Source organism: Mesorhizobium sp. AR02 (genome assembly GCF_024746835.1).
Taxonomy (GTDB): Bacteria; Pseudomonadota; Alphaproteobacteria; order Rhizobiales; family Rhizobiaceae; genus Mesorhizobium.
In genome coordinates, this window is the sequence record NZ_CP080531.1 from 2,845,089 (window position 1) to 3,066,473 (window position 221,385).

The following is a 221,385-nucleotide window of genomic DNA, read 5'->3' on the forward strand; positions in this document are numbered from 1 at the left end:
CGAGCCGCCGCCCGGCCGCTCGGAAGTGCTGCCGCGCCTGCGCCGGGGCGATATCCTCACCCATTGCTTCCGGCCGTTCCCCAACGCGCCGGTCTTTGCCTCCGGCGCCGTGCGGCCCGACATGCGGCTGGCGCGCGAGCGCGGCGTCATCTTCGATCTCGGCCATGGCATGGGTTCGTTCGACTTCGAAGTCGCGCGCGCCATGCTGGCCGAGGGGCTGGCGCCCGACGTCATCTCGAGCGACGTGCATCTTTACTGCGTCGATGGTCCGGCCTTCGACATACTGGTCTGCATGTCGAAGCTGATGGCGCTCGGCATGCCGCTGGTCGAGGTTTTGCGCGCGGCGACGCAAGCGCCGGCGCAGGCGATCGCAAGGCCTGACCTCGGCACGCTGGCGGTCGGCACCGTCGGCGACGTCACTGTCCTTCGCCAGCGCCCGGGCCGCTTCACCTTCGTCGATGCGGTCGGCGCTTCGCTGGTCGCCGATCAGGGGCTGGTGTCGGAAGGGATCGTCATTAGCGGCACCTGGTGGCCGAATGAGGCGGTGAGCGACCTCGGCGAGACCGAGCGTTTCGAGGCGCATGCCGACCATACGCATGTCGAGGTTGCCGCCCGACATTTCGGGCATCGGCACGATTGAGCGGGAGCGGTCAGATGAGTGCCGGCGTGGTTACGCCAGCCCCATCGCGCTCAGGAACTGCTCGACCCTGGCGGTCGTCAAAAGCTCGACGCGTTCGCGGATCAGGTCGTCGCTCCAGTTCCACCACTGCAAGGATAGCAGGCGCTCGATGATTTCGGGCGCGAATCGGTAGCGGATGACACGGGCCGGATTGCCGACCGCGATGGCATAGGGCGCAATGTCCCGGGTGACGATGCTGCCGGCGCCGATGACCGCGCCGCTACCGATGGTGACGCCGCCAAGGATGATACAGCGGGCACCGATCCAGACGTCATGGCCGACCGTGATTGGCCCCTTGCCGACCGTGCCGGGCGCATTGCGGATCTTTCCGTCCACGAACTGGATCGGAAAGGTGGTCGCGGTGTCGACGCGATGCTCGGCCGCGCAGATGAAGAGAACACCTGGCCCGATCGAGCAGAACGATCCTATCCGCACCGGCACGCTCTTGTGCGGGACGAAGAACGATTCCTTGTTGAGACCGTAGGTGTGACGACCGATCTCGACACCGGGCAGTGGCGGCAACGGGTCCTTCTTCAGTCCAAGCTTTATGCGAAGCCCTCTCAGCAGTCCCACCGGCTTCCCTCCCCAGAATGCCAGGCAATACAGGGGGAGGATTACTCACCGCATCTGAAAAGTTCGCAAGCAATTTAGAGTAGTGGCCCACCGCTACTTGCGTTATCCGGTCAGGCGTTGCTCGGCTTCCCGTAAACCGGCGTCGCGATACCTTCCATCCGTGCCTTGATCTGCAGCGCCACATATTTGGAGTAAAAACGCGACAGCGCCAGATTGCCGCCGTGGAACCACAGCGCTTCCTGCGCCGTCGGCTTCCACATGTTGCGCAGCTCGCCTTGCCAGGGGCCGGGGTCGCCCTTCACACCCGAGCCGAGGCCCCAGCATGGCCCTACCTTGTCGGCGACTTCGCGCGAGACGAGCGCTGCAACATTCTCGTTCATCGACTGGTAGCCGGTGCAGGCGATGATGGCGTCGGCCTCGAGTTCGCTGCCGTCCTCGAACAGGATGCCATTTTTCGTCAGCGATTTGATGGCGACGCCGCTGCGGATGCCGATCTTGCCGTCGATGATCAAGTCGGAAGTACCGACATCGATGTAGTAGCCGGAGCCGGTGCGGTAGGCCTTCATCAGCAAGCCGGTTTCGTCGTCGCCGAAATCGATGGCGAAGCCGGAGGCGCTGAGCCGATCATAGAACGCCGCGTCGCGCGCCCGGATGACCTCGTACAGCGCGCGCTGGCCCTTGGGCACCAGCGCGAAGGGCGTCGAGGCGACGATCATGTCGGCCTTCTCGGTGGTGATGCCGCGCGCCAGCGCGCTTTCCGAGAAGATCTCGAAGCCGACCTCCATCAGCGTGTCGGATTTGACCACGGTGGTCGGTGAGCGCTGGATCATGGTGACGTCGGCGCCGCTCTCCCAGAGATCAACGCAGACGTCATGGCCGGAGCTGGCCGCGCCGATGACGGCAACGCGTCTGCCGCGGAATTTTTCGCCGCTGGCATACTGGCTGGAGTGCAGCAATTCGCCCTTGAAGTCACCGGCGCCGGCGAGGTCGATCTTTCGCGGCGGCCCGTAGGCGCCGGTGGCGAAGACGATGTGTTTCGGTTTCAGCGTGATGTGCCGGCCGACGCGGTCGACCACCACGGTCCACTCTTTCTGCGCCTCGTCATAGGACGCGCTGAGGCATTTGGTGGCGACCCAGTAATTGAGCTCCATGACGCGCGTGTACATTTCCAGCCAGTCGCCCATCTTGTCCTTGGGCGTGAACACAGGCCAGTTATCCGGAAACGGAATGTAGGGCAGATGGTCGTACCAGACCGGATCGTGCAGCACGAGCGTGCGGTAGCGGTTGCGCCAGGAATCGCCGGGCCTTGCGTTCTTCTCGATGACGATGGTCGGCACGCCGAGCTGCCGCAGTCGCGCGCCGAGCATGATGCCGCCCTGGCCGCCGCCGATGACCAGGCAATAGGGCTGCTCGGAAGCGCCGAGCTCGCGCGTCTCGCGCGCCCGCGCCTCCGACCAGGTCTCGCGTTCGGGGTCGGCCTTGTGGCGCACGCCGAGCGGCCGTTCCGCGCCCTTGCGTTCCTCGAATCCCCTGAGGTCGGTCATCGCCGTGAACAAAGTCCGGCAGCGGCCATCGCGCAGCCGCATGATGCCTTGGCCCGACGCCACCGCGGTCTCGAATGTGAACCAGGCTTCGATGGTGCCTTCGTCCGAGGTCGCCTCGCCGGTGAGCTGCCATGCGGTGGGTTTTGTCGTCGCCAGCGTTGCCTTGAGCATGGCGGCGACGGCCCCACGGCCTTCCATCGTCGTGACGTTCCAGGTGAAGGTCAGAAGATCGCGCCAGTAGCAATCATCGACGAACAGGTTAGTTGCCGCGGCTATGTCGCCGGCTGCGAGCGCCAGCGCCAGGGATTCGAGCCATGCGGCGGCCTGTTTCGATGGTGCTATTTCGAGCATTCTTTCCCTCTTTGCTGCGATGCCCAATTTGTATTGGGACGGTAATTGTCGAACCCGGCGCTGCCCCTCATCCGCCTGCCGGCACCTTCTCCCCGTGAACGGGGAGAAGAGGCTAATCCCCGAGCGGCTCCATCTCCTTGCCGGTGCGGTGGATCTGGGCGTTGTATTTGATGCGGCGCACCGTCTCGCGCGCCGAGCCGTCGAGCTTGTAGGCGGAAGCGACCGCCAACAGGTCGATCGCCGCCAGGAAGGCATAGCGTGACGCCGTCGGCTTCAGCGTGTCGGGATATTCCGGTACCGCCACCGTCAGCCTGACGTCACAGGCGCGGGCAAGGTCAGTGTCGGGCGCGGTCACGGCGATGGCGTTGGCGCGGTAGTGCTTGGCGAGTTCGACGGCCTCGATCACTTCGCGCGTGCGCCCGGTCGCCGAAATGGCGATCACCAGGTCGCCGGGTTTCAGGGTCGAGGCAGTCATGCGCATCAGATAGGGGTCACACTGGGCGCTGACGGTGATGCCGTAGCGAAACAGCCGGTATTGGGTTTCCTGCGCCAGCGCCGAGGAACTGCCGCCGAGGCCGAAGACCGTGACCTGGCGAGCCTTGGCGATCAGTTCGGCCGCCTTCTGCAGCTCACCCGGGTCGAGCTGCCGCTCGGCCTCCTGCAGCGCCCGGCGCGCCTCGCCGAACACGGCGTTCCAGAACGGCATGCCATTGTCGTTGCTGATGGCCGGCGGCTTGGCCAGATAGAGCGCGCCGACGACGAGGCTCTGCGCCAGCTTCAGCTTGAAGTCACGCACGCCCTCGCAGCCGATGGCGCGGCAGAAGCGGGTCACCGTCGGCTCGCTGACCCCGGCGCGTTCGGCAATCGCCGCATTGGAGGCGTCGACGGCGTATTTGACATCGTCGAGCACGACATCGGCGACGCGGCGCTCCGCCGGGCGCAGCTCGCTGTAGGAATCCTTGACCAGCGAAATGATGTCGGGAATGCGCCTGATGTCGCGTCCCTCCGGCTCGTGGCTTGCAACAGGCTCTTGCTGGCTTTCAGCTTCGGTCATGAAGTCGGTCTTTCCTGCCCTTTTCGACCTGACCTCTTATCATGTTTGCACGCTGTCGTTCCATGCGCCCGGCCGCGCTGCAACCGTTGCGTGCCACGTGGGTAAGCTCGTGTTTCCTTCCCAGAGTATGTAGGAAAGCAACACACATTTCAAGATTGAGAAAATCACGCAAAAACAATGCTATAACTGAAGAATGGAGTTTTGATGATACGGTTACCACCGCAAGCGCTTGACAGCAAAGTAGGATAGTTACAGACTGATTTTTGGCAGTCTGGTGACCTACTGGATCATCACGCAATCTCCGAGGGGCGGATGAACGCGGGCGAGATAACAACGCCGAAGCTTGGCGTGCAGGCAGCGACCAAGATCTATCACACGGCGTCCGGTGACCTCTTGGCGCTGGACCGCTGCAGTCTCGATGTCAGAGCCAATGAAATCGTCTCGATCGTCGGCCCCTCCGGTTGCGGCAAGACCACGCTGTTGTGGTCGATGTCGGGCCTGCACAGCCTGACCAGCGGCGAAATCCGGCTCGACGGCACCAAGATCACCGGGCCGCATCCCGATATCGGCATCGTCTTCCAGGAAGCGAACCTCCTGCCCTGGCGCAATCTCGACGCCAACATCCGCTTTCCCTTCGAGATCAAGGGCGAGAAGCCGGATCGCGCCTGGATCGCGCATCTCTTGAACCGCGTCGGCCTCGACGGCTTCGGCGGCAAGTTCCCGCGTGAGCTGTCAGGCGGCATGCAGCAGCGCGCGGCGATCGTGCGGGCGCTGGCGCTGAAACCCTCGGTGCTGTTGATGGACGAGCCGTTCGGTGCGCTCGACAGCTTTACCCGCGAGGAGATGAACCGGCTGGTCGAGGAGATCTGGCTCGACACCAAGACCACCATCGTCTTCATCACCCATAGCATCGAGGAAGCGATTTTTCTCTCGGACCGGGTCGTGGTGTTGAGTGCCCGGCCGGGGCGCGTCGCCAAGGAATACCGCGTGCCGTTTCCACGGCCGCGTTCGCTGGAGATCATGGCGACCAAGGAAGTCTTCGACCTCACCAACAGGATCAAGATGGACATTGTCGGCGAGCGTACCAGACCGACGGCGCCGGAGCGCACCAGCGCCGAGATCGTGAGGATCAGGCCATGAGCGACGCCATCCCGGAATTCTCCAAATCCAAATCAGGCGCCAAGTCCGGCGACGGCAAGGATGTCAGCCTGACCAACCTCTCGGCCTTCGCCAGCGGTCCCGGCATCAAGTCGGGCAAGGAGGTGGCGGCGATCATCGCCGTTGCCGTGATCATCATCGGCGGCATCGAGCTGGCCTTGCGGCTGTTCCACGTGCCGCTCTACATCATGCCGCCGCCAAGCTCGATCGCCTATGCGCTGTTCGACGAATTCCCGCTGATCGCGCCGCATCTCGGCTACACGCTGGTCGAACTGGTATCCGGCTTTGCCATCGGCGCCGTCGTCGGCCTGGTGCTGGCCGCCGTCATCACCCAGTTCCCCTTCGCCGAAAAGATCGTCGCGCCGTACATCCTGCTGCTGGTCACCACGCCGATGCTGGCGCTGGTGCCGCTGCTCATCCTGCGCTTCGGCTTCGGCTACACGCCGCGCATCATCGCGGTGGCGCTGGCCGCCGGGCCGATGGTGATGATCAACGCCGCCACCGGCTTTCGCCGCGTCGACAGCGCCAAGATCGCGCTGGCGCGGTCGTATGGTGCCAGCACCTTGCAGATCTTCTGGAAGATACGCGCGCCGATGGCGCTGCCGATGATCCTGGTCGGGCTGATGATCGGCGCCATTTTCGGCCTGCTCACCGCCGTCGGCGCCGAGATGGTCGGCGGCGGCTTCGGCCTCGGCAACCGGCTGACCACCTATTCGTCGATGATCCAGATGCCGCAGTTCTTCGCCGTGGTGCTGATCCTGTCGACGCTCGGCATCCTGATCTACGTGCTGTTCTTCCTCATCGGCAAGAAATGGGCGAGCTGGGAGGCTTGAAGACAAGGATTTGAAGCAAGGCAAATAACGCCCGGGAGGCGGGCGGTGGACTGACGTCAAACAAAAAGGGGAAAGCCATGACCAAAGACAATTTCGTCCAACAGGCGGGGATCTCCCGCCGCTATTTCCTGCAAGTGACCGGCGCCGGCCTGGTGACGGCGACCGCGCTCGGCGCCTCTGGCCGCAAGGCAAGGGCCGAGGCCTATGGCAAATTCACCTGGATCTCGCCACGCGGCACACTCGAAGTGCTCGACGACTATCCCTACTGGGCGGCCAAGAAGGCCGGCTATTTCGACGGGCTCGACACCGACATGCAGCCCGGCCCGTCCGACGGCACCGCGACGGTGAAGTTCGTCGATGTCGGCCAGGCCGACATGGGCTTCCCTTCGCCCGGCGTGTTCTCCTTCGCCATCCAGAACGGCATGAAGCTGAAATCGGTGTTCCATATGGGCGCCCGCGACACGTTCAGCATCGCCTTCCGCAAGGGCGAGGGCTCGAACGATCTGAAGAAGCTCGAAGGCAAGACCATCCTGCTCGGTTCCGCCGCCTGGCAGTCGATCACCGATCCGCTGCTCGCCGCGCAAGGCGTCGACATCAAGAAGGTCAAATATGTCGAGGCCGGCTGGCCGACCTGGGGCACGGCACTTGCCGGCGGCCAGGGCGACGCGGCCCTGTCATGGGAGGGGCTGCGCGCCGAGTGGATCGCCAAGGGTCTCGACTTCGAATACTGGCTCGGCGTGAAGAACTCCAAGCTGCCGGCCAACACCTTTGTCGTGCGCGCCGCCGACCTCGAGGATGCCGACAAGAAGGCGTTCCTGGAAAAATACCTGCGCGGCTGGGCGATGGGCCTCGAATTCGGCTACCAGAATCCACGCGCGGCGGTCGAAGCGGTGTTCGAGCAGTTCCCGACACTGGCCAAGAATCTCGGGCCAGAGCTCGGCACCACCTCGATCCTGCAGCAGATCAACGTCTTCCGTGGCGACATGGACAAGCGCGGCGGCTGGGGCTCGCACGACATGGCGAGCTGGCAGGGCTTCTTCGACGAGATCCACAAGATCGGCCAGATCACCAACCCGGTGAAGGCCGAGGATGTCTGCTCCAACGACCTGATCCCGGCGGCCAACAGTTTCGACAAGGCCAAGGTCAAGGCCGATGCCGACGGCGTCAAACTGTCGGAAGGCTTTGCCGCGCTCGATGTCGAGAAGATCAAGGCGCATCTGTTCGATTCGGCGGTGAAATAGAGTGGCAAGTGTCGAGGTCAGCGCTGCCCCTCACCTGCCTGCCGGCATCCTCTCCCCGTAAACGGGGCGAGGGACGCTGTCATCGCCGGTTTCGCCAATCATTGACGTAGCAAGAAGGGCGCCAGCGTTGGGCCAGCTTCTTTCTCCCCGTTTACGGGGAGAAATGCCCGGCAGGGCAATGAGGGGCAGCGCTAACCTGACGTGATTTGCTCCTGAACAAAGCAATATGGGCGGTACTGTCGCCGCGCACGATTCAATCAAGAAATTGGGAGGCTGACATGGCCGACAAGGTAAAAGTGCTGGTGGTGGGTCTCGGCAATATGGGGGCGTCGCACGCCAGCGCCTATCGCCGCTCCGAGGGCTTTCAGATCGTCGGCATCATGAGCCGCTCGATCAAGAGCAACACCAAGATCCCAGCGGAATTAGCCTTCTATCCGCTCTACGAGAATTTCGACCAGGCGCTGAAGGAAACCAGGCCGGACGCCGTGTCGATCAACAGCTGGCCGAACACGCACGCCGAATACGCGCTGAAGGCGATCGCGGCCAATTGCCATGTGTTCATGGAGAAGCCACTCGCCACCAACATCGAGGATGCCGAAAAGGTCGTTGCCGCAGCGCGGGCCAAGAAGCGCAAGCTGGTGCTCGGCTACATCCTGCGCGTCCATCCCTCCTGGATCAAGTTCATCGAGGTCGGCAAGACACTCGGCAAGCCGCTGGTGATGCGGCTCAACCTCAACCAGCAGAGCAGCGGCAGCGCCTGGCACTGGCACAAGAACCTGATCGATTCGCTGATCCCAATCGTCGATTGCGGCGTGCACTATGTCGACGTCATGTGCCAGCTCACCGGCGCGAAGCCGGTGCGGGTGCATGGCATCGGCGCCAAATTGTGGGCGGAAGCCGACAAGCAGAATTACGGCCATCTGCACGTCACCTTCGATGACGGTTCTGTCGGCTGGTACGAGGCCGGCTGGGGGCCGATGATGAGCGAGACGGCCTATTTCGTGAAGGACGTGGTCGGCCCCAAGGGCGCGGTGTCGATCGTCGCCGGCCAGGCTGCAAGCACCGCCTCGGATGCCGAAGTCTCGAACTCAGCCGACATCGACCGCCACACCAAGACCGACGCGCTGAAGATCCATTATGCCGCGGTCGACGGTGATAAGAATTTCAAAAAACCTGACGAGATCGTCAGCATGGAGGACGAACCCGGCCACCAGGAGCTGTGCGACCGCGAGCAGGCCTTCTTCCTGCGCGCCATCCGCGAGGATCTCGATCTGACCGAGCAGATGGATGCCGCGGTCAACAGCCTGCGCATCGTGCTCGCCGCCGAACAGAGCATCGAACTGGGGCGCACCGTCGAGCTGGCCTGAAGTGGCGCCAGCCCCCTCATCCGGCCGCTTCGCGGCCACCTCTCCCCGTGGGGGAGAAGAGGCTGGCGGCGGTGGTGACAGTCTCCTCTCCCCCTGGGGAGAGGTCAGCCGAGCGAAGCGGAGGCTGGGTGAGGGGGAGTCACTCAGATCAGACATAAAAGGAGCAATACATGGCCGCTGTCACCGACAGTCTGTTGAAAACCTATGCCGATGCCGATGCGCTCGACCTCGCCGCGCTGGTGCGCGGCGACCAGGTTTCGCCGGCCGAACTGGTCGAGGCGGCGATCACGCTGGTCGAGCGGCTCAACCCGGCGCTGAACGCGGTCATCCATCGCCTCTACGACATGGCGCGCGCGCAGGCCGGGACGGTCGACAAATCGGCGCCCTTCGCCGGCGTGCCGTTCCTGCTCAAGGAGCTGGCCTCGTCCTGGACCGGTGCGCCCAACACCAATTCTTGCCTTTACCTGAAGGACGTCGTCGCCGACTTCGACACCGAAGTCGTTCGCCGCATGAAGGCGGCGGGGCTGGTGCTGGTCGGCAAGTCGAACGCGCCCGAAAATGGCTGGTCGATCACGACCGAGCCGAAACTCTACGGCGTAACAAAGAATCCCTGGAAGGACGGCATCACGCCGGGCGGTTCGAGCGGCGGCGCGGCTGCGGCCATCGCGTCGCGCATGGTGCCGATCGCCGAGGCCAGCGATGGCGCCGGCTCGATCCGCATTCCGGCTTCCTGCTGCGGCATTGTCGGCCTGAAACCATCGCGCGGCCGCGTCAGCCTGGCGCCGTTCGGCGACTATTGGTATGGCGGCGCCTACTTTCTCTGCTGCTCGCGCTCCGTGCGCGACACCGCGGCCTATCTCGACGCGGTGGCCGGCGCGCTGCCGGGCGATCCCTACACGCCGCCGGTGCCGGATGCCTCCTGGCTCGGCCTGTCAGCACGGGCGCCGAAGAAGCTGCGCATCGGCTTCACCGTCACGCCGCCCAACGGCACCGCCATCGATCCGGAGGTGAAGGCGGCGGTGCTGGCAACTGTCGCTGCGCTCGAGCGGTTGGGACACCATATCGAGGAGCACGACATGCCGCTCGACGCCAACGGCGTGTGGGCGACCTATACCAACATGACCTGCGTGCAGACGGCGGCGACGTTCGACTACCTTGAAACGGTGATCGGCCGGCCGGTTACGCCAAAGGACGTCGAGGCGGTGACCTGGGCAATCATCGAGCGTGGCCGCGCGACCAGCGGTGTCCGGCACATCGCCGATGTCGAGCAGCTCAGGCAGATCGGCCGCGACATTGTCGGCGATCTCAACGCCTACGACCTCTTCATCACGCCGACGCTGACGCAACTGCCGCGCCCGTTCGGCTATTACGACATGTCGGAGACCGACCTCGACCGCTACAATGTCAAATGGACGGATGCCGTGTTCGCCTTCCCCTTCAACATTTCCGGCCAGCCGGCAATTTCGCTGCCGCTGGGATGGTCGAAAGACGGCGTGCCGATCGGCGTGCAGCTGGCCGGCCGTTATGGCGACGAGGCGACGGTGCTGGCGGCGTCGGCGCAGTTGGAGCAAGAGATGCCGTGGAAGGATCGGCGGCCGGCTGTGAGTGGTTAACCTCTCCCGTCGTCATCCTGGGGCGGAGCAAGGAGCGCAGCGACGCAGCGCAGACCCCAGGATCCATGCCGGGACTCGGAAGCGCTGCTACAGTGCAGAATTCTGCTCCGCCGCACTCCACGGCCAAGGTCGCGGCATGGATCCTCGGGTCTCCGCGACGGAGCTGCGCTCCTGCTCCGCCCGTGGATGACGAAGGTGGAGGGGCCTCGGCCAATCTCCGGAGTGAAGCCCCGCTACCCAATCGTCTCCAGCCGTCTCGGCAGCCGGTTCATCGCCTTGGGGCCATCCGCCGCGATCAGGAACTGGTCCTCGAGGTTGAAGCTGGCGAGGCCGTCTATGTAGAGCGGGATTTCGAAGGCCAGCACCATGCCGGCCTCGATCACGACGTCGCTGTCGGCCGCAATGAACGGCCATTGCTCGGAAAACACCGACTGGCCGACGCTGTGGCCGAAATGGCCGCGGCGGTAAGAGGGCAGGCCTTGCCGCACCAGGCTGTCGGTGGCGACGCGATGCACATAAGCGAGCGTGTTTCCGGGGATCAGCGCCGCCAGCCCGTCCTCGAAGGCGCGCTCGGCGATCGCGTGCAGCTCTGCCTGGTCGGTGGAAGGCGGCCCGAAGGTGAAATTGCGCGACATGTCGGAGGCGTAGCCGCCGACCGTGCAGACCATGTCGCATTTCAAGGGATCGCCGGCCACGGCCCTGGCATCGGCGCCCTTGGCCCGGGCGCCGAGCGTCACATATTCCGCCGTCTGGACCGGATGCGACAGCCCGGCGGCCGCGTCGGCGACGCCTTTGCGGTAAAGCGCGACGAGATCGGCCTGGCGCATGCCGGCCATCGCGTCCACCTGCAGCCGCTCCAGCCCGGCTTCCGAGAGAAAAATACCTTGCTGCAGGAGATCGATTTCGCGCTGCGATTTGACGGCCCGCAGCCTGTCCAGGACCGGTGAGCCGTCGACCATCGGGGAGTGCGGCAGCAGCGCCTGGATGGCCGCGAAATCGGCGGCTGGAACAAAATCGAGGTCGATGCCGAGCGTTGCCCGCGCCAGTCCGAAGTCGTCCAGCAAGGCCTGCAACTGGCGCACCGAACCGGCGAGGTCGAAGGTGGCGGGCCGCGAGAAATCCGGCGTGCGGCCAAGCGAGGCCAGGCCGGCCTCGATGCGCTCGACCAGGGGAAGTCCGTGAGATGCATCGACCGGCGCGGATTCGATCCAGATCGGGTGCGAACGCACAATTGCTTCGGGCGCGGCGAGCCGCAGTTGCGCCGCGTTGAAGTCCGCGACGACGACACCGATCGGCAAATCCTGCCGGGCCGGGATGACGACGAAGCCGCCGCCGGCGCGCCGGAACAGGCCCGCCGGGCCGATCCACGCACCGGTCGCATAGTGGAAGGCCTCGGGCGCCGTGAGCACCAGCGCACCGATGCCGGCGCGTTCCATCAAATGCGCGGCGCGCTGGCGGTCGACAAAGCCCGTCATGTCTTTCTCCGGATGTCCGAACCGGCAACGGAGCATTGCGGGTGCAGACAATCAAGCGCGTTCTGTGATGCCTCCCCGAAGTGACGGGTGGCGCGCTTGCTAATCGCGAAGGCATCCGATCCGTCGAGGCGGCAGTCCGCCAAAACGAACGGCGAAATCGCTACTTGATCGATTCCAGCTTGGCGACGGCCGCGGTGAAGCCGGCGAGCGACACCGGAATGGTGACCGGCTTGCGGGTGACCGATTCCATGCCGATGTTCAGATTGGTTCCCGACTTCATCGTCTTGACCAGTTCCGGCGACAGCGGCGTGGCGGCATAGGCGCCGTTCTGGTCGCTGGTCTGGATGGCGATGACGACCTTTTGGCCCTGGTCGACCTGATAGCTGGCGCCGGACGGCAGGAACAGGCCGTGCGGCAGAGCGAGCAGCATGGCCAGGCTGCCATTGCTGCTGTCGCGGCGCACGGTCACCGTCAGCACACGCTGGCCGGTCTTGGCCTCGGTCAGGTTCTGCGACACCTGGCACTGAAGCTCGCCGGTCGCCGAGCCGCTGGAGCAGTTCACGGCCCATGGATTGGCGTCGGCCGGCTTGGGTCCGGCCTCCTTGGGTTGAGACTGTTTGGATTGGGCTTCATTGGCGGTGTCCTCGGCAAACGCCGGGCCAAAAGAAGCCGATAGCAGCCACAGGGCAGCCGATGCCGCGACTATGCGAAGTAGATTAGCCTTAGCTAAAGTAATTGCCATGTTCTTCACGCCCCGCAGTTTTCCTTGCCCCGGCAGGTATTCTCCTGGAAATGGCTTGATACAACAATGGCGACTGCTCCGAAAGCCGAGTCCCCGGCCAAGCAAGCCGGCAAATCTACTGTGGCAATCTCGCCACAGGACAGAACTTTGAGGGTCGACAACAACACTCACAAGATTCCGGGCTCGCTATACAATAGAATTCGCGTGTAAGAATTAACACGCGGGACGTGTAGTCCCAGAAGGACTCGCCAGGGATGGGAACTACCGAGAAGTCTCGGCAAGTTGGTGGGGTGGCAGCGCGTGGGGAGGATTTCCGCGTGCGCGCCGGCTATCGGCGTTCGCGTATCGTAAGTCATCTTTGGAAAACGACGGCGCTGACGACGCTGGCGCTTGGCCTTTCAGGCGTGGTTGCCCATGGCGACCCCGATGGGCTCTGGCAGCCGCAGATCCGCGCCATCATCGGCGCCGACAACAATGGCGGCAATGCCGCGCTCGAAGGCTTCATCCCGATCAAGCAGACGGCCGAATCGGTGCTGTTCCTGGATGTCAGGGCCAAGCACGATTTCAAGGATGCTTCCGGCCAGGATATCGGCCTCGGCATTCGCCGCATCGTCAATCCCGACCTGATGCTCGGCGGCTACGCCTATATCAACGTCGAGAACTACAACAGCACGCAGTTCACAGCAGGCACGCTGGGCGTCGAGGCGATCACGCCGAACTTCGACGCGCATGTGAACGTCTTCGTGCCGATCAAGGGCGACAGCACCGACCACTCGACCAGCTCGACCCTGTCGATGGTCAGCAACCAGCTGATCGAACAGATATCGGTCCTCGATCATCGCGACTACGCGGCGTGGGGCATCGAGGGCGAGATCGGCGCCCAGGTTCCACTCAACCTGCCCGACAAGCACTCGCTGCGGCTGGACATTGGCGGCTACCATTTCGAGGATCCGCACGGCGACGACGGCAGCGTCACCGGCGCCAAGGCCGGGTTCGAATACACGATCGGCGATGTCTTCGGCAGCGGCACCGAACTGGTGCTGGCCGGCGAGGTCCGCGACGACAATCGCGACCACACCCAGTTCGCCGGCAGCGTGCGGCTGAACATCCCGTTCAACCCCGGCCATGGCTCGGACACTACCGGGGCCATCAGCGGTACGGACCCGGTCTATCCGGTCAGCGAAGGCCTGCGCAAGCGCGTCAACGAACGGGTGCGCGGCGATATCGGCGTCAGGATCCAGTCGCAGGACAAGACCGGCGGCTCGACCACGCGCGTCGCCATCAACGCCGCCACCAACGCGGCGTTCGGCAAGTTCTACTTCGCCGATGGCGGCCTGGCGGGCGCCGGTACGCAGGCCGATCCGACGACGCTGGACGACGCGGTCACCAAGGCCGGCAGCGGCGGCTTTGTCGTTGCGCTGGGCGGCAATGGCAACATCCAGACCCCCGGCCAGACGCTTGCCGCCGGCCAGACGCTGATCGGCGGCGGCGAAAGCGTCACCGCGAAACTGTTCGGCGGCGGTACCGCCACCTTCAACCTCGGCGGCGCCGACGGCACGATCCAGGGCACCAACGTCGCCAACAATGTCATCACGCTGGGCACCGGCAACACGCTGAACGGCATCACCATCACCGGCGGCGCCGACGGCATCTTCGGCAACAACGCCACCGGCACGACGCTGACCAATGTCACGGTGACGGGCGCCGGCGGCAACGGCGCCGAATTCAAGGGCAATTCGACCAACGTCAGCGCATCCAATTTCACCGCGACCGGCAACGGCCTGGATGGCCTGCACATCGAAGACAACGGCACCTACAATTTCACCGGCACGACGCTGCTGCAGAGCAATCTCGACGACGGCCTCGATATATCAGGCCAGGGCACCTACACCTTCGCCATCGTCAATGCGCTGAACAATACCGATCGCGGCATAACGGTGCAGGGTACGTCGACCGGAGGCACGTTCACCACCGCTGGCGGCACGGTGTCGGGCAATGGCGGCACGGCCGTCTTCATCGACCCGATCACCGCCCATGTGGTGCTGGATTCGATCACCCAGACCGGCGGCACATCCGGTGTGGTGCTCGACCATGTTTCGGGCAGCTTCACCGTCAACGGTGCGACGACGGTTTCCAACACGACGGGACCGGCGATCGCCATTACCGATTCGCCGGCGACGATCCGCTTCGGCGACATCAACATCACCAATCCCGGCGCCGACGGCATGTCGTTCAGCGGTGTCAACGCGGCGGTGGTGGCCGGCAACATCGTCATTTCCGGCCTCGGCGTCGGCACCGGTCTCGATTTCTCCGGCAGCCAGACGAATTTCACCGCGCAGTCGCTCGCCATCAGCGGCCCGGGTGCTGCCGGCACGATCGGCATCGACCTCGCCAACACCACCGGCGGCGCCTCGATCATCATCACCAATGGCGGCTCCATTTCGGGCGTCGACACGGGCGTGCGCCTCGGCATTTCCGGGTCGCTCGCCAATTCGGCCAATGCCCAGTTCAGCTTCGGTGGCGGTTCGATTGCCGGCATCACCGCTTCGCTCGATGCGCGCGGCCTCAACCAGACACTCGGCCTCTACGCGTTCGGCTCCACCACATTCAGCGGTCCGCAGCTGTTCGACGTGCAGAACGTGATCTTCATCGGCTCGTCGGCCACAGGCAGTGGCGACGGCTCTTCGCTGACGAACCTGGCTACGGTCGCGACCGCCGACGCCATCACCGCCAGCGACGCCATCTTCGTGCTGGTCAATGACGGCACGCCGATCGATGCCGCTGGCGGTTTCTCGTTGAGCGCCAGCCAGACGCTGGCCTCGTTCGGCAATGGCCGCTCCTTCTCGCTCGGCGGCGTGCCGATCAACGTTACCGGCGACAATGTCCAGCATGACGTGGCCATCTCGGACCCTGCCGGCGCGGCGACGCTGACCAATTCCGGCTCCGGCGCTGTCGTCACGGCGGCCAACGGCAATTCGCTGCTCGACTTCAACATTTCGGGCGGCAGCGACGCGGGCATCAACGCAACCTCGATCAACGGCCTGACGATCCAGGGCGTGACCGTCAGCAATGTCGACACAGGTCTTTTCCTCGGCAGCGTGACCGGCACGGTTTCGGTCGACAATCTCAATGTCCAGAATGCGAGCCAAACCGGCATCGAGCTTGTCGCCTCGAGCGCGACCGTCAATTTCACCGGCAACACGACGATCGGCAATGCCACCAATGTCGGGCTGTTCGCCAACAATTTCGACGGCACCGCCACTTTCGACGACCTCGATATTACCGGCGGCGGCATAGGCGTCGGTATCGTCAACGGCTCGAGTGGAACCCTGACCTTCGGGGCCGGAAGCTCCATCGCCGGCACGAGCAGCAACGCCTTCTCGATCAGCAATTCCACCCCCAACGTCACCTATAACGGCACCATCAGCCAGACGAGTGCCGCAAGTGCGGTGAAGATCTCCAACATGGCCGGCGGCACCGCCACGTTCGGCGGCAAGATCACCGCCAGCACCGGCGCGGCCAATGCAATCGACCTGTCCACCAATGCCGGCGGCGCGATCAACTTCACCGGTGGTCTCGATCTGACCACGGACGGCGGCTTCGCCTTCAGCGCCATCAATGGCGGCACGCTGACGGTGACCGGGTCGGGCAACACGGTCAACACCGGCGCCGGCTTGGCGGAAAAGGGCATCCAGCTCGGCGGCGCCGGCGGTCTGACGATCGGTGCTGCCGGTGTGACGTTCGCCAGCGTCACCGTCGATGGCACCGGCGGCAACGTGTCGACCGGCATCGTCATCGAGAACACCAGCGGCGGCAATGTCACCTTCGGCGGCGTCAACATCAGTCGCGTCATGGGCGATGCCATCCGTCTCACCAATGTCGCCAGCGGCATCTACAGCTTCAACGGTACGACGACCATCGCGGCCGTCGGCCTCTTGGGTGACGGCTTCGTGGTGCAGGGTAGTGCCGCCACCGTAAATGTCGCCAACCTGGTGACGACGGAGGTTGCGGGCGCCGATGTCAGCCTGACCAACAACACCGGCACCATCGCCATTGGCGGCACCATCACCAATAGCGGCTTCGTCGGCAACGACGGCGTCGTCGTCTCCGGCGGCACCGCTGCGATCACGGTCTCGGCCGATATCTCCAGTTCGACCAGCACGCTGGGCACGGCGGTCAAGGTCGACGGCATCAGCGGCGGCTCGGTGACCTTCAGCGGCGCGATCAGTTCGACCGGCACCGGCAATCTCTTTGCGATCGGCTCGACCACGGCACCGACCGGCGGCACGATCAGCTTCACCGGTTCGGCGCTTACGGCCAGCGGTGGCGGCGGTGCTGTCATCACCGGCCTTGGCGGCACCACGATCTTCAACGCCACCGCGCCCCTGACGATCACCAACCCGACCGGCACCGGTGTGTCGGTTTCGAACGTCGCCAGCGGCGCCAGCGCCACCTTCGGCTCGGTCACCGTGTCGGGAGCCGGCGGCAACGGTATCGATATCGGTGGCGGCGGCAGCAATGCCGGGGCGGTGACGTTCGGCACCACCTCGGTCACCCTGGGCTCGGCGGCCAACACCGCCGGCATCAACTTCGCCGGCACCAATGCCGACGTCACCTTGGGCACGACGACCGTGACGATGGGCTCCGGCGCCAACCAGACCGGCATCGACTTCAGCGGTTCGTCCACTACGGCTGACTTCGGCCTGACCACAATCACCGGCACCGGCGACCTCACCTCGCGCGGCATCGACCTGTCGTCGACCACTGGCGACAAGACCATCACCTTCCTGCGCGGCTCCAGCATCACCAATCTGGGCATCGGCGTCGACCTGTCATCGGGCGGCACCACCGCGACCTCGGCCAACGCCAACTTCACCTTCGGCGACGGCACTTCGGCCGACGGGCTGCAGTCCTCCATCAGCGCCACGGCCGTTGGCGCCTACACCGTCAACACGATCGGGCTCGATCCGACGCTCGGCAACTACAATTTCAACGATGTGTTCTTCACCGGCAGCGCCCATCTGGCCAGCGCGGTCGGCGGGACCATCATGGTTTCCCAGAATGGCGGCGTCATCGCCGCCGGCACGGACGGGCTCAGCGCCGCGGTCACGACCATCTCGGTCGCCCAGGCCGATGCCCTGGCCGGCACGCAGACCTTCGCCTTTGTCGGCACCGTCGATCTCAGCGGCACGCCGTTCACGCTCGATTCGGGACAGTCGATCACCGGCTTCGGCAACAACACCTCCATCCTCACCTCCGGCACCATCCAGCCGGTCAATGTCCAGGGCAATCTCGGCGCCACCGGCGGCAACGTCACCGGCAATGAAGGCGTGGTCACCGGCACGGGCGACTTGATGCACCTGCTCGGCAGCAACCAGGTGCGCAACACCGCTTTCGACTTCAGCGGCGCCAGCGGCTCGGTGTTCACCGTTGACCAGAGCGCGGGCGGCTTCAACAATGCCGGCGGCATCGTCATCGAAGGCGTCACCGTCAGCAATGTCGCCACCGGCAGTACGGCATTCAAGGTCGCCAGCCTCGACAGCAATTTGTCGATCATCAACAACAACGTCAACGTCAACGTCGCCGGCACGCTGCTCGACGTCAATGGCGGCACCGGCAACATCACGCTCACGCGCGGCACTTTGCCCAACAGCGCGACACCGGGCACGCTGACCGGCGGCGGCATCTCGATCGCCAACCGCAGCGGTGGCCTGGTCAACTTCACCGACAAGGTGACGGTCAACGGCAATGGTGTTTCGCTCACCAACAACACCGGCTCCACCGTCACCTTCGCCGATCTGGACATCACCACGAATGGCGCGACGGCATTCAGCGCCAGCGGCGGCGGCACGGTCAATGTCACGGCCGGCGCGATCAACGCCACGAATGCGCAGGCGGTGGCGCTCGATAGCATCACGGCCGGTATCAATTTCACCTCGACCAGCGCGACATTCAGCGCAGGCAACGGCATCGACCTGCAGAATCTGAGCGGCACGGCGAGCTTCGGCACCGGCACGCTGACCAACACCGGTTCGGGCACCGCGTTCAATGTCGGCTCTTCGACCGATCAAAGCGGTGGTAATGCGACCATCTCGTACGGCGGCACCATCGCCAGCAACGGCATCGGTGCGGCGGTCTCCATCCAGGAGCTGACCGGCGGCTCGGTGACGCTGTCGGGCAATCTGACGGACGGCCTCGCGGGAGCCGGCGGCAACATCGTCGTTACCGGCATCGACAATGGCACGGCGGCGACCGTCACCTTCTCCGGCACGACCAAGCAGATCGACTCGGGCGCCACCGACGGCGTTAGCCTCGGTATCGCCGGCAGTTTCCCGCTGGGCGCGCCGGCCCCCAATTCGAATGGCACGGTCAACTTCACCAATGGCGGCCTCGCCATAAAGACGACGACCGGGACAGGCTTTGTCGCGGCGTATGGCGGCACCGTCAGCGTGTCAGGTACCGGCCCCGTTACCGGAAACACGATCGACTCCGGCAGCAATGGGTTGATCATAGCTTTTGCCGATGTCGGCAGCGCCGGCGTTACCTTCGACAGCATCAAGGCGGACTCCACGATCCCTGCCCTTCCCGGCGACCCCGGCGGTGCCGGCGTGATGCTGGAGGGCTCTGTCCTTGCCGGCGACGTCAACATCGGCGGCTTGACCGACACCGGATACACCGGCGCCTCGTTGTCCGCCCTGAGCGGCGCCGGGGAGGTCAACTTCACCGGCACGATCGATCTCGACGTCAGCTATGCCGGGTTCGACATCGGCGGCCCCACGGTTGGCACCATAAACATCGCCAATGTCGCCGGGTCCACCCTGACCATCGATGGCGGCCAGTTCGGCATCATACAGAGCTCGCAGGGCGGGACCGTCAACGTCGGCGTCAACGGCAGCGCCAGCATCACAAACACCAGCCTTGCGGCCATCAGCCTCGGCGGTGGCAATGACCTGGCCTTTACCACGCTGACCTACAAAGGTTCGATCACGGTCGGTGCGGGTGCGGTGTTAAGCGCCACCGGCGACGGGACCCGTCTGAACATGAGCGGTTCAGTCGTTTCCACCACGGCGTCGACGGCCTTCGACTTCTTTGGCCATGCCGACGGCATATACGATATTTCGAGCACCATCGATCACAGCGGTGGCAAAGGTGTCGCTATCGGCGGCTCGGCTAACGGCACGGTCACCTTCTCGGGTACGTCGAAGATATTCAACACCGGGGCCAACGATGCCATCGTCAAGGCACCCGCGTACGTGCCGGATCCGCAGACCAAGGGCACGCTCAACTTCACCAATGGCGGCCTCGTCATCACCACCACGAGTGGTACCGGCTTCACCGCCAGCACCTTCGGTCCGGGCACGATCAGCGTCACCGGCAACGGCAACACCATCACCACCGGCACGGGCACGGCGCTGAAGCTTGGCGACGCGACAGCGGTCCTGCCGGGGGCGACAGGCGCGACGGTCGACGCGGGCGGCATCAAGTTCGATTCCATCTCGGTCAATGGCGCGGCGACGGGCATTTCGCTCAACGATGTCAGCGGCGGCACGCTCGATCTCGGCGCGGTCAACCTGCAAGGCATCACCGGCGCCGGCGTCGATGTCTCCGGCACGCTCGGCTCGACGCTGAATTTCGCCAGCCTGAACATCGGGCTCAATGCCGCGAACGCCATTGGCCTCGACCTCAACGGCGCGGCGCTTGGCGCGAGCAACATCACGGCGAGCGATTTCGATGTCGACGGCGGCAGCTTCGCCGGCACGATCGGCATCGACATGGCCGGTACCACCGGCACCGGCACGATCCAGCTCGGCGACACCGTCAACAACAACCCGGCCGGCCAGACCTCGACCATCGCCAATGTCGGCTATGGTGTGCAGTTCTCCAGCGCCACCAATGCCCAGCTGGTGTTCGGCGACGGCCAGGGCCCGGCCGAATCGTCGATCGCGACCACCGGTGGCCAGGTCATCCACGCAGTCGACACCTTGCCGACATCGGGCGACTACAATTTCAACGACGTCAATTTCACCGGCGACACCTCGAACCTGTCGTCGATCCATGTCTATTATGTCGATCTGGACGGCAACGGTTCGGGAACCGGCGACGGCAGCCTCGCCAACCCGGGGAGCCTCGCGCAGGCCCAGGCCTCGACGGCCAACGTCGTCGTTCTGATCGACAAGAACGTCGACGGCGGCCAGGAAACTCTCAACCTGAGCGGCGGCGGCACGTTCAACCTTGATGACGGGCAGGTGCTGCTCGCCTTCAAGAGCGGCGATGCGGCCGTCGATGTCTCGCAGCTTGGTGTCGACACCAGCAGCGGCGCCTCCGCTGCTTTCCACTTCACCACGGTGCAGAATTCGCCGATCATCTCGGCACCTTCGGGTATTGATACGCTACGGCCCGTGCTGCAGAGCAACAACGCCACCTCGGTGATCAACTTTGCCACCAGCGGCACCGGCACCTTCACCGGCGGCATCGAGAACCTGATCGTCCGCAATCTCGGCAGCGGCTCCGGTGTCGCCGTCAATGCGACGGGCGCCTCCAGTTTCTTCCTCAGGAACAACGACATCGCGGCCGGCGGCAGCGCGCTCGACTTCTCCACGACCGGCGCGCCGGCCAATACGCTTCTGCTTGCCATCGACGGCAACACGCTGAAATCGACCGGATCCGCCCTGGCGGCATCGTTCTCCGGCCAGAACATCAGCACGACGGACAACTCGATCGCGATCAGGTCGTTTGCCGGCAACAAAGTGACGGGCGGCACCGGCGGCGGCATCGCCTTCAACAATGTCCGTTTCGACTCCGACGGCGCCGGCGGCACCGTCAGCGCCGGCACGCTTGGCATCGGCACTCCTGGCGCGCGGGTCCAGGGCAACGGCCTCAGCTTCACCAACACCAGCGGCACCCTTGACCTGGGTACGCTCAGCCTCGCCAACAATGGCGGCACCGGTGTCATCGCCAACACCAAGACCACCACCTTCACGCTGAACAGCAGCGGCGGCGTGGTCACCACTCTGAACGGCGCGGCATTCGATCTCGATCCGCTGACCGTCAACATGACGTTCACCAGCGTGAGTGCCAACACCGGCGCCAGCGGCATCATCTTCGATGGCGTTGCCGGCAGCTTCACCGTTACCGGCACCACGAGCATCGGCAACATGTCGGGCACCGGCATCAGTGCGATCAACACCAACACCGGTACCTTCAATTTTGGCAATGTGACGATCAACAACGCCGCGGCGACCGGCGGCGGCATCGGCTGGGCCAGTGGCACGCTCAACGTCACCGGCCTCGCCAACATCGACACGACGAGCGGCACAGGTCTCTCGCAGAGCGGCGGCACGACCAGCTTCACCGGCGGCCTGACCATCGACACCACCACCGGCACCGGCATCGCCGGCACTGGCGGCATCATGGGCATCACTGCCACCGGCGGCGCCGAGACGGTGAATTCGACCCTCGGCCAGGCGATCAGCCTCTCCGGCGTCGCCGCGACCATCGCGCTGGACCAGACCTCGTCGGGTGGCGGAACAAGCAATGTCAGCCTGACCAATGTCAGCGGCACGGTCGGCCTCGGTACCGGAACCGGCGCGCTCTCCGGCGCGACGGGCGCGGCGTTCGTGGTCAATGGCGGTGCGGCGGCCATCAGCTATGGCGGCTCGGTCACCAAGACCACCGCCGGCAAGATCGTCGACATCTCCGGCGTCACCGGCGGCACGGTCACGCTGTCCGGCACGCTCAGCGCCACCGGCAGCAACGACGACGGCATCTATGTCCACGCCAACACCGGCGGCACCTTCAATTTCAACGGCGCCATGACGCTTGCCACCGGCATCAACACGGCGGTCAACCTGGATACCAATGTTGGCGCCACCGTCAATTTTGCTGGCGGCATGGGGATCACCACCAGCTCCGGCCTTGGCTTCGGCGCCACGGGTGGCGGCACGATCAACGTCACCGGCACCAACACGATCCACACGACCTTGGGTGGCCAGCTCCTGGTCTGGAACGGCATGACCGTCGGCGCCAGCGGCGCCACCTTCAACACGATGACAGCGGACACCAAAGTCACCGGCGGCGATGCGGTCAATTTGACCAATGTCGGCGGCGGCACCTTCAATGGCGGCACGCTTAGCGTCCCGGGCGGCACCAACTTCAACGGCATCTTCCTCAACGGCACCAGCGCAACGGTGAACTTCGCCAAGGTGACGATCGCAGATCAGACGGGCACGGCAACCGGCGGCGGCATCAGGATCGACAACAACACCGGCGCGGTCACGATCAGCGGCAGCACAAGTCTGATCGGCGGGTTCGGCTCAGTCGAGGGTATCGGCATCGACATCAATGGCGGCTCCGGCAACGTCACGATCGCGGCGTCGGTGTCGAAGGGAACCGTTGCCAACAACGTCGTTCAGATCAGCGGACGCACCGGTGGAATCGTCACGCTCAGCGGAACCCTGAGCGCGGACCAGAGTGTCGGCACTGCCAACGGCATCGACGTCAGCAACAACACCGGCGGCACGATCACCTTCTCCGGCGCGAACAGCGCGCTGAACACCGGAACAACCACCGCCGTCAACCTGACCGGCAATGGCGCCGCAACGACGATCAATTTCAGTGGCGGCGGTCTGAACATCGACACCACCAGCGCCAGCGGCTTCAACGTTACCGGCAGCGGCAATGTGACCGTCAGCGGTGGCGGCAACACCATCGACACCACGACCGGAACGGCTTTCGCCAATCTGAGCGGCAACGCGACCATCACCAGCGATGCGGCGCTGACCACAAGCGGCGCGGGACACGTGGTCGACATTCAAAGCCGCACCGGCAACGCCGTCACCTTGTCCGGCAGCATCACGAACACAGGTAGCGGTGCGCTGGGCATCAACGTCCAGAACAACACCGGCGGCACGATCACGTTCTCGGGCACCAGCAAGGCGCTGACCACGGGCGCCAACACCGCCGTCAACCTGACCGGCAACAACGGTGCGACCATCGACTTCACCAATGGTGGGTTGGTTATCAACACCACCAGCGGCACCGGCTTCAACGCCACCGGCGCAGGCCCGGCGGCGACCACCGGTGGCACCGTGACGGTGCAGGGTACCGGCAACACCATCACGTCGACCACAGGTACGGCACTCAACGTCGTCAACACGACGATCGGCGCCAACAATGTGACGTTCCAGAGTATCTCGTCGAATGGCGGCAGCGCCAACGGCATCATTCTCAACAACACCGGTTCGAGCGGTGGCCTGCATGTGACCGGCACGGGCTCGGCCGGCTCGGGCGGCACCATCGCCAACAAGACCGGTGCCGATGGCAGCACCACGCAGGGCACCGGCATCTTCCTCAACGGTACGAAGGATGTGCAGCTCGCCTGGATGCAGCTGAACGATTTCGGCAATTTCGCGATCCGCGGCAACAACGTCACCGGCTTCACGCTCAACCACAGCGTCATCAGCGGCGACAGCGGCACCACCAATAGCCTGACCGATGCGCTGACATCCTTCACCGCCAACACCGGTGAGGACGCGATCCGGCTGACCAACCTGCTGGGCTCCGGTTCGATCACCAATTCGAACATCAGCGGCGGCTACACCAACACCATCATGGTCGAGAACAACACCGGCACGTTGAACCGGCTGACGATCGACAGCTCCACCATCGGTGGCCGGAGCGACAACGGCACCGGCATGAACGACGCCATCAACTTCCAGGCGGATGCAGGCAGCACCACGATGAACCTGACCGTCTCCAACAGCGCGCTCACCAGCGCACGCGCCAGCAATATCACCGCGACGGGTCAGGTCGGGACGAACATGGATGTCAAGCTCACCGGCAATACGGTGACCAACAATCATCCGCTGACCGTCAGCGGCGGCACCGCCTTCGACATCGCCAGCCTCGGCAATGTGACCTTCGACATTTCCAACAACACCTTCGACATGCATGCCGCCAATGGTGGAACCGGCATCAAGTCGAATGTCATCGAAGTGAACAAGGGCAGCGGCAGCGGCAATTCGACATTCGACGGCACGATTTCGGGCAACACGATTGGTGTCGCAGGGACTGCCCATTCGGGCAGCGGTCTCGGCTCCAACGACATCGACATCAACAGTCAGGACGCCGGCACGTTCACCGTCGCCATCCTGAACAACACGCTCACGCATTACGACACTGCGGGCATACAGATTACGCAGGGTCCTGGCACCAGCACGATCAATGCCACGGTGCAGGGCAATATCACGAGCAACGGCGATGCGAACGCCTTCACCGGCCTCTATGTTGTCGCAGGCGTGGGCCTTGCCGGCGACAATGGCGTCATCAACCTGCTGGTCGGCGGTTCCGGGGCCCAGCGGAACGATTTTTCCAACGGCGATCCAGCGAATGGCAGCGATGTCTTCCTGCAGCAGAGCTCGCCCGGCACCTCGACATTCAACCTGTCGCGCGGTGTGTCCGGGGCCCCAACGGCCGAGCAGGTAGTCACGGACAACAACCTGAATCCGGCCACGACAACCGTGGCGACGTCCGGAACAATCAACCTCGTCAACACGGCGCCACCGCTACCCTGATCAAGTTGAGCGGTAGTTTAGCAGTCGCGAATACACAAGATTAATATCGACTTTTCTATCCGATATGTCATGTTAGCGGCGTCGGATAGAAACTGGAGGGGGGCTGTATGTCAGAGCCATATCTATCGGAAATAAAGCTGATGTCATTCGGCTTTCCCCCCAAGGGCTGGGCGCTCTGCAACGGGCAATTACTGCCGATAAACCAGAATCAGGCGCTGTTTGCTCTTTTGGGCACGACCTATGGCGGCAACGGGCAAACCACGTTCGGGCTGCCAAATCTGCAGGGGCGCGTGCCGACGCATATGGGCGGTAACGGGTTTTTCCTCGGCCAGACCGGCGGCGAGCCGTCGCATACGCTCACCCTCCAGGAATTGCCGACCCACCTGCATGGTGCCAGCGCCTCGACAGTGGATGGCGACCAGGTGATCGCCACCAACAATTATCTCGGGCCGGGCAATCAGCTCTACGGCGCACCGGCGAACCTGACGACGATGATTCCGACGGAAGTCAGCAATGTCGGCAGCAGCCAGCCGCATGAAAACATGCAGCCATACCTGACTTTGAGTTTCTGTATCGCCCTGCAAGGCATCTTCCCCTCGCAAAATTGAAGGAGATCAAACGATGACGACCTTCGTAGGCGAGATTCGCATGTTCGCCGGCAACTTCGCTCCGGCCGGCTGGATGTTCTGCCAGGGGCAGCAGCTGCCGATTTCCGAAAACGAAACACTGTTCAATCTGATCGGCACCACCTTTGGCGGCGACGGACAAGAGACGTTCAATCTGCCCAACCTGTCCGGTCGGCTGCCGCTGCATCAGGGCAACGGGTTCGTGCTGGGACAGATGGCCGGCGTGGAGGACGTTACGCTCACAACGCAACTGATTCCCTCGCACTCACACCCGTTCATGGCGACAACCAATATCGGCGGCACCAGCGCTCCGGGCAACAACCTGCTTGCCCAGTCGTCCACGATCAAAGTCTATTCCGCCGTCAATCCCAGTGTTGCCCTCGGGCCGTCGTCGATGACCCCCACCGGTGGCAGTCAGCCACACAGCAATCTGCAGCCCTATCTCTGCATCAATTTCATCATTTCCCTGTTCGGCATTTTCCCGAGCCAGAGCTAGGACAAGACAATGTCTGATCAATTCGTCGCCGAAATCCGCATTTTTCCGTTCAATTTCGCGCCCAAGGGCTGGGCCGCCTGTGACGGCCAAATCATGCCGATCTCGCAAAACACGGCTTTGTTCTCGTTGCTGGGCACAACCTATGGCGGCGACGGCAAATCGAACTTTGCCTTGCCGAACATGCAAGGCAATGCACCGATGCAGCCCGGCCAGGCTGCCGGCGGATCGGATCACTTCCTGGGGGAAACCGGGGGATCAACCACGGTGACCGTGCTCCAGAGCGAGATGCCGCAACATGTGCATTCGCTGATGGCCGCCGTTCCTCCCGCGCTGCTGTTCGCGCCGTCGCCCTCGACGGGACTGGCACGATCGGCGGGCGGCCCGGTCTATCAGACCAGCAATGCCGGCTTGACGCCGTTGAGCCCCAATGCGGTGGGGCTAACCGGTGGCGGCCTGCCGCACAACAATCTGATGCCCTATCTGACACTCAACTTCTGCATCGCGCTGCAAGGCATTTTCCCGCCAAGAGGCTGATACTGAACCCTGTTCTCAGGACCGATACGATGGCCAAGAAAGCAACGTCGAAGCCGGTGGCGGCAAGCCATGAAGCTAAGAAGCCAGCAGAGCCGAAGGCAGAGGCACCCCGCGCCGGAGACAAGGATGGCAAGTCATTCTTCGAACTGTCGCGGCTGATGGTGGTCGCCATCGATACGGCGGCGGGGCGGCTGATCCAGAAGGCGCAGACCGCGCCGAACGGGCCATGGCCCGCGCAGTGGTCGATTATCGCTCCGGGCACCTATGTGCAGATGACAGCCGGCATCACCAAGGACGGAAGGGTGGCGGTCGTCGCGCAGCTGTCGGGGACGACCAATCTGTCCTTCATCAGCGAAGACGCCAATCAGGTCGGCCCGGTCGACAAGTGGAATCCGCCCCAGAACATCGGCGCACCGCCCATCGCCACCAGCTACCAAAAGTTTTCGATGGCGCGCGATGCCGATGGCCGCATCGAAATTTTCGTGACCGACAATCAGGGCTACATCTGGTGGATCTACCAGAATCCGGACCAGATCGTGCAGGTGCAGAAAACCATCACGCCGCCCGGCACCACGACACCGATCGTTGTCACCGTCGATGAGCGCATTCCGCCGGCCAAGGAGTGGAGCGATTGGATTCAGATTCCTGGTCAGCTGGTGGCGATCACCGCGACACGTCAGGCCGATGGTCGCATCGCGCTGTTCGGCATCAATTCGGGCTTGCATCTTTACCGCTGCCAGCAAGCCAAGCCGGAGGCGCTGAAGGCCGCCGACTGGACGCAATGGGTGCAGATCGACACCGCTGCCACCGGTGGGTTCACCCAGATGGCGCCGATTGTCGGGCCGCTGGGCGCCACCAATCTGTTTGCCCTGACCCAGAGCGGTCAGGTCTTGCACACGCGCCAGAAGCCTGCTGGAGCCGATACCTGGACGCCCTGGGCAACCACTGGCTACAGCAGGGTTGCCAAATACACGCTTGCCGCCGGTATCGAGGGCAATGGCGACATCATGCTCGTCTCCTCCGATCAGCAGCATGTTCACTCGTTCAACGCTCAGTATGATGCTACCACGCAGAACTGGTCGGGATGGCGCGACTTCAATGTCTCCGGCGCCAATACGCGACTGATGCTCGATTACAATGCCGACGGCCGCCTCGCGTTGTTCAGTCTGATGAGCGGCGCGCCCAACAACAGCAACTCGCTGTGGACGCTGTCGCAGATGGGCATCGACAGCACCGAATGGGAATATTCCTGGGTGTCGCTTGCAGACAGCAATGTCAACCAGGCCATTGTGGTGCGCGACCTGACGCCGCCGGTCTGACCGTTGAATTCGGGCAACGTGGCAGAGACAGGCCCGACATATCACCGTCCAGCGTGGTCCCGGTCTGAAAAAGCCGGGCTCGCTTTCCGTCGGTCGACCGAGGCAGACCTGCTGTTCCTGTCGCGGCTCTACGCCTCGACGCGCCTGGAAGAACTCGCGGTGACGTCGTGGAGCGAGGTGCAGAAGGCCGCCTTCCTCGACATGCAGTTCCAGGCGCAGCACGCGCACTACAGAAAACACTATCCCGAGGCCGACTGGCTGGTGGTGGAGCGGGCCGGACAAGACATCGGCCGCCTCTATATCGAGCGCTGGCCGAGCCAGCACCGCATCATCGACATCGCTTTCCTGCCCAGCCATCGCCGCAGGGGATATGGCTCGGCGCTGCTGCGCGACCTCATCGACGAGGCATGGTTAGCCGGCAAATCAGCGTCGATCCATGTCGAGAAGAACAATCCGGCGCGGCTTCTCTATGTCGAACTCGGCTTCACGGTGGTCGAGGACAAGGGCGTTTACGATCTGATGGCGTGTGCGCCGGCTGCGGGTGATGATCCATGATCAATTGCTGCGTCACAGCGGTCGTTCCCGATGGCTACCGCCGGCGCTGCCCCTCACCTGCCTGCCGGCATCCTCTCCCCGTATAGTGACTGGGAGAGGGACGCTGTCATCGATGACTTCGCCAATTGTCAGCGTTGCAAGAAAGGCGCCGGCGTTGCGGCCAGCCCCTCTCGCCCCGTTTACGGGGAGAGATGTCCGGCAGGACAGTGAGGGGCAGCGCCGACCGCAAAGATTGTCGCATCCGGCCCAGTCACGATGCGGTAGGCCCGAACGCATGCGGCACAAAACCAGATCTTAATTGAACACCGCCTCGTAAAGTCGGCCGGCCGCGTCGGCGGCGACCGGCACGATGAAGATGTCATGCTCCCCGCCATTACCCGTGAAGCGATAGGTCGCCTGCGGCAGCGGTGTTTCGCGCGGGCCCCGGAACATCAGCGAAAAGCCGCCGCCTGGACGCGGGCTGGCGGCGATGGGGTTGACCGCGCTCAGTTCCAGCGAGACCTGCCGGCCGCTGGCCTCGATGGTGAACACCTGCCCCTGCTCGAAATCCGTTACCGACGCCATGCCATCAGCCTCAATCCGCTTGCCTTCTGGCGGCAATCTCGCCGCTTCGCGGCAGGCTGTCCATAGGCCCGGCAGCCTGTCCGGGTGCTGGACGAGACAATTCGTCCGGGCAAACAGCAAAATACCGTAGCGGTCGTGCTTTTACGCGTGCCACGGACACTGTAGTACTTTGTTCCTGCGCCGGAGTCTTGGCCTAACCAAGATCAGCGCAACAAGAGCAGATGCCAGTCTTGGGGTCTGATGCGGAGGAGCCGGCCTGATCGGCTGGCGGGAGAAAGGGACAGACCATGGCTGACACCGGGGCAAAGACAGAAGCAGCGCCGGCGGCCGATGCAATGCCGCTGTTCTACTCCAGGCCCGAAGCGCTCAACCCGGCGCGGCACGGCTCGCTGGGCCTGACCGCGCGCGGCGACTTTGCCTTCGCGCGCACCGCGCATGCCATCCCGGTGGTGGCGTCGGAAATGCCGGCGGCGATGCGCTCCTACCCGATCGTCTTCATCGGCCCGGCCAAATCGCCTGTCATCATCACCGGCGTGCGCCAGGGCGAGAACCTGTTCGTCGATGCCGACGGCCGGTGGACCGCGCCGCACTACATTCCCGCCTATGTCCGCCGCTACCCCTTCATCCTTGCCGAGGACCCGACCACATCAGGCCGGCTGACGCTGTGCGTGGACAGGGCAAGCGAGCGGGTCATCGACCAGCTCATGGCGCCGTTCCGCGAAGACAAGGTCGCACCGTTCTTCAGCGGCAACGAGCCGACCGAAGCAACCAAGCAGGCGCTCGCCTTCTGCAACCAGTTCCAGATCGACTTCCGCGCCACGCGCGAGATGATCGACAAGATCGACGCGCATGGCCTGTTCGCGCCGCGCCAGAGCAAGGTGACGCTGGAAGGCGGCGAAGTGCTCAACCTCACCGATTTCCAGGTGATCGACGAGCCGGCCTTCAACAAGCTGAGCGACGCAGCCTTCCTCGACCTCAGAAAATCCGGCGCGCTCGGCCTGCTCTACTGCCACCTCGCCTCGACCAACAGCTGGACCTCGCTGGTGCATCAGGCATCGCTGCGCAAGGCGGGTTAGAGCGTCCGGCGGTCTGAAAACGAAAAGCCGCGGCGAACCTCGGCTTGACGACAGGCCGGCACAGCGCCGCCGGAAAATCCGCTTGCGTGCGCGAATTTCAAGTCGCCGCAGGAATTCCGGATGTCCCGTGCACCCACCGGAAGGCGGGGGTCAGCCTATGCAACAGGCCACGACATCACAGTTTCGCGATGCTCGGGATGAACGGCGGCCTGAAAAGCGTTTCAGTCCTAGTTCGCCGGGTGCTCCTAAGACCGCGAGCGCCCTAAAATCAAACCGCTTTTGGGAGAATAACGATGAAACATCGCCTCATTCCCATCGTGCTGGGCTTGCTCATGACGTCCACAGGCCTGGCTTTGACCGCCAATGTCCACTCGGTAACGGGGACGAAAGGTCAGCCCAGTCAAACGATTGGCACCCCTCAAACAGGAAGTGTTACGCCGGGCAATGCCAGCACCGCCCCGGGTTCCGCCTTCAACCCAGACGGGAACGCAGGAACACATTACGCAGGCACCCAGCCGCAGAACTCCAAGAATCCGAAGAGCGTGTCTCAGTACGACGTTGCCGGCTTCCAGCAGTCCCATAAGTGACGACCGGCTTTTGCCGCCAGGGTTCCATCCGCCCGAAAAACGAAAAAGCCGCGGAGTTCCGCGGCTTTTCGATGCTTGATTTCCCTTGAGGAAATTGGAGCGGGTGAAGCGATTCGAACGCTCGACCCCAACCTTGGCAAGGTTGTGCTCTACCCCTGAGCTACACCCGCTCACACGGCGTCTTGGCCGCAAGCCGGGCCTATATGGCTGAAGAGCGCGGCGATTGCAACAGGGAAATCGCAGGCTTTTTGCAACGTCCCAAGCAATGCCGGCAAACCGCCCGCGCCGCGCGGATTTTGCCACGCCGTTGCGCGATGGCCTTGTGTCGGCCACCGCATTGGCCGTAAACGGCAAGGCAGGAATTGGACGAGAAGAAGATCGATGCCGAAGAGCGAAACCGAACTTTTTGCCTTTCTTGCCGAACTCGGCATTGCCGTTTCGACGATACGCCATCCGCCGCTCTATACGGTGGCCGATTCGCAGGCGCTGCGCGGCGAGATCGCCGGCGGGCACACCAAGAACCTGTTCCTGAAGGACAAAAAGGACAATTTCTTCCTGGTCACCGTCGGCGAGGACGCGGTCGTCGATCTCAAGCAGATTCACCAGCTGATCGGCGCTGCCGGCCGTGTTTCCTTCGGCAAGCCGGAGATGCTGATGGAGCTTTTGGGCGTTTCGCCGGGTGCCGTCACCGTCTTTGGCGTCATCAACGACAGGGAAAACCGGGTCAAGCTGGTGCTCGACGAGGAATTGATGGCGCATGCCGTCATCAACGCGCATCCGCTCACCAATAAGGCGACGACATCGATCGCGGCGGCCGATCTCATCAGATTCGTCGAGGCAACCGGGCATGATGCTGCTATCTTGAAAGTCTCGGCATGATCGCCACATGCATGGCGAAACCGACTTCCAATGACATGGCGCCGACCCCGCGGACCGGCGGCGCGACCGAAAGGGTGACGAGATGAGCGACAACAAGCCGTTTGGCGGGTCATTCGGCAGCAGTGGCGGCCAGTATGCCACTACCGTACAGTATGGCGGGACCGCCCCCACGCCGGCAAAGGTCTCGCTTGGCGATGCGCCTGCCGCGCCTCCGGGCCCCCCTGTCACTGGCGATGTCATCAAGGGCACCACGACCGCGGCCTTTGCCGCCGACGTCATCCAGGAATCGCGCCGGCAGCCGGTGCTGGTCGATTTCTGGGCGCCGTGGTGCGGCCCCTGCAAGCAGCTGACGCCGCAGCTGGAAAAGGCGGTCAGGGCCGCCGGCGGCAAGGTCAAGCTGGTCAAGATGAACATCGACGATCACCCCTCGATCGCCGGCCAGCTCGGCATCCAGTCGATTCCGGCTGTCATCGCCTTCAAGGACGGCCAGCCGGTCGACGGCTTCATGGGTGCCATTCCCGAGAGCCAGATCGCCGAATTCATCACCAAGGTCGGCGGCAAGGGCAACGGCGCCCCGGCCGTGGCCGAGGCGCTGGTGGCGGCGGCTGAAGCCCGCGATGCCGGCGACATGCAGACCGCCGCCGACATTTTTGATGCCATCCTGGCGCAGGCGCCGGAGACGATCGAGGCGATCGCCGGGCTGGGCGATCTGCTGTTTGAGGCTGGCGACACGGAAGGCGCCGAGGCGTTGCTGGCAACGGCACCCGAGGCCAAGAAGGACGCGCCTGTTCTCGCCGCCTTGCGCGCCAAGATGGCGCTTGCGGCGCAGGCGGCCGCTCTTGGCAATCCGGCCGAGTTCGAGCGCCGCCTGGCGGAAAACCCCAAAGACCATCAGGCGCGTTTCGATCTGGCCATGATCCAGAACGCCAGGGGCGAGCGCACGGCGGCAGCCGACAATCTGCTCGCCATCATCAAGGCCGACCGCGCCTGGAACGAGGATGGCGCCAGAACGCAATTGCTGCAGCTTTTCGAGGCCTGGGGCATGACCGACGAGGCGACGCTGGCCGCTCGGCGCAAATTGTCGGCGCTGCTGTTTTCCTGAGCCGGCGGCTGTTTCGTCGCATGGGCTTGGCGTCGGCGGTCGCCGCGCCAGATTAGGAAGCTGACTTCGGCAGGCCCGGCGGCGGGAGGCGGAAGAAGTCGATCGGAGGAATGAGGTGCAAGCGGGAAACGCGCATTACCGGCTCGCCAAGGATCTGCCGTCGACGATCCCGATCTTTCCGCTCGAGGGGGCGCTTTTGCTGCCGGGCGGCCGCATGCCGCTCAATATCTTCGAGCCGCGCTATTTGCAGATGGTGGACGAAGCGGTCGCCGGTTCGCGGCTGATCGGCGTCATCCAGCCCCGTCTCGACGGCGCGCTGCGCGAGGATGGCGAGCCGGAACTCTGCAATGTCGGCTGCGCCGGCCGCATCATCGCCTTTTCCGAAACCGGCGATGGCCGTTACCTGATTTCACTACAAGGCGTGTGCCGGTTTCGCATTGCCCATGAACTGACGGTCAAGACGCCGTTTCGCCAGGCCAAGCCTGCGCCCTTCCTCGCCGATCTCGATGACGATCCGGCGGCGAACGAGATCGACCGGCCGGCACTGCTCAAGGCATTTCGCGCCTATCTGCAGGCCAATGATCTCGAAGCCGACTGGGAAAGCGTCAGCCGCGCCGAAAATGCCATGCTGGTCAACGCGCTGTCGATGATGGCGCCCTATGGACCTGCCGAGAAGCAGGCGCTGCTCGAAGCCGCGGATTTGAAGACGCGGGCTGAGACGCTGATCGCCATCACCGAAATGGCGCTGGCGCGTGAGAATGAGGATTTTGGCTCGAGCTTACAGTAAGATGTGCCGATATCCGGGTGATGTTGGCCGGCCTGACCTGAATCTCGACACATCTTCCAACAGTTGGTCAGAAGAGGACACGATGGCGGCGGATGGGCGTGACGGAAAGAAGATCAATGTCGACCCCAAGCTGCTGGAGCTCCTGGCCTGCCCGCTGACCAAGGGGCCGCTGGCCTGGGATCCGGAGCGCGGTGAACTGATCTCGCGGGTCGCCAAACTCGCCTATCCGGTGCGCGACGGCATCCCGATCATGCTGCCTTCCGAGGCGCGGACACTGTCGGCGGAGGATGTGCTGGCGCCGCCGCCCCGCCTGAGCGGGCCGGGTTGAGCGGCAGAGCGGCCCTCCCTTCGTCATCCTAGGGCGGAGCAGCCGCGCAGCGACGTCGCGGAGGCCCTGGGATCCATGCCGCGACGTATGTGACGCGCGAAAGCGGGCCAGAATCGAGCGCTTCTTGACCCCGATATGCAGCGCGACAGACGGCATGTTCAGGCACCGTTACGAAGAGCAGCGCATTCTGCACCGCAGCACTCTTCGCCTGATGTCGCGGCATGGATCCTCGGGTCTCCGCGACGAGCTTCGCTCCTGCTCCGCCCGTGGATGACGAAGGGTAAAGGCCGCGCCTACTGAAAATTGCGCCCCTTGGGCATGACGCTTTCCGCTTCTTCCGACAGTGTTGCGAGGTCTTGCCTCGCCGGCGCCGCTTGGCTGGAGCGATCCGGACCCTCGCTGGAGGCGTGGTGAGTGGCCGACGGCCCCGCCCCGCTGACCTTCTCCAGAAGCACGGTCAGCCAGGGTGTCAGATCCTCGATCTTCTCGGCGACGATATGGACCACACCGGATTCCGACTGCAATTTCCCGCTGACCTTGACGAAGCGCGCGCCCATGACGATGGGGCGGAAGCGGGTAAAGGTCCTCTCCCAGAAGATGACATTGGCGACGGCCTTGTCGTCCTCCAGCGTCAGGAAGATCGCATTGCCCTTGCCGGGGCGCTGCCGCACCAGCACCAGGCCGGCGACGGAAACCCGCCTGCCGTCGCGTACCGATGGCAGGTTGGCATTGGGCGTGACGCCGGCGCGGTCGAGCCGCTCGCGCAGGAAGGCCACCGGATGCGCCTTCAGCGACAGGCCGAGCGAGCGGTAGTCGTGGATGACATGCTCGCCGAGCGGCATTTTCGGCAGCTTCGTTTCCGGCTCCAGCTCGCGCAGGCTGATCGCCGGCTGGTCGAACAGCGGCAGCTTTTCGGCCGCACTCTTGGCGCCCAGCGCGCGCACCGCCCACAACGCCTCGCGGCGGTCGAGGCCGATCGAACGGAAGGCATCGGCCTGCGCCAGCCTCTCGATCTCGTCGACATCGAGGCCGGAGCGCAGCCAGACATCCCGAACGGTCGAGTAGCCGGAGCCGCGCCGCGCGACGAATTGCTCCATGCGTTCCTTGGAAAGCCCCTTGATCTGGCGGAAGCCGAGCCGCAGCGCATTGGACGTCTCGATGACACCGCACATTTCGGCATGGCGCGGCAGGATGCGGGCCGGATCGAAAGGCGCTTTTTCCAGGGTGCAGTCCCAGACGGAGAAATTGACGTCGACGTCGCGGATGTCGACGCCATGGTCGCGCGCGTCGCGCACCAGCTGCGCCGGCTGATAAAACCCCATCGGCTGCGAATTCAGGATCGCGGCGCAGAACACGTCGGGATAGAAGGTCTTGAACCAGCAGGAGGCATAGACGAGCAAGGCGAAGGAGGCGGCGTGGCTTTCGGGAAAGCCATATTCGCCAAAACCCTCGATCTGCTTGAAGCAGCGCTCGGCGAAGTCCTTGGTGTAGCCCTTGCCGACCATGCCATTGATCATACGGTCGCGGTAATTGCCGATGGTGCCGGTGCGCTTGAAAGTGGCCATGGCGCGGCGCAGTTCGTCGGCCTCGCCCGGCTTGAAGCCGCCGGCGACGATGGCGATCTTCATCGCCTGTTCCTGGAACAGCGGCACGCCAAGCGTCTTGCTGAGGATCGCCTCCAGCTCCGGTTTTTGATACTCGGGTTTTTCCTTGCCTTGCCGGCGGCGCAGATAGGGGTGGACCATGTCACCCTGGATCGGGCCCGGTCGAACGATCGCCACCTCGATGACAAGGTCGTAGAAATCCTTTGGTTTGAGCCTTGGCAGCATCGACATCTGCGCGCGCGATTCGATCTGGAAGACGCCGAGCGTGTCGGCGCGGCCGATCATGTCGTAGACGCGCCTGTCTTCCGGCGGCAAGGTGGCCAGCACATAGGGTTGGCCATAGGGATCCCGGGCTTTTGGATAGTGGTTCGTAAGCAGAGTGAAGGCGCGTTGCAGGCAGGTCAGCATGCCGAGCGCCAGCACATCCACCTTCAGGATCTTCACCGCGTCGAGATCGTCCTTGTCCCATTCGACCATCTTGCGCTCGTCCATCGCCGTCTTGACGATGGGGACGATCTCGTCGAGCCGGTCCCGGGTGATGACGAAACCGCCGACATGCTGGGAGAGGTGGCGGGGAAAGCCCATGATCTCGTTGGCCCGTTCCATCACATGCCGCGATGTGGGGTCGCTCCGGTCGAGACCGCCGGCGCGGGCTTCCTTCTCGCCGAGCTTCGAGGTCGACCAGCCCCAGATCGAGCCGGACAGGGACGCCCGGACATCCTCCGACAGCCCCATCGCCTTCGACACTTCGCGTAGCGCCGAGCGGCCGCGATAGCTGATGACGGCGGCGGCAAGCGCGGTGCGCTTGGAGCTGTATTTCGTATAGATGTACTGCATCACCTCTTCGCGCCGCTCATGCTCGAAGTCGACGTCGATGTCAGGCGGCTCGTTCCTCTCCTCGGAAATGAAGCGCTCGAACAGCGTGTCGATCTTGTCCGGTCCCACCTCGGTGATGCCGATGCAGAAACAGATGATCGAATTGGCGGCCGAGCCGCGGCCCTGGCAGAGGATGTTCTGGCCGCGGGCGAATTTGATGATGTCGTAAACGGTCAGGAAGTAGCGCGCGTAATTCAGCCGCTCGATCAGGGCGAGTTCTTCCTGGATGCGTTTTATGACGCTGGCCGGGACACCGCCTGGGAAGCGCCTGGCCGCACCTTCCCGCGCCAGCCTTTCCAGCTCGGCCTGCGGGCCAAGACCCGATTCCGTCGGCTCGTCGGGGTAATTGTACTGGAGGTCGCTGAGCGAGAAGGTCAATTCTTCCGCAAACCGCAAAGTCTCGGCCAGTGCTTGCGGATGCCTGCGGAACAGGCGGGCCATTTCCAGCGGCGGCTTCAGATGGCGTTCGGCATTGGCGGTGAGCTCCAGCCCGACCTCGGCGACGGGTGTGTTGAGGCGGATCGCGGTCAGCACGTCCTGCAGCGGGCGACGTTCGGCCGTGTGGTAGAGCACATCGTTGGTTGCCATCAGCGGGATGCCGGTGCTCTGGGCAAACGCCGCTGCCTGCTCGATCCGGAAGCGGTCATTGCCCGCATAACAGGGCGAGACGCCGAGCCGCAGGGCCTTGCCGAAGCGCTCCTTGAGCTGCCGGAGCAAAGCGAGACTCTCTTCCGCGTCCGCCGCCAGATCGGGCAGGACCGCCAGCGACATCAAATCCCCCCATTCGAGCAGATCGCTGCGCTCAAGCAGGGTGGCGCCCTTTTCGTTTTCGTCGCGCAGATTGGCTTGGGTGAGCATGCGGCACAGATGCCCCCAGCCGGCGCGGTTCCTGGGATAGGCGAGAATATCCGGCGTGCCGTCGCCAAAAACCAGCCGGCAGCCGGGGTGATAGGAGAGCTTTTCGACCTTGGCCTGCTGCCAGGCGCGCACCACGCCGGCCACCGTGTTGCGGTCGGCAAGGCCGATCGCGGAGAAACCCAGCAGCTTGGCCGCAACCACCAGTTCTTCCGGCTTGGAGGCGCCGCGCAGGAAGGAGAAATTCGACTGGATGCCGAACTCGGCATAGGGAATGACGGTCAGCGCGTTCATGCGAAGACCCCGTGCATGAACCAGCGCGGCGGCACCTGCGGGTTGCCATAAAGGCCTTGCCGGTAGAGCCAGTAGCGGCGGCCGTCGACATCCTCGATGCGGAAATAGTCGCGGGTCGATGTGACCGGATCACTTGACGCCTCACGCCACCACTCGGCGGCGATGCGTTCGGGACCCTCGGCACGGGTGACGCGGTAGAGCGCGCGCCGCCAGCGGAAATGCAGCGGCGGACCCTCCGGCATTTCGGTCGCCGGCACCTCGATGGGCTCGGGCGCGCGGAACAGCCGGATCGGCCGTTCCGGCGGGAAGATGGTTGTGGGCGCCTGCAGCCTGTCCGACTTCTTCGGCGGTGTGGTCCGGCGCGGGGCTTCGCTGAACGGGATGATGGCGACGGCGCGTTCCGGCAGATGGCTTTCGACGAGAACCGGCTGCAGGACGGCGCCCTCGCCGAGCCGGGCGCGGATGCGGTCGGCGAACAGCGCGATGTCGGCGCCATCGTCGGTCACGTCGCCGGTCAGATCGGTCTGCGCCATGTCGAAGGCGGCGGCGGCCAGCACCGAGAGCCGCACCAGATCGAAGCCGTAGCCGGCATCGATGTCCTGCTCGAGCGCTGCCAGCCTTTCATGGAATAGTTTCTGGATCAGCCTGGGGTCGCGCATCGGCCGCGAGGTGCCGAGCGCAATGCGGCTGACGGCGCCGTCGACACGGAAGAGCAGCAGCGCCAGCGTCCGGGCGCCCTCGCCACGGCGCTCGAGATCGGTCTTCAAGGTCGCCGCCAGCAGGCCCACCAGCCGTTCGATGTCCTCGGTCAGGGTGACGGGTTCGGCAAGATGGCGCTCGACCGAAAGCGGCGCCACGGGAAGGCGCGGCGAGACCGCCTCGTCGAGGCGGCCAAGCGCCTGGTCGAGACGCAGCAGCAAGGTGGCGCCGAAGCGGCGGGCGAGCGGCGCGCGTGGCGCCGCCATGACGGCGCCCGCCGTGCGCAGGCCCACACTTTCCAGGCTGGCGCGGGTTGCCGGTTCGATGCGCAGTGCGGCCAGAGGCAAGGGGGCGAGCAGCGCTTCCTCCTCGCCGCCAGCGACGATGCGGTCGCCGCAAAACCGGGCCGCTGCCCAGGCCGCCCCTGGTGTCGGGGCAAGGCCGGCGCGGACATCGAAACCCTGATGGAAAAAGCGCGACAGGATGTCGTCCAGCATGGCGCGTTCGCCGCCGAACAGATGGGTGCAGCCGGTGACGTCGAGAAACAGGCCGTCCACTCCGTCCAGCGCTACCAGCGGGGTGTAGCGGTCGCACCAGTCGGCCAGGCCTTCGAGCAGGCGGCGGTCGGCCTCGGTATCGGCCTCGACAATGTCGATCGAGGGATGCATGGCGCGCGCATCGGCGATGCCCATGTCGCGTTTCAGGTGCAGCGCCTCAGCCCGCTCGTCGAGGGCTGAGATGCGCTGGGCGTTGCCCTGGCGGTGGCTGATCACCAGTGGTGGGTGAGATGGCGCCGGGTGATCCGACGGCCGGGAACGCCAGGACCGCCCCAGACGCTGCCGCAGGATCCTTTCGGCCGCCAGATAGGGAAACCACAGGGACAGGATTCTTTGCCCGGTCTGTCCGTCTTTCCTCGCCCCTTCTTTCGTCGAATACGCGTTCATCGGGGTTCCACTCCAGTGTGAATTGTCCAGGCAGGGCCGTGCGGCTCTTGCCGATGCTGATGGTGAAGGCGGGGCGGCCGATCGAACCGGCGAGCGGCCCGGCGACCGTGGCGCGCGGCACGGCCGGCGCCGACGAGACGATGAGGCGGACCGGCGCCGCCGTCGGTTCGGGTTCGGCCGCCTGCCGCAGCAGGAATACGGGGCGGCCGGCACTTTGCGCCCTTGCATGCAGCCGGCGCGTCGCGGTCAGGTCCAGCCGTTGCGGGTTGCCGCGGATTTCCAGGATGACGGCGGCGAGTGCCGTCATCCGCGCCGCTTCCTCGGCGACCCACAACGCATCGACCAGTTTTGGCGCCTCGGAAAACAGCAATTGTTTTGGTTCAATGCCGAAGGCGGCCTGCAGCCCCCTGGCATAGGGAAAGCCCGCCTCGCGGAAGATTTCCGAGGTGCCGATCCACAAAACCGGCAACCCTTGCGCCTGCTTGAGGATCAGGCTGGTGAGCGACAAAGCGAAGCCGGCGACGGCTCCGGCATCGCGGGTTTCCAGGCCATGGATTTCGCTGAGCGCCGCTTTCGGCAGGCCGCCGCTCAGGGCGGCATCGAGCCGTTCGATGCCGATCGGCAGGAAAGCATCCGGCAAGGCCGCGGCAAGACCGCGCCGGACGATCGTGAGATCGGCATCGGCGTCGGCATCAAGCGGCGCGCCAGCCGGCGCCTGCAGGCGCTCGGGCAGCGTTCCCTCGATCTTCGCGATCTGGCGGCGCAGGGCAAAAACAGTCTCCCGCGCCACGGCTGATATCGCCATGACGGTCAGTGTCCACTCACAATTGTTCCTGTTATGTTCTTATAGATTCCAGAGGCGACCCGAAGAGTCAAGCAGAGTCACAAGGAATTTATTCCTGCTCGCGTAGCCTTGGAAGGCTGACACGCGGGTCGGTGCATCTTGATGGGCCGTTGCTAGGCGACTGACCTATGAAACGACTAGTGCAAGGTGAGGCGCCCTATGGCGTCAGGCGACCGTCAAAATACCGCCCGAAAGCCAAGCGGCAAAAGGCGCCAAAGCTTAGTCGAAGGAGCAATCCGAGCGGCTCAAGAAAGCCGCTCGACATATCGAGGCAGACGAAAGCGGAGAGTCATTTGAGCACGCCGTCTCGAAGGTGTTGTCTAGACGCCGAAATCTGTAGCCAGGAATGGGCGATGCTTTATGCCGCCCAGTGTTCGAATGAAATTCTCATACTCAGCAGTTCGGGGGCTCGCCTGCGTTGCGTTGCGTATGCGGCGAGAGTAGAACGCCACGAAATCAGCCACCTGTAACGCGATCGTTTTTTTCTTATCCTCAAACACCAGTGATCCGAATCGCTTCGGATCCATTTCCTTTATGGCGTCGAACCGCGCTAAAATGTCGTTGTTGTTCGCGTGGCCACTTTCCACGACGAAGGAAAGATCAACTCCCGGCATCTGCTCCGCTTCCAAAAACCCTTCATCTTTGACAATGCGGTCAACAACGCCACGAAAGCACATACCCATTGCTGAAACGCCAAGCTTGAGCCCTAGAGCCTTTTTTCGCTCTTCATAGCGTGCTTTTAAAACGGAGAACTCAACTCCAAAGCCGCCATGTGCCTCTACCAGTCTAAATAGTGCGTTGGCGAAAGCAGCAGTCTCCGTGCTGTTCCACCCTTTGAATGCACATCGCCTATGATGCAGGTCAACAGTATGAAGGTACTCCAAACCTACGCTATCAAACAGCACCCGAGCATCCATCTCGAATTGCTGCCAGCTCTCGGCAGTGCTTAGAAGCCCTGCGAGCGTTATAACAGGTTCGGCGGATTCGCCGCTATCGTCTAAATAACAAACTAGCAATGTGAATCACCGCTTACGTGAGTCAGGCACTATTAAGGTAGGCCGACCCCCTATGCGACTCGGGAAATCATTTCACATGATCATATCTCATTAGGTACACGAGGTACAATTGCGAGATTTATTTCCTTGCGCGACGGGCGCAAGCCCAACATCTACGCTGGCCACACGCCACCCATGACGTTGTCGGGCTAAGCAGCCGCGCGACGGCGTCGCGGAGACCCTGGGATCCATTCTGTTACCTTGACCGAAGAGTGCAGCGGAGCAGAATTCTGCACCGCAGCGGCGCTTGGAAGTCCCGGCATGGATTCTGGGGTCTGCGTGCGTCGCTACGCTCCTTGCTCCGCCCCAGAATGACGAAGCGACGAGGTGTTTCTTCATCAATCACCGGCTCGTCAATGCTCCCGCCGGGAGACTACCGCTGGCCACCAAGAGCCAGCCGTGCGGCCAGCCCGGCGAATACGGTTCCGAGCAGGATCTGCGGTGCCTGCTGGAACCGTGTCTGCCGCGACAACGCCGCTCCGATCCGGCTGGCGGTCAGGATGACCAGGCCGTTGACCAGCAGCCCGATCAGGTTGAGCACGGTCGCCAGCAGCAGGATCTGGCCGGCGACGGAACCGGTCTCGGGGCGCACGAATTGCGGGAACAGCGCCAGCACGAACAGCGCCATCTTCGGGTTGAGCAGATTGGTCAGCAGGCCTTGCCGGAAAATCCGGCTTCGCGAATAGCGCGGCAGGCCGGCGACCGGGGCAAATGCCGTTCCGTCGGAACGAAATGCTTTCCAGGCGAGCCAGGCGAGGTAGGCGGCGCCGGCATAGCGCACGATGTCGTAGGCGATGGGCGCCGCCAGGAACAGTTGCGACAGGCCGAAAGCGGCGGCCAGCGCGTGGCAATAGGTGCCGGCGGCGATGCCGGCATAGGTCGCCAGGCCCGAGGCGCGACCCTGGCTGGCGCTGCGGGAGGCGATCAGCAGCATGTCCGGCCCCGGCGTCGCGGTCAAAGCGAGGCAGGCAATGGCGAAAAGTCCGATGGTGGAAAGGTCCGGCATGAGAACTCCTGAGAGATGGCCGGAACCGACCCCTACGCGATTCCCCGGCAGCGGCAAAGAACCTGAAACCGGAATTCCCGCTTCATTTGCCTCGACCGGTGCGAAAGCCTATATGCCGGGATCAAAGGACAAAGCATGGCCCGCATCTACAAAACCCGCACCTGGCATGGCGAACTTGCGCCCTCGATGGAGGAGTTGGAGTTCCTGGCGCTGGAGGCCTACGCCCATCTGCCGGAGGATTTTCGCAAGCTGACCGGCGAGATCGTCATCCAGATCGCGGAATTTCCGACCGACGAGATCATGGACGACCTGTCGCTGGAGACGCCCTTCGACCTGCTCGGCCTGTTCGAGGGCCGCGGCATTGCCGAACGCTGGAACCCGCAGACCGGCGAAGGTCCGAACCGCATCACACTCTACCGCCGCGCCATGCTCGACTACTGGGCCGAGAACGAGGAGACGCTGGGCGACATCGTCACCCATGTGCTGATCCACGAGATCGGCCACCATTTCGGCCTGTCGGACGAGGATATGGAGCGGATCGAAGAAGCTGCCGAGTAGGCTGTGCCGATATTCAGGTGATGCCGGTCTGCAAATGGCGGTCCCCTGCGCTTCCGGTGCTCACGTACCCAAAAGTACGCTCCGCTCCGGTTCTCGGGCACCACCATTTTCGACTCGGCCTGACCTGAATCTCGACACAGCCTGCGTCGCGCCTGCCAACTCTACCAGTCGCTGAGCTTGGTATCCGGCCCGTATTCCTGACCGTCGACATCCTTCACCACGGCCTGGCCGCAGCGCATGGTCTTGGCTTTCTTGTCATAGGCGTAGGTCGGCGAGCCGAACAGGTGCCAGCCCTTGTTCAGCGCCGCTGTCACCTTGTGGCAGAAGCTGGCGTCGTCCGGGGCGGTCAGAAAGCGGTAGAGTTTCATTTTCTCAAGTCCTGTCGTGAATAAATTTAGCCGGGATCATGCGCCGATGGCGGCGGCTTTCGCCAGCAGTTTTTCGGCCTGCGCCAGGTGCAGCCGTTCGATCATCTTGCCGTTCAGCGCGATCACGCCCTTGTCGGCATTGTCGGCACGTGAAAAGGCGTCCTTTATCAGCCGCGCCTCAGTCAGCGCTGCCGGAGACGGCGCGAAGGCGCGGTTCGCGGCGTCGATCTGGGCCGGATGGATGAGGGTCTTGCCGTCGAAGCCCATGGCGGCGCCTCCCGCGCACTCATGGGCAAAGGCGTCGAGGTCGCGAAAATCATTGGCAACGCCGTCGAGCATGTCGAGGCCGCCGGCACGCGCGGCCAGCACCATCTGCATCAGCCATGGCACGAGGTAGCGCCGGTCAGGCGTCGCCAGCACGCCGGTGTCCTTGGCCAGATCGTTCGTTCCGGCAACGAAACAATTGAGGCGCGAGGCCGGATCGCGGCCCAGTTCGGCAATGGCGCCGATGTTGAGCAGCGCCTTGGGCGTCTCGATCATCGCCCAGAGTTTCACGCTGTCGGGAGCAAAATTGTCGTCGAGCACGTCGCCGACTTCGAGGATATCGCGCGGTGTGGCGACCTTGGACAACAGGATGCCGTCGGGCTCGAATTTTGCCGCGGCCAAGAGGTCGTCGGCGCCCCATTCGCTGGCCAGCGCATTGACGCGCACCACCATCTCGCAGCGGTGGCCAAACTGGTTGGCAGCCGGGCGGCTGGCGAAGATTGCGGGCAGCTTTTCGCGGGCGGCAATCTTGTCGGCCGGCGCGACGGCGTCCTCGAGGTCGATGATGACGGCGTCGCAGGACAGCTGCGCGATCTTGGCCAGCGCCTTGTCGTTGGAGGCCGGGACATAGAGCACGGAGCGGCGCGGGCGGTAGGGTTCGGTCATAACCGATCTATGCCGCGTGTGAGCGGGTGAGGCAAGCGCGCAGGGCTGTGCGGCCCACCCTCCCCCTTGTGGGGAGGGTCGCTGCGAAGCAGCGGGGTGGGGGTGCGGCGCCGGACCCCCACCCGGACCTTCGGTCCGACCTCCCCACAAGGGGGAGGTAGAAGCTCGGCGTCCTCCGCAGCAGTTGCGGAAGGGGGCCCTTCCTCTCCCCCGTCGATCGGGGGAGAGGTGTCGAGCGAAGCTCGACGGAGTGGGGGTCGACCCTTGGGTGCAAGGCGAGGCGATGCTTGCGCCTAGTGCCCCTTCCTATGTCCGTTCGCGGCGGTTGCCAGGTAGTGTGCTGAGAGTTCTGCAAATTCGCTGAGAGAGGGGCGGTCATGGCAGGCTGGTGATTGTTCACGTCACCGATTCCCGCGAAGGAACGCCACCATGACCAAGATTGAAAGTAAGACCGCCAGCGCCTCCGTCAAAGACATTCTGCTTTCGAACCCGGACGGACTTCACGAAGTGATCCGTGCGGTGATGCAGGAGGTGCTCGAGGCCGAGATGGATGAGGCGCTGAGTGCTTCGAAGGGCGAACGCACGCCCGAGCGGCTTGGCTATCGCTCGGGTTACTATGGCCGCACCCTTGTGACGCGCGTCGGCAAGCTTGAGCTGCGGGTTCCGCAGGACCGCTCGGGGCGCTTCTCGACCGAGTTGTTTGAGCGCTATCAGCGTTCGGAACGGGCTTTGGTGGCGACGCTGGCCGAGATGTATGTGCAGGGCGTGTCGACCCGCAAGGTGAAGGCGATCACCGAAGAGCTGTGCGGCCATGCTTTCTCGGCCTCGTCGATCTCGGCCATCAACAAGCGGCTGGACGAGAGCCTCGCTGCCTTTGCCAGGCGTCCCCTTCAAGAGCCGTTTGCTTACCTCATCCTCGATGCGCGCTACGAGAAAGTGCGTGAAGCCGGCGTCGTCATGAGCCAGGCGGTGCTGATCGCGGTCGGCATCGACTGGGACGGCCGGCGCCAGATCCTGGCTGTGGAGATGGCCAATCGCGAGAGCCGTTCGGCCTGGAAAGACTTTCTCGTCTCACTGAAGGCGCGCGGCCTCAAGGGCGTCGAATTGGTCGTGTCCGACGATCACGCCGGCCTGGTGGCGGCGATCGGCGAGGTGATCCCGGAAGCCGCCCGGGCAACGCTGCTACGTGCACTTCCTCAGGAACGCGCTCGATCATCTGCCGCGCAAGCACGGCGATGACTGCCTGCAGGAGCTGCGCTGGCTCTACGACCGACGCGATCTCGCCGAGGCCAGGGCCGATCTCGCCGCATGGCTTGCCAAATGGTCACCTCGCTATCCGCGCCTGACAGGCTGGGCCGAAGATGCCATCGAACAAACTCTGACCTTCTTCAGGCTGCCGAGACAGCACCACAAGCATCTCAAGTCCACCAACATGCTCGAGCGCCTCAACGAGGAAATCCGCCGGCGCACCTATGTCGTACGCATCTTCCCCAACGCCGAAAGCTGCCTGCGCCTTGTCAGGGCCTTGGCTGTCGAGACCAACGAAAACTGGATGGAGGCCAACCGCTACATCAACATGGACGACCTGCGCGAGCACAAAAAGCTCGCTCTACGCCAAGCCGCATGACCAGCACTATGGCCGCCCCTTTTTGCAGAACTTGACGCACACAACCGGTTGCCAGGTGGTTCCCCCACTCCGTCTCGGCTTCGCCGAGCCACCTCTCCCCCCTCCGGAGGGAGAGGAAAGGAGCCTGACTGGGGCAGCGCCAACGTTCGGAAAGGATGGCGGGCAGCCGTGAGGCGCAGCCCCTGCACGAAAACTGCACATGCCTGCGGAAAAGCTCCTCGGATCCGCCCTGCCGTCTCCCTGCGCGTCTGCGAGACAGGCGGCATGCAGAAGCGAGCAAAACCCCGTTGGTCCCTGCCACAGCGCCTGCGCAGCGAAGGCTGGTGGCTGGTCGATCCGCCGCGCGTGAAGCCTGCGGCGCTCCTCATTCCCTTTGCCCGCAAGAGCCCGCCGTCATGGCGACCGGCCGCAATCAGGAAGGTCAGTTCATGACATCGTTTTTCACAGCAGCACCAAGCTATTGCAGCCGCTTCGGTGTTGCCGTGCTGCTGGTCGTGCTGGCGGATTTCCTCTTCTACGGTCAGCCCGCCGGCATCACGGTCTTCCTGTTCGCCATCCTCATCGCCGCCGCGGTCGTGGCCGTGCATCCCGCGGCCTTCAGTGACATCAGGGTCTGGCTCAAGCCCGCCGTCTTGCTTGTCGCGCTGCTGCCGCTTGCCGAAAATGTCAGCGCTCTGTCTGTCGCGATCGCGCTTGCGGCGCTGGTCGTCTTCACGCTTTCGCTGAGTGGTCGTCTGCGGTACAGCATCACGCGCATTGCCGGCCAGATCGCGCTGTTTTGGCTGGCAGCGCCGTTCCGCTTCATCAGAGATTTCATCCGCTGGCGCAAGACGGCGCGGCGCTTCGGCCGGCGCCGCGTGCGGCTGGCGGCGATCGCTGTCTGGGTGATGCCGCTGACGCTGGGCGCGGTCTTCCTGGCGCTGTTCGGCGCCGCCAATCCGGTCATCGACTACTGGTTGTCGCTGATCGACCTGATGAAGCTGCTCGATCTCATCCAACTGGCGCGGATCGCCTTCTGGCTGTTCGTGCTCGCCGGTGTCTGGGCTTTTTTGCGGCCACGCCTGCCGCGCTTTCGTCAGCGCGTCTCCCGGCCAAACAATCCCCTTGCCGCTGCTCAACCGGCGATCAATGCGCAAAAGCACGTCGTCGAGGACATCGTGTTCGGCAAGGCAGCCATCCTGCGCGCGCTGATCGTCTTCAACATCCTGTTCGCGCTGCAGACCGGGCTCGACGCCACCTATCTGTGGGGCGGGGCAGCCCTTCCCGACGGACTGAGCTACGCCGCCTATGCGCATCGCGGCGCCTATCCGCTTGTTGCCACCGCGCTGCTTGCCGCCGGTTTTGTCCTGGCGGCGCTCAGGCCGGGAAGCGAGACCTCAGCCGATCCGCTCATCCGCAGGCTGGTCTATGCCTGGGTGGCGCAGAACATCATGCTGGTCGTCTCGTCGATCCTGCGGCTCGACCTCTATGTCGGCATCTACGCGCTGACCTACTGGCGCATCGCCGCCTTCGTCTGGATGGGGCTGGTGGCATCAGGCCTTGCGCTGATCATCGCCCGCATCGCGCTTGGAAAATCCAACGAATGGCTCTCTTCCGCCAATCTTCTGACGTTATCCCTGACGCTTTATGCCTGCTGCTTCATCAATTTCGCCGCAACGATCGCCAATTACAATGTCGACCATTCCCTTGAAATGACCGGCCAGGGCATCCCCCTCGATGCCTGGTATCTGCGCTCGCTCGGCCCGGGTGCATTTCCGGCGCTCGACCGCTTTTTCGATCATCAGGGCAAAACCCCTAACGCCGGCGCTACACTCGAACTTGCGAGACTGCGTGGCGTCGACGAGGGTTGGTACCGCACCGTTCAGCAGAACTGGCGGGCCTGGAGCTTTCGCGACTGGCGCCTGCTTGCCTATCTCGACAGCAAGGGGTCGCTCGTGCTTCCTCAGCCTGCGCAACCTTCCTTGCCGGACCGCTGACCGATGCCGCATCACATCCTCGTCGCCGACGATGACCCGCATATCCGCGAAGTGATCTGCTTTGCACTGGAAAAGGCCGGCATGAAGACGCTTGGCGTGGCCGACGGCGCCGCCGCCTTGCGGGAAATCGGGCGCCGGGCGCCGGATCTGGTCGTGCTCGACATCGGCATGCCGGAGATGGACGGGCTGGAGGTCTGCCGGCGGCTGCGCCACACCTCCGACGTGCCGGTGCTGTTCCTGTCCGCGCGCGATGAAGAAATCGACCGCATCCTCGGGCTCGAAATGGGCGGCGACGACTATGTGACGAAGCCGTTCAGCCCGCGCGAACTGGTCGCCCGCGTCAACGTCATCCTACGTCGCGCTCGCCCGGTGGTGCCCGAACCGGCCGACGACAGGCAGTTCACGCATGGCAAGCTCACGCTGGCGCCGGCCAGCCATGCCGCCAGCTTCGACGGCAAGCCGCTTGCGCTGACGGGGATCGAGTTCTCGATCCTCAAAGGGTTTCTGGCGCGGCCGGCGCATGTGCTCGACCGCGATGCGGTGATGGCCGGCGCCTATGGCGGCAAGATCCATGTCGCCGACCGCACCGTCGACAGCCACATCCGCAACATCCGCGCCAAGCTGGCGGCGGCGGGCTGCCTGGATGCCATCGAGACCGTGCATGGCGTCGGCTTCCGGCTCGGCCGATGCGGCTGACGAGCAAATGGATCGGCCGCAAATGGCGGCCACGGCTTGCCACCGTCGTCGTCGCCATCCTGATCATGGTGATGGCGCTGCCGCTTGTCGGCCTGTTCTTCTTCCGCCTCTACGAGAACCAGCTGATCCGCCAGACCGAGGCCGAACTGATCGCGCAAGGGGCGGCCATCGCCGCCATCTATGCGCAGGATGTGCGCGACGCCGGCATTCCCCCGGAAAAACTCGGCGCGCCGATGCCGCAGGCCAACGGCAGTGCCAGCCGAGCCGCCAATCCTGACGGCCCCTATCGGCCGATCGAGCCGCGCCTCGACCTCGCTTCGGACAGTGTGCTTCCCACTCGTCCCGCAGCGGTCGCTGCCACCGTCGATCCTGCTTTCGCCGCGATCGGCGCGCGCCTGTCCGGCATTCTCGACGCGACGCAGAAAACCACGCTGGCCGGCTTCCGGCTGCTCGATCCCAAAGGTGTCGTCATTGCCGGGCGCGGCGAGGTCGGGCAGTCGCTTGCCGAGGTCGAGGAGGTGCGCGCAGCACTTGGCGGCCGCTATGCCAGTGCGCTCCGGCTGCGCATTCCCGACCAGCCGACGCCACCGCTCTATTCGGTCAGCCGCGGCACCAAGGTGCGGGTCTTCGTCGCCTTGCCGGTGGCCGTCGATGGCAAGGTCGCCGGCGTGGTCTATGTCTCGCGGACGCCCAACAACATCGTCAAACATCTCTATGGCGAACGCGGCAAGGTGACCCTGGCGGCGATCGCCATTCTCGGCGGCACGCTGCTCATCGGCCTCGTCTTCCTGCGCACCGTCAGCCGGCCGATCTATGCGCTGATCGACCGCACAGAGCGCATCGCCGCCGGCGAGCGCGACGCGATCCGGCCGCTCGACCATCACGGCACCTATGAAATGGCCGAGCTGTCCGCCGCTTTCCTCGACATGGCGGAAAAACTGCAGGCGCGCTCGGACTCGATCCAGACCTTTGCCACCCATGTCTCGCACGAGCTCAAATCGCCGCTGACGGCGATCCAGGGCGCGGCGGAATTGCTGCGCGATTCCGGCAGCGCGATGGACGATGAAGAGCGGCGGCGGTTTTCAAACAATATCGTCACCGATGCCGGGCGGCTCAATCTGCTGGTCCGGCGCCTGCTCGAGCTGGCGAAGGCCGAAAATCTTGCACCGAGCGGCGAAAGCGCCTCGGTCAGTGCGGCGCTGGCGCTGCTGCCCGTCGACGCCAGGCTGGCAGTCCGCGTCGAGGTGGGCGGTGATCTCGCCATGCGCATATCGGCCGAAAACGCGGCAATCGTGCTTGCCAATCTCATCGACAATTCCGCCAGGCATGGCGCGACGCTGGTTTCGATCACCGCGACGAGCGCCGGCGGCAAGGCGACGGTGCTGGTCGGCGACGATGGCGACGGCATTTCGCCCAGCAACCGGGCGCGCATCTTCGAGCCGTTCTTCACCACGCGGCGCTCTACCGGCGGCACCGGCATGGGCCTCGGCATCGTGCTGGCCCTCCTGAAAGCGCATGATGGTATGATCCGGCTGGTTGACAGCGAGCGCGGCACGCGCTTCGAGATCACACTGCCGGCGGCATAGACAGGCCGCCGACCGGATCGGAGAAAAAATGCGCTACGACATCGTCATCATCGGCGGGGCCATCGTCGGGTCCTCCATTGCCTACTATCTGCGCGAGGAAGGGTTTTCCGGCTCCATTGCGCTGATCGAGCGCGATCCGCAATTCGCCCATGCGGCAACGACGCTGTCCATGGCCTCGATCCGCCAGCAATTCTCCATTCCGGAAAACATCCGGCTGTCGCAATTCACGCTAAAGCTGTTCCGGCGACTGAAGGAAGAATTCGGGATGGATGCCGATATCGGGTTTCGCGAGGGCGGCTATCTCATTCTGGCCGGCGAGAACGGCCTGCCGGTCCTCAAGGCAAACCATGATGCGCAGATCGCCGAGGGCGCCGACATCGTGCTCGAGGACGCCGAGCAACTGACGCGGCGCTTCGCCTGGCTGTCGGCTGAAGGCATTTCCGCCGGCGCCTATGGCCGCACTGGCGAAGGCTGGTTCGACGCGCATGCGATGCTGACGCTGTTCCGCAAGGCGCTGCGCGACAAGAAGATCGATTTCATCGCCGCTTCGGTCACCGGCATTGCGCGTGACGGCAACCGCGTCACCGGGGTCTCCGTCGACAATGGCCAGACGCTGGAGGCCGGCATCGTCGTCAACGCCGCCGGGCCGAATGCCGGCAAGGTCGCCGCTCTCGCCGGGCTGGCGCTGCCGGTCGAGCCGCGCAAGCGCAACGTCTTCGTCTTCGAGGCGCGCGAAAAATATGCCGACATGCCGCTGCTGGTCGATCCCTCGGGCATCTATGTCCGCCCGGAAGGCTCGGTCTACCTCACCGGCGGCGCCGAGCCGGAAGAGGGCGATGGGCCGGCCGACCCCGCGGATTTCGAGGTCGACTGGCCGCTGTTCGAAGAGGTGATCTGGCCGGTGCTGGCGACCCGCATCCCCGCCTTCGAGGCGATCAAGCCGACCCGTGCCTGGGCCGGGCACTATGATTACAACACGCTCGACCAGAATGCGGTGATCGGCCCGCATCCCGAGGTCGGCAATTTCCTCTTCGCCAATGGTTTTTCCGGCCACGGCCTGCAGCAGGCGCCGGCGGTGGGCAAGGCGCTGGCCGAGTTTTTGGTGCATGGCGGGTATCGGACGATTGATTGCACGGCGTTTGGGTATGGGCGCGTGGCCGAGGGACGGGCGTTCCGGGAACTGAACGTGATTTGAACGAAGTGGCTCCCGTCCTTCGACGTCGGCGCCGCCCCTCACCTGCCTGCCGGCATCCTCTCCCCGTAAACGGGGCGAGGGACGCTGTTATCGCCGGCTTCGCCAATCATCGGCGTCGCAAAATGGGGCGCCGTGGCCGGCGGCCAGCTTCTTTCGCCCCGTTTACGGGGAGAAATGCCCGGCAGGGCAATGAGGGGCGGCGCCAAGGTCTGCAATTGCTGGTGCTACCCGTAGGCGAGCCGAATTTCCAGCCTCGACATAGTCCTGCAGCCAGGCCAGCACCCGACCCCAGCCCTCGGCATGCTCGGCTGCCGCTTGGCTCAGGCCGGCAAAACCGCCATGGCAGATGGTGAGGCGCGTGCCGGTGGCGGTCGGCTGCAGCAGCCAGGCGACCGTCGTCTGCCGCCGGCCTAGCGTCGGGTGATCCCATGCATAGGCCCGCGTCTGCACGATCCGGCGCGGCGCTTCGATCTCGAGGAATTCGCCGCTGGCCGGCAGGTCGCTGCCGTCAGCCGTCCGGACAATGACGGTCCAGCGGCCGCCGATGCGAAGGTCGGCCGACCAGTCGGCCATCCGGTAGGTGTCGGCGGACCCCCACCATTGCTCGATCTCCCGGCTGACCAGCGCCCCGAAGATGCGTTCCGGCGGCGCTTCGATCTCGGCTGACGCCATGATCGTCTCGCCATTGGTCATGCTCTGTACTCTGGGAATGTGCATCATCGATGCCTCCGGTCAAATATTCGTTTCGGTATCGAAACGGTCCTTTCATCCTTTCGATGGCGGGCGCTCGAAACCCTTACCGGTCTCGAGCAGGCTCTTGAGGCTGGCCAGCACCAGCGGCCAGCCCTTGGCGACATTCGGGATCAGCCTATGCGGCCCGTCGGCCTCGTGGGTGACGGCAAGCTTCATCAATTCGCCGTCCTGTTCTATTGCGAAGGTGCAGCGCGTGTAGCCGTCTTCCCTTATCTCCGGCATCCATTCATTGCGCCATTTGATGACCAGGCGACGCGGCGGATCGATCTCGAGGATTTCACCGCTGTCGGCGACGCGGCCGTCGGGGAAGATCAGCTTCCAGCTGGAGCCCACTTTCCAATCGCTCTCCTGATAGGAGCAGAGGAAGAACTGCCGGTTGAACTCCGGATCGGTCAGCGCCTCCCAGAGTTTTTCTGGCGTGGTGCGGATGTAGGTCACGTAGACGAAGGTGTTGTTGCTCACGGCTCTTCCCTTTCGAGGCGTTTCTTCAAATCGCTGAGGGCGTCGAGACGCCTCCGTTCGAACTTGCCGATCCAGCGCTCGGCGATCTCGTTGATCGGAACCGGGTTGAGGTAGTGCTCCTTCTCTCGGCCCCGGCGGAGCGTGGTGACGAGGTTTGCCTCTTCCAGGATCGCCAGGTGCTTGGTCACAGCCTGGCGCGTCATGGCCATCTCCGCGCACAGCGCGTTCAGCGTCTGTCCGTTCCGGGCATGGAGGCTGTCCAGCAATTGCCGGCGTGTCGGGTCGGCCAAGGCGCGAAAGACGGCATCCATGCTCATGGCGTTAATATGCAACCATTTGGTTGCATGTCAAGCGGCAAGATGGCACGCTGTTGGCGGCCGGATGCGGCGACAGGAGAAAAATGTCAGCCCTTGCGGGAAAACCAGAAGGCGTCGGGCATGCGTTTCATGCCGATGCGCTCGTAGAAGCCGACGGCGTCGGGCATGGAGATCAGGCTGATGGCAACCGACGGCCCGAGCTGCCGGCGGGCTTCGTCCATCAGGCCTTTGCCGATGCCAAGCCCTTGCGCCGATTGGGAGACGGCGAGCTCGGAGATGTAGCAGACCCAGGAAAAGTCGGTCATGGCCCTGATAACGCCGATCAGCGGTTTTCCCTCGATGTCGAGACGCGCGGTCAGCACCAGATTGGCGCCGGACAGCATCGCTTGCAGCCTGGCGGGATCATCGACAGGCCGTGTCTCGCCGAGGCCGGATTCCACCAGCACTTTGCGGAATTCGGCGATGCCGAGCGCTGGTTCGCTGTTGTAAAGGACGTGGGAGTTTTCAGCCATGCCGGTGAGAGTGCACCATCAGCCCGCGAATTCGAAGCCGCTTTGTGCCTATTGTTTTATGCATGTCGTTCTCCCAAAACCGGGACCACTTTTGGGCGACATGCATGACCTCTTATGCCAGCGCGCACGAACGTTGCCTTTTATTTGCCCGCGGCTTTGTGTAAACCGTGCTTCAGCAAAATCCCCCGCAACGAAAACACGGGCCAAAGCCATGGAAAAATTCACCAAGCTCACCGGCGTCGCCGCTCCGATGCCGATCGTCAATGTCGACACCGACATGATCATCCCGAAGGATTATCTCAAGACGATCAAGCGCACCGGGCTCGGCACTGGCCTGTTCGCCGAAATGCGCTACAAGGACGACGGTTCGGAAAACCCGGATTTCGTGCTCAACAAGCCGGCCTACCGCAAGGCGCAGATCCTCGTCGCCGGCGACAATTTCGGCTGCGGCTCGAGCCGCGAGCACGCACCGTGGGCGCTGCTCGATTTCGGCATACGCTGCATCATCTCGACCTCGTTCGCCGACATCTTCTACAACAATTGCTTCAAGAACGGCGTGCTGCCGATCACCGTCAGCCCCGAGGATCTGGAGAAGCTGATGGATGACGCCTCGCGCGGTTCCAACGCCACTTTGTCGATCGACCTCGAAGCCAAGGAAATCCGTGGCCCCGATGGCGGCGTCGTCACCTTCGACCTCGACGACTTCAAGCGGCACTGCATGCTCAACGGCCTCGACGATATCGGCCTGACCATGGAGAAGGCCGGCGCCATCGCCTCGTTCGAGAAGCGCAACGCCGAACAGCGCCCCTGGGCCTGAGCGGCACTGTCCGACGATAGGCCCGGCCTTTCAGGCCGGGGTTGGCGGCGACTGAAGGGGAGGGACAGTCATGGCACGTTCGCTTCTTGCCGGCGTTTGCGGGCTGGCGTGGATGTTGATGCCGGTGGCTGGCGCGCATGCACAGACCGACATGGTGCTCGTGCCGGCTGCCGATGCGTCCGGCAAGACCGCAGATGTGTCGAGCACCGCCAATGCGGCCCTAACCGACAATGACAACCAGGGGCCGATCGCGTTCGAGGGCGGCCAGCTGACCATCACGCAGCCGGAGCAGGATGGCGAGAAGGTGCTCGCCTTTGACGGCAAGCAGTTGGCCAGCAACTACGATGTCTTCTTCGACAAGATCGTGAAGGTCGGCGACGTCAACGTGGCGCTGGTCGATGTCGGCGACGGCGGCAATCAATGCGGTCCGGCAAAGGTGATCGTGTGGAAGCCGGAAGGTGGCGAGATCCAGGCCACGACGGTCGAGCAGGACGAATGCGGCGCGCCGCCGGCGGCAATCTCCGACAGCGCCATCTATTTCGTGCCCTATCTGCTGCCGGGCGATGAGAAGCCGGCCCTGCAGTGGTCGCCGACGGGTGGGCTGACCACCTCCGGCAATCTGACCTATATGCCGGAACCCGGGACCGATTGGAAAGACATCGACCCGTCGAAATACGACAACATCATCGACGCCTTCCACAACGAGGCGGTCTACAAGGAAGCCGAAAAATTGCTCGGCAAGGACATGCCCGACATGGCGACCTCCCTGCTGGTCGGCGGCGGCACGGAAAAGACCGCGTCGGGCGCCTTCTACGCCAGCGGCTGCGTGCCGCATGACTGCGGCGGCAATGACGGCTTCATGGCGGTCGACCCGGCTCAGCACAAGCTCTACTTCGCCCGCCGCGGCGACAAGCCCGAACCGAACGCCTGGCCGCCGACGGCGACATGGCCGGCCGATGTCAAGGAAGCGCTGGACAAGGCGCTGGGCTCGGCGAACTAGAGCATTAGCGTTGCGCGACGACCACCGCGGCTTCGTCATCCACGGGCGGAGCGACGCGCAGCAGAGCGCAGACCAGAGGATCCATGCCGCGACCGTCGTCGGAGGGCGGACCAGATTCTGCAGCGTCGCGGTTGCCCGCCCTGGATGACGAAGACACGAGGATCGTATCGCGGTCTGCTGGCTCAGCTCTTTCAAACCATCACATAGACCAACAGCCGTAAAAGTGGAGAAGGACAAGATGGAAGAGGAAGAGCCATTTAAGGTTACGGTGATGTCAGATAATTCTTATGAAAACCTTGTAGCTGAGGTAAAATTTACGTCGAAAGAGGTCGGACTGATCCTTAGTCAGGAGAAATCATTCGATCAAATCGATATATCTGTATTTTCTTTTGTAGAATGTGGTAGAGATAAGTTCCTCGATACCGAGAACGTACCGGATATCTGCATTAAGCTAGACGTTTTCCTTGCCGCGATTGACGAAGCCGTTCAAAGATTGAGACTTCTTGATGTACCAAGATGATTTATGGTGCAGGCTTTGACGCAGCCGTGACAACAGCTAATTCCCTTTGGCCCACGACAGGACTGCGCTTCCCCGGTTAGAGGGGATGCCCCACAAACGCGAGGCCACACATGCGCACACTCATCTCCACCGGCTCGCCCTTCGAAAAGACCGCCGGCTATTCGCGCGCGGTGGTGCAGGGCGACTGGTGTTTCGTGTCCGGGACGACCGGCTATGATTATGCGACGATGACGATGCCGGAGACGGTCGAGGCGCAGACGCGCAACTGCCTGGCGACGATCGGCAAGGCGCTGGCCGACGGCGGCTTCGAAATGGCCGACGTGGTGCGGGCGCATTACTACATCACCGACCAGGCCTTCGTGGACGTGGTCTTCCCGATCCTGGGCGAGACGTTCGGCGACATCAGGCCGGCGGCGACGATGATCGTCTGCCAGCTCAACAAGCCGGAAATGAAGATCGAGATCGAAGTCACGGCGCTGCGGCGTTCGGCCTCGGGACGTTGAGGCCAAGGCCATGAAGGTCCGGCGCATCGTAGCCAATATCGAGACAAAGGACGCGGCAGCCGCCAGCCGCTTCTACCATGACGTGCTTGGCCTCGACGTGCTGATGGACCAGGGCTGGATCGCCACCTACGGTTCCGACGAACAGATGCAGGTGCAGGTCTCCTTCATGGCGCAAGGCGGCTCCGGCACGTCGGTGCCCGATTTGTCGATCGAGGTCGACGATGTCGACGCGGCACTAGCCGCCATGAAGGCCGCCGGCTTCGCCATCGAATACGGGCCGGCCGACGAGCCCTGGGGCGTGCGGCGCTTCTATGTGCGCGATCCCTTTGGCCGGCTGGTCAACATTCTCTCGCATCGGTGATGGCTTTTCGAAGGACGCTACTCCAGCCTGGGTTCCTCGCCCCCACGGAAGTGGGGGAGAGGTGGCTCGGCGAAGCCGAGACGGAGAGGGGGCGGCGCAGCGTTGAATGATCAGAGCAAACTTGCCAGCGCCGCAGCCCCCTCTCCGACCGCTTCGCGGCCACCTCTCCCCCGCTTTACGGGGGCGAGGAACCCAGATTCTGAGAGGCCGGATGCAGCAGCGTGCGGCACAGCTGCACTCTGCTCTGTGCTGCAGCGCTCTTCGTCCCCTTGCGCGCGCGCCGCTTGGCGTTTAGCAAAGCGCCGGTTCAAATTCTTTCTGGGACGGTTTCTCCATGGCAACGAAGCATCTTTTCCTGCTCCCCGGCGACGGCATCGGCCCCGAGGCCATGGCCGAGGTCAAGAAGCTGATATCGGCCATGAACGAAAAGCTCGGCAGCGGCTTCGTCACCGATGAAGGCCTGGTCGGCGGCTCGGCCTACGATGCGCATGGTGCCGCGATTTCCGATGCCGACATGGACAAGGCGATGGCGGCCGACGCGGTGCTGTTCGGCGCCGTCGGCGGGCCGAAATGGGATGCGGTGCCTTACGAGGTGCGCCCCGAAGCCGGCCTGCTGCGGCTGCGCAAGGATATGGAGCTGTTCGCCAATCTGCGCCCGGCGATCTGCTATCCGGCGCTGGCCGCGTCCTCCTCGCTCAAGCAGGAAGTGGTCGAAGGCCTCGACATCCTCATCGTGCGCGAGCTGACCGGCGGCGTCTATTTCGGCGAGCCCAAGCAGATCATCGATCTCGGCAACGGCCAGAAGCGCGGCATCGACACCCAGGTCTACGACACGTTCGAGATCGAGCGCATTTCGGGCGTCGCCTTCGAGTTGGCGCGCACCCGCAAGAACCACGTCACCTCGATGGAAAAGCGCAATGTCATGAAGTCGGGCGTGCTGTGGAACGAGGTCGTCACCCAGACCCACAAGGCGCGCTATTCCGACGTCAAGCTCGACCACATGCTGGCCGATGCCGGCGGCATGCAGCTGGTGCGCTGGCCAAAGCAGTTCGACGTCATCGTCACCGACAATCTGTTCGGCGACATGCTGTCCGACATCGCCGCCATGCTGACCGGCTCGATCGGCATGCTGCCGTCGGCCTCGCTCGGCGCGCCCGACGTGAAGACCAAGAAGCGCAAGGCGCTCTACGAGCCGGTGCACGGTTCGGCGCCCGACATTGCCGGCAAGGGTATCGCCAACCCGATCGCCATGATCGCCTCCTTCGCCATGTGCCTACGCTATTCCTTCGGCATGGTCGATGAAGCCGACAGGCTCGAAGGCGCGATCGCCGCCGTGCTCGATCAGGGCCTGCGCACCAAGGATATTTTGTCCGCCGGCATGACCGAGGTCGGCACGGTCGCGATGGGCGACGCGATCATCGCCAAGTTCCTGGGATAATTCCGGGGCGGACCCACTCAGCGGATCTCGCCGGCAAGCTGGCGCAGCAGGCCGACGAGCTGCGCCTCGTCCACCGGTTCGAAAAAGGCTGCGTCGGCGGCCTCCACAGCGACGATGGCGCGCTGCGCAGCGGCCGTCCCTGTCGGGGTGATGCGGATCACCTTGGCGCGGGAATCCCTGGGGTCGGCTTCCCGTGCGATCAATCCTTTCGCCTCCAGCCGCGCGACGACGTCCGACGTCATCTTCACCTCGGTGCCGGCCTGGGCGGCGAGCTGCACCTGGTTGGGTGGCTCGCCATTGCGGCCGAGCCACATCGCCGAAGCCAGCAGCACGAACTGGACGTGGGTCAGGTCCAACGGGGCTAGCGCTGCCGTCATGACGCGCTGCCAGCGCATGGTGGTTCGCCAGAGCAACAAGCCGGGGCTCTCCGAAGGTCCGCTGAAGCGCGTCTTCAAATCCTGCCCATCAGCCACGGCTTGCCAACTCCTCTGCCTGCTCGAACAATTTAGCCATCGAGGTGTCGAAATCGCCGCTGATCTGCGGTCCGAGCTCTGGCCCGACCTCGGCGGCCGAAGGGCCTGATATTTCGAGCCGGTGCGTCACCTGCGTGCCGCCTTCGACCGGCACCAGCGTATGCCGAAACAGCAATTTCGTGTCACCGAACGAGGTCTCGTCGGCATAGGTGACGTTATCGACGAGATCGACGATAACAGATTCAAACGTGTCCTGCCCGACCGGCGTCACCGAGACACGGGTGCCCTTGGCGAACGGGCCGTGCAGCACGAAGGTGTCGGAGCCCTCATAGGTCAGGCGGCCTTCATGCAGCGCCTTCAGCGCGTTCCAGATGGCTGCTGCGGGAAGGGAGGAAATTGAGGTGTACTCATTGCTCCACATCGTCTTGGCTCCGTTCATCCTGGCCGATCGACTATTCGATCTGTTCACAGACTATCTGTGCACAGACTATATTGCAAGAGGAATCTTCCGCCGTGACGCGCTCCTCCCTGAACGTGGCTCTTGAGGGGACTTAACCCCCCCTGCTCTTATGCAGCTTGGAGCGGGAAGATTTCTCGTTTTCGGTAGTGTGCTGAGAGTTCTGCAAATTCGCTGAGAGAGGGGCGGTCATGGCAGGCTGGTGATTGTTCACGTCACCGATTCCCGCGAAGGAACGCCACCATGACCAAGATTGAAAGTAAGACCGCCAGCGCCTCCGTCAAAGACATTCTGCTTTCGAACCCGGACGGACTTCACGAAGTGATCCGTGCGGTGATGCAGGAGGTGCTCGAGGCCGAGATGGATGAGGCGCTGAGTGCTTCGAAGGGCGAACGCACGCCCGAGCGGCTTGGCTATCGCTCGGGTTACTATGGCCGCACCCTTGTGACGCGCGTCGGCAAGCTTGAGCTGCGGGTTCCGCAGGACCGCTCGGGGCGCTTCTCGACCGAGTTGTTTGAGCGCTATCAGCGTTCGGAACGGGCTTTGGTGGCGACGCTGGCCGAGATGTATGTGCAGGGCGTGTCGACCCGCAAGGTGAAGGCGATCACCGAAGAGCTGTGCGGCCATGCTTTCTCGGCCTCGTCGATCTCGGCCATCAACAAGCGGCTGGACGAGAGCCTCGCTGCCTTTGCCAGGCGTCCCCTTCAAGAGCCGTTTGCTTACCTCATCCTCGATGCGCGCTACGAGAAAGTGCGTGAAGCCGGCGTCGTCATGAGCCAGGCGGTGCTGATCGCGGTCGGCATCGACTGGGACGGCCGGCGCCAGATCCTGGCTGTGGAGATGGCCAATCGCGAGAGCCGTTCGGCCTGGAAAGACTTTCTCGTCTCACTGAAGGCGCGCGGCCTCAAGGGCGTCGAATTGGTCGTGTCCGACGATCACGCCGGCCTGGTGGCGGCGATCGGCGAGGTGATCCCGGAAGCCGCCTGGCAACGCTGCTACGTGCACTTCCTCAGGAACGCGCTCGATCATCTGCCGCGCAAGCACGGCGATGACTGCCTGCAGGAGCTGCGCTGGCTCTACGACCGACGCGATCTCGCCGAGGCCAGGGCCGATCTCGCCGCATGGCTTGCCAAATGGTCACCTCGCTATCCGCGCCTGACAGGCTGGGCCGAAGATGCCATCGAACAAACTCTGACCTTCTTCAGGCTGCCGAGACAGCACCACAAGCATCTCAAGTCCACCAACATGCTCGAGCGCCTCAACGAGGAAATCCGCCGGCGCACCTATGTCGTACGCATCTTCCCCAACGCCGAAAGCTGCCTGCGCCTTGTCAGGGCCTTGGCTGTCGAGACCAACGAAAACTGGATGGAGGCCAACCGCTACATCAACATGGACGACCTGCGCGAGCACAAAAAGCTCGCTCTACGCCAAGCCGCATGACCAGCACTATGGCCGCCCCTTTTTGCAGAACTTGACGCACACAACCTCGTTTTCTCGGGACTGGTCTCTAGGTCCTGACCCCTGCCGGCACCGGCCCCCAGGGGTTTTCGCCCACCTGAGACTGCACAAGCCCCAAGACCAGCATGGCCACCCCGCCGATAACCGGGATGAAGCAGGGCAAGACAAACCAGCCGCTCAGGCCGACATCGTGCAAACGCCGCACAACGAGTGCGATCCACGACAGGCCGGCTGCAAATGTGAAGATAAGAGCGGGTATCAACCCTATCGTGCTCTGGCCCGCGTTGATGCCGAAGCCATTGATAGCCAGATTGACGAGTATCCCGAAGCCGAGAAGCACTAACTGCACCAGGACAAAGCACAGGCAAAAGGCCCAGAATTCCTTGCGGCGAGCGCGTCCGTTGAAATTATAATAATTCACGGTCACCGTTTGCAGGAAGTAGGCCCACAGTCCTGTAGACCCGGCAGGCCGATTTTCGGCAAGCTGGCCAGGCCGTGATGGTTGACCGCTGCTTGACGACGGCGTGGTTGAGGCCGCGGCGACTATAGTGTGGGCCGCGCCGTCATCCGGCTGGAATTCGACAAGGGTTCCCCTCACGAGGGCGACGTCACGGCTTAGATCGTTGCGCGTAAAGATATAGCGCTTGCCGTCGACCCCATTGATGTACCCGAAATCCTGATCCTGGTCGTAGTGATAAACCGCGCCGCGCATGCGTCCCCCTTAAAATACGGTGCGTGAATACTACCCAGGGTTGTTAACAATTGCAATATGCACGCCAAGCTAAATGTTGACGCCCGCCGGCACCGGCCCCCACTGGTTTTCGCGTCCCTGTGTCGGGATCAGGGCGAAGACGATGATGATCAGGCTGCCGAAAGTCGGGATGAGGATGAGCAGGCAGAGCCAGCCGGTCAGGCCGAGGTCGTGCAGGCGGCGCACGATCATGCCGAGATTGGGCAGGAAGGTGGCCAGCAGGAAAAGGCCGAAAAGCCCGACCGTCATCGCCGGCACCTCGGCGTTGTCGAAATTGCCCATCTCGACATCGGCGAAGACGCCGACGCCGATGACCACCAGCAATGCGATCGTCCAGAACAGGCAATAGCCCCAATATTCCTTGCGGCGGGCGCGGCCGGCGAAATTGAAGTAGTTCCGGGTCACGCCTCGCCAGAAGTAACCCCAGAGATCGGTAGGCTCGGCCGGCTCGGCGGCCCGGCCGAAATTCTGTGCCTGCGACGCGCCGGCCGCAGGTGCGGGCCTGGCTTGCGCCGGTGCGGCGCTTGTGCCGGCGTCGGCGGCCGGGCTTGCGGCCTGGGCGGCGATCGAGAAAACGTCGCGCGCCTGGCCGCCGCCCGCCTGGAACTCGACCGCCGTTCCCTTGGGCATGACGGTTTGCCGGCGAAGGTTCTCGCGGGTGAAGGTGTAGCGGTTGCCGTCGGCTCCGGTGATGAAGCCGAAGCCCTGGTCCTCGTCATAGTGGAGCACTTCGCCGCGCATCACCCACCCCCCTTTGTCGTCGCGTCCCTGCCAAGGTGTGGCACAAGGCCGAGCCACCGGGCAAGACCGTGCGACATGGGGCCGTGCGACGTGGCTACCATATTAGCGGCAAATCAGGCATAAGGCTTTACGTGCAGCCTCTTCGCCAAAGCAGACAATGACAGTCGAGCGTTCTGAAGCCAGCGCCGCAACCGAGGTTATAAAACCTCCGAGACTGGCCATCGATGCCACCGGGCTGATGCTCTGGCCGCCCGGCAAAGGCCTGGCCGGCATTCCGCGGGTGGAGAGCTTTCTGGTCAACGCGGCGTTGGCGGATCCCGACCCCAGCGTGGACGTGGTGGCGTTCAGGCCCGGGGAAGGCCGGTTCCGGCCGCTCGCCGCTTACAAACAGGACCATGTCGCGGCGGGCGAGATTTCACCGCATCGTGTCAAACGGTGGCCGGGAAGGCAGCCGGCGCTGTCGCAGGCTTTCGAGGCGGTGCGGCAGCAGCCTTGGGACAAGCGCGAGACGGACCGCCATCTGGCCAGGACGGTGACCAACGGCCGCAACGGGATCGCGTGCCAGGCGACGAGCCTGCTGATCCGCACCTATCGTCTTTACCAGCGCGCAAGGATCCGCTTCGGCTTGCTGGGGGATGCCCCAGCCCAGCCGGCCGAGACGGAACCCGGCCTTGTGCTGATCAGCCATCACATCCTGACCCAGGACGACCGTTCCTCCGTTTCGGGCGCTGGCAAGCTTGCCTTCCTGTGCCACGATATCATCCCGGCATTGCGCCCCGATTTGCTTGGCTCGGGCACCAGCGAGCGCCGCTTCGGATCCTATCTCGAACAGCTTGTGCGCTCCGGTGCGCCGGCATTCTGCGCCTCTGATGAGGTCGGTGCGACGCTGACCGAGCACATGCGCAAGGCCGGCATTGCCGCGCCGATGGTGTATCGCTTTCCTATGCCTTCGATCCTGCACGAGACCGCATCGCGCGCCGGCACGACCTTGCGCATCGAGGCCGACGAGCCGTTCGTGTTCTATTGCTCGACCATCGAAGTGCGCAAGAACCACATCCTCCTGGCGCGGATCTGGCAGCAGGCACGGGAAGAGGGCGTCAAGCTGCCAAGGCTTGTCTGCGCCGGGCGCTGGGGCTGGCTGATCGAGCCGCTGCGCGACTATCTCAAGGCGCATCCCGAGCTGCTCCAGTCGGTCATTTTCACCGGGCTGGTCAGCGACGAGCAGCTCATCCGCTATTATCGCAGCGCCACCTTCGGCGTCTTTCCCTCGCATATAGAGGGCCGGGGTTACGGCGCCTCGGAATGTCTTGATTTCGGCGTTCCGGTCATCGTGTCGACAACGCCATCGCTGATCGAGGCGACCGGCGGCCTGATGCCGGCGATCGATTCCAATGATCAGGCCGGCTGGTACGCCGCCATCCGCAGGATGGCTGAGGATCACGCCTGGCGCTCCTCGCTGGCGGAGCGCATCGCAAGGCGGCACCACCCGACGCCGGCATCGGCAAGCTGGGCAGCGATCAAGGCAGGCCTCAAGGAGAGCGCTTCCAGGCAGCGTGCCGAACAGCACGCGCGCTGATCGCAACGGCCTGCGACTTCAGCGCGGTCCTATGAAGGGTGCTTCTTCGCCTTCCTGTGCTTTGGCGGGCCGGCATTGTCGAATTTCGGCTTGCCCGGCTTTTTCGCCCATGGCTTTGCCTCATGCGCGGCTGCCGGGCGCTGGTCAGCCGACGCCGGCGCGCGCTTTTCGAATTTGCGCTTTGGCGCGTTCGGGTCGAATGGCGCCTTGCCGCGATGCGGCTTCTTGTCCGGGCTCGGTGGCTGATAGCCGGCCCGCGACAGGTCCGGCGTGCCCTCCAGCCGCTTCACCACGATGTTGCCCTGCAATTTTCGGTCGGGTCCGATCGCGGCGAGAAAACGGTCCGCCCAGTCCGCGGCGATCTGCACGAAGGTTTCTTCCGGCTGCATCTTGATGGCGCCGATCTCGCGCTTGCTGATGCTGCCGGTGCGGCAGAGCATCGGGATCAGCCAGCGCGGCTCGGCATTCTGCCGGCGTCCGATCGACAGCGAGAACCAGACGCTGGCGCCGAAATCATCGCGGCGGCTGGGCGCCTCGTCGCGGTGCGCGAACTTTTCGCCCGCCAGTCTTTCACGCGAAGGCGTGAACGGCGCGACGTCCATCAGATCCTCGGGCGCCGAGCGGCTGGCGCGGCACTGGCGCACGAAAGCGGCCGCCACCTGTTCGGCACCATGTTTGGCGAGCAGCGCGTCGATGAAGGTGCGTTCGTCATCCTTCACCGGTTCGTCGAAAGCCGGATCGGCCAGGATGCGCTCGTCGTCGCGGCGGATCACGTCGTCGGCCGAGGGCGGGCTCGCCCATGTCGCCTTCAGCCCGGCGTTCTGCAGCAGCCGCTCGGTGCGCTTGCGGGCGCTGTTTGGCACGATCAGCGCGCTGACGCCCTTGCGGCCGGCGCGGCCGGTGCGGCCACTGCGGTGCAGCAGCGTCTCCGGGTTGGTCGGCAGGTCGGCGTGGATCACCAGTTCGAGGTTGGGCAGGTCGATGCCGCGCGCGGCGACGTCGGTGGCGATGCAGACTTTTGCGCGGCCGTCGCGCATTGCCTGCAGCGCATGGCTGCGCTCGTTCTGGCTGAGTTCGCCCGACAGCGCGACCACGGAGAAATTGCGGTTGTTGAAGCGCGCGGTGAGATGATTGACGGCGGCGCGGGTGTTGCAGAACACCAAAGCGTTCTTGGCCTCATAGAACCGCAGCACGTTGATGATGGCGTTCTCACGGTCGGCCTGGGCGACGCTGAGCGCCCGGTATTCGATGTCGAGATGCTGCTTTTCCTCGCCGGCTGCCGAAATGCGTATGGCATCGCGCTGATAGCCTTGGGCGAGCGTTGCGATGGAGCGCGGCACGGTGGCCGAGAACATCAGCGTGCGGCGCTCGGCCGGCGCCGCGTCGAGGATGAATTCGAGATCCTCGCGAAAGCCGAGATCAAGCATCTCGTCGGCCTCGTCCAGCACCACGGCCTTCAGCGCCGACATGTCGAGCGAGTTTCGCGTGATGTGGTCGCGCAGGCGGCCGGGCGTGCCGACGACGATATGGGCGCCGCGTTCCAGCGCGCGCCGCTCGGTGCGCATGTCCATGCCGCCGACGCAGGAAGCCACCGTGGCGCCGGTCATTTCGTAAAGCCATTCCAGTTCGCGCGTCACCTGCAGCGCCAGTTCCCGCGTCGGCGCCACCGCCAATGCCAGCGGTGCGGCGGCATGGCCAAAGCGCTCCGCGTCGCCCAGAAGGGTCGGCGCCAGCGCCAGGCCGAAAGCGACGGTCTTGCCGGAGCCAGTCTGAGCCGACACCAGCGCATCGGCCTGGCCGAGTTCCAGCACCGCCTTCTGCACCGGCGTCAGTTCGGAATAGCCGCGTTTTTCCAGCGCCTGTGCCAGCGCCGGGACGATACCTTCAAAGTTGGACATCTCGCTCTTTCGGAATTCAGGGTTCTGTGCTCATCATGGAGCACATCGGGGCCGGCGCCGCGCCAGCCCAACAATCTTGGCCGTTCGTACTTCCTGCCGCCGCTCTTGTACAGGGCGCGCCATGAAGGCCATGCGACGCGCCGCGCATTGACTCCTGCCGCAAACCGCGTAAAAGCCCGCTTCGAACGGGATCGTTTTTCGATGCGCGGCCTTTTGATGGCTCTTCTTGCATTCGATGCCCCCAGCCTCAATGCGAACCATTGGGCCGGGCGCGTCGGCGCGTCCCCTCGTTCCAGCAAAACCACGGCCAAAAAAACCACCACCAAAACGGTGTGATTCCCTTGGCCTAACCACCCTCTCCCGGGTTCGGCCCGGGGGACGGAACCCGCATTGGCCGGCGGGTTTTCTCCAAAAACCAAGCGGAGAGGGACAGGAGATCTTTATGAGTTTCAAGGTTGCAGTCGTCGGCGCCACGGGCAATGTGGGCCGGGAAATGCTCAACATACTGGAAGAGCGCGGCTTTCCGGTAAGCGAAGTCGTGGCGCTGGCCTCGCGGCGCAGCCAGGGCACGGAAGTGTCGTTCGGCGACCGCACGCTGAAGGTCCGGACGCTGGACCAGTACGATTTTTCTGACACCGACATTTGCATCATGTCGGCTGGCGGCAACGTCTCCAAGGAATGGTCGCCGAAGATCGGCAAGCAAGGCTGCGTCGTCATCGATAATTCGTCGGCCTTCCGCTACGACCAGGACGTGCCGCTGATCGTGCCGGAAGTGAACCCGGACGCGATCTCGCTGTTCACGCGCAAGAACATCATCGCCAACCCGAACTGCTCGACGGCGCAGCTGGTCGTGGCGCTGAAGCCCTTGCACGATTTCGCCACCATCAAGCGCGTCGTCGTCGCCACCTACCAGTCGGTGTCAGGCGCCGGCAAGGAAGGCATGGACGAGCTCTTTACCCAGACCCGCGCGGTCTTCGTCGCCGACCAGGTCGACGTCAAGAAGTTCACCAAGCGCATCGCCTTCAACGTCATTCCGCATATCGATGTCTTCCTCGACGACGGCTTCACCAAGGAAGAGTGGAAGATGGTCGCCGAGACCAAGAAGATGCTCGATCCCAAGATCAAGCTGACGGCGACCTGCGTGCGCGTGCCGGTGTTCATCGGCCATTCGGAAGCGGTCAACATCGAATTCGAAAAGCCGATCACCGCCGACGAGGCGCGCGACATCCTGCGCGACGCTCCCGGCTGCCAGGTCTTGGACAAGCGCGAGGACGGCGGCTACATCACGCCGCTGGAATCGGCTGGCGAGGACGCCACCTTCATCTCGCGCATCCGCGAGGATTCGACCGTCGACAACGGCCTGTCGATGTGGATCGTCTCCGACAATCTGCGCAAGGGCGCGGCCCTCAACGCCGTGCAGATCGCCGAGCTTTTGGTCGAGCGTGGCCTGATCCAGCCGAAGAAGAAGGCGGCTTAGTTTATCGCTCACGGGCCGCACCGCCGCTTGCGCGGCTGGCCCTGCGCGGGCGCGCCGGACGACCGGCGGCCCGCAGTCGCGGGCTCGGCCTTCGGCCGGGTGCTTCTTCCTTCTCCCCCTGTGGGAGAAGGTGGATCGGCGCGTAGCGCCGAGACGGATGAGGGGTGTTCCAGCGGAGTGAGACGTCGGCGTTGCCTTCATGACTAACACTCAGCCCGTAGATATCATCCTACGCCCGGCCATCAGCTCAGACGCCGCCGCCATCGCAAAACTCATGCGGGCGGCACTTGGCTCATTCGACTGGATGCCGGTCATCCATACGCCAGCCGAGGATCTCGCCTTCATCCGGGATATCGTGCTGCCACGGCAGCAGGTGACGGTCGCCGAGGCTGACGAGGAGATTGTCGGCTTTATTGCCGTCAGTGGCGATTGGGTGGAACAGCTCTATCTCGACCCGGCCTGGACGGGGCAAGGCATCGGCAGCCGGTTGCTGATGGACGCGACCGCTGCCCTGCCGATCGTGAAGCTCCATTGCTTCCAATCCAACACCGGCGCCCGGCGTTTCTATGAGCGCCATGGGTTCCGTGCTGAGTCGTTTGGCGATGGCTCGACCAACGAGGAAGGATTGCCGGACATCCTTTATGTCCGAAGGCGCTAATTTCAGCTGGTGCTGTCCTTGGCGAGCTGATGCAGCAGCTCCATCGCCTCCTGCGCCCGCTCGGCGGGGATGAACAGATGGTCATGGTAGAACGCCGAGACCGGATTGACGCCCATGCCGGCAGCGGCCAGCCGTGTGGTGATAGCGGCGAGGAAGCCGACTGCTTCCAGCGAGGAATGGATATTCAGCGTGATCATCCGGCAGCGGAACGAGGCGGTCAGCCCGGCCGCCTTTGCCGCCTCCTCGGTCACGATCAGTGTCAGGCCTTCGCGCTCGCGAAACACCATCACCGGCTCCAGGCCTTCCGGCTGGGGAACATCAGGCGCCAGCGTGGCGAAGACATAAATGCCGTCGAGCGATTCCGGCGTCATCGATGCCAACAGTGTCTTCAGATCGGTTTCGCCGGTCATTTGTTGCTCATGACTGATGCAGGAACGGGGCATAGCAAGGCCCTTCAATACCCGCGACTGGCGAATGCCGATAGTCGGCACGTTGCGCGCACGACATGGTCATGTCGCTGGCGGCTGGGCTCGCCGGCCTGCCGGGTCGCACAATAGAGAGGCTGAGGGCCGCCGGTCCGTGAAAGGCTCTCGATGATCGTTCGCCCGCGCCTGACATTCCTGCAGCCGTTCTTCGGCGAAACGCCGCCGAAAATGTTGCCGGCCGAGAAGTTCTATTTTTCCTGACAATGGCCGTCGGCGATGGGCGCTCTGGTCAATGGCGGACCTGTGCGCGAGGATGGGCGCCGTTACGCCTAAGCCTGGCAGGCGCGGAGAAGAAGCGGGATGTCAAAACGAATTGACAGATCATGGGTCGTGTTTGCCAGCGTCGAGAACGACGAACACGACCGCTGCGTTGATATCTTCTCCAGACCAGACAAATCGTTCGGCTATGAGGAATTCCGTAGAGACGTCGAGGATGGGGGCGCCTGGACGCCAACCGAATACTATTCCGGCGCGCGTTACGATACGGCAGAGCTCGCATATGCCGCAGCGGAGAAATCTGTTCTTTGGCTGAGGGTCAATCCGAAGTTTCGGCGCATGCCAATTTCACGTTGAGACACAATCCCCCGGCCAAGGTACTTGACCCCGCGCTTTGTGGCGTCGTATATAACCAAAAGGTTAGATAACCGATTGGTTTAGTAAACATGGCAACCGACGCACTCAGCCTGACCTTGGCCGCACTGGCCGATCCGACGCGACGCGCCATCCTGGCACGGCTCTCGCTTGGTGAGGCTTCGGTGACCGAGCTGGCCGAACCCTTCGCCATGAGTGGTCCCGCGGTGTCGAAGCATCTGAAGGTGCTGGAGCGTGCCGGTCTGGTGGCACGCGGCCGCGACGCGCAGTTCCGGCCGCGCCGCCTGCAGCCGGAGCCATTGCGCGAGATCGACGCATGGCTGGAATCCTATCGCATGCTGTGGGACGGGCGGTTCGACCGGCTCGAAACCTATCTGCAGGCTTTGCAGAAAGGAAATCTCGACGGCGGCCATAATTGAAGCCGGCAGGGTCAATCAAGGAGGGGCAAGTTAGTGGCAGATCAATCGATAGAACTTCCATCCGATGACCCCGTTATCGTCATCACCAGGACGTTCGATGCGCCGCGCGCACTGATGTTCAAGCTGTTTACCGATCCCTATCACCTGGTTCGGTTCTGGGGGCCGGAAGGATCGAGTTATCCGGTCTGCGAGATGGATGTGAGGCCGGGCGGCGAATGGCGCCTGACCATGCGCTTTGCCGACGGCAGCGAATATCCGACCAACAGCGTCTATCTCGAAATCGCCCCGCCGGAACGGATCGTCTATCGCGATGCGCCGCTCGACCGCGCCCAGTGGCAGGACAGCCTGCCGCCGGCGCAGATGGTGACGACGATCCTGTTCGAGGATGTCGGCGGCGGGACGCGGATCGTCGCCAACATCCGCGCCAGCTCGATCGCCGCCCGCGACATGGCGGTGAAGATGGGCTTCGGCCAGATGGTCATGGCGAGCTATGCGCGCCTGGAGGCCTATCTCAAGACGCTTTGAACGAATCGCGGCCCGGTGTTCGGCGAGGATCGCCGCACCGGCAAAAAGAATCCTATGGCGTGTCGGGTCATCGTCCCGCCGCGCGTCCTTGGATCGACCTTCAGCAAGAAGGCCGGCGCTTGAACCCGAAACACCCGGAGGAAGACCAATGACCATTTCTCATACCGCGCCCGTCTCGTCCGGCGCCCTGTGGACCGGCCGCGTGTTGAGCGGCATCATCATCCTGTTCATGATCTTCGACGGCGTCATCAAATTGCCGCCGCTCGACATCGTCACCCAGACGATGGTGCCGCTGGGCTGGCCGGCCGATCCGAATGTCGCACGCATGCTCGGCGTCATCGGCCTGGTCTCGACGGCGCTCTATGCATGGCCGCGCACCTCCGTGCTCGGCGCTATCCTGCTCACCGCCTATATGGGCGGCGCCATCGCCACCAAGGTACGCATCGACAGCCCGCTGTTCTCGCACACGCTGTTCGGCGTCTATCTCGGCATCATCCTGTGGGGTGGCCTCTATCTGCGTGACCCCAAGGTGCGCGCGCTGATCCCGTTCAGCCGATAATTTCGAAGGAGAGAAAAATGTTCAGCACCATCCTCATTATCCTGGTCGTCATCATCGCCGCCGTCCTCACCTACGCCGCGACACGGCCCAATGATTTCGTCACCACCCGCACCGCCAACATCAAGGCGCCGCCGGAAGCGATCTTTCCGCTGATCAACGATTTCAGCCGCTGGCCGACATGGTCGCCTTATGAAAAGCTCGACCCCAACATGAAGCGGACGCTCTCGGGCGCTCAAAGCGGAAAGGGCGCCGTCTATGCCTGGGAGGGCAATGGCAAGGCCGGCAAGGGGCGCATGGAGATCGTCAATTCGGTGCCGTCCTCGCTGGTGTCGCTCAAGCTCGATTTCGAGAAGCCGTTCCGCGCCAACAACAGCGTCGACTTCACCTTGACGCAATCGGGTGACACCACCGCCGTCAGCTGGGCGATGCGCGGCAGCCGGCCCTTCATCGCCAAGCTGATGGGCCTGTTCATGAATTTCGACACGCTGATCGGCCGGGATTTCGAGGTCGGCCTCGCCAATCTGAAGCGCAACACCGAGGCATGATCCGAATGGATACAGCCGCTCGCCTGAAGAGCGGCGCCAAGATCTTCATCCTCTCCGGGATCAAATTAGCCGTCTGAGAGTTAAGCACTTGGCGGCGAGACGGCGACCCGCATGTGAGAGGAATGATAATGAAGAAAATCTTGACCATTCTCGTGTTGACGACGGTGCTGGGCGCGTGCTCGCAAACGGAAAAAGGCGCTGCTGTAGGCGGCCTTGGTGGTGCCGCGATCGGCGCAGCCGTGGCCGGAAATCCGGTCCAAGGTGCTGTCGTCGGAGGCGCGGTTGGCGCCGTTGCGGGTGCCCTGATTGGGCACGCCAGCGAAAGCGGCCAATGCCGCTACCGAGACCGTCACGGCCGTGTCTATGTCGACCGCTGCCCGAGCGGCTACTGATCGGGTCGCGCGCGAAGTCTAGAACAGCAAAACGGCGGGCACAGGCCCGCCGTTTTGTCGATGCGATGAAGCACTCTTTATTCGGCGGTGGCGGCTTCCGCCTCGGCGGGAGCTGCGGCAGCGGCCGCAACGGCGGCGGCAGCGTCTTCCTGCGCCTTCTTCAGAAGGGCGGCGCGTTCCTGCGCCTTCTTGCCGGGCTCGGCCTTCTTCGGGTTGGAGCGGGCGTCGCGCTTGGCAATGCCGGCCTCGTCGAGGAAGCGCAGCACGCGGTCGGTCGGCTGGGCGCCGTGCGACAGCCAATGCTTGACGCGGTCGGCGTCGACCTTGACGCGCTCGCCGTCCTTGGGCAGCAGCGGGTTCCACGAGCCGAGCGACTCGATGAACCGGCCGTCGCGCGGCGAACGGGCGTCGGCAACGACGACGTGGTAGTAAGGACGCTTCTTCGAGCCCGCGCGGGCCAGTCTGATCTTCAGTGCCATTTCTTTTCTCCTAAAAGCTCTGATTTCGTTTGATTGCGTTAAGGCTGGTTGGGTCAGCCGGTTTTCGTCACGCCGTTGGCTGCGGCGATCTGTTCGTGGTGGCGGATCACTTCGCGGACGACGAAGTTGAGGAATTTCTCCGCGAAATCGGGGTCGAGATGCGCATCCTTGGCCAGCTGGCGAAGACGGGCGATCTGCTGCTGCTCGCGCGCCGGGTCGGCCGGCGGCAGGCCATGCTCGGCCTTGAGCACGCCGACCGCCTTGGTGCAGCGGAAGCGCTCGGCCAGCATATGGATGAGGGCGGCATCGATGTTGTCAATCGAGGCGCGGTAGCCGGCCAGGATGGTGCGTGCGTCGGCCATGTCTTTTTCTTCGTTCATAGCGTCCTCACTTCTTCTTGCCCCATCACTTTTTCTTCCCGAGACCTGGCAGCCCGCCGCCGCCGAGGCCGGGAAGGCCCGGAAGTTTCATGCCGCCAGGCAGGCCGGGCAGGCCACCGCCGCCGGGACCGGGCAACCCCTTCATGCCGCCGAGGCCGGCGGCCTGCGCCTGCTTCTGCAAGGCTTCGAGCTGCTTGGGGTCCATCTTCGACAAATCGGGCATGCCGCCCATGCCGCCGGGCATCATGCCGCCGAGGCCCATTTTCGAGGCGAGGCCGCCCATCATGCCGCGCATCAGGCCGCCGCCTTTGCCCTTGCCGCCCATCGCCTTCATCATGTCGGCCATGCCGCGATGCATCTTGAGCAGCTTGTTGATCTCGGCGGCATCGGTGCCGGAGCCGGCGGCGATGCGCTTCTTGCGCGAGTGCTTGAGCATGTCGGGGTTGGCGCGCTCGGCCTTGGTCATCGAGGAGATGATGGCGAGCTGACGGCCGAACATCTTGTCGTCGAGACCGGCGGCGGCCATCTGGTCCTTCATCTTGCCCATGCCCGGCATCATGCCCATGATGCCGCCCATGCCGCCCATTTTCGACATCTGCTGAAGCTGCTGGGCGAGGTCGTTCAGGTCGAACTTGCCCGACTGCATCTTCTTGGCCATCGCCGCCGCCTGCTCGGCGTCGATGTTCTCGGCGGCCTTCTCGACCAGCGAGACGATGTCGCCCATGCCGAGGATGCGGTCGGCGATGCGCTTGGGGTGGAATTCCTCCAGCCCGTCCATCTTTTCGCCGGTACCGATCAGCTTGATCGGCTTGCCAGTGACGGCGCGCATCGAAAGGGCCGCACCGCCACGGCCGTCGCCGTCCATGCGGGTCAGCACAAGGCCGGTGATGCCGACGCGTTCGTCGAAACTCTTCGCCAGGTTGACGGCGTCCTGGCCGGTCAGCGAATCGGCGACCAGCAGGATCTCGTGCGGGCTCGACACCTTCTTGATGTCTGCCATCTCGACCATCAGCGGCTCGTCGATATGGGTGCGGCCGGCGGTGTCGAGGATGACGACGTCATGGCCGCCGAGCTTGGCCGCCTGCACCGCACGCCTGGCGATATCGACCGGGTTCTGGCCAGCAATGATCGGCAGCGTCGCGACCTTGACCTGCTCGCCGAGCTGGCGCAGTTGCTCCTGCGCCGCCGGACGCCGCGTGTCGAGCGAGGCCATCAGGACTTTCTTGTTCTGACGCTCGGTCAGCCGCTTGGCGATCTTGGCCGAGGTGGTCGTCTTGCCGGAGCCCTGCAGGCCGACCATCATGATGACGACAGGCGCCGGCGCATTGAGGTCGATGGCGACGCCCTCGGCGCCCAGCATGTCGACCAGCTCGTCATGGACGATCTTGACGACCATCTGGCCGGGCTTGATCGACTTCAGCACCGCGGCGCCGACGGCCTTTTCGCGCACCTTGTCGGTGAAGGACCGCACCACTTCCAGCGCCACGTCGGCCTCGAGCAGCGCACGGCGCACCTCGCGCAGCGCCGCCGAGACATCAGCCTCCGACAGCGCGCCGCGACCGGTGAGGCCGTTCAGGATGGAGCCAAGGCGCTCTTGTAGGGACTCAAACATTGGTCAACTCGCTGCGCGAGAGCGCCTTGGATTCATAGTAATCCCTGTCGGGCCGATGGCCCTCTACGCCTCTTGTGCGCTCCTGTAGCGATTCAAACATTCGTTTTCCTTTTCCCTGGCACCCGGATGGTGCCCGAGAGGTAATGCGTTCGCGCCAACTGTCCAAGCAAAAGCAAAGCCCAAAACCAAAAAGCACCCGGGGGCGCTCAGCGCTGCCGGGTGTTGGCCTCCAGGATCGATTTACAGCACCCGCCTCAAAGAGGCTTCGGCGTCCTGGTCGGCTTGCTCGGAGGGATACTCGTCGCGGAATTCGGGGCGTGTAGACAGGAAATCGGCCGCGGAGTCAAGACAAGGCCAGTCTGGCCGTCCCTCGCGTCGCAATCAGGCCGTGCTCTTGGCGTCCGAAAGCTTGGGCCCAACCCTGAGCGGCGAGCTTGGATGCAGCAGCAGCACGATCGTCAGCAGGCTGCAGGCAATGCCGATAAGGGCGATGAGGACTGCATCCGACATCATCCAGCCCGGCCCTTCGAGCGGCCTGGCGGTGAACAGGGCGAAGGAATTGTAGCTCTCCTGGTGCGAGATCAGCAGGAAGCCGGTCAGGTTGTTGCCGAGATGGGCGCCCAGCGCCGCGCCGAGATTGCCGGTGGCGTAGACGACAAGCGTCAAAAGCAATGCGAAAGCGGCGATCGAGACCAGCACGCAGGCGTTGATGGCGGGCGACGACGCGCTGCTCCAGTGCAGCGAGGTGAACAGCAGGCCGGGCAGCAACGCCCAGATCAACGGGCTTCTGAACCGGTTGGCCAGGCCGCGCAGCAGGTAGCCGCGAAACAGCACCTCTTCCGACGACGTCTGCAGCAAGGTGAGCGCGACGATCGGGACCAGGAACAGCAGCCAGGATGACAGGCTGATCGTGCCACGCGCGATCCCCGGTTCCAGAAGGTAGAGCAGGATTTCGGAGACAGCCGAGGTGATCAGCACCGCGACCAGCCCCTTGAGGAAGTCCGGCCACGATACGCGGCGGCTGGCGCCAAGCAGCGCCGACAGCGGTTCGCCATGCACCCAGCGCATGGCAATCCACAGGCCGATCCAGATGCCGGCAAAGGAGGCGAGTGCGGTGAGGATGCCGATCGGCGAGGCAAGGAACCCCTCCATGCCGGATGACGCCGCTGTCTGCCAGGCGAAGAAGAGACGAGTGCCGCCGATGAGCACGGCCGCGGTGGTGGCGCCCCACAACACGACGACGATCAGAGTTCCCAGCAACAGGCGCAGCAAGGTCGTCCTGGCGTTCGGCGACTGCCGGTAGCGCTCGAAGGCAGTGTCGTCGATTGTCACGCTGAGCCCTTCGTCCGAATCCATCGCCCTTTGATCTAGCCGATGACCTCGGGAATCGGAATCGCCATTCGTCAGGGATCAACGCGCAATAAACGCCACGCGGCACCCGGGCGCTGCCTGGGTGCCGCGGAATCGACTGTCCCAGTTGTCGCCAGCGGCCGCGATTGCGACCGCCGGTCTCCAATCAACGCACCACGTACATGATGCGTCGTGTCTGCGGGTCGATCAGCGCCGGCTGACCGTTCACATAGACGTAGCGGTAGTTGTAGTCGGGAATTTCGCGCAGCTCGACAGTGTCGGGCAGGGTCGCGCCCGTCACCACCTCGCCGTCGAGATAGACCGGGTCGGGACGATGCGTATCGACATAGGTGCGGACTTCGGTGGGAGGCGGGGGAAAGACGTCCTCGGCCGGCTCGCCGGCGATGATCGCGCCGGTATAGTCGTTGGACGTGTTGCCGATGTCTTCCGGCGGCAAGACGACGGCAACGGCGGAGCCGTGCGGACGCTGCGTCAGCACCACCCGGCTGCCGCTGAAATCGGCGGTCACATAGTCGGAATAGACCCAGCCCTGGCCGCCGGCTTCGGCGATGGTGCACCATTTGCTGTTTTCGATGCAGCCATTGAGCGTCGCCGACTGGCCGGCGGCGAGCACGCCGATGACCGGATATTGCGGCCCCGGGCCGGCGCGCACGTTGAGATCGGTGACGGCCGAGACGGCGGTGTCGGCAAACGCGGCGCCCGACATCACGGTCATCATCCCGGCGATTGCGGGAAACAATACGGATTTCATGGTTTTCTCTCCGTTTTCATGGTCCCTCGGGTTTGAAAACGGGGCAGCGGCGCATGCGTTCCGGCTAAAAAGCCGGCGCCAACTCACGATTTGTTCCCGTCTCTTTCGGCAGACCGGTCAAAAGGTCGTGAACGAAGGCCAGTTTTCGCGCCGTCACGTCCGAAATGACGAAGGGGTAGAGGTCGGGCAGGCCCATGCAGCGGTTGATCGAGTTGGAGGCTTCCGACAGCACCAGCCAGCGGGCAAGGATCTTTTCGAAGGGCTCGGGCGTATTGGCGGGCTCCGAAGGGGCTGCCTGCAGTTCGCCGCCGGTGTCGCCCCGCGGCAGATCGTTGGCCTCCACCGTCTCCAGCCGGCCGAGCGGGAAGTTCAGCGCATGGACCATTTCCAGCGTGTCGGTGATGTGCAGATGGTGGGCCCAGGTTTCGGCCCAATCCTCCCAGGGATGCGAGGTGGCGTAGGCCGAGATGTGGTTCTGCTGCCAGTCGGGTGGCGCGCCGTTGGCGTAATAGGCCTTCAGCGCCTGTTCGTAATCGGCGCGATCGTCGCCGAACAGAGCGCGAAAGGCGTCCAGCCTTTGCGCATTGTCGCGGATCAGGCGGTCCCAGTAGTAATGGCCGAGCTCATGGCGGAAATGGCCGAGCAGCGTCCGATAATTCTCACCCATCTCGATGCGACGTTTTTCGCGCTCGGCGGAATCGGCCTCGGCGACGTTGAGCGTGATCAGGCCATTGTCATGGCCGGTCAGGATGCGTTCGCCGCCAGGCCCGCCGCCGATCGGGTCGGCGAGGAAGTCGAAGGCGAGGCCCACCTCGTCCGTCGGGCTCTGCTTGGGCGCTACCGGCAGGCCGAAGGCGAGCAGCGAATAGATGGCACGCTTCTTCGCCGCCTCGACCCGGATCCAGCGGCGGCGGTTGCCGTCGACGGAGAGATCGGGGATCAGTTGGTTCAGCCCACAGGCACGGCAAAAACCCTGTCCCGGTTCGGCCATCCAGTTGCAGGCGCATTCATCGGCATTGGTGCACTGAAAAGTGCCGTCCGCGCCCGCCAAGGCAAAACGGGCATGCTCGGGATCGTAGAGCACGAGGCTGGAACAGTTCAGGCACTGCGCGTTCTCGAAGTAGAGACGATGACCGCAATGCGGGCAGTCGAAAAGTTTCATGTCGGTCTCAAACCATCAGAGCCAGCATATAGGTGTTGGAGCATGATCCCGAAGAGTGGGAACCGGTTTTCTCGGACAAACGGTTTCCGTTTGTCCAGAGATCATGCCCAACAAAGACCTGGATCAGGATGACGGTTAACCAAACGCCATCCTGATCCAGGCGGCAGGTGCCCAACGCCGATCGCCGGCCGGCGTTCCGCATGTGTCGAAGCAATTTGCCGCAAGCGGGCGGCGACCTGTCTTGCGACCGCTTCGCCGCCGCAGGTCTCATGGCTATTTCGACCCCGCCACAATAATCACTTGATCGTAGGCAAATTCCCCGGCATTCGCCAGCATTGTGCCGCAGACGGTGACAAGCGCACGTTTCGCTGGCAAATTCGCAGATGGGACGTGAATCAGGCAACCAGGAGAACAACATGGCATTTCTTGCCAAGGGTAGGATTTTAGCGGCCGCGGTGGTGGCTGTGCTTGGGCTGGCAACGGGCGCACAGGCGGCGGCCAGTTGTGGCAGCACCGGTGCCGGCTTCGATGCTTGGAAGCCGGGGTTCGCCGCACAGGCCAAGTCCGAAGGTGTCGGCGCCAAGGGACTGGCCGCGCTGGCTGGCGCCACTTACGCGACAAAAACTATCTCCGTCGATCGCGGCATCCACAAGGCTTTCAGCGGCTCGGTGGAAGCCTTCATGAAGCGCCGTGGCGGGGCGGCGATCATTTCCAAGGGCCGTGGGCTGAAGAAGTCGAACGCGGCGTTGTTCAGCCAGATCGAAAGCACCTACGGCGTGTCGCCTGGTGTGCTGCTGGCCATCTGGGGCATGGAGACCGGCTTTGGTTCCTCCATGGGCAACCAGAATACTGTCTCCGCCATTCTGACGCTTGCCTATGATTGCCGGCGCCCGGAATTCTTCCACCCGCATGCCATTGCGGCCCTGAAGCTGGTTGATCGCGGGGCTTTGAGCGCCTCGTCGGTCGGCGCTGCGCATGGCGAGATCGGCCATACGCAGTTCCTGCCCGGGAATGTCCTGAAATATGGCGTGGGCAGCGGAAACCTGCGCGACAAGGCCACCGCGTTGGCTTCCACCGCCAACTTCCTCAAGGCCCATGGTTGGCGGCGGGGCGCGAGCGCTGCGGCCAATATCGGCGCAATTGCCGGCTGGAATGACGCAAACGTCTACCAGCAGGCCATCGTGCAGATCGCCACGGCGATCGACGGCGACTGATTGAAACCTCTGTTCGACAGAAAGAGCCCGGCCAAGCGCCGGGCTTTTTTGTTGGTGGAACGGAAAATCCGGCCGCCGCGTCTGGGTTCGCTACTTCACATCCAGCGCGTAGGAGCAGCCGGCCAGTGTCTTGTCGGGATGGGTATCGACGGTCGAGACATTGAGCGTGATGCGCGTTGAAAGACTGACGCCGCCGGTGTCCTCGGTGCTTTCGGCCACGACCCGCTCGCCCAGGAATTTGTCCGGCGTCGAGACCGTCGCCGGGACGTCGAGTTCTCTCGCCAGATCCGGCGCGGCAATGCCGTCAAGCATCGCCATCGGCCCTGTCGCGGTAAAGACGATTGTCCCCGTCTCGCGTCCGAAGACATGGACCGGGGCGGGCAGCTGATATTGCGCGAGGAAGGGATTGCCGGATGCAACCTCTTTCCAGCCAAGCGTCTCCGCCGCGCCGGATCCGCCGGCCAGCCAGATGGCAAAGCCATTGTAGGCCGGCACGTCTGCCCGGCATTCGATCAGCGCGGCAAGGTCGAGCGAGGCGGGATCGAAGTCCTCGGCCATGGCGGTCACGGGACTCGTTAGAACAGCCAGCGTCGTCAGCCATCCGCCGAGATTGCGCAGCCAGGCTGGGCACAAAAAGCCGACTCCCACCGGTGGTTCCGATGTGGCGATGGTCATTTGCCCTTTATGATCCTCCAAACGTCGGTGGATTGGTTGGTCTGCAGCCTGTTTATGTCGGAGAGGGTCAGTCGCCCGTCAAGCATCGCATCGACCAGGCGTCGACAGAAGACGGTCGGCATGCTTGCCGCCGAAACGCCCATGAAAGCGGTGGCTTCGTGCTTGGCCGTGATGCTCCAGGTCGCGACATTGGCCATGCATCGGCCGAATGCCGCCTTGGGGTCGTGCTTCACAGCCTCCTGGCTGTTCTGGCAGCCAGCCAACGCGACGATCATCGCAGACACCGTCAAAAACCGGACCTTCATGATCAATCGCCCCAAACCCGTTGCGACGAGGCTAGATAAGACCGTGCAAAGATCAAGCAAGAAAGCCTTGATACAGTGGGTTCTTCAATCAAAAACCCGGCATAGGCCGGGTTTTTATTGTTGAACAATCAGCCCTTGCGGTTGCGCGCGGCAAGCGTGCGCAGCCTGAGCGCGTTTAGGCGTATGAAGCCGGCGGCGTCCTTCTGGTCGTAGGCGCCGCGGTCGTCCTCGAAGGTGACCAGCGCGTCGGAGTAAAGCGTCTTCTTCGACTTGCGGCCGGTGACGATGACGTTGCCCTTGTAGAGCTTCAGCCGCACCGTGCCTTCGACGTCTTCCTGGCTCTTGTCGATCATCGCCTGCAGCATCAGGCGCTCGGGCGAGAACCAGAAGCCGTTGTAGATGAGCTCGGCATAGCGCGGCATGAACTCGTCCTTGAGGTGGCCTGCACCCCGGTCGAGCGTGATCGATTCGATGGCGCGGTGGGCCACAATGAGGATGGTGCCGCCGGGCGTCTCGTAGACGCCGCGCGATTTCATGCCGACGAAGCGGTTCTCGACCAGGTCGAGCCGGCCGATGCCATTGTCGCGGCCGAGATCGTTGAGCGCCGCCAGCATGGTCGCCGGCGACAGCTTCTTGCCGTTGAGCGCGATCGGGTCACCTTTCAGGAATTCGATCTCGATCTCGGTGACCTTGTCCGGCGCATCCATCGGCGAAACGGTGCGCTGGTGGACGAATTCCGGCGGTTCGCTCCACGGGTCTTCCAGCACCTTGCCCTCGGAAGACGAGTGCAGCAGGTTGGCGTCGACCGAGAACGGCGCCTCGCCCTTCTTATCCTTCGGCACGGGGATCTGGTGCTGCTCGGCGAAATTGATCAGGTCGGTGCGCGACTTGAACGACCAATCGCGCCACGGCGCGATGACCTTGATGTCGGGGTTCAGCGCATAGGCGGAAAGCTCGAAACGCACCTGGTCGTTGCCCTTGCCGGTGGCGCCATGCGCGATCGCGTCGGCGCCGGTTTCCTTGGCGATCTCGACGAGGTGCTTGGAGATCAGCGGCCGCGCGATCGAGGTGCCTAGGAGGTAGGTGCCTTCGTAGACGGTGTTGGCGCGGAACATCGGAAAGACGAAGTCGGAGACAAATTCTTCGCGCACGTCGACGATGCGGATGTCCTTGATGCCCATCATCTCGGCCTTGCGGCGCGCCGGTTCCAGCTCCTCACCTTGGCCGAGATCGGCGGTGAAGGTGATGACCTCGGCGCCGAGCTCGGTCTGCAGCCATTTCAGGATGATTGAGGTGTCGAGGCCTCCGGAATAGGAGAGCACGACTTTCTTGACGTCTTTGGTCTTGGACATTTCTGCTCCGTCGATGGCGGACGCTTGGGCAAGGGCGTCACGGATTGTCGGAGCGCCTTTTAGCAGGAACGGCAAAGCGAGCAAGCAGGCGCGGCGCCAGACTGCTGATCCAGTGCGCGGCAGGGGCCAACTCTTCGGGAATCATGCTCTGGGAAAACAACCTGCTACAATCATGGGCTGCATTTATCCCAGGGATTTAAGCAAGTTTTCATGTCCTGCCGCTAAACCAGCGAGCCAGAGCTGCACTGGCCACGCAACCGTGCCGAGGCGGCTTTTGCCCGTTCATTGCGGGTACCCTCGGGCTTGGACCATTCTTGATGCGCGTTATATCATGCATCGTCACAGAGCATAATCTGTGGCTCGTCCTGCTGGCGGCGCTGATGTGCGTCACCGGCTGCTGGGTGACGATCGGTCTCTTGGACCGCGCCAGGAAAACCGTCGGCGTGCAGATGCGGGGATGGCTGTTCCTGACCGCGGTTGCCGCCGGTTCCTCGATCTGGTGCACGCATTTCATCGCCATGCTGGCCTATCAGCCCGGCGCGCCGATCACCTTCGATCCGGCGCTCACCATGATCTCGCTGGTCATCGCCATGGTTGGAACCGGGGCGGGCTTCGGCCTTGCCTTGGACAAAGGCCGTGGTCTGGCGCCGGAATGGGGCGGGTGTGCCGTCGGACTGGCGATCTCGGCCATGCACTATACCGGCATGATGGCCTATCACGTGGCCGGCATCGTCGAATGGGACGCCTTCTATGTCGTCGCTTCGGTGCTGATCGCGATGGCATTCTCCGCCGTGGCGATCGGCCAGGCGGTGCGCCGGCCGCACCGCTGGTCGCACTATTTCGGCATCGGGCTTTTGGTGCTGGCGATCGTCGGCCTGCATTTCACGGCGATGGCGGCGGTGGCAGTGACGCCGCTCTCCTTCATCACCACCGGCACCAATCCCGATATTCTCGAAGCGATGGCCGTCGCGGTCGCCGTGGTCGGCCTGATCGTCGCGGCCACCGGCTTCGCCAGCTATCTGATCGACGAACGTGGCCGGCTCGAGAGCTTCGAGCGGCTGCAGCATCTTGCCCTCAACGACTCGCTTACCGGCCTTGCCAATCGGGTCTCCTTCAATGACCGCCTCGACCATGAGATCGAGCGGGCGCACGAGGATGAGGATACGATGACCGCCGTCATCGTCATCGATCTCGACCGCTTCAAGGAAATCAACGACCTCAGGGGACATGCGGCCGGCGACCAGGCGCTCAAGATCATTGCCCGCAGGCTGGCGAAGCTGGCCGGCGACGGCGAGTTCGTCGCCCGGCTCGGCGGCGACGAATTTGCCGCCATCAAGCGCTTCAAGGACCAGAACGACCTGCTCGGCCTGGTGTCGCGGCTGGAAAAATCATTGTTCCAGCCGCTGCGGATCGACGATTTCGAGACCGTCACCGGCGCCAGCATCGGCGTCGCCGTCTATCCGCGCGACGGCGCTGACCGGGAGAGGCTGGTGAGCAATGCGGATCTGGCCATGTACCGGGCCAAGAATGACGTGACACGGGCCGTCTGCTTCTACGAATCGACCATGGACGAGACGGCGCGGGCGCGCCGCGCGCTGGCCACCGACCTTCGCCTGGCGATCGAGCGCGGCGAGCTCTCGCTGCACTATCAGGTGCAGACCTCGGTTCAGACCGGCGCCACCTGCGGCTACGAGGCGCTACTGCGCTGGACCCATCCTGTGCACGGCATGGTCCCGCCCGCCGAATTCATTCCGATCGCCGAGGAGAATGGCTCCATTCTGCCTATCGGCGAGTGGGTGTTGCGCACCGCATGCCGGCAGGCGGCCTCCTGGGACAATGGCCACAAGATCGCGGTCAATCTGTCGCCGGTGCAGTTCGCCCATGCCGATCTCGCCAAGCTTGTCCATCAGATCCTGATCGAGACCGGCCTGTCGCCGAAGCGTCTCGAGCTTGAACTCACTGAATCGACGATCGTCGCCGACAAGGTGCGCACGCTGCATGTGCTGCGCCAGATCAAGGCGCTGGGCGTGACGATCGCGATCGACGATTTCGGCACCGGCTATTCCTCGCTCGACACGCTGCGCTCGTTTCCGTTCGACAAGATCAAGCTCGACCGCTCCTTCATGGCCGATGTCGAGCGCAGCCCGCAGGCCAAGGCGATCATCCGCGCCGTGCTGACACTGGGGCGCAGCCTCGACATTCCCGTGCTCGCCGAAGGCGTCGAGACCCACGTCCAGCTCACCATCCTGCAGGTCGAAGGCTGCAACGAGGCGCAAGGCTATTTCCTCGGCCATCCCAAGCCGATCGATCAAATCCTGCTGACCGGAGCGGCAGCTGTCATGCTGGCCGAGCTCGATCAGTCGGCGGCTTAGACACCACTGCTGCCGGGCGCCAACCTCGCATCTGGCGCCAGCGCGACGCATCTTGTATAGGCCCCGGGTCTCCCCGGGTCCCTTCCATGTCCTTCATTCCCGACACCACCACACTGATCCAGTTCGCCATCGCCACGGTCATCCTGGCGATCACGCCTGGTCCCGACATGACCTTGTTCGTCTCGCGCACGCTGAGCCAGGGGCGTGCCACGGGCTTTGCCTCGATGGCCGGTGCGCTGTGCGGCACGCTGATCCACACCACGCTGGTGGTGGTCGGCATCTCGGCGCTGATCGTCGCCTCGCCGATGGCCTTTTTCGTGCTGAAGATATTCGGCGCCGGCTATCTGGTCTTCCTGGCCTGGCAGGCGATCGCCAAAGGCTCGGCCTTTTCGCCGGAGAAGAAGACAGGCCCGCAAATCTCGCTGTTGCGCAGCTGGGCGGCCGGGCTTGGCGTCAACCTGCTCAACCCGAAGATCATCCTGTTCTTCATGACCTTCCTGCCGCAGTTCGTCTCCGCGCATGATCCGCACGCGCCGGGAAAGTTGTTTTTCCTCGGCGCCATGTTCATCGTGCTGTCGATCCCGGTCACAGTGCCGATGGTGCTGGCGGCGGAGAAATTTTCCGCGGCGATGAAGGCCAGCCCGCGCGTCACGCGGGTGGTCGACTATCTCTTCGCCAGCGTGTTCTCGGCCTTCGCGCTCAAGATCCTGACGGCCCAGGCGAAATAGAAGCGTCGTCTTTCCACCAGCTTCCGGCCCAGCGACCGGCGCTCAGCCAGTAGAAGAGGCCGCCGACCATGCCGCCGCCAATCACCGCCATGATGGCGCTGGTGTCGGTGACCGCGAAGGTGGAATCGGGCGCGTGGTCGACCAGGCCGAGGAAGACGGCGGCCACCACCGCGCCCCCCAGCGCATAGTACAGCCAGTCGCGCCGGCCGAGGATTTCGGCAACCAGGATGACGATCACTGCCGGCAAGAAGGCGAAATAGGCGACGAACAGGGCGACGAAGGGAATCGAGAAATACAGCGAAGCCGTTGCCGTCGGGTGCGTGTGGTCAGGCGTATAGCCGAGCGAGGCCAGGAACAGGATGTTGAGGAAGGCGCTCGCCGCCAGCGAGGCGACGGCATAGCCGAACAGGATAATGGCAAAGCGGACGAGATAGGAGACGAAGCGGCCCATCACCGGTCTCGCTTCACAAGACGGCCCGACCTGCGCCCAGCCAACAGCCAGTAGACCGAACCGGCGGCGGTGCCGGCCGTGGCCAGGAACCCGAGAAAGCCCGGATTGAAAACAAACCCTCCGGCCGAGCCCGGAACAAGAACGCCAAATGCGATGGAGGTGATCGCGCCCGTGACCGCGAAATAGAACCATCCCCGCAGCGATCGCCATTCGGCAACCAGGATCGCCGGGCCGACGATCAGCAGCGCGCAGACCGCCACGGTCAACACGGCGAGCGGGAAGGAGCCCAGCCAGTCGAAGGTGAAAACCAGGGACCAGTTGCCATATTCGATCCCTTCCAGAAGGGTGATCAGCAGCACAGGCACCAGGATAGAGGTCAGCACGCCGGCGATATAACCGACGGCTACGATGGCGAAGCGTTTGAGCCCGGCGACGAGACGGCTCACGCCTCGCCATGCCCCGCGATCATCATGGCTTCCAGCGCCAGCCGGTCGACCTTGCGCATGCGCTCCGAGTCGGACTTCAGCTGGCCGCAGGCGGCGAGGATGTCGCGGCCGCGCGGGGTGCGGATCGGCGAGGCATAGCCGGCATTGTTGATGTAGTCGGCGAATTTCTCGATCGTCTCCCAGTCCGAGCACTGGTAGTTGGTGCCCGGCCACGGGTTGAACGGGATCAGATTGATCTTGGCCGGAATGCCCTTCAGCAGCTTGATCAGGCCCTTGGCGTCCTCGATGGAATCGTTGACGTCCTTGAGCATCACATATTCGAAGGTGATGCGCTTGGCATTGGACAGGCCAGGATAGGCGCGGCAGGCGGCGATCAGTTCCTTCAGCGGATACTTCTTGTTGATCGGCACCAGGAGGTCGCGCAGATCGTCATTGGTGGCATGCAGCGAGATCGCCAGCATGACGCCGATCTCGTCGCCGGTGCGGAAGATTTCCGGCACGACGCCGGAGGTCGACAGCGTGATGCGGCGCTTCGACAGGGAAAGCCCGTCGCCGTCGGAAGCGATCAGCAGCGCCTTCTTCACCGCCTCGAAATTGTAGAGCGGCTCGCCCATGCCCATCATGACGATGTTCGACACTTTGCGGCCCTCGGCCGGCACGATGGCGCCGTCCGGCGTGTCGCGGTCGGGGAAGTCGCCGAGCCGGTCGCGCGCGGTGAGCAATTGCGCCAGGATTTCCTCGGCCGTCAGATTGCGCACCAGCTTCTGCGTGCCGGTGTGGCAGAACGAACAGGTCAGCGTGCAGCCGACCTGCGAGGAGATGCAGAGCGTGCCGCGACCTTCCTCGGGGATATAGACGGTCTCGATCTCCACGGGACGGCCGGCGCCGCGCGGCGGAAAGCGGAACAGCCATTTGCGGGTGCCGTCGGAAGAAATCTGTTCCTCGACGATTTCGGGCCTGGCGACGGTGAAATGCTTGTCGAGTTCGGCGCGCAGATCCTTGGAGATGTTGAACATGCCGGCAAAGTCGGAAACGCCGCGCACATACATCCAGTGCCAGAGCTGCTGGGCGCGCATCTTTGCCTGGCGCTCCGGCACGATACCGGACGCGACGAGCGCCTCGCCGAGCTCGGCGCGCGTCAGGCCGATCAGCGACGGCTTCTCGGGCGCGGCGCGGGCGCGCAACGCGTCACGGGCACCCTCAGTGGTGAGGTCGAAGGAAAGGGTCATGGTCGCACTGATATAAGCGGTTTACGGCCGATTTCATCCATCGTGCCGGAACTGAAGCGCGGCGCATAGCACAGGTTGAGGGCAGAGTCATGCGGTGGCGAACACAACCCCGACTGGGCCGGCAGTGTTTCGATCGCGAATGTTCTGATCGACAGACGGTCTTTCCCGTTTAAACCGAGAGTTCATCGGACCAACCAGTTTGTCGCACGACAACAGCCCGCGACGACCGACTGGCAGCCTTGCGCCCAATCTTCCCGCCACGCGGGAGCCGATCACATAGTCGTGTTGACGTAACGATTCCCTTGCCGCCTTCGAAGGCTGAAGGGGGCAACCACGCCCTTGCAAAATGGGAGTATGCAGAATGAACTCGATCAAGCTCGCTGTCATTGCCGGCCTCGTCGGCTTGTCCACCCCGCAGGCTTTTGCCGAAGACGCAATGGGCACAATGACCATGATGAAAGGCGGGGAGGTGATGGCAATCATGCCCGATGGACACATGGGAACCATGATGCCGGACGCGAAGATGGGCGCCGAGATGATGAAGATGGCAAAGCCGATCAAACACTGCATGATGATGATCACCGACGCCAAGGGCAAAGCCTACATGATCGATACGTCGACCAAGAAGGCCCAGGCCGAATGTGAAAAAATGGCGATGTAGTCATGCCACCGCCCCGCCGGCGAGAGCCGGCGGGGCGTCCGGCGCCGATGACGGCTTTCATCATCATCCTGGAGATGACCGGCAATCACGACAATGTCATCGCGCTGATGCTGGCCTCGATGCTGGGCTACGGCACGGCACGCATGATCTCGCACGAGCCGCTCTATCACGCGCTGTCGCGCGTCTTCATCGCCGAGGCGATCCGGCGGCGTCGGGCTGAGGCAGCGCCAGAATCGGGCCAAGGCTGAAAAGCAAAAGGCCGGACTTCGCGGCGCGGCCTTTCGTTTCAAAAAACCGTGGCTTTGTTTACTTGCACTTGGCGATCGATGTCAGCGCGGCTGAAATGCCCTTCAGCGAGAAGACATAGGAGGTGGGATTGCCGCGGCCGGACTTCGCCGTCACCTTCATGTCGGTGCCGGTCTTCATGGCGGCGATCAGCACCGGCTCCTCGGCGGCGTTCTCGACCCAGGCCGACTTGCCGCGCGTGAACATCGAGAACGACTTCTTGTCGATGGTGACGGTGGCCTTGGAGCCTTCCTGGAAATTGTAGCCGGCAATGAATTGCGGCTCGTAGGACACCTGCTGGCCGGGCCGCTGGCTGACGAAGAAGAACATGTCGCCATGGTCGAGCGTCGGCGGCTGCTTGTCGGTCGGCACGGTGAGCACGTAGCAGACCTTGCCGCCCGATGCCTGGTAGCTGTAGGTGCCCCAGGCATTGTGCTGGCCGATCTTGGTCGCCTGCTGCGCCAGAACAGGCGCTGCCGAGGCCACCAGGACCAGACTCGAAACCAGTGCTATCAATCCGCGCATCGTCTTTCCCGTATTCCAAATGGTGCGGAGGCGGGCCGCCTGGCGTCCTGCCGTCGCTTCATTTTGATTTAATCTGGGTTACCAAACGGTGAATTTCCCTCAACAAAAGGACGCTCACCCCAGGAAACCGCCGCCATTCCCGCGCCGCCGCCTTGTCAGCGGCCGGCGCGACGTCCCTTCGGCGACTTGGAGGCCACGAAAGCGGCAAGAGTTTGACTTTTCAAGCCAGGTCATCCAGCCATCCTGGCTTCCGAGCGCGTGACGAATTTCCCTCCAGCCGGTAGGATGCCTGCGTTCGCCCCCAAGGCGTTCCAAGTGCTTGGCTCGGCACCTCATTGGCGGCGTATGGGAGATTTCGGTCATGGCCATTTCCGAGACGGTCCTGATCCTGGCGGGCGGCACTGTCGTCCTGTCAATCATGTTCGGCATACGTGTTGCCATCCGGGCGGTGGCTAACGGCGCTGCGGCAGTGCCGCGACCGGATGGCGGGGAGGATGCAGGCGGATCGGGCGCACCCGACCTGGCTGGAGTCATCGCGCTGCCGCCTCTGATCTTTCTCGGCTTCCTGGCGGTGGCAGTGGTCCTCGAGGTGGTCATTCCGCTCCCGGCTTCGGCCGCGCAGGTGCCCGCCCACTATCTGGGCGGGGCCGTGCTCGCGGCGTGCGGCTTCGTCATCATCTTCATGGCGGCGGGGCGCTTTCACGCCGCTGGCACCAATATTCCGCCGACCCTGCCGACGACGGCCCTCGTCGTCGACGGCATCTACCGGCGAACCAGGAACCCGTTCTATCTGGGAGCAGTCTTCGTCTATCTGGGTCTGGGCGTCGCAGCGGGGAGTTTTTGGGCCATCGGACTGGTCATTCCGCTGCTGTGGGTGATCAATACCGGCGTCATCGCACGGGAAGAGCGCTATCTGGAGCGGAAATTCGGCCATGCGTATCGTGCCTACAAGGCGCGTGTGCGGCGGTGGATCTGACCAGCCACGGCGCCTGGGTCTCGTGCCATTCCTAGCGCCGCACCGGCTCAGCCCTTGTCGGCAATAGCGTCCCTGGCGGCCTGCCGATGCGCCGGTGTGATGTGGGCGCTGACGGCGGTGATCGCGGCGGTCAGCACAGCGATGTCGTCGGTGAAGCCGAGGCCGAAGATGAAGTCGGGGATGAGGTCCACCGGCAGGACGAAATAGCCGAGGGCCGCCACCAATATGCCCTTGGCGCGCAGCGGCGTGTTCTTGTCCATGGCGCAGTAGTAGGCGGCGACGACGTCTTCCATGAACGGGATCTGCCGCGCGGCCTTCTTGGCGGTGCGCCAGAATTTCTCGCGCACTTCACCCTCGCCGCCCAGCCTGTCGCCAAAGCCGAAGAAATCAAAACCGGATTCTTGCGCCATCAATCACTCCTTGCGGGTCTCATGCGCATCCTGGCGCATGCCTCGCGAGGGAAAATGTGGTGAAAGGTGAACCCGGCTGCAAGATGCGGGTGCCGATTTGGGGTCGCCGCTCACGGCCAAGCGTACACTCAGTCGCCGAAATAGCGGTTCATCTTCTTGGCCAGCGCGATGTCGAGCGCCGTGACGCCGCCGGAGTCATGGGTGTTCAGCGTCACGTCCACGGTCTTGTAGACATTTGACCAGTCGGGGTGATGGTCCATCTTCTCGGCTGCCAGTGCGACGCGGGTCATGAAGGCGAAGGCTTCGGAAAAATTCTTAAAGACGAAGCTGCGCTTGATCGAGGCGCCGTCCGTGGCCAGCGACCAGTCGCCGAGTTCGGCAAGGGCAGCGGTGATGGCGTCCTTGCTGAGTTTTTCTCTCGTCATGATGATTCCCGTGCTATCTCGAATTTGACCCTCACCATAATGCAAGTCGCCCAAAAGTGCTTTGCGGTTTTGGGGTTCCAAATGCACAAACGGCGCATATCGAATGAGCATAAAGCCCATAAATTCCATTCTTTTCGTCTGTCTCGGCAACATCTGCCGGTCACCTCTGGCCGAGGGCGTTTTTCGCGCCGTCTGGGCCGAGCGTGGCCGGGGCCGGAATATCCAGCTCGATTCGGCCGCCACCAGCGGCTGGGAGGTCGGCTCGGCGCCCGATCCACGCTCGATCGCGGTTGCCTTGCGCCACGGCATCGACATTTCCGGGCAGAGGGCACGCAAGGTCAGGCCTGAGGACTTCTCCCGTTTCGACCTGATCCTCGGCATGGACCGCTCGAATGTCGCCGATCTCAAGGCGCTGGCACCGGCTGCGCGGGACCGGCTGCAGCTGTTCCTGGAGTTCGCACATGGACAGGCGTGCGACGTGCCCGATCCCTATTATGACGGGCCGGAGGCCTTTGCCGACGTCTACCGCATGATCCGCGAGGCGTCGGAGGCGCTGGCGACACGGCTGGCCGCGCGGGCATCGGTGCCGGATAGCGGCCAGGCTTCCTCGACGATATAGGGACCGCCGCCGACCGAATCGCGCGACGACATCAAGACGAAGCGGCCGATGCGGAACGGCAGCGTCGAGAAATTGCCACGCGCCGACAGATATTGCGCGACATCCACCGGGGTCGAATTGCGCAGGCGCGCAAGGGTTACATGCGGCATGAACTTGCGAGGGTCGGCTGGGATGCCGAGCCGCTGGCAGATGCGCTCGATTTCGCCTTGAAGCGCGGCCAGATCGGGCGAGGCGGACGCGCCGGCCCACACCGCATGCGGCTTCTTCTGGCCGAAAGCGCCGACACCGGACAAGGTCAGCGAGAAGGAGGGACGATGAACCCGGTCGAGCGCGTTGGCGATCTCGTCGGCGACATGGCCCTCGACATCGCCGATGAAGCGCAGCGTCAGATGGTAGTTTTCGACATCGATCCAGCGCGCCCCGGGCAGGCCGCCCCGGAGCAGGGACAGCGAAAGGGCGGCGTCACGCGGAATTTCGAGGGCGGTGAAAAGACGCGGCATGAAGAGCCTCCCTTCCTCGAATCGAACTGTCATCCCTAGCGAATCATCGATAGTCAAATGGAGCAAGAGGTTTATTGGTCACAGGCTTTGCCAAAAGTTTCCGTTAGAGCGTTTCACCGTTTCCCGGAAACGGCGAAACGCTCTAACTCTTTGTTTTGACACAATTCCGGACGGAAAACCGTTTCACACTTTTCCTGGAATTGCTCTAAGGAAAGCGGCTTTATCCGGCCTCACGCACCTCCAGGCACCGCCGCGATGGCCTTCTCAACCGTCGGCAGGATGCGCTCGACCATCTGATCGACCCCTTTGGCGTTCGGGTGCATCCCGTCCTCGAGCTGCAGGCCGGGCTGGCCGGCGACGCCGTCGAGGAAGAACGGATAGAGCGCGACATCGTATGTCTTCGCCAGGTCCGGAAAGATGGCGTCGAAGGCGGTCTGGTAGTCGGCGCCGAGATTGGGTGCGGCGCGCATGCCGGCCAGAAGCACAGCGATCTTGCGTTGTTTCAGCTTGCCCAGCATCTCGTCGAGGTTCTTCCTGGCGATATCGGGCGAGACGCCGCGCAGCATGTCGTTGGCGCCGAGTTCGAGGATGACCAGCTGGGTTCCGTCCGGCACCGACCAATCGAGCCGCGCCAGGCCGCCGCTCGTGGTGTCGCCGGAAACGCCGGCATTGGCGACGATCACATCATGGCCCTTGGCGCGCAGTGCCGCCTGGAGCTTGTCGGTAAAACCCTCGCCGGGCCCGAGGCCAAAACCCGCCATCAGGCTGTCACCGAAGCCGACGATCTTGAAGGGCTCGGCCCGCGCCGACGAAATGGCGCCGCAAACGGCGAGGAAAAGGATCAAGCCTGCGGCTATCTGGCGTTTGAAAGACATGCGGCAGGCCCCATATGACAGAAAACTCTTCCGGCGACGGCTTCCGGCAAGCAGAGCCTTCACGTTCCATATAGGACACTTTCATTTTGACAGAAGCCGTCATCGCGCTGAAAGACGTATCGCTGACGCTCGGCGAAGGCGCTTCGTCCGTCCATGTGCTGAAGGCCGTCAGCCTCGAAGTGGCGCGCGGCGAAGCGACCGGCATTGTCGGGCCTTCGGGATCCGGCAAGTCGACACTGCTGATGGTTCTGGCAGGTCTGGAACGGGTCGATTCGGGTACGGTACGAATCGCCGGCGAGCTGCTCAACGGCAAAAGCGAGGATCAGATTGCTTCGTTTCGTGGCCGAAACATTGGCATTGTTTTCCAGTCATTCCACCTCATCCCCAATATGACGGCGCTTGAAAATGTCGCGGTGCCGCTGGAACTGGCCGGGCATGCCGATCCGTTTTCGGTGGCGGCACGCGAGCTGGCGGCGGTGGGCCTCTCCGACCGCGTCACCCATTATCCCGGCGAGCTCTCGGGCGGTGAACAGCAGCGTGTGGCGATCGCCCGGGCGCTGGCGCCGTCGCCGCGCATTCTCATTGCCGACGAGCCGACCGGCAATCTCGACCAGGCGACCGGGCGGCAGGTCGCCGACCTCCTGTTCGCCAAGGCGGCCGAGCGCGGCATGACGCTGGTGCTGGTCACCCATGATCCCGCACTTGCGGCGCGCTGCTCGCGCCAGGTCTCGATGCGCTCCGGCCGGATCGAGGCGCCGGCGCCGTTGAAGGTCACCGCTTGATGCCACTGGCGCAGACGCTGAAGCTTGCCGTCCGCTTCTCGCTGCGCGAGATGCGTGGCGGCCTGTCCGGCTTCCTGATCTTCCTAGCGTGCATCGCGCTCGGCGTCGCGGCGATCGGCGGCGTCAATTCGGTTGCCCGCTCGATCAGCGCCGGCGTCGCCGATCAGGGCCAGACGCTGCTCGGCGGCGATCTCCGCTTCCAGATCAACCAGCGCGATGCCAGCCTGGCGGAGCACGGCTTCCTCGACGGGCTGGGCACAGTTTCGCGCACCGCCAGCATGCGCTCGATGGCGCGTCTCGCCGACGGAACGGACCAGGCGCTGGTCGAGGCCAAGGCGGTCGACGAGGCCTATCCGCTCTATGGTAGGCTGGAAACCGAACCGAAGCTGTCGAAACAGGAGCTGTTCGGCGAAGAATTCGGCGTCTTCGGCGCGGCGGCACCCGATCTGCTGTTCGAACGGCTGCATCTCAAGCTCGGCGACCGGCTGAAGCTCGGCACCGCCACCTTCGAACTGCGCGCCAAGCTGGTCACCGAGCCGGATGCCGTGTCCGACGGTTTCGGCTTCGCGCCAAGGCTGATGATCTCGACCGAAGGCCTGGCCGCCACCGGGCTGGTGCAGCCGGGCAGCCTGGTCGAAAATGCCTACAAGGTCCGGCTGCCCGCCGACGCCGACGAGGCGCGGCTCAAGGCGATCCAGGACCAGGCGGCGAAAGATTTTCCCGAGGCTGGCTGGTCGATCCGCACGCGCGGCAATGCGGCACCGGCGCTGTCGTCCAACATTGAACGCTTCTCGCAATTCCTGACGCTGGTCGGGCTGACGGCGCTGGTGGTCGGCGGCGTCGGCGTCGCCAATGCGGTACGCGCCTATCTCGACGGCAAGCGCGGCGTCATCGCCACTTTCAAGAGCCTCGGCGCTTCCGGCGGCTTCGTCTTTGCCGTCTATCTCGTGCAGATCCTGATCATCGCGGCACTTGGCATCGCCGCTGGCCTGGTGCTCGGCGCGCTGATGCCGTTCGTGGCGAGTGCCGCGCTCCAATCCGTCATTCCGGTGCCGGCGCAAGGCGGCTTCTACCCCGGCGCGCTCGCCATGGCGGCACTGTTCGGTTTGCTGGTGACGCTGGCCTTCGCGCTGCTGCCGCTCGGCCGCGCCCGCGACGTGCCGGCAACCGCGCTGTTCCGCGAGATGGGTCTGGACGGCCGTGGCTTGCCGCGTCCGATCTATGTCGCATCGGCCATCGGCATCGCTCTGCTGCTGGCGGCGCTCGCCATCCTGTTTTCCGGTGACCAGCGCATCGCCTCGATCTTCGTCGGCGCCACCATCTTCGCCTTCCTGGTGCTGCGGCTGGTCGGCGCGCTGGTGCAATGGGCGGCAAGGAAGAGCCCGCGCGTGCGCTTCGTGGCGCTCAGGCTTGCCGTCGGCAACATCCATCGGCCGGGCGCCTTGACGCCGTCGGTGGTGCTGTCGCTGGGGCTCGGGCTGACGCTGTTGGTGACGCTGGCGCTGATCGACGGCAATCTCAGGCAGCAGATCTCCGGCAGCCTGCCGGAGCGGGCGCCGAACTTCTTCTTCGTCGACATCCAGAGCAGCGATGTCGATGCGTTCTCCGCACTGATCGGCAAGGAGGCGCCAAAGGGGACGTTGGCCAAGGTGCCGATGTTGCGCGGCCGGGTGATGGCGCTCAACGGCGTCGATGTCGACAAGGTCAATGTGCCTGCCGAAGGCGCTTGGGTGCTGAAAGGCGATCGCGGCCTGACCTATGATGCCAGGCAGCCGGAAAACGCGACGCTGACCGAGGGCAAATGGTGGCCGGACAACTATGCCGGCGAACCGCTGGTGTCGTTCTCGGCGCAAGAAGGCAAGGAGATCGGGCTGAAGCTCGGCGACACCGTGACCGTCAATGTGCTTGGCCGCAACGTGACGGCGAGAATCGCCAATTTCCGCCAGGTCCAATGGGAAACGATGGGCATCAACTTCGTCATGGTGTTCTCGCCCAACACATTCACTGGGGCGCCGCATGGCTGGATGGCGACGCTGACCGAAAAGACGGCCACGACAGCCGATGACGCGCGCATCCTCAATGCCGTCACCCGCGCCTTCCCGGCGGTGACGACGGTGCGCGTCAAGGATGCGCTCGATGTCGTCAACCGGCTGGTCGGCCAACTCGGCACCGCGATCCGGGTAGCCGCCGGCGTGGCGCTGATTGCTTCGGTGCTGGTGCTGGCCGGCGCGCTCGCCGCCGGCAACCGGGCGCGCATCCACGACGCCGTGGTGCTGAAGACGCTCGGCGCCACCAGGAGAACGCTGATCACGGCCTTCTCTCTCGAGTACATGCTGATCGGACTGGCCACCGCCATCTTCGCGCTGGCGGCCGGCGGCATCGCGGCCTGGTACATTGTCGCCCGCATCATGACGCTGCCGTCGCATTTCATGCCGGAGGTTGCGGTGGCGACCATTCTGTTTTCGCTCGTCATCACCGTCGGCATCGGCCTCGCCGGCACCTGGCGGGTGCTTGGCCACAAGGCAGCGCCGGTGCTGCGCGAGCTGTAATTTCAGAGCCTCAGCGGCCATCCCGGATTAAATCTTGGTAAGGATGCCGGCCGGAAAGCCCGGGAATCGGCCTTTCGGCCTCTCACGAACCGTTACATCCGGTTACGGTCTTGTTCTTGACGCGAATAACCATCATATTTCGCCACAGGCATGCTGGAGCCCCGCCAGCGGCGCCTGGGTCCGCAAGAGGCCCGACACCGGACGGGGCAGAAGCAATAGAGGATTCCAATGGCTGATCCCATTCGCAATTATCAGACGTCGGCGGTGCCCGGCGTCCGCGCCGACATCGATCAGGGTCTGCGCGCCTATATGATCAAGGTCTACAATCTGATGGGGCTTGGCCTTCTCATCACCGGCCTTGCCGCTGTCGGCACGATCATGCTGGCCACCACCACCGATCCGGCTTCGGCTGTCGCAACGCTGCCGAGCGGCGAAATGCTGACCTCCTTCGGCTATGCGATCTTCGGCTCGCCGCTGCGCTGGGTGGTGATGCTGGCGCCGCTGGCCGCCGTGTTCTTCCTGTCGTTCAGGATTCAGTCGATGAGCGTCGCTGCCGCGCAGACGACGTTCTGGGTCTATGCCGGCCTCGTCGGCCTATCGCTGTCGTCGATCTTCCTGGTCTACACCACGGCCAGCATCTCGCAGACCTTCTTCGCCACCGCCGCCGCCTTCGGTGCGTTGTCGCTGTTCGGCTACACGACCAAGCGTGACCTGACGGCGATGGGCTCGTTCCTGATCATGGGCGTGTTCGGCCTGATCATAGCGATGGTGATCAACATCTTCCTGCAGTCGTCGGCGCTGTCCTTCGCCGTTTCGGCGATCGGCGTGCTGGTCTTCGCCGGCCTGACCGCCTATGACACGCAGAAGATCAAGGAAATGTATTTCGACGGTGATGCTTCCGATGTCGCCGGCCGCAAGGCCATCATGGGCGCGCTGAGGCTCTATCTCGACTTCATCAACCTGTTCATGTTCCTGCTGCAGTTCATGGGCGACCGCCGCTAAGGCTTCGCGTCATGTTCTGAACTGGACCATAGAGTTTGGAAGGGGCGGCCCAACGGCCGCCCTTTTCTTTTGCGCCGGTGTTTGCTGTTATCGCAGGCAGACAGAAGGCTTGCATAAAGAATGAGCAATATTGTGATTCGGACCGCGACGCCGGCCGACCTCGACACCATCACCGAAATCTACGCCGACGCGGTGACACATGGCACGGCGAGCTACGAGCTGGAGCCGCCCAGCCGCGCCGAGATGGGCACGCGATTCGACACACGCTCACGGCCGGCGGCTTCCCCTATCTGGTGGCGGAAAAGGACGGCGCCGTGCTTGGCTATGCCTATGCCGGCGCCTTCCGGCCGCGCCCGGCCTATCGCTTCGTCGTCGAGGATTCGGTCTATGTCGCGCCTGAAGCCAAGGGCCAGGGTGTCGGCCTCCAGCTGATGCAGAGCCTGATCGCGGCGGCCGAGGCGGCGGGTTTTCGCCAGATCGTCGCGGTGATTGGCGACGGCCATGCCGACAGCGCCTCGGTCAGGCTGCACGAAAAGCTCGGCTTTCGCCATTCAGGCCGGCTCGAAGGCTCTGGCTACAAGCACGGGCGCTGGCTGGACACGGTGTTCATGCAGCTGTCGCTGAATGGCGGGGCGTCGCTGCCGCCCGATCCGGCCTCGCTGCCGGAACGGAGATTTCGGGGGGAATTGAGGAACTGAGGAATTGAGGAGTCGAAAGAAAGGCGCTTAACGCCTGATGTAGCCGCCGTCTTCTTTGTTCTTCAATTCCTCAGTTCCTCAGTTCCCCGCTCAGGCCTCTACAACCTTGAGCTTGGAATCGAAGATGCCAAGCACGCGGCCGAGTTCTTGCCCGCGCTTGAGGATGCGGCCGCCGGCGGCGATGACGGCGAAGGCGCCCTGCTTGCGCGCCAGTTTCGGGTCCTTGACGATCTGGAAAAGCGGCACTTCGCTGGCACGGCGGAAGACGGAAAACACGGCCCTGTCGGTGAGATGATCGATGGCGTAGTCGCGCCATTCATTGGCGGCGACCATGCGTCCGTAGAGTCTGAGGATCTGGTCCAGTTCACGCCGGTCGAAGCGCACCGGCTGGTCGAGGCGTGCGCTGCGCACCGGCTGGTCGAGGCGTGCGCTGCGCACCTCGTGCAGCGGGATCAATATTGCGGATGCGTCAGCATCCCCCGTCCCGCCGCTGTCGTCAGTCATGCCTCGATCCTTCAAAATGAATCTTTGCCAACCAAAATTGGCCCCTTCGCGCTGCAATTGCAAGAGCCGGCGAAGCGGTGGCGGCGGCGCGCTGTTTCTGCAACGTCCAGTCACGTTTGCGAACCGCATGTTGGAATTGGTGATGCTTCGCCACATTCTCGCCATTTTTTATCCGCGCTCATGCCCCAATGTCCGACGAATTTACCGGCGTTGCCTGAGACGGTTCGGTCCGGCACCGGCTCGTAAACCCCAAGCCCCCCGCCCACGGGTCTGCGTCGGATCGAACCAACCTCGGTTTTTCCTTGGAAAAATCGGGTGCGACGATCCCAAAACCTAAATGACCGGCGTCAGAAGCAAGCTGACGTCGGTTTTTTCATGCCTGCAAAGGTTGGATCGAGGCAGACCCGTTTGACAGGTGTGCGGCTTCCTTGCTTTATCCACCAACGTTGCGATCCTTCGCGCCCCCCTCTGTCCTGCCGGACATCTCCCCCACAAGGAGAGAGATTGGCTATCATCACCGCCTTCGCCAATCTCCAACGTCGATAGGCAGGTGATACAGTGAAGCTGCCGATCTCCCCCGATGTGGGGGAGATGCCCGGCAGGGCAGAGGGGGGGCTGTCCCGCCGTCATCTCACAACCTCCGCACCGCTACGGGGCTGCGCAACGCGGCGTGGCTACTCAAACTGCGGAGGGGTCTACGGCTTGTGGATGAAGGCGGCGCCGAGGATGGGGCCTGGCATGCCGTCCTTGCCGACCGATTGCAGAAGCACGGCGCAGCCGCCCTTCTTGGTGATCTCGCTCATCGGCAATTCATAGCGTTGCGCCTTGCCGTGCCACATGCCGGCAGTCTGGATGCCGGTGACCGCGTTCCAGTAGGTCATCTTGCGGCCGGAGTTCTCGCCCTGGGCGATCTTGACCGTCTGCGGCGGCTCGAAATAGACGATGACGACATGGGCGTCGCTCGGACCGGCGCCGGCATCGCCGGCATCGATGATCACGCGGTCGCTGGTGCGGCTGACCTTGACGGGCACATGCATGCCTTCGCCGGATCTCGCCATGCGGGCGAGCGCGCCGTCGACCTCGCCGCGATTGGCGCCGTTGACATGCACGCGGCCATTGAGGACCGCCTGCGGCGTATAGACCGAGCGGCTGCCGAAGGCGCGCATGTAATCATATTGCCGCTCGGTGTTTTCCTTGCGGCTCAGCGTGTCCTTCCAGCCGAGATAGTCCCAATAGTCGACGTGATAGGAGAGCGCGACGATGTCTTCCTTGGTGGCAAGTTCAGCGAAGAAGGCATCGGCCGGCGGGCAGGAACTGCAGCCCTGGCTGGTGAACAGTTCGACCACGCCGAGTGGCTTGTCGGGTTGGGGTTTTTCGACCTGGATTCTTTCGGCCTCGCCGGCATGGCCAGCATCGGCAAAAGCCGAGAAGGCCAGCGCAAAGGCTGCCAGCCAAAGTGATCTTCGCCAGGCCATGACCATTCCAATTCCCGCCGGTGGCGCCGGCTTTGTTCTGATTGTCGGAAATATGTGGCAGAAGCGGAAGTCAACGGGAAGTCACGTTGCAGTGAAATTTTGCCGTTGCAGCCGCAGGTAAGGCCGCAATAGGAGAGACACTGCATTTCACGACGTGGTTCGATTCGGGGGTGGCATCATCACCATGTGGCAAACTCTCCTGACCCCGGTCGATCTCTATTGCGAGCGGACCGGGCCTGAACTTTGGGCCGAGCCGACGAATGCTTTGACCAACCTTGCTTTCATTGCTGCGGGATTATGGGGTGTGCGGGAAGTACGCCGATGCAAGGCCGGTACCTTTGCCGAGGTGCTGGCCTGGTGGGTGGTGGCGATCGGCATCGGCTCGACGATCTTCCATACCTTTGCCACCAAGGGCACGATCTGGGCCGATATCCTGCCGATCGCCGGTTTCACGCTCGCCTATACGCTGTTCAATCTGCGCCGCTTCCTCGGCATGGACTGGGGCAAGGCGATTGCGATCTTCGTCGTCTTCTATGCGGTGGCAGGCGCGATAACCTTCGCCGTGCCGGACTGGCTGCGCCAGGCGTCGAACGGCACGACGAGCTACCTGCCGCCGTTCCTGGCGCTCGCCTTCTTCGGCATCTGGGTGACGGCCGGCGGCAACCGGGCCGGCTGGTACAATCTGGCGGGGTCGGCGATCTTCGTGGTGTCCGTCATCTGCCGCATGATCGACCCGATGGTCTGCGCCAGCTTTCCGCTCGGCACGCATTTCCTGTGGCACATCTTCAACGGGCTGATGCTGGGGGTGCTGCTGGCGGCGACGGCGCGATTTGGAGCGCCGAGAAGGAGGGCAGTAGGGCAGTAGGGCAGGAGGGCAGGAGGGCAGGAGGGCAGGAGGGCAGTAGGGCAGTAGGGCAGTAGGGCAGTAGGGCAGTAGGGCAGTAGGGCAGTAGGGCAGTAGGGCAGTAGGGAGATGACTTCCTTGCCCTACTGCCTTATTCCCTTACTACGCTGCCAGATCGCGCAGCACGTATTGCAAAATGCCGCCGTTCTTGAAGTAGTCGAGCTCGTCCAGCGTATCGATGCGGCAGATGATCGGCACGTTCTTCACCGTGCCGTCGCCATAGGTGACCTTGGCGGTCATCGTCTGGCGCGGCTTGATGGCGCTCAGCCCGTCGATCTCGACCAGTTCGTCACCCTTGAGGTTGAGCGAGGCCCAGGAGGTGCCTTCCTCGAAGACGAAGGGGATGACGCCCATGCCGACCAGGTTCGAGCGATGGATGCGCTCGAAGGACTGGGCGATGACCGCGCGGACGCCAAGCAGGTTGGTGCCCTTGGCCGCCCAGTCGCGCGACGAGCCGTTGCCGTATTCGACGCCGGCGAAGATGACCAGCGGCACGCCTTCCTTCTTGTACTCCATCGCCGCGTCGTAGATCGATTCCTCTTCTTTCGTGGGATAGTGGATGGTGTAGCCGCCCTCGCGGCCATTCTCGCCCAGCATGTGGTTGCGGATGCGGATGTTGGCGAAGGTGCCGCGCATCATCACCTCATGATTGCCGCGCCGCGTGCCGTACTGGTTGAAGTCGGCGACGCCGACACCATGGTCGGTGAGGTATTTGCCGGCTGGCGAAGCGGCCTTGATCGAACCCGCCGGCGAGATGTGGTCGGTGGTGATCTTGTCGCCGAACAGGCCGAGCACGCGGGCGCCCTTGATGTCGCCGATCTTGCCGAAACCGGCAGTCATCCCCGCGAAATAGGGCGGGTTCTGCACATAGGTCGAATTGTCGTCCCAGGCATAGGTCTGGCCTTCCGGCGCCTGCACCTTCTGCCAGTGCTCGTCGCCCTTGAAGACGTCGGCATATTTGCGGGCGAACAGCTCGCGGGTGACGTTCTTCTCGATGAACTCCTGGATCTCGGCCGAACTCGGCCAGATATCCTTGAGGTAGACCGGATTGCCGTTCTTGTCCTCGCCGAGCGGCTCGGTGGTCAGGTCCTTGGTGACGGTTCCAGCGAGCGCATGGGCGACGACCAGCGGCGGCGACGCCAGGTAGTTCGCCTGCACGTCGGGCGAGACGCGGCCTTCGAAGTTGCGGTTGCCGGACAAGACCGCCGCGGCGATCAGGCCCTTGTCGTTGATGGTTTTCGAGATCGGCGCCGGCAGCGGCCCGGAATTGCCGATGCAGGTGGTGCAGCCGAAGCCGACCAGGTTGAAGCCGATCTGGTCGAGCTCCTTCTGCAGGCCGGATTTTTCGAGGTATTCAGCCACGACCTGGCTGCCGGGGGCGAGCGAGGTCTTCACCCACGGCTTCTGCTTGAGGCCGAGGCGGTTGGCGTTGCGGGCCAAGAGGCCTGCACCGATCAGCACGCTCGGGTTCGAGGTGTTGGTGCACGAGGTGATGGCGGCGATGACGACGTCGCCATGGCCGAGGTCATGGTCGGTGCCTTCGACGGCGTAGCGCTTGGAGATTTCAGCCGCCTTCTTGTATTCGGTCTCCATCGCCTTGGCGAAACCGGCCGGAATGCCTTCGAGCGCGACACGGCCCTCGGGGCGCTTGGGGCCGGCCATCGACGGCACGACGCTGCCGAGTTCCAGTTCGAGCAGGTCGGTGAAGACCGGGTCGGCGGAGCCCGCTTCGCGCCACATGCCTTGCGCCTTGGAATAGGCCTCGACCAGCGCGATGCGGCTTTCCTCGCGGCCGGACATCGTCAGGTAGCGGATGGTTTCCGAATCGACCGGGAAGAAGCCGCAGGTTGCGCCATATTCGGGCGCCATATTGCCGATGGTGGCGCGATCGGCCAGCGTCATGTTGGACAGGCCAGGACCGAAGAACTCGACGAACTTGCCGACGACGCCCTTCTTGCGCAGCATCTGGGTGACGGTGAGCACGAGGTCGGTGGCGGTGACGCCTTCTTTCAATTTGCCGGTGAGGCGGAAGCCAATCACTTCGGGCAGAAGCATGGAGACGGGCTGGCCGAGCATGGCCGCCTCGGCCTCGATGCCGCCGACGCCCCAGCCGAGCACACCAAGGCCGTTGATCATGGTGGTGTGCGAATCGGTGCCGACGCAGGTGTCGGGATAGGCTGTCGTTTCGCCGTCCTCGGTGTTGGTCCAGACGACCTGGCCGAGATATTCGAGGTTGACCTGGTGGCAGATGCCGGTGCCGGGCGGCACGACGCGGAAGTTGCGGAACGCCTGCTGGCCCCATTTCAGGAACTTGTAGCGCTCCTCGTTGCGCTCATATTCGAGCTCGACATTGCGGGCGAAGGCCAGCGGCGTGCCGAACTCGTCGACGATGACGGAATGGTCGATGACCAGATCGACGGGCACCAGCGGGTTGATCTTCTGCGGGTCGCCGCCGAGCGAGGCCATGGCGTCGCGCATGGCGGCCAGATCGACCACAGCCGGAACGCCGGTGAAATCCTGCATCAGCACGCGGGCCGGGCGATAGGCGATCTCGACGCCGGCGGTGCCCTTGTCGGTCAGCCAGCCGGCCACCGCCTGGATTGATTCCTTGGTGACGGAGCGGCCGTCCTCATTGCGCAAAAGGTTCTCCAGCAGCACCTTCATCGAATAGGGCAGCTGGGCAATACCGGTGAGGCCGTTCTTCTCGGCCTCGATGAGGTCGAAATAGCCATATTCGGTGCCGCCTGCGGTCAGGGTGCGGCGGCAATTGAAACTATCGAGGGATTTTGACACGTGCGATCCGTCCTTGTCTGTTCAGCCTGAAAGGGAACGGACGCCGATGGCATGCAATCACGCGCAAAGGTGCGGGTACGGCCATTTCCGCTGTCCGTTCCCAAGCAACCCGAGCCGTTCAAGGCGGCGCGTGCGCTGGTTCGGCGCAAATTCTGTTCCCGCGCCGACCGCTGGCACGGATGCACCGCATATAGAGAATTTTCTGGAATAGTTCTAGACAGTCGGAGAGCAAATTTGTGCGATGCGGCAGCGCTCGCGAAACATTGTTTTCAGGGCAGGCGAGGGATGCGGCTTATCGCCGAAAATCTGGGCGGCGAACGTGGCGGCGAGGCGGTTTTTTCTGGGGTTGGCTTTGACCTCGGGGATGGCCAGGCGCTGGTTGTCACCGGGCCGAATGGATCAGGCAAATCGACCCTATTGAGAGTCATTGCCGGGCTGCTGCCGGTGGCGGAGGGCCGCGTGCAGATTGAAGGCGGCGGCGAGGCGTTTCCGTCGATCGCTTCGGCCGGTCACTACCTTGGCCACCAGAATGCGATGAAGACGGCACTGAGTGTGGCGGAGAATCTGCGCTTCTGGCGCGACTTCAATGGCGGCGGAGATTCGAGCGTCGATGAGGCGCTGGAGACGGTCGGGCTGGGCGGCATCGGCCATCTGCCGTTCGGCTATCTCTCAACCGGCCAGCGGCGCCGCGCCGCGATCGCCAAGCTTTTGGTCAGCCATAGGCCGCTGTGGCTGCTTGATGAGCCGACCGCGGGGTTGGACAAGGCTTCGGAGGTGCGGTTTGCGGGGCTGATGACGAAGCATTGTGCTGGGGGCGGGATGATTGTCGCGGCGACGCATCTGCCGCTGGGGATCGAGGCGGCGAAGGCGTTGGTGATGGGCTCCTCACCCTCCCCCTTGTGGGGAGGGTCGATCCGCGAAGCGGAGCGGGGTGGGGGTCTCTCATGAGGACCGCCGCTCCCCCACCCCGGCGCTGCGCGCCGACCCTCCCCACAAGGGGGAGGGTGAAGTGCTAGCCCTCTTCGCCCGCGACATCCGCCTCAACATCCGCGCTGGCGGCGGCGCTTTGACCGGCGTCATCTTCTTCCTCGCCGTCATCGCCACCATTCCCTTCGGCGTCGGGCCGGACCTGAAGCTGCTTGCCCGCATCGGTCCGGCGATCCTGTGGATCGGCGCGCTGCTGTCCTGCCTGCTCGGGCTTGACCGGCTGTTCCAGGCCGACCGCGAGGATGGTTCGCTCGATCTCCTGGTGCTCGGCAACGACCGGCACATGCTGGCGCTGACCGTATTGGTGAAATGCCTGGCGCATTGGGCGGGGAGCGTGCTGCCGCTGGTCATCGCCGCCCCCTTGCTCGGCCTGTTCATGAACATGGAGCCGCTCGCCATCGGCGCCACGGCGCTGACGCTGCTGGTCGGCACGCCGGCGATCACCTTCATCGGCGCGGCGGGTGCTGCCGTTGCAGTGGCGCTGCCGCGCGGTGGGCTGCTGATCTCTGTGCTGGTGCTGCCGCTGACCATACCGGTGCTGATCTTCGGCGTTTCGGCGAGCTATGGCGCGACGGCCAATCCCGACCCCTTCCTGCAGCCCTTCCTCATTCTTGCCGCGCTGACGCTGTTTCTTGCGGTGCTGGGACCGGTCTCGGCAGCGCTGGCGCTGCGGCATGGAACGGATTGATGCAGGCGCACAAGCCTAGAGGCCGCGACGCGGCGTCCGATTGCGAAGCCGATGGCGCGAAGCTAAGGAAGGCCATGAACGAGCACGGCGAAAAGATCCGACTGGAAAAGGATACGGCGATGGAGCGGCCCGCATGAGCGCGCATGCGCTCTATGTCACCGCGGCCTATGGCATCACGGCGGTCGTGCTGGCCGGGCTGATCGGCTGGATTCTGTTCGACCAGAGGGCCTGCAAGCGCGAGCTCGCCGAACTTGAGGCGGCCGGCGTGCGGCGGCGGTCGGACAAGGCCGGGACGGTAAAGCCGTGAGCGAAACCGAAACACCGCCGACACCCAGTCGCCGCCTGTTCGTGCTTTTGCCGCTGCTGGTCTTCCTCGGCCTTGCAGGCCTGTTCCTGTCGCAGCTGCTGTCGGGGCGCGATGTCTCGGAAGTGCCGTCGGCGCTGATCGGGCTGCCGGCGCCGCAGACCAATTTGCCGGCGCTGGAGGGGTCAAACCTGCCGGGGCTTGATTCCAGGGCGTTTGCCGGCAAGGTCACGCTGGTCAATGTGTTTGCGTCATGGTGCGCGCCCTGCCGGGAAGAGCATCCGGTGCTGCTGGCGCTGTCGCAGGACAAGCGGTTCGTGATGGCGGCGCTGAACTACAAGGACCGGCCGGAAAACGCCCGCCGGTTCCTCGGCGATCTCGGCAATCCGTTCCAGGCCATCGGCGTCGACGAAGCCGGCCGCACGGCGATCGACTGGGGTGTCTATGGCGTGCCGGAAACCTTCATCATCGGCAAGGATGGCAAGATCGCCTACAAGCATGTCGGCCCGCTGACGGCGGAGTCGGCAAGGGATCTCTTGCTGCCGCAGATCGACAAGGCGCTGGCGGTTCCGGGTTAGGCGGCAGTGCTAAGCCCCCTCATCCGGCCGCTACGCGGCCACCTTCTCCCCGAGGGGAGAAGAGGCTGGGGCTCGTGCCGGCTCCCTCCTCTCCCCTCGGGGAGAGGTCGGATTGCCCGAATTGCCCTTGCAATTCGGTTTGGCAATCTGGGTGAGGGGGCAGTGCCCCGCTGTCCGGAAAACCGACTGAAAAGATCAGCCGTAGATCTGCTTGTGGATCTGGTAGAGCATTTCCGAGCGGTCGGCGCGCATGTCGGCCAGATCGCGGCTGGTGAAGCTGTCGATTTCGGCGACGAGGCGGTTGTAGTGCTTGCGCTTGGCGATGCTGCTGCGAGCGCGGTTCATGAGATCGTTGAAGATCATAGCAAGGGTCCTTTCGTGCCGCATTCTGGCGGCGGGTTTCTTCCTCCCTTGGTCAATACGGAACATGACATAGGAATGGTGCATTGCAAAAAGAAGATGTTGCAATGCACCATTGCACGCAGCGCATAGCCGGTTAATCGAGTCCTAAGGCACGTCGTGTTGGACGGTCGCGGGGCCGGACATGGCCGCACGGTGGCTTCCTGTCCATTTTGTCATACAAATTGCGAGGGAGCCATCTTGCCAGATCGAGCGCGGGCTGGCTTGATCCGGCGTCACGTGATGCCGGGAGGAAATGCATGGCGGCCGCAGACTATTATGAAATTCTCGATCCGCGTTTCGCGCGCCTGTTCAACGGCAGCGCGCAAGTGGACAAGCTGTTCACCGGATGCCGCTGGGCGGAAGGGCCGGCCTGGTTCGCCGCCGGGCGCTACGTCGTCTGGTCCGACATTCCGAACAACCGCATGCTGCGCTATGACGAGACGGATGGCAGCGTCAGTGTCTTCCGCCAGCCGTCGGGCAATTCCAACGGCAACACCGTCGACCGGCAGGGCCGGCTGGTCACTTGCGAGCATTCGGGCCGCCGCGTCAGCCGCACCGAGCATGACGGCTCCGTCACCACCATCGCCGCCAAATGGAAGGGCAAGCGGCTGAACTCGCCCAACGACGCGGTGGTCAGGTCCGACGGCTCGATCTGGTTCACCGACCCGAGCTACGGCATCGACACCGACTATGAGGGCGACAAGGCCGAGAGCGAGATTGGCGCCTGTTATGTCTACCGCGTCGATCCCGATACCGGCGAAGTCGAGGCCGTCATCACCGACATGGTAAGACCCAACGGGCTTGCCTTCTCGCTGGACGAGAGCCTGCTCTACGTCGTCGACACCGGTCGCACGCATGGCGCTGAGAACCCGGCGCATATGCGGGTGTTCAACGTCGGCAAGCACGGCAAGAAGGTTTCCGGCGGCAAGGTCTTCGCCGACTGCACCGCCGGCCTGTTCGACGGTTTCCGGCTCGACGCGGACGGACGCATCTGGACGAGCGCTGCCGATGGCATCCATTGCTACGATCCGGACGGCACGCTGATCGGCAAGGTCAAGGTGCCCGAAGTGACCGCCAATTGCGTGTTCGGCGGCGCCAAGCTGAACTGTCTCTATATCGCCGGCACCACCTCGCTCTATTCGGTGCGGCTGATGGTGAATGGGGCCAAGACTTTTTGAGGCTGCTCGAAACGCTTCTCTGGCGACCCTTGATGGCGTTTCTGCGTATAACCGCAGCGCCTGCCGCGCTACGGTTGCCGGCACCGCCGCCATGCGATTCGCCAGAGCGAATTTCGAAACCATCTGCCGGCGGTATCAGAGACAATTCAAGGGGAGGGCGTCATGCCATTCGTCAACATCCGCATCGTCAAGGAAGTGATCGCCGCCGATCCGGCAGGCAAGAAGGCTGATATCGCCAAGAAAGTCACGGCAGCCATCATGGAGGCGACCGGACTCGGCAATGACGATGTCTGGGTGGTTTTCGAAGAGGTCAACGCCCGCGACTGGTATGTCGGCAAGACCGATGTCGAGACGCTGCGGAAGGGGTAGGGCGTTGCGACGTTCGAGTGCGGGCGCACCCTTCCTTCGTCATCCTCGGGCTTGACCCGAGGATCCATGCCGTGACCTCCGACGTGGAATGCTGCAGTGCAGAATTCTGTAATGATTACAACGCTTTAGCGTAACGGCATGGATCCTAGGGTCTGCGCCGCGTCGCTTCGCTCCTTGCTCCGCCCTAGGATGACGACCTCATGTTTACCTGCGGATAAACTCCGCGAAAGCAGACAGCGCATCGCGCATCGCCAGCACATTCGCGGGCTCAGCCAAAATAGCCTCCACCTCCGGCGGCTTCTTCCCCAGCAGGGCAATCTCCAGCCCGCCCTGATAAAGCGCGAACGACATCGTTCGCATGATCTCGGCCAAAGCGGCGCGGGCGAACAGCGAGCGCGGCGAGGCGTGGGCCAGCATGGCCGGCTTGGCGACGGCGGCGTCGCGCGAGACCAGCCAGTCGAGCGCGTTCTTCAGCCCGCCCGGCACGCCATGGGCATATTCGGGACAGGAGACGATGACGCCGTCGGCGCTGGTGACGGCATCGATCAGGTCCGCCGCTTCGTCCGGTGTCCGCTCGCCCTCGTCGTCGGGGTTGAAGATCGGCAGGCGGCCGAGCCCGTCATAGACGGTGACGCGACAGCCAGGTGGCGCGTTGCGCGCCAGTGCCGCGACCAGGGCCGAATTGGTGGAGGCCGCCCGCAGGCTGCCGGAGATGGCGAGGATGTTCAGCATAGTGGGTGAGGCCGTTTCGGACGAATCGTGTCCGCAAAAGCCTACCACATGGTCTGCTTGTAATCGTCGTCGAGCCAGCGATCGGTCGCCTCGACGGAATCGGCGAGCGCCAGCTGGTCACGCAGGATCTGGCCGAGTGTCGGCAGCGTGGCGCGGTCGTACCATGTGTCCGGCTTCCATAGGTCGGAGCGCATGAAGGCCTTGGCGCAATGCATGTAGGCTGCCTTGACGGCGACGACGATGACGCTTTGCGGCTCCTTGCCGTCGACGGCCAGGCGCTCGCGCAAACCGGCATCGACGGTGATGCGGGCATCGCCATTGACGCGCAGCGTCTCGTTCATGCCGGGGATGAGGAAGAGCAGCCCGACCGAGGGATTGCGCAGGATGTTCTCCAGCGTATCCAGCCGGTTGTTGCCGGGCCGGTCGGGGATGGCGATGGTCCGGTCGTCGAGAATGGCGGCGAAGCCGGGCTTGTCACCCTTCGGCGTCACGTCGGCATTGCCTTCGCCGTCGGAGGAACCGATCAGCACGAACGGGCTCTTGCCGATGAAGGATCGGCAGTGCCCGTCCAGCGCCTTCAGTTCCTTGCGGATCGAGCCGTCGGTCGGGCGCGGCGTCTTGTAGATCGTCCGCAATTCCTCGCGCGTGGTGACGAATTCCATGGCTCTCCCCCTTTGTTTGACGCAATTCCGGACGGAAAACCGCTTCACACTTTTCCTGGAATTGCTTTACTTGCCGGCCTTTTCTTCCCCGCTTGCCTTGTCGTCCAGCGAATGATGCAGGATCAGCGGCATCTGGCTGAAGGTGAACAGAAGCGTGATCGGCATGATGCCCCAGACCTTGAAGGTAACCCAGGCGTCGGTGGAAAAATTGCGCCACACCACTTCGTTGACGACGGCCAGGAAGATAAAGAACAGGCCCCAGCGGAAGGTGAGTTTTCGCCAGCCTTCGGCATCGAGCTTGAAGGCGGAATCGAAGACATAGCCGAGCAGCGACCTGCCGAAGAACAGGCCGCCGAGCAGCACGCCGCCGAACAGCGTGTTGACGATGGTCGGCTTCATCTTGATGAAGATGTCGTCCTGCAGATAGAGCGTCAGCGCGCCGAAGATGAAGACGACGACGCCCGAAACCATCGGCATGATCGGCAAGGTGCGCGTCAGCAGCCATGAGGCGATCAGCGCGATGGCCGTGGCAGCCATGAACAGGCCGGTGGCGACGAAGATCGGACCGCCGAATTGGCTGAGAACAGGGAATTTCTGCACCAGCCATTCGCCGCGCGCATTGGCGAAGAAGAAGACCAGCAAGGGCCCGAGCTCCAGCACCAGCTTGAGCACGGGATTGACGCCTTCCTTCTTCTCTTTCTGCGGGTCGGACGGATCGCGTTCGAGAATGGGTGGGTTCATGATCTTCCTTCTTACGCACGGTCCCGTTGAAAAGGGATCATGCCGTTACGCCACTCCAGCGATCGCCCTGGCGAATTCGCTTGCCGAGAAAGGTTCGAGGTCGTCGACCTGTTCGCCGACGCCGATGAAATAGACCGGCAATTTGTGCTTTGCCGCGATCGCCACCAGAATACCGCCGCGCGCCGTGCCGTCCAGCTTGGTCATCACCAGGCCGTTGACGCCGGCGATGTTGCGGAAGATCTCGACCTGGTTGAGTGCGTTCTGGCCGGTGGTGGCGTCGACCGTCTGCAGCACGGTGTGCGGCGCTTCCGGGTCGAGCTTGCCGAGCACGCGGACGATCTTTTCCAGTTCCGCCATCAGCTCGGTCTTGTTCTGCAGCCGCCCGGCGGTGTCGATGATCAGCACGTCGGAGCCGGCCTCCTTGGCCTTCTCGAAGGCGTCATAGGCGAGGCCAGCGGCATCGGCGCCGATCTTGGAGGCGATAACAGGCGATTTCGTCCGCTCGCCCCAGATCTTCAATTGCTCGATCGCAGCGGCGCGAAACGTGTCGCCGGCGGCGAGCATCACCGACAGGCCGCCATCGGTCAGTTTTGCCGCCAGCTTGCCGATCGTCGTGGTCTTGCCGGTGCCGTTGACGCCGACCACCAGGATGACATGCGGTTTGTGCGAGAGATCGAGCTCCAGCGGCCGGGCGACAGGGGTCAGCACCTTCTCAACCTCGGCCGCCATGACGGTGCGGACATCCGTATCGGAGACGTCCTTGCCGTAGCGGCTGGCGGCCAGCGCGTCGGTGATACGAAGCGCCGTTTCCATGCCGAGGTCGGCGCGGATCAGCACATCTTCCAGGTCCTGCAGCGTTTCCTCGTCGAGCTTGCGCTTGGTGAAGACGCCGGCAATGTTGCCGGTGAGTTCGCGCGACGAACGGGCGAGCCCGTCCCGCATGCGCTGGAACCAGGAGCGCCTCGGCACCGGCTCCGGCGCCTTCACCGGCTCGGCCTTCTGTTCGACCTTTTTGGTGACAGTTACCTTGCCGGGAGCGGGTTTCGGCTCCGGGTGTGGGGCAGGTGGCGGGATGGGCTGCGGCTCGACCGGCGCAGATCTAGCTTCGGTCGGCGCTGGCTTTACCTCCCCCTCGATGGGGGAGGTCCCAAGCGAAGCTTGGGGGTGGGGGTGGCTGGCGCCGACGTTGGTGCTGTCACCCCGCCCCGCCGCTTCGCGTCGACCCTCCCCATCGAGGGGAGGGTGAGAAGCTTCTTCCTTCTCCCCGTCCCTATACGGGGAGAAGGTGCCGGCAGGCGGATGAGGGGCGGCGCCAGCCTTTGAAGCTGGCTGCGCGGCAGGCGCGGCCGGTGGCGGCACCTCGACCGGCGCGGGCTGTTCGGCTGGAATCTCGGCGGGTGGGGCCGGCACTTCGATCGGCGCCGGTTCCGGCAACTTCTCCGGAGGTGGCGGGGCAACCTCCGGCCGGGCGGGCGCGGGTCGGGGCACCTCTTGCGGCAGCGGTTCGGGAGCAGGCTCCGGAGCGGCCGGGGGTGCCGGGATTTCCTCGGGCGCCGGCGGCTCGACAGGCGCTTCCGGCTCGACCGGCCGAGGTTCTTCGACCGGGGCAGGCTCAGGCTGGATTTCTGGCTCGGCGGGAACCGTCGGCTCCGGCGTGGGCGGGATGGTTGGGGCGGGTTCCTCGACAGGCACCGGTTCCGGCGAGAGAACTGCATCCGGCTCGAGTGCGTCCTTTACCTCCCCCTCGATGGGGGAGGTCCCAAGCGAAGCTTGGGGGTGGGGGTGATCGGCGCCGGCGTCGGCGCCATCACCCCTCCCCGCCACTTCGTGGCGACCCTCCCCATCAAGGGGAGGGTGAGGAGCCAGCTCAGCCGAGGGTGCCGCCACGGCCTCCGGTTCCGCCTCGTCGCGCTTCAAGAACTCCGGAACGACCTGTTCGGCCGCCGGTTTCAGCGCATCGAGCTGGTCCCATTTGATCGGCGGCAGCGGGGCGGTCTCGTCGATCCGCTCCTCGACAACCTCTTTCTTGCCGAAGGAAAATATCTTCTTGAAAAAACCAGCCATGCTTTGCGTTTCTCAGGCGGCGCGTGCGGCAAGCGGGGCTGCGATCAGCCTGATACCATCGTGGCCAGTAATTGTCGCTTCGACGATCTCGCCCGGCGCGCCCGTGCCGAGTGCGGCAAGCGTGAAGCCTTCGGTGCGGCCAAGGCCGTCGCGTTCGATCAGGATCGATTGACGTGTTCCAGGCAGCGAGGACAGATGCCGCCGATACGCGGCCTCACCGGCGGCGCGCAGCCGGGCGGCGCGCTGCTTGACCACTTCGCGGCGCAGCTGCGGCATGCGCGCGGCGGGCGTGCCTTCGCGCGGGCTGAACGGGAAGACGTGGAGATGGGTCAGGCCACATTCCTCGACGATTTTTTCCGAGTTCTCGAACATGGCGTCGGTTTCAGTCGGGAAGCCGGCGATGATGTCGGCGCCGAAGACGATTGCAGGGCGCAATTTGCGCACGTCCTCGCAGAAACGGATCGACTGGTCGCGCAGATGGCGGCGTTTCATGCGCTTCAGGATCATATCGTCGCCCGATTGCAGCGACAGATGCAGATGCGGCATCAGCCGTGGCTCGGTGGCGATGGCGTCGAGCAGATCGTCGTCGGCCTCGATCGAATCGATCGAGGATAGCCGCAGCCGCTTCACGTCAGGCACCTGTTTCAGAATGGTCTTCACCAATTTGCCGAGTTTCGGCGCGCCCGGCAGATCGGCGCCGAAGCTGGTCATGTCGACACCAGTCAGCACGATCTCGGCGTAGCCGTTGCCGGCCAGCCGCTTGACCTGTTCGACCACGGCGCCCATCGGCACCGAGCGCGAATTGCCGCGGCCATAGGGGATGATGCAGAAGGTGCAGCGGTGGTCGCAGCCATTCTGCACCTGGACGAAGGCGCGGGCGCGACCCTCGATGGCATCGACCATATGGCTGGCGGTCTCGCGCACCGAGAAAATGTCGTTGACGCGGGCCTTCTCGGTGTCGTTGACGCCGAAATCCGGCAGCGCGCGGTAGGAGTGTGCCTTGAGCTTCTCTTCATTGCCAAGCACGAGATCGACCTCGTCCATGGCGGCGAATTTTTCCGGCTCGGTCTGCGCGGCGCAGCCGGTGACGATGATGCGCGCCTGCGGGTTGTCGCGGCGCGCCTTGCGGATCGCCTGTTTCGCTTGGCGCACGGCCTCGCCGGTGACGGCGCAGGTGTTGAAGATCACAGTGCCGCCTTCCAGCGCGCCGAGCCCGGCGGTTTCAGCTTCGCGCCGCATCACCTCGGATTCATAGGTGTTCAGCCGGCAACCGAAAGTCACCACATCAATGCGGCTGGGGGCCTCGGAAAGGGAGCCGTCGAAGTCCGGGCTCTTGGACAGAGCAACCGACATCAGGCCGCGCTTTCGGTGTCGCGCGCCCACGTGCCGGTCGAGGGATCAAAACTGCCGGAAAATTCCCATTCGGCAGCACCGGTCAGGATGACGTGGTCGTCGTCGCGCCATTCGACATGCAGCGTGCCGCCGCCCGGCGTCAGCAGGCTGACGCTGCGACCGGTCCGCCTGGTACGGGCCGCGGCCACCACGGCGGCACAGGAGGCCGAGCCGCAGGCCTTGGTCAGGCCGGCGCCGCGCTCCCAGGTGCGGATGATCATGGTTTCGGGCGACGTCACTTGCGCGATCGTGATGTTGGCGCGCTCGGGGAAGATCGGGTGGTTTTCAAGCAGCGGGCCGAAGCGTTCGAGCTCATAGGACCAGACGTCACGGTCGACCCAGAAGATGGCGTGCGGGTTGCCCATCGAGACGGCGGAGGGCGAATGCAGCACCGGCGCATCGATCGGGCCGATCTGCAATTCGATCATGCGGGTGTCGCGGAATTCTTCGGCGAGCGGAATCTCCTGCCAGCCGAAATGCGGCATGCCCATGTCGACCGAGATCGAGCCATCGGCATGCTCACGCGCGTTGAGGATGCCGGCGCGGGTCTCGAAGGTAAACGTCTTTTGGCCGGTCTCGGCGGCCAGCGCCTGGACGACGCAGCGCATGCCGTTGCCGCAAGCCTGCGCACTGGTGCCGTCCGAATTCAGGATGTCGACATAGTAGGCAGTGCCCGGCGTCTTCGCATCATGGATCGCCATGATCTGGTCGAAGCGGGTCGCGGCATCGGCGTTCAGCGCAAGGGCGGCCGCCGCCGTCACCTGGTCGGCACGGCCGCGCATATCGGCAACGATGATCTCGTTGCCGATGCCGTTCATCTTGGCGAAAGGGGCCGTGCTTGCCATTGCTCCGCGAAATTCCGTGTCCGTTTGGCGCTATATGGCGGAAACGGGCAGGAATTACCAGTGCGGAGCCGCTCTACGTCACGGCGAAGATGCCAAGCAAACCGTGGCGGCCAATCTCGAAGTCGCCAACGAACGGTCCCTGTCGAGGACCTGGACCTAGCCAGCGATCTCGATGTCGGTGCTGACCGGCGCCGTCTTGGTCGAATTCTGGTCATGCATGAGGAAATTGCACTTGTATTTGCCGGCCGGCAGACCATCGAGGGACAGGTCGAGCTTGAAGAACAGCTCGCGGTTGTGCGAGCGGGAAGCGACCTGAACGCTGCCGATCTTTTCGAAGGTGCCCAGAGCTTCGCCCGTGTCCGAAAGCACGGTGAGGTCGACGGAAAGCGCGATCTGGCTGTTGCCGAGGCCGTCCGAGCCATAGCCATAGCCAACCGGTTCCATGTAGAGCACGACCTTCTCGCCTGGCTTGTAGATGTGGTTGGCGCGCTCGCTGTAGATGCCGAAGCCGCCGGCCGAGTCGACCTGTTTGACGTTCTGCACGGCAAGCGGCATCGCTTGCCACAATGCCTCCTCGGCGCTGCGGAATTTCTCCAGTGCGCCGACGCCATCGCCGGCTTGCAGCGCCTTTTCGGCTTCAGCGGCATGATCGGCGATTTCCCCTGCGAAAGCCGCCGGCGCCGAAATTGCCAGCGCCATCAGAGCTGCAACGATCGATTTCATCTGAGGTCCCCTTTTTTGCTGGCCGGACCATCGGCGAAAATGATCGTGCCGTAAATGGCCAATGCACTTCAGCCGTGTTCGATTTCCGGTACGTCCCAGACCTCGCCGGGCTGCAAGGCGCGAAAGCGCTCCTGCGGCAGGCCCTCTGCCTCAAGCGCCTCGGCCAGTTTCCGGGCCGGTTCGTCCATTGGCTCGTCGGTGAGTTGGAAAGTGCCCCAGTGGCAGCCGGCGGCGAAAGTGGCATTACACAGCTTCATGCCTTGCACCGCTTCCCTGGGGTTCTGGTGCTGCGGCGCCATGAACCAGCGTGGCTCATAGGCGCCGATCGGCAGGATGGCGAAGCGGAAGCCGCCGTGCTTCCCGGCCATCAGCCGGTAGTTGATGCCGTCGTGAAAGCCGGTATCACCGGCGAAATAGATATTTCCGCCCGGCGTCTCGATGACGAAGCCGGCCCACAGCGCCATGCGCCGGTCTCGGGCGCCACGCGCCGACCAATGATGCGCCGGCTCGATGTGGACGAAAACGCCATTGCCGATCTCAACCCTGTCGCCCCAGTCACGCGCCGATAGCCGCATATCGGGAACCGCCTCGCCGATCAGGACATCGTTGCCGAGCGGCGTCACCACCAGCGGATCGTGCTTTTCCTTCAGCCGCTTCAGAGTGGTGAGGTCGAGATGGTCATAGTGGTTGTGGCTGACCAGCACGAGGTCGACCGGCGGCAGATCGTCAAAGGCGATGCCCGGCGGATTGACGCGTTTTGGCCCGGCGAAGGAAAACGGCGACGTGCGCTGCGACCAGACAGGATCGGTGAGAATGTTCAGCCCGGCGGTCTGGATCAGCAGCGCGGAGTGACCGACCATGGTCACGATCAGCCTGGAACCTTCGACATGTTCGGCCGGCCTGGCCTGCGGAAAGGGACTTGGATTGGTCATCGGCCATTTTGCGCGCTGGCCGTTGAACTGCCATTTCAGCAGATCGGTGAAGCGGCCGGGCATCTGGCCGCCGGGATTGAAAAACAAGGTGCCATCGAAATGGTCGCTGGGCGGACCGCTGTAATAGCGGTTGGCAGCTTTCTTTCTCGCGGCCAAGGTGTGCGCTCCAGCGGTTTCGGCCTCTAGACATAAGTCCTGTGCCGGCTGGCGCAAGCATTTGGCGGCCAAATGGCAAAGGCGAGGGAACTTGTCGGTTAGGCTCCCGGAGGCTGAGCACCGAGCAGCCGGACCCATCCTGATTGCGATAAATTTGCAACAAATCTTGCCGCAAACCCTATTTTAACCATATCGGGTTGAAATTTCGCCACCTTCTCCATCTTGGTGGAGGTGAGATTGCGCGGACGGCATCCCCCAGCCGGATCCGACGGAGGTTGGAATGAATTTTTCGAAAAGCGGCCTTGTGGCCGTATCGCTGGCGGCGCTGGTTGCGAGTGGCTGCTCGACCTCACGCTTCTCGTCGATGGACGACCAGCGGCCGGCGCCGTTGCAGCCGGCCCCTGCCGGCCAGGTGAGCTCGAATCAGCTGCCGCCGCCGGCCTCACCGGGCACCACCGACCCGTCGCAATTCCCGACCGCACCGGCGAACACGCAGGTGGCGTCCTTGCCGCCGGACGGCTCGGCGCCCGCCGGCGCCTCGGATCTCAGCGCGGCAAGCGTCGCCGGTGTCTGGAACGCCAGCGTTTCCGGCCAGAGCTGCAAGATCGCGACGCCGCAGACCAAGTTCGGCGCCGGCTTCCGCGCCGGGCCGCTGCATTGCCCGGCGCCGATCGACGGCATCAAGTCGTGGAACGTCGCCGGCAAGCAGCTGACGCTTTACGATGAGAATGGCGGCTCGCTGGCGCGGCTCTATTCCTCGGGCGGCTCGAAATTCGACGGCCAGACTTCCAACGGTCAGCCGATTTCGCTTACAAGGTAAGCCCGACTTCCCTAGTGCATGTCGTCCAAAAGGTCCCGGTTTCGGGACAGCGACATGCATAAGAAAAAACGACGTGGACCGATGCATCTGCGTGACGGCCTCCAGACCCATGCGACCGTCAGGCAGCGCTACGACCATCTGGTGGAAACCGGTGCGGTCGAACGCGACTTGGCGCAGGAACGCATCGCCGCCGCGCTCGACCGGCTGACCGATGAAATCTCGGCCAAGCGGCTGGCGCACAAATCGAGTGCGCTGGGCTGGCTGTTTGCCCGCAAGCGCGAGACGCGGGACATCGTCAGGGGCCTCTACATCCATGGCGGCGTCGGCCGCGGCAAGACCATGCTGATGGACATGTTCTTCGAGCTGCTGCCGGTCCGGCGCAAGCGCCGCGTCCATTTCAACGACTTCATGGCCGATGTACAGGACCGTATCCAAAAACACCGGCAGGCGCGCAAGAATGGCGACGCCAGGGAGGACGATCCGATCCCGCCAGTGGCCAAGGCACTGGCCGAACAGGCCTGGGTGCTTTGCTTCGACGAATTCTCGGTCACCGACATCGCCGACGCGATGATCCTGTCCAGGCTGTTTTCGGCGCTGTTCGCCAATGGCGTGGTACTGGTCGCCACCTCGAACGTGGCGCCGGAAAATCTCTACCGCGACGGGCTCAATCGCCAGCTGTTCCTGCCGTTCATCGGCATCCTGGAACGGCACACCCACATTCTGTCGCTCGACAGCGACAAGGATTACCGGCTGGAAAAGCTCGCCCGCACGCCGGTCTATGTCACGCCGGCCGACGCGGCAGCCGACCAGGCGCTCGACGAGGCCTGGCGGACGATGACGAGCGGCGTGCTGACAGCCGCGACGTCGCTGACGCTGAAGGGCCGGCAAGTGGTGGTGCCGGCTGCCGCCGGCGACGCGGCGCGGTTTTCCTTCGCCGATCTCTGCGAAAAGCCGCACGGCGCGCGCGATTTCCTGGCCATCGCCGGGCGCTTCTCGACCATCTTCATCGATCACGTGCCGGTGCTGGGCGAAGGCAAGCGCAACGAGGCCAAGCGCTTCATCCTGTTGATCGACACGCTCTACGACCATCATGTGCGGCTGGTGGTGAGCGCCGAGGCCGCGCCGCAGGAGCTTTATGTCGCCAAGCGCGGCGTCGAGGTGTTCGAGTTCGAACGCACGGCCTCACGCCTGATCGAGATGCAGAGCCGCGACTGGCTGGAGGATTGGGCGGAGCGGCGGAAGGCGAAGGATCCGGCGAACAGGTTCGAAGGTCTGCACGGCGAGCCCCCTGCCGCTATCGGCTGAGCCCTTCAGGCGAGTGGCAAGGTTCCGGCAACAACTGTGTAGTGATCGACGAATTCGGATTTCTCCAAGAGATAGCGATCATCTTCCGGATAGTAGCGGGCCTGCTCCGGTGCGTCGCCGGCAAAGCCTCGCACGGCGTCCATTGATGACCACCAGCTCAATGTGACGATCTCCGTCGTGCCGTCGCCACGATCACGCATAAGCATCTGGAAGCCGCGATTGCCTGTCGTGGCCGCGTAATCAAGACCCCCTGTCCTCCCGACATAGGCGGCATAGGCAGCGCGATCCCGCGTGCGGATGACGGACGACCAGCGACGCAGAATGAGCGGTTCTGTTTCGGTCATGGCTAACTCCTTGTTGTCGTGGCCGCAAAGCGAATGATCTAGAGCCTGTAAACATACATCACGAACGGCTCGGCCACCGAATCGCGTGACTCATAAAGCGCGCGGGCCGGGACGTTGTCAGGCTCGGTGCCGACCCAGGCCTCTTCGCAGCCATGCTCCCTGCCGATCGCGAACATCGTGTCGAGCGTCTTTCGCGCAATGCCCTGGCGCTGGAATACGGGCGATACGCCGACCTCGTCGATGTAGAGTTCGCTGACCTTGTCGGGATGGCGGTGGATCACCGCCGCCATTGTCCGACAACCAGATCGTCAGCCAAGGCCACGATCATGAAATAATGGCCTGGTTGCCTGAGATAGACTGCCAATCGATCCGGCCTGACCGGCTCGTCGAACACATCCTCGTCGACCCGCATCACAAGGGCGTCATCGCCGGCTTCAAGTCTTATGATCTCCACCTTCATGGTGTACTTTCTCCCAAGTCGGCTTACAAACTTTGACGTTTACGTAAGTCCCAACCCATCTAACCGATTGAAAATGCTCACTCCAAAATAATCGTTTGAATTTATCTCGCACCGGGGCTATTGGGTGCGGCGAAATCTCGCGGGTTTCCGCAGCATTCCGGCCTCTTCCTCGATGCCGTCATCAAGTCGCTAAAGACTTGAGGCACCGTAACAGACAAAGGGAAAATATCCTCACATGGCACGCAACAAGATAGCGCTTATCGGCTCGGGCATGATCGGCGGCACGCTGGCTCACATGATCGGCCTCAAGGACCTCGGCGACGTGGTTCTGTTCGATATCGCCGAGGGTATTCCGCAAGGCAAGGGGCTCGATATCGCGCAGTCGTCGCCGGTCGATGGTTTCGACTCCCGGCTGACCGGCGTCAACGACTATGCCGGCATCGAGGGCGCGGATGTCTGCATCGTCACCGCCGGCGTGCCGCGCAAGCCGGGCATGAGCCGCGACGACCTGCTTGGCATCAACCTCAAGGTCATGGAACAGGTCGGCGCCGGTCTGAAGAAGTACGCGCCGAAGGCCTTCGTCATCTGCATCACCAACCCGCTCGACGCCATGGTCTGGGCACTGCAGAAGTTTTCCGGCCTGCCCAAGACCCATGTCGTCGGCATGGCCGGCGTGCTCGACAGCGCGCGCTTCCGCTATTTCCTGGCCGAGGAATTCAAGGTCTCGGTCGAGGACGTCACCGCCTTCGTGCTCGGCGGCCACGGCGATTCCATGGTGCCGATGATCCGTTATTCGACGGTATCGGGCATTCCGCTGCCCGATCTCGTCAAGATGGGCTGGACCTCGAAGGAGAGGCTCGACCAGATCGTGCAGCGCACCCGTGACGGCGGCGCTGAGATCGTCGGCCTGCTCAAGACCGGCTCGGCCTACTACGCGCCGGCCGCCTCGGCGATCCAGATGGCAGAAGCCTATCTCAAGGACAAGAAGCGCGTGCTGCCGTGTGCCGCCCACCTCTCCGGCCAGTACGGCGTCAAGGGCACCTATGTCGGCGTGCCCGTGGTGATCGGCGCCGGCGGCGTCGAGCGCATCATCGAGATCGACCTCAACAAGACCGAACAGAAGATGTTCGATAGTTCGGTGGCGACCGTGCAGGGCCTGACCGAGGCCTGCGTCAAGATCGCGCCGCAGCTCGCCTCGAAGTGAACCCCCGCCAAAACGTCAATCCCGGCAAAACGGCAATCCTGGCAAAAAAGACTTGGAGATAGTTCCCAATGAACATCCATGAATATCAAGGCAAGGCGCTGCTGAAGAGCTTTGGCGCGCCGGTGGCCGAAGGCGTGCCGGTGTTCAAGGCGAGCGAGGCGGAAGCCGCCGCCAAGGCGCTGCCCGGCCCGCTCTATGTTGTGAAGAGCCAGATCCATGCCGGCGGCCGCGGCAAGGGTAAATTCAAGGAGCTCGGCCCCGACGCCAAGGGCGGCGTGCGGCTGGCGAAGTCGGTGGCCGACGTGGTCGCCAACGCCAACGAGATGCTCGGGCACACGCTGGTGACCAAGCAGACCGGCCCGGCCGGCAAGCAGGTCAATCGTCTCTATATCGAGGACGGCGCCGACATCGAGCGCGAGCTTTATCTGTCGATCCTGGTCGATCGCTCGGTCGGCCGTGTTGCCTTCGTCGTCTCGACCGAAGGCGGCATGGACATCGAGGCGGTCGCGCATGACACACCGGAAAAGATCATCACCGTCGCCATCGACCCGGAAAAGGGTGTCACATCGGCCGATCTGAAGGCGCTCAACGGCGCGCTGAAGCTCGACGGCGACGCGGCCAAGGACGGCGATACGCTGTTCCCGATCCTCTACAAGGCCTTTGTCGAGAAGGACATGAGCCTGCTCGAGGTCAACCCGCTGATCGTCATGAAGAACGGCCGGCTGCGCGTGCTCGACGCAAAGGTGTCGTTCGACAACAACGCGCTGTTCCGCCACCCCGACGTGCTCGAACTGCGCGACACCACCGAAGAGGACGAGAAGGAGATCGAGGCGTCGAAATACGACCTCGCCTATGTCGCGCTCGACGGCAATATCGGCTGCATGGTCAACGGCGCCGGCCTCGCCATGGCGACGATGGACATCATCAAGCTCTATGGCGCAGAGCCCGCCAACTTCCTCGATGTCGGCGGCGGCGCGTCCAAGGAAAAAGTGACGGCGGCGTTCAAGATCATCACCAAGGATCCGGCGGTCAAAGGCATACTGATCAACATCTTCGGCGGCATCATGAAGTGCGACATCATCGCCGAGGGCGTGATCGCCGCGGTCAAGGAAGTCGGCCTGAAAGTGCCGCTGGTGGTGCGCCTTGAGGGCACCAATGCCGAACTCGGCAAGAAGATCATCAACGACAGCGGCTTGAACGTGGTGTCGGCGGATGATCTCGACGATGCGGCCAAGAAGATCGTGGCGGCGGTGAAGGGCTGAGCCTGTGCCTCCGCGCAAGATAAATCTCGTCGAAGCGGCGGATCAAAAGATCAGCAAGGTCTTCGATCCGCATATCGCCGGCGACGTCAATGACAGCCAGGCGAAGGTCGCCAAGTTCGGCGAGATTTTCGACTGGCATGCGCATGAGCATGAGGACGAGGCTTTTCTCGTGCTGCGCGGGCGCATCGCCATCGATTTTCGCGACGGTCCGGTCGAACTCGGCGAGGGCGATTTCATCGTCGTGCCGCGTGGCGTCGAGCATCGGCCGCGGTCGCTCACCGCCGAGCCCGTGGTGTTGATGTTCGAGCCGGCGACGACGCTCAACACCGGCAACGCCAAGAGCGATCTGACCGTCACCGACCTGAAGCGGCTCTGACCATGAACGCGGCTTCCTTCTCCTCGCTTTCCGCCGATCACCAGCGCTTGCAGGCGCTGGTCGGCGCGTGGCGCGGCGAGGAAGAGGTGGCGGACACACAATGGGCCGATGGCGGCGCAGCGACTTCGGACGTGCTGGCCGAGGCGCAGTTCGGGGGCCTGTTCGTGGTGCAGCGCTATCGCCAGCGCCGCGACGGCACGATTTCGTTCGGGTCGCACAACGTGTTCGGCTTCGACCAGCAAAACAGCGTTGTCACCATGCATCAGTTTGATTCGATGGGCTTTGTTCCAGCATCGCCTGCGTCCGGTGTCTGGAACGGCGACGAACTCATTCTGGAGCGGTCGTCGCCGCGCGGGTCCGCGCGCGTGACGTATATTTTTGACGATGCCGACATCTACCGCATGCGATTGCATTTCAAACCTGCCGGCAGCGATGCATGGCAAGACATGGTGAGCGGCGTCTACAAGCGCGTCTCGCCTTCCTCGATCAACGGTTTTTAGAAAAGGGCTCCGATGTCCATTCTCGTCGACAAGAACACCAAGGTGCTGGTGCAGGGCCTGACCGGCAAGACCGGCACGTTCCACACCGAACAGGCGCTGGCCTACCACGGCACCAAGATGGTGGGTGGCATCCACCCCAAGAAGGGTGGCGAGACCTGGACCGGGTCGAAGGGCGAGAGCCTGCCGATCTTCGCCACCGTCGCCGAGGGCAAGGAAAAGACCGGCGCCAATGCGTCGGTTGTCTATGTGCCGCCTGCGGGTGCCGCCGAAGCGATCCTGGAAGCGATCGAAGCGGAAATCCCGCTGATCATCTGCATCACCGAGGGCATTCCGGTGATGGACATGATCAAGGTCAAGGCGCGGCTCGACCGCTCGACCTCACGGCTGATCGGCCCGAACTGCCCGGGCGTGCTCACCCCCAATGAATGCAAGATCGGCATCATGCCCGGCAACATCTTTCGCAAGGGCTCGGTCGGCGTTGTTTCGCGCTCGGGAACGCTTACCTATGAGGCAGTGTTCCAGACCACCAATGTCGGCCTCGGCCAGACCACCGCCGTCGGCATTGGCGGCGACCCTGTCAAGGGCACCGAATTCATCGATGTGCTCGAGATGTTCCTCGCCGACGACGAGACCAAGTCGATCATCATGATCGGCGAGATCGGCGGTTCGGCCGAGGAAGACGCCGCGCAGTTCCTCAAGGACGAAGCCAAACGTGGCCGCAAGAAGCCGATGGCCGGCTTCATCGCCGGGCGCACCGCGCCGGCGGGCCGCACCATGGGCCATGCGGGCGCGGTCATCTCCGGCGGCAAAGGCGGCGCCGAGGACAAGATCGCGGCGATGGAATCGGCCGGGATAAAAGTTTCGCCCTCGCCGGCACGGCTGGGCACGACCTTGGTCGAGGCGATCAAGGGTTAAGGCAGTAAGGGAGTATGGCAGTAGGGCAGTAGGGAAATAGGAAGAACGGGACGAGCGGCGGCAACGCCACTTTCCTACTGCCCTATTGCCTTACTGCCCTACTCCCCTCCAAACGCAAGGAGACGGAGCCAGGCTCCGCTGAAACGACATGGCAAGACAAGATCAGGCCAACGACCAATTTTCGCTCACCTCATTCCTCTATGGTGGCAACGCCGATTACATCGACGCGCTCTATGCCGCCTATGAGGACGATCCCGCCTCGGTCAATCCCGAGTGGCAGGAGTTCTTCGCTGGGCTGAAGGACGATGCCGGCGATGTGCGCAGGAATGCCAAGGGCGCCTCCTGGGCAAAACCCTCATGGCCACTGCAGGCCAATGGCGAACTGGTGTCGGCGCTCGACGGCAATTGGGGCATTGTCGAGAAGCATCTGGAGAAGAAGGTCAAGGACAAGGCGGTCACCAACGGCGTTGTGCTCTCCGACGCCGACGTGCATCAGGCGACGCGCGATTCGGTGCGCGCCATCATGATGATCCGCGCCTACCGCATGCGCGGCCATCTGCACGCCAATCTCGACCCGCTCGGCATCGCCAAGCCGCTCGAGGACTACAACGAATTGTCGCCGGAGAATTACGGTTTTACCGAAGCCGACTACGACCGGCCGATCTTCCTCGACAATGTGCTGGGGCTCGAGTTCGGCACCATACGGCAGATGCTGGAGATCCTGACCCGCACCTATTGCTCGACGCTCGGCGTCGAATTCATGCACATCTCCGATCCCGAGGAGAAGGCCTGGATCCAGGCGCGCATCGAGGGCGCCGACAAGGAGATTTCCTTCACCGCCACCGGCAAGAAGGCGATCCTGCAGAAGCTGGTCGAGGCGGAAGGTTTCGAGCAGTTCATCGACGTCAAGTACAAGGGCACCAAGCGCTTCGGCCTCGATGGCAGTGAAGGCCTGATCCCGGCGCTGGAGCAGATCATCAAGCGCGGCGGCCAGCTCGGCATGAAGGAGATCGTGCTCGGCATGGCGCATCGCGGCCGGCTGAACGTGCTCAGCCAGGTGATGGCCAAACCGCACCGCGCCATCTTCCACGAGTTCAAGGGCGGCTCGGCCGCCCCCGACGAGGTCGAAGGCTCGGGCGACGTCAAGTACCATCTCGGCGCCTCGTCGGACCGCGAGTTCGACGGCAACAAGGTGCATTTGTCGCTCACCGCCAACCCCTCGCATCTGGAAATCGTCGATCCCGTCGTGATGGGCAAGGCGCGCGCCAAGCAGGACTATCTGTTCGGCCGCGGCCGCGAGGAGATCGTGCCGCTGGAAGAGCGGGCCAAGGTGCTGCCGCTGCTCTTGCATGGCGATGCCGCCTTCGCCGGCCAGGGCGTGATCGCCGAAATCCTCGGCCTGTCGGGCCTGCGCGGCCACCGCGTTGCCGGCACGCTGCATTTCATCATCAACAACCAGATCGGCTTTACCACCAATCCGCGCTTCTCGCGCTCGTCGCCCTATCCGTCCGACGTCGCCAAGATGATCGAGGCGCCGATCTTCCACGTCAATGGCGACGACCCGGAAGCCGTGGTCCATGCCACCAAGGTGGCGATCGAATTCCGCATGAAGTTCCACAAGCCGGTGGTCGTGGACATGTTCTGCTACCGCCGCTTCGGCCACAATGAGGGCGACGAGCCTGCCTTCACCCAGCCGATCATGTACCGCAACATCCGCACCCACAAGACGACGGTGCAGATCTATGGCGACCGGCTGATTGCCGAGGGTCACATCACCCAGGCCGAACTCGATCAGATGAAGGCCGACTGGCGCGCGCATCTGGAATCCGAGTGGGAAGTCGGCCAGCACTACAAGCCGAACAAGGCCGATTGGTTGGACGGCGCGTGGTCGGGCCTGCGCACGGCCGACAACCAGGACGAACAAAGGCGCGGCAAGACCGCCGTGCCGGTCAAGACGCTGAAGGAAATCGGCAAGAAGCTGACCGAGGTGCCGAAGGGTTTTGAGGCGCACAAGACCATCATCCGCTTCCTCGAGAACCGCCGCGAGGCGATTGAGTCCGGCGAAGGCATCGACTGGTCGACGGCCGAGGCGCTGGCTTTCGGCGCCATCCTGCTCGACGGCAATCCGATCCGCCTGTCGGGACAGGATTCCGAACGCGGCACCTTCTCGCAGCGCCATTCCGTGCTCTACGACCAGCGCGACGAGACCCGCTACATCCCGCTCAACAATCTGTCGGCGGCTCAGGCCGGCTACGAAGTCATCAACTCGATGCTGTCGGAAGAGGCGGTGCTGGGCTTCGAATATGGCTACAGCCTGGCCGAACCGAAGGCGCTAACCTTGTGGGAAGCGCAGTTCGGCGACTTCGCCAACGGCGCCCAGGTGGTGTTCGACCAGTTCATCTCTAGCGGAGAGCGCAAGTGGCTCAGAATGTCGGGCCTCGTTTGTCTTTTGCCGCATGGCTATGAAGGTCAGGGTCCCGAACATTCCTCGGCCAGGCTCGAGCGGTTCCTGCAGCTTTGCGCCGAAGACAATATGCAAGTGGCCAACTGCACCACGCCGGCCAACTACTTCCACATCCTGCGTCGGCAGCTGAAGCGCGACTTCCGCAAGCCGCTGATCCTGATGACGCCGAAATCGCTGCTGCGCCACAAGCGGGCTGTGTCGACGCTGCCGGAAATCTCGGGTGAAAGCTCGTTCCACCGGCTGCTTTGGGACGACGCCCAGCTGTTGCCCAACCAGGCGATCAAGCTCACCAAGGACAGCAAGATCCGCCGTGTCGTGCTGTGTTCGGGCAAGGTCTATTACGACCTCTATGAGGAGCGCGAGAAGCGCGGCATCAACGACATCTACCTGCTGCGCGTCGAACAGCTCTATCCGTTCCCGGCCAAGGCGCTGATCACCGAATTGTCGCGTTTCCGCAACGCCGAGATGGTGTGGTGCCAGGAGGAACCCAAGAACATGGGCGCCTGGTCGTTCATCGACCCGTATCTGGAATGGGTGCTGGCGCATATCGACGCCAAGCATCAGCGGGTGCGCTACACCGGCCGTCCCGCTGCCGCCTCGCCGGCGACCGGACTGATGTCGAAACATCTCGCCCAGCTCGCCGCCTTGCTCGAAGACGCGCTTGGCGAATAGAGCAGAATTGGGCGAATAACAGAACCGAAAGAAACGGACAGGCACAATGGCTACCGAAATCCGCGTTCCCACTCTCGGCGAATCCGTCACCGAGGCGACCATCGGCAAATGGTTCAAGAAGGTCGGCGATGCCATTGCCGTCGACGAGCCCTTGGTCGAACTCGAAACCGACAAGGTGACGGTGGAGGTGCCTGCCGCCGCCGCCGGCACGCTGGGCGAAATCACCGCCAAGGAAGGCGAGACGGTCGCTGTCGGTGCTTTGTTGGGCTCGATTTCGGCCGGTGGCGCTGCTGCCCCAGTGACCAAGCCACAGGCGGTGTCGCAGGCCTCGTCGCCGGATGCGGCGTCGACCGGCAAGCAGGCCGCGGCCGAGACCGCCAAGATCGCCGGTGACGCCGGCGCGGTCGAGCCGCGCAGCATGCCGCCGGCGCCGGCGGCGGCAAAGCTGATCGCCGAGAACAATCTGGCGGTCGACCAGCTCTCGGGTTCCGGCAAGCGTGGTCAGGTGCTGAAGGGCGACGTGCTTGATGCCATCTCCAAGGGTGCGCCGTCGCAGCCGGCCGAGACGCCCAAGGCAGCGCCGGCACCGGCGGCACCGATTGCCGTACGGGCGCCATCCTCCGGTGACGACGCCTCGCGCGAAGAGCGCGTACGCATGACCAAGCTGCGCCAGACCATCGCGCGCCGGCTGAAGGAAGCGCAGTCGACCGCCGCCATGCTCACCACCTTCAACGAGGTCGACATGTCAGCGGTAATGGCGCTCAGGACCAAGTACAAGGACGTGTTCGAGAAGAAGCACGGCGTGAAGCTCGGCTTCATGGGCTTCTTCACCAAGGCCGTCACCCACGCGCTGAAGGAAATCCCGGCGGTCAATGCCGAGATCGACGGCACCGACATCATCTACAAGAATTTTGCCCATGTCGGCGTCGCCGTCGGCACCGAGAAGGGCCTGGTCGTGCCGGTCGTGCGCAATGCCGACCAGATGTCGATTGCCGAGATCGAGAAGGAAATCGGCCGGCTGGGCATCGCCGCGCGTGACGGCAAGCTGTCGGTTGCGGACATGCAGGGCGGCACGTTCACGATTTCCAACGGCGGCGTCTACGGGTCGCTGATGTCGACGCCGATCCTCAACGCGCCGCAGTCGGGCATTCTGGGTATGCACAAGATCCAGGATCGGCCTGTCGTGGTCGGCGGCCAGATCGTCATCCGGCCGATGATGTATCTGGCGCTGAGCTACGATCACCGCATCGTCGACGGCAAGGAAGCCGTGACCTTCCTGGTGCGCGTCAAGGAAAGCCTTGAGGATCCGGAACGGCTGGTGCTCGATCTCTGAGTGATCCGGGATGGCCGAGCCCGCCGAGCCGATCGATCTGTTCGAATTGCTGACGACAGGCCGGGCGGGGCCGATCGAACTCGGTAAGAGCAGCCGCGAAACGGTTCGAGCCTTGATCGACCCGGAGGACCTGCGGGCGGACAATCACTATCGCCACGGGGACACCCATTCGGCATGGTGCATCTATGGCGCGACTTGCGAGTTCTTCTTCAGTCCCGATTTTCGCTTGCGGTCGATTAGCGTCGAGCCTGTCTTCGGAAGATTGCAGTCGGGTGGAATGATGCCGACCTGGTACGGCCATCTGGACGTCAATGTGGGGCGGCATCCGGTAACTTTTGCAGGCAGAAAGCCGATAGACATACATACTTTGCCCAAGGCTCTGCAGTTCCTGAACGAGAGTGAATTCAAGTGGACAATCGGCGGTGGTCGGGAGCGAGACATTTATATCGAGTTGGCGGAGAGCTCTCGCAACTTGACCCTCAAATACGAGGTGAACACCATTCCGGTCGACAGGGATAAAAACGTTGCGTTCGAGATAGATTATTTTCTCTCGACGGTCTTCATCCTCGATCAAGCTGTTCAAGGCGGATAGCCGTGACGATCCGTTCCTTCTTGTCCGAAAGCCTGTCGACGGCATCGATAGCGGTCGGGGCGGCGATGATCCCAGTCATCGCCCATGCCGCCTGCCCGATCGAACTCGCCGTCTATGGCGATGCGCAAAGCGGCAGCGAGATCGATTTTACGCCGACCGGCACCTCGGCTGTCGTCACCAACAGCTTCCGCATGATCCTCGACAACAATGTGGCGCTGAACGGCATTGTGATGTGGAACTCGGGTGAAGCGCGGCCGAACGGCTCCTTGATGTACAAATGCCCCGAGGGCGACGTCACGGGCGGCGAACTTGCCGCCTGCACGCTGTGGAACGGTGTGATCTATACGTCGGATGACAAGGGCTCGATCGGGTTGTTGCCGGCGCAGGGCGTCGATGCGCCGAAGACACTGATCTTTCCCGACCTTGGGCCGTCATTGCGGCATTCGCTGGCCTATGGCGGCAGTGGATTTTCGAAAGTGCCGTCGGATGTTTTTACGCTGAAGGGATGCCAGGAATGAGCGAGGCGCAAAAAGTCCTGCTGGTCACCGGCGGCAGCCGCGGCATAGGCGCCGCCGTCTGCCGGCTCGGGGCGAAGGCCGGCTATCGCCTGGCGGTCAACTACACGGCGAATAAGGCCGCCGCCGACGCGCTGGTCGCCGAGATCAAGGCCGCCGGCGGCGATGCGTTTGCGGTCAAGGGTGACGTCGGCAGCGAGGCCGATATCCTGGCCATCTTCGAGGCGGTGGACCGCACCTGGGGCCGGCTCGATGCTTTCGTCAACAATGCCGGCATCGTCGACGCCAAGGCGCGCGTCGACGAGATGAGCGTGGCACGGCTCGAACGCATGATGCGTATCAATGTCGTCGGTTCCATCCTTTGTGCCCGCGAGGCGGTCAAGCGCATGTCGACGCGCCATGGCGGTTCGGGCGGAGCGATCGTCAACATCTCGTCGGCCGCGGCGGTGCTGGGCGCGCCTGACAATTATGTCGACTATGCCGCCTCCAAGGGCGCCATCGACACGTTCACCGTCGGGCTTGCCCGCGAGGTGGCCGCCGAAGGCGTGCGCGTCAATGCGGTGCGGCCCGGCATCATCGACACCGACATCCATGCTTCCGGCGGACAGCCGGACCGGGTGGCGCTGATCCAGGACTCGCTGCCGATGAAAAGAGCCGGCACCGCGGATGAAGTCGCTAACGCGGTTCTCTATCTTCTATCCGACGCCGCGTCCTATACGACGGGTGCGATCCTGAATGTCAGCGGCGGCCGCTGAGCGCTCTCAAGCAGATCGAGCATGATGTTATCCGAAAACCGCGTCACACTTTTCGGCATCATGCTCAAAACAGAAGGACAGTATCATGGCTTATGACGTCGTTATCATCGGATCGGGACCCGGCGGCTATGTCTGCGCCATCAAAGCGGCACAGCTCGGCCTGAAGACGGCGGTGGTCGAGAAGAACGCCACCTTCGGCGGCACCTGCCTCAACATCGGCTGCATCCCGTCCAAGGCGCTGCTCTACGCGTCCGAGATGTTCGCCGAGGCCGGCCATTCCTTCGACACGCTCGGCGTCGAGATCGCGGCGCCGAAGCTCAATCTGAAGAAGATGATGGCGCACAAGGATGCGACGGTGTCGTCCAACGTCAACGGCGTCGCCTTCCTGTTCAAGAAGAACAAGATTGACAGCTTCCGCGGCACCGGCAAGGTGGTGGCGGCGGGCAAGGTCTCGGTCACCTCGGAGGACGGCAAGGTCGAGGAGATCGAGACCAAGAACATCGTCATCGCCACCGGCTCTGATGTCGCCGGCATTCCCGGCGTCAAGGTCGATATCGACGAGAAGGTCATCGTGTCGTCGACCGGCGCGCTGTCGCTGGACAAGGTTCCCGGCCATCTGGTGGTGGTCGGCGGCGGCGTCATCGGGCTCGAGCTCGGCTCGGTCTGGGCGCGGCTCGGCGCCAAGGTCACCGTCGTCGAGTTCCTCGATACCATCCTCGGCGGCATGGACGGCGAGGTCTCAAAACAGTTCCAGCGGCTGCTGTCCAAGCAAGGCTTCGAGTTCAAGCTCGGCGCCAAGGTCACCGGCGTCGCCAAGGCCAAGAAGGGCGCCAGCGTCACTTTCGAGCCGGTGAAGGGCGGTGCGGCTGAAACCATCGCCGCCGATGTCGTGCTGATCGCCACCGGGCGCCGCGCCTTTTCCGACACGCTCGGGCTGAAAGAAGCTGGCGTCGAGGTCGACGAGCGCGGCCGGGTCAAGACCGACGCTCATCTCAAAACCAACGTCCCCGGTATCTATGCCATCGGCGACGTCATCGCCGGACCGATGCTGGCGCACAAGGCCGAGGACGAGGGCGTGGCGGTGGCGGAAACCATCGCCGGTCAGGCCGGCCATGTGAATTACGATGTCATTCCGAGCGTCGTCTACACCAGCCCGGAAATCGCCTCGGTCGGCAAGACCGAGGAAGAGCTGAAGAAGGCGGGCATCGACTACAAGGTCGGTAAATTCCCGTTCAGCGCCAATGGCCGGGCGCGCGCCATGCTGCACACCGACGGCTTCGTGAAGATCCTCGCCGACAAGGTCAGCGACCGCGTGCTCGGCGTGCACATCGTCGGCTTCGGCGCCGGCGAGATGATCCATGAGGCGGCGGTGCTGATGGAGTTCGGCGGCTCGTCGGAGGACCTCGCCCGCACCACCCACGCGCATCCGACGATGTCGGAAGCGGTGAAGGAAGCGGCGCTGGCCACATTCTTCAAGCCGATCCACATCTGAGGCCTTTTATAAACTCGCTTCGGCGGCCATCTGGCGCGGTTTTCTGCGCTTCTCACAGCGCCGCGCGCCCTCTTGGACGCGCAAAGGACGCTGTGACACCTTTGACTGACGCATGATCCTTTCCGAAAATCGGACCGATTTTCGGGGTCATGCGCTGCTCACGGACCCAAATGTCCGCTGCGCGCCGGTTCTCGAAAACCACACCAACTGACTCTCCGGAGCGAGTTTCTGAAAAGGCCTCTTCACTGTCATCGCAAGCAAAACGGCCCGCCTTTCAGCGGGCCGTTCGTATCTGATATCGCGCCGATCAGTTGGCCGGTGCAGGCGCCGGAGCGGGAGCTGGCGCTGGTGCCGGAGCAGGCGCGGGTGCGGGTGCGGGTGCTGGCGCAGGGGCCGGAGCGGGCGCAGGCGCCGGAGCTGGCTCGGGTGCCGGAGCGGGCGCCGGAGCCGGTGTGCTGGCCGCTGGCGGTTCGGCGGGTGCCGGATGTTGGCCGCTTCTGCCGAAAACGTAATACGCGACAATCGCCAGGATAACGACGACCAGCGCAATCAGCCAGGGGCTGCCGCCACCGCCGCTTGGCCTGGGAGTGTCGTTCGATGGATTCGCCATAAAAGTGTCCTCCGTGGATGAAAATGATCAATCAACAGCCATCAACGTGCAACCGTTGAATGGGTTTCACGCTAGGGAAGGAAAGCGCCGAAAACGCGGCGTTTGGGCCCCCCAATGCCATCCGACTCAATTGACGGCAGTGACAGTATAGCCGGCTTTGCGAAAATCCTCGACCACTCCCTCGGACCGGGAAGGTGGCCCTTCCGCCAGCTTGATTTCGAGTGCCTCGCCGGACTGGCGGCGTTTCGCCACGCAGCGAGCCAAACCAACCGATGCTATCGTTGGTTGTGAGGAGTTGCCGGTATGACACCCACTGCACAGACTTTCCCCGATCCCGAGGGCGCTCTTGCCGGCGCTCAGTTCGCCGACCGCTACGTGCTGACAACCGAGGGTCTTGCCCTGACCGCCATCGGCGCGGCCGAGCGCGTCCTGGGGCGGTCACCGCGATGGGTCGGCCGGCTTACGCAGCTCCGCAATCTCGTCGTGATGCCATTTGGGCTGAAAACGGGGGCGAAACCCGACGCACCGCCGGAAAGCAGGATCGGCATCTTTCCGCTCATCAGCCAGGCACATGGCAGGGTCGTCCTTGGTCTGGACGACCGGCATCTCGATTTCCGCATCCTGGTGGAGGTGAACGATCTCGGCGCGGGCCGGCAGGAGGTGGCTGCGTCGACGATCGTGAAGACGCACAATCTGTTCGGGCGGACGTATCTCGCCATCATCATGCCGTTTCACCGCATCATCGTTCCGGCGATGCTGGCTCAGGTCTTGATCAAATAGGGGTTAAAGCCCGACTGCCGTGACAGTATAGCCAGCCTTGCGGAAACCCTCGACCAGTCCCTGCGGACCAGGAAGGTGCAGCGCGCCGACCGCCATGAAGGCGTTGCCCTTGGCCAGGATCGGCTCGGCGTGATCGACCATCACCTTGTTGCGGCTGGTGATCATGGTTTCCTCGAAGGCCGCATAGCCGGCGGGATCGTTCTGCTCTTCCGGCATGGCGGCGCGGAACAGCGGCCAGAACATGCCGGTGTCGCCGCGCTGGTAGAGCACGATCATGGTCTCGTTGATATCGTTGACCTTGTCGCCCAGCTTCAGCGTGTCGACCAGGCCCTTCATGTGAAAGGCGAGCGGCAGCGAGGCCATGGCGCGCAACTGGCTCTCGGCCGTTTCGAGACCTTCGACCGGCTTGCCCGCAGCCTTGGCACTTTCGGCCAGCTTGACGTCGAGCACCGGCGCCCCGCCCGACTGGCGGGCGAGTTCGCAAGCTGGCAACGCCATCATCGCCGACAGCATCCACGGCTTCATCTTGGCGACTGTTGCCGGCGGGATGCCACGCGCGTCGAGTGCTGCATTCATCGCCGCCGCTTCGTCCGGCGTCAGCAAGGACGACAGCGTCGTGGAGTCGGTGAACATCATCAGGTCCGGCTCTTTCAGCATCGCCGTCATCATCTTTTGCTTGTCGAGCACGTCGGTGGTTTCGATGACGAGCGTGCCGGCGGCGTCAAAGGCCTTCTGCGCGACCGGCGGCAGCGTGGTGACGCGCGTGTCGGTCATATGCATGGTGCCGAACAGGTAGGATGGCTCTTCGCCTGATTTTTCCAGCTTCCACAACAGGCCCTTGCCATTCAGCGTGGCGGCGGCTTCCGCCTCGATCTTGCCGTAGGTGGCGGGGCTGCTCTTCTGCAGGGCCGACAGCATGTCGGCGCCGGCGCAGGTCGGGACTTCCGCATGCGCCCTGCCAGCCGCGAACAGCAGGACGGCAAGAAAGGACAAGAAAAACAGCACGTTGAGCGCGACAAGCAGCTTCAGCGACAGGGAAGCTGCACGGTCGGCGATGGCAATGACACGTTTCATGACACCGTTCGTAGGCGCAAAAAGCGGCAAAACGGTTAACCCGCACCACGAAATTGAAGGGTTCATGCCCTTGGATGGGCCGATTCGTAGATTTCGAGCAGCCTCGCCGTATCGACGCCGGTGTAGATCTGCGTCGTCGACAGGCTGGCGTGGCCAAGCAATTCCTGGATGGTGCGCAAATCGCCGCCACGCCCCAGCAGATGCGTGGCGAAGGAATGGCGCAGCGCGTGCGGCGTCGCGGTATTGGGCAGGTTGAGCGCCGAGCGCAGCTTCGCCATATCGCGCTGGATGATGGCCGGATTGAGCGGGCCGCCGCGCGCACCGCGAAACAACAGCTCTTTCGGATCGAGATGATAGGGGCATAGGCGGCGGTATTCGGCGATTGCCTTGAGCGCCACCGGCAGCACCGGCACCAGCCGCGTCTTGCCGCCCTTGCCGGTGACGCGCAGCACGGTGTCGGCCTCCGACGCCAGATCGGCGCCGGCGAGGCCGAGCGCCTCGGAAATGCGCAGGCCGGAGCCGTAAAGCAGCGTCAGCACGGCGGCATTGCGGGCGGCGATCCAGGGTTCTTCTGCCAATTGACCCTCGACGGAGACGACATGTTTGGCGTCGCTCGCCGTCAGCGGTTTTGGCAGCGATTTGGGTTGGCGCGGTGCGCGCAGCGCGGCGGCACCGGCCGCGTTGGCTAAGCCGCGCCGTTCGAGAAACCGCAGCAGCGAGCGGATGCCGGCGAGACCTCGGCCAAGCGTGCGGGCGCCAGCGCCGGCGTTGCGGCGAGCGGCGAGGAAGCCGCGCAGATCGGCCGGGCGCAGATTGGCGATGTCCGAAATGCCGGGCGAGCCGCCGCAATGGCCGGTGAGGAAATGCAGGAACTGGCGCGTGTCGCGCTCATAGGCCTCCACTGTCTCGGGTGACAGGCGGCGTTCACGCGCGAGCATCTTCAGCCAGCTTTCGCGCGCCGCCTGCAGATCAGGCTTTGCCGGGATGAGGAATTCCTGCATGGCGGCATTTTGGGGTATTCGGGTTAGGAAGCGGTGAAGAGCCCGTCATTGAAATGACAAGGGGCGATCATTGAAATGACGCCGGGCTGGGGTTAGAGCAGGCCAAAGGATATTTCGCGATGAGCAAGCCGCAAAACCCTGTCCAGATGGCCGTGATCGGCGCCGCCCACGGCATCAAGGGCGAACTCAGGGTGAAAACCTTCACCGGCGAGCCGATGGCGCTGGCCGACTATGGGCCGCTCTATGCCAGGGATGGCCGCGCCTTCCAGATCATCGACATCAGGCCCGCCAACACGGTTGTCGTGGTGCGCTTCAAAGGCATTGCTGACCGCAATGCCGCCGAGGCGCTCGCCGGTACGGAGCTGTTCGTCGACCGCTCGATGCTGCCCGACGACGGCGAGGAGGATGAATTCTACCATGCCGACCTGGTCGGACTGGAGGTTCGGGACGATACCGGTGCCGCGCTCGGCAAAGTCGTCGCCGTGCATAATTTCGGCGGCGGCGACATTCTCGACGTGACGCTTGCCGGCCGCAAGGGCGTGCTGATCCCGTTCACGCAGGCCGCGGTGCCACAAGTGTCGATCGCCGACGGCTTTGTCCGCGTCGACCCGGCGGCGGCCGGGCTTGTCGATGACGAGGATGGTGAGGCGCTGCGCGACGAAGATTTCGACCCGACGGGCAGGCCGCGCGGACCGCGCGACGCCGGGGGCAACCGGTGAGTTTTGCCGCGTCGGTACTGACGCTCTATCCCGAGATGTTTCCCGGCGCGCTCGGCCTGTCGCTGGCGGGCCGCGCGCTCGAGGCCGGCACATGGTCGCTGGAAGCGGTCCAGATTCGCGATTTCGCCACCGATAAGCACCGCACCGTCGACGACACGCCGGCCGGCGGCGGCGCCGGCATGGTCATGCGCGCCGATGTCCTGGCCAGGGCGATCGACCATGCTTCGCCGGCGGGCGATACGCGTCCGCGACTTTTGATGAGCCCGCGCGGCAAGCCGCTGACGCAGGCGCGTGTGCGCGAGCTTGCCGCCGGGCCGGGCGCCGTCATCCTGTGCGGCCGCTTCGAAGGTGTCGACCAGAGGCTGATCGAGGCCCGTGGCCTGGAGGAGGTGTCGATCGGCGATTTTATCCTTTCCGGCGGCGAACCGGCAGCGCTTGTGCTGCTTGACGCGGTGGTGCGCCTGCTGCCCGGTGTCATGGGCAATGCCGTGTCGGGTGAGGAAGAGAGTTTCGAGAACGGCCTGCTCGAACATCCGCATTACACGCGGCCGCAGGAGTTCGAAGGCCGGGAGATTCCCGAGGTGCTGATCTCGGGCAATCACAAGAAGATCGCCGCATGGCGGCGCGCGGAGTCGGAAGCGCTGACGAAAGAACGGCGGCCGGATCTGCTCGGGGCTCAGCCCTTGCCGAAGTAATAAAAGGCGAGAAACAAGCCAACCGCGATGACGAAGCCGCGCACCACGTTTTGCGGCACGCGCTTGGCGATCCACACGCCGGCATAGCCGCCGAGCGCGCCGCCGGGGATCATGACGATCGCCTGCGGCCAGGCGACGACGCCACCCGAGACGAAGACGATGATCGCCACTGCGGCGATGACCACGGCCAGCATGTTCTTCAGCGCATTTAGCCGGTGATAGTCGCCGGCCTGTGTCAGGCCGAGCGTCGCCAGCATCATCACGCCCATGCCTGCGCCGAAGAAGCCGCCATAGATGGCGGTGACGAACTGCGCCAGGGAACCGACGAATGAGCCGACCGAGGCCTCATGGCCGGGTTTTGGCGTTGGCTTCAGCCACGGCCCAGCGGCGAACAGGGCGGTCGCGCCCAAAAGCAGCCACGGCACCAGGACGCGGAAGGACGGGTTGGACAGCGCCAGCAGGATCAGCGCGCCAGCCAGCGCGCCGACCGCCGATATGGCGCATAGCAGCAGGGCACCGCGCCAGAAGTGCCTGATATCGGTCCAGTAGGCTAGCGTCGAGGTGATATAGCCCGGGAATTGCGTGACCGAAGAGGTGGCGTTGGCGACGATCGGCGGCACGCCGACCAATGTCATGGCGCCGAAGGTGATGAAGGTGCCACCGCCGGCGACCGCGTTGGCGGCGCCTGACAGGAAGCCCGCCAGGAACAGCAGGATGGCGTCGAAAACAGACATGGAATGCCGCCGTGAAGAAGTGTGCTATCGGAGGCTTAGGAAGCTTGTCGGACTGGCGCAACCCGGCACGGCAGGATTACAATGGAGCCATGCCGGCAAAAAATGCATGGCCAAGGCGTGACAAAGCGCTGAAATAGCTGTATGTGCCCGCCGAACCGGAAGAAGAATCTGCCGGACCCGTCAACAATGACGGTGTAGTCGCCCCTGCCTGATGTCTTAGAGACAAAAATGTCTCAGAGACAAAGGGCATAGCCGAGCGGTCAATGGAACTGCAAGGCGAGTGTCGGACGCTCTGACTGTCGGAAGAACAAGAAGTGGATTATTGAGATGGATATTCTCCGTCAGCTCGAGGCCGAGCAGGCCGCCAAGATCGAAGCCAAGCGCAAGCTTCCCGAATTCCAGCCCGGCGACACCGTGCGCGTCCAGGTCCGCGTGACCGAAGGCACCCGCACCCGCGTCCAGGCCTATGAGGGCGTCGTCATCGCCCGCGCCGGTTCCGGCTTCCAGGAAAATTTCACCGTCCGCAAGATCTCCTACGGCGAAGGCGTCGAGCGCGTGTTCCCGGTCTTCTCGCCGATGGTCGAAGGCGTCGAGATCGTGCGTCGCGGCAAGGTGCGTCGCGCCAAGCTCTATTACCTGCGCGATCGTCGCGGCAAGTCGGCCCGTATTTCGGAAAACACCGGCGTGCGCGCCCGCAAGCTCAACGATGAGGAGCGCGATGCGCTGAACGCCGAGAAGGCCCGCATCGAGGCCGAGAAGGTCGCCGCTGCCCAGGCACTGGCCGCCGAGACGGCCGCCAAGGAAGCCGCCGAGAAGAAGGCTGCCGCCGAGGCTGAGGCAGCCAAGGCCGCGGAAGCGACCCCGGCCGAATAAGATTTCGGAAATCCCATTCAAAAAGGCGGCTTCGGCCGCCTTTTTTCGTTTCACCAGACTGTGAACGCTTTCAGCCCCGGAAACAGGATCGGGCGGTTGACGTCGTATTATATTGTGTACTAAATAATCGTGCACAAGATAACTGGAGATTTGATATGGCACTCTACACCACACAGGCTCACGTCACCGGCGGCCGCGCCGGCCATGGCGAGACCAGCGACGGTCTGCTCAAGGTCGATCTGGCGATGCCCAAGGAACTCGGCGGGCCGGGGGGCGCCACCAATCCCGAGCAGCTTTTCGCCATCGGCTACGCCGCCTGCTTCGAGAGCGCCATCCGCTTCATCGCACGCAAACAGAAGCTGCCGCTCACGGATGCCTCGATAACCTCGACCGTCAGCCTGCTTCCCAATGGCGAGGGCTTCAAGCTCGGCGTCGCGCTCGCGGCGGAAACGAAAGGCCTTGATCAGGCGGCCGCGGAAGCGCTTGTATCGGAGGCACACAAGATCTGTCCCTATTCCAACGCCATCAGGGGCAATGTCGACGTAGCGCTTTCGGTAAAGGCGGCATGACGGGAAAGACCACAAAGAGCGCCAGCGACGTCCCGGCAGAGACCGCCGGGACGATCAGGGTTCCGCGACTCGATCAGCAGCTCTGCTTCGCGCTCTATTCGGCGAGCGGGCTGATGACGAAGCTCTATCGGCCGTTGCTCGATCCGCTCGGCCTGACCTATCCCCAATATCTGGCCATGCTGGCACTATGGGAGCACACGCCGAGCACGGTGGGCGCGCTTGGCGAGGCGCTCGGCCTGGATTCCGCGACGCTGACTCCGTTGCTGAAGCGGATGGAGGCAGGCGGCCTCGTCACCCGCCGCCGCGATGCCGCCGACGAGCGCCGCGTGCTGGTCGAGCCGACGGCCAAGGGCCAGGCGTTGCGCGCGCGCGTCAAGGATGTGTCATCGGCCCTTGCCTGCAGCGTGCCGCTGGAGCCTGGTGAAGCGAAAGCGCTGCACGCAACGCTCACTCATCTTGTTGCAGGTCTGCGCAACGCCGTAACGGAAGACGCGTCGGCGGATGCTGAAGCGTTGGGTTCTGGCTCAAGATAACCAGATCATCCCGAAATCCCTGAATTGAGGGCATCCGAATCCCTTTTCGCGCGCACTGACGCAGCGGACCGTCTTGCATGACGCATGCGGAAAGCTAAAGTCGGCGCCGGATTTTCCTGTAGGCCCGCCGATATCCGGGCGCTTTCAATTTTCGGGAGTGTGTCATGACCAAGTCGAAACTGCTGCTGGCCGGTCTGCTGGCCCTCGTGCTTGCGCCCGTTGCCGCCTTCGCGCAGGCGCTGCCCGATCTCGGCGGCAAGAAGGTCGTGGTGGTGACCGAAAACGCCTATCCGCCGCTGCAGTTCATCGATCCCAAGACGGGAAAACAGATCGGCTGGGAATATGACGCAATGAACGAGATTGCCAAGCGGCTGAATTTCAAGGTCGAGTACCAGAACACCTCCTGGGATGCGATGATCCAGGCGGTTTCCGACAACCAGTACAACATCGGCATGACCGGCATCACCATCAAGGACGACCGCAAGGAGAAAGTCGATTTCTCCGACCCCTATATGCGCTCGGAGCAGTTCATGCTGGTGCGCGGCGATGAAAGCCGCTTCACCGACGCCAAGACCTTCGCTGCCTTCAAGGACGGGCTGATCGGCGCGCAGCCCGGCACGACGCCGTTCTACACCGCCGTCTACAGTGTGCTCGACAGCAATGAGCAGAATCCGCGCATCAAACTGTTCGAGACCTTCGGCGCCACGGTGCAGGCATTGAAGTCGGGCGACGTCGATGTCGTGCTGACAGACGGCACCGCCGGCAAGGGCTATGTCGATGCTTCAGAGGGCAAGCTGAAGCTGATCGGCGGCCCGCTCGGCACCGAGGATTTCGGGTTCATCTTCCCGAAAGGGTCGGACCTGGTGAAGCCGGTCAACGCGGCTATCGCGGCGCTGAAGGCGGATGGGACGCTGGATGCGCTGAACAAGAAGTGGTTTCTTGATTACAAGATGGGGCAGTGAGCCCTGTTGTCGCTACGACCTCCGCCAATCGCGAACGCCAATGAACGGGCGCGGTTGGCAAAGCTGCCGATCTCCCCCCTTGCGGGGGAGATGGCCGGCAGGCCAGAGGGGGGTGTGAAGGATCGCGACATTTCGATTCCAAGCTTTTCCAAGGAGAAACCGGGCCGCGGCTGTGATCGGTTGACAGGCTGGAGGGACAGCACCCCCCTCTGTCCTGCCGGACATCTCCCCCGCAAGGGGGGAGATTGGCAATTCTTGCGAGGGCAGCTGTCCACTGGCGTTGGGAATTGATGCCGCCCGCCTCCTCCACCAAAGCCGAATTCCCCTGGTGGCTTGCCGTTGCCGCCGCGCTGGCGCTGGTCGCGGCACTGTCGATCGCGGCCAGCGACCTCTATGCCCAGGTCTTCGCCACGGTCGCCAAGGGCATCGGCGTCACCGTCTTCGTCACCGTGGTGGCTTTCGCGCTGGCGTCGATCATCGGTCTCGGCATTGCGCTGATGGGCCTGTCTGGCTCGCCCTGGCTGCGGCAGATCGCCCGCTTCTATGTCGAGATCATCCGTGGCGTGCCAATCCTGGTGCTGCTGTTCTGGATCGCCTTTGCCGGCGCGCCTGCCTTCGTCGCGGCCTGGAATGCGCTGACCGCGCCGCTGCAAAGTGCGGGCTATCTGGGTGAGCTTCTGGTGCGCGACGTGTCGCTGCTGTGGCGCGCCATCATGGCGCTGACCATTGGCTACTCCGCCTTCATCTCCGAGGTTTTCCGCGCCGGCATCCAGGCGGTCGAGAAGGGCCAGATCGAGGCGGCCAAGGCGCTTGGGCTGAGCCGTGCGCAACGCTTCCGGCTGATCGTGTTTCCGCAGGCGATCCGCACCATATTGCCGCCGCTCGGCAATGATTTCGTCGCCCTGGTCAAGGATTCCTCGCTGGTCTCGGTGCTCGGCGTCGCCGACATCACGCAGATGGGCAAGGTCTATGCCGCCGGCTCGTTCCGCTTCTTCGAGACCTATTCGATAACAGCCTATATCTATCTCATCCTGACCGTCAGCCTGTCGCTGGCGCTCAGGGCGCTGGAACGGCGGTTGCGAAACCAGCATCAGGAATAGTTTTCCGGCGAAGACGGCGCTACGATCCCCGGCATATCTCGGTGAGGAGGTCTCATGATCGTCGACAAGGCCAATGCGGCGCTGGATTCCGTCTATGGCGCCGACACGCCGGAAACTTTGGCGCAGGCCTATGCCGCCTGGGCCGCGACCTATGACAGCGAAACCGCCTCGCTCGGTTATCTCTTGCCGTTCCTGATCACCGCCTGGGTGGCCCGCCATGTGCCGGCGGGTGAAGGGCCGCTGCTCGACGCCGGCTGCGGCACCGGCCTGTCGGGGCCGTCACTGAAGGCGCTGGGCTACGGCGATATTGCCGGGCTCGACCTGTCGGACGACATGTTGAAGATCGCCGGCAGCCGAAATGCCTATGGCGAGCTGAAAAAGGCGATGCTGGGCGGACCGCTGCCCTGGCCGGACGGGTATTTCCGCGCCTTCTTCTCGACCGGCGTCTTCACCATCAGCCATGCGCCGGCGTCGGGCCTGCACGAACTGGTGCGCATCACCGGGAAAGGCGGCCACGCCATCTTCACCGTGCGCGACCAGGTCTTCGAGAGTGGCGGTTTTCAGGGCGTGTTCGATGAGCTGGAGCAGGCGGGCAAATGGCGGCTCGTCGAGCAAAGCCCGTGGTTCCGCTGCTACGCCATCGCCGAGCCGGATGCACTGGTGAAGACTTTTGTGTTCGAGGTGGTTTGAGCCGGTAAGCTTGGCGCTGGTTCCTCGCCCCCGTGAAGCGGGGGAGAGGTGGCCCGGCGAAACCGGGACGGAGAGGGGGACGACCTACGCGAAGCCAGAACCCGGTGAAAGACGAAGCGCGAGACGGGCCAGGATCGAAGCTATCGGGAGGCAACAAATTCCAGACGCCGCGCAGGCCCCTCTCCGTCCCGGCTTCGCCGGGCCACCTCTCCCCACTTCGTGGGGCGAGGAACCCAAGTCCGGCCAGTCCACGCCGCAATTGCCGAAAAGCCAAAACATTGGTATGAGCCACGCCATGGAAGAGCTTTTTGGCGATCCGGCTTACAAGGGTTTCGTGCTGCAGGACAGAAAACGCCTGCCGTCGCGCTTTTCCGCGCGCGTCAGCGGTGCACTGACCAGCCGACTTAGCTAGGCCGACCTGTCCAGGTCGTTGCGCCGGCCCGAGATTGCCGGCTTCTGCTCTTTCCCATTCTCATATCGACGGATTTACGCACATGAGCGCACCGCGCACCCTCTACGACAAGATTTTCGACGACCATGTCGTCGACCGCCAGGACGACGGCACCTGCCTGCTCTACATCGACCGCCACCTCGTCCATGAAGTGACCAGCCCGCAGGCCTTCGAAGGTCTGCGCCTGAGCGGCCGCAAAGTCCGGCATCCGGAAAAGACGCTGGCCGTGGTCGATCACAATGTCTCGACCTCGCCCGAGCGCAAGTTCGGCATCAAGAACGAGGAAAGCCGCATCCAGGTCGAGGCGCTGGCCAAGAACGCCAAGGATTTCGGCGTCGAATATTATTCCGAAAACGATATCCGCCAGGGCATCGTCCACATCATCGGCCCGGAGCAGGGCTTTACCTTGCCCGGCATGACCATCGTCTGCGGCGACAGCCACACCTCGACCCACGGTGCTTTTGGAGCATTGGCGCATGGCATCGGCACGTCGGAGGTCGAGCATGTGCTCGCAACGCAAACCCTGATCCAGCGCAAGGCCAAGAACATGCTGGTGCGCGTCGATGGCCAGTTGCCGGAAGGCGTCACCGCCAAGGACATCATCCTCGCCATCATCGGCGAGATCGGCACCGCCGGCGGCACCGGCTATGTCATCGAATATGCCGGCGAGGCGATCCGTGCGCTGTCGATGGAAGGCCGCATGACGATCTGCAACATGTCGATCGAGGGCGGCGCGCGCGCCGGCCTGATCGCGGCCGACGAGACGACCTTCGCCTATGTTAAGGACAAGCCGCGTGCGCCGAAGGGCGCGGCCTGGGATGCCGCGCTCGCCTACTGGAAGACGCTGCAGTCGGACGAAGGCGCGCATTTCGACAAGGTGATCGTGCTCGACGCGGCCAAGCTGCCGCCGATCGTCTCCTGGGGCTCTTCGCCGGAAGATGTCGTCTCCGTGCAAGGCATCGTGCCGAACCCGGACGACATCACCGACGAGAACAAGCGCACCTCCAAGCAGCGCGCGCTCGACTATATGGGCCTGACGCCAGGGACCAAGATCACCGACATCGCGCTCGACCGCGTCTTCATCGGCTCCTGCACCAATGGCCGCATCGAGGATCTGCGCGCCGCCGCCAAGGTGATCGAGGGCAAGACCGTCAATCCGCGCGTCAACGCCATGATCGTGCCGGGCTCCGGCCTGGTCAAGGAACAGGCGGAAGCCGAGGGCCTGGACAAGATCTTCCTCGCCGCCGGTTTCGACTGGCGCGAGCCGGGCTGCTCGATGTGCCTGGCCATGAACGACGACCGGCTGAAGCCGCATGAACGCTGCGCCTCGACCTCGAACCGCAACTTCGAGGGCAGGCAAGGCTTCAAGGGCCGCACCCATCTGGTGTCGCCGGCGATGGCGGCGGCGGCGGCGATCGCCGGCCACTTCGTCGACATCCGCGACTGGAAATAACGTCCGGTTACACGGTTTGATTGCCAGACCCCGGATCGCCCAGCGCTCCGGGGTCTTTTTTCATTCGCGCCGCCCATATATTCGCTCGGGCTTAACCGCTTGTTTGCGCCTGCGCTCTACGGTCTTCCCTGACGTCAAGCGAGGGGAAGTCACGGTCCTTTGGACACCGGCCTGTTCATAGCGCTGCTCAATCCGACGATCGCGCTGGCTCTCGGCGCGGCTTTCTTCGTGCTATGGACCTATCAGCGCCACCGGCCCTATCTGGCCGTGCTGGCGCTCAGCTACTGTGTTTCGGCACCCGGCTTCCTGTTCCAGTATTTCACCTTGCCCGTCGGCATGGCGCTGACCAAGCTGGTGTCCAACATCTGCTTCACCGTCGCCGGCTGTTGCCTGTCGGGCGCCATCGTCGCCCGCTACGGCCGCAAGGTGCCCTATGTCGGGATCGGCGTGCTGGCCGGTGGTGGCCTGGCGTCGCTGTGCTGGTTCCTGTTCGTCGCGCCGGATCTCACCTGGCGTATCCTGGCGATGAATTTCGCCTTTGGCGGTCTCAGCCTTCTGGTCGGGGCCGAATTGCGGCCGGTGCGCAACAACGGGCCGACCGAGAAAATCCTGTTCGTGCTGTCGCTGCTGTCGGGCCTCAACTTCTTCGTGCGCACCCTTGTCGTCGTCATCGCGCACGGGCCGTTCACCAGCTATGACGGGTTCTACGGCTCCTCCTACTGGACGACGGCGTTGCTGTCGCATGCGCTGCTGTCGCTGCTCATCGCGCTTTGCCTGTTCAGCGCTGCGGCCCTCGACGTCATGAAGGCATTGAAGGCCGAGACACACACCGATCCGCTGTCGGGCCTGCTCAACCGGCGCGGGTTCGAGGAGCGCGGGGCCCAGCTCCTGCAACACTGCGCGGTGGCCAGGTTCCCGGTGGCGCTGGTGCTGGCCGACCTCGATCATTTCAAGGCGCTCAACGATGTGCACGGGCACGCCGCCGGCGATCGCGTGATCGCCGATTTCGCCGCCAAGCTGCGCGCGGCTACAGGCGCGCGGGGGGCTGCCGGGCGCATCGGCGGCGAGGAGTTCGCCGTGCTCCTGCCGTTGAGCGATCTCGCCGCCGCGCGATTGTTCGCAGAAGCCGTGCGCACGCTCTACTCGGCCGGCGGCGTCGACGGGCTTCCCGCCGCCACCAAGGTCACCGCCAGTTTCGGCGTGGCGGCCCGCAGCGGTGACGAAGCGCTGGAACCCTTGATGCGCCGTGCCGACGAGGCGCTTTACAAGGCCAAGAAAAACGGCCGCGACAGCGTGCGCCTGTCTTACGAACGGCCCGAAATGGTGTTCGCGGCGGAGCCGTCCAGGACCGGCTGACGCCGCACGTCCCAGCCTCACGTTAACGTCTTTTTCGCCCGTCGATGTTTAGCTGTGGGCACGGGGTGCGAAAGAGATGAGCGGCGCGAACTTCATCCTGTTGATCAATCTGTCGGTTGCCGGCCTGCTGGCGGCATCCTTCATGGCGGTCGCGTTCCATGATGTCGGCCGCGCCTCGGCGCGCTGGTTTGCCTTTGGCTATGTCCTGGGCATGGCCTATTCGGCGATCGAATTCAGCATTCCCGCCTTTACCGATGCCCGGATCCCGGTGGTCACCGCTTTCGCGGTCTTCCTCGGTGCCACCATGGCCTTCAATGCCGGACTGGCTCGTAAATACGGCGTGGCGCCGCCATGGCCGCCGATGCTGTTCTTCCTGGTCGCCACCACCATCGCCGTCTATTTCGTACAGGACCTGCCGCGCCAGTCGCTGGCCCGCATGATGGCCTACCAGCTTCCCTATGCCGTCATGCAATTCGTCGGCCTGGCCATCGTCTGGTCGTCCAGGCAAAGGCGAGGCCGGCTCGATCGCATCCTGATGGCCGTGCTCGCCGCCAGCGGTGTGCAGTTCGCCTCAAAGCCGTTCATAGCGCATGCGCTCGGTGGCTGGGGCGCCAATCCGCAGGCCTATCTGCAAAGCAACTACGCGCTGGTGTCGCAATCGCTCGGCACTGTCTTTGCCCTGGCGCTGGCGCTGCTGATACTGGCCATTCTGGTTCTTGAGGTGCTGGCTGAAGTGACGTCGAGGTCGGAGACCGATACGCTGTCGGGACTGCTCAATCGCGGTGCCTTCACGCGTCAGGCGGAGCAGGCCATGCTTGGCGCCGTGCGGCAAGGCGTTCCGGTCACGCTCGTCATCGCCGATCTCGATCATTTCAAAGGCATCAACGACAATTTCGGCCATGCCTCCGGCGACCGGGTGATCGAGACCTTCGCCGGTTTCCTGCGCGAGGCCGCCGCCGGACACCATGTCGCCGGCCGCATCGGCGGCGAGGAATTCGCCATCATCCTGCCGGGGACCAACCTTGCCGCCGCCCGGCTGTTCGCCGAGGGCACGCGCAGCGCGTTCGGCACGCTGCCCATAGACGGGCTGCCGGCGGATAACCGCTGCACGGCGAGTTTCGGTGTCGCCGAACTTCATGCCAGCGAAACCATCGCCGATCTCATGCGGCGCGCGGACGAGGCGCTTTACCTGGCGAAGAATGCCGGGCGCGACTGCGTACGTGTTTCAGCCGGGCCAGGAGGCGAGTGGTCGTCCAACGCGATCGTCATGAGCTCTAGATCAGGATGATCTTCTCCGAAGGCCGGTTCTCACTTTTCGGGATCATGCTCTAGCGGCAAGGGCTGAGTTCGGGCATCTCGCCGTCGGAAAGCCCGTACATATAGCTGCGGCCTTTGACGAAGACTGGCGGCCGGTAGCAATCGCTGTAGCCTGATATCTCGTCGGATTCGTTCTGGTAGATCACCTTGGGCTGGCCGGCGCTGGTGTAGTCGGACAGCTGCTTGGCCAGCTTGCCTTGGCCGACGATGATGCGCTTGTAGCCGGCGGCGCTGTCGATGACGAGATTGCCGAAGGAATCGGCGTAGACGCGATCCTGATGACGGCCCCCGGCAAGTGCGGGTGCAGCCAGGCCGGCGACCGAGGCTGCCACAATGAGCGCCGAGAGGCGCGATCTGCCGGAGTTGGAACGCATGGCGTCCTCCTGATGGTTAGAGGAAAGCCTCCTCGAATCGGAAATTAACCTTTTCTTAACCTTTGTTAAGAGGCTGGCGCGTTGCGCGGCGATGTCTCGCCAAACATGGTTAATTTCCGACTGGAGGGAAAACCCGACGGCCATCATTCGGCCATGCTTGGCCGCACCATCGCGACCGGCTCCGAATGCGACAGCGGTGGGCGCCCTTGATCTTGGCAAAGCATCGCGGCTAGCTTGTCGCATGGGAGGACAGCATATGGCGTTACGCCGGGCGGTTTGGGTGTCCGTTTTCCCGTTGCTCGTTATCGTTGCTGCGTGTGTGCCGCAGAATGGCGCGCCGAAGGCGGCCAATACCGTCTCGGTTGCGCCGGCTCAGCAGTCCATCGCCGCCGCGGCGCCCCCGGCATCCGCAACCAAGATCACCACCGATCTCACCGCGCCGCGATCCACTGTGGGTACAGCAACCTATGGATGCGGCAATGGCAGCGCGATCACCATTCAGAATCTCGGCTCGTCGTTGCGTGTGATCGAGCCGGGTGGCGCGACCGAAGAGTTCGTGGCGTCGCCCGCCAACCAGTCCAGCCGCTACCAGGAGGCCGCCACGCATAACGCAATCGTGATCGACGGGCGTGAGGCGCTGGTGATGAAGAGGGGCTCGACGCCGCAGACCTGCAAGCGATAGTTCGAATCTTAACACAGCCGAGCTCTGGACCAGATATGCTGCACTGCAGCGATATAGAGCCGGCTGCGGGCCATCAGCCCCTAATCGATTGAAGCCCGAACCTGCCTTTTTGTCAGACTAAATGACGTTTCCAAAACGATTTTCTGGCTTTGACGCGGTGCAAAAAGAGCATTAGAAACCGGCTGTCCGAAGTCGCAACCGGAAGCGGCAATGCCGCATTTCCACCTGAGGCTCCAGAGACGCCGAACCTGGGGGAGCCATGAGCAAATCACCAGCCACCCGCGAATTCGCCAGACGTGAACGGCCGCTCTCGCCGCACCTGACGATCTACCGGCCGCCGATCACGATGACGATGTCGATCATCCATCGCATCACCGGCGGGGCGCTTTATTTCGGCACGCTGCTGGTCGCCGTCTGGCTGATGGCGGCGGCAAGCTCGCAGGCGACCTTCGACTGGGTCAACTGGGCTTTCGGCACCTGGCTCGGCCGGCTCATCCTGTTCGGTTACACCTGGGCGCTGATGCATCACATGCTGGGCGGCGTGCGCCACCTGGTCTGGGATACGGGCGCGGGGCTGGAGAAGCACACGGCATCGAAGATCGCCTGGGCGACGCTGGCCGGTTCGATCCTGCTCACGCTGCTGATCTGGGCCGCCGGCTATATGGCGCGGGGAGCCTGATCATGAGCGGCAAGAACAATACCGACATGCGCACGCCGTTGGCGAAGGTCCGCGGTCTCGGCTCGTCCCATGAGGGTACACAGCATTTCTGGCGCCAGCGGCTGACGGCGCTCGCCAACATCCCGCTGACGCTGTTCTTCGTCGGGTTCCTGATCGCGCTCAACGGCGCCGGCTACGCGGAGGTGCGCGCGGCACTCGCCAATCCGTTCGTGGCGCTGGTGCTGGCCCTGGTGCTCATCTCCGGGCTTATCCATATGCGGCTCGGCATGCAGGTGATCATCGAGGACTATATAACCGGCGAAGGCCTGAAGCTGGCGACGATCGCGCTCAACACATTTTTCACCATAGCGGTTGGCGTCGCCTCGATCTTCGCCCTGCTCAAGCTGGCATTCGGAGGCTGAGTTGGCCAAGGACGCGAAATCAGCCAACAAAGCAGGCTATAGCTTTGTCGACCACAAATTCGACGTGGTGGTCGTCGGCGCCGGCGGTGCCGGCCTGCGCGCCACGCTCGGCATGGCCGAGCAGGGCCTGCGTACCGCCTGCATCACAAAAGTGTTCCCGACGCGCTCGCACACGGTGGCGGCGCAAGGCGGCATCGCCGCCTCGCTGTCCAATATGGGGCCGGATTCCTGGCAGTGGCACATGTACGACACCGTCAAGGGCTCGGACTGGCTGGGCGATGTCGACGCCATGGAATATCTGGTGCGGGAGGCGCCGGCGGCGGTCTACGAGCTCGAGCACTATGGCGTGCCGTTCTCGCGCACCGAAGAAGGCAAGATCTACCAGCGGCCGTTCGGCGGCCACATGATGAATTACGGCGAAGGCCCGCCGGTGCAGCGCACCTGCGCCGCCGCCGACCGTACCGGCCACGCCATTCTGCACACGCTCTATGGCCAGTCGCTGAAGAACAACGCGCAGTTCTTCATCGAGTATTTCGCGCTCGACCTGATCATGGAGCCGGACGGCACCTGCACCGGCGTCGTCGCCTGGAATCTCGATGACGGCACCATCCACCGCTTTTCGGCCAAGATGGTGGTGCTGGCGACCGGCGGCTATGGCCGCGCCTATTTCTCGGCGACCTCCGCACACACCTGCACCGGCGACGGCGGCGGCATGGCCGCCAGAGCCGGCTTCCCGCTGCAGGACATGGAGTTCGTGCAGTTCCACCCGACCGGCATCTATGGCGCCGGCTGCCTGATCACCGAAGGCGCGCGCGGCGAGGGCGGCTATCTCGTCAATTCCGAAGGCGAGCGCTTCATGGAGCGCTATGCGCCGTCGGCCAAGGACCTTGCCTCGCGCGACGTCGTCTCGCGTTGCATGACGCTGGAGATCCGCGAGGGCCGCGGTGTCGGCAAGAAGAAGGACCACATCTTCCTGCATCTCGACCACCTCGATCCGGCCGTGCTGCACGAGCGGCTTCCCGGCATTTCGGAATCGGCCAAGATCTTCGCCGGCGTCGACCTGACCAAGGAGCCGATCCCGGTGCTGCCGACGGTGCACTACAATATGGGCGGTGTGCCGACCAATTACTGGGGCGAGGTGCTGAACCCGACCACGCGCAGCCCCGACAAGGTGTCGCCCGGACTGATGGCGGTGGGTGAAGCGGGCTGCGCCTCGGTGCACGGCGCCAACCGGCTGGGCTCGAACTCGCTGATCGATCTGGTCGTGTTCGGCCGCGCCGCCGCGATCCGTGCCGGCCAGGTCATCGACCGCAAGGCGGCGATCCCTTCACCCAACGAAGCCTCGGTCGAGAAGATCATGGATCGCTTCGACGGGCTGCGCCACGCCAATGGCTCGACGCCGACTGCGGTGCTGCGCGAGAAGATGCAGAAGGCGATGCAGGAAGACGCTGCCGTGTTCCGCACGCAGGAATCGCTGGAAAACGGCTGCAAGCGCATTTCGCAGATCTGGGGCGAGCTCAAGGACATCAAAGTCTTCGACCGCTCGATGATCTGGAACTCCGACCTGGTCGAGACGCTGGAGCTGGAAAACCTGATGGCCAACGCCATCACCACCGTCTACAGCGCCGAGGCGCGCAAGGAGAGCCGTGGCGCGCATGCGCGGGAAGATTTTGCGTCGCGCGACGACGCCACCTGGCGCAAGCACACGCTGGCCAGGCTGAGCGAGGACGGCAAGGTGACGCTCAGCTACCGGCCGGTGCACACCGAGCCGCTGCTGGCGGAAAAGGACGGCGGCATCAGCCTCGCCAAGATCGCACCCAAGGCCAGGGTGTACTGACAATGGCGCTGGCGGGCTCAGGCTATTCCTGTACGCCCCTTCCGGCCAAGCTCGGCCTGAAGGACGGAATGGTCGCGGCGTTCATCGCGCTGCCGCCGGAGCTCGACGACCTGACGGACGCCGTGGTTTTTGCCGAAGTCGATCGGCTGGCCGATTGGTCCGAGATTTCGGGCAGCCATCAAAGATACGACGCCGTCCATGCCTTCACCCGGCAGCGCGCCGAGATCGAGGATCGCCTTGGCGATGTCGAGGCGGCGATCAAGCGCGACGGCATGGTCTGGGTGTCCTGGCCGAAGAAGGCATCGAAAGTGCCGACCGACGTCACCGAGGGTGTCGTCCGCACTGAAGCGCTGAAGCTCGATCTTGTCGACGTCAAGGTCGTCGCCGTCAATGAAATCTGGTCCGGGCTGAAGCTCGTCATCCGAAAGGACCTGAGGTAATGGTCGAACTGACGCTCCCCAAGAATTCGAAAATCCAGCAGGGCAAGACCTGGCCGAAGCCGGAAGGTGCCACGAATCTGCGGGAATACCGCATCTACCGGTGGTCGCCGGACGATGACGAGAATCCGCGCATCGACACCTATTTCGTCGACATGGATGATTGCGGGCCGATGGTGCTCGACGCGCTGCTGTGGATCAAGAACAAGATCGACCCGACGCTGACCTTGCGCCGCTCCTGCCGTGAAGGCATTTGCGGCTCCTGCGCCATGAACATCGACGGCTCGAACACGCTGGCCTGCACCAAGGGCTGCGACGACATTTCCGGCGCCGTCAAAGTCTACCCGCTGCCGCATATGCAGGTGGTCAAGGACCTGGTGCCCGACCTCACCAACTTCTACGCCCAGCATGCCTCGATTGAGCCCTGGCTGAAGACGGTGTCGCCGCAGCCGGCCAAGGAATGGCTGCAGAGCCATGAGGACCGCGAGAAGCTCGACGGTCTCTACGAGTGCATATTATGCGCCTGCTGCTCGACCTCGTGCCCGAGCTACTGGTGGAATGGCGACCGCTATCTCGGCCCCGCGACCCTCTTGCAGGCCTATCGTTGGCTGATCGACAGCCGCGACGAGGCCAAGGGCGAGCGGCTCGACAATCTCGAAGACCCGTTCCGGCTCTACCGCTGCCACACCATCATGAACTGCGCGCAGACCTGCCCGAAGGGGCTGAACCCGGCTAAGGCGATCGCGGAGATCAAGAAGATGATGGTGGAGCGGCGGGTTTAGGCCCTGCATGGAGCCGTTGCCTGCGGACTTTTCGCCGGATGCCGTCGCGGCACTCCGCGCGCGCCTCGATCTGGTACGAAGCCAGGGCGTAAAAATCCTGTTCGCCATTGAAAGCGGCAGTCGCGCCTGGGGCTTTCCGTCACCCGACAGCGACTATGACTGCCGCTTTGTCTATATCAGGCCCGTGTCGGATCACCTTGTCCTGCAACAGCCGCGCGACGTGATCGAGTTCCCGATCGAAGACGAGATCGATGCCGGCGGCTGGGATCTGCGCAAGGCCTTGCTTCTGGCGCTCGGCGGCAATGCGGTCATCGTCGAGTGGACAAAGTCGCCTATCGTCTATGAGCAAGTCGCGGGATTTCGCGCGCGCCTTCTCGATCTGCTGGCCGAGATCGTCGATCCGGCAAAGGTAGCGCACCACTATCTCGGCCTGGCGCGCTCGCATGTCGCCAAGATCGGCAGTTTTTCCGGCGAGGTGAAGCTGAAGAAGCTGTTTTACCTGATCCGTCCGCTGGTGGCTCTCGACTGGATGGAGCAGCGCGGCTTTGCCGGCCTGCCGCCAATGAACCTTGGCGAGTGTCTCGGCCAGACGGACGTGCCTGTGCCGGCGGCAGAGGAAATCCGCCGCCTGATAGAGCGGAAAAGCCAGACGCGGGAGATGGGGTCTGGTCTCATCCCGACCGCAATCGCGCGCTATCTCGAAGCGCGCTATGGTCACCACGAAATGAACCTTGCCGCCACGGTCAGGGATGAGGCCCGCCAGGCGCGCAAACATGCCCTTGCAACCGCGTTTTACCGCCGGGAGGCTGAACAACTTTCATGAGCGAAGACCTTCCCATCCTCTCCCCCGTCGAAGCCCGCGTGCTTGGCTGCCTGATCGAGAAGAAGGAGCTGACGCCTGATGTCTACCCGCTGACGCTCAACGCAGCCCTTGCCGCCGCCAACCAGAAGACGGCGCGCGAGCCGGTGATGGCGCTGGAGCAGACGGAGGTGCACCGGGCGCTGAAGCTGCTCGAGCAGAAAGGGCTGGTGCGGCAGATGTTCGGCTCGCGCGTCGAGCGCTACGAACATCAGATGGCGCAGCGCTTCTCGCTGACCACGCCGCAGACCGCCTTGCTCGGCCTGCTCTTGCTGCGCGGGCCGCAGACGGCGCATGAGCTCCTGGCGCGAGCCGAGCGCATGGCGCGGTTTTCGTCGATCGAAGACCTGCGCGCTGAACTCGACATGCTTATCGGCCGCCGGCCGCCGCTGATCCAGGAAATCCCGCGCGGGCCAGGCCAGCGCGAGGACCGCTACGTGCATCTCCTCGCTGGCCCGGTGGATGTTGCAGCCCTTTCGGCCCAGCGCAGTGCGCCGGCCATGCCTCACTCCGACCTGGAAGCGAGATTGGAAGCGCTGGAGCAGGAAGTCGCGGCACTACGCGCCCGGCTTGATGCGCTGGGCGGTTGAGGTCGCGACACTGCGCGCCCGTATCGAGGCGCTGAGCGGGGAGGCAGCCAAGCCGCCTCACCTCCTGTCATAAACGCCGCTCGCCTCCCCGTTGGGGTCGATCAGCCGCAACTGTCCAGCCTCCAACTGCCATCGCAGTGAAACCGGCTTCAAATCGCCGGGCTTGAATTTCCACAGGCCTGTCAAATCGGGCCGGCAGCCATTGACGGATTTGTAGGTTCCGGCCGTCGGCGTGAAGACCAGGGTCGAACCGCGCACCAGCGTCTTGCCGGTCTTCAGCGTCAGCGACCGGATCTGGCCGCAGCCGTCGACCAGCGACGACTGGAACAGGGCGAAATAAGTGTGTCCGTCGGCACCGAAGGTGAAAGAGATGCTGCCGCCGCTGCCCGGTTCGCAATGGCTTGACGTGTCGCAGTAATTGCCGTTGGCGACGGCAAAGCCCCATTTGCCGACCAGTGCCACCGGCATCGCGCCAAGGCGGGAGCGTGTTGCCGGTCCCTTTCCTTGCCCATAGGCAGTGCCGGCACCAAGCATGAGCCAGCCGGCAAGGCCGACAAGTGCTGCCCGGCAGGCGTGTGACGAGTCCCTCAACATCCCTTGCTCGCGACAAGCTGTTTCAGATAGCCGAGCCGCGTGGATATGACCTGGTTGGCGATCGCCATCTTGCCGGCGGGCGCCATGCCGCCATATTTCTTCGGCGCCGGACCGGCACCTTGGGCGGCCTGATAGTTCGCGGTCAGCTGGCGCAGGTCCGCACAGGACATCGAGGCATATTTCGCCTGCTCCTGCGGGCTGATGACACCTGACTGGGCCATGCCGATGGAATTGGCCGCCGCCATGCCGGCCATGCCGACGACCGCCGAGACCGGATTGAGGCCGACGCAGCCGGACGGGCCGAGGCACAGGACCGGTGCCAGGAGAAGTATGTTGCGCGCGCCCGTTGCCGGCCTCATGACTGACGCTCCCCGCTGCGCGGCGGCAGCTTCAGGTCGCGATGGTCGACGACGGTTCTGCCGAGAGCGATGGACAGCAGATAGACGCGTGGATTGAAGCCCGCCGATGCGAGACCCGACAGGGTCTTGAACAGTTGCAAATGATACATCGAACCCCCTTGTGGTTGTTTCGGTTCGCGCCTCCGGATCGGAAGCGCGCCGCAAACTAGGTCCGCCGAGAGAGGCCAGCTTGGACGCAACGGCCCTAAAAACGGCCCAAACGGCCCTGTATTGACGTTTTCGGGGCCACGGCGCATATGCGCGCTCTGGCATGGGGGTGCCGATGACGGCGACGATGGGACCGACCGCCTCGTTTCGACTGATGACGGACATGGTTCCGGAGCGGGATCGTGTCGAGGTCATGCGCGAGGTCTATGGCCGCACGGTGCTCAAGGTCGACCTCGATCCGCTCGGTCCGACCCAGGTCGACATGAAGGTACGCGCCCTGCCGGGTCTCGGTATCGCCACCGGCACCTGTTCGGAATTCCGCGTCCATCACTCGACATCGCTGATCGAAAGCGACGATCTCATCCTGCTGGCGGCGCTCGGCGGGGCGAGCGTCATGAAGCATCGCGGCCGCGAGGAGGCGGTCGGCAATGGCCAGGCCTTGATGATGAGCGGCGAAGAGGTCGGTCTCAACGTCATCCAGCCTGGCGGCCTTCGCTTCGTCAATATGAGCTTCTCGCTGAAGCTCCTTTCACCGCTGATCGGCGATCCGGCGCGGGCCTTGATGCAGCCGCTGCCGACCGGCAGCGGGGCGATGCGGCTGCTGCTCGACTATGTCCAGTCGCTCCAGGATGCCGGCGACGTGCTGACCCCGGAGACCTGGCATCTGGCGACGGCGCATATGTTCGATCTCGTGGCGCTGGCTATGGGTGCGACCCGGGACGCGGCGGAAATCGCGCGCGGACGCGGCGTGCGCGTGGCGCGGCTGCGTGCCATCAAGGCCGATATCATAGCCCATGGTGGGCATGGCGACCTGTCGGCCGAAGATATCGCCCGTCGTCACCGTCTCTCGGCCCGTTACATCAGAAAGCTGTTCGAGGGCGAGGGCACGTCGCTGTCGGATTTCATGCTCGGCCAGCGCCTGTTGCGCGCGCACCGCATGCTTTCGGATCCACGCCACTCAGGCCGCAGCATCACGGCGATCGCCTTCGAGGCCGGCTTCAACGACTCGTCCTATTTCAACCGGGCATTCCGGCGGCGCTACGACGCAACGCCGTCGGACGTGCGGGCGGCCGCGTCGGAAGGCTGAGCCCAGAGCATGATCCCGAAAAGTGGGAACCGGTTTTCTCGGACAAATGGTTTCCGTTTGTCCAGAGATCATGCACCAACAAAGAGTTAGATCAGGATGATGATTCAACCGAACTTCATCCTGATCTAGCATGCAAAACGCCAGCCTGCAGGCTGGCGCTCGCAATGACGGTCGTCCCGCTCAGCCAAGCTTGGCGTCGAGCGACACTTTTATCGCGCCGAGCGCCTTGGAGACGGGGCATTCGGCCTTGGCCTTCTCGGCCAATTCCTTGAATTTCGCCGCATCGATACCGGGCACCTTGCCGACCAGCGTGATGGCGCTGCCGGTGATGCCGGTGCCTGGAACTAGTGTCACCACGGCCTTGGCGTCGAGTTCGGCCGCGGGCGTGCCGTTCTCGGCCAGGAAGTGCGAAAGCTGCATGGCGTAGCAGCCGGCATGCGCGGCCGCGATCAGCTCTTCCGGATTGGTGCCGGATTTGCCGCTTTCATCCTCGAAGCGTGCCTTGAACGAATAGGGCGTGCCCTTCAAGGTTCCGCTCTGGCTGTCGAGCGTGCCTTTGCCTTCTTTCAGATTGCCTTTCCAGACGGCGGTTGCGGTGCGGTCCATGAAGTCCTCCTTGGTTGTCGTGAACTTTTGGTTGTCGTGAACTTGGGGTTGTCGTGAACTTGGCCTGGGTGAGCCTCGGCGTCCGATCAACTATAGCGCGGGCGGGCGCGAAGACCACTGCGCTGTTTCGACCACGGCACGATGACGGATCATTCCTTCCGGAAAAATATTCGGGGCCACCGGAAAAAATATTCTGGCTGTCCAGAAAAAATATTCGCGCAAAAATGTCGACTTCCATCCGGCCCGGCCGTCCTGCGGGCGGCCATGGGATTTGTGGCCGGATGGAGGTTCACATGGACAATCTGTTTTTCGCGCTGTGGAAGAGTCCAGGCCATAAGGCCGGGCGACAGGAAGATTTCTGGCTGGATGCGCCGGCGCCCATCCTCGGCAGGCTGCTGGCGGCGGTCGCCATCATCGGGGTCGCGGCATGCCTTCTCGACCATGCGGCCGCGGTCGACGGCAAGGCTGACACGCTCGTCGCCGCATCCTATGGTTCATCGCAGTATGGGAGGTCGCAATGAAATATGTCTGCCTGGTCTATGGCGAGGAGAAAGACCTTTACGCGCTCACCGCCGAGAGGGGGGCCAAGCTCGACGCCGATTCGCTGGCCTATAACAGGGTCTTGGACCAGGAGGGCAAGCTGATCATCGCGCAGGCGCTGCAATCGGTGAGGACGTCGAAGTCGGTGCGACGGCGCGAGGGCAAGCGCCTTGTCATCGACGGCCCCTTCGCCGAAACCAAGGAGCAGTTGCTTGGCTTCGTCATGGTCGAAGCCGACACGCTCGACGAAGCGCTGGACATCGCCGCCCGCATTCCGCTGGCCGAACTCGGCACGATCGAGGTCCGGGCGATCTACGACATACCGGGGTCATAGGCAGCGCTTGGCTTGACGGCTGGGGCTGCAAAATCGGCTTGTTTAATCGCCTAAGCTTCACTAGCCGCAAATTGAATTTTCTTGGCCAGAAGCAACTCTTGCGTGTTGAAGCAACGCGACAGTTCTCCTATCGTCGGTCTGACTTTGGGGGATTTCGACATGCCTTTCCTGATTGCTGTCCTTGGCGTGCTCGGAGCGGCGGCGTTCTGGTGGTACCGGATGAAGGCCATGAACGATGCCGCGCGCGAGGTCGCCGATGTCGTTGGACGCGTGCAAGGCAACATCAGGCGCAAGAAGCTGCGCAAGCAGGCTGCCCTGTCGCCGCTGACGGCGATCGACGATCCGGTGGTGGCCGCCGCGACCCTGATCACATCGATCGTTTCCGAGAATGGGCCCGTTCTGCCGCAGCGCGAGGCCGTCATCCGCGCTGTCATTTCCGAGATCGCCGACAAGAAGAAGACCGACGAGGCGGTGATCTACGCCAAATGGGCGGCGTCACAGATCGACGACACCACGGTCGTCATCGACAAGCTGGCGCCGTTTCTGCGCGAGCGTCTCGACGTGGCCGAGCGAAACGACCTGCTGCAGATGGTCAACCGCGCCGCCCAGGGCGGCGAGAAGCGCCTTGAGATCGCCGACCAGCGCATGTTGCGGCTGCGGCAGAAGCTGGGTTTTGAAGTGAATTGAGTTTCCTGGTGCCACACTGACAGATCGCCGGCCTCGGCGATTGGCGCGAAACACCCTTTGCGTCGTCATCCTATGGCGGAGCAAGGAGCGAAGCGACGCGGCGTAGACCATAGGATCCATGCCGGGACTCGGAAGCGTCACCACGGTGCAGAATTCTGCTCCGCCGCACCCCACGATCAAGGTCACGGCATGGATCCTTGGGTCTTCGCTCCGCTTCGCGTCGCTACGCCCGAGGACGACGAAGTTACGCGTGCCAGCGAGACGCTCAGATCGCCTCGCCCTTCAACAGCTTCGGCGTGCCGGCCGACAGTCCCGAGGCCTGCCGGATGAAGAATTGCTTGAGGCGAGGCATGCGCTCGACGAGGCCAAGGCCGATGTCGCGGACGGTGCGCAGCGGGGTGATGTCGTTGGAAAACAGCCGGTTCAGCACATCCGTCGTGATGCCCATCTGCACCGTGTCGAAACGGCGCCATTGCTGGTAGCGCTCGAGCACGTCGAGCGCGCCGATGTCCTGGCCGAGCCGGTCGGCCTCGACGATCACCTCGGCAAGCGCTGCCACATCCTTGAAGCCGAGATTGAGACCCTGCCCAGCGATCGGGTGGATGCCGTGGGCGGCGTCGCCGGCAAGGGCTATGCGCGGTGCGACGAAGGCGCGCACGATGGTCAGGCCGAGCGGCCAGGCGCGCGGCTTGTCGGCAACGCGGATCTCACCGAGCTTCAGGCCAAAACGCTGTTCGAGTTCATGCTCGAAGACGAGGTCGTCGCCTTCCACCAGCGTTTTCGCATCTTCCGCGCGTTCGACCCAGACGATCGACGAGCGGTTGGTGCCGTCCGCGTCCGGCTTGAGCGGCAAGGTGGCGAAGGGGCCAGCCGGCAAAAAATGCTCTTCGGCGCGGCCATTGTGCGGGCGTTCATGCGCCACGGTGCAGACGATGCCGGACTGGCCATAGTCCCACTTCACCGTCTTGATGCCGGCCATGTCGCGCAGCTTCGAATTGACACCGTCGGCGGCGACCAGCAGCCGTGCCGTCAGCGCGGCCCCGTCGGCCAGGTGCACTGATATGCCGGCGCCATTGGTCTCGAAAGCCTGCACCGCGACACCTTCGATGATGTCGATGCCGAGCTTCTCGGCTCTGGCGCGCAAGGCGCCGTTCAACGCCCTGTTGGCCACCATATGCGCGAAGGGCTCGCCCGGCGCCACTTCGCCACCGAAGGTCAGGAAGACCGGGCGCACCGGATCGGCGCTGCGCGAATCGGTGATGATCATCTCGGTGATCGCCTGCGCCTGCGGCGCGATCTCGGCCCAGACGCCGAGCTGGTCGAGCATGCGGCAGGCGGCGGCGGCAATGGCCGAGGCACGACCGTCGCGTTGCCAGGCGCCGGCGGGCGCGGCATCGACCAGCGCCACGGCCAAATGGGGCCGCGCCTGCTTCAGCGAGACGGCGGTGGCCAGCCCGACATAGCCGGCGCCGGCGACGAGAACATCGAGCCCGGATCTGGTCTTGGCGTCCGCCTTGCGTTCCATTGTCTTGGCTCCTTGCGCGTCGGCCGGGCTTGCGCCCTTGACGGCTCGTTCTTCCTGTCGGAAACCGCCATAGCAATTTTGCGGCGAGGTCACAAAACATGACGGCGGCGATCGACGAGCTTCTGCGCATTCTCGACCTCGAGAGGCTGGAACACAATCTGTATCGTGGTCGCAGCCCCCAGGTGGAGTGGCAGCGTGTGTTTGGCGGCCAGACCATCGCCCAAGCGCTGGTGGCGGCGCAGCGGACGGTGGAGCCGGACCGCTTCGTGCATTCGCTGCACGGCTATTTCATGCGGCCGGGCGACATCCGGGTGCCGATCGTCTACGAGGTCGACCGCATCCGCGACGGTGGCTCCTTCACCACCCGCCGCGTGCTGGCGATCCAGCACGGCCAGGCGATCTTTTCGCTGGAAGCCTCGTTCCAGGTCGACGAAAAGGGGCTGGAGCATCAGTTCGCGCTGCCCGATGACGTGCCGCCGCCGGAAGGGTTGCAGACGCAGCGGCAGCTGCTCGAAAGGGCTGAGCGTGTGCCGGAAGCGGTGCGCCGCTTCTGGGCGCGCGAGCGGCCGCTGGAGCTCAGGCCAGTCAATCTCCAGCATTATGAGAGCCGCGACAAGCTGCCACCTCGGCAGAATGTCTGGATCCGCCTTGCCGGGCCGGTTCCCGACGACCGCGCGTTGCAATCGGTGCTGCTCGCCTATCTCTCCGACATGACGCTGCTCGACACCTCAACCTTCGCGCATGGGCGTGGCCTGTTCGATCCCGACATCCAGGCGGCGAGCCTCGACCATTCGATGTGGTTCCACCGGCCGCATTCGCTCGACGGCTGGCTGCTCTATGCGCAGGACAGCCCGTCGAGTTCAGGATCGCGCGGCTTCAGCCGCGGCACGCTCTATGCCCGCGACGGCACGCTGATCGCCTCGATGGCCCAGGAAGGTTTGATCCGGCTCAAGCGTTGAGCACTGCGAGTCTTGTTTGAGCAGGATCTCTGGACAAACGAAAACCGTTTGTCCGAGAAAACCGGGCTCGACTTTTCGGGATCATGCTCAAAGCCGGCAAATTAGGCAATTTCGAAAAATTGCATAATTTTTGAGCATGTGGCGTGCCGCAGGCACGGGCACCTGCTGGCTCCGGCCACCCCATTCCCTTTGTTTACAACAGGTTAACACGCTGCTTCGGCACTTGGCACGGAGCTTGAATCCTTGGGGGCACTCTCCGGCTCCTTGGGATCGGTGCAGTCGTGCAAACGCGGGGGACCGCAACAGCAAAGGGTGAAACCTTATGAAAATCGTGATGGCAATCATCAAGCCGTTCAAGCTGGACGAGGTACGCGAAGCGCTTACCGCCGTCGGCATCCAGGGCCTGACCGTCACCGAAGTCAAAGGCTACGGGCGTCAGAAGGGGCATACGGAAATCTATCGCGGGGCGGAATACGCGGTCAGTTTCCTGCCGAAGATCAAGATCGAGGTCGCGGTCAGTGCCGACATGGTCGACAAGGCCGTCGAAGCCATCACCGCCGCGGCCAAGACCGGCCAGATCGGCGACGGCAAGATCTTCGTTTTCGGCATCGACCAGGCGGTGCGCATCCGTACCGGCGAAACAGACACCGACGCGCTCTGAGCGGCGAACACGTATTCCAATGGAGAGTTCAATGAATATTCCTTCCACCTTGAAGACGACGGGACGGGCGGCCCTTCTGGGTTCGCTTGCTCTCGCAGCATTGGGCAGCGTCGCCGCCTTCGCGCAGCAAGCCGCTCCTGCCGCTGCCGCTGCCGCACCGGCTGCCGCCCCCACCCCGGTGCTCGATACCGGCAACACCGCCTGGATGCTGACCTCGACGGCGCTGGTGCTGATGATGACCATCCCGGGCCTGGCGCTGTTCTACGGCGGCATGGTGCGCAAGAAGAACGTGCTCGCCACCATCATGCAGAGCTTCGCCATCACCTGCTTGGTGACGGTGCTGTGGTTCATGTTCGGCTATTCGCTCGCCTTCTCCACCAATGATTCCGCCGGCCTGAACCAATATATCGGTGGTTTCTCGCGGTTCTTCCACCACGGCATCACGGTCTCGACGCTGTGGCTGCCGGGGGTCTCGAACATCCCTGAATTCGTCTTCTCGATGTTCCAGATGACCTTTGCGATTATCACTCCAGCGCTGATCGCCGGCGCCTTTGCCGAGCGTATGAAGTTTTCGGCGCTGCTGATCTTCATGGGCCTGTGGCTGGTGTTCGTCTATTGCCCGATCGCGCATTGGGTCTGGGGTGGTGGCTTCCTCGGCACGGCTGGCGTGCTCGACTTCGCCGGCGGCACGGTCGTCCATATCAACGCCGGTGTCGCGGGCCTGGTCTGCGCGCTGGTTCTGGGCAAGCGCGAAGGCTACGGCACCACCAACATGGCGCCGCATAACCTGGTCTATTCGGTGATCGGCGCCTCGCTGCTGTGGGTCGGCTGGTTCGGCTTCAACGCCGGTTCGGAACTGGCTGCCGACGGCCTTGCCGGCGCTGCGATGATGAACACGCAGGTCGCCACCGCTGCCGCGGCGCTGGCCTGGATGTTCGCCGAATGGATCGTCGCCAAGAAGCCCTCGGTGCTCGGCATCATCTCGGGTGCCGTCGCCGGCCTCGTCGCGGTGACGCCGGCTTCCGGCTTCGTCAACCCAACGGGTGCCTTCATCATCGGCATCGTCGCCGGCGTGCTCTGCTACATCTCGGCGGTCAAGGTGAAGCACATGTTCGGCTATGACGACTCGCTCGATGCCTTTGGCGTCCACGGCGTCGGCGGCATCATCGGTGCGTTGCTCACCGGCGCACTGGCCGATCCGGCGATCAACGCGCTCGGCAAGGGCGGCTCGGTGGTCACCCAGCTCTACGGCATCGTCTTCACCATCCTGTGGACGGCGATCGCCACCTTCGTGATCCTCTACATCGTCAAGGCGCTGGTTGGCCTGCGTCCGACGACCCAGGAAGAGGTCGAAGGCCTCGACATCTCCCAGCATGGCGAAGTGGTGCCGTAAGGCGAACTTTGCCAACGGGGCCGGCGGATCCTCCTCCCGCCGGCCCCATGGTTCCTCCACGCAACTCATGCCTGAAAACCGCAGTTCGGATTTCCCAGGAGTTGCCAAAGAGATCCCGTCGTGACGTTCTCGAAAGAGGCTCACGCATTGAGGCCCGAAGCAATTCGGGCCTCTTTTTTTGGAAAATCGTACGCTTCGAAAAGACGAAGGAGGAATCGTTTTTCGACGTGATCACGTTCGCGTGATGCGCCAACGGGAAGAAACATAGGGCTTTCCGGCTCCGTACTGGAGTAGCGAGCGCCGTTCTGGCGCTCGCTACCAACAGGGAAGGAACCAACTGATGAACATTAAAAACATCTTCCTGGGAGCACTGGCTTTGTCGATGGTCAGCGGTGTTGCACTTGCTGGCGCGCTCGACGAGCCCGCCAACATGGCGCCGTTCTTCACCGATGCCGGCATGAAGACCATGAAGTCCGAGGCGGATTTCAAGGCAGCCTGGGCCTCGACGGCCAAGGACAAGCAGGACACGATGATGAAGGAATGCCAGGACGCGGCGATGAGCAAGCCTCACGCCGAATTCTGCGCCAACCTGATGATGTATGCCGGTCACAAGTGATTGCGCGAGATCGGGTCCGGAAGGGCCCGATCGTTTTGTCGTTGCCAAGGAAGAGATGGCGGGCCTCGCGGCTCGCCATCTTTGTCTGCAAGGCGGCATCGGTAAAAAGCCATGGTTAATGCCGCCTTAACCTTCCCACAGCTAGTCTGGCCTCCGAATCTGCCGGAGTGCGTCATGCGCTCGGGCCAGGCAATCACTGACGGGGAAGAGCATGCGTTCAGGGGCTTCAGCACCGCTCGCGATGGCCGATACGGGGCACGGCATCCAGGCTTTCGCACGGCGCCAGGTCGGTCGGCTGGTCGGCGCCGGCCTGTTCCTGGCTGTCGCCTTCGGGGTTGCCAGCCTCGCCACATGGAACGTTGCCGATCCAAGCTTCTCGCACGCCACCAACAACACCGTCACCAACGCCATGGGCTATGCCGGCGCTGTGTTCTCTGACCTCGCCATGCAGTTCTTCGGCCTCGCCGCGGTTGCCGCGCTGGTCCCGGCTGTCATCTGGGGATACCTCCTGTTTTCGGCGCGCGGCGTCGACAGGCTGCCCAAACGCGGGCTGTTCTGGTTCGGTTTCGCGCTGCTCGCCGCCGCGATCGCCGGCTGCGTCGTTCCGCCCAAGACCTGGCCGCTGCCCACCGGCCTCGGTGGCGTGTTCGGCGACATGGTGCTCAAAATTCCCGGCATCCTCATCGGCGGCTACCCGACCGGGCTGATCGCCAGCGTGCTTGCCGTTTTGCTGGCCGCGCCGACGCTCTGGCTGTTCGCCTATGGCTCGGCGCTGATCGGGCGCAAGAACGGCTTCGCCGTCATGGAAGAGCCTGCTGCCGCCGATCCACGCGAGGATGATCTCCTGTTCGACAATGACGAGGATGAGGGCGACGAGGGCATATTGGCGCTGGGCGCGATTACGCATTGGTGGCTCTCGTTGCGCGCCTGGATGCATCGGCGCGCGGTGCGCCGCAGGCAGGAGCGGGACGAATACGAGCCGGAGATGGAGCAGCGCTCCACCGCCTGGCGCCGCGCCGCCGAACGGGTCGAATCGGCCGAGTTCGCCGAGCAGCGGATGAGCCAGGACGGCCGCGCCCGTGTCGAGCCGGAATTCTTCGCCGCCATGGTCAATGACCGCAGCGTATCCGTCGATCCGGATGATGACGATATCTTCGATCGCGATGACGAGGACATGGATTTCGACGACGAGCCCGTCACCCAGCGCCGTGCCGCGTCAACGGCCAAGGTGCAGCAGTTCCGCTCCGACGCCGCCACCCGCGTCGAGGCGCCGGCGGCGCGCCCCGTGCCGGGCGCCCGCGTCCAGCGCGAGGCGCAAACCTCGCTGATCGGCTCGGACACGTTCGAGATGCCGTCGCTGCATTTCCTGTCCGAACCGAAGAACGTGGCGAAGGATCCGAGCCTGTCGAAGGATGCGCTGGAACAGAATGCGCGCCTGCTCGAGGGCGTGCTGGAGGATTTCGGCGTCAAGGGCGAGATCATTGCGGTACGCCCCGGTCCGGTGGTCACCCTCTATGAGCTGGAACCGGCGCCCGGCATCAAATCGTCGCGCGTCATCGGCCTCTCCGACGACATCGCCCGCTCGATGAGCGCGATCGCTTGCCGCGTCGCCGTCGTGCCGGGGCGCAACGCCATCGGCATCGAACTGCCGAATGCCAAGCGCGAAACCGTCTACCTCAGGGAGATACTGGCCAGCCGCGATTTCGAGACGACCAAGTCCAAGCTGGCGCTGGCTCTGGGCAAGACCATCAATGGCGAGGCGGTCATCGTCGACATCGCCAAGATGCCACACGTGCTGGTCGCCGGCACCACCGGTTCGGGCAAATCCGTCGCCATCAACACCATGATCCTGTCGCTGCTCTACAAGCTGACGCCGCAGGAATGCCGGCTGATCATGATCGACCCGAAGATGCTGGAACTTTCGGTCTATGACGGCATCCCGCATCTTTTGACGCCCGTCGTCACCGATCCGAAAAAGGCGGTGGTGGCGTTGAAATGGACGGTGCGGGAGATGGAGGACCGTTACCGCAAGATGTCCAAGGTCGGCGTGCGCAACATCGACGGTTTCAACGCCCGCGTTCAGCTGGCCGAGAAAAAAGGCGAGAAGATTTCGCGCACCGTGCAGACGGGTTTCGACCGCCAGACCGGCGAGGCGATCTACGAGACCGAGGATCTCGATCTCGAGCCGATGCCCTATATCGTTGTCATCATCGACGAAATGGCCGACCTGATGATGGTCGCCGGCAAGGACATCGAAGGTGCGGTGCAGCGTCTGGCGCAGATGGCGCGTGCCGCCGGCATCCATGTCATCATGGCGACGCAGCGTCCGTCGGTCGACGTCATCACCGGCACCATCAAGGCCAACTTCCCGACCCGCATTTCCTTCCAGGTGACGTCGAAGATCGACAGCCGCACCATCCTGGGCGAGCAGGGCGCCGAGCAGCTGCTCGGCATGGGCGACATGCTCTACATGGCCGGCGGCGGCCGCATCCAGCGCGTGCACGGCCCGTTTGTCTCCGATGACGAGGTCGAGAAGATCGTCGGGCATCTGAAGCTGCAGGGCGTGCCGGAATATCTCGACGCCATCACAGAGGATGATGACGAGGACGACGACGAACCGTCCGGCAAGGGCGGCGGCTCCGGTGGCGGTGGCGGCGGCAATTTCGAGGATTCCGACGATCCCTACGACCAGGCGGTCGCGGTGGTGCTGCGCGACGGCAAGGCGTCCACCAGCTACATCCAGCGCCGTCTCGGCATCGGCTACAACCGCGCCGCCTCGATCATCGAGAAGATGGAGAAGGAAGGCATTGTCGGCCCGGCCAACCACGCGGGAAAACGCGAGATCCTGGTGCCGACCGAAGACGACAAATTCTGATGGGAAGCCGGCCGCAACCTTGAACCCTGCGGCGCGTTGAAGCGAGGGAGCACCTTCCGTCCGCCAAACTTCAGCCCAACTGGGGGCTCAGGAACAACGATAGATACAGGAATCACCACGAGAGTGACCGCCATGAAAAACGATCTTTCAGCACTCGGCAATTTCGCCCCGACCCGCCGCCAGCTGCTTGGCCTCGGCCTTGTCGCTGCGGGTGCCGCCGCCATCAATGTGGTGCCCGGATTCCAGCTGCTGGCCTCGGCGCAAGCCGCCGTGCCCGCTGCCGCGCAGAAGATCGCCGACCATTTTTCCTCGGTCAAATCGATGAGTGGCGAATTCGTCCAATTCGGCCCCAAGGGCGAGCAGACCGGCGGCAAGTTCTTCCTCGAACGGCCAGGCAAGATCCGCTTCAACTATGACGGGGCGTCGAATTTCAAGGTGATTTCGGACGGCAAGTCGGTGGTCATCCTCAACAAGAAAATGAACACGTCCGATCTCTATCCGCTGTCGAAGACACCGCTGAAATTGCTGCTCGACGACCGCATTGATCTCTCCGGCGACCGCGTCAAGAGCGTCAAGGAAGAAGACGACCTCACCACGATCAAGCTCGCTGACAAGTCGGTGTTCGGCAATGCGATGATCACCATGATGTTCGATCCGAAAACCTATGATCTGCGCCAGTGGACGATCACCGACGCGCAAGGCAAGGACACCACGGTGATGATCTTCAACACCAAGGAAGGCGTCAGCTTCGCGCCCGACACGTTTGCCATCGACTATACGGCCAACCGCGAGCTGAATACGAAGACGCGCTAAGGTACGCAGATATTCAGGTGAGGCCGGCCTGCGAATGGCGGCTTCCCGCGCTTCCGGCCTTGGCCGGCCGAAGCCACACGATTGGCATGACAGTTAAGGCTACGGCCGGCGTAGGCCGGTGCTCACGTACTTTTAAGTACGCTCCGCTCTTCGCAAGGGCGACCCCTGAAGCCACCATTCTCGACTCGGCCTGACCTGAATCTCAGCGCACCTTGGGCCCCCGCCTGAGCAGGTTCTGAGCTTAGCCCGGCTTGTCTTTACCGCGCCCGGCTGGCAGTTTCCGGATTGACTCCCTCAAAGGCGTCTTCTTCGTCTGGGTCCATCGGTCCTGGCTGGGAAGCACGCTGCCTCCGGATTGCCAAATGTCTTTTTCCATCGCCACCTGGAACATCAACTCCGTGCGCCTGCGCATGCCGATCGTCGAGCGCCTGCTCGACGAGTACGCCCCCGATGTGCTCTGCCTGCAGGAAACGAAAGTTCCCGACGAGCTGTTTCCCGAAAAGGCATTCCGCAGGCTCGGCTACCAGCACATCGCCTTCCATGGCCAGAAGGGCTATCACGGCGTGGCGACCGTGGCGCGGCGGCCGATCGAGGTGGTCGAAAAGCGCCGCTTCTGCGAGATCGAGGACAGCCGGCATCTGTCGGTGACGGTGCGCGCCGGCGGCAAGACGATCCTGCTGCACAATTTCTACGTCCCGGCGGGCGGCGACGAGCCGGATCCCGAAATCAACAAGAAGTTCAGGCACAAGCTCGATTTCGTCGCCGAGATGAACGCCATCCGCGCCGAGCACAGCGAGGTGTCCGCCTCGGTGCTGGTCGGCGACCTCAACATCGCGCCGCTCGAGCATGATGTCTGGTCGCACAAGCAATTGCTCAACGTGGTCAGCCATACACCGGTCGAGACCGAAAACTTCGAGGCGATGCGGCTCGCCGGCGACTGGGTCGACCTGATGCGGCTCAACGTGCCGCTTGATCAGAAGCTATACACCTGGTGGAGTTATCGCGCGCAGGATTGGGAAGCGTCCAATCGCGGGCGGCGGCTCGACCACGTCTGGTCGTCGCCAAACCTGGTGCCTGATTTCGCCGGCTACGAAATCCTGCGGGCGGCGCGCGGCTGGGAACGGCCATCAGACCATGTGCCGGTCATTGCGCGGTTTGCTCTCGACTGATTATCCGGACTGGCGGTGTTCCCATTCCGGCCGCAGCTGCGCCATGACCAGTTCGTCGCGGTGTATGCCGTTGAAGAACGCGCTGCCGCGCGCAATGCCTTCGGCCTTGAAGCCAACGGCCTCGTAGGCACGGCGCGCGCGATGATTGTCCGGGAAGAGGCCGATGCTGAGCCGATAGGCGTCGGTCTCGACAAAGACCCGATCGACCGCCGCCGCCAGCAGCATTCGGCCCTGGCCTTGCCCCGGTGCGATGACGGCAATGCGCTTGACCAGTGTCACACGTTCGGCAGAAGCCCAACCGCGCAGGATGACGAAGCCGATCGGCACGGAACCATCGATCCCTACAAAATAGGCGTGGGCGCCGTCGGCAAAGGCTTCGCGATGACGTGGCTCATCCCAGCGCCCGACGAGCGCGTCGTAGCCCTCGCGCCGTTCGGTGGCCATGATGAAGGGCAAGTCGTTTTCGGTGGCGCGAACAAGCTGAAAGGTCATGTTCGCATTGCGCCTCAGCCGGAAAACCGTGGCGCCAGCTCCTCGATGCGGCGGATCATGGCCTGGAATTCCTCGGAGATGCGCTGGTGCAGCTTCACCGCCACTTCCGGATATTCCTCCAGGATGCGGCGGAACATCTTACGGCTGAGCCGGATCACTTCCGAGTCGATTTCGGCCGAAGCGCTGGTCAGCCGGTTGCTGTCGGCGATCAATGCCAGTTCGCTCAGGATGGTGCCGGGGCCGGCGGTGCCAATCGGGATGCGTTCGCCACTCTGCTCGCGATAGAGCACGATGCGTCCGCTGACCACGACATAGGCCGAATCGGCCTCGTCGTCCTCGCGGTAAAGTTTGTGGTTGGCCTGCAACAGGGTGTTCTCGGCGCCGAAGGCGAGCAGGCGCAGCTGTTCCTGCGTGAAACCCTCGAAGAGCCTCACGGCGGACAGGATGCGGATGTCGTCATCCAACGCCATCTCTAGCTGCGTCCCCGAACGGTCAGTCCAATCCCTCCTTCACGAGTCGATCCTGAATCTCCTCCAACAGGATCGCACCCGAACGCGGCCCCGCCCAGACCGCACATTGGATAATGAAATGTTTAAGGAACCAGCTTGTAGCCACCGCTTTCTGTCACAAGAATTTCCGCATTGGAAGGATCGCGCTCGATCTTCTGGCGCAGTCGGTAGACATGGGTTTCCAGCGTGTGCGTGGTGACGCCGGAATTGTAGCCCCAGACCTCCTCCAGCAGCACGTCGCGCGTCACCACCTTCTGGTCGGCGCGGTAGAGATATTTGATGATCGAGGCTTCCTTCTCCGTCAGCCGCACCTTGCCACCACGCGGGTCGATGAGCAGCTTCTGGCTGGGCTTGAAGGTGTAGGGGCCGACCGAGAAGGTGGCGTCCTCGCTCTGCTCATGCTGGCGCAGCTGCGCGCGGATGCGCGCAAGCAGCACCGCGAAGCGGAACGGCTTCGTCACATAGTCGTTGGCGCCGGCCTCGAGCCCCAGAATCGTGTCCGAATCGGTGTCGTGGCCGGTCAGCATGATGATGGGCGCCTTGTAGCCGCCCTTGCGCAGGATCTTGACGGCCTCGCGGCCATCCATGTCGGGCAGGCCGACATCCATGATGAGCAGGTCGATGAGGCCGCCGCGTGCCGCGGTGACGCCTTTTGCCGCAGTCGCTTCCTGCAGCACGTCGAATTCCTCATAGAGGGCGAGCTGCTCGACCAGCGTGCCGCGCAGGTCGTCATCGTCGTCGACGATCAGAATGGTGCGTGAAGTCATGGATCAATCCGTTGTTTTGAAAAGTGAATTCAGTTGACCGCTGCGTATTTATGCGGAAGCTGGCCGACACAATAGCCGATCACAGTGATTTGTTCCGTGGCACGATCATACAAGAAAAAACGCGATCGCAATGCAGCCGGCGCAATTTTGCTGAAACGGCTGCGTGTGCTGACCGTGCGGGCAAGGCCCGGCCACCCCAACCAGGGCCTGCTGCAGGCCGGCAAAACGGTGTTTGCCTGCGCGCTGGGGCACGGCGGCATCTCGGCCGACAAGCGCGAGGGCGACGGCGCCACGCCGCTCGGCTCGATGCGCATCCTGTCGGGTTATTTCCGGGGAGATCAGTTTGCCGGTGGCCGCCGGACGCGGCTGGCGATGACGCCAATCGGGCCCGACCTCGGCTGGTGCGAAGTGCCCGACGACCGCAACTACAACAGGCCGGTCAAGATCCCCTACGGCGCCAGCCATGAACGCATGCGGCGTGACGACCGGCTCTATGACGCCTGCCTGGTGCTCGACTGGAACATCGCACCGCGCCGCCGCGGGCGCGGCAGCGCCATCTTCTTCCACTTGGCACGCCCCGGGTTCACGCCGACGCAAGGCTGCGTCGCGGTGACCGCGCGCACGATGATGCGGTTGCTGCCGCTGCTGTCGGACCGGACGGTGGTGAGGGTGGTGAGGTAGGGAATGGGCAGTAGGGCAGTAGGGCAGTAGGGCAGTAGGGCAGTAGGGCGTGTCTTCCGGTGCCCTGACTTCCCCTATTGCCGTACTGCCCTACTGCCTTACTCCCCTATTTCCTCCGACCCGGCTTCTGCCAACCCGTCCCCAGCAGGCCGATGTCGCGGAGCTCCCGATCCATCACCTGCGCGACGTCGCGGCGCTCGGCGCCGATGTCGCGCAGCTGGCTGTCGGAGAGACCTTCCAGCGACTCATGCGGAAGCCGGGCGGCGACCCGCGCCTGACGCAGCCAATCGATTGCGACGCGCAGCCAGGGTGCGATGCCGGAGCGGGATTTGAGGGCGGTGTGGGACTTCAGAACGATCTCGGTCATGGCTTTATCCGGTTTCTCCGGATGTCAAATCCGGTTTGAAGGTATCTCGATGCTGCAATCATGCCGGATTGAAAAATATACGGGAAACGAGTAGTTCTTTTCAGATCATCAAGTTTTATTTGGAGATCGGATGTCCCGCCTCCTGCCCGGAACGCGCGCGCTGAGGACCTTCGAGGCGGCGGCGCGTCACCTCAATTTCACCCGCGCCGCCGACGAGCTTGGGCTGACGCCGGCCGCGGTCAGCCACCAGGTCAAGGAAATCGAGGATCAGCTCGAGCTGGTGCTGTTCACGCGCACCAGCCGCACCATGCGGCTGACGGAAGCGGGAAACGTGCTGTTCGAGGCGTCGATCGACGCGCTCGATCTGCTCAACCGGGCGGTGTCTCGGGCCCGCAAGATGACGCGCGGCACGGCGCTGCTGAAAGTGACGCTCGACGCCCAGTTCGCGACAAAATGGCTGATGCGGCGCGTCGAGGATTTCCGCAAGCAGAGGCCAGGCATCGAGCTCAGGTTCGACATCACCTACGAAGTCCGGGATTTCGAACTCGACGATGTCGATGTAGGCATCCGCTTCGGCGCCGGTAAATATCCGGGGCTTTGCGCCCACCGGCTGTTCGACAACATCATCATCCCGGTGTGCAGCCCAGGCCTGTTGGTGTCCGGGCCGCCGCTGCGGGAGCCGCGCGATCTCTTCAACCACACGCTCGCCCATATCGAATGGGCGCGTCAGGGCGTGACATGGCCGAACTGGCACATGTGGATGGCGGCGGCCGGTATCGACGATTTCGACAACAGCCGAACGATCGTTTTCGTCAACTCCTCGGATGCCGTTCAGGCGGCGCTCGACGGCAACGCCGTCGCGCTTGCCGATTTCGCCATGGTGGCCAACGACCTGTCCGAAGGCAGGCTGGTGCGGCCTTTCGAACTTGGCATCAAAGTCGCGCCGGAATTCGCCTATTTCCTGGTCTACCCTAAGACGGTGGCAAACGATCCGCGCATCGTTGCCTTTCGCGACTGGATTCTTGAGGAGGTGGCGAGGACGCCAACCGTGGACGGGGTTTAGCGAGGCCGCCGAGCAAGACCTTTTCGTTCAAGACCGGGCGTTGTGGCCGAAGATCATGCGGGTGTATTTCTTCCATTTCCATTTCAGGCTTTTGTACAAACGCGGGTAGTTTTTCGCCGAAATGGACGTCTGGAAAGCGCCGTTTTCGCTGCCTTGTTCGACAATCGGCCGCTCGAACCACAGCATTTCAATGCCGAGCTTCTCGTCCATCTGTTCGACCTGGTGGTCGATCGAGGTGTATATCTTGTTCTGCTCGATCCAGGCGCAACGGGCTTCGGCGACGGGGCGGGTGATGAGGTAGGAATCGGTGCATCTGGCATGCAGAGCCGGGTAGAGCCTTTGGCCCTTCCGCAGTTTCCAGCTCGGCGTGTAGTAGTTGCTGCCATTGCCGAGATAGATGACGGCCTTGCGCGTGGGGCCGCCGAGTTCGGCAAGCCCCTGCCGGAACTTGGCGACGAAGTCGCGGGCGAGGAAGACGTCGTCCTCGAAGACCAGGCAATAGGGCAGGTCGGTCTCGAGGAAATCGCGCCAGATGCCGACATGCTTGAGCGCCAGCGAGACGGCCGGCGGGTGGGTAAAGGCAGGGGCGACCAGCTCGTTGCGGATCTCCGGGGTGACATCGGGCCGGTCCCAGTCGGTGTAGAAATAGACCGGCACGCCACGCCGCTCGAATTCGCGGACGATGTGGCGGCGCCGGTCGTCATAGCCCTGCTTGACGTGGCAGATCCGGGTGAACACCAGGTCGCGTGGAAATCCGGCTGCCATCGTCAACGCACCGTCTCAGCTTGCCGCGGCGCCGAACCAGCCGATCACCGCGCCGATGATCAGCAGGACACCCAGCCAGTGGCCGCCATCGATGAGGGTCAGGTCCCAGCCGAAATTCTCGTAGCGATGGTTGACCGACAGCGTCGTGGCGACGAAACCCAGCCAAAGCACGAAGCCGAAGACAAGCCCGGCAAGCAGTGTCGGCTCGCCGCCGGTCATCGCGCCGACGACCAGAGCCATGATGTAGGCCATGACCAGCTCGGCGATGAAGCTGATGACGAAAGGCAGCGGCGACTTCTTCATCGTCGCCGGATCGAGCCTGGCGGCCTTCAGCCACGGCTTGCTCAACGCCATGTACCAGGCGGCGCCGAACAGCCAGGCCAAGACAGCGGCGGCGATCACCGCCAGCCAGTTCACTGCTGAAAAATCCATGAGCTTCCCCCTCCAGATGCAGGCCGTGCGGCGTGCTCTATCTTTTTGTTTCGAGCAATTCCTGTGGGAAAACCGCTACACACTTTTCCTGGAATTGCTCCAGCTTTGTATCAAGCGCTTCGGCGATGGCGTCAAGCAAAGCGCCAGACGGTGGTGCGCTTGACCAGGGAATCCTCCAGTGCCCGCGTGACGTCCACTTCATAGACCGCAAGCGGCTCCAGCCCTGTCTTCGGCATATAGGACCGGCCGGGATCGCCGACGAAGATCTCCGCGCCGCGCGCCTTGAGCGTTGCGAACCACGGCATCAGGCGGTCGGCGAAGGATTTGTCGTAGAAAACATCACCGGCCAGCACCACGTCCCAGCCCGCATCTGTACCGATGCAGTCGGTACCGAGGAATTCGATGCCGACGCCATTGGCCTCGCTGTTGAGGCGAATCGCGGTGGCGCAGAACGGGTCGATGTCGGCGGCGATCACTTGAGCCGCGCCGGCCTTGGCGGCGGCGATGGCGACGAGGCCGGAACCCGAGGCGAAGTCGAGCACGCGCTTGCCCCGCACCGTGTCGGGATTGTCCAGGACATAGCGGGCGAGGCCCTGGCCGCCGGCCCAGGCAAAGGCCCAGAAAGGCGGCGGCAGGCCGATCTCGACCAGCTCGTCCTCGGTCCGCTGCCAAAGATCGTGCGCTTCATCGGCTAGGCGCAGAACAATCTCTGGCACATGCGGCGGCGCCATCAGCGCCGTGTTGTCGAGGATGAATTGCTTGGCGCTGTGCGGGGTGAGCGCCGTCACGGAGCAGGCGTCAGGCCGCCCATGCGGCAGACTTCCTTCCATTCGGCCGGAGTGACCGGCTGCACGGAAAGCCGTCCGAGCCGCACCAGTGCCATTTCGGCAAGTTTTGGGTTAGCCTTGACCTGTTCCAACGTCGGCGGGTTCGGCATGTCTTTGACGGCGCGGATATCGACACATTCCCAGCGCGGATCATCCGAAGTGGTGTCGGGGTGGGCCAGCGCACAGACTTCGGCGATGCCGACGATGTTGAGCCCCTCATTGGAATGGTAGAAAAAGCCGAGATCGCCGATCTGCATGGCCTTCATATTGTTACGGGCGGCGTAGTTGCGAACGCCGTCCCATTGCGTGCCGGCCTTGCCCTTGGCCTTCAACGCCTCGAAGGAGAAAACCGAGGGTTCGGATTTGAACAGCCAGTAATTCATGTTTTCTCCTCCTTGCGATCCAGGTACGGCGACTGGAATTAACTAGCCGCCGGCTTGTTGAACGTCCAGTTCCACGGGCGGATTTCGACGCTCTCGAACAGGCCCGCCTTGGCATAGGGGTCGGCGGCCGACAAGGCCTGCGCCGCGGCCAGATCAGGCGCCTCGACGACCACGAGGCTGCCATTGGGCTTGCCGTCGGCATCGAGGAACGGACCGGCAAAGGCCAGTTTCTTCTCCGCATTCAGCCCTTCGAGAAAGGCGACATGCACGGGCCGCGTGTCGAGGCGTATCTGCAGGCTTCCCGGCTTGTCTTTGCAAACAAAAGCAAACAGCATGCTCTTCTCCTTGTCGTCAGATCAATCGTTGGTTTCGGTCTTCAACGGCCGGGTCATCAGTGCGGTCACGGCCTGGCGGATGGTGATGGTGCCGTCCAGTATGGCCGCCACGGCCGCGATGATCGGCGCGTCGATGCCGCGCTCGGCGGCGATGCGGGCGGCGATCGCCGCCGTCGGCACGCCCTCGGCCAGCGGCAGTCCGGCAAGCGCCTTGCCTTGCCCGAGCGCCAGCCCATAGGCGAAATTGCGCGATTGTGCCGATGAGCAGGTCAGCAAAAGGTCGCCAAGGCCGGAAAGGCCCATCAAGGTCTCGGGCCTGGCACCGAAGGCGGCACCGATGCGGCGCAGCTCGACGAAGCCGCGCGTCACCATGGCGGCCTGGGCGCTGGCGCCAAGCCCGGCGCCGGTGACAGCACCGGCGGCAATGGCAAAGACATTCTTCAAGGCGCCGCCGATCTCGACGCCGATCAGGTCGTCGCTCGAATAGCAGCGCAGGTTTTCCGCCGAAAAGCGGGCGGCAAGATCGGCGGCCAAGGTCTCGTCGCCGGCGGCGACCACGACCGCTGTCGGCAGGCCACGGGCAACGTCGGTGGCGAAGCTCGGGCCGGACAGCGCGGCGATCGGATTTCGCGGCAGGATCTCCTCGACGATTGCCGACAGCAAGGCGCCGGTGTCGCGCTCGATGCCCTTGGCGCAGAGAACAAGCGGGATGCCGGGAGGCATATGGTCCTTCGCCGCCGCCAGCGTTGCCCGCAAGGATTGCGCCGGCGTCACCGCCAGCACGCAATCGGCGCCGGTGAGCGCTGCCTTGATGTCGCTCGTCGCCTCGATGCCGGGCGCAATCGTGATGCCAGGCAGGTAGCGCGGGTTCTGGCCCCGGCCGATTGCGGCCACGGTTTCCGGGTCACGCGCGAACAGCCGCACCGAATGGCCGGCGCGCAGCATGGCCAGCGCCAGCGCGGTGCCCCAGGCGCCGCCACCGAGCACGGTGACGCGCCAGGCGCTTTTGCCCGGATTGTTCCTGGCTCGACCCATCATGCCTTGGCTCCGCGCCGGCCGGAGCCGACCATCGGCGCCGAGATGCTGTCGAGCGGCCAGCGCGAACGCGGTACGAAATCGAAGCCGTTCTCCTGCGCCATGCCTTCCCGCAGCCGTTCGATGCCGGCCCAGGCGATCATCGCCGCATTGTCGGTGCAAAGGTTCAGCGGCGGCGCGACGAAGGTGAAGCCGGCGTCAGTGCAGAGCTGCTCCAGCGTCGCCTTGATCGTGCGGTTGGCGGCGACGCCGCCGGCGACGACTAAAGCCGGGTTTTTCGTGCCGGGAAATGTTTGGCTGAATCGTGCCAGTGCGCGCGAGACGCGGTCGGCAAGCGCATCGGCGACCGCCGCCTGGAACGAGGCGCAGATGTCGGCGACGTCCTGGTCGCTCAGCGGCTCGATGGCTGTCGCCGCCTGGCGCACGGCGGTCTTCAGGCCAGAGAAGGAGAAGTCGGGCTGCGCCGAGCCCTTCATCGGTCGGGGAAAGGCAAAGCGCGAGGCGTCGCCTGATCGAGCCGCCTTCTCGACATTCGGTCCGCCGGGATAGGGCAGGCCGAGCATCTTGGCGGTCTTGTCGAAGGCTTCGCCGAGCGCGTCGTCGATGGTGGTGGCCCAGCGCTGATAGTCGCCGACACCGCGCACGGCGAGGATCTGAGTGTGGCCGCCGGAAACCAGCAGCAGCAAATAGGGGAAGTCGAGCCCGTCGGTCAGCCTTGCGGTCAAGGCGTGGCCTTCGAGGTGATTGATGGCGATCAGCGGCTTGCCTGCCGCCGCGGCGATCGCCTTGGCCGTCATCAGCCCGACGATCAGGCCGCCGACCAGGCCGGGGCCGGCGGTGGCGGCGATGGCATCGATATCGGCAAGGGCCGTGCCCGAATCGGCAAGCGCCGCCTCGATGATGCCGTCCAGCGCCTCGACATGGGCGCGCGCGGCGATCTCGGGCACGACACCGCCGAAGGCGGCATGCTCCTCGATCTGGGAAAGCACGACATTGGACAGGATTTTCGGCGCAGCATCGCCCTCCAGCGCCACGACGCTGGCGGCGGTCTCGTCGCAACTCGTCTCAATACCCAGAACGCGGATCAATTCGTCGCTATCCCTTAGAGATTGAATAGCAGGCCTTTCCCCATTAGGAGAAAGCCCGGCAAGGCCTCGGTTATTTTAGCCGCATTTCTGCGACGCCAAGTGGCTCCACTTGGCTGCAAAATGCTCTGCCCGGGGGTTATCATGGACCGCGCGCTATGCAAACAATCTTGAAAATCGGAACACGCGGCAGCCCGCTGGCGCTGGCGCAGGCGCATGAAACGCAGGCGCGGCTGATGGCCGCGCATGGCCTGCCGGCGGAAGCGTTCGAGGTTATCGTCATCTCGACCAGCGGCGACCGCATCCAGGACAGGCCGCTGTCGGAGGCCGGCGGCAAGGGCCTGTTCACCAAGGAGATCGAGGAAGCGCTGCTCGCCGGCGCGATCGACATCGCCGTGCACTCGTCGAAGGACATGCCGACGCAACTGCCCGAAGGCCTGGAGCTCTCCGCCTTCCTGCCGCGCGAGGACGCGCGCGACGCCTTTGTCGGCAAGGCGGTGAAGACGATCGCCGACTTGCCGCACGGGACAAAAATCGGCTCGTCGTCGCTCAGGCGGCAGGCGCTGATCCGCCGCATGCGGCCGGATCTCGACGTGGTGATGTTCCGCGGCAATGTGCAGACGCGGTTGCGCAAGCTCGACGAAGGGGTCGCCGCCGGCACCATCCTCGCCTATGCCGGGCTGAAGCGGTTGGGGCTGGAGCACGTCGCCACCGATCTGATGCCGCTCGACATTTTTCCGCCCGCACCCGGACAAGGGGCGATCGGCATCGAGACCCGGATCGGCGACCGCGATGTCGAAAAGATGCTGGTGGCCATCCACGATATGCCGACCGGACAGGCGTTGGCTTGCGAACGTGCCTTCCTGGCGGCGCTCGACGGTTCTTGCCGCACGCCGATCGCCGGCTATGCGGCGATCGAGGCCGGAAAGCTCACTTTCGCCGGCCTGATCATCTCGCCCGATGGCACGCAGTCGCACACGGTCGAACTGCAGGGGTCGGCACAGGATGCCGCCCGCATCGGTGATGAGGCCGCTCGGACGGTGCGGGCCAGGGCCGGCGAAAAATTCTTCGACGGCTGGCTCTGAACATGCTTCGCGTCCTGGTGACCAGACCGGAACCGGGCGCCTCGCGCACGGCGCGGCGGCTTCAGGACATGGGGCTCCAGCCGGTTGTTCTCCCGCTGACCGAAACTGTGGCCTTGCCTGCCGATGCCGGGCTTTTTCCAGATGACGCTGTCGCCATTGCTGTCACCAGCGCCAATGCCGTGCGCCATGCCTCAAAAGAGGTGATCGCGGCGCTTGCTGCTCTGCCTTGCCATGCCGTGGGCGCCAGGACCGCCGAAGCGGCGCGCAAAATGGGATTCTCGGCGGTCATTGAAGGTTCCGGCGATGCCGAGGCGCTGTCAGAAAGCATCGCGGCAGCTTTTCCCGGCAAGGCAATCGTCTACCTCTGCGGACGCGTGCGGTTTCCGGTGTTCGAGCAGAGGCTGCAAGCGGCTGGAGTCCAGGTCAGCGCCGTGGAGACGTATGACACGCTCCCGGTGCGGTATTCCGACGAGACCATCCTTGCACTGCTGTCCAGTCAACCGGTCGATGCGGTGCTGCTCTATTCGGCCAAGGTCGCCGCCGCCATGCAACTCATGGCCGACCGGCCGGCTCTGCAGAGGGTCTTTGAAAAGACACGTTTTTTCGCGCTTTCCGCACGCATCGCCGCTGCTCTCGACGACAGCGCCGGCAAAGCAATCCGTATTGCGGCGCAGCCCGACGAGGAGGCGCTGCTGGCGCTTTTGCGGGTGCTGCCCTGAGCCGCGTCATCACACCGCCCCTTTTCACCGCTTGGTGATGTGCTAGACCCTTTCTGAACCATCACGCGCCGGCAGGCGTTGAGACGAAGCGAAGTTTGCGGAGCCCAGGCATGGTCAAGACGCCGAAGATGCGACACTCGAAAAGCCGCCGCGAGCCGGTGACCATCGATCTCGAGCCAGGTGCCGTCTCCCGCATCGCCGACGAGGATGCCGCGAAGTCGCCAGCGGCAACCGAAGAAGCCCAGGCCGTGGAAGGTTCTCAGGCAGAGGTTCCCGAAGAGCCGGTGCATGCAGACCAGACCGATCTCGAACCCTGGGAGCATGCCGATGCCGCGACCGCCGGCTCGGCCGAGGCAGAAACGCCAGCAGAGGCGGAGGCCAAAGCCACTCAACCGGACCTGCCCTATCCCGGTTCGGATGCGTCAGCCAGTCGCGCCAAGGCCTCCGACTATAATTTCGAGGATGCATCGGCAAAGCGTACCGACGACAGCAAGGCGAAAACTCAGACACGGGGCGAAAAAATGGCGCCAACACCTGCTGCGGCAAAACGTGGTGGTCTCAACGGCATCGCCGCCGGCATCATCGGTGGTGTCATCGCGCTGGTCGGCGCCGGCGGCCTGCAATTTGCCGGTCTGCTCGGCGCGCCGGGTTCCGGCGCTGGTGTCTCGCTGGACGGCGTCAATGGCGAGATTGCTTCGCTGAAGAGCGACATCGCCGGCTTGAAGGAAACCGGCGGCAACAACGACGCAGAGGCCAAGGTGGTCGGGCTTTCCTCGGGCCTGGAGCAGGTCAAGGCCGATGTCGCGGCGCTGAAATCGGCGGTCGAACAAGGCGGCGCGGGCGACAATGCCGGGCTTGCTGCCCTGAGCGACAAGGTCAAGCAGATCGAAACCGCGGTCGCCGCCCTCGGCAAGGCCGGCAGCGCGGCACCGGTCGATCTTGGCCCGCTCAACGAAAAACTGGCCGGCCTCGATGCGCTGGTGAAATCAACAGGCGAGGCGGCGAAGGCCTGGGATGGCCGGCTCACCGCGCTGGAACAGTCTGTGTCGCAGCTTTCCGGCAAGGTCGAGGCGGCGGCAGGACAGCCGAAGATCGCGCTTGCCATCGCCGCGTCGGCTTTGAAGTCGGCGCTCGAACGCGGCGCGCCGTTCTCGGCGGAACTCGATACGCTGGCCGCGATTTCACCCAATGCGCCTGAGATCGCGACGTTGCGGCCCTATGCCGAAAAGGGCGTCCCGACCCGCACCGAGATCGCCTCGCAGATGGATGCCGCCGCCAATGCCATGGTCGCCGCCGCCACGCCGGTCGACCAGAATGCCGGCTTCCTGCAGAACCTGATGTCGAGCGCCGAATCGCTGGTCAAGGTCAGGCCGATCGGTGCGGTCGAGGGTCCCGGTGCGCCGGAAACCGTGGCGCGCATGGAAGTGGCGGTCACCCAGGGCGACTATGCCAAGGCGCTCAGCGAGTATGGCACGCTGCCCGAAGCGGTGAAGGCGGCGGGCGCCGACTTTGCCGGCAAATTGAAGGCGCGCATCGAGGTCGAAACCCAGGTCGACGCGCTGATCTCCGGCGCGATGAAGGCATGAGGGCAACACGATGATCCGCCTGCTCGCCTTCCTCATCGTCGTTTTCGCGCTCGGGCTGGGTTTTGCCTGGCTGGCCGACCGGCCGGGCGACATGGTCGTCACCTTCAACGGCTACCAGTACCAGGTCAGCCTGATGGTGGCGGCGGTTGCGGTCGTTGCCGTCGTCGCCGCCGTGATGATCCTGTGGTGGCTGATCAGGTCGCTATGGAACAGCCCCTACACCATCTCGCGCTATTTCCGCGTGCGCCGCCGCGACCGCGGCTATCAGGCACTGTCGACCGGCATGATCGCCGCCGGCGCCGGCGACGGCGCGCTGGCCCGCAAGAAGACCAAGGAAGCGGCCAAGCTGATCCGTTCCGACCAGGAACCGCTGATCCATCTTCTGGAGGCGCAGGCGTCGCTGCTCGAAGGCGACCATGAAGGCGCCAGGCAGAAATTCGAGAGCATGCTCGACGATCCCGAAATGCGGCTGCTCGGCCTGCGCGGACTCTATCTCGAAGCCGAACGGCTGGGCGACCGCAATGCCGCCAGGCACTATGCCGGCCGTGCCGCCGCCGTGGCGCCGCAACTGGCCTGGGCCGCCGAATCGACACTGGAAGAGCTGACCGCGCGTGGCGACTGGGACGGCGCGCTGAAACTGGTCGACGCGCAGAAGTCGACGCGGCAGATCGAACGCGACGCCGCCAATCGCCGCCGCGCCGTGCTGTTGACCGCCAAGGCGCAGGCGCTCGCCGGCAGCGATCCTGCCACGGCAAGGACGGCGGCGCTCGAGGCCAACAAGCTGCAGCCGGATTTCGCGCCTGCCGCCGTTGCCGCTGCCGCCGCACTGTTCAAGCAGAACGATGTGCGCAAGGGCTCGAAGATCCTCGAAGCCGCGTGGAAGGCCGAGCCGCATCCGGAGATCGCCGAGCTCTATACCCATGCAAGGCCGGGCGATGCCGTGCTCGACCGGCTCAACAGGGCGAAGAAGCTGCAGGAAATGAAGAAGAACCACGCCGAGTCGTCGATGACGGTGGCGCGTGCCGCACTCGACGCGCAGGATTTCGCCACCGCTCGCCGCGAGGCCGAGGCTGCGATCCGGATGGACCGCCGCGAGGGTGCCTATCTGCTTCTGGCCGATATCGAGGAGGCCGAGACCGGCGACCAGGGCAAGGTGCGGCAGCTGCTGTCCAAGGCGGTGCGGGCGCCGCGCGATCCGGCCTGGGTCGCCGACGGCGTCGTGTCGGAGCGCTGGGCGCCGGTATCGCCGGTCACCGGCCGGCTCGACGCCTTCGAGTGGCGCGCGCCGATGGAGCGGCTTGGCCAGTTGATCGACAGCCGTGACGATGCGCCGGACGTCGCAGTTGTAGCTATCGAAGCGCCGGCCCCGCCGGTGTCGGAAAAGCCGATCGACGTCGTCGATCATGCTGTCCAGGGCAGCGAGGCAACGGGCAAGGGAACCGATAGAAACGAAGACCACGTCACGCCGGTCACGGCCGCTGCCTTCGCGGCGGTGCCGGCCGAGGCAGAGGCCGTCGAGCCGGCGGAAGAACTGGCGCGCTTGCCGGACGACCCGGGCGTCGATCCTGACGAGGAAGCAGAAAAGTCGCCACGCCGGTTCCGGCTGTTTTGATTTTGGCCATTGGGTGATTGACTTGGCCTGTGGGCCGTTGGGGAATGGATTGATGTTCGAACGCGTTCTGTCGTTTCTCAGGGATTTGCCGGCCGGGCCCGGTGCGCACACCAGCACGGATGATCCGCGCGTCGCCGCCTCGGCGCTGCTCTACCATGTGATGAATGCCGATGGCGTGCGCCAGGATGTCGAGTGGGAGCGGTTCAAGGCGGTGCTCTCCGAGAGCTACTCGATCAGCGGTGCCGAACTCGAAGCGCTCGCCGCTGCCGGTGAGCGCGCCGACAATGAGGCGATCGACCTCTATGCCTTCACCAGCGTGCTCAAGCGCCATCTCGACGCGGAGGGGCGCAAGGCCTTCATCGGCCTGATGTGGGAGATCGTCTATGCCGATGGCGAGCTGCATGAGCTAGAGGACAATACAGTGTGGCGCGTCGCCGAGCTGATCGGCGTCGAGCGCCACGACCGGGTCGAGGCGCGCCGCAAGGCAGCGGCGCAAGCGCCGGGCGCGCGTGGAATTTCGAGCGACGAATAGACGGGATCTCGCCTGACGATGCCGCGCAGAACGAGTTCGAAGCCAAAAATCCTGATCGTGCTGCATCAGGAGAATTCGAGCCCCGGACGCGTCGGCCACATGCTGCTCGAAGAGGGGTTTGAACTCGACATCCGCCGGCCACCGCTGGGCGACGCCTTGCCGGAAACGCTGGATGGCCATGCCGGCACGGTGGTGTTCGGCGGGCCGATGAGCGCCAATGACGAGGACGAGTTCGTCCGCCGCGAGACCAACTGGCTGGAAATTCCGCTCAGGGAAAACCGGCCATGTCTCGGCATCTGTCTCGGCGCGCAGATGCTGGTCAACCATCTCGGCGGCAAGGTCGAGGGGCACGGTGAAGGGCTGGTCGAGATTGGCTGGTATCCGCTCAAGGCGACCGAGGCCGGCAGGAAACTGATGCACTGGCCGGACATGGTCTACCAGTTCCACCGCGAAGGCTTTTCATTGCCGAGGGACGCGACGCTGCTGGCGACGGCCGATACCTATCCCAACCAGGCCTTCCGCTACGGCGACAATGCCTGGGGCATCCAGTTCCATGGCGAACTGACCCGGGTGATGATGCAGCGCTGGGTGGTGCGCGGCGCGCACCGCTTCGAATTGCCGGGCGCGCAGCCCGGCCGCGATCACCTTGGCGGCCGGCTGATCTGGGACATGCATCTGAAGCGCTGGCTGGACGAGTTTTTGCGGATGGTGTTTGGGACGCCGGCGGTGCGATAGCTCCATCGCAATTCCGGACGGAGAACCGTTTCGCGTTGCCCTACAATTTCTCTAGGGCTCGAGCACCGGCCGCAGAAAGCTGCGCTCATAGCTGAGAATGCTGCGATTGCGCTTTTCCGTTTCAAACACCTCCTGGCATTCCGGGTCGGCCGCCATCCGTTTGCGATACTCCTCATAGTCGGCAAGGCTCGGAAAGCTGAACATGGCATAGGCGATATTGTTCGCTCCTTCGCTCGGAAGGAAATAGCCATGATGGTTTCCGCCGAGGCGATTGACCAGACCGATCCAGCGGCGGCCATATTCTTCAAACTCGGCAAGCTTGTAAGGGTCGATGACATATTTCAGGTAACAGGTGATCATGGGAGCTCCTGTGACAGGGTGATGTATCTTGCTGACCGTCAGCGTCAGTTGCGCCCGTTGAGATGGCGCACCTTGCGCAGTTGCGGGAACAGGTAAGCCCACATGCCTGCAACCGCAATGGCACCGACGCCGCCGATCACCACCGCCGGGACGGTGCCGATCAACGCCGCCATCGTGCCGGCGCGGAATTCGCCGACCTCGTTGGAGGCGCCGACGAAAACCTGGTTTACGGCATTGACGCGGCCGCGCACGTGGTCGGGCGTCCACAGCTGGATCAAGGTCTCCCTGATATAGACGCTGAACATGTCGGTGGCGCCGAGGAAGACAAGTGCCGCGATCGACAGCCAGGTGATGGTCGACAGGCCGAACAGCACGGTGAAGGCGCCGAACGACGCGGCCGCGCTCAGCATGATCATGCCGGCGTGGTTGCGGAGGGGATGGCCGGCCAGCCAGATGGCGACGCAGATGGCGCCGACGCTGGGCGCCGAGCGCAGCAGGCCGAGACCCCAGGGACCGAGCTGCAGGATGTCGCGCGCATAGACCGGCAGCAGCGCCGAGGCGCCGGACAGGAGCACCGCAAAGAGATCGAGCGAGATGGCACCGAGCACGATCTTCTCGCCCCAGATGTAGCTGAACCCGCCAAACAGGTTCTGCAGCGTCGGCTTCTCGGTCTCGGTGCGTTGCGAAGGTTTTGGGATGGTGAAGATCAGCAATCCGGACGCAAGCATCAGCACGGCGGCGGTGCCGTAAGCCGCCTCCGCCGACACGCCGTAGAGCAGGCCGCCGGCGACCGGGCCGACGATGGTCGCCGTCTGCCAGGCCGACGAGTTCCAGGCAATGGCGTTGGCGAAATCCTCCGGTGGCACCAGATTGGCGAACAGCGAGGCCGATGCCGGGCCGAAGAAGGCCCGCGCCACGCCGAACATGGCCAGCACTGCGAAGATCGGCAGCGGTCCGCTGATGCCGTGCAGCGTCAGAAGCAGCAGCGTCAGGGCACAGATCGCCTCCACAACCACGGCCAGCGCCATGATCAGGCGGCGGCCGAAGCGGTCGGCGACGACGCCGGTGACCAGTACCAGCAGAAGCGAGGGCAGGAACTGGACGATGCCGACCAGGCCGAGATCGAGCGGGTCGCGGGTCAGGTCGTACATCTGCCAGCCGACGGCGACGGACACAATCATGGTGGCGAATGTGGTGAGGAAGCGCGCCGCCCAATAGCTGAGGAAGGCTTTGTGCCGGAAGGCGGCGTAACGCTGCTCCGGTGAAGTTTGTACTGATGTCATGGATCGAGGCCCCGTTGCGAGTGCATTGGCCGGCGGGGCACTTCCCGGATGGGCGCTGGTCCGACCAATGGAACGTCTAACAAAGTTCGCGGCGGGATGTGCGTTAAAATCAGGCCTGGATCAAGGGATTTTCGGCCTGTTCCGTCGATGGCACAAGGAAGTTACTGCCGCAGCGCCGCGGAAATCGCGTCGAGACCGCCGCGCAACTCGGCCTCCGTCGGCCAGCCGAAGCCGACGCGGAAGAAGCGTTTTTCTATTTCGAACCAGTGGCCGGGCCCGACATAGGTGCCATGGTTTTCCAGCAGATCGACATAGAAGCGGTCGAGGTCGAAACCGGGATCGACGTTGAGGCGCGGGAAACCGACGACACCGCCCTCGGGCCGCACCCAGTCGACCAGCGGCTCGCGGTCGATCCAGGCCTGGACGATGTCGCGGCGCTTCGCCATTTCGGGCAGCAGCGTCGCCAGGAAGGCTTCCCGGCGCTCCAGCATGCCGCGCGCAATGCCTTCGTCGATGACGCTGCCGCAAATGCCGATCTGCTCCTTGGCGGCGAGGAATGTCTCCTGCAGCGCTGCATCCCTGGTGATCAGCCAGCCGATGCGGATGCCGGGAATGCCGAAGGCTTTCGACAGCGACGAGACGCTGATCGCCTTCGGGCTCAAGGAGGCCGCCGACGGCAGGCGCCTGCCATAGGAGAGGTCGCGATAGGTCTCGTCGACCAGCAAATGGCAGTTGCTGCTTTCCGCGAGCGCTACCAGTGCGTCGAGATCGGTGCGCGACATCATCGTGCCGGTCGGGTTGTGTGGGCAAGTAACGCTGATCAGCCGGGTGCTCGGCCGCATCGCCGCCTTGATGGCCTCGGCGTCGATGGCAAAGCCGTCCTCGAAGGCGAGGTCGACGAAGCTGATGGCGCAGCCGATCGCGCGTGGGGTTTCGATGTTGGTGGCGTAGTTGGGCCTGATGACGACGAGATGATCGCTCGCCGACAAAAGCGATGTCGAGATGATGAACAGCGCGCCGGCGGCACCGGCGGTGACCAGGACATCGTCTGGCGAAACGCCGGCATCCTGCGCCGCGATCAGCGCACGCAAGTCCTTGTCGCCGCGATGCTCGCCATAGAAGAGCGTCAGATCGGGCAGCGACAGGCCGATGTCGGAGAGTTTCTGGTCGGCGATCGAGCTTTCGGAGAGATTGTAGCGGATGCGGTCGTAGCCGTATTCCTCCGGCGCCTCTTTTTCGATCACCATCCTGGTGTAGTTCATGGCTTCCCCCCCAGATCATCTTGTCCGGGTTATCCAAGCCACAAAAACACGAAGCCTGCCAAGGCGGTTTCGCCGGCAGGCTTCTGTTCCAGTCGTCCTAAATATTGGCTCAGGCCGAACCGTTCAGGCCGAAACCTTGGCCTTCCGGCCCTTGGCCTTGACGGGCACCACTTCGACGGCCTTGCGGCCGAGACCGATCGACTTCGCCAGTTGCGAGCGCGAGGCCGCGTAGTTGGGGGCAACCATCGGATAGTCCGACGGCAGGCCCCATTTGGCGCGGTAGGCGTCCGGGGTCAGGTTGAAATGCACACCGAGATGGCGCTTCAGCGATTTGAATTTCTTGCCGTCTTCGAGGCAGATGATGAAATCCGGCGTCACCGACTTCTTCGGATTGACCGCGGGAACCAGGGGTGCTGCCACCGGCACGGCGGGCTTGCCGAGCCCGCCGATGGAGGTGGCGACGCTGGCGATAAGGTCGGCCAGGCCAGAGACGGGCAGGCGGTTCTTCTCAACGTAAGCGGACACGATATGGGCGGTCAGCTCGAGAAGGTCGGTGCGAGCGTCGTTGCTATCGTCGGTCAATGTTTCCTCCGTCTATGGCACCCAGCCTCGAAAATCGGGATCGTTTTCGAAAGGTCGGGGCGCAAACTCAAAAAATGCTGAAGCGTCTTCAAGCGTATCCAGTGAAGCACGCCGGGCAGTGCCGCGAAATTCCTAGTCGGCAAATCTGCGCAACGCAATGATTAAGCACGGCGCCACACGTTATTTTGAACAACTATACTAAACTGTAATAATATCAGACGATCAAGGCCTTGTCTCGCCACAGACGAAATCCGCCTTCGAAGGCACGTGTGTTGTCACCGCGCCTGGAGTCGGCCGGTAACTCGTCGAGCTTGTCGACATTGCCGCCGCCAATGACGACATAGTCTGGCTGCAAGGCGGCGCGCAGCCGGTTGACGACGTCGAAGACATATTTGCGCCACTTCTTCTTGCCGCGCTTTTCCAGGCCGCGCTCGCCGACATAGTCCTCGAAACTTTGGCCCTTCCTGTAGGGAAGATGGGCAAGTTCCATCGGCTGGCCAACATTGTCGAAGACCATCGCCGCGCCGAGGCCGGTTCCCAGCCCCAGGAACAGCATGCGCCCGCCTTCATAGCTGCCGATGGCCTGCATCAGCGCATCATTGACCACCTTGACCGGCTTACCGAACTGCGCGGCGAAATCGAAGCCGGCCCAGCCCTTGCCCAGATTCTTGGGATCGAGCACCGGCTTGTTCTGACGCACCGGGCCGGGATAACCCATCGAGATGACGTCATAGGACAGGCCCTCGGCGAGTTTCTTCACCGTGTCGATCATCTGCTGCGGCGTCAGGTCCGGGCCGGAATCGGCCCGGCGCTCCTCACCGCCGGCGCTGGTCAGGATCTTGACGTGCGAGCCGCCAATATCGATCGCCAGCACGATCTTCTCGACGTCCGATGCTGTCTGTTTTACCATCTTGGCCATCGCGTCCCCTCCGCTCATGCCACCGGGTCGATCCAGCCATTGGGCGGCCCGAAGCCGGCCATGGCGTCGGCCGGTCCCCATGTCTTGGGTTCGTAGAGATGCGGCGGCGTGGTGTCGCCAAGCACTGGCCCAACGATGCGCCAGGCGAGCTCCGCCGCGTCCTGGCGGGTGAAGAGCTGGCCATTGCCGTTCATGGCGTCGCCGATCAGCCGTTCGTAGGGCGGCATGTCGGCCTTGCTGTCGTCGAGCGCCGTCAGTTCCACCTGTTCGCCGACCATGTCGTCGCCGGGCGCCTTGCGCTGGGCGCCGATGGCGATCACCACCTGCGGGTCGATACGGAAGCGCACGTAATTCTGGTCGGCGGGCTTGATCGGGTCGAAGACGTCGAGCGGCGGCCGCTTCAGCCGCACCACCACCTCGGTGACATGCACCGGCATGTTCTTGCCGGCGCGGATGAAGAACGGCACGTCCTGCCAGCGCCAGGTGTCGACGAAGAAGCGCACCGCCGCGAAGGTCTCGACCGGCGAGTTCGGCGCCACGCCGGGCTCGGCGAGATAGCCGGTGAACTGGCCGCGCACGACATCGTCTTTCGTCAGCGTCCGGATCGCCCTGAGCACCTGCACCTTCTCGTCGATCAAATCGTCGGCGGAGCGGCCGACCGGCGGCTCCATGGCCAGCAGCAACAGGATGTTGAGCAGATGGTTCTCGATGACGTCCCGGATGCAGCCGACATCATCATAGAAGCGGCCGCGCCCCTCGACACCGAAATCCTCGGCCATGGTGATCTGCACGCTCTCGACGTAATTGCGGTTCCAGATCGGCTCGAGGAAAGAGTTGGCGAAGCGGAAATAGAGCAGGTTCTGGATCGCTTCCTTGCCGAGATAGTGGTCGATGCGGAAGATCGACTGTTCGTCGAACACCAGATGCAGCACCCGGTTCAGCCAGCGCGCCGACTGCAGATCATGGCCGAAGGGCTTTTCCACCATCAGCCGCGCGCCATGCGCGGTGCCAGACTGCTCCAACCCTTGCACGACCGTCTCGAACATGGTCGGCGGCACCGCCATGTAGTGCAGCGGCCGCTGGGCACTGCCAAGCGCTGTCTTCAGCTTCTCGAAGGTGGCCGGATCGCGGTAGTCGCCGCTGACATAGCGCAGCAGCGAGGCGAACTTGGCGAACACCTTCTCGTCGATCTTGCCGACGGCATTGACGATGCCGTCGCGGGCGCGGGCCTGCAACTGCTTCAAATCCCAGGCATCGAAGGCGACGCCGATCACCGGCTCGGTGAGCGTGCCCTTGGCGACCATCTGGTAAAGGGCCGGAAATATCTTCTTGTGGGCGAGGTCGCCGGTCGCTCCGAAGAGCACCAGCGTGTCGGACCGTTCCTGGCTCATGCGTGCGTCTCCCCCTGTGGCGTCACTTGCCGGCGTTCGGCTTCTCGACATGGCCGCCAAAGGCATAGCGCATGGCGGACAACAGCTTGTCGGCGAATTCGGATTCGCCTTGCGAGGAGAAGCGGTCGAACAGCGCCGAGGACAGCACCGGCGCCGGCACGCCGGTATCGATCGCCGCCTTCAGTGTCCAGCGGCCTTCGCCCGAATCCGAAACCCGGCCGCCGAACTGCGCCAGGCCCGGATCGCTCTTCAGCGCGCCGGCGGTGAGATCGAGCAGCCAGGAGCCGATGACACTGCCATGGCGCCAGACCTCGGCGACCTGGGGAAGGTCGATGTCGAACTGGTAGTATTGCGGGTTTTCCAGCGGGCTGGTCTCGGCATCCGCCGTGCGTTGCCGCTTGCCAGCATTGGCCGACTTCAGGATGTTCATGCCTTCGGCATAGGCGGCCATGACGCCATACTCGATGCCGTTATGCACCATCTTGACGAAGTGGCCGGCGCCGCTCGGTCCGCAATGCAGGTAGCCGAAGGGTGCCGTGCCGGCGGCCTTGTCGGGAGTGGGCGCGCCGGCATCGGCGCCCGGCGCCAGCGTGGCAAAGACCGAATCGAGGTGCTGCACCGCCACGTCGGGGCCGCCGATCATCAGGCAGTAGCCGCGCTCCAGGCCCCAGACACCGCCGCTGGTGCCGACATCGACGAGATGGATACCCTTGGTGGCCAGTTTCGCCGCCTGGTCGACGGCGTCGTGATAGTAGGAATTGCCGCCGTCGATGACGATGTCGCCGGGCTCCATCAGGGCCGACACCTGATCGATGATCTTGCCGGTGATCGCTGCCGGCAGCATCAGCCAGACGCAGCGCGGCTTGGCGAGCTTGCCGACGAATTCCGTCAGGGATGCCGCCCCCAGGGCGCCGTCGCTAACCAGGGCCGCGACGCTGGCGGGGTTGATGTCGTAGACGACGCATTCATGGCCGTCGCGCATCAGGCGGCGGACCATGTTGGCGCCCATCCGGCCCAGTCCCATCATTCCGATCTGCATGGTTTCGTCCCGATTGCTTGAGGAAAGAACAAATCTATCGGCCCCGCTGCTTAATCATGATGCGTCAATGTCGACGCTGAAGTCGACATTCTCCCAACGCATCGCATCGGGCCAGAAAAAAGTGAAGACGAGGGTGCTTCCCGGCTCCAGTCCGGCGACCGGCAGGTCGACCAGATGGACGCCGAAAGCGTTTTCTATGGTCTTGTGGTCCTGGATCGTCAGCCAATTGTCGCTGCTCCAATGGACAACGCCAGGCGCCGAAAGCTCGACGCGCAGGGCCTTGCCGGCCGGGATGGAGCGGATCTTGTTGTTGAAGCGCCATATCCTGAGCGGCGAGCTTGTCTTGCCCTTGATGTAGCGCTCGACGCCTTGCGGCGGCATGTCGAAGACCGCGCCGTCGCGCAGCGATCGCAACAGCTTGATGTGCTCGGCATGCGCCCAGACCAGCGGCATGGCGCTGCCGGACGGTTTGCCCAGCCACAGTTCGCGGTCCGGCACATCCGGGCTGTCCCAGACCTGTTCCGGTAGCAGCCCGCCTATACCCGCCGAGCGCTCGAAGGTCTCGAGAAGCTCCGCGGCTTTCTCCTTACGGCCAGCCGCCAGCTCATAATGCGCCCGCTCGCCGGTGAGCAGGGGCCATGCGCGTCCCTGGCCGGTGCCGTCAAAAGGCGTGCCATCCTCGTGCTCGCCATAGCCGTCGCCGGTGTAGCGGTACCAGACCGGGCCTTGCGGCAGATCGCAACGCAAAAGGGCATCGACGGCCTTGACGGTATCGACGATGCGCGGATCGTCGGCCGCCCTGAGGCCAAAGCGAACCAGGGCCAGAGCGTCGGGGCTGATTATGGCTTCTGCCGGTTTGTCGGTGTCGCCCGGCGGCCGGTTCTTGATCGGCACGAAGCCGTCTTTCGGCGTAGCGGCGCCCGCATCGTCCGGCGGCGCGATGCGGACATAGTAGCCTCTGACGCCTGCCTCGATGCAGACCTGAGTGCCCGTGACGTAGGTCCAGCGTTCGACCTGATCGTTCCAGCAATCAGCGGTTTCGCGCAGGTAGTTTGCCGGCTCGCTCTTTCCGACGACATCCAGCATGTCGGCGGCGGCAAGCAGCGCGGCGATTTCGACGGCCAGCGTGAACGGGCTATATCCGGCGTCTTCCTCCCAGCGGTCCTCGCCGGTGACGGGGCCGTTGCGCACGACATAGGAGGCCGCGCTTTCGATCATGGCCAGGAAATCGGCGAGCCTGGCGCGCGGCAGGTGGCCTGCGCGGCGCAAGGCGTCGGCCAGAAGCAGCGGAAAGGCGCATTCATCCATCTGGATGCCCGGCCAGTAGGCGGTGCCGTCCGACCAGACATTCTGCGGCCAGTGGCCGTCCGGCTGCTGGATCGATCGCAGATAGGTCAGAATCTGCAGCGCCTGTTTGCCGTCGCCGGCGGCAAGGAAACCGCCAGCGGTCTCGACCAGGTCGCGCGGCCAGACCAGATGGTAGCCGCCGAGATCGTCGTCGCCCTTGTTGAAGCCCCACGGGATCGACAGGCTGGCAACGGCAGCACCCGGTCTCGCGACCGAGAGATGCGAGGCCAGAACCGCTGTGCTCACACGATAGGTGTTCAGCCCGGAGGCGGTGTGGCGGTCGAGCTTCTCAAGCCCGGTTTGAAATGTCCGCCAGTTCTCGACATAGGTTTCGGCGGCGGCGTCGAAACCCTGCTTCAGACTGGCCAGCGCCAGGTCGGCGGCTGCTTCCGGCGAGGCGCCGAAGCCAAGCGCCAGCAAGGCTGTGGTCTTGCCGGCGGAAAAGCCGATCTCGCCGGTCAGGGCGACATTGCCGTCTTCCGCCCGTTGGCAGGAGGGATCGAGCGCACCGCCGTTCTGCAATTGCTGCCATCCGTCGGAGAAACCGACATAGCCGGCCGAACAGCTATGCCAGGGCAGCGAGGAGACCAGCGCCAGGGATACGCCGCGCCCCGTGGCGAAGAGCATGCGCTGGCCCTTGTGTTCGCCAGCCCAGGCAGTGTTGCCCATGCCGGCGTTGACGAGGTGCGGCGCAAGCAGCGCGTAGACATGGTAGTCGGTCGCCGAACCTTTCAGCGGTGCGAATGCGATCTCCTGCAGCAGGACAGGCCGTTTCGGATCCGTAATGATACGCTTTTCGATACGGTAGGCACCGTCTGTCGCGGTGTTGGTCAGCCTGTAGCCCGGCACGCCGTCCTCGAACGGCGCGATGGTGTGCGCGGCGTCGCGCTTCTCCTCCGAGAAATAGCCACCGGGGCCGGTGACGATCAGCTCCATGTCGCGCGTGCAGGCACTGTCGAGACGCGGATAGTAGATCTCGTTCAAGATGCCGTGGCTGATCGTGAACCAGAGCGGGCTCTTGGCTGAAAACGCGGTGCCAACGCCACTCTTGGCGCTTGATGTCCAGCGGGCCGGTATCCCGGGCGCGCCTTTGGCAACGATCGGCGTTACTGCCATCAATTGGCCTCCTGTCGTGCTCCTAGACCATGTGCCGGCGGCTTTTTCAATCATCGCACCGCAAGTTGATCGAAAGGGCTACGAGCTTTGCAGTTGACAGCTTGCGGTTCGTCTGCATTTGTCTGACAATAGATAAAAAACAGGGACTGTGCGTAACGATCATCGGGCAAAACTAGCAACTTTGGGAGGAAATCACATGAAGAAACTGCTCGTTCTGGGTGCGCTGACGGCTATGTTGGCCTCGGGCACGGCACTTGCCGACACCAGCGGCAAGAAGATCGCATTCTCCAACAATTACGCCGGCAATTCGTGGCGGCAGGCGATGCTCGACAGCTACGGCATCGTCACCAAGAAGGCGGTCGACGACAAGGTCGTCGGCGCGGCCGACATCTTCACCACCGCCGACAAGGAAGTGCCGACGCAGGCAGCGCAGGTGCAGAACCTGATTCTGCAGGGCTATGACGCCATCGTCATCAATGCCGCCTCGCCGGATGCGCTCAACGGCGCCATCAAGCAGGCCTGCGATGCCGGCATCACCGTCGTCTCCTTCGATGGCACCGTCACCGAGCCCTGCGCCTATCGCGTCGTCGTCGACTTCAAGGATATGGGCAAGCAGGAAGTCGAGCAGATGGCCAAGTTCCAGCCCAAGGGCGGGAACCTTTTGGAAATCCGTGGCCTGGCCGGCACCTCGATCGACGATGCCATCCATGCCGGCATCCTCGAAGGCGTCGCCGCGCATCCCGAGTTCAAGATCGTCGGCTCGGTGACCGGCGACTGGGACCAGACGACGGCGCAGAAAGCGGTTGCGACCATCCTGCCCTCATTGCCCGACATCGTCGGCATCGTCGACCAGGGTGGTGACGGCTATGGCGCCGCACAGGCTTTCGCCGCCGCCAACAAGCCGCGCCCGACCATCATCATGGGCAACCGGCAGGACGAGCTGAAGTGGTGGAAGGAGCAGAAGGACAAGGACGGCTACAAGACCTGGTCGGCATCGATCGCGCCCGGCGTGTCGTCGCTCGCCTTCTGGGTGGCGCAGCAGGTGCTCGATGGCCGCAAGGACATTCCGCACGACCTGCTGGTGCCGTATCTGGCCTTCACCCAGGACGATTTCGAGGCAGCCCTGCCGAAGATCAAGGAAGGCGGCGTCGCCACCCACGAATACACGCAGGAAGATGCCCTCGCGGCGATTAAGGCCAACATCAAGTGAATGTCGCGCCAGCGTTGCCCTTCGTACCATCGCGCGGATATCTCTAGGCATGCCTGAAGGGAACGCGGACATCATCAGACTGAACGGCGCCGAAAAACATTTCGGCGCCGTTCGCGCGCTGGGCGGCGTGGACTTCCATGTCGGGCCTGGTGAGTGCGTCGGCCTGGTCGGCCACAATGGCGCCGGCAAATCGACGCTGATGCATATGGTGGCAGGCACGCTCACGCCCGACAGCGGCAAGATCGGCGTGCATGGCGGCATCGAGGACAACTACTCGGTGTCGCGGGCGCAAAAGCTCGGCATACGTTGCGTGTTCCAGGAACTGTCGCTGTGCCCCAATCTCAGCGTCGCCGAGAACACACGCATCAACCACGCGTCGCTCTCTGGCATCGGCTGGCGGCGCAAGGCGGCAGCACTCATCACCGCCAAGCTGGATGAGATCTTCCCCGACCATGGTATCTCGGCCTGGGATATTGTCGGTGATCTGTCTATCGGCCGGCGCCAGATGGTCGAGGTGGCGCGCGCCTTCACGGTGACGCAGGACCGGCTCGATCTCGTCATCCTCGACGAGCCGACGTCGTCGCTCGACGCGCATACGGCCGGCCAGTTGCTGGCCTTTGTCCGCCGCTTCGTCGCCGGTGGCAAAAGCTGCATCCTGATTTCGCATGTGCTGGGCGAGGTGCTGAAAAACGCCGACCGCATCGTGGTGATGCGCGACGGCAAGGTGGTCGTCGCCGACGCGGCAAATGCCTTCGACCGCGACCGGCTGGTGACGGCGATGGGCGGTGCGGAAGCGCGCCAGAAGATCGCGGCGGAGATCGCCGCCGCCAAGCCGGTAGCCAGCCCGTTGCGGGTTCGGGCGCGTCCCGCCGCGCAGAAGGACGGCACCGACCTTGTCGCCTGTGCCGGCGAGGTCATTGGCCTTGCAGGTTTGGCGGGACATGGGCAGACCGACCTGCTGCTGGCGATCTTCAGCGGGGCATCGCGCGCCAAGGCAGGCATCGAGGTGACAGCACCTGTGGCGCTGGTCGCTGGCGATCGCCAGTCGGACGGCATCTTCCCGCAATGGTCGATCGCGCAAAATATCGGCATCCGCTCGCTGGCGCGGTTGCGCAACGGGCTGCTGATCTCGCCGCAGCGCGAGGCCGAACTTGCCGCGGTCTGGCAGAAGAAGATCGGCATCCGCACGCCCGACATGAACAACAACATTTTTTCGCTGTCGGGCGGCAACCAGCAGAAGGCGCTGTTTGCCCGCGCTCTCGGCTCGGACGCTGAGATCGTGCTGATGGACGATCCAATGCGCGGCGTCGATATCGGCACCAAGCTGGAGGTCTATGACCTCGTGCGCGAGGAAGCCCGCAATGGCCGCACCTTCCTCTGGTACACCACGGAAACCGAAGAACTCGACAATTGCGACCATGTCTACGTCTTCAAGAACGGCCGCATCGTCGCCAATCTGCGCCGCGACGAATTGACGGAAGAGAAGATCATCCAGTCCTCCTTCGGCGACGCGGCCTGAGATGACGGCGGCGAGCCTCGACACCGGCCGAAAGAACTCCGCCGAGCGTGGCGCGCTGGCCCGCGCCCGCCTGCTGCGCGGGCTGCTGCCGGCGCTGTCGCTGACGCTGGTGCTGCTCGCCATCGCCTGGCTCAACCCGCGCGCCATCAGCTATTTCGGTTTCAGCCTGATGCTGAACCTGGCGATCCCGATCGCATTGGCGACAATCGCCCAGATGTTCGTCATATCAGGCAATGAGCTCGACCTGTCGATCGGCACCTTTGTCGGTTTCGTCGGCTGCGTCACCGCGACCTGGCTGAAGGACGCGCCGCTCATCGGTGTCGTCATCCTGCTCGGGTCGATCGGTGTCTATGCGCTGCTCGGCGCGCTGATCCATCTGCGCAATTTGCCGTCGATCGTGGTGACGCTCGGCATGAGCTTCGTCTGGCAGGGGTTGGCCATTCTCGTCCTGCCCAAGCCCGGTGGCAAGGCGCCGGACTGGCTGCTGGCGATCATGGCGTTCAAGCCGCCTTTCATTCCGTTCCCGATCATCGCGGCGCTGCTGATCGGGCTCATCGTCCATTTCGGCCTGATGCGCACCTCCTACGGCGTGATCCTGCGCGGCTCCGGCGGCAATCCGGCGGCACTCAAGCGTGCCGGCTGGTCGCTGCTCAAGACCAAGATCGTGCTGTTTGCGCTGGCCGGCCTGTTCGGCGTGCTGTCGGGCATGGCGCTGATCGGCATCACCACCTCGGCCGACGCCAATATCGGCAATGGTTACACGCTGCTGGCGATCGCCGGCGTCATCCTCGGCGGCGGCGAATTCGTCGGCGGCCGGGTGTCGCCGATCGGCGCGGTGATCGGCGCGCTGACGCTGGCGCTGGCCGCCTCGCCGCTGCTCACCTTCATGCACATCCCGCCCGACTGGCAGGTGGCCGCCAACGGCGCCATCCTGATCATCGTTCTGGCGGCGCGGGTGCTGATCAGCCGCAGGGAGAGGTGAGCGATGATTCTGGTGAAATCGCTGGCTGGCAAACCCTGGATCTGGTCGTTCATCGGAGCGCTGGTGGTCTGGCTGGCAACGATCGCCTTCACCGGTGGCTATGGCGCCGGCGGCATGGTCACGGCGGCGTTGTCGCTCGCGGTGTTCACGGTCATCGTCGGCGTCGGCCAGATGTTCGTCATCACGCTCGGGCCGGGCAATGTCGACCTATCGCTGCCGGCCAATATCGGCCTGGCCAGCGCCGTCGCCATGAAGGTGATGGCCGGCAGCGATTCCATGATCGTCGTCGGGTTGTTGGCCGCGCTCGCCTGCGGCGCGGCGATCGGCGTCGTCAACTATCTGCTGATCTGGGCGCTGCGCATTCCGCCGATCATCGCCACGCTGTCAGCGAGCTTCATCATCCAGTCGATCGACATCAGCTACGGGCGTGGACTGCAGATAAAGCCGCCTCCAGGCTTTGCCGATTTCGCCAATTGGCAGATACTGGGCATTCCGGTGCTGGCGTTGCTGACCGTGCTGTTCACCATTGGGGCGGCCATCGCCTTGCAGCGCATGATCTATGGCCGCTCGGTGCTGGCGATCGGCCAGAACATCCGCGCCGCCTGGCTCGCCGGCGTCAATGTCGGCCGCATCCGCTTCCTCACCTACACGCTGTCGGGCGCGCTAGGCGGCATCGATGGCGCGCTGCTGGCCGGCTATTTCCGGGGCGCCAATGTCGACATCGGCAATGAATATCTGCTGGCGTCGATCGCCGTCGTGGTCATCGGCGGCACGTCGGTCGCTGGCGGCAAGGCCAATGTTCCGGGCGTCTGGGGCGCGGCGCTGTTTCTGGTGCTGCTTTTGACCATGCTCAACACCTTCGGCGTCAGCGCCGGCGTACGTCTGCTGCTGACAGGGTTGATCATTGTCGGGGTGATTACGGCGGCGGGTGGGGAAAAGGCGGTGCGGTAGCCGTGGAGGATCACGACGCGTTCACGGAGTTCCCGGACAATCGTTAGGCCAGCCCAACATCGGGTTCCCATTCGTGGCGCGGCCTAGTAAACCCTTCCGCGATCGCAGTTGGCCTCGGGAGGGCTCCGCTTGTCCAGTTCTGTCAGCGTCGTGAACGAGAATGGCGTCGCCCTCGTCACCATCGACAATCCGCCGGTCAACGCGCTGAGTTTTCATGTCCGCGAGCCGCTGATGCAGGCACTGGTCGCCTTGCGTGACGATGCCTCGGTCGCGGCTATTGTCATCGCCTGCGCCGGCCGGACTTTTGTCGCCGGCGCCGACATCACCGAATTCGGCAAGCCGGTGCAGCAGCCCGATCTGCGCGCCATCGTGGCCATGCTGGAAACCATCGCCAAGCCGACAGTCGCCGCCATCCACGGCACCGCGCTCGGCGGCGGCCTCGAACTGGCGCTCGGCTGCCATTTCCGCGTTGCCGATGCCGGCGCCAAGCTCGGTCTGCCCGAGGTGAAGCTCGGCATCCTTCCCGGCGGCGGCGGAACGGTGCGGCTGCCGCGCCTGGTCGGCGCGGTGAAGGCGCTGAAGATGATCGTTTCGGGTACACCGATCGGCGCGACCGAAGCGCATGCCGCCGGTCTGGTCGATGCCGTTTTTGAACGCGATCTGATCACGCATGCCGTGAACTTCGCCCGGGAAATCGCCCGCAAGGGTGGCCCGTTCACGCCGGTGCGCGATCGCAATGACTTGCTTGGGGAAACGGATCTCGCGGCTTTCGACGCCGAGGCAGCAGACCTTGCAAAGAAGGCGCGGGGCCTCGAAGCGCCGATCGCCTGCGCGCAAGCCGTGCGCAATGCCGTCACGCTGCCCCTCGACGAGGCGCTGGCGGCCGAGCGGGCGCTGTTTGTCAAATTGGTCACCAGCGACCAGTCGCGGGCGCAGCGCCATCTGTTCTTCGCCGAACGCGAGGCGGCAAAGCTTCCCGGCAAGGACACGCCCAAGCGCGGGATCGCGCGTGTCGGCGTCATCGGCGCCGGTACGATGGGCGGCGGCATCGCCATGGCCTTCGCCAATGGCGGTTTTCCGGTCACCTTGCTGGAGACCAGCGAGGCGGCGCTGCAGCGCGGGCTAGGCACGATCGACAAGAACTATACCGTCTCCGTTTTGCGTGGTTCGTTGAGCGAAGACGCCAAGCGGCAGCGGCTGGCCCAGTTCAAGGGCTCGACCGACTATGCCGATCTTGCCGATTGCGACCTGATCATCGAGGCGGTGTTCGAGGACATGGCGGTGAAGAAAGAGGTGTTCGGCAAACTCGACGCCGTCGCCAAGCCGGGCGCCATCCTCGCCACCAACACCTCCTATCTCGACATCAACGAAATCGCCGGCTCGATCCCGCGTCCGCAGGATGTGCTCGGCCTGCATTTCTTCTCGCCGGCCAATGTCATGAAGCTCCTCGAAATCGTGCGGGCCGAAAAGACCGCACCCGATGCGCTGGCGACCGTCGTCGATATGGCGCGGCGGATCGGCAAGGTGGCGGTCGTCGTCGGTGTCTGCCACGGCTTCGTCGGCAACCGCATGCTGGCCGCGCGCGGTTCGGAATCGGAAGCGCTGCTGCTGGAGGGCGCGACACCTGGCCAGATCGACAAGGCGTTCACCGATTTCGGCTGGCCGATGGGACCGTTCCAGATGGGCGATCTCGCCGGCCTCGACATAGGCTGGCGCAACCGCAAGGCGCGCGGCCTGACGGCTGTGATCGCCGACACGCTGTGCGAACAGGGGCGTTTCGGCCAAAAAACCGGCCGGGGTTTCTATCTCTACGAGGCCGGTGCACGGGCAGGCGTTCCCGATCCTGAGGTGGAGGCGCTGATCCGTGACAAGGCGGCCGAGCGAGGCATCGAACCGCGCGCGATCGGTGCGGAAGAAATCATCGAGCGTACGCTCTATCCCCTGGTCAATGAGGGTGCGAAAATCCTCGAAGAAAAGATCGCGGCCCGCGCCTCCGACATCGATGTCGTCTGGGTCAATGGCTACGGTTTCCCGATCGGCAAGGGCGGCCCGATGTTCTGGGCCGGCCTCGACGGTGCGGCCAGGATCGTTGAGCGGCTCGATCACTGGCATCAGCAGACCGGCAAGGACGTGTTCAAGCCGGCGCCGCTGCTTCGGCGCATGGCCGAAACCGGCTCGTGGGAGACCGACGCGACGGCCTGACCGCGCTATTCCTAATCTTGTCCGAGAGTGCAGTCAGCGCAGCGTCCGTTGACCTCTATGCTCGTCGCTTCGATGTGAAAGCGTGCGCGCGGCCCAGTCGGCGAGCCGGCGATCGATGATGTCGTCGCTGAATTCGGTGACCCGGCCGCATTGTTCGCAGACCGCCAGGATCGCGGTTCCGCGGCCATGGGTATGCTGACAGGCGCACGGCACGAAAGCATTGAGGCTTTCGACCTTGTGAACCGTGCCATTGTCGATGAGTTTCTTGACCGCCCGGTAGACCTGTACCGGCGATTTGATGCCATGCGGCCTGATATCGCCTAGAATGTCGTAGGCGCTGACCGGCCTGCCGGCGCGGGAAATGGCCGCCAGCACTAGCTTCTGGTTTCGGGTGAGGTCAGGGGTTGTCATTGGCTATCGAGCGTTGCGCCATGCCGCTGGCCAGATAGGCTGCGGCACCCAGCACCGTGATCCAGAAGCTCGTCGGCCAGTCGGTCAAGAAAGCCAGTGACAGACTGACCCAGGCAATCGTGACGGCCAGTGCCATCGAGACCGCGATGCCGGCGAGCACGCCGCGCGTCAGCCGAATAGAGGTGGCCGCTGGGCCAACCATCAGCGAGAAGACGAGCAGCACGCCAACGATCTGCACAGCCTCGGCAGTCGCGACCGCGACCAGGATCATGAACAAGGTCGAGACGAGGTTGAGCGGCACACCCCTTGCCTCGGCGAGTTCCGGTTGCAGACTGGCGAACAGCAACGGCCGGGCGATCAGCACCAGAGCAACAAGGATCGCTACCGCCAGTACCACGAGCACCACGACGGTGCGCAGGCTGATGCCGAGCACATTGCCGAACAGCACGTTCGTCGCCTGCGAGGCGAAGGCGGTGTAGAAATGCAGGAACAGAAGGCCAAGGCCAAGCGACAGCGTCAGCACGATGCCGATGGCGACGTCGCGATGCGCGCGCTCGCCAAGCAGGCCGATGCCGATGCCGGCGACGACGGTGAACACGGTCAGGCCGAAAAACGGCGACAGCCCGATCAGGCCGGCACCGGTGGCGCCGGGGAACCCGACATGGGCAAGGGCGTGGCCAGCGAAAGTCTGGCCCCTGAGCACGAGGAAATAGCCGACAGCGCCGGCGACAATGCCGACGATCGTGCAGGCATAGAAGGCGTTGCGCATGAATTCGTAGTCAAACATCGTGAACATGCACCCCGCTTTCCAGTTCGACATCGTCGGCCATGACGAAGATCCGCCCGGCGACCCACACGACATTGATCGAAGTGCCGTAGAGTTTCGACAGAACCGGCCCGTTGATCACCTCGTCGACGCTGCCGATCGCGGCCTTGCCGTTGCCGAGATAGAGCACGCAATCGACGGCGCGCAGCAGCGGATTGATCTCGTGCGAGCAGAACAGCACCGCGATGCCAAGCCGCTCGCCGATCTCATGCACGAGGTCGATGATCGTGCGCTGGTGCGCCGCGTCGAGGCTGATCAGCGGCTCGTCTAGCAGGAGCAGTTGCGGATCTCCGATCAGCGCCTGGGTGATCAGGATGCGCTGGCGCTCGCCGCCGGAAAGCTCCGCCAGCGGACGCCGGGCGAGGTCGCTCGCTCCGACCGCTTCGAGCGCCTTCCAGGCGGCTTCCTTCTCGGTGGCGGAAGTACCCGGCCAACCCCAGCGATGGCCGCCGGCCGCTGTCAGGACGAAGTCCAGGCCGCTGATCCCCATATGGGTCAAAGCGCGCCGTGCTTGCGGCATGTAGCCGATCGACGCATTGCCGCGCTTTGGCGGCCCACCGAGCACCGATATGGCGCCGCCCGACGGCTCTATCAGGCCGAGGATCGCTCGCAGCATCGTTGTCTTGCCGGCACCATTGGCACCGAGAAGACCGACAAAGGCGCCTTGCGGAACGGAAAAGGAGACGTCGGAAAGAACCCGGCGTCCCCCATAGGTCAGCGTGACCCGGTCGAATGCGACAGCGCTCATTGCGTGCGGGCTGCGAGCGCCTTCTGGACCTCGTCGAGCTGTCCGCCGAACCAGGTCTGGATCGTCTTACCGGCGGGCTCCGTCTCGGTGACGCCGATGACGGTGACCTTGTTCTGCTTGGCGAGGTCGAGCAGCCGGGTCGTCGCCTCGTCGGTCACCTGCGAATTGTAGAACAGGATCTTGGCCGAACCGTCTTTCAGGCTGTTTTCGAATGCGGCAACCTGTGTCGGGCTCGGCTCGGCGTCGTTCATCACCGTCACCTGGAAATCGTAGTTCAGCATCTTGAGGCCCAGCGCCTCGGCCATGTAACCGAACACCGGTTCGGTGGCGGTCACCTCGGTGCCGGCATAGGCTTTCTTGACGGCGGCGATTTCCTTTTCGATGCCGTCGAGCGAGGCCTGGAATTGCTTCAGATTGGCCTCGTAGTGCACCGCGTTGGCGGGATCGCGCTTCGACAGATCGGCGGCGAGCGCCTTGGCGACCGCCGGCAGTGTCGCAGGGTTGTACCAGAGATGCGGGTTGTCGCCGGACTTCTTGCCGATCAGGTCGGCGGCAACGATGGTCGTGCGGTCCGGCTTGCTCGAAGCCGAGAGCAACTTGTCCATCCACGGATCGTAGTCGGCGCCGTTGTAGATGATCACCTTGGCATCGGCGATGGTGCGCGCCGTCGACGGGCTGGTCTCGAAGAGATGCGGATCGTCGTCGGGATTGGACAGGATGCTGGTGACGGCGACATGGCTGCCGCCGATCTGGCGGGCGAGATCGCCATAGAAATTCTCGGCCGCGACGACATTGAGCTTGTCTTCGGCCCGGGCAGCAGTGCCGGTCAGCAGCGGCGCAGCAACCAGCAGCGCGGCCATAAAGGGAACGGAACGCATCCTTGGTCTCCTTGGGAAATCTGGGGCGGAGACAGTCCGCCGCCATGCGCGTCGATGTCACGTTATAGTGTAACGGTAACAGTATAACGTTTATGGCAGAAGTTCGGCACGATCAATGGCGGTTTCCAATACAGCCGCGTTTGGCGGACACAAAAGCGTGAGCTTGGTCAGCATGGCAGACCATTCGGGATTGGCCGGAGCCTCCCCAACTTCGCGACGGAGCTTCGCCCCAGGTTGACGAAGCGATTGATGTCTCCGCTCATCGCTGAGGCATGCGATCCGTCAAACGTCTGTGCCGAGAACCTACCTTATCCGCGCGTCGATGATCTCGACGAAGCGGGCGAACAGGCCGGCCTGCGACTTGATCTTGAGCTTGCGGTAGATGTTGCGGCGATGGACCTTCACGGTTCCCGGCACGATGCGCATGGCCCTGGCGATCGATTCCGTCGAATGGCCCTGCAGCACCAGGTCAACGACATGCTTTTCGCGCGGCGTCAGCGACAGGCTCTTCCATATGTGGGCGCGGTCGAACTCGTTGACCGCAGCGATCGCCTCGTCCTGTTTCGCCTCGTCCGGCTCGTCGGCTGGAAGGGCGGGCCAGCGCAACCTGATGAAATTGATCACCGCCGGCGCCATGTCGCGCAGCAGCCTGGCGTCGGCGGTGCCGAACGGGCCTGAGGCGCGCAGCCGCATCAGCGACAGCACCAGCGCGTCCTTGCCTGGCAGCGGCACGAAGAAGCCGACCTCCTCGGCCAGCCTGGTCTGGCTGTAGTAGGAGCGAAAATACTCGCTGGCGTAAAAACGGTCGGGCGCGAGTTCCCGCATGCGCCAGAACCCTTCCTTGCGCTCGACCGCCGCGTGGTGGAACGGGTCGAGCAGGTAGGGCCCCTCCTGGTAGAGCGCGACGAAGACATGGCTTTCGGCTGGCGAGAAGGTTTCGAACAGCAATGGCGGGCGTGACGCGCCGCGATAGCCGAAGATCACGCAGTGGTCGAAGCTGACATGCTGCCTCAGCCAATCGACCATGGCCTTGCCGAACAGCTCGCCGCCCGTCTCCCGCGTCGCCGCGACAAGGGCGGCGAGCCGGCTGTATTCATCGCTGCGGGATGCGCTCAATCCCTACCCCCTTAAACGAGAAAATACATCAGATATACCACCTGGGAGGTATATACTAGCTGCCATTGGCTCTGGTAGCGTCTCGAAATAGCCCTGTTGCTGGAGCCCGCAGCCTTTGATCGCAGTGCCCGACATCGAGTTTCGCAGCGTCACCAAGCGCTATGGCGCGGTGACCGCGGTCAGCGGCATCGACCTCTCTGTTCCACCTTCCGCTTTCGTCGCCCTGCTCGGGCCGTCCGGCTGCGGCAAGACGACGTGCCTGCGCATGATCGGCGGCTTCGAACAGCCGAGCGAAGGCCAGGTGTTCATTCGCGGCCAGGACATGGCCGGCACGCCGCCCTATCGGCGGCCGGTCAACATGGTGTTCCAGCAATACGCGCTGTTTCCGCATCTCGATGTCGAGGACAACGTCGCCTACGGGCTGCGCCAGGCACGGCCGCGCCTGTCGTCGCAGGAGATTGGCCGGCGCGCCGGCGAGGCGCTCGAAATGGTGCGGCTCGGCGGCTATGGCGGCCGCAAGATCCACGAACTGTCCGGTGGCCAGCAGCAGCGCGTCGCGCTGGCGCGCGCGCTGGTCAACAAGCCGGCGGTGCTGTTGCTCGACGAGCCGCTGGCGGCGCTCGACAAGAAGCTGCGCACCGACATGCAGATCGAGCTGCAGAACCTGCAGCGCGAGATCGGCATCACCTTCGTGCTGGTCACCCACGACCAGGAAGAGGCGCTGTCCATGAGCGATTTCGTCTGTGTCATGAATGGTGGCCGCATCGTCCAGCTCGGCCAGCCGAGCGAGATCTATGACGAGCCGGCCGATCTGTTCGTCGCCGATTTCGTCGGCAAGACCAATCTGCTGAGCGGCACCGTCGCTGGACACTCAGGCGATCTGGTGGAGGTGGCGCTCGCCGATGGCACCGTCATTGCGGCGCGCAAGCGGACCGCCTTGCAGCAGGGCGAGGCCGTTTCGGTGAGCCTGCGTCCGGAATCACTCAGCCTCGGCGCGCCGACAAGCGGGCCGTTCAAGGGCATCGTGCGCAACCGCATCTTCCTGGGCTCGACCGCGGAATACGCGATCGAGGTCCAGGGCATCGGAACACTGCTGGCCAAGGCCGACCATGTGATCGGCCACGGCAATCTCTTCAAGCCGGGCGAACCCGTCGCCATCGGCTTTGCCGCCGGGACGCCACTGGCGTTTCCGGAAACCAAGAACAACGGGACCAACCAGAGGGTAAACCAACATGTCGAAACCATATCGTGACGGACTGCCGATAAGCCCCGAAAAATTCGTCGACCAGCTGATGCGCCTCAAGCGCGGCTCGATCGGCCGCCGTGATTTCCTCGGCCTCACCGGCCTTGGTATCGCGACCGCGGTGATGGCGCGCGAGATCGGCATCATGCCGACGCCGGCCTTTGCCGCGGAAAACCTTGGCGACCGGATGTCGATCGCCACCTGGCCGAACTACCATGACCCGCAGACCTTCGAGAATTTCAAGAAGGACACCGGCGTCGCCGTCGAGGTCAACGTGTTCGGCTCCAATGAGGAGATGCTGGCCAAGCTGCAGGCCGGCGCCTCGGGCTGGAGCCTGTTCGTGCCGACCAATTACACGATCTCGACCTACAAGAAGCTTGGCATCATCGAGCCGCTCGACATGGCCAAGCTGCCGAATTTCGACGGCACGCAGGAAGATCCGCGCTTCACCTCGGAGGGCACGATCGACAAGGTGATCTATGCCGTGCCGAAGAACTGGGGCACGACAGGCTTTGCCGTCAACACCAAGAAGCTGACCAAGCCGATGACGAGCTGGAAGGAGTTTTGGGACACGGCCATGGCGGAAGGCGACGGCCGCACCATGGTGCACGACTACCAGCTGACCACGATCGGCAACGCGCTGAAATATTATGGCTACTCGTTCAACTCGCTGAAATCAGATGAGCTGGCCAAGGCCGAGGAACTGCTGCTGAAGGTCAAGCCGCATCTGTTCGCGGTCTCGTCGGATTATCAGCCGGGGATGCGCGCGGGCGATGCGTGGATGACGATGTGCTGGACCAATGACGGTGCGCAGCTGCATCGCGACATTCCCGAGATCGCCTATGTGCTGGGCAAGGAAGGCGGCGAGATCTGGACCGACTTCTACGCCATCCCGAAGGACGCGCCGAACAAGCCCGCGGGCTATGCGCTGCTCAACTATCTGATGAACCCGCAGGTCGCGGTGAAGGAGCACCTGGCCAATGGTGCGCCCTCGACCGATGCGCGGGTGAACAAGCTGCTGCCCAAGGAAGTGCTCGACAATCCGATCCTCTATCCGGCGGTGGACCTGTTGACGCCGCTGGAATTCGGCGCGGCGGCGACGCTGACCGATCCGGGCCGCGCCGAACTGATGGCGCGCTTCAAGTCGGCCTGAAGGCTGGCCTGACGAACACAATGGACCGGCGGGCATATGTCCGCCGGCATCGGGGCGGTCTTCAATGCACGGCAACAGATTTCGTCATAATGTCCTGACCGCCTTGCTGCTAGCCCCGGCAACGGCGTGGCTGGTGGTGTTCCTGGTGCTGCCGTTCATAGCCATTGCCATCTTCAGCGTCGGCGAGCGGGCGCCGGAGGGCGGCTATCAGGCGGCCTTCACGCTGGCGCAATACGCCAACCTCCCGGCGCGGGCGACCGCCTTCTGGAACACGATGGTGCTGGCGCCGGTGGGGGCGCTCGCCTGTCTGCTCGTCGCGTATCCGGTTGCCTATTACCTCGCCTTGCGTGCGCCCGCGCGCTGGCGGCTGATCCTGCTCGCGCTGGTCGTCATTCCGTTCTGGACCAGCCTTTTGATGCGGACCTATGCCTGGATGTACATTCTGGGCGGTCGCGGTATCCCGGCGCTGCTCGCCTTTGTCGGCATCGAGGATGTCAGGCTGATCAACACGCCGGGCGCGGTCCTGCTTGGCATCGTCTACGGCTATCTGCCGCTGATGATCCTGCCGATCTATGTCAGCCTCGAACGGCTCGATCGACGGCTGCTGGAAGCCTCCGCCGATCTCGGCGCGACGCCACTGTCGACCTTCCTCGGCGTGACCCTGAAGCTGTCGCTGCCGGGCGTGATGACCGGGTTCTCGCTGGTGATGATCCTGCTGCTTGGCGAGTATCTGATCCCGACGCTGCTCGGCGGCGGCAAGGTGTTCTTCATCGGCAACGCGCTGGTCGATTTGTTCCTGCAGTCGCGCAACTGGCCGTTCGGATCGGCCATAGCGATCACGCTGGTGGCGGTTTCGGTGGTGGTGCTGATTGCCGCCAACCGCATCTCGACCCGGGTTTCGGGCGCGCGCCGGGTGGACCTGATCTGATGCGCGCCTTTGTCACCGCCGTCTTCGCCTTCCTCTATCTGCCGATCGCGCTGGTCGTACTGTTCTCCTTCAATGCCGGCCGCCACGCCAGCGAGTTCACCGGCTTTTCGGTGCAGTGGTACGGCACGGCGCTGTCAAATCCGTTCCTGGTCGAGGCGCTGAAGAACAGCCTGTTCATCGCCACCACCAGCGCCTTGCTGGCGGCGGTGTGCGGCACGGCGGCGGCACTCGGCCTGGCACGCGTCGGCGTCAGAACCCGCGCGGTCTTCGACGCGCTGCTGGGTGCGGCGATCGTCGTTCCCGGCGTCGTCATCGGCATCTCGACGCTGGTCGCGCTTGTCCAGCTGTTCGCTGTCGTCAACCCGTTCCTCGCCTCGATCTGGCCGGGCGATCAGCCGCCCAAGCTGTCGCTTGGTTATGGTTCGATCATCGCCGCGCATGGCCTGTTCTCGATGGCGCTGGTAACGATGATCGTCGGCACGCGCCTCGGCAGTCTCGACCGCAATCTGGTCGAGGCCTCGAGCGATCTCTACGCGACGCCGCTGACGACGTTCCGTTCGATCGTCCTGCCGCAGATCATGCCGGCGGTGGTTGCCGGCTTCCTGCTCGCCTTCACCTTCTCCTTCGACGATTTCATCGTCGCGTTCTTTGTCGCCGGCGCGCAGACGACGCTGCCGATCTACGTGTTCGCCTCGATCCGGCGCGGCGTGACGCCGGAGATCAACGCCATCGCGACGATCGTGCTCGTCGCCTCCGTGCTGCTGGTGGTGCTTGCCCAATGGCAATTGCGCCAGCGCAAGCCGTCCAACTGAAAGCCGCATCATGATCCTCAAAGACCGCATCGCCGTGGTGACAGGCGCCGGTTCCGGCATCGGACGCGCCGGCGCCATGATCATGGCCAGGGAAGGCGCGGTGGTCGTCATCGCCGACAGGGATCAGGCCACAGGCGATGCGGCGGCTTCCGACATCCGCGCGACGGGTGGGCAGGCGGAGGCGATTGCCACCGATGTCTCGGACGACGCGGCGGTGGACAAGCTGATTACCGGCACGCTCGGCAAATATGGCCGCATCGACATCCTGCACAATCACGCCGGCATCCAGGTCGGCGGCACGCTGACCGAGGTCGGGACCGAAGGCATGGATGCCTCCTGGCGGGTCAATGTGCGGGCGCAGTTCCTGGCGGCGCGGATCGTCATGCCGTCGATGGTCGCGCAAGGCGGTGGCGTCATCCTCAACACGGCTTCCAATTCCGGCGTCTTCTACGACCGCGAGATGATCGCCTACGCCACATCGAAACATGCCGTGGTGGCGATGACGCGGCAGATGTCGCTCGACTATGCCCGCCACAATGTCCGCGTCAACGCGCTCTGCCCGGGCTGGGTCGACACGCCTTTCAATGAACCGTTCATCGCCCAGATGGGCGGCCGCGAGGCGATCGAAACCTATGTCCGCACCAAGATCCCGATGGGACGCTGGGCCAGTGCAGAGGAGATCGCCGAGGCGATCCTATTCCTCGTCTCCGACCGGTCATCCTTCATGACCGGCCAGGCGCTGGTGATCGACGGCGGCGAAAGCATCGGCTGAGGCGGCGTCTCGGCCTTGCTTTACACGTGCTTGCGGCCGCCGGTCTCGCGGAACCAGCTGTCAGGATAGGGGTACCACCAATCCTGGATTGCCGGCTTGTGGTCGATGATGACCATCTTGGAACGGCGGAAGGCGTCTAGCCCCTGCCGCCCGAGCTCGCGGCCGAGGCCCGATGCCTTCCAGCCGCCGAAGGGCAAGGCGTCATTGTCGATCAGCGGGTTGTTGACCCAGACCATGCCGGCCTCGAGCCGTTCGGCCGCCTCATGCGCCTCGGCCAAGTCGGTGGTGAACACCGAGGCGCCGAGCCCGAACGGGCTGTCATTAGCGAGCCGGATCGCCTCGTCGAAATCCTTGACCCGGCAGATGGCGGCAACCGGGCCAAAGCACTCTTCGCGCACGATGGCCATGTCAGGGGTGACGCCGGTCAGGATGGTCGGCTCGTAGAACCAGCCGACATTGTGCGCCGGCGGAATCCGCCCGCCGGTGATCGCCTTGGCGCCATTGGCGATCGCATTGTCGACCAGCCGCATGACCTTTGTCCGCGCGGCCTCGCTGACCAGCGGGCCGATCTCGGTCTTGTCCATGCCGTTGCCGATGCGCAGCGCCTGTGTCCTCTCGGCAAACAATTCGACGAAGTGATCATGAACGGCATCGACGACGAAGAAGCGCTCGGCCGAGGTGCAGACCTGGCCGGTGAGGTGGAAGGCAGCGGTGACGCTGCCGGCCGCCGCGACCTCCAGCGGCGCGTGTTCGCTGATGATCATCGGATCGCTGCCGCCGGCCTCGATGACGCAAGGCTTCATGCGTTCGGCGCAGGCGACAGCCACCGCCTTGCCGGCGGCGACCGAGCCGGTGAAGGCAACGGCGTGGGTGCGATCCGAAGTGATCAGAGCCTGCGCCGTGGCCGCCCCGCCGGGCAGGCACGAGACGAGACCCTCGGGCAGTGAGCGGAACACGGCCATGTAGTCTGATGTCGACAGCGTCGTCGCCTCGGCCGGCTTGATGACGCAGGCGTTGCCGGCGGCGAGCGATGCGGCGACGGTCCAGCACATCAGCAGGATCGGAAAATTGTAGGGCATGATGTGGACGGAGACGCCGTAGGGTTCGTAGCGCGCATACTGGAACGAACCGGCCTGCGTCGTGCCGGCGATCTTGCCGGCGTCGTCGCGCGCCATCTCGGCATAGTAGCGGAAGATCGGCGCGCAATTGGCGATCTCGCCGATCGCTTCGGGATACGGCTTGCCCATCTCGCGCACCATCAGCTCGGCGCAGCGGGTGAAGTCAGCCGCCTCGATGGCGTTGGCGACGGCGTGCAGGTGCTTTGCCCGGCTCTTGGCGTCGAGCTTTTTCCAGGCGGCTTGCGCCCTGGTCGCGGCGGTGAGCACGGCGTCGATCTCGCCGTCGCTGGCGGCGGTGATGGCGCCGACCGTTTCCAATGTCGCCGGGTCGATCACCGGTTCTGTCGCGCCGGCCATCGGCCGGTAGTCCGGATTGACGAAGAACGCCGGCCGGTCAGGGGCGAAATGCATGGACATCCTCTCGGACCCGCTCAGCGGATCATGTAGACCTTCTTGATGGTCTCGTGGACGGTGCAGACGCCTTTCCAGTCCTGCGGGAAGAAGGCTGCCGTGTCCGGCTCGATTTCGATCACTTCCCCCGACTCATGCAGATAGGTGCAGCGGCCTTCGAGGAAGTGGCAGAATTCGTCGCGGGTGACGTGGCAATGCCATTTGCCGGGGGTGCAGACCCACAGGCCGCATTCGGAGCGGCCTTCCGGTCCCTTGTAGAGCAGCTTGCCCGAAGTATGGGACTCACCCTCGATCATGGTCGGGATGACGCCCCAGTCGACGAGGTCGGTGATGGCCAAGGGGGATTGCATGATCGGCGTGGTCATATCGATTTCCTTGAACTGGGGCCTACCGGCACATGAAGGCCTTGGTCAGCGTTTGCGTGATGATGGAGATGCCGGTCCAGCCGGCGGGGAAGAACACCAGCGTGCCGGCCTCGACCGGGATTTCTTCGCTGTCGTCGCGGACATAGCTGCCGCGCCCTGACAGGAAGTGGCAGAACTCGTCTGCGGCAAAGGTGACTTTGCGGGTGCCCGGCGTGCAGGACCACAGGCCGCATTCGCTGGATCCGTCCGGGTTCTGCGACAAGATCCGGCCCGAAGCACGCGGCGCGCCGGCAAGCGTGTTGCTGCCCGCGCCCCAATCCTCCAGTTCCACGGCCGAGGCCTTTGGCCAGTGCGGTGTCGACATGTCGTGTAGCTCCGTTGCTGTTCAGGCCAGCATGTAGACGTTGCGCATGGTCTCATGCACGGTGCATTCGCCTGTCCAGCCGGCGGGGAACAAGACCACGATCCCGGCCGACACTTCTATCACTTCGCCGACATCCGACCGGTAGGTCGCCCGGCCGGCGACGAAATGGCACAATTCGTCGCGCGGGATCGAGAGCCGCCAGCGGCCCGGCGTGCACACCCAGATGCCGGATTCCGGCTGGTTGTTGGGTCCCTTGTGCACCAGCCTGCCGGTGGAATGCGACGCGCCTGCCAGTGCATCGGGCTGGGCGCCCCAGTCGACGAGATCGGTGCGGGTTGAGGCCTGGTGGAGGTGCGGGGCGGAGGAGGTCATGAGTGTGCTCCGGTGGCGCGATGCCTGATGTTGACATGTTGCGCCAGGGCACCCCCCTCTGTCCTGCCGGACATCTCCCCCGCAAGGGGGGAGATCAGATGTCGTCTCTGCTTTCGCCAATCACCAAGGTTGCCGGGTAAGAACCGGCGGCGAAGCTGCCAATCTCCCCCCTTGCGGGGGAGATGGCCGGCAGGCCAGAGGGGGGTGCCTTGGCTCAGAATCTCAAGCATCGCACTCACAGCAACGTCTCCAACAACCCCGCAGCCTTCTCCGGCCCGTTCTGTGCGTGCATCTGTGCCGATGTCTGCGCCAGCTTCGCCTTCATCCTGGGATCGGTCAGGCAGGCTTCGATCTTCGCGACCAGCTCGGCATCGCTCCAGTCGTAGCGCGGCATGCCGAAGCCGTGGCCGGTTTCCTCGACGCGGGTGGCGTTGTCGTGGCCGTCCCAGACATAGGGCAGGATGATGGCCGGCTTGCCGAAATAGAGGCACTCGGTGAAGGAGTTGTTGCCGCCATGGTGGATCACGGCATCGACCTGGGGGATCACCGAAGGCTGCGGGAACCAGCTCTCGACGATAACGTTGGCGGGCACGTCCGTGTACTGGTCCTTGTAGCCGCCGACATTGACCAGCGCGCGGTAGCGCGTCTTGCCCAGCGTCGCGATGATGCGCTTCAACAGGTCGACATCGCCGGCGCCGAGGCTGCCGAAGGAGACGTAGAGCAGCGGCCCGTCGTTGTTTTTCGCGAAGGTTGGCACAGTGTAGGGCTTTTCCTGCCGCACGCAGCCTTCGAGATACTGGAACTTTGCCGGGTCGAGCGGATGGCGGCGCTTGAATTTCGCCGCTTCGGGATAGAGCAGCAGGTTGAGATAGGGCGAGGCCTCGAAGAACTGGCCGATCGGGTAGGGCGCCTCGTTGTTGGCCTTCAGGAAGGCGTTGAAGTCGTCATGGATCGGCTTGATCACGGCGTTGAAGTGATCGCGATAGCGCTGGTGCCCGGCATGGTCATTCTCGCCGCAGCCGGAGAGGTGCGGCGGGATATCCTCATCCTCGATCTCGTTTTCCGAGCAGGATATGACGCGCACCCATGGCTTGCCGTACTGCTTGATGGCCGGGAACAGGATGACGTTGTCGACGCAGATCACATCAGGCTTGATGGCGGCCAGGACGCGCGGCAGGTCCTTCTGCGCCCATTTGGCGCTGTCGACGATCGCCGTCCAGCAATCCTTCACATAGTTGTCGACCTGGTCGTAGGGCGATTTGCGGAAGTTCGGGATGTGGCCGTTGATGAAGTCTTCCCAGAACTTGGCCATCTGCTCGGGCGGCATCGGCTCCGACAGGTTCACCGGATGCGCCTCAAAGCCGTAGCCCCTGTAGACCTCGACGAAGCCGGGGTCCGACAGGAACACTGCCTTGTGGCCGCGCGCCTCGACGGCTTGCGCGATGCCGACGGAATTGAGCGCCGGGCCGTAGGCCGCTTCGGGAAAGAACGCGATCGTCTTCTGCGCCATCAGGCTTCTCCTCTATTCCTCAAAAATTCTGACATCGGCGGCATCCCAGCCGAGTTCGACCTGATCGCCTGACGCGACAGGCCGGTGGTCGGCCGCGTCGGCGGTGACACGCACCAGGAACGGTTTTGGCGACAAAGGCGTGCGGACATGCAGTTGCAAATCAAGCCCGTGGTAGGCCAGTGCCTCGACCGTGCCGGTTGTGTGGTTCGCGGTTTCCGCCGATGGGAACAGCCGGATGCGTTCCGGCCGTACCGAAGCGACAGCGGGCGCTCCGGCTGACAGCGCGGCGGGAACTTTGCCGGCGATGCGCGCGCCGTTCGCTGCCGTCACGCCATCGGCGGCGGCTTTGCCCGGGACGAAATTCATCACGCCGATGAAGTCGGCGACGAAGCGATCAGCCGGATGTTCGTAGACCGCGTGCGGCGTGTCGCATTGCAAAAGTTTACCGTCTTTCAGCACCGCCATGCGGTCGGCCATGACGAGCGATTCTTCCTGGTCATGGGTGACGATGACGAAGGTGATGCCGACCTCGTGCTGCAGACGTTTCAATTCCAGCTGCATGGCGCCGCGCAGCTTCTTGTCGAGGGCGCCGAGCGGCTCGTCGAGCAGCAGCAGCCGGGGCCGCTTGACCAGGGCGCGGGCGAGCGCGACGCGCTGCTTCTGGCCGCCGGACAATTGCTCCGGCTTGCGGTCAGCGAAGGGGACAAGTTCGGTCGTCGCCAGGATCGCATCGACCCGGGAGCGGATCTCGGCTGCCGGCAAGCGCTCCATCTCCAGGCCATAGGAGACATTGGCGCGGACGCTCATATGCGGGAACAGCGCGTAGGACTGGAACATCAGATTGACCGGCCGCTTGTTGGGCGGGGTTCTCGCGATGTCCTTGCCGTCGAGCAGGATGCGGCCGTCATTCGGTGTCTCGAAGCCGGCCAGCATGCGCAGCAGCGTGGTCTTGCCGCAGCCCGATGGTCCGAGCAAAGCGAAGAACTCGTTCTCCCTGATATCGAGCGAGATGCCGTCGACGGCGGTGACGCGGCCGAAAGTCTTCGACACATGATCGATGGCCAGCAGCGTGCGCGGTTCGCTCATTGGCCGATGATTCCCCTGTTAAGCCGCTGCGACAGGGTGAGCGCAGTGATCGAGACCGCCATGACGATGGTCGCCAGCGCGTTTATCTCCGGCGTGATGCCGAAGCGGATCATGGCGTAGATCTGCATCGGCAGCGTGGTCGAGGCGCGGCCGGCGCCAGCGGTGAAGAAGGCGATGATGAACTCGTCGACCGAGAGCGTGAAGGCGAGCAGCGCGCCGGCGATCACCGCCGGCAGGATGACCGGCAAGGTCACCCGCCGGAACGTGGTGAGCGCGGAGGCGCCGAGGTCGGCGGAGGCCTCGACGATCGACCAGTCGAAACTCTTCAGCCTTGCGCGCACCACCGAGCAGACGAAGGCGAGGTTGAAGACGACATGGGCAAGGATGATGGTGTGCAGGCCCATGGTCAGGTTGAGCATGGAGAAGAACGACAGCAGCGCGATTGCCAGCACGATGTCGGGGATGATCATCGGTGCGAAGATCAGGGCTTCGAGCCCCTTGCCATATTGCCGGCGCATCTCGACGCCGATCGCCAGCAGCGTGCCGAGCAGCGTGGCGATTGCGGTCGAGACCACCGCCACGATCAGGGTGTTGAGCGCGGCCGACAGGATCGCGGAATTGTGGGCCAGCGAGGCGTACCATTTCAGGGAGAAGCCCGACCATGTCGTCGGCAGTCCGCCTTCATTGAAGGACAGTGCCACCAGCACGGCGATCGGGATGTAGAGGAAGGCGAAGACGAGGCTGAGCACGAGCCAGAGCGTACGCCGCGTGGTAGGGGAGCGCTCAGCCATCGGCGCCTCCCGCGGTCTGTGCAGCACGGCCCGCGGCGCGATCGGCGGCGAGCGCTTGTGCCATCAGCACCAGCAGCATGATGGCGATCAGCGCCATCGCGAGTGCCGCGCCGAACGGCCAGTCATTGGCGGTCAGGAACTGGTCGTAAACGAGATTGCCGATCATCTGGAAGCGGCCGCCGCCGAGCAACGCCGGGGTGACGAAATTGCCGATCGACAGCACGAAGACGAAGACCGCGCCGGCGGCGATGCCGGGCACGGTCAGCGGCAGGATGACACGGCGGAATGTGGTGGCTGCCGAGGCGCCGAGATCGCGCGAGGCTTCGGCCAGTTCCGGGTTGAGCCGCGACAACGGCGCGTAGCAGGCGAGGATGACGAAGGGCAGATAGTTGTAGACGAGGCCGGCGATGACCGCGCCTTCGGTATAGAGCATCGACGGCGGCTCGCCGGTGTAGCCGAACCAGCGCAGCAGCTGGGTGATCAGGCCTTCGCGGTTGAGCAGCACGATCCAGGCATAGGTGCGGATCAGGTAGTTGGACCAGAACGGCAGCACGGCGAAGAACAGGAACACCGGCTGCCACCGGCGCGGTGCGGCTGCAATGGCATAGGCGGCAGCATAGCCGATCACCACCGCGATCAGCGTGGCCGTGCCGGCGATGCGGGCCGATTTGAGGAAGATGCCGGCATAGAGCGGGTCGAAGACCAGCCCGAAATTCTCCAGCGTGAAGGTGTAGTCGATGCCGCCATAGATGCCGCGCCGGAAGAAGGCGAGCGCCAGCACCAGCGCACACGGCACCACCATCAGTGCGGTCAACCAGACCAGCGCCGGGGCCATCAGCAGGGAGGAACGGGAGGGTCGCGTCACGCCGCACCCCTGCCGATCATCTCAACCGCATCGAAATGGTGTCCTGGCAGCTGCCCCCTCACCCGGATTGCCAACCGAATTGCGAAGGGCAATTCGGGGCAATCCGACCTCTCCCCGAGGGGAGAGGAGGTCGCCAGCGTTGACGCCAGTCTCTTCTCCCCCACGGGGAGAAGGTGGCCGCGAAGCGGCCGGATGAGGGGGCGCTGCGCTGGAGATTGGCGATAGGCCGCGATCCAGCCAATCTCCCCCCTCGAGGGGGAGATGGCCGGCAGGCCAGAGGGGGGTGCTAGGGAACGCAAGCTTAATTCCAAGATGCTGCTGGAACTCCGCCTACTGCGCGGCCTTGATCTCGCTGACGATTTTCGAATAGTCGCGCTGGGCTTCGCCGACGTCACGCAGCTGTTCGAACTTGACGAGGTCGGCCACCGGCATCGCCATGTTGGGGAATTTGGCCAGGAAATCGGCCGGCAGGCTTTCCATCGCCGGCTTGTTCGGCACCTTGTAGTCGATGTTCTGTGCAGCCCAGGCGTGATTCTTGGCGTCGAGCATGAAGTTGATGAACTTGAAGGCGCCGTCCTTGTGCTCGGAAGCCTTCATCACCACCATCGTGTCGACCCAGAGGTCCGAACCTTCCTTCGGGATGACGTATTTGATCTCGGGTTTTTCCGCGATGCCGTAATTGCACCAGCCATCCCAGGCCTGCACCATCAGCGCCTCGCCGGAAACCAGCTTCGAATAGAAGGTGGTGTCGTCATAGGCGAGCAGGGTTTTCTTGGCCGAGATCAGCAGGTCCTTGACCTCGGCCATCTTGGCCGGGTCGGTCTCGTTGACTGAAAAGCCCTTGTCGAGCTGCCCGGCGGCGAGCAGCCAGCGGTCGGTCGCCAGCATGGTGGTCTTGCCCTTCAGCTCGTCGGAAGGGGCGAGCAGGTCGCTCCAGCTCGTCGGCGCTACTTTCACCAGATCCGAACGGTAGCAGAGGCCGGTCGTGCCCCAGGTGTAGGGCACGGAGAAAGTGTTGCCGACATCGTGCGGCAGTTTTGTTGCCTCGGGATACAGGTTGGCGAGGTTGGGGACCTTGGCGTGGTCGATGGGCTCGGTCAGGCCAAGCTTGTTCAGCACTTCGGCGAAGGGCGAGGAGACGAAGACCACGTCATAACCCTTGCCGCCGGCGGCAATCAGCTTGCCCATGATCTCCTCATTGGTGGCGTGCACCACCACTTCGCCGGAAACGCCGGTGGCGGTCTTGAAGGAAGCCATGGCGTCGGGCGCCATGTAGCCGTCCCAGTTGGAGATGACGAGGTCGGCGGCCATCGCCGGCGCCGACAGTGCCAGGGCAAGGCCGAGCGCGATTGAAGAAACCTTGAGCGCACGGCGCCGCAGGCTGGTAGCGGTCATGGCAGACTCCCATTCCGGTTGATCGTCGAATTCTGTCTTTGGACCCGGCGCGACCCATGCCGCTGCTCCGATCCGTTCCCTCGGTCTTTTTTGTGCCGATTGCGCAGACAGTACTATTGCAGAAAAAAGTACGTCAATCCATAATTTGTCAACCGACCGAGGAATCTGGCCGATTGCGCTTGTGCCGGTGATCGGCCAAACCAATAAGGCTCCATCCATCCGCCGAGACCAGTCATGCAAACCGCAGCCCGACGACCTCGCACCAATCATCTCGATCTGGCGCAGCGCATCCTGGATGTGGCGCGCCAGCGCGGTTTTGAGCCCGGCACGCGCCTGCCCGAGCAGCAGATCGCCTCGCTGTGCAATGTCTCGCGCACGCCGGTGCGGGCCGCGCTCAGCCTGCTGGCGGAACGGGGCGTCGTGCGCTGGGAGGCCGATACCGGCTATCATCTGGCCGTCGACCTTACCGCGCAGTCGGCCATATCAGCCGAATTGCCTGCCGCGGAGGAAGACGAGCTCGCCGAAGCGATCCTGCGCGACCGGTCGGCGCGGCGATTGGACCAGACAGTGACCGCCGCAGGGTTGATGCGGCGCTACAGTGCCGAGAGAAAGACGGTACTAAAAGCGCTTAATAAACTGACGGAAGAGAATCTGCTGGACCGTGCGCCCGGCCAGTCCTGGCTTTTCCGCCGCACGCCCGATGATCCGGAAGCGCAAGGCGAAAGCTATGAGTTCCGCTTGTTGCTTGAGCCCGCGGCGATCCTGACGCCGGGCTTCCGGCTGGACGGCGCGCGGGCGGCAGCGTTGCGGCAGGGCATGGACGCATTGTCGGCGCTGCCGGATGCCGTGTTCGACACGCGCGAATTCCAGCGGCTGGACATGGATTTTCACGGCATGATCGCAGAGGGTTCCGCCAACCGCTTCGTCGCCGATGCGCTGGCCGATCATCTGCGGCTGCGCCGGCTGCCGGGCATCTATGCCGGCGTCAACGTCTTCCGGCTGCGGCAATCGCTGCTGGAACACCTGAACATACTCGACCATCTCGAAAGCCGGCAGTATGAGGTGGCTGCCGATCTGCTTCGCATCCACCTGCGGCTCTCCCGCAATCAGCGACCGCAAGCGGCCAGCCGCGGCGCCCCCGCGCTGTTCGGCATGATCAGCCGGCCGGAATGACGAGGATTAATTGACGCGTAAAGCCAGCCCGACCATCGCGCTGTTTCCCGAAGCAAGCTTCGGTGCCGCGTTGAATTGCGTCGGCATCGCGCAGGCCTTGCGGGCCAAGGGCGCCCGGCCCGTCTTCATCTGCCATGCCGGCTTCTCCGGCGTCTTTGCCGACTATGGTTTCCAGGAATACCAGCTGCCGACCGACGAGCCGCTGAGCGACAGCGAGCGCCAGAGCTATTGGCAGGCTTTCGTGCGCCGCCACCTGCCGCATTTCCGGCTGAGCCCGATCGACCAGCTCGAGACCTATGTCGCGCCGACCTGGCAGGCGATCGTCGACACAGCCGTCAATGCCGAGGCGCCGCTGCGCCAATTGCTGGCGCGGCTGAAGCCCGACGCGGTGGTGCTCGACAATGTCATCATGTTCCCGGCGATCGCAACCGCCGGCTGCCCGTGGGTGCGCGTCGTCTCCTGCGCCGAGACCGAGTTGCCCGACGCGGAAGTACCGCCCTACCTTTCAGGGATGGCTGCCGACGATCCGCAACGTGCGGCATTCGAGGCCCGCTATCTCTCGGCCTCGGCGCCAGCGCATGACCGTTTCAACCGTTTTCGCGCGGATGCCGGCCTGGCACCGTTGCCCAAGGGCCTGTTCCTGGAAAGCTCGCCCGACCTCAATCTGCTGCTGACACCGTCGATCGTGCGGCGCGAGCGGGCCGTGCCGCTCGACCCGGAAGGCTTCGTCTATCTCGAAGGTTGCGTGCGTTCGGAAGGGCCGTTCGAGGTGCCGGTGTTTCCGCGCAATGGCGGGCCGCTGGTCTATGTCGCCTTCGGCAGTCTCGGCGCCATGGATGTCGGGTTGATCGAGCGCATGCTGGCCGTGTTCGACAGGCTGCCGGCGCGCTTCATCGTCAATGTCGGCGGCCTGCGTGATGCCTATCGAGCGGTTCCCGACAATGTCTATCTCGACGCCTGGTTTCCACAGCCCTCGGTGGTGGCGAAGTCCGACCTGTTCATCCATCACGGCGGCAACAACAGCTTTTGCGAGGCGCTGCGCTTCGGCGTGCCGTCGCTGATCATGCCCTATTGCTGGGACGGCCACGACAATGCGCGCCGCGCCGAAGAAACCGGCACCGGCGACCATATCGGCCGTGACGGCTGGACCGAAGGAGTATTGGAGAGAGCCATTCTCGGCCTGCTGGCCGACGACGCCATGCGCGCCCGCCTGAGGGACAATGCAGCCCAGATGGCGCTGCAACCCGGAACGGACGTGGCCGCGCAAGCCATACTCTCTCTGATACGGACATGAACGAAATGCCTGACAAGATAACGAATACAGTCACAGCCTCCAACGACCCCAAGGCCTGGCTGGCCCAGCACGGCATCAACGAGGTCGAATGCCTGGTGCCTGATATGAACGGCGTGCTGCGCGGCAAGGCCTTGCCGACCGCCAAATTCCTCAAGGCGCTGGAAGACCGTGCGCTTTATCTGCCGAGCAGCGCCTTCCTGGTCAGCATCGACGGCCGCTATTCCGGCTCGATCGACGAGGGTTTTGCCTATTCGGACCCGGACATGCGCATGGTGCCTGATGTCTCGACGCTGTGCCTGGCGCCGGGTGCGGGGGCTGGCAAGGCCTATGTCTTCGCCGATGCCTTCCACATGGACGGCAGGCCATGGATGGCGTCGCCGCGGCATGTGCTGCGCGCTGTGCTCGATCTCTACCGCCAGCGCGGCTGGCGCGCGGTGGTGGCGCCGGAGCTCGAATTCTATCTCACCGCGCCCAATCCCGATCCGGACAGGCCGCTGACCGCGCCGGTCGGCGCCAATGGCCGCACTGAAACCGTGCAGCATCCCTATGACATGGTGGCGCTCGAGGAGTTCGAGCCGGTGATCCGCCGCGTCTATGATTATGCCGCGGCCGCTGGACTGCCGCTCGACACGCTGATCCATGAATCGGGCACGGCGCAGCTGGAGATCAATCTCCTGCATGGCGACGCGCTGCCGCTGGCCGACCAGGTGCTGCTGTTCAAGCGGCTGACGCGCCAGGCCGCGCAACAATGCGGCATGCACGCCACCTTCATGGCCAAGCCGATCGCGGCTCAGGCCGGCAGCTCGATGCATCTGCACATGTCCGTTGTCGACGAAGCCGGCAATGCGCTGTTTGCCAGCACTGATGATGCCGACACCGAGATGTTCGGTCATTTCATCGGCGGCCTGCAGAAATATGTGCCTGAGATCATGCCGCTGTTTGCGCCCAACGTGAACTCGTACCGCCGCATAAGGCCGAACCACAGCGCGCCGGCCAACATCGAATGGTCGCACGACAACCGCTCCTGCGGCCTGCGCGTGCCGGCCGGCGGGCGTGCCGCGCGGCGCGTGGAGAACCGGCTGCCGGGCGCCGATTCCAATCCCTATCTGGCGATCGCCGGTTCGCTGCTCGCCGGCTATCTCGGCGTCGAGCAGAAACTCGCGCGATCGGCCGAAGCGTCGGGCAATGCCTACAAGATCAAGAGCACGCTGCCGAAAACCATGGAGGAGGCGCTCGATCGTTTCACGGCCTGCGACCCGGTGCGGAAGCTGCTCGGCGAGGATTTTTTCCAGACCTATCTGCGCGTCAAGAGCGTCGAGCTCGACCTGTTCCAGAGCGTGGTGACGAGCTGGGAACGTGACCATTTGCTGTTGAAGGTGTGATCATGGCATCTTCAACAGGTTTCAATTCCGGTCTCGATATCGGCAAATCCTACTATGTCGCCACCGCCAATCCGGCGCCGGACCATGCGGCGCTTGTCGGCGATGTCGAGGCCGACCTGGTGGTCGTCGGCGGCGGCTGCACCGGCCTGTCCGCCGCCCTTCACGCCGCCGAGCGTGGCCTGAAGGTGGTGCTGCTCGAAGGCGGCAAGATCGGCTGGGGCGCCTCGGGGCGCAATGGCGGCCAGATGATCCCCGGCCTGCGCAAGGGCGCCAAGGGCCTGGTCAAGCTCTACGGGCCGGAGCGGGCGAAGGTGCTGTTCGACCTCGCCTTCGAAGCACGCGGGCTGGTGCTCGGCATCATCGAGCGCCACGCCATCGACTGCGATCTGAGACTGACCGGCCATCTGGTCGGCGCGGTCAACGGCTCCGATCTCAGGGATCTGGAGGAAGAGGCCAAGTGCCTCGAGAGCGTGATGAAGTTTCGTGACGTCGAAATCCTCTCGGCGGCGGACGCTCGCGCCAAGGTCGACACGCCCTATCATGGCGCGATGTACGAACCGCTCGGCGGCCACATGCATCCGCTGAACTACACGCTCGGCCTTGCCCGCGCGGCAGTGGCCGCCGGCGTCATCATCCATGAGAACTCGGTGGCGGTGAGACTGGAGCGTGAGCCTTCGATCCGGGTCTCGACATCAAAGGGTTCGGTCAGCGCCAAGCATGTCGTGCTGGCAGGCGACGCGCTGCTGCATGGGCTGGAGCCGCGCGTCAACAGCCGCATCATGCCGGTCGGCAACTACATCGTCGCCACCGAGCCGCTGGAAGGCAAACGCAACGTCATCCCGGCCAATGTCGCGGTGTCCGACACGCGCTTCGTCGTCAACTATTACCGCATGTCGGCGGATGGGCGGCTGCTGTTCGGTGGCGGCGAGCGCTACACGCCATCGCCGCCGGCCGACATTGCCGGCTTCGTGCGGCCGCACATGGAAGCGACGTTTCCGCAGCTCAAGGGCTGCCGCATCGACCATGCCTGGGGCGGGCTGGTGTCGGTGACGACATCCAGGCTGCCGCATGTCGGGCACTATGGCGAGGTCTATTTCGCGCATGGCTATTCCGGCAAGGGCGTCATCCTGTCGACGCTGTCGGGTAAGCTGCTTGCCGAAGCGATCACGGGCGATGCTTCGCGGTTAGACCTGTTCTCGACGTTGACGCCGATGCCGTTCCCGGGCGGCACGGCGCTGCGTGGGCCGCTCTATGTGCTGGGCATGCTGTGGTATGCGATGCGGGATCGGATCAAGCATTGAGGCCAATGAGATGTCGGCGGGCCAGCACCCCCCTCTGTCCTGCCGGACATCTCCCCCGCAAGGGGGGAGATTAGCAGTTTCTGCGCCGCGCTCACCCTATATCGGCGGAGATTGGCGAAAGCCGAGATGACAGCTGATCTCCCTCCTTGCGGGGGAGATGGCCGGTAGGCCAGAGGGGGGTGCTGGCCCGCCGACGTTGACGGTTGGATGAGCACTCCTAGACCACAAAAAAATCCTCGATGCGCTGCTTGGCCCCAAGCAGCGCCGGCAGGATTTCCCGCTCCATCTCGGCGACGGTGAACCGCGCCGACTGGGTCGAGACGTTGATGGCCGCGACCGTGCTTCCCGAGCGGTCGCGGATCGGCACGGCGATGGAGCGCAGGCCGAGTTCCAGTTCCTCGTCGACGATGGCAAAACCGTCCACCTTCGCCTTGCCGATTGCGCCGGCCAGGAGCTTGATGTCGGTGATCGTCTTCGGCGTCCGTCTCTCGATGGCCGCCTGGTGCAGAAATTTGTCGAGTTCTTCTGGCGTCAGGCCGGCGAGCAGCATGCGCCCCATCGAGGTGCAATAGGCGGGCAGCCTGGTGCCGACATCGAGCGACACGCTGAGGATGCGGCGGCCGGGAATGCGGGCGACATAGACGACATCCTGGCCCGACAGGATCGCCGCCGAACAGGCCTCGTTCAACTGTGCAGCGACCGCCCGCATGATGGGCGCAGTGAAGCTCCACAGCGAGCCGCCACCGAGCCAGGTGCGGGCAACGGTCAGCAGGCGCGGCGACAGCGAGAAACTACGGCCGTCCTGAGTGGCATAGCCGGTGGCGACAAGGGTCAGCAGGAAGCGGCGGGCGCCGGCACGGGTCAGGCCGGCTTCCTCGGCCATTTCAGTCAGCGTCATGCCGGTGGGATGGCGGGCCAGGATCTCCATGACGGCAAGGCCGCGCTCGAGCGAGCCGACATGGTCACGGGAAGCGGCTTCTTCGTCCATCTCACCTTCCGCCAAACGACATCGTCGCCAGGATTGACTCCGGGCCATACGATAGCCTAGAAAGTATCCTATGTAAAACAATTGTTCGGAATACGAACTTTTTGAATCCGGAGCCCGATCGATGGTCAAGTTCCTGCCGCTCAAACAGGCCGTGGCCGAGAATTTGAACAATGGCGACTCCGTCGCCTTCGAGGGCTTCACCCATCTGATCCCGACAGCGGCCGCGCATGAGGCGATCCGCCAGGGATTTCGCGACCTGACCCTGATCAGAATGACGCCGGACCTGATCTACGACCAGATGATCGGCATGGGCATGGCGAAGAAAATCGTCTTCTCCTATGTCGGCAATCCCGGCGTCGGGCTGCTGCGGCGCGCCCGCGACGCCATCGAGAACGGTTTTCCCCGACCGCTCGAGGTTGAGGAACACAGCCATGCCGGCATGGCCAACGCCTATGAGGCGGGCGCGGCCGGTCTGCCCTGCGCGGTGTTTCGCGGCTATCGTGGTGCAGGCTTGGCCACGGTCAATCCAAACATCAAATCGATCTCTTGTCCGTTCACCGGCGAGGTGCTGGCGGCCGTGCCTTCGATCCGGCCTGACGTCACCTTCATCCACGCGCAGAAGGCCGACAGACAAGGCAATGTGCTGGTCGAAGGCATTATCGGCATCCAGAAGGAAGCCGTGCTGGCGGCCAGGCGCGCGGTGGTGACGGTGGAGGAAGTGGTCGACAATTTCGACGATCTGCACCCCAATTTGACCGTGCTGCCGCGCTGGACCATAGCAGCGATATCGGTCGTGCCCGGCGGCTCGCACCCTTCCTACGCGCACGGCTACTACGCGCGCGACAACGCCGCCTATCTCGAATGGGACGACATCGCCGCCGACCGCGAGAAATTCCAGGCGTGGATGCAGGCGAATGTCATCGAGAAGAGCGCTGACGATTTCGCCGCACGCGTCGACCATCTGAGGAAAGCGGCATGAGCGACAATCAGAACCCTTTGGGCTTCACCCCCAACGAGATGATGACCATTGCCGCCAGCCGTGCGCTGAGGAATGACGATGTCTGTTTCGTCGGCATTGGCGCGCCATCCGCCGCCTGCAATGTGGCGCGGCTGACGCATGCGCCTGATGTCACGCTGATCTATGAGAGCGGCACGATCGGTACAGCACCTGACGTGCTGCCGCTGTCGATCGGCGATGGCGAATTGTGCGAGACCGCCGTCACCACCGTCGCGGTGCCGGAAATGTTCCGCTACTGGCTGCAGGGCGGCCGTATCTCGATCGGTTTCCTGGGTGCCGCACAGCTCGACAAGTTCGGCAACATCAACACCACGGTCATCGGCGACTACTTCCATCCCAAGACCAGGCTGCCCGGCGGCGGCGGTGCGCCGGAGATCGCGACCTCGTCGAAGGAGATTTACATCACCATGGCGCAGACCAAGCGCGGCATGGTCGAGAAGATCGACTTCTTCACCTCCTTCGGCCATGGCGAGGGCGGCGACCACCGGAAGCGCCTCGGCATCGACACCGCCGGGCCGACGCTGCTGATCACCGATCTCGCCATCTGGAAGCCGGATCCGGTGACCAAGGAATTCACCGTCGTGTCGATGCACCCCGGCGTCACCCGCCAGCAGGTGCAGGACAGCTGTGGCTGGGCGGTTAAGTTCGCCGAGGCGCTTGACGAAACACCGGCGCCAAGCGAACTCGAACTCAAGACATTGCGCGACCTGCAGGCCCGCACCAAGGCGGCGCATGAGGGGACCGGAAAAGCAAAGGCTGCATAACATGGCCGAGGCCTATA

General features: G+C 63.8%; 223 protein-coding genes, 1 tRNA gene and 3 pseudogenes (2 of these 227 running past the window's edge). 128 read left to right on the forward strand and 99 right to left on the reverse strand.

The features are described from left to right. A protein-coding gene (locus DBIPINDM_RS17780; protein ID WP_258588462.1) for an amidohydrolase/deacetylase family metallohydrolase crosses the window boundary here: on the forward strand, positions 1-640 show its 3' portion. 596 nt of this gene lie to the left of the window's left edge; the window shows 640 of its 1,236 coding nt (coding positions 597-1,236); the start codon falls outside the window, past its left edge; the stop codon is at positions 638-640. Positions 641-670: 30 nt separating this feature from the next. Here DBIPINDM_RS17780 and DBIPINDM_RS17785 read toward each other — a convergent pair whose 3' ends face one another. From DBIPINDM_RS17785 to DBIPINDM_RS17795, 3 genes are all read right to left on the reverse strand, one after another. Continuing rightward, the gene (locus DBIPINDM_RS17785) at positions 671-1,252 is read right to left on the reverse strand and encodes a CatB-related O-acetyltransferase (protein WP_258588463.1); all 582 of its coding nucleotides are present in this window, start codon (positions 1,250-1,252) and stop codon (positions 671-673) included. A gap of 110 nt (positions 1,253-1,362) precedes the next feature. Continuing rightward, positions 1,363-3,147 (reverse strand): flavin-containing monooxygenase, encoded by a 1,785-nt coding sequence (locus tag DBIPINDM_RS17790; protein ID WP_258588464.1) that lies wholly within the window; start codon positions 3,145-3,147, stop codon positions 1,363-1,365. 112 nt (positions 3,148-3,259) lie between these two features. Next, positions 3,260-4,201: a MurR/RpiR family transcriptional regulator gene (locus DBIPINDM_RS17795; protein ID WP_258588465.1), complete on the reverse strand. Its 942-nt coding sequence runs from the start codon at positions 4,199-4,201 to the stop codon at positions 3,260-3,262. 312 nt (positions 4,202-4,513) lie between these two features. Between DBIPINDM_RS17795 and DBIPINDM_RS17800 the strand changes: the two genes are divergently transcribed. The 5 genes from DBIPINDM_RS17800 (at position 4,514) to DBIPINDM_RS17820 (ending at position 10,413) form a co-directional block, all read left to right on the forward strand. After that, a complete protein-coding gene (locus DBIPINDM_RS17800) occupies positions 4,514-5,341 on the forward strand; it encodes an ABC transporter ATP-binding protein (RefSeq protein ID WP_258588466.1) in 828 nt (275 codons plus the stop codon). Then, positions 5,338-6,192, forward strand: coding sequence for an ABC transporter permease (locus tag DBIPINDM_RS17805; protein ID WP_258588467.1), 855 nt, complete (start codon positions 5,338-5,340; stop codon positions 6,190-6,192). The genes DBIPINDM_RS17800 and DBIPINDM_RS17805 overlap by 4 nt, the downstream gene beginning before the upstream one ends. Before the next feature lie 77 nt (positions 6,193-6,269). Then, positions 6,270-7,433, forward strand: coding sequence for an ABC transporter substrate-binding protein (locus DBIPINDM_RS17810; protein ID WP_258588468.1), 1,164 nt, complete (start codon positions 6,270-6,272; stop codon positions 7,431-7,433). Positions 7,434-7,711: 278 nt separating this feature from the next. Continuing rightward, entirely contained in the window at positions 7,712-8,800 is a 1,089-nt protein-coding gene (locus tag DBIPINDM_RS17815; RefSeq protein WP_258588469.1) for a Gfo/Idh/MocA family protein, read from the forward strand. Positions 8,801-8,970: 170 nt separating this feature from the next. Next, on the forward strand, positions 8,971-10,413 hold the full coding sequence (locus DBIPINDM_RS17820) for an amidase (protein ID WP_258588470.1): 1,443 nt from the start codon (positions 8,971-8,973) through the stop codon (positions 10,411-10,413). A 233-nt stretch (positions 10,414-10,646) separates the two neighbouring features. Here DBIPINDM_RS17820 and DBIPINDM_RS17825 read toward each other — a convergent pair whose 3' ends face one another. After that, positions 10,647-11,888: a M24 family metallopeptidase gene (locus DBIPINDM_RS17825; RefSeq protein WP_258588471.1), complete on the reverse strand. Its 1,242-nt coding sequence runs from the start codon at positions 11,886-11,888 to the stop codon at positions 10,647-10,649. Between the two features lie 160 nt (positions 11,889-12,048). Next, positions 12,049-12,630 carry an invasion associated locus B family protein gene (locus DBIPINDM_RS17830; protein ID WP_258588472.1) on the reverse strand — a complete coding sequence of 194 codons (582 nt, stop codon included), beginning with the start codon at positions 12,628-12,630 and terminating at the stop codon, positions 12,049-12,051. Between the two features lie 317 nt (positions 12,631-12,947). On the opposite strand from DBIPINDM_RS17830, the gene DBIPINDM_RS17835 reads away from it, so the two are divergent. The 6 genes from DBIPINDM_RS17835 (at position 12,948) to DBIPINDM_RS17860 (ending at position 28,732) form a co-directional block, all read left to right on the forward strand. Then, positions 12,948-25,202 carry a beta strand repeat-containing protein gene (locus DBIPINDM_RS17835; protein ID WP_258588473.1) on the forward strand — a complete coding sequence of 4,085 codons (12,255 nt, stop codon included), beginning with the start codon at positions 12,948-12,950 and terminating at the stop codon, positions 25,200-25,202. 140 nt (positions 25,203-25,342) lie between these two features. Beyond that, positions 25,343-25,810 (forward strand): phage tail protein, encoded by a 468-nt coding sequence (locus DBIPINDM_RS17840; protein ID WP_258588474.1) that lies wholly within the window; start codon positions 25,343-25,345, stop codon positions 25,808-25,810. A 40-nt stretch (positions 25,811-25,850) separates the two neighbouring features. Then, positions 25,851-26,324 carry a phage tail protein gene (locus tag DBIPINDM_RS17845; protein WP_258588475.1) on the forward strand — a complete coding sequence of 158 codons (474 nt, stop codon included), beginning with the start codon at positions 25,851-25,853 and terminating at the stop codon, positions 26,322-26,324. A gap of 9 nt (positions 26,325-26,333) precedes the next feature. Further along, positions 26,334-26,858, forward strand: coding sequence for a phage tail protein (locus DBIPINDM_RS17850; RefSeq protein ID WP_258588476.1), 525 nt, complete (start codon positions 26,334-26,336; stop codon positions 26,856-26,858). Between the two features lie 29 nt (positions 26,859-26,887). Then, the gene (locus DBIPINDM_RS17855; RefSeq protein WP_258588477.1) at positions 26,888-28,177 is read left to right on the forward strand and encodes a hypothetical protein; all 1,290 of its coding nucleotides are present in this window, start codon (positions 26,888-26,890) and stop codon (positions 28,175-28,177) included. 18 nt (positions 28,178-28,195) lie between these two features. Continuing rightward, positions 28,196-28,732 (forward strand): GNAT family N-acetyltransferase, encoded by a 537-nt coding sequence (locus DBIPINDM_RS17860; RefSeq protein WP_258588478.1) that lies wholly within the window; start codon positions 28,196-28,198, stop codon positions 28,730-28,732. A gap of 294 nt (positions 28,733-29,026) precedes the next feature. On the opposite strand, the gene DBIPINDM_RS17865 is transcribed toward DBIPINDM_RS17860, so the two are convergent. Next, on the reverse strand, positions 29,027-29,296 hold the full coding sequence (locus tag DBIPINDM_RS17865) for a DUF6916 family protein (RefSeq protein WP_258588479.1): 270 nt from the start codon (positions 29,294-29,296) through the stop codon (positions 29,027-29,029). A gap of 287 nt (positions 29,297-29,583) precedes the next feature. On the opposite strand from DBIPINDM_RS17865, the gene DBIPINDM_RS17870 reads away from it, so the two are divergent. Both DBIPINDM_RS17870 and DBIPINDM_RS17875 read left to right on the forward strand, forming a co-directional pair. Continuing rightward, the gene (locus DBIPINDM_RS17870) at positions 29,584-30,372 is read left to right on the forward strand and encodes a SapC family protein (RefSeq protein WP_258588480.1); all 789 of its coding nucleotides are present in this window, start codon (positions 29,584-29,586) and stop codon (positions 30,370-30,372) included. 293 nt (positions 30,373-30,665) lie between these two features. Next, entirely contained in the window at positions 30,666-30,959 is a 294-nt protein-coding gene (locus DBIPINDM_RS17875; protein ID WP_258588481.1) for an adenylate cyclase, read from the forward strand. Positions 30,960-31,054: 95 nt separating this feature from the next. On the opposite strand, the gene DBIPINDM_RS17880 is transcribed toward DBIPINDM_RS17875, so the two are convergent. After that, positions 31,055-31,129, reverse strand: a tRNA-Gly gene (locus tag DBIPINDM_RS17880). A gap of 211 nt (positions 31,130-31,340) precedes the next feature. On the opposite strand from DBIPINDM_RS17880, the gene DBIPINDM_RS17885 reads away from it, so the two are divergent. The 4 genes from DBIPINDM_RS17885 to DBIPINDM_RS17900 all read left to right on the forward strand — a co-directional run bounded on the left by DBIPINDM_RS17885 (position 31,341) and on the right by DBIPINDM_RS17900 (position 34,055). Further along, on the forward strand, positions 31,341-31,838 hold the full coding sequence (locus tag DBIPINDM_RS17885; RefSeq protein ID WP_258588482.1) for a prolyl-tRNA synthetase associated domain-containing protein: 498 nt from the start codon (positions 31,341-31,343) through the stop codon (positions 31,836-31,838). An 82-nt stretch (positions 31,839-31,920) separates the two neighbouring features. Further along, on the forward strand, positions 31,921-32,940 hold the full coding sequence (gene trxA / locus DBIPINDM_RS17890; RefSeq protein ID WP_258588483.1) for a thioredoxin: 1,020 nt from the start codon (positions 31,921-31,923) through the stop codon (positions 32,938-32,940). Between the two features lie 115 nt (positions 32,941-33,055). Continuing rightward, a complete protein-coding gene (locus DBIPINDM_RS17895) occupies positions 33,056-33,727 on the forward strand; it encodes an LON peptidase substrate-binding domain-containing protein (RefSeq protein WP_258588484.1) in 672 nt (223 codons plus the stop codon). An 82-nt stretch (positions 33,728-33,809) separates the two neighbouring features. Further along, positions 33,810-34,055, forward strand: a complete 246-nt coding sequence (locus tag DBIPINDM_RS17900) for a Trm112 family protein (RefSeq protein ID WP_258588485.1) — start codon at positions 33,810-33,812, stop codon at positions 34,053-34,055. Positions 34,056-34,348: 293 nt separating this feature from the next. Here the strand turns inward: DBIPINDM_RS17900 and DBIPINDM_RS17905 are convergent, their stop codons facing one another. The 5 genes from DBIPINDM_RS17905 to DBIPINDM_RS17925 form a co-directional block, all read right to left on the reverse strand. Further along, entirely contained in the window at positions 34,349-37,684 is a 3,336-nt protein-coding gene (locus tag DBIPINDM_RS17905; RefSeq protein WP_258588486.1) for an error-prone DNA polymerase, read from the reverse strand. After that, positions 37,681-39,156, reverse strand: coding sequence for a DNA polymerase Y family protein (locus DBIPINDM_RS17910; RefSeq protein WP_258588487.1), 1,476 nt, complete (start codon positions 39,154-39,156; stop codon positions 37,681-37,683). The genes DBIPINDM_RS17905 and DBIPINDM_RS17910 overlap by 4 nt, the downstream gene beginning before the upstream one ends. Beyond that, positions 39,098-40,132: an ImuA family protein gene (locus DBIPINDM_RS17915; RefSeq protein ID WP_258588488.1), complete on the reverse strand. Its 1,035-nt coding sequence runs from the start codon at positions 40,130-40,132 to the stop codon at positions 39,098-39,100. Before DBIPINDM_RS17915 ends, DBIPINDM_RS17910 begins: the two co-directional genes overlap by 59 nt. Positions 40,133-40,491: 359 nt before the next feature. After that, positions 40,492-41,187 carry a DUF3800 domain-containing protein gene (locus DBIPINDM_RS17920; RefSeq protein WP_258588489.1) on the reverse strand — a complete coding sequence of 232 codons (696 nt, stop codon included), beginning with the start codon at positions 41,185-41,187 and terminating at the stop codon, positions 40,492-40,494. A 412-nt stretch (positions 41,188-41,599) separates the two neighbouring features. After that, entirely contained in the window at positions 41,600-42,232 is a 633-nt protein-coding gene (locus DBIPINDM_RS17925; protein WP_258588490.1) for a LysE family translocator, read from the reverse strand. Positions 42,233-42,367: 135 nt separating this feature from the next. Here DBIPINDM_RS17925 and DBIPINDM_RS17930 point away from each other — a divergent pair, with 135 nt between their 5' ends. Then, the gene (locus DBIPINDM_RS17930; RefSeq protein WP_095202623.1) at positions 42,368-42,790 is read left to right on the forward strand and encodes a metallopeptidase family protein; all 423 of its coding nucleotides are present in this window, start codon (positions 42,368-42,370) and stop codon (positions 42,788-42,790) included. Positions 42,791-42,951: 161 nt separating this feature from the next. On the opposite strand, the gene DBIPINDM_RS17935 is transcribed toward DBIPINDM_RS17930, so the two are convergent. After that, a complete protein-coding gene (locus tag DBIPINDM_RS17935) occupies positions 42,952-43,158 on the reverse strand; it encodes a DUF1737 domain-containing protein (protein ID WP_027145959.1) in 207 nt (68 codons plus the stop codon). 36 nt (positions 43,159-43,194) lie between these two features. Continuing rightward, a complete protein-coding gene (locus tag DBIPINDM_RS17940; RefSeq protein ID WP_258588491.1) occupies positions 43,195-44,088 on the reverse strand; it encodes an HpcH/HpaI aldolase/citrate lyase family protein in 894 nt (297 codons plus the stop codon). 429 nt (positions 44,089-44,517) lie between these two features. On the opposite strand from DBIPINDM_RS17940, the pseudogene DBIPINDM_RS17945 reads away from it, so the two are divergent. From DBIPINDM_RS17945 to DBIPINDM_RS17965, 5 genes and pseudogenes are all read left to right on the forward strand, one after another. Continuing rightward, a pseudogene (locus DBIPINDM_RS17945) lies at positions 44,518-45,715 on the forward strand (IS256 family transposase). Positions 45,716-46,143: 428 nt separating this feature from the next. Beyond that, a complete protein-coding gene (locus DBIPINDM_RS17950) occupies positions 46,144-47,691 on the forward strand; it encodes a DUF4173 domain-containing protein (RefSeq protein ID WP_258588492.1) in 1,548 nt (515 codons plus the stop codon). Between the two features lie 3 nt (positions 47,692-47,694). After that, on the forward strand, positions 47,695-48,387 hold the full coding sequence (locus tag DBIPINDM_RS17955; RefSeq protein WP_258588493.1) for a response regulator transcription factor: 693 nt from the start codon (positions 47,695-47,697) through the stop codon (positions 48,385-48,387). Further along, the gene (locus tag DBIPINDM_RS17960; RefSeq protein ID WP_258588494.1) at positions 48,378-49,973 is read left to right on the forward strand and encodes an ATP-binding protein; all 1,596 of its coding nucleotides are present in this window, start codon (positions 48,378-48,380) and stop codon (positions 49,971-49,973) included. Before DBIPINDM_RS17955 ends, DBIPINDM_RS17960 begins: the two co-directional genes overlap by 10 nt. Before the next feature lie 28 nt (positions 49,974-50,001). Then, positions 50,002-51,168 (forward strand): NAD(P)/FAD-dependent oxidoreductase, encoded by a 1,167-nt coding sequence (locus DBIPINDM_RS17965; RefSeq protein ID WP_258588495.1) that lies wholly within the window; start codon positions 50,002-50,004, stop codon positions 51,166-51,168. Between the two features lie 162 nt (positions 51,169-51,330). Here DBIPINDM_RS17965 and DBIPINDM_RS17970 read toward each other — a convergent pair whose 3' ends face one another. From DBIPINDM_RS17970 to DBIPINDM_RS17985, 4 genes are all read right to left on the reverse strand, one after another. Beyond that, positions 51,331-51,888 carry an SRPBCC family protein gene (locus DBIPINDM_RS17970; RefSeq protein ID WP_258588496.1) on the reverse strand — a complete coding sequence of 186 codons (558 nt, stop codon included), beginning with the start codon at positions 51,886-51,888 and terminating at the stop codon, positions 51,331-51,333. A 45-nt stretch (positions 51,889-51,933) separates the two neighbouring features. Next, positions 51,934-52,383, reverse strand: a complete 450-nt coding sequence (locus tag DBIPINDM_RS17975; RefSeq protein WP_258588497.1) for an SRPBCC family protein — start codon at positions 52,381-52,383, stop codon at positions 51,934-51,936. Further along, positions 52,380-52,700: an ArsR/SmtB family transcription factor gene (locus DBIPINDM_RS17980; RefSeq protein ID WP_258588498.1), complete on the reverse strand. Its 321-nt coding sequence runs from the start codon at positions 52,698-52,700 to the stop codon at positions 52,380-52,382. The genes DBIPINDM_RS17975 and DBIPINDM_RS17980 overlap by 4 nt, the downstream gene beginning before the upstream one ends. 86 nt (positions 52,701-52,786) lie before the next feature. Then, on the reverse strand, positions 52,787-53,212 hold the full coding sequence (locus DBIPINDM_RS17985) for a GNAT family N-acetyltransferase (protein ID WP_258588499.1): 426 nt from the start codon (positions 53,210-53,212) through the stop codon (positions 52,787-52,789). A 211-nt stretch (positions 53,213-53,423) separates the two neighbouring features. Here DBIPINDM_RS17985 and leuD point away from each other — a divergent pair, with 211 nt between their 5' ends. From leuD to leuB, 6 genes are all read left to right on the forward strand, one after another. After that, a complete protein-coding gene (gene leuD / locus DBIPINDM_RS17990) occupies positions 53,424-54,029 on the forward strand; it encodes a 3-isopropylmalate dehydratase small subunit (protein ID WP_183464345.1) in 606 nt (201 codons plus the stop codon). Positions 54,030-54,099: 70 nt separating this feature from the next. Beyond that, on the forward strand, positions 54,100-55,029 hold the full coding sequence (locus DBIPINDM_RS17995) for a hypothetical protein (protein ID WP_258588500.1): 930 nt from the start codon (positions 54,100-54,102) through the stop codon (positions 55,027-55,029). A 238-nt stretch (positions 55,030-55,267) separates the two neighbouring features. Continuing rightward, positions 55,268-55,549: a hypothetical protein gene (locus DBIPINDM_RS18000; RefSeq protein ID WP_258588501.1), complete on the forward strand. Its 282-nt coding sequence runs from the start codon at positions 55,268-55,270 to the stop codon at positions 55,547-55,549. Positions 55,550-55,659: 110 nt separating this feature from the next. Continuing rightward, positions 55,660-56,052: a RidA family protein gene (locus tag DBIPINDM_RS18005; protein ID WP_027045666.1), complete on the forward strand. Its 393-nt coding sequence runs from the start codon at positions 55,660-55,662 to the stop codon at positions 56,050-56,052. Positions 56,053-56,062: 10 nt separating this feature from the next. Next, positions 56,063-56,413, forward strand: a complete 351-nt coding sequence (locus DBIPINDM_RS18010) for a VOC family protein (RefSeq protein WP_258588502.1) — start codon at positions 56,063-56,065, stop codon at positions 56,411-56,413. Between the two features lie 334 nt (positions 56,414-56,747). Further along, entirely contained in the window at positions 56,748-57,851 is a 1,104-nt protein-coding gene (gene leuB / locus DBIPINDM_RS18015; protein ID WP_258588503.1) for a 3-isopropylmalate dehydrogenase, read from the forward strand. A 17-nt stretch (positions 57,852-57,868) separates the two neighbouring features. On the opposite strand, the gene DBIPINDM_RS18020 is transcribed toward leuB, so the two are convergent. Together DBIPINDM_RS18020 and DBIPINDM_RS18025 are read right to left on the reverse strand one after the other, a co-directional pair. After that, entirely contained in the window at positions 57,869-58,324 is a 456-nt protein-coding gene (locus DBIPINDM_RS18020) for a MarR family winged helix-turn-helix transcriptional regulator (RefSeq protein WP_258588504.1), read from the reverse strand. Beyond that, positions 58,317-58,745 (reverse strand): polyketide cyclase, encoded by a 429-nt coding sequence (locus DBIPINDM_RS18025; RefSeq protein ID WP_416361783.1) that lies wholly within the window; start codon positions 58,743-58,745, stop codon positions 58,317-58,319. Before DBIPINDM_RS18025 ends, DBIPINDM_RS18020 begins: the two co-directional genes overlap by 8 nt. 279 nt (positions 58,746-59,024) lie before the next feature. Here DBIPINDM_RS18025 and DBIPINDM_RS18030 point away from each other — a divergent pair, with 279 nt between their 5' ends. Next, complete coding sequence (locus tag DBIPINDM_RS18030; RefSeq protein ID WP_258583994.1) at positions 59,025-60,221, forward strand: IS256 family transposase; 1,197 nt, start codon at positions 59,025-59,027, stop codon at positions 60,219-60,221. A 67-nt stretch (positions 60,222-60,288) separates the two neighbouring features. Here DBIPINDM_RS18030 and DBIPINDM_RS18035 read toward each other — a convergent pair whose 3' ends face one another. Together DBIPINDM_RS18035 and DBIPINDM_RS18040 are read right to left on the reverse strand one after the other, a co-directional pair. Next, a complete protein-coding gene (locus DBIPINDM_RS18035) occupies positions 60,289-60,951 on the reverse strand; it encodes a DUF805 domain-containing protein (protein WP_258588506.1) in 663 nt (220 codons plus the stop codon). Between the two features lie 69 nt (positions 60,952-61,020). After that, positions 61,021-61,731: a DUF805 domain-containing protein gene (locus DBIPINDM_RS18040; RefSeq protein WP_258588507.1), complete on the reverse strand. Its 711-nt coding sequence runs from the start codon at positions 61,729-61,731 to the stop codon at positions 61,021-61,023. A 157-nt stretch (positions 61,732-61,888) separates the two neighbouring features. On the opposite strand from DBIPINDM_RS18040, the gene DBIPINDM_RS18045 reads away from it, so the two are divergent. Continuing rightward, complete coding sequence (locus DBIPINDM_RS18045; RefSeq protein ID WP_258588508.1) at positions 61,889-63,307, forward strand: glycosyltransferase; 1,419 nt, start codon at positions 61,889-61,891, stop codon at positions 63,305-63,307. 29 nt (positions 63,308-63,336) lie between these two features. Here the strand turns inward: DBIPINDM_RS18045 and DBIPINDM_RS18050 are convergent, their stop codons facing one another. After that, entirely contained in the window at positions 63,337-65,205 is a 1,869-nt protein-coding gene (locus DBIPINDM_RS18050) for a DEAD/DEAH box helicase (protein ID WP_258588509.1), read from the reverse strand. A 442-nt stretch (positions 65,206-65,647) separates the two neighbouring features. Here DBIPINDM_RS18050 and DBIPINDM_RS18055 point away from each other — a divergent pair, with 442 nt between their 5' ends. Further along, a complete protein-coding gene (locus tag DBIPINDM_RS18055; RefSeq protein ID WP_214477582.1) occupies positions 65,648-66,682 on the forward strand; it encodes an aspartate-semialdehyde dehydrogenase in 1,035 nt (344 codons plus the stop codon). Positions 66,683-66,881: 199 nt separating this feature from the next. After that, complete coding sequence (locus DBIPINDM_RS18060) at positions 66,882-67,340, forward strand: GNAT family N-acetyltransferase (protein ID WP_258588510.1); 459 nt, start codon at positions 66,882-66,884, stop codon at positions 67,338-67,340. A gap of 2 nt (positions 67,341-67,342) precedes the next feature. Here the strand turns inward: DBIPINDM_RS18060 and DBIPINDM_RS18065 are convergent, their stop codons facing one another. Continuing rightward, positions 67,343-67,750 (reverse strand): ACT domain-containing protein, encoded by a 408-nt coding sequence (locus DBIPINDM_RS18065; protein WP_258588511.1) that lies wholly within the window; start codon positions 67,748-67,750, stop codon positions 67,343-67,345. Positions 67,751-68,125: 375 nt separating this feature from the next. Here DBIPINDM_RS18065 and DBIPINDM_RS18070 point away from each other — a divergent pair, with 375 nt between their 5' ends. The 6 genes from DBIPINDM_RS18070 (at position 68,126) to DBIPINDM_RS18095 (ending at position 70,856) form a co-directional block, all read left to right on the forward strand. Further along, positions 68,126-68,398 (forward strand): hypothetical protein, encoded by a 273-nt coding sequence (locus tag DBIPINDM_RS18070; protein WP_258588512.1) that lies wholly within the window; start codon positions 68,126-68,128, stop codon positions 68,396-68,398. Between the two features lie 89 nt (positions 68,399-68,487). Then, complete coding sequence (locus tag DBIPINDM_RS18075; RefSeq protein WP_258588513.1) at positions 68,488-68,835, forward strand: ArsR/SmtB family transcription factor; 348 nt, start codon at positions 68,488-68,490, stop codon at positions 68,833-68,835. A 33-nt stretch (positions 68,836-68,868) separates the two neighbouring features. Continuing rightward, the gene (locus tag DBIPINDM_RS18080) at positions 68,869-69,360 is read left to right on the forward strand and encodes an SRPBCC domain-containing protein (RefSeq protein ID WP_258588514.1); all 492 of its coding nucleotides are present in this window, start codon (positions 68,869-68,871) and stop codon (positions 69,358-69,360) included. A gap of 148 nt (positions 69,361-69,508) precedes the next feature. Then, positions 69,509-69,919 (forward strand): DoxX family protein, encoded by a 411-nt coding sequence (locus tag DBIPINDM_RS18085; protein ID WP_258588515.1) that lies wholly within the window; start codon positions 69,509-69,511, stop codon positions 69,917-69,919. A gap of 17 nt (positions 69,920-69,936) precedes the next feature. Further along, positions 69,937-70,464 (forward strand): SRPBCC family protein, encoded by a 528-nt coding sequence (locus DBIPINDM_RS18090; RefSeq protein WP_258588516.1) that lies wholly within the window; start codon positions 69,937-69,939, stop codon positions 70,462-70,464. Positions 70,465-70,592: 128 nt separating this feature from the next. Next, complete coding sequence (locus tag DBIPINDM_RS18095; protein ID WP_258588517.1) at positions 70,593-70,856, forward strand: YMGG-like glycine zipper-containing protein; 264 nt, start codon at positions 70,593-70,595, stop codon at positions 70,854-70,856. Between the two features lie 77 nt (positions 70,857-70,933). Here the strand turns inward: DBIPINDM_RS18095 and rpsP are convergent, their stop codons facing one another. The 6 genes from rpsP to DBIPINDM_RS18125 all read right to left on the reverse strand — a co-directional run bounded on the left by rpsP (position 70,934) and on the right by DBIPINDM_RS18125 (position 76,611). Continuing rightward, positions 70,934-71,335, reverse strand: a complete 402-nt coding sequence (rpsP, locus tag DBIPINDM_RS18100) for a 30S ribosomal protein S16 (protein WP_172222069.1) — start codon at positions 71,333-71,335, stop codon at positions 70,934-70,936. A gap of 53 nt (positions 71,336-71,388) precedes the next feature. Further along, positions 71,389-71,715: a chorismate mutase gene (locus DBIPINDM_RS18105; RefSeq protein WP_019862096.1), complete on the reverse strand. Its 327-nt coding sequence runs from the start codon at positions 71,713-71,715 to the stop codon at positions 71,389-71,391. A gap of 25 nt (positions 71,716-71,740) precedes the next feature. Further along, positions 71,741-73,327, reverse strand: coding sequence for a signal recognition particle protein (gene ffh, locus DBIPINDM_RS18110; RefSeq protein WP_258588518.1), 1,587 nt, complete (start codon positions 73,325-73,327; stop codon positions 71,741-71,743). A gap of 381 nt (positions 73,328-73,708) precedes the next feature. Beyond that, a complete protein-coding gene (locus tag DBIPINDM_RS18115; RefSeq protein WP_258588519.1) occupies positions 73,709-74,683 on the reverse strand; it encodes a CPBP family intramembrane glutamic endopeptidase in 975 nt (324 codons plus the stop codon). 160 nt (positions 74,684-74,843) lie between these two features. Next, positions 74,844-75,449: a DUF1236 domain-containing protein gene (locus DBIPINDM_RS18120; RefSeq protein ID WP_258588520.1), complete on the reverse strand. Its 606-nt coding sequence runs from the start codon at positions 75,447-75,449 to the stop codon at positions 74,844-74,846. 64 nt (positions 75,450-75,513) lie between these two features. Next, a complete protein-coding gene (locus DBIPINDM_RS18125) occupies positions 75,514-76,611 on the reverse strand; it encodes a zinc-binding metallopeptidase family protein (protein WP_258588521.1) in 1,098 nt (365 codons plus the stop codon). Between the two features lie 416 nt (positions 76,612-77,027). Between DBIPINDM_RS18125 and DBIPINDM_RS18130 the strand changes: the two genes are divergently transcribed. Continuing rightward, positions 77,028-77,825 carry a lytic murein transglycosylase gene (locus DBIPINDM_RS18130; RefSeq protein ID WP_258588522.1) on the forward strand — a complete coding sequence of 266 codons (798 nt, stop codon included), beginning with the start codon at positions 77,028-77,030 and terminating at the stop codon, positions 77,823-77,825. 90 nt (positions 77,826-77,915) lie between these two features. On the opposite strand, the gene DBIPINDM_RS18135 is transcribed toward DBIPINDM_RS18130, so the two are convergent. From DBIPINDM_RS18135 to DBIPINDM_RS18145, 3 genes are all read right to left on the reverse strand, one after another. Beyond that, positions 77,916-78,383, reverse strand: coding sequence for a hypothetical protein (locus DBIPINDM_RS18135; protein ID WP_416361784.1), 468 nt, complete (start codon positions 78,381-78,383; stop codon positions 77,916-77,918). Between the two features lie 113 nt (positions 78,384-78,496). Further along, entirely contained in the window at positions 78,497-78,805 is a 309-nt protein-coding gene (locus DBIPINDM_RS18140) for a hypothetical protein (protein ID WP_258588524.1), read from the reverse strand. Between the two features lie 128 nt (positions 78,806-78,933). Further along, positions 78,934-80,157, reverse strand: a complete 1,224-nt coding sequence (locus tag DBIPINDM_RS18145; protein ID WP_258588525.1) for an argininosuccinate synthase — start codon at positions 80,155-80,157, stop codon at positions 78,934-78,936. A 317-nt stretch (positions 80,158-80,474) separates the two neighbouring features. Between DBIPINDM_RS18145 and DBIPINDM_RS18150 the strand changes: the two genes are divergently transcribed. Beyond that, the gene (locus DBIPINDM_RS18150; protein ID WP_258588526.1) at positions 80,475-82,529 is read left to right on the forward strand and encodes a putative bifunctional diguanylate cyclase/phosphodiesterase; all 2,055 of its coding nucleotides are present in this window, start codon (positions 80,475-80,477) and stop codon (positions 82,527-82,529) included. A gap of 86 nt (positions 82,530-82,615) precedes the next feature. Then, complete coding sequence (locus tag DBIPINDM_RS18155) at positions 82,616-83,257, forward strand: LysE family translocator (protein ID WP_258588527.1); 642 nt, start codon at positions 82,616-82,618, stop codon at positions 83,255-83,257. On the opposite strand, the gene DBIPINDM_RS18160 is transcribed toward DBIPINDM_RS18155, so the two are convergent. Genes DBIPINDM_RS18160 through rlmN form a run of 3 tightly spaced genes read right to left on the reverse strand, consistent with a single transcriptional unit; the run spans position 83,229 to position 85,383 of the window. After that, on the reverse strand, positions 83,229-83,708 hold the full coding sequence (locus DBIPINDM_RS18160; RefSeq protein ID WP_258588528.1) for a hypothetical protein: 480 nt from the start codon (positions 83,706-83,708) through the stop codon (positions 83,229-83,231). The genes DBIPINDM_RS18155 and DBIPINDM_RS18160 overlap by 29 nt on opposite strands. Next, positions 83,708-84,154 carry a hypothetical protein gene (locus tag DBIPINDM_RS18165; protein ID WP_258588529.1) on the reverse strand — a complete coding sequence of 149 codons (447 nt, stop codon included), beginning with the start codon at positions 84,152-84,154 and terminating at the stop codon, positions 83,708-83,710. Before DBIPINDM_RS18165 ends, DBIPINDM_RS18160 begins: the two co-directional genes overlap by 1 nt. Beyond that, the gene (gene rlmN / locus DBIPINDM_RS18170) at positions 84,151-85,383 is read right to left on the reverse strand and encodes a 23S rRNA (adenine(2503)-C(2))-methyltransferase RlmN (RefSeq protein WP_258588530.1); all 1,233 of its coding nucleotides are present in this window, start codon (positions 85,381-85,383) and stop codon (positions 84,151-84,153) included. Before rlmN ends, DBIPINDM_RS18165 begins: the two co-directional genes overlap by 4 nt. Positions 85,384-85,744: 361 nt before the next feature. Here rlmN and DBIPINDM_RS18175 point away from each other — a divergent pair, with 361 nt between their 5' ends. Beyond that, a complete protein-coding gene (locus DBIPINDM_RS18175; protein ID WP_095202661.1) occupies positions 85,745-86,044 on the forward strand; it encodes a hypothetical protein in 300 nt (99 codons plus the stop codon). Between the two features lie 41 nt (positions 86,045-86,085). Continuing rightward, a pseudogene (locus tag DBIPINDM_RS18180) lies at positions 86,086-86,292 on the forward strand (chloride channel protein); the annotation flags it as partial. A gap of 58 nt (positions 86,293-86,350) precedes the next feature. Here the strand turns inward: DBIPINDM_RS18180 and DBIPINDM_RS18185 are convergent. After that, complete coding sequence (locus DBIPINDM_RS18185; protein ID WP_095774831.1) at positions 86,351-86,854, reverse strand: invasion associated locus B family protein; 504 nt, start codon at positions 86,852-86,854, stop codon at positions 86,351-86,353. A 361-nt stretch (positions 86,855-87,215) separates the two neighbouring features. Between DBIPINDM_RS18185 and DBIPINDM_RS18190 the strand changes: the two genes are divergently transcribed. Further along, on the forward strand, positions 87,216-87,830 hold the full coding sequence (locus tag DBIPINDM_RS18190; RefSeq protein ID WP_258588531.1) for a methyltransferase family protein: 615 nt from the start codon (positions 87,216-87,218) through the stop codon (positions 87,828-87,830). A gap of 47 nt (positions 87,831-87,877) precedes the next feature. On the opposite strand, the gene DBIPINDM_RS18195 is transcribed toward DBIPINDM_RS18190, so the two are convergent. Together DBIPINDM_RS18195 and DBIPINDM_RS18200 are read right to left on the reverse strand one after the other, a co-directional pair. Beyond that, entirely contained in the window at positions 87,878-88,240 is a 363-nt protein-coding gene (locus DBIPINDM_RS18195) for a YkvA family protein (protein WP_258588532.1), read from the reverse strand. A 128-nt stretch (positions 88,241-88,368) separates the two neighbouring features. After that, on the reverse strand, positions 88,369-88,665 hold the full coding sequence (locus tag DBIPINDM_RS18200; RefSeq protein ID WP_258588533.1) for a 4a-hydroxytetrahydrobiopterin dehydratase: 297 nt from the start codon (positions 88,663-88,665) through the stop codon (positions 88,369-88,371). A gap of 103 nt (positions 88,666-88,768) precedes the next feature. Here DBIPINDM_RS18200 and DBIPINDM_RS18205 point away from each other — a divergent pair, with 103 nt between their 5' ends. Then, on the forward strand, positions 88,769-89,284 hold the full coding sequence (locus tag DBIPINDM_RS18205; protein ID WP_258588534.1) for a low molecular weight protein-tyrosine-phosphatase: 516 nt from the start codon (positions 88,769-88,771) through the stop codon (positions 89,282-89,284). On the opposite strand, the gene thpR is transcribed toward DBIPINDM_RS18205, so the two are convergent. Continuing rightward, positions 89,188-89,784, reverse strand: coding sequence for an RNA 2',3'-cyclic phosphodiesterase (thpR, locus tag DBIPINDM_RS18210; protein WP_258588535.1), 597 nt, complete (start codon positions 89,782-89,784; stop codon positions 89,188-89,190). The genes DBIPINDM_RS18205 and thpR overlap by 97 nt on opposite strands. Positions 89,785-90,014: 230 nt before the next feature. Next, positions 90,015-90,659, reverse strand: coding sequence for an arylesterase (locus DBIPINDM_RS18215; protein WP_258588536.1), 645 nt, complete (start codon positions 90,657-90,659; stop codon positions 90,015-90,017). An 86-nt stretch (positions 90,660-90,745) separates the two neighbouring features. On the opposite strand from DBIPINDM_RS18215, the gene DBIPINDM_RS18220 reads away from it, so the two are divergent. From DBIPINDM_RS18220 to DBIPINDM_RS18235, 4 genes and pseudogenes are all read left to right on the forward strand, one after another. After that, complete coding sequence (locus DBIPINDM_RS18220) at positions 90,746-91,441, forward strand: ABC transporter ATP-binding protein (protein WP_258588537.1); 696 nt, start codon at positions 90,746-90,748, stop codon at positions 91,439-91,441. Next, entirely contained in the window at positions 91,441-93,990 is a 2,550-nt protein-coding gene (locus DBIPINDM_RS18225; protein WP_258588538.1) for an ABC transporter permease, read from the forward strand. Before DBIPINDM_RS18220 ends, DBIPINDM_RS18225 begins: the two co-directional genes overlap by 1 nt. A 228-nt stretch (positions 93,991-94,218) precedes the next feature. Next, a complete protein-coding gene (locus DBIPINDM_RS18230) occupies positions 94,219-94,992 on the forward strand; it encodes a Bax inhibitor-1/YccA family protein (RefSeq protein ID WP_258588539.1) in 774 nt (257 codons plus the stop codon). Between the two features lie 120 nt (positions 94,993-95,112). Beyond that, positions 95,113-95,690 (forward strand): annotated as a pseudogene (locus tag DBIPINDM_RS18235) (GNAT family N-acetyltransferase). Positions 95,691-95,780: 90 nt separating this feature from the next. Here the strand turns inward: DBIPINDM_RS18235 and DBIPINDM_RS18240 are convergent. Next, complete coding sequence (locus tag DBIPINDM_RS18240; protein WP_258588540.1) at positions 95,781-96,194, reverse strand: DUF2794 domain-containing protein; 414 nt, start codon at positions 96,192-96,194, stop codon at positions 95,781-95,783. A gap of 695 nt (positions 96,195-96,889) precedes the next feature. Continuing rightward, positions 96,890-97,675 carry a DUF1223 domain-containing protein gene (locus DBIPINDM_RS18245; RefSeq protein WP_258588541.1) on the reverse strand — a complete coding sequence of 262 codons (786 nt, stop codon included), beginning with the start codon at positions 97,673-97,675 and terminating at the stop codon, positions 96,890-96,892. 178 nt (positions 97,676-97,853) lie between these two features. Here DBIPINDM_RS18245 and DBIPINDM_RS18250 point away from each other — a divergent pair, with 178 nt between their 5' ends. Further along, positions 97,854-98,534 (forward strand): ceramidase, encoded by a 681-nt coding sequence (locus tag DBIPINDM_RS18250; RefSeq protein WP_258588542.1) that lies wholly within the window; start codon positions 97,854-97,856, stop codon positions 98,532-98,534. A 141-nt stretch (positions 98,535-98,675) separates the two neighbouring features. Here DBIPINDM_RS18250 and acnA read toward each other — a convergent pair whose 3' ends face one another. Beyond that, positions 98,676-101,366: an aconitate hydratase AcnA gene (acnA, locus tag DBIPINDM_RS18255; RefSeq protein WP_258588543.1), complete on the reverse strand. Its 2,691-nt coding sequence runs from the start codon at positions 101,364-101,366 to the stop codon at positions 98,676-98,678. Positions 101,367-101,651: 285 nt separating this feature from the next. Between acnA and ccmA the strand changes: the two genes are divergently transcribed. The 5 genes from ccmA to DBIPINDM_RS18280 all read left to right on the forward strand — a co-directional run bounded on the left by ccmA (position 101,652) and on the right by DBIPINDM_RS18280 (position 103,923). Beyond that, on the forward strand, positions 101,652-102,314 hold the full coding sequence (ccmA, locus tag DBIPINDM_RS18260; protein ID WP_258588544.1) for a heme ABC exporter ATP-binding protein CcmA: 663 nt from the start codon (positions 101,652-101,654) through the stop codon (positions 102,312-102,314). Positions 102,315-102,375: 61 nt separating this feature from the next. After that, positions 102,376-103,041 carry a heme exporter protein CcmB gene (gene ccmB / locus DBIPINDM_RS18265; protein ID WP_258588545.1) on the forward strand — a complete coding sequence of 222 codons (666 nt, stop codon included), beginning with the start codon at positions 102,376-102,378 and terminating at the stop codon, positions 103,039-103,041. After that, positions 103,041-103,178 carry a hypothetical protein gene (locus tag DBIPINDM_RS18270; RefSeq protein ID WP_258588546.1) on the forward strand — a complete coding sequence of 46 codons (138 nt, stop codon included), beginning with the start codon at positions 103,041-103,043 and terminating at the stop codon, positions 103,176-103,178. The genes ccmB and DBIPINDM_RS18270 overlap by 1 nt, the downstream gene beginning before the upstream one ends. Continuing rightward, positions 103,175-103,348 carry a heme exporter protein CcmD gene (gene ccmD / locus DBIPINDM_RS18275; RefSeq protein WP_258588547.1) on the forward strand — a complete coding sequence of 58 codons (174 nt, stop codon included), beginning with the start codon at positions 103,175-103,177 and terminating at the stop codon, positions 103,346-103,348. Before DBIPINDM_RS18270 ends, ccmD begins: the two co-directional genes overlap by 4 nt. Next, entirely contained in the window at positions 103,345-103,923 is a 579-nt protein-coding gene (locus DBIPINDM_RS18280; RefSeq protein WP_258588548.1) for a DsbE family thiol:disulfide interchange protein, read from the forward strand. The genes ccmD and DBIPINDM_RS18280 overlap by 4 nt, the downstream gene beginning before the upstream one ends. A gap of 195 nt (positions 103,924-104,118) precedes the next feature. Here the strand turns inward: DBIPINDM_RS18280 and DBIPINDM_RS18285 are convergent, their stop codons facing one another. After that, positions 104,119-104,286: a hypothetical protein gene (locus DBIPINDM_RS18285; protein ID WP_258588549.1), complete on the reverse strand. Its 168-nt coding sequence runs from the start codon at positions 104,284-104,286 to the stop codon at positions 104,119-104,121. A gap of 296 nt (positions 104,287-104,582) precedes the next feature. Here DBIPINDM_RS18285 and DBIPINDM_RS18290 point away from each other — a divergent pair, with 296 nt between their 5' ends. Both DBIPINDM_RS18290 and DBIPINDM_RS18295 read left to right on the forward strand, forming a co-directional pair. Then, positions 104,583-105,503: an SMP-30/gluconolactonase/LRE family protein gene (locus tag DBIPINDM_RS18290; RefSeq protein WP_258588550.1), complete on the forward strand. Its 921-nt coding sequence runs from the start codon at positions 104,583-104,585 to the stop codon at positions 105,501-105,503. A gap of 162 nt (positions 105,504-105,665) precedes the next feature. Next, on the forward strand, positions 105,666-105,872 hold the full coding sequence (locus DBIPINDM_RS18295; protein WP_010912352.1) for a tautomerase family protein: 207 nt from the start codon (positions 105,666-105,668) through the stop codon (positions 105,870-105,872). A gap of 204 nt (positions 105,873-106,076) precedes the next feature. On the opposite strand, the gene DBIPINDM_RS18300 is transcribed toward DBIPINDM_RS18295, so the two are convergent. The 8 genes from DBIPINDM_RS18300 to DBIPINDM_RS18335 all read right to left on the reverse strand — a co-directional run bounded on the left by DBIPINDM_RS18300 (position 106,077) and on the right by DBIPINDM_RS18335 (position 114,119). Next, a complete protein-coding gene (locus DBIPINDM_RS18300) occupies positions 106,077-106,604 on the reverse strand; it encodes an NADPH-dependent FMN reductase (RefSeq protein WP_258588551.1) in 528 nt (175 codons plus the stop codon). 41 nt (positions 106,605-106,645) lie between these two features. After that, positions 106,646-107,266 carry a pyridoxamine 5'-phosphate oxidase family protein gene (locus tag DBIPINDM_RS18305; RefSeq protein ID WP_258588552.1) on the reverse strand — a complete coding sequence of 207 codons (621 nt, stop codon included), beginning with the start codon at positions 107,264-107,266 and terminating at the stop codon, positions 106,646-106,648. Between the two features lie 66 nt (positions 107,267-107,332). After that, on the reverse strand, positions 107,333-108,007 hold the full coding sequence (locus DBIPINDM_RS18310) for a septation protein A (RefSeq protein ID WP_258588553.1): 675 nt from the start codon (positions 108,005-108,007) through the stop codon (positions 107,333-107,335). 45 nt (positions 108,008-108,052) lie between these two features. After that, a complete protein-coding gene (gene ftsY, locus DBIPINDM_RS18315; protein ID WP_258588554.1) occupies positions 108,053-110,071 on the reverse strand; it encodes a signal recognition particle-docking protein FtsY in 2,019 nt (672 codons plus the stop codon). Between the two features lie 12 nt (positions 110,072-110,083). Further along, positions 110,084-111,424, reverse strand: a complete 1,341-nt coding sequence (mtaB, locus tag DBIPINDM_RS18320) for a tRNA (N(6)-L-threonylcarbamoyladenosine(37)-C(2))-methylthiotransferase MtaB (protein WP_258588555.1) — start codon at positions 111,422-111,424, stop codon at positions 110,084-110,086. Continuing rightward, positions 111,424-112,308 (reverse strand): diaminopimelate epimerase, encoded by an 885-nt coding sequence (gene dapF / locus DBIPINDM_RS18325; RefSeq protein ID WP_258588556.1) that lies wholly within the window; start codon positions 112,306-112,308, stop codon positions 111,424-111,426. Before dapF ends, mtaB begins: the two co-directional genes overlap by 1 nt. Before the next feature lie 156 nt (positions 112,309-112,464). Continuing rightward, on the reverse strand, positions 112,465-113,031 hold the full coding sequence (locus tag DBIPINDM_RS18330) for a hypothetical protein (protein WP_258588557.1): 567 nt from the start codon (positions 113,029-113,031) through the stop codon (positions 112,465-112,467). Positions 113,032-113,099: 68 nt separating this feature from the next. After that, positions 113,100-114,119, reverse strand: coding sequence for an MBL fold metallo-hydrolase (locus DBIPINDM_RS18335; protein WP_258588558.1), 1,020 nt, complete (start codon positions 114,117-114,119; stop codon positions 113,100-113,102). A gap of 280 nt (positions 114,120-114,399) precedes the next feature. Here DBIPINDM_RS18335 and DBIPINDM_RS18340 point away from each other — a divergent pair, with 280 nt between their 5' ends. Further along, positions 114,400-114,939, forward strand: a complete 540-nt coding sequence (locus DBIPINDM_RS18340; RefSeq protein ID WP_258588559.1) for a protease inhibitor Inh/omp19 family protein — start codon at positions 114,400-114,402, stop codon at positions 114,937-114,939. A gap of 81 nt (positions 114,940-115,020) precedes the next feature. Further along, positions 115,021-116,244, forward strand: coding sequence for a cell division protein ZapE (zapE, locus tag DBIPINDM_RS18345; protein ID WP_258589294.1), 1,224 nt, complete (start codon positions 115,021-115,023; stop codon positions 116,242-116,244). A 5-nt stretch (positions 116,245-116,249) separates the two neighbouring features. On the opposite strand, the gene DBIPINDM_RS18350 is transcribed toward zapE, so the two are convergent. The 3 genes from DBIPINDM_RS18350 to DBIPINDM_RS18360 are packed head-to-tail and all read right to left on the reverse strand — an operon-like array spanning position 116,250 to position 117,048. Continuing rightward, complete coding sequence (locus DBIPINDM_RS18350) at positions 116,250-116,588, reverse strand: hypothetical protein (protein WP_258588560.1); 339 nt, start codon at positions 116,586-116,588, stop codon at positions 116,250-116,252. Positions 116,589-116,626: 38 nt separating this feature from the next. Beyond that, entirely contained in the window at positions 116,627-116,878 is a 252-nt protein-coding gene (locus tag DBIPINDM_RS18355; RefSeq protein ID WP_258588561.1) for a GNAT family N-acetyltransferase, read from the reverse strand. Beyond that, on the reverse strand, positions 116,866-117,048 hold the full coding sequence (locus tag DBIPINDM_RS18360; RefSeq protein ID WP_258588562.1) for a hypothetical protein: 183 nt from the start codon (positions 117,046-117,048) through the stop codon (positions 116,866-116,868). Before DBIPINDM_RS18360 ends, DBIPINDM_RS18355 begins: the two co-directional genes overlap by 13 nt. A 235-nt stretch (positions 117,049-117,283) precedes the next feature. On the opposite strand from DBIPINDM_RS18360, the gene mdh reads away from it, so the two are divergent. The 12 genes from mdh to DBIPINDM_RS18420 all read left to right on the forward strand — a co-directional run bounded on the left by mdh (position 117,284) and on the right by DBIPINDM_RS18420 (position 130,518). Beyond that, entirely contained in the window at positions 117,284-118,252 is a 969-nt protein-coding gene (gene mdh, locus DBIPINDM_RS18365) for a malate dehydrogenase (RefSeq protein WP_258588563.1), read from the forward strand. A gap of 68 nt (positions 118,253-118,320) precedes the next feature. Next, positions 118,321-119,514 (forward strand): ADP-forming succinate--CoA ligase subunit beta, encoded by a 1,194-nt coding sequence (gene sucC / locus DBIPINDM_RS18370; RefSeq protein ID WP_258588564.1) that lies wholly within the window; start codon positions 118,321-118,323, stop codon positions 119,512-119,514. Positions 119,515-119,518: 4 nt separating this feature from the next. Continuing rightward, the gene (locus tag DBIPINDM_RS18375; protein WP_115141878.1) at positions 119,519-119,890 is read left to right on the forward strand and encodes a cupin domain-containing protein; all 372 of its coding nucleotides are present in this window, start codon (positions 119,519-119,521) and stop codon (positions 119,888-119,890) included. Between the two features lie 2 nt (positions 119,891-119,892). Further along, on the forward strand, positions 119,893-120,390 hold the full coding sequence (locus tag DBIPINDM_RS18380) for a DUF1579 domain-containing protein (protein WP_258588565.1): 498 nt from the start codon (positions 119,893-119,895) through the stop codon (positions 120,388-120,390). A 12-nt stretch (positions 120,391-120,402) separates the two neighbouring features. Then, positions 120,403-121,305, forward strand: a complete 903-nt coding sequence (gene sucD, locus DBIPINDM_RS18385; protein ID WP_027042853.1) for a succinate--CoA ligase subunit alpha — start codon at positions 120,403-120,405, stop codon at positions 121,303-121,305. Between the two features lie 148 nt (positions 121,306-121,453). Beyond that, positions 121,454-124,441 carry a 2-oxoglutarate dehydrogenase E1 component gene (locus DBIPINDM_RS18390; protein ID WP_258588566.1) on the forward strand — a complete coding sequence of 996 codons (2,988 nt, stop codon included), beginning with the start codon at positions 121,454-121,456 and terminating at the stop codon, positions 124,439-124,441. 46 nt (positions 124,442-124,487) lie between these two features. After that, positions 124,488-125,774, forward strand: a complete 1,287-nt coding sequence (odhB, locus tag DBIPINDM_RS18395; RefSeq protein WP_258588567.1) for a 2-oxoglutarate dehydrogenase complex dihydrolipoyllysine-residue succinyltransferase — start codon at positions 124,488-124,490, stop codon at positions 125,772-125,774. Between the two features lie 10 nt (positions 125,775-125,784). Beyond that, a complete protein-coding gene (locus DBIPINDM_RS18400; protein WP_258588568.1) occupies positions 125,785-126,366 on the forward strand; it encodes a hypothetical protein in 582 nt (193 codons plus the stop codon). 65 nt (positions 126,367-126,431) lie between these two features. Next, the gene (locus DBIPINDM_RS18405; protein WP_258589295.1) at positions 126,432-126,884 is read left to right on the forward strand and encodes a hypothetical protein; all 453 of its coding nucleotides are present in this window, start codon (positions 126,432-126,434) and stop codon (positions 126,882-126,884) included. Next, entirely contained in the window at positions 126,881-127,636 is a 756-nt protein-coding gene (locus tag DBIPINDM_RS18410) for an SDR family oxidoreductase (RefSeq protein WP_258588569.1), read from the forward strand. Before DBIPINDM_RS18405 ends, DBIPINDM_RS18410 begins: the two co-directional genes overlap by 4 nt. Before the next feature lie 85 nt (positions 127,637-127,721). Further along, positions 127,722-129,128: a dihydrolipoyl dehydrogenase gene (lpdA, locus tag DBIPINDM_RS18415; RefSeq protein ID WP_258588570.1), complete on the forward strand. Its 1,407-nt coding sequence runs from the start codon at positions 127,722-127,724 to the stop codon at positions 129,126-129,128. A gap of 913 nt (positions 129,129-130,041) precedes the next feature. Then, positions 130,042-130,518, forward strand: coding sequence for a DUF2867 domain-containing protein (locus DBIPINDM_RS18420; RefSeq protein WP_258588571.1), 477 nt, complete (start codon positions 130,042-130,044; stop codon positions 130,516-130,518). Positions 130,519-130,521: 3 nt separating this feature from the next. Here DBIPINDM_RS18420 and DBIPINDM_RS18425 read toward each other — a convergent pair whose 3' ends face one another. Together DBIPINDM_RS18425 and DBIPINDM_RS18430 are read right to left on the reverse strand one after the other, a co-directional pair. Beyond that, positions 130,522-131,592: a TraB/GumN family protein gene (locus DBIPINDM_RS18425; protein ID WP_258588572.1), complete on the reverse strand. Its 1,071-nt coding sequence runs from the start codon at positions 131,590-131,592 to the stop codon at positions 130,522-130,524. A 62-nt stretch (positions 131,593-131,654) separates the two neighbouring features. Beyond that, on the reverse strand, positions 131,655-132,593 hold the full coding sequence (locus DBIPINDM_RS18430; RefSeq protein ID WP_258588573.1) for a tyrosine recombinase XerC: 939 nt from the start codon (positions 132,591-132,593) through the stop codon (positions 131,655-131,657). A gap of 119 nt (positions 132,594-132,712) precedes the next feature. Between DBIPINDM_RS18430 and rimM the strand changes: the two genes are divergently transcribed. Next, entirely contained in the window at positions 132,713-133,312 is a 600-nt protein-coding gene (gene rimM / locus DBIPINDM_RS18435; RefSeq protein WP_258588574.1) for a ribosome maturation factor RimM, read from the forward strand. Then, positions 133,309-134,007 carry a tRNA (guanosine(37)-N1)-methyltransferase TrmD gene (gene trmD, locus DBIPINDM_RS18440; protein ID WP_258588575.1) on the forward strand — a complete coding sequence of 233 codons (699 nt, stop codon included), beginning with the start codon at positions 133,309-133,311 and terminating at the stop codon, positions 134,005-134,007. The genes rimM and trmD overlap by 4 nt, the downstream gene beginning before the upstream one ends. On the opposite strand, the gene DBIPINDM_RS18445 is transcribed toward trmD, so the two are convergent. Then, positions 133,989-134,741 (reverse strand): sulfite exporter TauE/SafE family protein, encoded by a 753-nt coding sequence (locus DBIPINDM_RS18445; protein WP_258588576.1) that lies wholly within the window; start codon positions 134,739-134,741, stop codon positions 133,989-133,991. The two genes, trmD and DBIPINDM_RS18445, sit on opposite strands and share 19 nt — an antisense overlap. Positions 134,742-135,068: 327 nt before the next feature. On the opposite strand from DBIPINDM_RS18445, the gene rplS reads away from it, so the two are divergent. From rplS to DBIPINDM_RS18490, 9 genes are all read left to right on the forward strand, one after another. Next, on the forward strand, positions 135,069-135,614 hold the full coding sequence (gene rplS / locus DBIPINDM_RS18450; RefSeq protein ID WP_199646719.1) for a 50S ribosomal protein L19: 546 nt from the start codon (positions 135,069-135,071) through the stop codon (positions 135,612-135,614). Between the two features lie 155 nt (positions 135,615-135,769). Further along, the gene (locus tag DBIPINDM_RS18455; RefSeq protein WP_258588577.1) at positions 135,770-136,183 is read left to right on the forward strand and encodes an organic hydroperoxide resistance protein; all 414 of its coding nucleotides are present in this window, start codon (positions 135,770-135,772) and stop codon (positions 136,181-136,183) included. After that, entirely contained in the window at positions 136,180-136,716 is a 537-nt protein-coding gene (locus tag DBIPINDM_RS18460; protein ID WP_258588578.1) for a MarR family winged helix-turn-helix transcriptional regulator, read from the forward strand. The genes DBIPINDM_RS18455 and DBIPINDM_RS18460 overlap by 4 nt, the downstream gene beginning before the upstream one ends. 164 nt (positions 136,717-136,880) lie before the next feature. Then, positions 136,881-137,678, forward strand: a complete 798-nt coding sequence (locus DBIPINDM_RS18465; protein ID WP_258588579.1) for a basic amino acid ABC transporter substrate-binding protein — start codon at positions 136,881-136,883, stop codon at positions 137,676-137,678. Positions 137,679-137,968: 290 nt separating this feature from the next. After that, entirely contained in the window at positions 137,969-138,778 is an 810-nt protein-coding gene (locus DBIPINDM_RS18470; protein WP_258588580.1) for an amino acid ABC transporter permease, read from the forward strand. 54 nt (positions 138,779-138,832) lie between these two features. Further along, positions 138,833-139,468, forward strand: a complete 636-nt coding sequence (locus DBIPINDM_RS18475; protein WP_258588581.1) for a class I SAM-dependent DNA methyltransferase — start codon at positions 138,833-138,835, stop codon at positions 139,466-139,468. 494 nt (positions 139,469-139,962) lie between these two features. Next, on the forward strand, positions 139,963-141,372 hold the full coding sequence (gene leuC / locus DBIPINDM_RS18480; protein WP_258588582.1) for a 3-isopropylmalate dehydratase large subunit: 1,410 nt from the start codon (positions 139,963-139,965) through the stop codon (positions 141,370-141,372). Positions 141,373-141,531: 159 nt separating this feature from the next. Then, complete coding sequence (locus tag DBIPINDM_RS18485) at positions 141,532-142,728, forward strand: GGDEF domain-containing protein (RefSeq protein ID WP_258588583.1); 1,197 nt, start codon at positions 141,532-141,534, stop codon at positions 142,726-142,728. A 76-nt stretch (positions 142,729-142,804) separates the two neighbouring features. Further along, positions 142,805-144,016 carry a sensor domain-containing diguanylate cyclase gene (locus tag DBIPINDM_RS18490; RefSeq protein ID WP_258588584.1) on the forward strand — a complete coding sequence of 404 codons (1,212 nt, stop codon included), beginning with the start codon at positions 142,805-142,807 and terminating at the stop codon, positions 144,014-144,016. A 40-nt stretch (positions 144,017-144,056) separates the two neighbouring features. Here DBIPINDM_RS18490 and DBIPINDM_RS18495 read toward each other — a convergent pair whose 3' ends face one another. Next, on the reverse strand, positions 144,057-144,419 hold the full coding sequence (locus tag DBIPINDM_RS18495) for a hypothetical protein (protein ID WP_258588585.1): 363 nt from the start codon (positions 144,417-144,419) through the stop codon (positions 144,057-144,059). Between the two features lie 256 nt (positions 144,420-144,675). Here DBIPINDM_RS18495 and DBIPINDM_RS18500 point away from each other — a divergent pair, with 256 nt between their 5' ends. The 8 genes from DBIPINDM_RS18500 (at position 144,676) to DBIPINDM_RS18535 (ending at position 150,686) form a co-directional block, all read left to right on the forward strand. Then, positions 144,676-145,101, forward strand: coding sequence for a hypothetical protein (locus tag DBIPINDM_RS18500; protein WP_258588586.1), 426 nt, complete (start codon positions 144,676-144,678; stop codon positions 145,099-145,101). A 259-nt stretch (positions 145,102-145,360) separates the two neighbouring features. After that, positions 145,361-145,780, forward strand: a complete 420-nt coding sequence (gene sdhC, locus DBIPINDM_RS18505; protein WP_258588587.1) for a succinate dehydrogenase, cytochrome b556 subunit — start codon at positions 145,361-145,363, stop codon at positions 145,778-145,780. 2 nt (positions 145,781-145,782) lie between these two features. Next, positions 145,783-146,181, forward strand: coding sequence for a succinate dehydrogenase, hydrophobic membrane anchor protein (gene sdhD, locus DBIPINDM_RS18510; protein WP_258588588.1), 399 nt, complete (start codon positions 145,783-145,785; stop codon positions 146,179-146,181). A gap of 1 nt (position 146,182) precedes the next feature. Then, positions 146,183-148,018: a succinate dehydrogenase flavoprotein subunit gene (sdhA, locus tag DBIPINDM_RS18515; protein WP_258588589.1), complete on the forward strand. Its 1,836-nt coding sequence runs from the start codon at positions 146,183-146,185 to the stop codon at positions 148,016-148,018. A gap of 2 nt (positions 148,019-148,020) precedes the next feature. Further along, positions 148,021-148,458 carry a DUF3052 family protein gene (locus tag DBIPINDM_RS18520; protein WP_258588590.1) on the forward strand — a complete coding sequence of 146 codons (438 nt, stop codon included), beginning with the start codon at positions 148,021-148,023 and terminating at the stop codon, positions 148,456-148,458. Continuing rightward, positions 148,458-149,237, forward strand: a complete 780-nt coding sequence (locus DBIPINDM_RS18525; RefSeq protein ID WP_010912301.1) for a succinate dehydrogenase iron-sulfur subunit — start codon at positions 148,458-148,460, stop codon at positions 149,235-149,237. The genes DBIPINDM_RS18520 and DBIPINDM_RS18525 overlap by 1 nt, the downstream gene beginning before the upstream one ends. Before the next feature lie 16 nt (positions 149,238-149,253). Further along, a complete protein-coding gene (locus DBIPINDM_RS18530; protein WP_258588591.1) occupies positions 149,254-150,060 on the forward strand; it encodes a DNA polymerase beta superfamily protein in 807 nt (268 codons plus the stop codon). Further along, positions 150,057-150,686, forward strand: a complete 630-nt coding sequence (locus DBIPINDM_RS18535) for a YceH family protein (RefSeq protein ID WP_258588592.1) — start codon at positions 150,057-150,059, stop codon at positions 150,684-150,686. Before DBIPINDM_RS18530 ends, DBIPINDM_RS18535 begins: the two co-directional genes overlap by 4 nt. 57 nt (positions 150,687-150,743) lie before the next feature. On the opposite strand, the gene DBIPINDM_RS18540 is transcribed toward DBIPINDM_RS18535, so the two are convergent. Genes DBIPINDM_RS18540 through DBIPINDM_RS18550 form a run of 3 tightly spaced genes read right to left on the reverse strand, consistent with a single transcriptional unit; the run spans position 150,744 to position 151,788 of the window. Next, positions 150,744-151,280 carry a hypothetical protein gene (locus DBIPINDM_RS18540; protein ID WP_258588593.1) on the reverse strand — a complete coding sequence of 179 codons (537 nt, stop codon included), beginning with the start codon at positions 151,278-151,280 and terminating at the stop codon, positions 150,744-150,746. Further along, positions 151,274-151,639 carry a hypothetical protein gene (locus tag DBIPINDM_RS18545; RefSeq protein ID WP_258588594.1) on the reverse strand — a complete coding sequence of 122 codons (366 nt, stop codon included), beginning with the start codon at positions 151,637-151,639 and terminating at the stop codon, positions 151,274-151,276. Before DBIPINDM_RS18545 ends, DBIPINDM_RS18540 begins: the two co-directional genes overlap by 7 nt. Continuing rightward, positions 151,636-151,788, reverse strand: coding sequence for a hypothetical protein (locus DBIPINDM_RS18550; protein WP_258588595.1), 153 nt, complete (start codon positions 151,786-151,788; stop codon positions 151,636-151,638). Before DBIPINDM_RS18550 ends, DBIPINDM_RS18545 begins: the two co-directional genes overlap by 4 nt. 173 nt (positions 151,789-151,961) lie before the next feature. Between DBIPINDM_RS18550 and DBIPINDM_RS18555 the strand changes: the two genes are divergently transcribed. Continuing rightward, a complete protein-coding gene (locus DBIPINDM_RS18555; protein ID WP_258588596.1) occupies positions 151,962-152,933 on the forward strand; it encodes a helix-turn-helix transcriptional regulator in 972 nt (323 codons plus the stop codon). A 180-nt stretch (positions 152,934-153,113) separates the two neighbouring features. On the opposite strand, the gene DBIPINDM_RS18560 is transcribed toward DBIPINDM_RS18555, so the two are convergent. After that, the gene (locus DBIPINDM_RS18560) at positions 153,114-153,539 is read right to left on the reverse strand and encodes an OsmC family protein (protein ID WP_069090493.1); all 426 of its coding nucleotides are present in this window, start codon (positions 153,537-153,539) and stop codon (positions 153,114-153,116) included. Positions 153,540-153,832: 293 nt separating this feature from the next. Between DBIPINDM_RS18560 and DBIPINDM_RS18565 the strand changes: the two genes are divergently transcribed. From DBIPINDM_RS18565 to DBIPINDM_RS18575, 3 genes are all read left to right on the forward strand, one after another. Further along, the gene (locus DBIPINDM_RS18565) at positions 153,833-154,060 is read left to right on the forward strand and encodes a hypothetical protein (protein ID WP_258588597.1); all 228 of its coding nucleotides are present in this window, start codon (positions 153,833-153,835) and stop codon (positions 154,058-154,060) included. Further along, positions 154,057-154,413 carry a YciI family protein gene (locus DBIPINDM_RS18570; RefSeq protein ID WP_258588598.1) on the forward strand — a complete coding sequence of 119 codons (357 nt, stop codon included), beginning with the start codon at positions 154,057-154,059 and terminating at the stop codon, positions 154,411-154,413. The genes DBIPINDM_RS18565 and DBIPINDM_RS18570 overlap by 4 nt, the downstream gene beginning before the upstream one ends. Before the next feature lie 159 nt (positions 154,414-154,572). Beyond that, positions 154,573-155,100 carry a hypothetical protein gene (locus DBIPINDM_RS18575; protein ID WP_258588599.1) on the forward strand — a complete coding sequence of 176 codons (528 nt, stop codon included), beginning with the start codon at positions 154,573-154,575 and terminating at the stop codon, positions 155,098-155,100. A 265-nt stretch (positions 155,101-155,365) separates the two neighbouring features. Here the strand turns inward: DBIPINDM_RS18575 and DBIPINDM_RS18580 are convergent, their stop codons facing one another. After that, on the reverse strand, positions 155,366-156,625 hold the full coding sequence (locus DBIPINDM_RS18580; protein ID WP_258588600.1) for a ubiquinone biosynthesis hydroxylase: 1,260 nt from the start codon (positions 156,623-156,625) through the stop codon (positions 155,366-155,368). A 98-nt stretch (positions 156,626-156,723) separates the two neighbouring features. Here DBIPINDM_RS18580 and tesB point away from each other — a divergent pair, with 98 nt between their 5' ends. From tesB to DBIPINDM_RS18615, 7 genes are all read left to right on the forward strand, one after another. After that, positions 156,724-157,584: an acyl-CoA thioesterase II gene (tesB, locus tag DBIPINDM_RS18585; protein ID WP_095202728.1), complete on the forward strand. Its 861-nt coding sequence runs from the start codon at positions 156,724-156,726 to the stop codon at positions 157,582-157,584. 322 nt (positions 157,585-157,906) lie between these two features. Next, entirely contained in the window at positions 157,907-158,245 is a 339-nt protein-coding gene (locus tag DBIPINDM_RS18590; RefSeq protein ID WP_013528889.1) for a P-II family nitrogen regulator, read from the forward strand. A 31-nt stretch (positions 158,246-158,276) separates the two neighbouring features. Continuing rightward, positions 158,277-159,638, forward strand: a complete 1,362-nt coding sequence (locus tag DBIPINDM_RS18595; protein ID WP_416361764.1) for an ammonium transporter — start codon at positions 158,277-158,279, stop codon at positions 159,636-159,638. A gap of 340 nt (positions 159,639-159,978) precedes the next feature. Next, complete coding sequence (locus tag DBIPINDM_RS18600; protein ID WP_258588601.1) at positions 159,979-160,254, forward strand: hypothetical protein; 276 nt, start codon at positions 159,979-159,981, stop codon at positions 160,252-160,254. 211 nt (positions 160,255-160,465) lie between these two features. After that, a complete protein-coding gene (locus DBIPINDM_RS18605) occupies positions 160,466-163,129 on the forward strand; it encodes a DNA translocase FtsK (RefSeq protein ID WP_258588602.1) in 2,664 nt (887 codons plus the stop codon). Positions 163,130-163,261: 132 nt separating this feature from the next. Continuing rightward, complete coding sequence (locus DBIPINDM_RS18610) at positions 163,262-163,942, forward strand: outer membrane lipoprotein carrier protein LolA (protein ID WP_258588603.1); 681 nt, start codon at positions 163,262-163,264, stop codon at positions 163,940-163,942. Between the two features lie 362 nt (positions 163,943-164,304). Further along, positions 164,305-165,111 (forward strand): exodeoxyribonuclease III, encoded by an 807-nt coding sequence (locus DBIPINDM_RS18615; protein ID WP_258588604.1) that lies wholly within the window; start codon positions 164,305-164,307, stop codon positions 165,109-165,111. Here the strand turns inward: DBIPINDM_RS18615 and DBIPINDM_RS18620 are convergent, their stop codons facing one another. From DBIPINDM_RS18620 to DBIPINDM_RS18630, 3 genes are all read right to left on the reverse strand, one after another. Then, the gene (locus DBIPINDM_RS18620) at positions 165,112-165,603 is read right to left on the reverse strand and encodes a GNAT family N-acetyltransferase (protein ID WP_258588605.1); all 492 of its coding nucleotides are present in this window, start codon (positions 165,601-165,603) and stop codon (positions 165,112-165,114) included. A gap of 14 nt (positions 165,604-165,617) precedes the next feature. Continuing rightward, positions 165,618-166,073, reverse strand: a complete 456-nt coding sequence (locus DBIPINDM_RS18625; protein WP_258588606.1) for a Crp/Fnr family transcriptional regulator — start codon at positions 166,071-166,073, stop codon at positions 165,618-165,620. Positions 166,074-166,195: 122 nt separating this feature from the next. Next, the gene (locus DBIPINDM_RS18630; RefSeq protein WP_010912284.1) at positions 166,196-166,879 is read right to left on the reverse strand and encodes a response regulator transcription factor; all 684 of its coding nucleotides are present in this window, start codon (positions 166,877-166,879) and stop codon (positions 166,196-166,198) included. Between the two features lie 144 nt (positions 166,880-167,023). Between DBIPINDM_RS18630 and DBIPINDM_RS18635 the strand changes: the two genes are divergently transcribed. Further along, on the forward strand, positions 167,024-167,560 hold the full coding sequence (locus DBIPINDM_RS18635; RefSeq protein ID WP_258589297.1) for a L,D-transpeptidase family protein: 537 nt from the start codon (positions 167,024-167,026) through the stop codon (positions 167,558-167,560). A gap of 106 nt (positions 167,561-167,666) precedes the next feature. Here the strand turns inward: DBIPINDM_RS18635 and DBIPINDM_RS18640 are convergent, their stop codons facing one another. Continuing rightward, positions 167,667-167,927 carry a hypothetical protein gene (locus DBIPINDM_RS18640; RefSeq protein ID WP_258588607.1) on the reverse strand — a complete coding sequence of 87 codons (261 nt, stop codon included), beginning with the start codon at positions 167,925-167,927 and terminating at the stop codon, positions 167,667-167,669. 130 nt (positions 167,928-168,057) lie between these two features. Between DBIPINDM_RS18640 and gcvA the strand changes: the two genes are divergently transcribed. After that, a complete protein-coding gene (gene gcvA / locus DBIPINDM_RS18645; protein WP_258588608.1) occupies positions 168,058-168,990 on the forward strand; it encodes a transcriptional regulator GcvA in 933 nt (310 codons plus the stop codon). Positions 168,991-169,017: 27 nt separating this feature from the next. On the opposite strand, the gene DBIPINDM_RS18650 is transcribed toward gcvA, so the two are convergent. The 7 genes from DBIPINDM_RS18650 to tsaD all read right to left on the reverse strand — a co-directional run bounded on the left by DBIPINDM_RS18650 (position 169,018) and on the right by tsaD (position 173,855). Further along, entirely contained in the window at positions 169,018-169,755 is a 738-nt protein-coding gene (locus DBIPINDM_RS18650; RefSeq protein ID WP_258588609.1) for a glycosyltransferase family 25 protein, read from the reverse strand. Positions 169,756-169,770: 15 nt separating this feature from the next. Next, on the reverse strand, positions 169,771-170,187 hold the full coding sequence (locus tag DBIPINDM_RS18655) for a DUF1761 domain-containing protein (RefSeq protein ID WP_258588610.1): 417 nt from the start codon (positions 170,185-170,187) through the stop codon (positions 169,771-169,773). A gap of 131 nt (positions 170,188-170,318) precedes the next feature. Further along, complete coding sequence (locus DBIPINDM_RS18660) at positions 170,319-171,017, reverse strand: class I SAM-dependent methyltransferase (RefSeq protein WP_258588611.1); 699 nt, start codon at positions 171,015-171,017, stop codon at positions 170,319-170,321. Then, on the reverse strand, positions 170,972-171,397 hold the full coding sequence (locus tag DBIPINDM_RS18665) for an EVE domain-containing protein (RefSeq protein ID WP_258588612.1): 426 nt from the start codon (positions 171,395-171,397) through the stop codon (positions 170,972-170,974). Before DBIPINDM_RS18665 ends, DBIPINDM_RS18660 begins: the two co-directional genes overlap by 46 nt. Before the next feature lie 38 nt (positions 171,398-171,435). Then, the gene (locus DBIPINDM_RS18670; protein WP_258588613.1) at positions 171,436-171,732 is read right to left on the reverse strand and encodes a YciI-like protein; all 297 of its coding nucleotides are present in this window, start codon (positions 171,730-171,732) and stop codon (positions 171,436-171,438) included. Between the two features lie 21 nt (positions 171,733-171,753). Continuing rightward, positions 171,754-172,770, reverse strand: coding sequence for an NAD(P)H-dependent glycerol-3-phosphate dehydrogenase (locus DBIPINDM_RS18675; RefSeq protein ID WP_258588614.1), 1,017 nt, complete (start codon positions 172,768-172,770; stop codon positions 171,754-171,756). Then, entirely contained in the window at positions 172,767-173,855 is a 1,089-nt protein-coding gene (gene tsaD, locus DBIPINDM_RS18680) for a tRNA (adenosine(37)-N6)-threonylcarbamoyltransferase complex transferase subunit TsaD (RefSeq protein WP_258588615.1), read from the reverse strand. Before tsaD ends, DBIPINDM_RS18675 begins: the two co-directional genes overlap by 4 nt. Positions 173,856-174,010: 155 nt before the next feature. Here tsaD and hemC point away from each other — a divergent pair, with 155 nt between their 5' ends. From hemC to DBIPINDM_RS18710, 6 genes are all read left to right on the forward strand, one after another. Beyond that, the gene (gene hemC / locus DBIPINDM_RS18685) at positions 174,011-174,937 is read left to right on the forward strand and encodes a hydroxymethylbilane synthase (protein WP_258588616.1); all 927 of its coding nucleotides are present in this window, start codon (positions 174,011-174,013) and stop codon (positions 174,935-174,937) included. 2 nt (positions 174,938-174,939) lie between these two features. Next, positions 174,940-175,656 (forward strand): uroporphyrinogen-III synthase, encoded by a 717-nt coding sequence (locus tag DBIPINDM_RS18690; RefSeq protein WP_258588617.1) that lies wholly within the window; start codon positions 174,940-174,942, stop codon positions 175,654-175,656. 110 nt (positions 175,657-175,766) lie between these two features. Then, positions 175,767-177,242: a COG4223 family protein gene (locus DBIPINDM_RS18695; RefSeq protein WP_258588618.1), complete on the forward strand. Its 1,476-nt coding sequence runs from the start codon at positions 175,767-175,769 to the stop codon at positions 177,240-177,242. Positions 177,243-177,252: 10 nt separating this feature from the next. Further along, positions 177,253-178,854, forward strand: a complete 1,602-nt coding sequence (locus tag DBIPINDM_RS18700; RefSeq protein ID WP_258588619.1) for a heme biosynthesis protein HemY — start codon at positions 177,253-177,255, stop codon at positions 178,852-178,854. Positions 178,855-178,906: 52 nt separating this feature from the next. Next, entirely contained in the window at positions 178,907-179,386 is a 480-nt protein-coding gene (locus DBIPINDM_RS18705; RefSeq protein ID WP_258588620.1) for a TerB family tellurite resistance protein, read from the forward strand. An 18-nt stretch (positions 179,387-179,404) separates the two neighbouring features. Beyond that, positions 179,405-180,121 (forward strand): glutamine amidotransferase, encoded by a 717-nt coding sequence (locus DBIPINDM_RS18710; protein ID WP_258588621.1) that lies wholly within the window; start codon positions 179,405-179,407, stop codon positions 180,119-180,121. 51 nt (positions 180,122-180,172) lie between these two features. Here DBIPINDM_RS18710 and DBIPINDM_RS18715 read toward each other — a convergent pair whose 3' ends face one another. The 8 genes from DBIPINDM_RS18715 to DBIPINDM_RS18750 all read right to left on the reverse strand — a co-directional run bounded on the left by DBIPINDM_RS18715 (position 180,173) and on the right by DBIPINDM_RS18750 (position 189,420). Continuing rightward, complete coding sequence (locus DBIPINDM_RS18715; protein WP_258588622.1) at positions 180,173-180,481, reverse strand: NIPSNAP family protein; 309 nt, start codon at positions 180,479-180,481, stop codon at positions 180,173-180,175. Between the two features lie 44 nt (positions 180,482-180,525). Further along, positions 180,526-181,764 (reverse strand): MFS transporter, encoded by a 1,239-nt coding sequence (locus DBIPINDM_RS18720; RefSeq protein ID WP_258588623.1) that lies wholly within the window; start codon positions 181,762-181,764, stop codon positions 180,526-180,528. 161 nt (positions 181,765-181,925) lie between these two features. Next, a complete protein-coding gene (locus DBIPINDM_RS18725; RefSeq protein WP_258588624.1) occupies positions 181,926-183,026 on the reverse strand; it encodes an aminotransferase class I/II-fold pyridoxal phosphate-dependent enzyme in 1,101 nt (366 codons plus the stop codon). Between the two features lie 123 nt (positions 183,027-183,149). Then, on the reverse strand, positions 183,150-183,608 hold the full coding sequence (locus DBIPINDM_RS18730) for a MucR family transcriptional regulator (protein WP_258588625.1): 459 nt from the start codon (positions 183,606-183,608) through the stop codon (positions 183,150-183,152). Positions 183,609-183,822: 214 nt separating this feature from the next. Beyond that, a complete protein-coding gene (locus DBIPINDM_RS18735; protein ID WP_258588626.1) occupies positions 183,823-184,527 on the reverse strand; it encodes an ROK family protein in 705 nt (234 codons plus the stop codon). A gap of 14 nt (positions 184,528-184,541) precedes the next feature. Continuing rightward, entirely contained in the window at positions 184,542-185,918 is a 1,377-nt protein-coding gene (gene zwf / locus DBIPINDM_RS18740) for a glucose-6-phosphate dehydrogenase (protein WP_258588627.1), read from the reverse strand. A 22-nt stretch (positions 185,919-185,940) separates the two neighbouring features. Further along, positions 185,941-186,957: a phosphogluconate dehydrogenase (NAD(+)-dependent, decarboxylating) gene (gene gnd, locus DBIPINDM_RS18745; RefSeq protein WP_258588628.1), complete on the reverse strand. Its 1,017-nt coding sequence runs from the start codon at positions 186,955-186,957 to the stop codon at positions 185,941-185,943. 54 nt (positions 186,958-187,011) lie between these two features. After that, positions 187,012-189,420, reverse strand: coding sequence for a glucan 1,4-alpha-glucosidase (locus tag DBIPINDM_RS18750; RefSeq protein WP_258588629.1), 2,409 nt, complete (start codon positions 189,418-189,420; stop codon positions 187,012-187,014). Positions 189,421-189,616: 196 nt separating this feature from the next. On the opposite strand from DBIPINDM_RS18750, the gene DBIPINDM_RS18755 reads away from it, so the two are divergent. The 5 genes from DBIPINDM_RS18755 to DBIPINDM_RS18775 all read left to right on the forward strand — a co-directional run bounded on the left by DBIPINDM_RS18755 (position 189,617) and on the right by DBIPINDM_RS18775 (position 196,284). Further along, complete coding sequence (locus tag DBIPINDM_RS18755; RefSeq protein ID WP_258588630.1) at positions 189,617-190,630, forward strand: ABC transporter substrate-binding protein; 1,014 nt, start codon at positions 189,617-189,619, stop codon at positions 190,628-190,630. Positions 190,631-190,679: 49 nt separating this feature from the next. Beyond that, complete coding sequence (locus tag DBIPINDM_RS18760; protein ID WP_258588631.1) at positions 190,680-192,149, forward strand: sugar ABC transporter ATP-binding protein; 1,470 nt, start codon at positions 190,680-190,682, stop codon at positions 192,147-192,149. 1 nt (position 192,150) lies between these two features. Further along, positions 192,151-193,131 (forward strand): ABC transporter permease, encoded by a 981-nt coding sequence (locus DBIPINDM_RS18765; protein ID WP_258588632.1) that lies wholly within the window; start codon positions 192,151-192,153, stop codon positions 193,129-193,131. A 3-nt stretch (positions 193,132-193,134) separates the two neighbouring features. Next, positions 193,135-194,082, forward strand: a complete 948-nt coding sequence (locus tag DBIPINDM_RS18770) for an ABC transporter permease (RefSeq protein WP_258588633.1) — start codon at positions 193,135-193,137, stop codon at positions 194,080-194,082. Between the two features lie 129 nt (positions 194,083-194,211). Next, entirely contained in the window at positions 194,212-196,284 is a 2,073-nt protein-coding gene (locus DBIPINDM_RS18775; RefSeq protein ID WP_258588634.1) for a 3-hydroxyacyl-CoA dehydrogenase NAD-binding domain-containing protein, read from the forward strand. A gap of 33 nt (positions 196,285-196,317) precedes the next feature. On the opposite strand, the gene DBIPINDM_RS18780 is transcribed toward DBIPINDM_RS18775, so the two are convergent. From DBIPINDM_RS18780 to DBIPINDM_RS18800, 5 genes are all read right to left on the reverse strand, one after another. Beyond that, positions 196,318-196,695 carry a Fur family transcriptional regulator gene (locus tag DBIPINDM_RS18780; protein ID WP_258588635.1) on the reverse strand — a complete coding sequence of 126 codons (378 nt, stop codon included), beginning with the start codon at positions 196,693-196,695 and terminating at the stop codon, positions 196,318-196,320. After that, positions 196,682-197,491, reverse strand: a complete 810-nt coding sequence (locus tag DBIPINDM_RS18785; protein ID WP_258588636.1) for a metal ABC transporter permease — start codon at positions 197,489-197,491, stop codon at positions 196,682-196,684. The genes DBIPINDM_RS18780 and DBIPINDM_RS18785 overlap by 14 nt, the downstream gene beginning before the upstream one ends. After that, a complete protein-coding gene (locus DBIPINDM_RS18790) occupies positions 197,475-198,269 on the reverse strand; it encodes a metal ABC transporter ATP-binding protein (protein WP_258588637.1) in 795 nt (264 codons plus the stop codon). The genes DBIPINDM_RS18785 and DBIPINDM_RS18790 overlap by 17 nt, the downstream gene beginning before the upstream one ends. Continuing rightward, positions 198,266-199,147, reverse strand: coding sequence for a metal ABC transporter solute-binding protein, Zn/Mn family (locus DBIPINDM_RS18795; protein ID WP_258588638.1), 882 nt, complete (start codon positions 199,145-199,147; stop codon positions 198,266-198,268). The genes DBIPINDM_RS18790 and DBIPINDM_RS18795 overlap by 4 nt, the downstream gene beginning before the upstream one ends. A gap of 303 nt (positions 199,148-199,450) precedes the next feature. Further along, positions 199,451-200,263, reverse strand: coding sequence for a helix-turn-helix transcriptional regulator (locus DBIPINDM_RS18800; protein ID WP_258588639.1), 813 nt, complete (start codon positions 200,261-200,263; stop codon positions 199,451-199,453). A gap of 115 nt (positions 200,264-200,378) precedes the next feature. Here DBIPINDM_RS18800 and DBIPINDM_RS18805 point away from each other — a divergent pair, with 115 nt between their 5' ends. The 5 genes from DBIPINDM_RS18805 to DBIPINDM_RS18825 all read left to right on the forward strand — a co-directional run bounded on the left by DBIPINDM_RS18805 (position 200,379) and on the right by DBIPINDM_RS18825 (position 205,171). Then, positions 200,379-201,515, forward strand: a complete 1,137-nt coding sequence (locus tag DBIPINDM_RS18805; RefSeq protein ID WP_258588640.1) for an ABC transporter ATP-binding protein — start codon at positions 200,379-200,381, stop codon at positions 201,513-201,515. Further along, positions 201,496-202,659: an ABC transporter substrate-binding protein gene (locus tag DBIPINDM_RS18810; RefSeq protein WP_258588641.1), complete on the forward strand. Its 1,164-nt coding sequence runs from the start codon at positions 201,496-201,498 to the stop codon at positions 202,657-202,659. The genes DBIPINDM_RS18805 and DBIPINDM_RS18810 overlap by 20 nt, the downstream gene beginning before the upstream one ends. Before the next feature lie 64 nt (positions 202,660-202,723). Beyond that, complete coding sequence (locus DBIPINDM_RS18815; RefSeq protein ID WP_258588642.1) at positions 202,724-203,587, forward strand: ABC transporter permease; 864 nt, start codon at positions 202,724-202,726, stop codon at positions 203,585-203,587. Further along, entirely contained in the window at positions 203,587-204,399 is an 813-nt protein-coding gene (locus tag DBIPINDM_RS18820; protein WP_095202770.1) for an ABC transporter permease, read from the forward strand. The genes DBIPINDM_RS18815 and DBIPINDM_RS18820 overlap by 1 nt, the downstream gene beginning before the upstream one ends. Positions 204,400-204,409: 10 nt before the next feature. Then, a complete protein-coding gene (locus DBIPINDM_RS18825; protein WP_258588643.1) occupies positions 204,410-205,171 on the forward strand; it encodes an SDR family NAD(P)-dependent oxidoreductase in 762 nt (253 codons plus the stop codon). Between the two features lie 20 nt (positions 205,172-205,191). Here DBIPINDM_RS18825 and DBIPINDM_RS18830 read toward each other — a convergent pair whose 3' ends face one another. The 9 genes from DBIPINDM_RS18830 to DBIPINDM_RS18870 form a co-directional block, all read right to left on the reverse strand. Then, positions 205,192-206,700, reverse strand: coding sequence for an aldehyde dehydrogenase family protein (locus DBIPINDM_RS18830; protein WP_258588644.1), 1,509 nt, complete (start codon positions 206,698-206,700; stop codon positions 205,192-205,194). 20 nt (positions 206,701-206,720) lie between these two features. Next, the gene (locus DBIPINDM_RS18835) at positions 206,721-207,065 is read right to left on the reverse strand and encodes a cupin domain-containing protein (RefSeq protein WP_258588645.1); all 345 of its coding nucleotides are present in this window, start codon (positions 207,063-207,065) and stop codon (positions 206,721-206,723) included. A 22-nt stretch (positions 207,066-207,087) separates the two neighbouring features. Next, positions 207,088-207,429 (reverse strand): cupin domain-containing protein, encoded by a 342-nt coding sequence (locus tag DBIPINDM_RS18840; protein ID WP_258588646.1) that lies wholly within the window; start codon positions 207,427-207,429, stop codon positions 207,088-207,090. A 21-nt stretch (positions 207,430-207,450) separates the two neighbouring features. Beyond that, a complete protein-coding gene (locus DBIPINDM_RS18845; protein ID WP_258588647.1) occupies positions 207,451-207,801 on the reverse strand; it encodes a cupin domain-containing protein in 351 nt (116 codons plus the stop codon). A 235-nt stretch (positions 207,802-208,036) separates the two neighbouring features. Continuing rightward, positions 208,037-209,311: a glycosyltransferase gene (locus DBIPINDM_RS18850; protein ID WP_258588648.1), complete on the reverse strand. Its 1,275-nt coding sequence runs from the start codon at positions 209,309-209,311 to the stop codon at positions 208,037-208,039. A gap of 12 nt (positions 209,312-209,323) precedes the next feature. Next, entirely contained in the window at positions 209,324-210,397 is a 1,074-nt protein-coding gene (locus DBIPINDM_RS18855) for an ABC transporter ATP-binding protein (RefSeq protein WP_258588649.1), read from the reverse strand. Beyond that, on the reverse strand, positions 210,394-211,188 hold the full coding sequence (locus tag DBIPINDM_RS18860) for an ABC transporter permease (protein ID WP_258588650.1): 795 nt from the start codon (positions 211,186-211,188) through the stop codon (positions 210,394-210,396). Before DBIPINDM_RS18860 ends, DBIPINDM_RS18855 begins: the two co-directional genes overlap by 4 nt. Continuing rightward, a complete protein-coding gene (locus DBIPINDM_RS18865; RefSeq protein ID WP_258589298.1) occupies positions 211,181-212,023 on the reverse strand; it encodes an ABC transporter permease in 843 nt (280 codons plus the stop codon). The genes DBIPINDM_RS18860 and DBIPINDM_RS18865 overlap by 8 nt, the downstream gene beginning before the upstream one ends. A 360-nt stretch (positions 212,024-212,383) precedes the next feature. Further along, positions 212,384-213,448 carry a polyamine ABC transporter substrate-binding protein gene (locus tag DBIPINDM_RS18870; protein WP_258588651.1) on the reverse strand — a complete coding sequence of 355 codons (1,065 nt, stop codon included), beginning with the start codon at positions 213,446-213,448 and terminating at the stop codon, positions 212,384-212,386. A 234-nt stretch (positions 213,449-213,682) separates the two neighbouring features. Between DBIPINDM_RS18870 and DBIPINDM_RS18875 the strand changes: the two genes are divergently transcribed. The 4 genes from DBIPINDM_RS18875 to DBIPINDM_RS18890 are packed head-to-tail and all read left to right on the forward strand — an operon-like array spanning position 213,683 to position 218,598. After that, complete coding sequence (locus DBIPINDM_RS18875; RefSeq protein ID WP_258588652.1) at positions 213,683-214,621, forward strand: GntR family transcriptional regulator; 939 nt, start codon at positions 213,683-213,685, stop codon at positions 214,619-214,621. A 10-nt stretch (positions 214,622-214,631) separates the two neighbouring features. After that, on the forward strand, positions 214,632-215,915 hold the full coding sequence (locus DBIPINDM_RS18880) for a glycosyltransferase (protein WP_258588653.1): 1,284 nt from the start codon (positions 214,632-214,634) through the stop codon (positions 215,913-215,915). Positions 215,916-215,920: 5 nt separating this feature from the next. Further along, positions 215,921-217,297: a glutamine synthetase family protein gene (locus DBIPINDM_RS18885; protein WP_258588654.1), complete on the forward strand. Its 1,377-nt coding sequence runs from the start codon at positions 215,921-215,923 to the stop codon at positions 217,295-217,297. A gap of 2 nt (positions 217,298-217,299) precedes the next feature. Beyond that, complete coding sequence (locus DBIPINDM_RS18890) at positions 217,300-218,598, forward strand: NAD(P)/FAD-dependent oxidoreductase (protein WP_258588655.1); 1,299 nt, start codon at positions 217,300-217,302, stop codon at positions 218,596-218,598. Positions 218,599-218,815: 217 nt separating this feature from the next. Here DBIPINDM_RS18890 and DBIPINDM_RS18895 read toward each other — a convergent pair whose 3' ends face one another. After that, positions 218,816-219,586, reverse strand: coding sequence for an IclR family transcriptional regulator (locus tag DBIPINDM_RS18895; RefSeq protein WP_258588656.1), 771 nt, complete (start codon positions 219,584-219,586; stop codon positions 218,816-218,818). Between the two features lie 121 nt (positions 219,587-219,707). On the opposite strand from DBIPINDM_RS18895, the gene DBIPINDM_RS18900 reads away from it, so the two are divergent. The 3 genes in view from DBIPINDM_RS18900 to pcaF are tightly spaced (at most 1 nt apart) and all read left to right on the forward strand, a layout consistent with a single transcriptional unit that may run on beyond the window. Next, positions 219,708-220,565 carry a CoA transferase subunit A gene (locus DBIPINDM_RS18900; protein ID WP_258588657.1) on the forward strand — a complete coding sequence of 286 codons (858 nt, stop codon included), beginning with the start codon at positions 219,708-219,710 and terminating at the stop codon, positions 220,563-220,565. Beyond that, on the forward strand, positions 220,562-221,368 hold the full coding sequence (locus DBIPINDM_RS18905; protein ID WP_258588658.1) for a CoA-transferase subunit beta: 807 nt from the start codon (positions 220,562-220,564) through the stop codon (positions 221,366-221,368). Before DBIPINDM_RS18900 ends, DBIPINDM_RS18905 begins: the two co-directional genes overlap by 4 nt. 1 nt (position 221,369) lies before the next feature. Then, positions 221,370-221,385 carry the start of a 3-oxoadipyl-CoA thiolase gene (gene pcaF / locus DBIPINDM_RS18910; RefSeq protein ID WP_258588659.1) on the forward strand. The gene runs 1,190 nt beyond the window's last position, so only the first 16 of its 1,206 coding nucleotides appear in the window; it begins with the start codon at positions 221,370-221,372; its stop codon lies beyond the right edge, outside the window.

Excerpts from the sequence above, each read along its gene's own strand:
- DBIPINDM_RS18895 (WP_258588656.1), bottom strand. The coding sequence starts at position 219,586 with ATGGACGAAGAAGCCGCTTCCCGTGACCATGTCGGCTCGCTCGAGCGC.
- DBIPINDM_RS18085 (WP_258588515.1), top strand. The coding sequence starts at position 69,509 with ATGACCATTTCTCATACCGCGCCCGTCTCGTCCGGCGCCCTGTGGACC.
- DBIPINDM_RS18765 (WP_258588632.1), top strand. The coding sequence starts at position 192,151 with ATGACGGCGGCGAGCCTCGACACCGGCCGAAAGAACTCCGCCGAGCGT.
- DBIPINDM_RS17840 (WP_258588474.1), top strand. The coding sequence starts at position 25,343 with ATGTCATTCGGCTTTCCCCCCAAGGGCTGGGCGCTCTGCAACGGGCAA.
- DBIPINDM_RS18065 (WP_258588511.1), bottom strand. The coding sequence starts at position 67,750 with ATGACCGGCGAAACCGATCTGAAGACACTGTTGGCATCGATGACGCCG.
- DBIPINDM_RS18340 (WP_258588559.1), top strand. The coding sequence starts at position 114,400 with ATGAATTTTTCGAAAAGCGGCCTTGTGGCCGTATCGCTGGCGGCGCTG.
- DBIPINDM_RS17795 (WP_258588465.1), bottom strand. The coding sequence starts at position 4,201 with ATGACCGAAGCTGAAAGCCAGCAAGAGCCTGTTGCAAGCCACGAGCCG.
- DBIPINDM_RS18525 (WP_010912301.1), top strand. The coding sequence starts at position 148,458 with ATGGTCGAACTGACGCTCCCCAAGAATTCGAAAATCCAGCAGGGCAAG.
- sucC (WP_258588564.1), top strand. The coding sequence starts at position 118,321 with ATGAACATCCATGAATATCAAGGCAAGGCGCTGCTGAAGAGCTTTGGC.
- DBIPINDM_RS18230 (WP_258588539.1), top strand. The coding sequence starts at position 94,219 with ATGGCTGATCCCATTCGCAATTATCAGACGTCGGCGGTGCCCGGCGTC.
- ccmA (WP_258588544.1), top strand. The coding sequence starts at position 101,652 with ATGCGGCTTATCGCCGAAAATCTGGGCGGCGAACGTGGCGGCGAGGCG.
- DBIPINDM_RS18045 (WP_258588508.1), top strand. The coding sequence starts at position 61,889 with ATGACAGTCGAGCGTTCTGAAGCCAGCGCCGCAACCGAGGTTATAAAA.
- tesB (WP_095202728.1), top strand. The coding sequence starts at position 156,724 with ATGACGGCGGCGATCGACGAGCTTCTGCGCATTCTCGACCTCGAGAGG.
- DBIPINDM_RS18610 (WP_258588603.1), top strand. The coding sequence starts at position 163,262 with ATGAAAAACGATCTTTCAGCACTCGGCAATTTCGCCCCGACCCGCCGC.
- DBIPINDM_RS18875 (WP_258588652.1), top strand. The coding sequence starts at position 213,683 with ATGCAAACCGCAGCCCGACGACCTCGCACCAATCATCTCGATCTGGCG.
- DBIPINDM_RS17820 (WP_258588470.1), top strand. The coding sequence starts at position 8,971 with ATGGCCGCTGTCACCGACAGTCTGTTGAAAACCTATGCCGATGCCGAT.
- DBIPINDM_RS17865 (WP_258588479.1), bottom strand. The coding sequence starts at position 29,296 with ATGGCGTCGGTAACGGATTTCGAGCAGGGGCAGGTGTTCACCATCGAG.
- DBIPINDM_RS18270 (WP_258588546.1), top strand. The coding sequence starts at position 103,041 with ATGCAGGCGCACAAGCCTAGAGGCCGCGACGCGGCGTCCGATTGCGAA.
- DBIPINDM_RS18535 (WP_258588592.1), top strand. The coding sequence starts at position 150,057 with ATGAGCGAAGACCTTCCCATCCTCTCCCCCGTCGAAGCCCGCGTGCTT.
- DBIPINDM_RS18700 (WP_258588619.1), top strand. The coding sequence starts at position 177,253 with ATGATCCGCCTGCTCGCCTTCCTCATCGTCGTTTTCGCGCTCGGGCTG.
- DBIPINDM_RS18330 (WP_258588557.1), bottom strand. The coding sequence starts at position 113,031 with ATGAAATCGATCGTTGCAGCTCTGATGGCGCTGGCAATTTCGGCGCCG.
- DBIPINDM_RS18570 (WP_258588598.1), top strand. The coding sequence starts at position 154,057 with ATGAAATATGTCTGCCTGGTCTATGGCGAGGAGAAAGACCTTTACGCG.
- DBIPINDM_RS18790 (WP_258588637.1), bottom strand. The coding sequence starts at position 198,269 with ATGAGCGCTGTCGCATTCGACCGGGTCACGCTGACCTATGGGGGACGC.
- DBIPINDM_RS18750 (WP_258588629.1), bottom strand. The coding sequence starts at position 189,420 with ATGGCAGTAACGCCGATCGTTGCCAAAGGCGCGCCCGGGATACCGGCC.
- DBIPINDM_RS18500 (WP_258588586.1), top strand. The coding sequence starts at position 144,676 with ATGGCGTTACGCCGGGCGGTTTGGGTGTCCGTTTTCCCGTTGCTCGTT.
- DBIPINDM_RS18195 (WP_258588532.1), bottom strand. The coding sequence starts at position 88,240 with ATGGCGCAAGAATCCGGTTTTGATTTCTTCGGCTTTGGCGACAGGCTG.
- DBIPINDM_RS18595 (WP_416361764.1), top strand. The coding sequence starts at position 158,277 with ATGAATATTCCTTCCACCTTGAAGACGACGGGACGGGCGGCCCTTCTG.
- ffh (WP_258588518.1), bottom strand. The coding sequence starts at position 73,327 with ATGTTTGAGTCCCTACAAGAGCGCCTTGGCTCCATCCTGAACGGCCTC.
- DBIPINDM_RS18560 (WP_069090493.1), bottom strand. The coding sequence starts at position 153,539 with ATGGACCGCACCGCAACCGCCGTCTGGAAAGGCAATCTGAAAGAAGGC.
- mdh (WP_258588563.1), top strand. The coding sequence starts at position 117,284 with ATGGCACGCAACAAGATAGCGCTTATCGGCTCGGGCATGATCGGCGGC.
- DBIPINDM_RS18465 (WP_258588579.1), top strand. The coding sequence starts at position 136,881 with ATGACCAAGTCGAAACTGCTGCTGGCCGGTCTGCTGGCCCTCGTGCTT.
- DBIPINDM_RS17985 (WP_258588499.1), bottom strand. The coding sequence starts at position 53,212 with ATGGCTGAAAACTCCCACGTCCTTTACAACAGCGAACCAGCGCTCGGC.
- DBIPINDM_RS17930 (WP_095202623.1), top strand. The coding sequence starts at position 42,368 with ATGGCCCGCATCTACAAAACCCGCACCTGGCATGGCGAACTTGCGCCC.
- DBIPINDM_RS18755 (WP_258588630.1), top strand. The coding sequence starts at position 189,617 with ATGAAGAAACTGCTCGTTCTGGGTGCGCTGACGGCTATGTTGGCCTCG.
- DBIPINDM_RS18055 (WP_214477582.1), top strand. The coding sequence starts at position 65,648 with ATGAGTTTCAAGGTTGCAGTCGTCGGCGCCACGGGCAATGTGGGCCGG.
- DBIPINDM_RS18725 (WP_258588624.1), bottom strand. The coding sequence starts at position 183,026 with ATGAACTACACCAGGATGGTGATCGAAAAAGAGGCGCCGGAGGAATAC.
- DBIPINDM_RS18190 (WP_258588531.1), top strand. The coding sequence starts at position 87,216 with ATGGCCATTTCCGAGACGGTCCTGATCCTGGCGGGCGGCACTGTCGTC.
- sdhD (WP_258588588.1), top strand. The coding sequence starts at position 145,783 with ATGAGCGGCAAGAACAATACCGACATGCGCACGCCGTTGGCGAAGGTC.
- leuB (WP_258588503.1), top strand. The coding sequence starts at position 56,748 with ATGGCAACGAAGCATCTTTTCCTGCTCCCCGGCGACGGCATCGGCCCC.
- leuD (WP_183464345.1), top strand. The coding sequence starts at position 53,424 with ATGGAAAAATTCACCAAGCTCACCGGCGTCGCCGCTCCGATGCCGATC.
- DBIPINDM_RS18760 (WP_258588631.1), top strand. The coding sequence starts at position 190,680 with ATGCCTGAAGGGAACGCGGACATCATCAGACTGAACGGCGCCGAAAAA.
- zapE (WP_258589294.1), top strand. The coding sequence starts at position 115,021 with ATGCATCTGCGTGACGGCCTCCAGACCCATGCGACCGTCAGGCAGCGC.
- sdhC (WP_258588587.1), top strand. The coding sequence starts at position 145,361 with ATGAGCAAATCACCAGCCACCCGCGAATTCGCCAGACGTGAACGGCCG.
- DBIPINDM_RS18605 (WP_258588602.1), top strand. The coding sequence starts at position 160,466 with ATGCGTTCAGGGGCTTCAGCACCGCTCGCGATGGCCGATACGGGGCAC.
- DBIPINDM_RS18095 (WP_258588517.1), top strand. The coding sequence starts at position 70,593 with ATGAAGAAAATCTTGACCATTCTCGTGTTGACGACGGTGCTGGGCGCG.
- DBIPINDM_RS18665 (WP_258588612.1), bottom strand. The coding sequence starts at position 171,397 with ATGAATTACTGGCTGTTCAAATCCGAACCCTCGGTTTTCTCCTTCGAG.
- DBIPINDM_RS18835 (WP_258588645.1), bottom strand. The coding sequence starts at position 207,065 with ATGACCACGCCGATCATGCAATCCCCCTTGGCCATCACCGACCTCGTC.
- DBIPINDM_RS18310 (WP_258588553.1), bottom strand. The coding sequence starts at position 108,007 with ATGAACCCACCCATTCTCGAACGCGATCCGTCCGACCCGCAGAAAGAG.
- DBIPINDM_RS18090 (WP_258588516.1), top strand. The coding sequence starts at position 69,937 with ATGTTCAGCACCATCCTCATTATCCTGGTCGTCATCATCGCCGCCGTC.
- DBIPINDM_RS18855 (WP_258588649.1), bottom strand. The coding sequence starts at position 210,397 with ATGAGCGAACCGCGCACGCTGCTGGCCATCGATCATGTGTCGAAGACT.
- DBIPINDM_RS18140 (WP_258588524.1), bottom strand. The coding sequence starts at position 78,805 with ATGAAGGTCCGGTTTTTGACGGTGTCTGCGATGATCGTCGCGTTGGCT.
- DBIPINDM_RS17935 (WP_027145959.1), bottom strand. The coding sequence starts at position 43,158 with ATGAAACTCTACCGCTTTCTGACCGCCCCGGACGACGCCAGCTTCTGC.
- DBIPINDM_RS18350 (WP_258588560.1), bottom strand. The coding sequence starts at position 116,588 with ATGACCGAAACAGAACCGCTCATTCTGCGTCGCTGGTCGTCCGTCATC.
- DBIPINDM_RS18590 (WP_013528889.1), top strand. The coding sequence starts at position 157,907 with ATGAAAATCGTGATGGCAATCATCAAGCCGTTCAAGCTGGACGAGGTA.
- DBIPINDM_RS18575 (WP_258588599.1), top strand. The coding sequence starts at position 154,573 with ATGCCTTTCCTGATTGCTGTCCTTGGCGTGCTCGGAGCGGCGGCGTTC.
- DBIPINDM_RS18070 (WP_258588512.1), top strand. The coding sequence starts at position 68,126 with ATGTCAAAACGAATTGACAGATCATGGGTCGTGTTTGCCAGCGTCGAG.
- rimM (WP_258588574.1), top strand. The coding sequence starts at position 132,713 with ATGAGCAAGCCGCAAAACCCTGTCCAGATGGCCGTGATCGGCGCCGCC.
- DBIPINDM_RS17885 (WP_258588482.1), top strand. The coding sequence starts at position 31,341 with ATGCCGAAGAGCGAAACCGAACTTTTTGCCTTTCTTGCCGAACTCGGC.
- DBIPINDM_RS18305 (WP_258588552.1), bottom strand. The coding sequence starts at position 107,266 with ATGGAATTCGTCACCACGCGCGAGGAATTGCGGACGATCTACAAGACG.
- DBIPINDM_RS18870 (WP_258588651.1), bottom strand. The coding sequence starts at position 213,448 with ATGACCGCTACCAGCCTGCGGCGCCGTGCGCTCAAGGTTTCTTCAATC.
- DBIPINDM_RS18010 (WP_258588502.1), top strand. The coding sequence starts at position 56,063 with ATGAAGGTCCGGCGCATCGTAGCCAATATCGAGACAAAGGACGCGGCA.
- DBIPINDM_RS18890 (WP_258588655.1), top strand. The coding sequence starts at position 217,300 with ATGGCATCTTCAACAGGTTTCAATTCCGGTCTCGATATCGGCAAATCC.
- ccmD (WP_258588547.1), top strand. The coding sequence starts at position 103,175 with ATGAGCGCGCATGCGCTCTATGTCACCGCGGCCTATGGCATCACGGCG.
- DBIPINDM_RS18885 (WP_258588654.1), top strand. The coding sequence starts at position 215,921 with ATGCCTGACAAGATAACGAATACAGTCACAGCCTCCAACGACCCCAAG.
- DBIPINDM_RS18520 (WP_258588590.1), top strand. The coding sequence starts at position 148,021 with ATGGCGCTGGCGGGCTCAGGCTATTCCTGTACGCCCCTTCCGGCCAAG.
- DBIPINDM_RS18040 (WP_258588507.1), bottom strand. The coding sequence starts at position 61,731 with ATGCGCGGCGAAGTGCTCCACTATGACGAGGACCAGGGCTTCGGCTTC.
- DBIPINDM_RS18360 (WP_258588562.1), bottom strand. The coding sequence starts at position 117,048 with ATGAAGGTGGAGATCATAAGACTTGAAGCCGGCGATGACGCCCTTGTG.
- DBIPINDM_RS18380 (WP_258588565.1), top strand. The coding sequence starts at position 119,893 with ATGAACGCGGCTTCCTTCTCCTCGCTTTCCGCCGATCACCAGCGCTTG.
- DBIPINDM_RS18175 (WP_095202661.1), top strand. The coding sequence starts at position 85,745 with ATGAACTCGATCAAGCTCGCTGTCATTGCCGGCCTCGTCGGCTTGTCC.
- zwf (WP_258588627.1), bottom strand. The coding sequence starts at position 185,918 with ATGAGCCAGGAACGGTCCGACACGCTGGTGCTCTTCGGAGCGACCGGC.
- DBIPINDM_RS18820 (WP_095202770.1), top strand. The coding sequence starts at position 203,587 with ATGCGCGCCTTTGTCACCGCCGTCTTCGCCTTCCTCTATCTGCCGATC.
- DBIPINDM_RS18900 (WP_258588657.1), top strand. The coding sequence starts at position 219,708 with ATGGTCAAGTTCCTGCCGCTCAAACAGGCCGTGGCCGAGAATTTGAAC.
- DBIPINDM_RS18205 (WP_258588534.1), top strand. The coding sequence starts at position 88,769 with ATGAGCATAAAGCCCATAAATTCCATTCTTTTCGTCTGTCTCGGCAAC.
- DBIPINDM_RS18295 (WP_010912352.1), top strand. The coding sequence starts at position 105,666 with ATGCCATTCGTCAACATCCGCATCGTCAAGGAAGTGATCGCCGCCGAT.
- DBIPINDM_RS18030 (WP_258583994.1), top strand. The coding sequence starts at position 59,025 with ATGACCAAGATTGAAAGTAAGACCGCCAGCGCCTCCGTCAAAGACATT.
- DBIPINDM_RS18780 (WP_258588635.1), bottom strand. The coding sequence starts at position 196,695 with ATGACAACCCCTGACCTCACCCGAAACCAGAAGCTAGTGCTGGCGGCC.
- DBIPINDM_RS18455 (WP_258588577.1), top strand. The coding sequence starts at position 135,770 with ATGGCACTCTACACCACACAGGCTCACGTCACCGGCGGCCGCGCCGGC.
- DBIPINDM_RS18785 (WP_258588636.1), bottom strand. The coding sequence starts at position 197,491 with ATGTTCACGATGTTTGACTACGAATTCATGCGCAACGCCTTCTATGCC.
- DBIPINDM_RS18650 (WP_258588609.1), bottom strand. The coding sequence starts at position 169,755 with ATGGCAGCCGGATTTCCACGCGACCTGGTGTTCACCCGGATCTGCCAC.
- DBIPINDM_RS18425 (WP_258588572.1), bottom strand. The coding sequence starts at position 131,592 with ATGAAACGTGTCATTGCCATCGCCGACCGTGCAGCTTCCCTGTCGCTG.
- DBIPINDM_RS18710 (WP_258588621.1), top strand. The coding sequence starts at position 179,405 with ATGCCGCGCAGAACGAGTTCGAAGCCAAAAATCCTGATCGTGCTGCAT.
- hemC (WP_258588616.1), top strand. The coding sequence starts at position 174,011 with ATGCAAACAATCTTGAAAATCGGAACACGCGGCAGCCCGCTGGCGCTG.
- DBIPINDM_RS18285 (WP_258588549.1), bottom strand. The coding sequence starts at position 104,286 with ATGATCTTCAACGATCTCATGAACCGCGCTCGCAGCAGCATCGCCAAG.
- DBIPINDM_RS18695 (WP_258588618.1), top strand. The coding sequence starts at position 175,767 with ATGGTCAAGACGCCGAAGATGCGACACTCGAAAAGCCGCCGCGAGCCG.
- DBIPINDM_RS17995 (WP_258588500.1), top strand. The coding sequence starts at position 54,100 with ATGGCACGTTCGCTTCTTGCCGGCGTTTGCGGGCTGGCGTGGATGTTG.
- DBIPINDM_RS18135 (WP_416361784.1), bottom strand. The coding sequence starts at position 78,383 with ATGGCCGAGGACTTCGATCCCGCCTCGCTCGACCTTGCCGCGCTGATC.
- DBIPINDM_RS18240 (WP_258588540.1), bottom strand. The coding sequence starts at position 96,194 with ATGACTGACGACAGCGGCGGGACGGGGGATGCTGACGCATCCGCAATA.
- DBIPINDM_RS18655 (WP_258588610.1), bottom strand. The coding sequence starts at position 170,187 with ATGGATTTTTCAGCAGTGAACTGGCTGGCGGTGATCGCCGCCGCTGTC.
- DBIPINDM_RS18390 (WP_258588566.1), top strand. The coding sequence starts at position 121,454 with ATGGCAAGACAAGATCAGGCCAACGACCAATTTTCGCTCACCTCATTC.
- DBIPINDM_RS18245 (WP_258588541.1), bottom strand. The coding sequence starts at position 97,675 with ATGGTCATGGCCTGGCGAAGATCACTTTGGCTGGCAGCCTTTGCGCTG.
- DBIPINDM_RS17940 (WP_258588491.1), bottom strand. The coding sequence starts at position 44,088 with ATGACCGAACCCTACCGCCCGCGCCGCTCCGTGCTCTATGTCCCGGCC.
- DBIPINDM_RS18850 (WP_258588648.1), bottom strand. The coding sequence starts at position 209,311 with ATGGCGCAGAAGACGATCGCGTTCTTTCCCGAAGCGGCCTACGGCCCG.
- DBIPINDM_RS18735 (WP_258588626.1), bottom strand. The coding sequence starts at position 184,527 with ATGGCCAAGATGGTAAAACAGACAGCATCGGACGTCGAGAAGATCGTG.
- DBIPINDM_RS17870 (WP_258588480.1), top strand. The coding sequence starts at position 29,584 with ATGGCTGACACCGGGGCAAAGACAGAAGCAGCGCCGGCGGCCGATGCA.
- DBIPINDM_RS18225 (WP_258588538.1), top strand. The coding sequence starts at position 91,441 with ATGCCACTGGCGCAGACGCTGAAGCTTGCCGTCCGCTTCTCGCTGCGC.
- DBIPINDM_RS18405 (WP_258589295.1), top strand. The coding sequence starts at position 126,432 with ATGATCCCAGTCATCGCCCATGCCGCCTGCCCGATCGAACTCGCCGTC.
- DBIPINDM_RS17905 (WP_258588486.1), bottom strand. The coding sequence starts at position 37,684 with ATGAACGCGCTGACCGTCATTCCCTATGCCGAGTTCGGCATCCAGTCG.
- DBIPINDM_RS18600 (WP_258588601.1), top strand. The coding sequence starts at position 159,979 with ATGAACATTAAAAACATCTTCCTGGGAGCACTGGCTTTGTCGATGGTC.
- DBIPINDM_RS18555 (WP_258588596.1), top strand. The coding sequence starts at position 151,962 with ATGACGGCGACGATGGGACCGACCGCCTCGTTTCGACTGATGACGGAC.
- DBIPINDM_RS18000 (WP_258588501.1), top strand. The coding sequence starts at position 55,268 with ATGGAAGAGGAAGAGCCATTTAAGGTTACGGTGATGTCAGATAATTCT.
- DBIPINDM_RS18150 (WP_258588526.1), top strand. The coding sequence starts at position 80,475 with ATGCGCGTTATATCATGCATCGTCACAGAGCATAATCTGTGGCTCGTC.
- leuC (WP_258588582.1), top strand. The coding sequence starts at position 139,963 with ATGAGCGCACCGCGCACCCTCTACGACAAGATTTTCGACGACCATGTC.
- DBIPINDM_RS17800 (WP_258588466.1), top strand. The coding sequence starts at position 4,514 with ATGAACGCGGGCGAGATAACAACGCCGAAGCTTGGCGTGCAGGCAGCG.
- DBIPINDM_RS18565 (WP_258588597.1), top strand. The coding sequence starts at position 153,833 with ATGGACAATCTGTTTTTCGCGCTGTGGAAGAGTCCAGGCCATAAGGCC.
- DBIPINDM_RS18720 (WP_258588623.1), bottom strand. The coding sequence starts at position 181,764 with ATGACATCAGTACAAACTTCACCGGAGCAGCGTTACGCCGCCTTCCGG.
- DBIPINDM_RS18185 (WP_095774831.1), bottom strand. The coding sequence starts at position 86,854 with ATGCGCGGATTGATAGCACTGGTTTCGAGTCTGGTCCTGGTGGCCTCG.
- DBIPINDM_RS17950 (WP_258588492.1), top strand. The coding sequence starts at position 46,144 with ATGACATCGTTTTTCACAGCAGCACCAAGCTATTGCAGCCGCTTCGGT.
- DBIPINDM_RS18355 (WP_258588561.1), bottom strand. The coding sequence starts at position 116,878 with ATGGCGGCGGTGATCCACCGCCATCCCGACAAGGTCAGCGAACTCTAC.
- DBIPINDM_RS18795 (WP_258588638.1), bottom strand. The coding sequence starts at position 199,147 with ATGCGTTCCGTTCCCTTTATGGCCGCGCTGCTGGTTGCTGCGCCGCTG.
- DBIPINDM_RS18005 (WP_027045666.1), top strand. The coding sequence starts at position 55,660 with ATGCGCACACTCATCTCCACCGGCTCGCCCTTCGAAAAGACCGCCGGC.
- DBIPINDM_RS18620 (WP_258588605.1), bottom strand. The coding sequence starts at position 165,603 with ATGACCTTTCAGCTTGTTCGCGCCACCGAAAACGACTTGCCCTTCATC.
- DBIPINDM_RS18130 (WP_258588522.1), top strand. The coding sequence starts at position 77,028 with ATGGCATTTCTTGCCAAGGGTAGGATTTTAGCGGCCGCGGTGGTGGCT.
- DBIPINDM_RS18155 (WP_258588527.1), top strand. The coding sequence starts at position 82,616 with ATGTCCTTCATTCCCGACACCACCACACTGATCCAGTTCGCCATCGCC.
- DBIPINDM_RS18580 (WP_258588600.1), bottom strand. The coding sequence starts at position 156,625 with ATGGAACGCAAGGCGGACGCCAAGACCAGATCCGGGCTCGATGTTCTC.
- DBIPINDM_RS17805 (WP_258588467.1), top strand. The coding sequence starts at position 5,338 with ATGAGCGACGCCATCCCGGAATTCTCCAAATCCAAATCAGGCGCCAAG.
- DBIPINDM_RS18115 (WP_258588519.1), bottom strand. The coding sequence starts at position 74,683 with ATGGATTCGGACGAAGGGCTCAGCGTGACAATCGACGACACTGCCTTC.
- DBIPINDM_RS18060 (WP_258588510.1), top strand. The coding sequence starts at position 66,882 with ATGACTAACACTCAGCCCGTAGATATCATCCTACGCCCGGCCATCAGC.
- DBIPINDM_RS18815 (WP_258588642.1), top strand. The coding sequence starts at position 202,724 with ATGCACGGCAACAGATTTCGTCATAATGTCCTGACCGCCTTGCTGCTA.
- lpdA (WP_258588570.1), top strand. The coding sequence starts at position 127,722 with ATGGCTTATGACGTCGTTATCATCGGATCGGGACCCGGCGGCTATGTC.
- DBIPINDM_RS18125 (WP_258588521.1), bottom strand. The coding sequence starts at position 76,611 with ATGAAACTTTTCGACTGCCCGCATTGCGGTCATCGTCTCTACTTCGAG.
- DBIPINDM_RS18830 (WP_258588644.1), bottom strand. The coding sequence starts at position 206,700 with ATGCATTTCGCCCCTGACCGGCCGGCGTTCTTCGTCAATCCGGACTAC.
- DBIPINDM_RS17845 (WP_258588475.1), top strand. The coding sequence starts at position 25,851 with ATGTTCGCCGGCAACTTCGCTCCGGCCGGCTGGATGTTCTGCCAGGGG.
- DBIPINDM_RS17965 (WP_258588495.1), top strand. The coding sequence starts at position 50,002 with ATGCGCTACGACATCGTCATCATCGGCGGGGCCATCGTCGGGTCCTCC.
- DBIPINDM_RS18640 (WP_258588607.1), bottom strand. The coding sequence starts at position 167,927 with ATGACCGAGATCGTTCTGAAGTCCCACACCGCCCTCAAATCCCGCTCC.
- DBIPINDM_RS17970 (WP_258588496.1), bottom strand. The coding sequence starts at position 51,888 with ATGATGCACATTCCCAGAGTACAGAGCATGACCAATGGCGAGACGATC.
- DBIPINDM_RS18865 (WP_258589298.1), bottom strand. The coding sequence starts at position 212,023 with ATGGCCCCGGCGCTGGTCTGGTTGACCGCACTGATGGTGGTGCCGTGT.
- gcvA (WP_258588608.1), top strand. The coding sequence starts at position 168,058 with ATGTCCCGCCTCCTGCCCGGAACGCGCGCGCTGAGGACCTTCGAGGCG.
- DBIPINDM_RS18460 (WP_258588578.1), top strand. The coding sequence starts at position 136,180 with ATGACGGGAAAGACCACAAAGAGCGCCAGCGACGTCCCGGCAGAGACC.
- DBIPINDM_RS18675 (WP_258588614.1), bottom strand. The coding sequence starts at position 172,770 with ATGATGGGTCGAGCCAGGAACAATCCGGGCAAAAGCGCCTGGCGCGTC.
- DBIPINDM_RS18300 (WP_258588551.1), bottom strand. The coding sequence starts at position 106,604 with ATGCTGAACATCCTCGCCATCTCCGGCAGCCTGCGGGCGGCCTCCACC.
- DBIPINDM_RS18825 (WP_258588643.1), top strand. The coding sequence starts at position 204,410 with ATGATCCTCAAAGACCGCATCGCCGTGGTGACAGGCGCCGGTTCCGGC.
- DBIPINDM_RS18540 (WP_258588593.1), bottom strand. The coding sequence starts at position 151,280 with ATGTTGAGGGACTCGTCACACGCCTGCCGGGCAGCACTTGTCGGCCTT.
- DBIPINDM_RS18120 (WP_258588520.1), bottom strand. The coding sequence starts at position 75,449 with ATGAAATCCGTATTGTTTCCCGCAATCGCCGGGATGATGACCGTGATG.
- sucD (WP_027042853.1), top strand. The coding sequence starts at position 120,403 with ATGTCCATTCTCGTCGACAAGAACACCAAGGTGCTGGTGCAGGGCCTG.
- DBIPINDM_RS17875 (WP_258588481.1), top strand. The coding sequence starts at position 30,666 with ATGAAACATCGCCTCATTCCCATCGTGCTGGGCTTGCTCATGACGTCC.
- DBIPINDM_RS18475 (WP_258588581.1), top strand. The coding sequence starts at position 138,833 with ATGATCGTCGACAAGGCCAATGCGGCGCTGGATTCCGTCTATGGCGCC.
- DBIPINDM_RS18670 (WP_258588613.1), bottom strand. The coding sequence starts at position 171,732 with ATGCTGTTTGCTTTTGTTTGCAAAGACAAGCCGGGAAGCCTGCAGATA.
- rplS (WP_199646719.1), top strand. The coding sequence starts at position 135,069 with ATGGATATTCTCCGTCAGCTCGAGGCCGAGCAGGCCGCCAAGATCGAA.
- mtaB (WP_258588555.1), bottom strand. The coding sequence starts at position 111,424 with ATGTCGGTTGCTCTGTCCAAGAGCCCGGACTTCGACGGCTCCCTTTCC.
- DBIPINDM_RS18145 (WP_258588525.1), bottom strand. The coding sequence starts at position 80,157 with ATGTCCAAGACCAAAGACGTCAAGAAAGTCGTGCTCTCCTATTCCGGA.
- DBIPINDM_RS17810 (WP_258588468.1), top strand. The coding sequence starts at position 6,270 with ATGACCAAAGACAATTTCGTCCAACAGGCGGGGATCTCCCGCCGCTAT.
- DBIPINDM_RS18715 (WP_258588622.1), bottom strand. The coding sequence starts at position 180,481 with ATGATCACCTGTTACCTGAAATATGTCATCGACCCTTACAAGCTTGCC.
- DBIPINDM_RS18445 (WP_258588576.1), bottom strand. The coding sequence starts at position 134,741 with ATGTCTGTTTTCGACGCCATCCTGCTGTTCCTGGCGGGCTTCCTGTCA.
- DBIPINDM_RS18200 (WP_258588533.1), bottom strand. The coding sequence starts at position 88,665 with ATGACGAGAGAAAAACTCAGCAAGGACGCCATCACCGCTGCCCTTGCC.
- DBIPINDM_RS18690 (WP_258588617.1), top strand. The coding sequence starts at position 174,940 with ATGCTTCGCGTCCTGGTGACCAGACCGGAACCGGGCGCCTCGCGCACG.
- DBIPINDM_RS17925 (WP_258588490.1), bottom strand. The coding sequence starts at position 42,232 with ATGCCGGACCTTTCCACCATCGGACTTTTCGCCATTGCCTGCCTCGCT.
- DBIPINDM_RS18615 (WP_258588604.1), top strand. The coding sequence starts at position 164,305 with ATGTCTTTTTCCATCGCCACCTGGAACATCAACTCCGTGCGCCTGCGC.
- DBIPINDM_RS18400 (WP_258588568.1), top strand. The coding sequence starts at position 125,785 with ATGGCCGAGCCCGCCGAGCCGATCGATCTGTTCGAATTGCTGACGACA.
- DBIPINDM_RS18105 (WP_019862096.1), bottom strand. The coding sequence starts at position 71,715 with ATGAACGAAGAAAAAGACATGGCCGACGCACGCACCATCCTGGCCGGC.
- DBIPINDM_RS17915 (WP_258588488.1), bottom strand. The coding sequence starts at position 40,132 with ATGGCGATATCAGCCGTGGCGCGGGAGACTGTTTTTGCCCTGCGCCGC.
- DBIPINDM_RS18860 (WP_258588650.1), bottom strand. The coding sequence starts at position 211,188 with ATGGCTGAGCGCTCCCCTACCACGCGGCGTACGCTCTGGCTCGTGCTC.
- gnd (WP_258588628.1), bottom strand. The coding sequence starts at position 186,957 with ATGCAGATCGGAATGATGGGACTGGGCCGGATGGGCGCCAACATGGTC.
- DBIPINDM_RS18420 (WP_258588571.1), top strand. The coding sequence starts at position 130,042 with ATGACACCCACTGCACAGACTTTCCCCGATCCCGAGGGCGCTCTTGCC.
- DBIPINDM_RS18840 (WP_258588646.1), bottom strand. The coding sequence starts at position 207,429 with ATGTCGACACCGCACTGGCCAAAGGCCTCGGCCGTGGAACTGGAGGAT.
- DBIPINDM_RS18430 (WP_258588573.1), bottom strand. The coding sequence starts at position 132,593 with ATGCAGGAATTCCTCATCCCGGCAAAGCCTGATCTGCAGGCGGCGCGC.
- DBIPINDM_RS18770 (WP_258588633.1), top strand. The coding sequence starts at position 193,135 with ATGATTCTGGTGAAATCGCTGGCTGGCAAACCCTGGATCTGGTCGTTC.
- DBIPINDM_RS18160 (WP_258588528.1), bottom strand. The coding sequence starts at position 83,708 with ATGGGCCGCTTCGTCTCCTATCTCGTCCGCTTTGCCATTATCCTGTTC.
- DBIPINDM_RS17980 (WP_258588498.1), bottom strand. The coding sequence starts at position 52,700 with ATGAGCATGGATGCCGTCTTTCGCGCCTTGGCCGACCCGACACGCCGG.
- dapF (WP_258588556.1), bottom strand. The coding sequence starts at position 112,308 with ATGGCAAGCACGGCCCCTTTCGCCAAGATGAACGGCATCGGCAACGAG.
- DBIPINDM_RS18905 (WP_258588658.1), top strand. The coding sequence starts at position 220,562 with ATGAGCGACAATCAGAACCCTTTGGGCTTCACCCCCAACGAGATGATG.
- DBIPINDM_RS18035 (WP_258588506.1), bottom strand. The coding sequence starts at position 60,951 with ATGCGCGGCGCGGTTTATCACTACGACCAGGATCAGGATTTCGGGTAC.
- DBIPINDM_RS18050 (WP_258588509.1), bottom strand. The coding sequence starts at position 65,205 with ATGTCCAACTTTGAAGGTATCGTCCCGGCGCTGGCACAGGCGCTGGAA.
- DBIPINDM_RS17815 (WP_258588469.1), top strand. The coding sequence starts at position 7,712 with ATGGCCGACAAGGTAAAAGTGCTGGTGGTGGGTCTCGGCAATATGGGG.
- DBIPINDM_RS18630 (WP_010912284.1), bottom strand. The coding sequence starts at position 166,879 with ATGACTTCACGCACCATTCTGATCGTCGACGACGATGACGACCTGCGC.
- rpsP (WP_172222069.1), bottom strand. The coding sequence starts at position 71,335 with ATGGCACTGAAGATCAGACTGGCCCGCGCGGGCTCGAAGAAGCGTCCT.
- thpR (WP_258588535.1), bottom strand. The coding sequence starts at position 89,784 with ATGCCGCGTCTTTTCACCGCCCTCGAAATTCCGCGTGACGCCGCCCTT.
- DBIPINDM_RS18215 (WP_258588536.1), bottom strand. The coding sequence starts at position 90,659 with ATGTCTTTCAAACGCCAGATAGCCGCAGGCTTGATCCTTTTCCTCGCC.
- DBIPINDM_RS17790 (WP_258588464.1), bottom strand. The coding sequence starts at position 3,147 with ATGCTCGAAATAGCACCATCGAAACAGGCCGCCGCATGGCTCGAATCC.
- DBIPINDM_RS18250 (WP_258588542.1), top strand. The coding sequence starts at position 97,854 with ATGTGGCAAACTCTCCTGACCCCGGTCGATCTCTATTGCGAGCGGACC.
- DBIPINDM_RS18025 (WP_416361783.1), bottom strand. The coding sequence starts at position 58,745 with ATGTGGAGCAATGAGTACACCTCAATTTCCTCCCTTCCCGCAGCAGCC.
- DBIPINDM_RS17900 (WP_258588485.1), top strand. The coding sequence starts at position 33,810 with ATGGCGGCGGATGGGCGTGACGGAAAGAAGATCAATGTCGACCCCAAG.
- DBIPINDM_RS17960 (WP_258588494.1), top strand. The coding sequence starts at position 48,378 with ATGCGGCTGACGAGCAAATGGATCGGCCGCAAATGGCGGCCACGGCTT.
- DBIPINDM_RS18845 (WP_258588647.1), bottom strand. The coding sequence starts at position 207,801 with ATGACCTCCTCCGCCCCGCACCTCCACCAGGCCTCAACCCGCACCGAT.
- DBIPINDM_RS17855 (WP_258588477.1), top strand. The coding sequence starts at position 26,888 with ATGGCCAAGAAAGCAACGTCGAAGCCGGTGGCGGCAAGCCATGAAGCT.
- DBIPINDM_RS18075 (WP_258588513.1), top strand. The coding sequence starts at position 68,488 with ATGGCAACCGACGCACTCAGCCTGACCTTGGCCGCACTGGCCGATCCG.
- DBIPINDM_RS17850 (WP_258588476.1), top strand. The coding sequence starts at position 26,334 with ATGTCTGATCAATTCGTCGCCGAAATCCGCATTTTTCCGTTCAATTTC.
- DBIPINDM_RS18705 (WP_258588620.1), top strand. The coding sequence starts at position 178,907 with ATGTTCGAACGCGTTCTGTCGTTTCTCAGGGATTTGCCGGCCGGGCCC.
- DBIPINDM_RS18470 (WP_258588580.1), top strand. The coding sequence starts at position 137,969 with ATGCCGCCCGCCTCCTCCACCAAAGCCGAATTCCCCTGGTGGCTTGCC.
- DBIPINDM_RS17830 (WP_258588472.1), bottom strand. The coding sequence starts at position 12,630 with ATGGCAATTACTTTAGCTAAGGCTAATCTACTTCGCATAGTCGCGGCA.
- odhB (WP_258588567.1), top strand. The coding sequence starts at position 124,488 with ATGGCTACCGAAATCCGCGTTCCCACTCTCGGCGAATCCGTCACCGAG.
- DBIPINDM_RS18490 (WP_258588584.1), top strand. The coding sequence starts at position 142,805 with ATGAGCGGCGCGAACTTCATCCTGTTGATCAATCTGTCGGTTGCCGGC.
- DBIPINDM_RS18660 (WP_258588611.1), bottom strand. The coding sequence starts at position 171,017 with ATGGAAGGAAGTCTGCCGCATGGGCGGCCTGACGCCTGCTCCGTGACG.
- ftsY (WP_258588554.1), bottom strand. The coding sequence starts at position 110,071 with ATGGCTGGTTTTTTCAAGAAGATATTTTCCTTCGGCAAGAAAGAGGTT.
- DBIPINDM_RS18550 (WP_258588595.1), bottom strand. The coding sequence starts at position 151,788 with ATGTATCATTTGCAACTGTTCAAGACCCTGTCGGGTCTCGCATCGGCG.
- DBIPINDM_RS17955 (WP_258588493.1), top strand. The coding sequence starts at position 47,695 with ATGCCGCATCACATCCTCGTCGCCGACGATGACCCGCATATCCGCGAA.
- DBIPINDM_RS18290 (WP_258588550.1), top strand. The coding sequence starts at position 104,583 with ATGGCGGCCGCAGACTATTATGAAATTCTCGATCCGCGTTTCGCGCGC.
- DBIPINDM_RS18410 (WP_258588569.1), top strand. The coding sequence starts at position 126,881 with ATGAGCGAGGCGCAAAAAGTCCTGCTGGTCACCGGCGGCAGCCGCGGC.
- DBIPINDM_RS18625 (WP_258588606.1), bottom strand. The coding sequence starts at position 166,073 with ATGGCGTTGGATGACGACATCCGCATCCTGTCCGCCGTGAGGCTCTTC.
- DBIPINDM_RS17825 (WP_258588471.1), bottom strand. The coding sequence starts at position 11,888 with ATGACGGGCTTTGTCGACCGCCAGCGCGCCGCGCATTTGATGGAACGC.
- DBIPINDM_RS18810 (WP_258588641.1), top strand. The coding sequence starts at position 201,496 with ATGTCGAAACCATATCGTGACGGACTGCCGATAAGCCCCGAAAAATTC.
- DBIPINDM_RS18545 (WP_258588594.1), bottom strand. The coding sequence starts at position 151,639 with ATGAGGCCGGCAACGGGCGCGCGCAACATACTTCTCCTGGCACCGGTC.
- rlmN (WP_258588530.1), bottom strand. The coding sequence starts at position 85,383 with ATGACCCTTTCCTTCGACCTCACCACTGAGGGTGCCCGTGACGCGTTG.
- trxA (WP_258588483.1), top strand. The coding sequence starts at position 31,921 with ATGAGCGACAACAAGCCGTTTGGCGGGTCATTCGGCAGCAGTGGCGGC.
- DBIPINDM_RS18495 (WP_258588585.1), bottom strand. The coding sequence starts at position 144,419 with ATGCGTTCCAACTCCGGCAGATCGCGCCTCTCGGCGCTCATTGTGGCA.